General features: G+C 69.4%; 190 protein-coding genes, 1 tRNA gene, 1 other RNA gene, 7 pseudogenes and 1 riboswitch (2 of these 200 only partly in view). Of the genes and pseudogenes, 97 read left to right on the top strand and 102 right to left on the bottom strand.

Features of this window, described 5'->3' with window-relative positions; all coding sequences use genetic code 11:
- The 3 genes from LAJ19_RS15045 to LAJ19_RS15035 all read left to right on the top strand — a co-directional run.
- Positions 1-569, top strand: partial view of a CHASE2 domain-containing protein gene (locus LAJ19_RS15045; protein ID WP_225523327.1) — the end only. 787 nt of this gene lie to the left of the window's left edge; the window shows 569 of its 1,356 coding nt (coding positions 788-1,356); the start codon falls outside the window, past its left edge; it ends in the stop codon at positions 567-569.
- A 27-nt stretch (positions 570-596) separates the two neighbouring features.
- A complete protein-coding gene (locus LAJ19_RS15040; RefSeq protein ID WP_225523326.1) occupies positions 597-1,427 on the top strand; it encodes a hypothetical protein in 831 nt (276 codons plus the stop codon).
- Between the two features lie 119 nt (positions 1,428-1,546).
- On the top strand, positions 1,547-2,305 hold the full coding sequence (locus tag LAJ19_RS15035) for a DUF5995 family protein (RefSeq protein WP_225523325.1): 759 nt from the start codon (positions 1,547-1,549) through the stop codon (positions 2,303-2,305).
- Between the two features lie 40 nt (positions 2,306-2,345).
- On the opposite strand, the gene LAJ19_RS15030 is transcribed toward LAJ19_RS15035, so the two are convergent.
- Genes LAJ19_RS15030 through LAJ19_RS15020 form a run of 3 tightly spaced genes read right to left on the bottom strand, consistent with a single transcriptional unit; the run spans position 2,346 to position 5,343 of the window.
- Complete coding sequence (locus tag LAJ19_RS15030; RefSeq protein ID WP_225523324.1) at positions 2,346-3,944, bottom strand: trypsin-like peptidase domain-containing protein; 1,599 nt, start codon at positions 3,942-3,944, stop codon at positions 2,346-2,348.
- Positions 3,941-4,534 carry a hypothetical protein gene (locus tag LAJ19_RS15025; RefSeq protein ID WP_225523323.1) on the bottom strand — a complete coding sequence of 198 codons (594 nt, stop codon included), beginning with the start codon at positions 4,532-4,534 and terminating at the stop codon, positions 3,941-3,943. The genes LAJ19_RS15030 and LAJ19_RS15025 overlap by 4 nt, the downstream gene beginning before the upstream one ends.
- On the bottom strand, positions 4,531-5,343 hold the full coding sequence (locus LAJ19_RS15020; RefSeq protein ID WP_225523322.1) for a PrsW family intramembrane metalloprotease: 813 nt from the start codon (positions 5,341-5,343) through the stop codon (positions 4,531-4,533). Before LAJ19_RS15020 ends, LAJ19_RS15025 begins: the two co-directional genes overlap by 4 nt.
- A 1,020-nt stretch (positions 5,344-6,363) precedes the next feature.
- On the opposite strand from LAJ19_RS15020, the gene LAJ19_RS15015 reads away from it, so the two are divergent.
- The 4 genes from LAJ19_RS15015 to LAJ19_RS15000 all read left to right on the top strand — a co-directional run bounded on the left by LAJ19_RS15015 (position 6,364) and on the right by LAJ19_RS15000 (position 8,623).
- Entirely contained in the window at positions 6,364-6,651 is a 288-nt protein-coding gene (locus tag LAJ19_RS15015; protein WP_225475745.1) for a transposase, read from the top strand.
- 89 nt (positions 6,652-6,740) lie between these two features.
- A complete protein-coding gene (locus tag LAJ19_RS15010; RefSeq protein WP_225475746.1) occupies positions 6,741-7,505 on the top strand; it encodes an integrase core domain-containing protein in 765 nt (254 codons plus the stop codon).
- Positions 7,486-7,908 carry a hypothetical protein gene (locus LAJ19_RS15005; RefSeq protein WP_225523321.1) on the top strand — a complete coding sequence of 141 codons (423 nt, stop codon included), beginning with the start codon at positions 7,486-7,488 and terminating at the stop codon, positions 7,906-7,908. The genes LAJ19_RS15010 and LAJ19_RS15005 overlap by 20 nt, the downstream gene beginning before the upstream one ends.
- A 343-nt stretch (positions 7,909-8,251) precedes the next feature.
- Positions 8,252-8,623 carry a hypothetical protein gene (locus LAJ19_RS15000; protein WP_225523320.1) on the top strand — a complete coding sequence of 124 codons (372 nt, stop codon included), beginning with the start codon at positions 8,252-8,254 and terminating at the stop codon, positions 8,621-8,623.
- A 46-nt stretch (positions 8,624-8,669) separates the two neighbouring features.
- Here LAJ19_RS15000 and LAJ19_RS14995 read toward each other — a convergent pair.
- Positions 8,670-9,469: pseudogene (locus LAJ19_RS14995) on the bottom strand (transposase).
- A 91-nt stretch (positions 9,470-9,560) separates the two neighbouring features.
- The gene (locus LAJ19_RS14990) at positions 9,561-11,459 is read right to left on the bottom strand and encodes an AfsR/SARP family transcriptional regulator (RefSeq protein ID WP_225523319.1); all 1,899 of its coding nucleotides are present in this window, start codon (positions 11,457-11,459) and stop codon (positions 9,561-9,563) included.
- Positions 11,460-11,932: 473 nt separating this feature from the next.
- Here LAJ19_RS14990 and LAJ19_RS14985 point away from each other — a divergent pair, with 473 nt between their 5' ends.
- The 3 genes from LAJ19_RS14985 to LAJ19_RS14975 all read left to right on the top strand — a co-directional run bounded on the left by LAJ19_RS14985 (position 11,933) and on the right by LAJ19_RS14975 (position 19,362).
- Entirely contained in the window at positions 11,933-14,278 is a 2,346-nt protein-coding gene (locus tag LAJ19_RS14985) for a hypothetical protein (RefSeq protein ID WP_225523318.1), read from the top strand.
- 177 nt (positions 14,279-14,455) lie between these two features.
- Positions 14,456-17,695, top strand: a complete 3,240-nt coding sequence (locus LAJ19_RS14980; protein ID WP_225523317.1) for a hypothetical protein — start codon at positions 14,456-14,458, stop codon at positions 17,693-17,695.
- Between the two features lie 62 nt (positions 17,696-17,757).
- Positions 17,758-19,362, top strand: coding sequence for a caspase family protein (locus LAJ19_RS14975; protein WP_225523316.1), 1,605 nt, complete (start codon positions 17,758-17,760; stop codon positions 19,360-19,362).
- Positions 19,363-20,467: 1,105 nt separating this feature from the next.
- Here LAJ19_RS14975 and LAJ19_RS14970 read toward each other — a convergent pair.
- Complete coding sequence (locus tag LAJ19_RS14970; RefSeq protein WP_225523315.1) at positions 20,468-21,562, bottom strand: alkene reductase; 1,095 nt, start codon at positions 21,560-21,562, stop codon at positions 20,468-20,470.
- 408 nt (positions 21,563-21,970) lie between these two features.
- Here LAJ19_RS14970 and LAJ19_RS21715 point away from each other — a divergent pair.
- Positions 21,971-22,183 (top strand): annotated as a pseudogene (locus LAJ19_RS21715) (SDR family NAD(P)-dependent oxidoreductase); the annotation flags it as partial.
- Positions 22,184-22,394: 211 nt separating this feature from the next.
- On the opposite strand, the gene LAJ19_RS14960 reads toward LAJ19_RS21715, so the two are convergent.
- Positions 22,395-23,216: an SDR family NAD(P)-dependent oxidoreductase gene (locus tag LAJ19_RS14960; protein WP_225523314.1), complete on the bottom strand. Its 822-nt coding sequence runs from the start codon at positions 23,214-23,216 to the stop codon at positions 22,395-22,397.
- 62 nt (positions 23,217-23,278) lie between these two features.
- Between LAJ19_RS14960 and LAJ19_RS14955 the strand changes: the two genes are divergently transcribed.
- The 4 genes and pseudogenes from LAJ19_RS14955 to LAJ19_RS14940 all read left to right on the top strand — a co-directional run bounded on the left by LAJ19_RS14955 (position 23,279) and on the right by LAJ19_RS14940 (position 27,351).
- Positions 23,279-23,422 carry a hypothetical protein gene (locus LAJ19_RS14955; RefSeq protein WP_225523313.1) on the top strand — a complete coding sequence of 48 codons (144 nt, stop codon included), beginning with the start codon at positions 23,279-23,281 and terminating at the stop codon, positions 23,420-23,422.
- Between the two features lie 337 nt (positions 23,423-23,759).
- A pseudogene (locus LAJ19_RS14950) lies at positions 23,760-24,903 on the top strand (IS3 family transposase).
- Positions 24,904-25,091: 188 nt separating this feature from the next.
- The gene (locus tag LAJ19_RS14945) at positions 25,092-25,430 is read left to right on the top strand and encodes a macro domain-containing protein (protein WP_225523312.1); all 339 of its coding nucleotides are present in this window, start codon (positions 25,092-25,094) and stop codon (positions 25,428-25,430) included.
- Entirely contained in the window at positions 25,414-27,351 is a 1,938-nt protein-coding gene (locus LAJ19_RS14940) for a hypothetical protein (protein WP_225523311.1), read from the top strand. Before LAJ19_RS14945 ends, LAJ19_RS14940 begins: the two co-directional genes overlap by 17 nt.
- 16 nt (positions 27,352-27,367) lie before the next feature.
- On the opposite strand, the gene LAJ19_RS14935 is transcribed toward LAJ19_RS14940, so the two are convergent.
- Positions 27,368-27,694 carry a barstar family protein gene (locus LAJ19_RS14935; RefSeq protein ID WP_225523310.1) on the bottom strand — a complete coding sequence of 109 codons (327 nt, stop codon included), beginning with the start codon at positions 27,692-27,694 and terminating at the stop codon, positions 27,368-27,370.
- Between the two features lie 287 nt (positions 27,695-27,981).
- Between LAJ19_RS14935 and LAJ19_RS14930 the strand changes: the two genes are divergently transcribed.
- Positions 27,982-28,896: a DUF6183 family protein gene (locus LAJ19_RS14930; protein ID WP_225523309.1), complete on the top strand. Its 915-nt coding sequence runs from the start codon at positions 27,982-27,984 to the stop codon at positions 28,894-28,896.
- A 171-nt stretch (positions 28,897-29,067) separates the two neighbouring features.
- Here the strand turns inward: LAJ19_RS14930 and LAJ19_RS14925 are convergent.
- From LAJ19_RS14925 to LAJ19_RS14885, 9 genes are all read right to left on the bottom strand, one after another.
- Positions 29,068-29,180, bottom strand: a tRNA-Arg gene (locus tag LAJ19_RS14925).
- Complete coding sequence (locus tag LAJ19_RS14920; protein WP_225523308.1) at positions 29,168-31,126, bottom strand: hypothetical protein; 1,959 nt, start codon at positions 31,124-31,126, stop codon at positions 29,168-29,170. The genes LAJ19_RS14925 and LAJ19_RS14920 overlap by 13 nt, the downstream gene beginning before the upstream one ends.
- A 463-nt stretch (positions 31,127-31,589) precedes the next feature.
- The gene (locus LAJ19_RS14915) at positions 31,590-31,907 is read right to left on the bottom strand and encodes a hypothetical protein (RefSeq protein WP_225523307.1); all 318 of its coding nucleotides are present in this window, start codon (positions 31,905-31,907) and stop codon (positions 31,590-31,592) included.
- Positions 31,904-32,443: a hypothetical protein gene (locus tag LAJ19_RS14910; RefSeq protein WP_225523306.1), complete on the bottom strand. Its 540-nt coding sequence runs from the start codon at positions 32,441-32,443 to the stop codon at positions 31,904-31,906. The genes LAJ19_RS14915 and LAJ19_RS14910 overlap by 4 nt, the downstream gene beginning before the upstream one ends.
- Positions 32,406-33,017 (bottom strand): hypothetical protein, encoded by a 612-nt coding sequence (locus LAJ19_RS14905; RefSeq protein WP_225523305.1) that lies wholly within the window; start codon positions 33,015-33,017, stop codon positions 32,406-32,408. The genes LAJ19_RS14910 and LAJ19_RS14905 overlap by 38 nt, the downstream gene beginning before the upstream one ends.
- A 127-nt stretch (positions 33,018-33,144) precedes the next feature.
- Positions 33,145-34,398: a vWA domain-containing protein gene (locus tag LAJ19_RS14900; RefSeq protein ID WP_225523304.1), complete on the bottom strand. Its 1,254-nt coding sequence runs from the start codon at positions 34,396-34,398 to the stop codon at positions 33,145-33,147.
- The gene (locus LAJ19_RS14895) at positions 34,395-35,009 is read right to left on the bottom strand and encodes a MerR family transcriptional regulator (RefSeq protein WP_225523303.1); all 615 of its coding nucleotides are present in this window, start codon (positions 35,007-35,009) and stop codon (positions 34,395-34,397) included. Before LAJ19_RS14895 ends, LAJ19_RS14900 begins: the two co-directional genes overlap by 4 nt.
- A gap of 104 nt (positions 35,010-35,113) precedes the next feature.
- Complete coding sequence (locus LAJ19_RS14890) at positions 35,114-35,539, bottom strand: hypothetical protein (protein ID WP_225523302.1); 426 nt, start codon at positions 35,537-35,539, stop codon at positions 35,114-35,116.
- Between the two features lie 93 nt (positions 35,540-35,632).
- Complete coding sequence (locus tag LAJ19_RS14885; RefSeq protein WP_225523301.1) at positions 35,633-35,893, bottom strand: hypothetical protein; 261 nt, start codon at positions 35,891-35,893, stop codon at positions 35,633-35,635.
- 331 nt (positions 35,894-36,224) lie between these two features.
- On the opposite strand from LAJ19_RS14885, the gene LAJ19_RS14880 reads away from it, so the two are divergent.
- Positions 36,225-36,389, top strand: a complete 165-nt coding sequence (locus LAJ19_RS14880) for a hypothetical protein (RefSeq protein ID WP_225523300.1) — start codon at positions 36,225-36,227, stop codon at positions 36,387-36,389.
- A gap of 136 nt (positions 36,390-36,525) precedes the next feature.
- On the opposite strand, the gene LAJ19_RS14875 is transcribed toward LAJ19_RS14880, so the two are convergent.
- From LAJ19_RS14875 to LAJ19_RS14865, 3 genes are all read right to left on the bottom strand, one after another.
- The gene (locus tag LAJ19_RS14875; RefSeq protein WP_225523299.1) at positions 36,526-37,047 is read right to left on the bottom strand and encodes a hypothetical protein; all 522 of its coding nucleotides are present in this window, start codon (positions 37,045-37,047) and stop codon (positions 36,526-36,528) included.
- Positions 37,048-37,067: 20 nt separating this feature from the next.
- Positions 37,068-37,289, bottom strand: coding sequence for a hypothetical protein (locus tag LAJ19_RS14870; RefSeq protein ID WP_225523298.1), 222 nt, complete (start codon positions 37,287-37,289; stop codon positions 37,068-37,070).
- 836 nt (positions 37,290-38,125) lie between these two features.
- Positions 38,126-38,956, bottom strand: a complete 831-nt coding sequence (locus LAJ19_RS14865; protein WP_225523297.1) for an alpha/beta hydrolase — start codon at positions 38,954-38,956, stop codon at positions 38,126-38,128.
- A gap of 232 nt (positions 38,957-39,188) precedes the next feature.
- Here LAJ19_RS14865 and LAJ19_RS14860 point away from each other — a divergent pair, with 232 nt between their 5' ends.
- Together LAJ19_RS14860 and LAJ19_RS21710 are read left to right on the top strand one after the other, a co-directional pair.
- Entirely contained in the window at positions 39,189-40,001 is an 813-nt protein-coding gene (locus tag LAJ19_RS14860) for a ParA family protein (protein ID WP_225523296.1), read from the top strand.
- Positions 39,994-40,890: a ParB/RepB/Spo0J family partition protein gene (locus LAJ19_RS21710; protein ID WP_255639854.1), complete on the top strand. Its 897-nt coding sequence runs from the start codon at positions 39,994-39,996 to the stop codon at positions 40,888-40,890. Before LAJ19_RS14860 ends, LAJ19_RS21710 begins: the two co-directional genes overlap by 8 nt.
- Positions 40,891-41,125: 235 nt before the next feature.
- Here the strand turns inward: LAJ19_RS21710 and LAJ19_RS14850 are convergent, their stop codons facing one another.
- The 3 genes from LAJ19_RS14850 to LAJ19_RS14840 form a co-directional block, all read right to left on the bottom strand.
- Positions 41,126-41,572 carry a hypothetical protein gene (locus LAJ19_RS14850; RefSeq protein ID WP_225523295.1) on the bottom strand — a complete coding sequence of 149 codons (447 nt, stop codon included), beginning with the start codon at positions 41,570-41,572 and terminating at the stop codon, positions 41,126-41,128.
- Positions 41,573-42,121: 549 nt separating this feature from the next.
- Positions 42,122-42,637 (bottom strand): DinB family protein, encoded by a 516-nt coding sequence (locus tag LAJ19_RS14845; protein WP_225523294.1) that lies wholly within the window; start codon positions 42,635-42,637, stop codon positions 42,122-42,124.
- A gap of 254 nt (positions 42,638-42,891) precedes the next feature.
- Positions 42,892-44,295, bottom strand: a complete 1,404-nt coding sequence (locus tag LAJ19_RS14840; RefSeq protein WP_225523293.1) for a replication initiator protein A — start codon at positions 44,293-44,295, stop codon at positions 42,892-42,894.
- Positions 44,296-45,443: 1,148 nt separating this feature from the next.
- On the opposite strand from LAJ19_RS14840, the gene LAJ19_RS14835 reads away from it, so the two are divergent.
- Positions 45,444-47,471, top strand: coding sequence for a hypothetical protein (locus LAJ19_RS14835; protein ID WP_225523292.1), 2,028 nt, complete (start codon positions 45,444-45,446; stop codon positions 47,469-47,471).
- Between the two features lie 412 nt (positions 47,472-47,883).
- On the opposite strand, the gene LAJ19_RS14830 is transcribed toward LAJ19_RS14835, so the two are convergent.
- On the bottom strand, positions 47,884-50,085 hold the full coding sequence (locus tag LAJ19_RS14830; protein ID WP_225523291.1) for a plasmid pRiA4b ORF-3 family protein: 2,202 nt from the start codon (positions 50,083-50,085) through the stop codon (positions 47,884-47,886).
- Positions 50,086-50,450: 365 nt separating this feature from the next.
- On the opposite strand from LAJ19_RS14830, the gene LAJ19_RS14825 reads away from it, so the two are divergent.
- Entirely contained in the window at positions 50,451-51,449 is a 999-nt protein-coding gene (locus LAJ19_RS14825; RefSeq protein WP_225523290.1) for a helix-turn-helix transcriptional regulator, read from the top strand.
- Positions 51,450-51,456: 7 nt separating this feature from the next.
- On the opposite strand, the gene LAJ19_RS14820 is transcribed toward LAJ19_RS14825, so the two are convergent.
- The 4 genes from LAJ19_RS14820 to LAJ19_RS14805 all read right to left on the bottom strand — a co-directional run bounded on the left by LAJ19_RS14820 (position 51,457) and on the right by LAJ19_RS14805 (position 56,438).
- The gene (locus tag LAJ19_RS14820) at positions 51,457-53,133 is read right to left on the bottom strand and encodes a tetratricopeptide repeat protein (RefSeq protein WP_225523289.1); all 1,677 of its coding nucleotides are present in this window, start codon (positions 53,131-53,133) and stop codon (positions 51,457-51,459) included.
- A gap of 775 nt (positions 53,134-53,908) precedes the next feature.
- Positions 53,909-54,976 (bottom strand): GGDEF domain-containing protein, encoded by a 1,068-nt coding sequence (locus tag LAJ19_RS14815; protein ID WP_225523288.1) that lies wholly within the window; start codon positions 54,974-54,976, stop codon positions 53,909-53,911.
- Positions 54,977-55,389: 413 nt separating this feature from the next.
- A complete protein-coding gene (locus LAJ19_RS14810; RefSeq protein WP_225523287.1) occupies positions 55,390-56,001 on the bottom strand; it encodes a hypothetical protein in 612 nt (203 codons plus the stop codon).
- Positions 55,998-56,438 (bottom strand): right-handed parallel beta-helix repeat-containing protein, encoded by a 441-nt coding sequence (locus LAJ19_RS14805; protein ID WP_225523286.1) that lies wholly within the window; start codon positions 56,436-56,438, stop codon positions 55,998-56,000. The genes LAJ19_RS14810 and LAJ19_RS14805 overlap by 4 nt, the downstream gene beginning before the upstream one ends.
- A gap of 311 nt (positions 56,439-56,749) precedes the next feature.
- On the opposite strand from LAJ19_RS14805, the gene LAJ19_RS14800 reads away from it, so the two are divergent.
- The 7 genes from LAJ19_RS14800 to LAJ19_RS14770 all read left to right on the top strand — a co-directional run bounded on the left by LAJ19_RS14800 (position 56,750) and on the right by LAJ19_RS14770 (position 64,639).
- Positions 56,750-57,412, top strand: a complete 663-nt coding sequence (locus LAJ19_RS14800) for a hypothetical protein (RefSeq protein ID WP_225523285.1) — start codon at positions 56,750-56,752, stop codon at positions 57,410-57,412.
- Positions 57,413-57,732: 320 nt separating this feature from the next.
- Positions 57,733-58,082, top strand: a transfer-messenger RNA (tmRNA) gene (ssrA, locus tag LAJ19_RS14795).
- 355 nt (positions 58,083-58,437) lie between these two features.
- Positions 58,438-59,190, top strand: a complete 753-nt coding sequence (locus LAJ19_RS14790) for a tyrosine-protein phosphatase (protein ID WP_225523284.1) — start codon at positions 58,438-58,440, stop codon at positions 59,188-59,190.
- 348 nt (positions 59,191-59,538) lie between these two features.
- Positions 59,539-61,140, top strand: a complete 1,602-nt coding sequence (locus LAJ19_RS14785; RefSeq protein WP_225523283.1) for a TROVE domain-containing protein — start codon at positions 59,539-59,541, stop codon at positions 61,138-61,140.
- 126 nt (positions 61,141-61,266) lie between these two features.
- On the top strand, positions 61,267-61,890 hold the full coding sequence (locus tag LAJ19_RS14780; protein ID WP_225523282.1) for a helix-turn-helix domain-containing protein: 624 nt from the start codon (positions 61,267-61,269) through the stop codon (positions 61,888-61,890).
- Positions 61,890-63,284 (top strand): TldD/PmbA family protein, encoded by a 1,395-nt coding sequence (locus LAJ19_RS14775; RefSeq protein WP_225523281.1) that lies wholly within the window; start codon positions 61,890-61,892, stop codon positions 63,282-63,284. Before LAJ19_RS14780 ends, LAJ19_RS14775 begins: the two co-directional genes overlap by 1 nt.
- Positions 63,281-64,639 carry a TldD/PmbA family protein gene (locus LAJ19_RS14770; RefSeq protein WP_225523280.1) on the top strand — a complete coding sequence of 453 codons (1,359 nt, stop codon included), beginning with the start codon at positions 63,281-63,283 and terminating at the stop codon, positions 64,637-64,639. The genes LAJ19_RS14775 and LAJ19_RS14770 overlap by 4 nt, the downstream gene beginning before the upstream one ends.
- Before the next feature lie 1,124 nt (positions 64,640-65,763).
- Here the strand turns inward: LAJ19_RS14770 and LAJ19_RS14765 are convergent.
- Positions 65,764-66,480 carry a hypothetical protein gene (locus LAJ19_RS14765; RefSeq protein WP_225523628.1) on the bottom strand — a complete coding sequence of 239 codons (717 nt, stop codon included), beginning with the start codon at positions 66,478-66,480 and terminating at the stop codon, positions 65,764-65,766.
- Positions 66,481-66,609: 129 nt separating this feature from the next.
- Here LAJ19_RS14765 and LAJ19_RS14760 point away from each other — a divergent pair, with 129 nt between their 5' ends.
- Positions 66,610-66,834 (top strand): hypothetical protein, encoded by a 225-nt coding sequence (locus LAJ19_RS14760; protein WP_225523627.1) that lies wholly within the window; start codon positions 66,610-66,612, stop codon positions 66,832-66,834.
- Between the two features lie 363 nt (positions 66,835-67,197).
- On the opposite strand, the gene LAJ19_RS14755 is transcribed toward LAJ19_RS14760, so the two are convergent.
- On the bottom strand, positions 67,198-67,689 hold the full coding sequence (locus tag LAJ19_RS14755) for a DinB family protein (RefSeq protein WP_225523626.1): 492 nt from the start codon (positions 67,687-67,689) through the stop codon (positions 67,198-67,200).
- Here LAJ19_RS14755 and LAJ19_RS22110 point away from each other — a divergent pair.
- A complete protein-coding gene (locus LAJ19_RS22110) occupies positions 67,688-68,200 on the top strand; it encodes an FCD domain-containing protein (RefSeq protein ID WP_225523625.1) in 513 nt (170 codons plus the stop codon). The two genes, LAJ19_RS14755 and LAJ19_RS22110, sit on opposite strands and share 2 nt — an antisense overlap.
- Here LAJ19_RS22110 and LAJ19_RS14745 read toward each other — a convergent pair.
- From LAJ19_RS14745 to LAJ19_RS14720, 6 genes are all read right to left on the bottom strand, one after another.
- The gene (locus tag LAJ19_RS14745; protein WP_225523624.1) at positions 68,137-69,648 is read right to left on the bottom strand and encodes an FGGY-family carbohydrate kinase; all 1,512 of its coding nucleotides are present in this window, start codon (positions 69,646-69,648) and stop codon (positions 68,137-68,139) included. The two genes, LAJ19_RS22110 and LAJ19_RS14745, sit on opposite strands and share 64 nt — an antisense overlap.
- Positions 69,645-71,255, bottom strand: coding sequence for a fucose isomerase (locus tag LAJ19_RS14740; protein ID WP_225523623.1), 1,611 nt, complete (start codon positions 71,253-71,255; stop codon positions 69,645-69,647). Before LAJ19_RS14740 ends, LAJ19_RS14745 begins: the two co-directional genes overlap by 4 nt.
- A gap of 126 nt (positions 71,256-71,381) precedes the next feature.
- Positions 71,382-72,353, bottom strand: coding sequence for a dihydrodipicolinate synthase family protein (locus tag LAJ19_RS14735; RefSeq protein ID WP_225523622.1), 972 nt, complete (start codon positions 72,351-72,353; stop codon positions 71,382-71,384).
- Between the two features lie 104 nt (positions 72,354-72,457).
- The gene (locus LAJ19_RS14730; RefSeq protein ID WP_225523621.1) at positions 72,458-73,330 is read right to left on the bottom strand and encodes a carbohydrate ABC transporter permease; all 873 of its coding nucleotides are present in this window, start codon (positions 73,328-73,330) and stop codon (positions 72,458-72,460) included.
- Positions 73,327-74,238 carry a carbohydrate ABC transporter permease gene (locus LAJ19_RS14725; protein WP_225523620.1) on the bottom strand — a complete coding sequence of 304 codons (912 nt, stop codon included), beginning with the start codon at positions 74,236-74,238 and terminating at the stop codon, positions 73,327-73,329. The genes LAJ19_RS14730 and LAJ19_RS14725 overlap by 4 nt, the downstream gene beginning before the upstream one ends.
- Position 74,239: 1 nt before the next feature.
- Complete coding sequence (locus tag LAJ19_RS14720; protein ID WP_225523619.1) at positions 74,240-75,514, bottom strand: ABC transporter substrate-binding protein; 1,275 nt, start codon at positions 75,512-75,514, stop codon at positions 74,240-74,242.
- A gap of 262 nt (positions 75,515-75,776) precedes the next feature.
- Here LAJ19_RS14720 and LAJ19_RS14715 point away from each other — a divergent pair, with 262 nt between their 5' ends.
- On the top strand, positions 75,777-76,508 hold the full coding sequence (locus LAJ19_RS14715) for a FadR/GntR family transcriptional regulator (RefSeq protein WP_225523618.1): 732 nt from the start codon (positions 75,777-75,779) through the stop codon (positions 76,506-76,508).
- A gap of 385 nt (positions 76,509-76,893) precedes the next feature.
- On the opposite strand, the gene LAJ19_RS14710 is transcribed toward LAJ19_RS14715, so the two are convergent.
- Both LAJ19_RS14710 and LAJ19_RS14705 read right to left on the bottom strand, forming a co-directional pair.
- Entirely contained in the window at positions 76,894-77,169 is a 276-nt protein-coding gene (locus tag LAJ19_RS14710; RefSeq protein ID WP_225523617.1) for a hypothetical protein, read from the bottom strand.
- 93 nt (positions 77,170-77,262) lie between these two features.
- Entirely contained in the window at positions 77,263-78,234 is a 972-nt protein-coding gene (locus LAJ19_RS14705) for a CvpA family protein (protein ID WP_225523616.1), read from the bottom strand.
- A 399-nt stretch (positions 78,235-78,633) separates the two neighbouring features.
- On the opposite strand from LAJ19_RS14705, the gene LAJ19_RS14700 reads away from it, so the two are divergent.
- From LAJ19_RS14700 to LAJ19_RS14690, 3 genes are all read left to right on the top strand, one after another.
- On the top strand, positions 78,634-79,038 hold the full coding sequence (locus tag LAJ19_RS14700) for a RecQ family zinc-binding domain-containing protein (RefSeq protein ID WP_225523615.1): 405 nt from the start codon (positions 78,634-78,636) through the stop codon (positions 79,036-79,038).
- A 346-nt stretch (positions 79,039-79,384) separates the two neighbouring features.
- Entirely contained in the window at positions 79,385-80,242 is an 858-nt protein-coding gene (locus LAJ19_RS14695; RefSeq protein WP_225523614.1) for an SDR family oxidoreductase, read from the top strand.
- A gap of 127 nt (positions 80,243-80,369) precedes the next feature.
- A complete protein-coding gene (locus LAJ19_RS14690) occupies positions 80,370-80,981 on the top strand; it encodes a methyltransferase family protein (protein ID WP_225523613.1) in 612 nt (203 codons plus the stop codon).
- A gap of 113 nt (positions 80,982-81,094) precedes the next feature.
- On the opposite strand, the gene LAJ19_RS14685 is transcribed toward LAJ19_RS14690, so the two are convergent.
- The gene (locus LAJ19_RS14685) at positions 81,095-81,535 is read right to left on the bottom strand and encodes a hypothetical protein (RefSeq protein WP_225523612.1); all 441 of its coding nucleotides are present in this window, start codon (positions 81,533-81,535) and stop codon (positions 81,095-81,097) included.
- 513 nt (positions 81,536-82,048) lie between these two features.
- Between LAJ19_RS14685 and LAJ19_RS14680 the strand changes: the two genes are divergently transcribed.
- The gene (locus tag LAJ19_RS14680) at positions 82,049-83,113 is read left to right on the top strand and encodes a spore photoproduct lyase family protein (protein WP_225523611.1); all 1,065 of its coding nucleotides are present in this window, start codon (positions 82,049-82,051) and stop codon (positions 83,111-83,113) included.
- On the opposite strand, the gene LAJ19_RS14675 is transcribed toward LAJ19_RS14680, so the two are convergent.
- From LAJ19_RS14675 to LAJ19_RS14580, 22 genes and pseudogenes are all read right to left on the bottom strand, one after another.
- On the bottom strand, positions 83,101-84,336 hold the full coding sequence (locus LAJ19_RS14675) for a family 1 glycosylhydrolase (protein ID WP_225523610.1): 1,236 nt from the start codon (positions 84,334-84,336) through the stop codon (positions 83,101-83,103). The genes LAJ19_RS14680 and LAJ19_RS14675 overlap by 13 nt on opposite strands.
- Positions 84,337-84,370: 34 nt before the next feature.
- Positions 84,371-85,114, bottom strand: a complete 744-nt coding sequence (locus tag LAJ19_RS14670) for a ZIP family metal transporter (protein ID WP_225523609.1) — start codon at positions 85,112-85,114, stop codon at positions 84,371-84,373.
- 270 nt (positions 85,115-85,384) lie between these two features.
- The gene (locus LAJ19_RS14665) at positions 85,385-87,553 is read right to left on the bottom strand and encodes a putative bifunctional diguanylate cyclase/phosphodiesterase (RefSeq protein ID WP_225523608.1); all 2,169 of its coding nucleotides are present in this window, start codon (positions 87,551-87,553) and stop codon (positions 85,385-85,387) included.
- Positions 87,550-88,056 (bottom strand): hypothetical protein, encoded by a 507-nt coding sequence (locus LAJ19_RS14660; RefSeq protein WP_225523607.1) that lies wholly within the window; start codon positions 88,054-88,056, stop codon positions 87,550-87,552. The genes LAJ19_RS14665 and LAJ19_RS14660 overlap by 4 nt, the downstream gene beginning before the upstream one ends.
- Complete coding sequence (locus LAJ19_RS14655; protein WP_225523606.1) at positions 88,053-88,841, bottom strand: SDR family oxidoreductase; 789 nt, start codon at positions 88,839-88,841, stop codon at positions 88,053-88,055. Before LAJ19_RS14655 ends, LAJ19_RS14660 begins: the two co-directional genes overlap by 4 nt.
- A gap of 53 nt (positions 88,842-88,894) precedes the next feature.
- Positions 88,895-89,512: a TetR/AcrR family transcriptional regulator gene (locus tag LAJ19_RS14650; RefSeq protein WP_225523605.1), complete on the bottom strand. Its 618-nt coding sequence runs from the start codon at positions 89,510-89,512 to the stop codon at positions 88,895-88,897.
- A gap of 305 nt (positions 89,513-89,817) precedes the next feature.
- A complete protein-coding gene (locus LAJ19_RS14645; protein WP_225523604.1) occupies positions 89,818-89,982 on the bottom strand; it encodes a hypothetical protein in 165 nt (54 codons plus the stop codon).
- A gap of 331 nt (positions 89,983-90,313) precedes the next feature.
- A complete protein-coding gene (locus LAJ19_RS14640; RefSeq protein WP_255639865.1) occupies positions 90,314-90,736 on the bottom strand; it encodes a nitroreductase family protein in 423 nt (140 codons plus the stop codon).
- A 73-nt stretch (positions 90,737-90,809) separates the two neighbouring features.
- Positions 90,810-90,920 (bottom strand): annotated as a pseudogene (locus tag LAJ19_RS21705) (hypothetical protein); the annotation flags it as partial.
- On the bottom strand, positions 90,907-91,209 hold the full coding sequence (locus LAJ19_RS21700) for a hypothetical protein (protein ID WP_255639864.1): 303 nt from the start codon (positions 91,207-91,209) through the stop codon (positions 90,907-90,909). The gene LAJ19_RS21700 and the pseudogene LAJ19_RS21705, both read right to left, overlap by 14 nt.
- A pseudogene (locus LAJ19_RS14635) lies at positions 91,206-91,786 on the bottom strand (HoxN/HupN/NixA family nickel/cobalt transporter). Before LAJ19_RS14635 ends, LAJ19_RS21700 begins: the two are co-directional and overlap by 4 nt.
- A gap of 109 nt (positions 91,787-91,895) precedes the next feature.
- Positions 91,896-92,999, bottom strand: coding sequence for a CobW family GTP-binding protein (locus tag LAJ19_RS14630; protein WP_225523603.1), 1,104 nt, complete (start codon positions 92,997-92,999; stop codon positions 91,896-91,898).
- Positions 92,996-94,546, bottom strand: coding sequence for a precorrin-3B C(17)-methyltransferase (gene cobJ / locus LAJ19_RS14625; protein ID WP_225523602.1), 1,551 nt, complete (start codon positions 94,544-94,546; stop codon positions 92,996-92,998). Before cobJ ends, LAJ19_RS14630 begins: the two co-directional genes overlap by 4 nt.
- A complete protein-coding gene (locus LAJ19_RS14620; protein ID WP_225523601.1) occupies positions 94,543-95,304 on the bottom strand; it encodes a cobalamin biosynthesis protein in 762 nt (253 codons plus the stop codon). The genes cobJ and LAJ19_RS14620 overlap by 4 nt, the downstream gene beginning before the upstream one ends.
- The gene (gene cobM, locus LAJ19_RS14615; RefSeq protein ID WP_225523600.1) at positions 95,301-96,083 is read right to left on the bottom strand and encodes a precorrin-4 C(11)-methyltransferase; all 783 of its coding nucleotides are present in this window, start codon (positions 96,081-96,083) and stop codon (positions 95,301-95,303) included. The genes LAJ19_RS14620 and cobM overlap by 4 nt, the downstream gene beginning before the upstream one ends.
- A complete protein-coding gene (gene cobI / locus LAJ19_RS14610; RefSeq protein ID WP_225523599.1) occupies positions 96,080-96,811 on the bottom strand; it encodes a precorrin-2 C(20)-methyltransferase in 732 nt (243 codons plus the stop codon). Before cobI ends, cobM begins: the two co-directional genes overlap by 4 nt.
- Positions 96,808-97,935, bottom strand: coding sequence for a cobalt-precorrin-5B (C(1))-methyltransferase CbiD (cbiD, locus tag LAJ19_RS14605; protein WP_225523598.1), 1,128 nt, complete (start codon positions 97,933-97,935; stop codon positions 96,808-96,810). Before cbiD ends, cobI begins: the two co-directional genes overlap by 4 nt.
- Before the next feature lie 8 nt (positions 97,936-97,943).
- Positions 97,944-99,560 carry a precorrin-8X methylmutase gene (locus LAJ19_RS14600; RefSeq protein ID WP_225523597.1) on the bottom strand — a complete coding sequence of 539 codons (1,617 nt, stop codon included), beginning with the start codon at positions 99,558-99,560 and terminating at the stop codon, positions 97,944-97,946.
- Positions 99,557-100,243, bottom strand: a complete 687-nt coding sequence (locus LAJ19_RS14595) for a cobalt-precorrin-7 (C(5))-methyltransferase (protein ID WP_225523596.1) — start codon at positions 100,241-100,243, stop codon at positions 99,557-99,559. Before LAJ19_RS14595 ends, LAJ19_RS14600 begins: the two co-directional genes overlap by 4 nt.
- Positions 100,244-100,482: 239 nt before the next feature.
- Positions 100,483-100,619: riboswitch (cobalamin riboswitch) on the bottom strand.
- Positions 100,620-100,841: 222 nt separating this feature from the next.
- Positions 100,842-102,074: a zinc-dependent alcohol dehydrogenase gene (locus LAJ19_RS14590; RefSeq protein ID WP_225523595.1), complete on the bottom strand. Its 1,233-nt coding sequence runs from the start codon at positions 102,072-102,074 to the stop codon at positions 100,842-100,844.
- On the bottom strand, positions 102,071-102,811 hold the full coding sequence (locus LAJ19_RS14585; RefSeq protein WP_225523594.1) for an SRPBCC family protein: 741 nt from the start codon (positions 102,809-102,811) through the stop codon (positions 102,071-102,073). Before LAJ19_RS14585 ends, LAJ19_RS14590 begins: the two co-directional genes overlap by 4 nt.
- A 1-nt stretch (position 102,812) precedes the next feature.
- On the bottom strand, positions 102,813-103,217 hold the full coding sequence (locus LAJ19_RS14580) for a hypothetical protein (RefSeq protein WP_225523593.1): 405 nt from the start codon (positions 103,215-103,217) through the stop codon (positions 102,813-102,815).
- A gap of 659 nt (positions 103,218-103,876) precedes the next feature.
- On the opposite strand from LAJ19_RS14580, the gene LAJ19_RS14575 reads away from it, so the two are divergent.
- Positions 103,877-104,167, top strand: coding sequence for a hypothetical protein (locus LAJ19_RS14575; RefSeq protein WP_225523592.1), 291 nt, complete (start codon positions 103,877-103,879; stop codon positions 104,165-104,167).
- 241 nt (positions 104,168-104,408) lie between these two features.
- On the opposite strand, the gene LAJ19_RS14570 is transcribed toward LAJ19_RS14575, so the two are convergent.
- A complete protein-coding gene (locus tag LAJ19_RS14570) occupies positions 104,409-105,440 on the bottom strand; it encodes an SRPBCC family protein (RefSeq protein ID WP_225523591.1) in 1,032 nt (343 codons plus the stop codon).
- A gap of 469 nt (positions 105,441-105,909) precedes the next feature.
- Here LAJ19_RS14570 and LAJ19_RS14565 point away from each other — a divergent pair, with 469 nt between their 5' ends.
- Complete coding sequence (locus LAJ19_RS14565) at positions 105,910-106,605, top strand: cupredoxin domain-containing protein (protein ID WP_225523590.1); 696 nt, start codon at positions 105,910-105,912, stop codon at positions 106,603-106,605.
- A gap of 37 nt (positions 106,606-106,642) precedes the next feature.
- Complete coding sequence (locus LAJ19_RS14560; RefSeq protein WP_225523589.1) at positions 106,643-107,089, top strand: CHRD domain-containing protein; 447 nt, start codon at positions 106,643-106,645, stop codon at positions 107,087-107,089.
- A gap of 61 nt (positions 107,090-107,150) precedes the next feature.
- On the opposite strand, the gene LAJ19_RS14555 is transcribed toward LAJ19_RS14560, so the two are convergent.
- The 6 genes from LAJ19_RS14555 to LAJ19_RS14530 all read right to left on the bottom strand — a co-directional run bounded on the left by LAJ19_RS14555 (position 107,151) and on the right by LAJ19_RS14530 (position 113,451).
- Positions 107,151-107,828: an anti-sigma factor gene (locus LAJ19_RS14555; protein WP_225523588.1), complete on the bottom strand. Its 678-nt coding sequence runs from the start codon at positions 107,826-107,828 to the stop codon at positions 107,151-107,153.
- Positions 107,825-108,376 (bottom strand): sigma-70 family RNA polymerase sigma factor, encoded by a 552-nt coding sequence (locus tag LAJ19_RS14550; RefSeq protein WP_225523587.1) that lies wholly within the window; start codon positions 108,374-108,376, stop codon positions 107,825-107,827. The genes LAJ19_RS14555 and LAJ19_RS14550 overlap by 4 nt, the downstream gene beginning before the upstream one ends.
- Positions 108,377-108,834: 458 nt before the next feature.
- Complete coding sequence (locus tag LAJ19_RS14545; protein WP_225523586.1) at positions 108,835-109,842, bottom strand: HD-GYP domain-containing protein; 1,008 nt, start codon at positions 109,840-109,842, stop codon at positions 108,835-108,837.
- Positions 109,843-110,794: 952 nt separating this feature from the next.
- Complete coding sequence (locus tag LAJ19_RS14540; protein WP_225523585.1) at positions 110,795-111,877, bottom strand: hypothetical protein; 1,083 nt, start codon at positions 111,875-111,877, stop codon at positions 110,795-110,797.
- Between the two features lie 78 nt (positions 111,878-111,955).
- On the bottom strand, positions 111,956-112,465 hold the full coding sequence (locus LAJ19_RS14535; protein WP_225523584.1) for a hypothetical protein: 510 nt from the start codon (positions 112,463-112,465) through the stop codon (positions 111,956-111,958).
- Between the two features lie 281 nt (positions 112,466-112,746).
- Complete coding sequence (locus LAJ19_RS14530; RefSeq protein ID WP_225523583.1) at positions 112,747-113,451, bottom strand: TetR/AcrR family transcriptional regulator; 705 nt, start codon at positions 113,449-113,451, stop codon at positions 112,747-112,749.
- 132 nt (positions 113,452-113,583) lie between these two features.
- On the opposite strand from LAJ19_RS14530, the gene LAJ19_RS14525 reads away from it, so the two are divergent.
- From LAJ19_RS14525 to LAJ19_RS14515, 3 genes are all read left to right on the top strand, one after another.
- Positions 113,584-114,324, top strand: a complete 741-nt coding sequence (locus tag LAJ19_RS14525) for a DUF4386 domain-containing protein (RefSeq protein WP_225523582.1) — start codon at positions 113,584-113,586, stop codon at positions 114,322-114,324.
- A 530-nt stretch (positions 114,325-114,854) separates the two neighbouring features.
- Positions 114,855-115,757, top strand: a complete 903-nt coding sequence (locus LAJ19_RS14520) for a PhzF family phenazine biosynthesis protein (protein WP_225523581.1) — start codon at positions 114,855-114,857, stop codon at positions 115,755-115,757.
- A gap of 208 nt (positions 115,758-115,965) precedes the next feature.
- Complete coding sequence (locus LAJ19_RS14515) at positions 115,966-117,810, top strand: glycoside hydrolase family 2 protein (RefSeq protein WP_225523580.1); 1,845 nt, start codon at positions 115,966-115,968, stop codon at positions 117,808-117,810.
- Between the two features lie 31 nt (positions 117,811-117,841).
- Here LAJ19_RS14515 and LAJ19_RS14510 read toward each other — a convergent pair whose 3' ends face one another.
- Positions 117,842-118,258 carry a hotdog fold thioesterase gene (locus LAJ19_RS14510; protein ID WP_225523579.1) on the bottom strand — a complete coding sequence of 139 codons (417 nt, stop codon included), beginning with the start codon at positions 118,256-118,258 and terminating at the stop codon, positions 117,842-117,844.
- The gene (locus LAJ19_RS14505) at positions 118,255-118,818 is read right to left on the bottom strand and encodes a PaaI family thioesterase (protein ID WP_225523578.1); all 564 of its coding nucleotides are present in this window, start codon (positions 118,816-118,818) and stop codon (positions 118,255-118,257) included. The genes LAJ19_RS14510 and LAJ19_RS14505 overlap by 4 nt, the downstream gene beginning before the upstream one ends.
- A gap of 208 nt (positions 118,819-119,026) precedes the next feature.
- Between LAJ19_RS14505 and LAJ19_RS14500 the strand changes: the two genes are divergently transcribed.
- On the top strand, positions 119,027-119,632 hold the full coding sequence (locus LAJ19_RS14500) for a TetR/AcrR family transcriptional regulator (RefSeq protein ID WP_225523577.1): 606 nt from the start codon (positions 119,027-119,029) through the stop codon (positions 119,630-119,632).
- 242 nt (positions 119,633-119,874) lie between these two features.
- On the opposite strand, the gene LAJ19_RS21930 is transcribed toward LAJ19_RS14500, so the two are convergent.
- The 3 genes from LAJ19_RS21930 to LAJ19_RS14490 form a co-directional block, all read right to left on the bottom strand.
- The gene (locus LAJ19_RS21930; RefSeq protein ID WP_349774842.1) at positions 119,875-120,219 is read right to left on the bottom strand and encodes a P-loop nucleotide/nucleoside kinase family protein; all 345 of its coding nucleotides are present in this window, start codon (positions 120,217-120,219) and stop codon (positions 119,875-119,877) included.
- A gap of 18 nt (positions 120,220-120,237) precedes the next feature.
- Positions 120,238-120,462, bottom strand: a complete 225-nt coding sequence (locus LAJ19_RS14495; protein ID WP_225523576.1) for a P-loop nucleotide/nucleoside kinase family protein — start codon at positions 120,460-120,462, stop codon at positions 120,238-120,240.
- Positions 120,463-120,644: 182 nt separating this feature from the next.
- Positions 120,645-121,394, bottom strand: a complete 750-nt coding sequence (locus LAJ19_RS14490) for a VC0807 family protein (RefSeq protein WP_225523575.1) — start codon at positions 121,392-121,394, stop codon at positions 120,645-120,647.
- 356 nt (positions 121,395-121,750) lie between these two features.
- Here LAJ19_RS14490 and LAJ19_RS14485 point away from each other — a divergent pair.
- A pseudogene (locus LAJ19_RS14485) lies at positions 121,751-122,438 on the top strand (histidine phosphatase family protein).
- Between the two features lie 186 nt (positions 122,439-122,624).
- On the opposite strand, the gene LAJ19_RS14480 reads toward LAJ19_RS14485, so the two are convergent.
- The 6 genes from LAJ19_RS14480 to LAJ19_RS14455 are packed head-to-tail and all read right to left on the bottom strand — an operon-like array spanning position 122,625 to position 127,840.
- Positions 122,625-123,389: an SDR family NAD(P)-dependent oxidoreductase gene (locus LAJ19_RS14480; RefSeq protein ID WP_225523574.1), complete on the bottom strand. Its 765-nt coding sequence runs from the start codon at positions 123,387-123,389 to the stop codon at positions 122,625-122,627.
- The gene (locus LAJ19_RS14475; protein ID WP_225523573.1) at positions 123,386-124,414 is read right to left on the bottom strand and encodes a LacI family DNA-binding transcriptional regulator; all 1,029 of its coding nucleotides are present in this window, start codon (positions 124,412-124,414) and stop codon (positions 123,386-123,388) included. The genes LAJ19_RS14480 and LAJ19_RS14475 overlap by 4 nt, the downstream gene beginning before the upstream one ends.
- 32 nt (positions 124,415-124,446) lie before the next feature.
- Positions 124,447-125,745 (bottom strand): histidinol dehydrogenase, encoded by a 1,299-nt coding sequence (gene hisD / locus LAJ19_RS14470; RefSeq protein WP_225523572.1) that lies wholly within the window; start codon positions 125,743-125,745, stop codon positions 124,447-124,449.
- Positions 125,746-125,777: 32 nt separating this feature from the next.
- A complete protein-coding gene (locus tag LAJ19_RS14465; RefSeq protein WP_225523571.1) occupies positions 125,778-126,560 on the bottom strand; it encodes an HpcH/HpaI aldolase family protein in 783 nt (260 codons plus the stop codon).
- Entirely contained in the window at positions 126,553-127,215 is a 663-nt protein-coding gene (locus LAJ19_RS14460; protein ID WP_225523570.1) for an alpha/beta fold hydrolase, read from the bottom strand. Before LAJ19_RS14460 ends, LAJ19_RS14465 begins: the two co-directional genes overlap by 8 nt.
- A 4-nt stretch (positions 127,216-127,219) precedes the next feature.
- Entirely contained in the window at positions 127,220-127,840 is a 621-nt protein-coding gene (locus LAJ19_RS14455) for a cupin domain-containing protein (protein ID WP_225523569.1), read from the bottom strand.
- A gap of 375 nt (positions 127,841-128,215) precedes the next feature.
- Between LAJ19_RS14455 and LAJ19_RS14450 the strand changes: the two genes are divergently transcribed.
- From LAJ19_RS14450 to LAJ19_RS14415, 8 genes are all read left to right on the top strand, one after another.
- Positions 128,216-129,577, top strand: coding sequence for an ABC transporter substrate-binding protein (locus LAJ19_RS14450; RefSeq protein WP_225523568.1), 1,362 nt, complete (start codon positions 128,216-128,218; stop codon positions 129,575-129,577).
- Positions 129,578-129,645: 68 nt separating this feature from the next.
- The gene (locus LAJ19_RS14445; RefSeq protein ID WP_225523567.1) at positions 129,646-130,599 is read left to right on the top strand and encodes a carbohydrate ABC transporter permease; all 954 of its coding nucleotides are present in this window, start codon (positions 129,646-129,648) and stop codon (positions 130,597-130,599) included.
- On the top strand, positions 130,599-131,456 hold the full coding sequence (locus LAJ19_RS14440; RefSeq protein WP_225523566.1) for a carbohydrate ABC transporter permease: 858 nt from the start codon (positions 130,599-130,601) through the stop codon (positions 131,454-131,456). Before LAJ19_RS14445 ends, LAJ19_RS14440 begins: the two co-directional genes overlap by 1 nt.
- A gap of 82 nt (positions 131,457-131,538) precedes the next feature.
- Positions 131,539-132,618 (top strand): nuclear transport factor 2 family protein, encoded by a 1,080-nt coding sequence (locus tag LAJ19_RS14435; protein WP_225523565.1) that lies wholly within the window; start codon positions 131,539-131,541, stop codon positions 132,616-132,618.
- Positions 132,618-133,727 carry a nuclear transport factor 2 family protein gene (locus tag LAJ19_RS14430; RefSeq protein WP_225523564.1) on the top strand — a complete coding sequence of 370 codons (1,110 nt, stop codon included), beginning with the start codon at positions 132,618-132,620 and terminating at the stop codon, positions 133,725-133,727. Before LAJ19_RS14435 ends, LAJ19_RS14430 begins: the two co-directional genes overlap by 1 nt.
- Positions 133,711-134,691: an ester cyclase gene (locus tag LAJ19_RS14425; protein WP_225523563.1), complete on the top strand. Its 981-nt coding sequence runs from the start codon at positions 133,711-133,713 to the stop codon at positions 134,689-134,691. The genes LAJ19_RS14430 and LAJ19_RS14425 overlap by 17 nt, the downstream gene beginning before the upstream one ends.
- 24 nt (positions 134,692-134,715) lie before the next feature.
- Entirely contained in the window at positions 134,716-135,984 is a 1,269-nt protein-coding gene (hisD, locus tag LAJ19_RS14420; protein ID WP_225523562.1) for a histidinol dehydrogenase, read from the top strand.
- Positions 135,985-135,990: 6 nt separating this feature from the next.
- Positions 135,991-136,893, top strand: a complete 903-nt coding sequence (locus tag LAJ19_RS14415) for a carbon-nitrogen hydrolase family protein (RefSeq protein WP_225523561.1) — start codon at positions 135,991-135,993, stop codon at positions 136,891-136,893.
- Between the two features lie 385 nt (positions 136,894-137,278).
- On the opposite strand, the gene LAJ19_RS14410 is transcribed toward LAJ19_RS14415, so the two are convergent.
- Entirely contained in the window at positions 137,279-137,953 is a 675-nt protein-coding gene (locus LAJ19_RS14410; protein WP_225523560.1) for an NAD(P)H-dependent oxidoreductase, read from the bottom strand.
- 558 nt (positions 137,954-138,511) lie between these two features.
- On the opposite strand from LAJ19_RS14410, the gene LAJ19_RS14405 reads away from it, so the two are divergent.
- Positions 138,512-138,685: a hypothetical protein gene (locus LAJ19_RS14405; protein WP_225523559.1), complete on the top strand. Its 174-nt coding sequence runs from the start codon at positions 138,512-138,514 to the stop codon at positions 138,683-138,685.
- A gap of 135 nt (positions 138,686-138,820) precedes the next feature.
- Here the strand turns inward: LAJ19_RS14405 and LAJ19_RS14400 are convergent, their stop codons facing one another.
- Genes LAJ19_RS14400 through LAJ19_RS14390 form a run of 3 tightly spaced genes read right to left on the bottom strand, consistent with a single transcriptional unit; the run spans position 138,821 to position 142,535 of the window.
- Entirely contained in the window at positions 138,821-139,147 is a 327-nt protein-coding gene (locus LAJ19_RS14400; protein WP_225523558.1) for a hypothetical protein, read from the bottom strand.
- Positions 139,144-139,761 (bottom strand): hypothetical protein, encoded by a 618-nt coding sequence (locus LAJ19_RS14395; RefSeq protein WP_225523557.1) that lies wholly within the window; start codon positions 139,759-139,761, stop codon positions 139,144-139,146. The genes LAJ19_RS14400 and LAJ19_RS14395 overlap by 4 nt, the downstream gene beginning before the upstream one ends.
- Before the next feature lie 56 nt (positions 139,762-139,817).
- Entirely contained in the window at positions 139,818-142,535 is a 2,718-nt protein-coding gene (locus LAJ19_RS14390) for an AfsR/SARP family transcriptional regulator (protein ID WP_225523556.1), read from the bottom strand.
- A gap of 185 nt (positions 142,536-142,720) precedes the next feature.
- Here LAJ19_RS14390 and LAJ19_RS14385 point away from each other — a divergent pair, with 185 nt between their 5' ends.
- The 3 genes from LAJ19_RS14385 to LAJ19_RS14375 all read left to right on the top strand — a co-directional run bounded on the left by LAJ19_RS14385 (position 142,721) and on the right by LAJ19_RS14375 (position 146,638).
- The gene (locus LAJ19_RS14385; RefSeq protein ID WP_225523555.1) at positions 142,721-144,883 is read left to right on the top strand and encodes a hypothetical protein; all 2,163 of its coding nucleotides are present in this window, start codon (positions 142,721-142,723) and stop codon (positions 144,881-144,883) included.
- Between the two features lie 637 nt (positions 144,884-145,520).
- Positions 145,521-145,730, top strand: coding sequence for a hypothetical protein (locus LAJ19_RS14380; RefSeq protein WP_225523554.1), 210 nt, complete (start codon positions 145,521-145,523; stop codon positions 145,728-145,730).
- Positions 145,731-146,266: 536 nt separating this feature from the next.
- Positions 146,267-146,638 carry a hypothetical protein gene (locus LAJ19_RS14375; protein WP_225523553.1) on the top strand — a complete coding sequence of 124 codons (372 nt, stop codon included), beginning with the start codon at positions 146,267-146,269 and terminating at the stop codon, positions 146,636-146,638.
- 286 nt (positions 146,639-146,924) lie between these two features.
- On the opposite strand, the gene LAJ19_RS14370 is transcribed toward LAJ19_RS14375, so the two are convergent.
- Both LAJ19_RS14370 and LAJ19_RS14365 read right to left on the bottom strand, forming a co-directional pair.
- Entirely contained in the window at positions 146,925-147,719 is a 795-nt protein-coding gene (locus LAJ19_RS14370) for a phospholipase A2 (RefSeq protein WP_225523552.1), read from the bottom strand.
- Between the two features lie 179 nt (positions 147,720-147,898).
- Positions 147,899-148,654, bottom strand: a complete 756-nt coding sequence (locus LAJ19_RS14365) for an SDR family NAD(P)-dependent oxidoreductase (RefSeq protein ID WP_225523551.1) — start codon at positions 148,652-148,654, stop codon at positions 147,899-147,901.
- A gap of 300 nt (positions 148,655-148,954) precedes the next feature.
- Between LAJ19_RS14365 and LAJ19_RS14360 the strand changes: the two genes are divergently transcribed.
- Complete coding sequence (locus tag LAJ19_RS14360; protein WP_225523550.1) at positions 148,955-149,116, top strand: hypothetical protein; 162 nt, start codon at positions 148,955-148,957, stop codon at positions 149,114-149,116.
- A 483-nt stretch (positions 149,117-149,599) separates the two neighbouring features.
- Here LAJ19_RS14360 and LAJ19_RS14355 read toward each other — a convergent pair whose 3' ends face one another.
- The 3 genes from LAJ19_RS14355 to LAJ19_RS14345 form a co-directional block, all read right to left on the bottom strand.
- Entirely contained in the window at positions 149,600-153,355 is a 3,756-nt protein-coding gene (locus tag LAJ19_RS14355; protein WP_225523549.1) for a tetratricopeptide repeat protein, read from the bottom strand.
- Positions 153,356-153,479: 124 nt separating this feature from the next.
- The gene (locus LAJ19_RS14350; protein WP_225523548.1) at positions 153,480-154,655 is read right to left on the bottom strand and encodes a S8 family serine peptidase; all 1,176 of its coding nucleotides are present in this window, start codon (positions 154,653-154,655) and stop codon (positions 153,480-153,482) included.
- A 12-nt stretch (positions 154,656-154,667) separates the two neighbouring features.
- Positions 154,668-156,020 carry a S8 family serine peptidase gene (locus tag LAJ19_RS14345; protein WP_225523547.1) on the bottom strand — a complete coding sequence of 451 codons (1,353 nt, stop codon included), beginning with the start codon at positions 156,018-156,020 and terminating at the stop codon, positions 154,668-154,670.
- Positions 156,021-157,142: 1,122 nt separating this feature from the next.
- On the opposite strand from LAJ19_RS14345, the gene LAJ19_RS14340 reads away from it, so the two are divergent.
- From LAJ19_RS14340 to LAJ19_RS14330, 3 genes are all read left to right on the top strand, one after another.
- A complete protein-coding gene (locus LAJ19_RS14340) occupies positions 157,143-159,602 on the top strand; it encodes a molybdopterin oxidoreductase family protein (RefSeq protein WP_225523546.1) in 2,460 nt (819 codons plus the stop codon).
- Positions 159,595-160,062 (top strand): hypothetical protein, encoded by a 468-nt coding sequence (locus LAJ19_RS14335; protein WP_225523545.1) that lies wholly within the window; start codon positions 159,595-159,597, stop codon positions 160,060-160,062. Before LAJ19_RS14340 ends, LAJ19_RS14335 begins: the two co-directional genes overlap by 8 nt.
- A gap of 124 nt (positions 160,063-160,186) precedes the next feature.
- Complete coding sequence (locus tag LAJ19_RS14330) at positions 160,187-160,477, top strand: HPP family protein (protein ID WP_225523544.1); 291 nt, start codon at positions 160,187-160,189, stop codon at positions 160,475-160,477.
- A 380-nt stretch (positions 160,478-160,857) separates the two neighbouring features.
- Here LAJ19_RS14330 and LAJ19_RS14325 read toward each other — a convergent pair whose 3' ends face one another.
- Entirely contained in the window at positions 160,858-161,043 is a 186-nt protein-coding gene (locus tag LAJ19_RS14325) for a hypothetical protein (RefSeq protein ID WP_225523543.1), read from the bottom strand.
- Positions 161,044-161,427: 384 nt separating this feature from the next.
- On the opposite strand from LAJ19_RS14325, the gene LAJ19_RS14320 reads away from it, so the two are divergent.
- A complete protein-coding gene (locus tag LAJ19_RS14320) occupies positions 161,428-162,174 on the top strand; it encodes a spermidine synthase (RefSeq protein ID WP_432804251.1) in 747 nt (248 codons plus the stop codon).
- 75 nt (positions 162,175-162,249) lie between these two features.
- The gene (locus tag LAJ19_RS14315; protein WP_225523542.1) at positions 162,250-163,293 is read left to right on the top strand and encodes a zinc-dependent alcohol dehydrogenase family protein; all 1,044 of its coding nucleotides are present in this window, start codon (positions 162,250-162,252) and stop codon (positions 163,291-163,293) included.
- A gap of 1,315 nt (positions 163,294-164,608) precedes the next feature.
- Here the strand turns inward: LAJ19_RS14315 and LAJ19_RS14310 are convergent.
- Positions 164,609-165,574, bottom strand: a complete 966-nt coding sequence (locus LAJ19_RS14310) for a vWA domain-containing protein (RefSeq protein ID WP_225523541.1) — start codon at positions 165,572-165,574, stop codon at positions 164,609-164,611.
- A 545-nt stretch (positions 165,575-166,119) separates the two neighbouring features.
- Between LAJ19_RS14310 and LAJ19_RS14305 the strand changes: the two genes are divergently transcribed.
- From LAJ19_RS14305 to LAJ19_RS14295, 3 genes are all read left to right on the top strand, one after another.
- Positions 166,120-169,914, top strand: coding sequence for a GAF domain-containing protein (locus tag LAJ19_RS14305; RefSeq protein ID WP_225523540.1), 3,795 nt, complete (start codon positions 166,120-166,122; stop codon positions 169,912-169,914).
- A gap of 161 nt (positions 169,915-170,075) precedes the next feature.
- Positions 170,076-171,440, top strand: coding sequence for an MFS transporter (locus LAJ19_RS14300; RefSeq protein ID WP_432804250.1), 1,365 nt, complete (start codon positions 170,076-170,078; stop codon positions 171,438-171,440).
- A 281-nt stretch (positions 171,441-171,721) separates the two neighbouring features.
- The gene (locus LAJ19_RS14295) at positions 171,722-172,843 is read left to right on the top strand and encodes a hypothetical protein (RefSeq protein ID WP_225523538.1); all 1,122 of its coding nucleotides are present in this window, start codon (positions 171,722-171,724) and stop codon (positions 172,841-172,843) included.
- A gap of 401 nt (positions 172,844-173,244) precedes the next feature.
- On the opposite strand, the gene LAJ19_RS14290 is transcribed toward LAJ19_RS14295, so the two are convergent.
- Positions 173,245-175,089: a putative bifunctional diguanylate cyclase/phosphodiesterase gene (locus tag LAJ19_RS14290; protein WP_225523537.1), complete on the bottom strand. Its 1,845-nt coding sequence runs from the start codon at positions 175,087-175,089 to the stop codon at positions 173,245-173,247.
- Between the two features lie 481 nt (positions 175,090-175,570).
- Between LAJ19_RS14290 and rfbF the strand changes: the two genes are divergently transcribed.
- Genes rfbF through LAJ19_RS14260 form a run of 6 tightly spaced genes read left to right on the top strand, consistent with a single transcriptional unit; the run spans position 175,571 to position 181,332 of the window.
- Positions 175,571-176,341, top strand: a complete 771-nt coding sequence (gene rfbF, locus LAJ19_RS14285; RefSeq protein WP_225523536.1) for a glucose-1-phosphate cytidylyltransferase — start codon at positions 175,571-175,573, stop codon at positions 176,339-176,341.
- A gap of 4 nt (positions 176,342-176,345) precedes the next feature.
- Positions 176,346-177,581 (top strand): L-2-hydroxyglutarate oxidase, encoded by a 1,236-nt coding sequence (lhgO, locus tag LAJ19_RS14280; protein WP_225523535.1) that lies wholly within the window; start codon positions 176,346-176,348, stop codon positions 177,579-177,581.
- Entirely contained in the window at positions 177,578-178,651 is a 1,074-nt protein-coding gene (locus LAJ19_RS14275; protein ID WP_225523534.1) for an SDR family oxidoreductase, read from the top strand. Before lhgO ends, LAJ19_RS14275 begins: the two co-directional genes overlap by 4 nt.
- On the top strand, positions 178,648-179,193 hold the full coding sequence (gene rfbC / locus LAJ19_RS14270; protein WP_225523533.1) for a dTDP-4-dehydrorhamnose 3,5-epimerase: 546 nt from the start codon (positions 178,648-178,650) through the stop codon (positions 179,191-179,193). Before LAJ19_RS14275 ends, rfbC begins: the two co-directional genes overlap by 4 nt.
- The gene (locus LAJ19_RS14265; RefSeq protein ID WP_225523532.1) at positions 179,190-180,500 is read left to right on the top strand and encodes an NAD(P)H-dependent oxidoreductase; all 1,311 of its coding nucleotides are present in this window, start codon (positions 179,190-179,192) and stop codon (positions 180,498-180,500) included. The genes rfbC and LAJ19_RS14265 overlap by 4 nt, the downstream gene beginning before the upstream one ends.
- 52 nt (positions 180,501-180,552) lie before the next feature.
- A complete protein-coding gene (locus tag LAJ19_RS14260) occupies positions 180,553-181,332 on the top strand; it encodes a DUF8692 domain-containing protein (RefSeq protein ID WP_225523531.1) in 780 nt (259 codons plus the stop codon).
- Positions 181,333-181,352: 20 nt separating this feature from the next.
- Here LAJ19_RS14260 and LAJ19_RS14255 read toward each other — a convergent pair whose 3' ends face one another.
- From LAJ19_RS14255 to LAJ19_RS14235, 5 genes are read right to left on the bottom strand one after another with little or no spacing between them, the layout of a single operon-like run.
- On the bottom strand, positions 181,353-182,834 hold the full coding sequence (locus tag LAJ19_RS14255; protein WP_225523530.1) for a right-handed parallel beta-helix repeat-containing protein: 1,482 nt from the start codon (positions 182,832-182,834) through the stop codon (positions 181,353-181,355).
- Positions 182,834-184,111 carry a glycosyltransferase family 4 protein gene (locus LAJ19_RS14250; RefSeq protein WP_225523529.1) on the bottom strand — a complete coding sequence of 426 codons (1,278 nt, stop codon included), beginning with the start codon at positions 184,109-184,111 and terminating at the stop codon, positions 182,834-182,836. Before LAJ19_RS14250 ends, LAJ19_RS14255 begins: the two co-directional genes overlap by 1 nt.
- The gene (locus LAJ19_RS14245) at positions 184,104-185,243 is read right to left on the bottom strand and encodes a glycosyltransferase (protein ID WP_225523528.1); all 1,140 of its coding nucleotides are present in this window, start codon (positions 185,241-185,243) and stop codon (positions 184,104-184,106) included. Before LAJ19_RS14245 ends, LAJ19_RS14250 begins: the two co-directional genes overlap by 8 nt.
- On the bottom strand, positions 185,240-187,105 hold the full coding sequence (asnB, locus tag LAJ19_RS14240; RefSeq protein ID WP_225523527.1) for an asparagine synthase (glutamine-hydrolyzing): 1,866 nt from the start codon (positions 187,103-187,105) through the stop codon (positions 185,240-185,242). The genes LAJ19_RS14245 and asnB overlap by 4 nt, the downstream gene beginning before the upstream one ends.
- Before the next feature lies 1 nt (position 187,106).
- A complete protein-coding gene (locus LAJ19_RS14235; RefSeq protein WP_225523526.1) occupies positions 187,107-188,351 on the bottom strand; it encodes a glycosyltransferase in 1,245 nt (414 codons plus the stop codon).
- 508 nt (positions 188,352-188,859) lie between these two features.
- On the opposite strand from LAJ19_RS14235, the gene LAJ19_RS14230 reads away from it, so the two are divergent.
- From LAJ19_RS14230 to LAJ19_RS14220, 3 genes are read left to right on the top strand one after another with little or no spacing between them, the layout of a single operon-like run.
- Positions 188,860-190,263, top strand: coding sequence for a UDP-glucose dehydrogenase family protein (locus LAJ19_RS14230; RefSeq protein WP_225523525.1), 1,404 nt, complete (start codon positions 188,860-188,862; stop codon positions 190,261-190,263).
- Positions 190,260-191,255 carry a UDP-glucuronic acid decarboxylase family protein gene (locus LAJ19_RS14225; protein WP_225523524.1) on the top strand — a complete coding sequence of 332 codons (996 nt, stop codon included), beginning with the start codon at positions 190,260-190,262 and terminating at the stop codon, positions 191,253-191,255. Before LAJ19_RS14230 ends, LAJ19_RS14225 begins: the two co-directional genes overlap by 4 nt.
- Positions 191,256-191,314: 59 nt before the next feature.
- Positions 191,315-192,748, top strand: coding sequence for an exopolysaccharide biosynthesis polyprenyl glycosylphosphotransferase (locus LAJ19_RS14220; RefSeq protein ID WP_349774841.1), 1,434 nt, complete (start codon positions 191,315-191,317; stop codon positions 192,746-192,748).
- Positions 192,749-192,795: 47 nt separating this feature from the next.
- On the opposite strand, the gene LAJ19_RS14215 is transcribed toward LAJ19_RS14220, so the two are convergent.
- Positions 192,796-194,067, bottom strand: coding sequence for a substrate-binding domain-containing protein (locus tag LAJ19_RS14215; protein ID WP_225523523.1), 1,272 nt, complete (start codon positions 194,065-194,067; stop codon positions 192,796-192,798).
- Positions 194,068-194,530: 463 nt separating this feature from the next.
- Here LAJ19_RS14215 and LAJ19_RS14210 point away from each other — a divergent pair, with 463 nt between their 5' ends.
- The 8 genes from LAJ19_RS14210 to LAJ19_RS14175 are packed head-to-tail and all read left to right on the top strand — an operon-like array spanning position 194,531 to position 203,149.
- Positions 194,531-194,992 carry a hypothetical protein gene (locus LAJ19_RS14210; RefSeq protein WP_225523522.1) on the top strand — a complete coding sequence of 154 codons (462 nt, stop codon included), beginning with the start codon at positions 194,531-194,533 and terminating at the stop codon, positions 194,990-194,992.
- 4 nt (positions 194,993-194,996) lie between these two features.
- Positions 194,997-195,557 (top strand): tetratricopeptide repeat protein, encoded by a 561-nt coding sequence (locus LAJ19_RS14205; protein ID WP_225523521.1) that lies wholly within the window; start codon positions 194,997-194,999, stop codon positions 195,555-195,557.
- Positions 195,554-196,894, top strand: coding sequence for an O-antigen ligase family protein (locus LAJ19_RS14200; RefSeq protein WP_225523520.1), 1,341 nt, complete (start codon positions 195,554-195,556; stop codon positions 196,892-196,894). Before LAJ19_RS14205 ends, LAJ19_RS14200 begins: the two co-directional genes overlap by 4 nt.
- A complete protein-coding gene (locus LAJ19_RS14195) occupies positions 196,887-198,542 on the top strand; it encodes a tyrosine-protein kinase domain-containing protein (RefSeq protein ID WP_225523519.1) in 1,656 nt (551 codons plus the stop codon). The genes LAJ19_RS14200 and LAJ19_RS14195 overlap by 8 nt, the downstream gene beginning before the upstream one ends.
- Positions 198,539-199,804 (top strand): oligosaccharide flippase family protein, encoded by a 1,266-nt coding sequence (locus LAJ19_RS14190; protein ID WP_225523518.1) that lies wholly within the window; start codon positions 198,539-198,541, stop codon positions 199,802-199,804. Before LAJ19_RS14195 ends, LAJ19_RS14190 begins: the two co-directional genes overlap by 4 nt.
- A 1-nt stretch (position 199,805) precedes the next feature.
- Positions 199,806-201,134, top strand: a complete 1,329-nt coding sequence (locus LAJ19_RS14185) for an O-antigen ligase family protein (RefSeq protein WP_225523517.1) — start codon at positions 199,806-199,808, stop codon at positions 201,132-201,134.
- The gene (locus tag LAJ19_RS14180; RefSeq protein ID WP_225523516.1) at positions 201,127-202,023 is read left to right on the top strand and encodes a glycosyltransferase family 2 protein; all 897 of its coding nucleotides are present in this window, start codon (positions 201,127-201,129) and stop codon (positions 202,021-202,023) included. The genes LAJ19_RS14185 and LAJ19_RS14180 overlap by 8 nt, the downstream gene beginning before the upstream one ends.
- Positions 202,024-202,033: 10 nt before the next feature.
- Positions 202,034-203,149 (top strand): glycosyltransferase family 4 protein, encoded by a 1,116-nt coding sequence (locus LAJ19_RS14175; protein ID WP_225523515.1) that lies wholly within the window; start codon positions 202,034-202,036, stop codon positions 203,147-203,149.
- A gap of 81 nt (positions 203,150-203,230) precedes the next feature.
- On the opposite strand, the gene LAJ19_RS14170 is transcribed toward LAJ19_RS14175, so the two are convergent.
- The 3 genes from LAJ19_RS14170 to LAJ19_RS14160 form a co-directional block, all read right to left on the bottom strand.
- Complete coding sequence (locus tag LAJ19_RS14170) at positions 203,231-205,147, bottom strand: right-handed parallel beta-helix repeat-containing protein (RefSeq protein ID WP_255639861.1); 1,917 nt, start codon at positions 205,145-205,147, stop codon at positions 203,231-203,233.
- 493 nt (positions 205,148-205,640) lie between these two features.
- Positions 205,641-206,612, bottom strand: a complete 972-nt coding sequence (locus tag LAJ19_RS14165) for a hypothetical protein (RefSeq protein ID WP_225523514.1) — start codon at positions 206,610-206,612, stop codon at positions 205,641-205,643.
- Between the two features lie 145 nt (positions 206,613-206,757).
- Positions 206,758-207,960 carry an acyltransferase family protein gene (locus LAJ19_RS14160; protein WP_225523513.1) on the bottom strand — a complete coding sequence of 401 codons (1,203 nt, stop codon included), beginning with the start codon at positions 207,958-207,960 and terminating at the stop codon, positions 206,758-206,760.
- Positions 207,961-208,214: 254 nt separating this feature from the next.
- Between LAJ19_RS14160 and LAJ19_RS14155 the strand changes: the two genes are divergently transcribed.
- Positions 208,215-209,018, top strand: coding sequence for a class I SAM-dependent methyltransferase (locus tag LAJ19_RS14155; RefSeq protein ID WP_225523512.1), 804 nt, complete (start codon positions 208,215-208,217; stop codon positions 209,016-209,018).
- A 209-nt stretch (positions 209,019-209,227) separates the two neighbouring features.
- On the opposite strand, the gene LAJ19_RS14150 is transcribed toward LAJ19_RS14155, so the two are convergent.
- Complete coding sequence (locus LAJ19_RS14150) at positions 209,228-209,440, bottom strand: hypothetical protein (RefSeq protein ID WP_225523511.1); 213 nt, start codon at positions 209,438-209,440, stop codon at positions 209,228-209,230.
- Positions 209,441-210,011: 571 nt separating this feature from the next.
- Here LAJ19_RS14150 and LAJ19_RS14145 point away from each other — a divergent pair.
- From LAJ19_RS14145 to LAJ19_RS14135, 3 genes are all read left to right on the top strand, one after another.
- Positions 210,012-210,299 (top strand): transposase, encoded by a 288-nt coding sequence (locus LAJ19_RS14145; RefSeq protein WP_225475745.1) that lies wholly within the window; start codon positions 210,012-210,014, stop codon positions 210,297-210,299.
- 89 nt (positions 210,300-210,388) lie between these two features.
- Positions 210,389-211,153 (top strand): integrase core domain-containing protein, encoded by a 765-nt coding sequence (locus LAJ19_RS14140; RefSeq protein WP_225475746.1) that lies wholly within the window; start codon positions 210,389-210,391, stop codon positions 211,151-211,153.
- A 425-nt stretch (positions 211,154-211,578) separates the two neighbouring features.
- Positions 211,579-213,093, top strand: coding sequence for a hypothetical protein (locus LAJ19_RS14135; RefSeq protein ID WP_225523510.1), 1,515 nt, complete (start codon positions 211,579-211,581; stop codon positions 213,091-213,093).
- Between the two features lie 590 nt (positions 213,094-213,683).
- On the opposite strand, the pseudogene LAJ19_RS14130 reads toward LAJ19_RS14135, so the two are convergent.
- Positions 213,684-214,692, bottom strand: a pseudogene (locus LAJ19_RS14130) (IS630 family transposase).
- Positions 214,693-214,983: 291 nt separating this feature from the next.
- Between LAJ19_RS14130 and LAJ19_RS14125 the strand changes: the two are divergent.
- The 12 genes from LAJ19_RS14125 to LAJ19_RS14070 all read left to right on the top strand — a co-directional run.
- Positions 214,984-215,613 (top strand): RNA ligase family protein, encoded by a 630-nt coding sequence (locus LAJ19_RS14125; RefSeq protein WP_225523509.1) that lies wholly within the window; start codon positions 214,984-214,986, stop codon positions 215,611-215,613.
- Positions 215,610-216,878, top strand: a complete 1,269-nt coding sequence (locus LAJ19_RS14120; protein ID WP_225523508.1) for an AAA family ATPase — start codon at positions 215,610-215,612, stop codon at positions 216,876-216,878. Before LAJ19_RS14125 ends, LAJ19_RS14120 begins: the two co-directional genes overlap by 4 nt.
- A gap of 285 nt (positions 216,879-217,163) precedes the next feature.
- Entirely contained in the window at positions 217,164-218,738 is a 1,575-nt protein-coding gene (locus tag LAJ19_RS14115; protein ID WP_225523507.1) for an ABC transporter substrate-binding protein, read from the top strand.
- Between the two features lie 82 nt (positions 218,739-218,820).
- On the top strand, positions 218,821-219,759 hold the full coding sequence (locus tag LAJ19_RS14110) for an ABC transporter permease (RefSeq protein WP_225523506.1): 939 nt from the start codon (positions 218,821-218,823) through the stop codon (positions 219,757-219,759).
- Positions 219,756-220,610, top strand: coding sequence for an ABC transporter permease (locus tag LAJ19_RS14105; RefSeq protein WP_225523505.1), 855 nt, complete (start codon positions 219,756-219,758; stop codon positions 220,608-220,610). The genes LAJ19_RS14110 and LAJ19_RS14105 overlap by 4 nt, the downstream gene beginning before the upstream one ends.
- On the top strand, positions 220,607-221,614 hold the full coding sequence (locus LAJ19_RS14100) for an ABC transporter ATP-binding protein (RefSeq protein ID WP_225523504.1): 1,008 nt from the start codon (positions 220,607-220,609) through the stop codon (positions 221,612-221,614). Before LAJ19_RS14105 ends, LAJ19_RS14100 begins: the two co-directional genes overlap by 4 nt.
- Positions 221,611-222,651 (top strand): ABC transporter ATP-binding protein, encoded by a 1,041-nt coding sequence (locus LAJ19_RS14095; protein ID WP_225523503.1) that lies wholly within the window; start codon positions 221,611-221,613, stop codon positions 222,649-222,651. The genes LAJ19_RS14100 and LAJ19_RS14095 overlap by 4 nt, the downstream gene beginning before the upstream one ends.
- Positions 222,648-223,664 (top strand): GntR family transcriptional regulator, encoded by a 1,017-nt coding sequence (locus tag LAJ19_RS14090; protein WP_225523502.1) that lies wholly within the window; start codon positions 222,648-222,650, stop codon positions 223,662-223,664. The genes LAJ19_RS14095 and LAJ19_RS14090 overlap by 4 nt, the downstream gene beginning before the upstream one ends.
- Positions 223,661-224,368, top strand: a complete 708-nt coding sequence (locus tag LAJ19_RS14085; protein WP_225523501.1) for a creatininase family protein — start codon at positions 223,661-223,663, stop codon at positions 224,366-224,368. The genes LAJ19_RS14090 and LAJ19_RS14085 overlap by 4 nt, the downstream gene beginning before the upstream one ends.
- Positions 224,365-225,414 carry a ketopantoate reductase family protein gene (locus LAJ19_RS14080; protein ID WP_225523500.1) on the top strand — a complete coding sequence of 350 codons (1,050 nt, stop codon included), beginning with the start codon at positions 224,365-224,367 and terminating at the stop codon, positions 225,412-225,414. The genes LAJ19_RS14085 and LAJ19_RS14080 overlap by 4 nt, the downstream gene beginning before the upstream one ends.
- Positions 225,411-226,175 (top strand): SDR family NAD(P)-dependent oxidoreductase, encoded by a 765-nt coding sequence (locus tag LAJ19_RS14075; RefSeq protein ID WP_225523499.1) that lies wholly within the window; start codon positions 225,411-225,413, stop codon positions 226,173-226,175. Before LAJ19_RS14080 ends, LAJ19_RS14075 begins: the two co-directional genes overlap by 4 nt.
- A protein-coding gene (locus LAJ19_RS14070; RefSeq protein ID WP_225523498.1) for a dipeptidase crosses the window boundary here: on the top strand, positions 226,172-227,165 show its 5' portion. 431 nt of this gene lie beyond the right edge of the window; only the first 994 of its 1,425 coding nucleotides appear in the window; its start codon is at positions 226,172-226,174; its stop codon lies beyond the right edge, outside the window. Before LAJ19_RS14075 ends, LAJ19_RS14070 begins: the two co-directional genes overlap by 4 nt.

Below are 227,165 nucleotides of genomic sequence, written 5' to 3'. Positions count from 1 at the left end.
AGCCCATCATCTTCCACGACATTCCGGCCATGGACGCCGGAACGTCCACCTGGCCGGGCCTTAGTGTCATCAATGCCCAGAGCCTTCTGACGCAGGACGGAACCCAGCTTGAACCCGGCGCCCTGGTGGTGGTCGGCCGCACCGACCGCAACAGTCAGGATATGCATGACACCGCCGTGGGCGACATGGCCGGCGTCAAACTGCATCTCAATGCGCTGATGACCCTGTTGACCTACCGCCATCCGGTCATTCCGCTGGATCCTGTGGTTTCCGCACTCCTGGCCTTCGCGGGCATGCTGCTGGCGATTGTGGTCGCCCCCATCCTGAGTACCGTGCTCACGCAGCTGCTGGGCCGGCTGGGCGTGAAACGGGAGTTCGGAGACGTTTTTGAGCACCCCATCATGTGGGGCCTCCTCTTCGGGTGCGCCTTTGTCTTCTACCGTTACGGTGGCCGCTTCCTTGATTTCGCCCTGCCCATCGTCAGTCTGGAACTCGCCCGGCTGGCCCTCAGCCGTCAGACCAGCAAACTCGTGACCAGAACCTTGAAAATGGCGAAAATTCTCAACTGATTCATGACCGCCCAAGGAGCCCCTGCTATGTTCCAGCCTGACCGTTCCGCTCGCCGCCGCGCCTCGCTGATTCTGGCCACCTGCGTGCTGACGTTGACGCCCGCTGTCATGCAGAGCGCGTCCTCCACCCTGACCCTGGCCGCGGGCGCGGTGGCCACCATTCGTCCTGCGGGCGTGCAGGTGAAAGGCCCCCAACAGGTGCCCCTCGCTCCCGGCTCTCAGGTCTGCGTCTCGGCCGGGTCAGCCAGCGTGTCTGACGGCGGTGTCCGGCGGTCCGTGGCGCCGGGACGCTGTTATCAGCTGCCGGCGCCCCAATCGGTACTGGGCAGCCTGCTGTCGGTCGCGCAGTCCTGGCTGCCCAAGAGCCGCCAGGCCAGCACCGTCAACGCCGAATCACGCGCGGGCGTCACCTGCGGTGAGAGCACACCCGGGATCGCGCTCCCACGGGATTACCCGTTGCCGACCCTCTTGATCCCGGTTTCCCTGCCGCCCGAACCGACGCTGGTGCTGTACGGCCGCCAGAACCAGCCCCTGTACAGCCAGCAGGAGAACCGGCCCGGGATGGGATTTGAAGTCCCCGTTGCCCACCTGCGGCGCTCGAGCCGCGTGGTCATCCGGGACGCCTTTGGAGACCTGATCTACAGCGGCAGTGTCTCTGTCGTGGATTTTCCTTCGTCCGCTCGTGGAACGACACCAACGGTACTCAATGACCGTGCGCGGCAACTGCTCGACACCGGACTGCCTGAGTACCTGGTCCCGGCGTACAGCCTGCTCTCGCACACTGGAGAATCGCAGGCGGCCGGGGCCCTGCTCGACAAAGCAATTCGGGTGTGCTTCGTCAGCCCGACCCCGACGTGAGGCCATGACCGGCCGGCGCGGCCATCAGGGGCCGCTTCAGGAGGTGTCTCCTGGCGCTCTGCACCGTCGCCGACGCCCCTGTGTGACCGCGCCGCCACCCTCGACCTGCATGGGGACCGATGAAACCACCGTCTGCCTTTAATCCGGAATCCAGGCCGACCCTGACCGAGGAAGGGGTCACCGGCGCCCTCGCCCGTCTGGGCGACCTTGAACGCCAGTACCGGTCACAACGAGACCCCCGCGCTGTTTTTGCAGGCGCTTACGTCGTCATCACGTCCGCCATGCACCAGGCCCTGGGCGCACAGCTGTTTCTGGACCCACCGTGGGTGGAACGCTACCTCGCGGCGTTCGCCGGGCTGTACCTGGACGCGGCACAGCAGTATGACGCCGGTCCTCAGGCGGACGATGACCTGGTGCCGCCCGTCTGGAGGCTGACTTTCGCCACCTGCCGGGAGGAGACAGTCTCCCCGTTGACCCACCTGCTTCTGGGCGTCAACGCGCACGTGAACCGCGACCTGGCTGTGGCGCTGGTCCGGGCGGGCGTCCGTGACCACACCGACCGGCGCTACGAGGACCACAAGCGGGTCAACGACGTGCTGCGCGGCGCAGTGAATGACCTTCAGGCCAGCGTGACCGCGGACGCACCGGTGCTCGCGCGGCTGGACACCCTGTGTGGACCCTGGGATGAACACGTGGCCTGCACAGTGGTGGCGTGGGCACGCGAAACCGCGTGGGCGCATGCTGTCCATCTGGCCGGCGCCGAAGGTGAGACCTATGCCCGGCACCTCGACCGGATTGAGCGCCGGGCGTACCGGTACGCCCTCCTGATCAAAGGGCACCCCGCGGTGTGGGCCGGCCCTTCCGGCACGAAGGGCTGACCGGCCGCAGCCTCACCGCTTTCCAGGCCGGCAGAACGTGTTACTGCAGGCGCTGCAGGACCACCGGTTTGAGGTCCAGCGGCGTGGGATCCTCCGCCGTGATCTCCACCGGTCCGTCCGTGATGCGGTAATCCCTGGCGGCGAACGCCGCGTGGTAGGTGTAGCCACGGGGCAGCGGGGGAACCGTCTGGTACGCGCCGGTGGCGTCGGTGGTGGCCCGCGCCGCGACCTGGGCCGGGGGGTAGCCCGCCGCAGTCCAGTCCTGGAGTCGGGTGCCCGGCTTCAGGAAGACGACCAGCGCCTCCGGCAGGGGCCGGCCGGTGTCCGCATCCTGTACGGTGCCGCGGACCACGACGTCCTGAACGGCGGGCGCTGGGGGCGGCGCCGGCGGCGCCACGGCGGGCGCCGCGGCGCCGATCTCAAAGGTTCCCTGCGACGCCAGCTGCCCGCTCAGGTACATCGACCAGCCGTAGCGGCCGTCCGGCAGGGTCCGGCCCTCAGGCGCACTGAGGGTGTCCTGCAGGGTGCCGCTCGGCCCGAGTGTCCAGGCCGAGCCGCTGACCGCGCCAGCGGCCGCCTGACCGTCGTACGTCCAGACACTGCCCCAGTCCGCGCCAGGCACCATGTCCCGGAATGCCGCCTGCGCCACCACGCGCCGCAGGCCTGAAGGCAGCGGCGCCCCAGCTGTGGGGGCCGGACTGTTGGGCTCCGGCAGGAAGGTGACGGGCCCCACCCGGGCCGCCCCGGCCTGGGGCGCCGCCGGCGGGGGCGCCGGAACGGCGGACGTCCCGACGCCCAGCGGCTGGGCCGGTGTCTGGGCGTCGGCCAGAGAGGGGGCCGGCAGGGCGAGCGCCTGCTGGATGTAAGGCACCGCCGCGTTGATCATACGGATGCGGCTGATTTTGCCTGAACCTTCCTTTTCGGTGAGGGCCCAGGTTGGAATTCCGATGTGGTGGCCCTGGTCGTTGATGGCCAGACCGCCTGAGTTGCCGTGGTTCACCTCTGCATCGGTCTTGAACGCATCAGGGGTTCCGTCCTGGTTCTCGTCGTCAAAGCCGGAGATGCGGCCCTCCGTCAGGGTGATGGTGTCGCCGCCCAGCGAGGGGTACCCCAGGACACGCACGCCCTGCCCGAGCCGGACGCTGTCGGAGTTCGCCAGTGGCAGCGGCATCAAAGGAAGCGGCCCGTCAGGCAGCGGGCCGGGCCGCTCGGGATCACCAGTGAAGGTCCCGAAAATGCGGATCACGGCCACGTCCAGCGTGGGCTCCCCCACCACCACCCGGGCGACGTAGGCGAAGGCGGGCGCCTGCCGCGGATCGCGGGTGGGCGCCACGAACACCCAGCCCCGCGTGTTCAACAGCTCCCGCGTTCTGGACTGTACCCCTGCGTCCTTGCCGACACAGTGCCAGTTGGTGAGGAGCGTGCGGTCGTCCCCCACCACCACGCCCGTGCAGCTGGGGCCCTGGTCGGTGCCTTGCTCAACCGTGAGCAGGTGAGCGGTCGACAGGAGTGCCCGTTCGAGACTGCCGTCGTCCTCCGTGCTGGCCCCCTGGGCAGGCACAGACGGGCCGCTCAGCCCCAGGGCCAGCAGCCCCAGCCAGGCGGCCGCCCGGCCGGTCAGGCGCGCGCCTCTGCTCATGGCTGCTCCCAGGCGGCCAGGAGTCGTGAGCGCTGGTCGTCCAGGCGGGTGGCGTTCTCCTCCGCCCGCCCGGCGACGGTCATGACGTAACTGCCATCCCTGGCGCGCACCAGGGTGTCCGAGGCGCGGAGCACGACCGGCAGGGCGCCGGTCAGCAGTCCGCCAGGCGGATCCGCGAGGTAGGCGTAGTCGAGGCGGGCGGCCGGCCGCCCCAGGGCGGTGGTGGGGGTCTGGCCCAGGATGCGAAAGCCGGTCATGCGCTGACCGCGGGTCAGCGACCAGGCGGACAGGGCCGACATCACGTCTGCCTGGTCCGCCTGGTTCACGGACATCAGTTCCGTGGGCTTCAGGCGGCGCAGCTCGACGCGGTCGCCGAACGCGCCGGCGGTCAGGTCCGCGGCGACGAAGGTGTTCGGATCGGCGCCGGCCTGAGGGGCCCAGGCGGCCGGATAGGCGAGGCGCGTGGCGCCCACGCGCGCGGTGGACAGGCGGCCAGCCTCGGCCTGCCGGATGAAAGAACCGGTCAGCAGCGACGCGGCGACAAGCAGCCAGACGGGCCAGTCGAGCACAGGACGCAGCGCACCGTTCACGGGGTCCCTCCGGCCACCGGACGCTCGGCGGTCGAGCGCTGATCCGCGGCGATCAGGCGCCGCATGCGGGCGGACAGGAACGCGAAGGTCGCGCCGGCCACCATCACGGCCAGCACCAGACCATACTCAGGCCGGAAGGACAACCCGCCGACCCAGGGAAGCTCCCGCAGCAGCAGACTGACCGCGCCGTTCAGAAGCGCGGCGCCGCCGACGGCGGCAGGAAGCCACAGGGGGCCCCGGCGGTCGAACTTGGCGCTGCCCAGAGCGTAGCCGGTCAGGCCGGCGAAACTCGCCTGCCCCAGGGCCGTGACGGCCATGCGAATGGCCCCGACCCCCAGGTCCACACCGCTGTGCTGCAAGAGGTACTGCATGTTCAGCACTGTGGCGTAGCCCAAGCCCGCTGACGCTCCGTACAGCACGCCGTCGACGCGGTGATCGAAGTGAGCGGTGGTGAACACCGTGTACCGTACGGCGGCGTATTTCAGGAACTCCTGCACCATCCCGACCACCAGCACAGAGACCACCAGGCCCACCAGCAGGGTGTGCGCCCCTCCGGTCAGGAGCCGCACCAGCGGCTCTCCGACCGCCTGTGCAAGTAGCGCGGCGAGTACGAAGACGCCGAGCAGCAGCGTCTTGGGCTCGGGCTCCAGACGGTCTTCGCGGGAGAAGGCCAGCAGCCACAGGGCGGCCGGGATCAGCGCCATGATCACGCCCGCGGCAATCAGCGCGCCGCCGCTGAGGCGGTTCCCGAACAGGTGGTCGGCGACGGTGGCGGCACCCACGAACAGAGGAACCCCAAGCAACTGCACCCAGACAGAGTAAACCGCGGCCCGCAGGTGGGCGCTCCTCGAGTGGGAAGTCACCACCGTCCCCCCAGGTGGCGGCGGCTTGAACGTGAAGGGAGCGGACAGGTGCGGTGGGGGGGTATCTGGTCCATGCGTGACAAAGCCTCCCAGGTTCGTATTCAGCGGCTGATGGTTATTTCAAAAGTACTATAAGAGGTTCCTGAGCGCCTGCTGTTCAAGCTGGTCCTTCTGGCCAAGTTCAGATTCACACAGGAAAGCCGGTGCGCGTCATACATGCAACACGTCACCTGAGTCGGTCCGGTTGGGAGGCGTGGCGGGCGTGGTCGACGGCGGCTGGCGTTGAACCATGGCTGGCGACTGAGTGCACGGCCGAAGACCGAACGCCCCGGGAGGTTCCTGGACTCATCCATGAGGCCGCGAAACGGGACGAGGGCTCCTCCGCTGGCAGCGGGGCAGAGCCGTCAGGACAGAGCGCCGTCCGTTCTTGCTGTCAGCGCCAGGCCCGTATTGAGCCGCCCTTCTGACGCGGCCGCTCGCTGAGCAGCACAGGGGCCTGCGGCTTGCCGCCCCTGGAGATGACCATGGCCCGCCAGACGCTGTTCAGCTGGGTGCGAACGGCCAGTTGACCCTCAGGGGGCCGGGGGTGGAGGGCGTCACCAGGGCGACGCCATGGTAGGGCAGGAACATCGTACTGGCGCGGCTCTGCAAGTCGATGTGTGGCCCTGAGGTGGCTTCCTCGCCCCGGCCCAGCCGGGCGGGCCTGCCGGCGCGGAGACCGGGGCCTCCGGTCCTGGCCAAGGAGGCCTGAGCGGCCTGCGGGGTCGGGAACCGGTTCACCCTTCTCCCAAGTCCACATCCGAAGCGCGGCCGGCGTACCCTCAGGCGCATGACGCCCCTGGTGTATTCCCTGACCTCGGATTCCTTCCCACAGACGGGCATCATCCATGTGCCCGGTAGTGCTCCAAGGATGACTTTCAGCACCTGACCCTCTCGATGCGAGGGACGAGCACACTGGAGATCATCATGGGGAAACAGCGAAAAACCTGGAGCACCGACGTCAAAGAAGCCATCGTCCTCAGCGTGCTGCGGGGCGAACTCGGAGTCGCGGAGGCAGCCCGTCAGCATGGAGCCAACGAGAGCCTGATCCACACCTGGAAAACACAGTTTCTGGAGGCGGGCCGTGCCCGCCTCTCTGGTGACCGACCAGACCAGGGCGTGACCATCCTGGAACGGGAGAATGACCGTCTCAAACGCATCGTGGCCGAAAAGGAACTGGAGCTCGATATTGCGCGAAAAGTGCGACGGCTCTGACGCTGGACGAGCTGATCGTTCTCTGGCAGAGCCGGCCGCACCTCAGCCTGCGGCGTTTTGCCCAGTACGCCAGCGTGCCGTACTGGCGGATGCGGGACCATCAGCACAGCGCGCCCGCGCGCTGTGCCAAGCAGCAGCACCGTGACGCACTGTACGAGAAGGTACGCCAGGCGGCGTTGCAGCATCCAACGTCTGGATACCGGCTGCTGTATCAGGAACTCAAAGCTCAGGGCGAAGAGATTGGCCTGCACAAGATCCGTGTCGCACTCGGCGAATTGCACCTTCACCCACCGCTGCCTCGAAAGACCCGGAAACCTTCCCCGAAGGTTTCCGCACCACAAGACTGGCCGGAAGGTCGACGGGTGCAGATTGACGCGACACGGCTGTCGCTGCCCGACGGGGTCTGTTGGATTTACTTCGTGCTGGACGTTACCTCGCGGGTGGTGCTGGCCAGCCGGGTGGTACGGAGCCTGTCGATGCACCTCGCCAAACTGACGCTCGACGAGGCGGTCGCCGTGCTGCGTGCTCAGGGCCACCACAAGCGCATCCTGGTCCAGAGTGATGGAGGCAGTGATTTCACCAGTGACCTCTTTCAACAGGGCTGTTTGATGTACGGCAACTGGGTGCGCTGCAAAGTGTCTCAGCCGGGAGGAACCGGTATCCTCGAACGCCTCAACCGGACCTACAAATACCAGTTCGCCTTCCGCCAGGACTGGCAGTCCATGGCCGATGTCCGGGCCGCCATGCCGGACTTTCACCGCTGGTACAACCACGAGCGCCGTCATTCGGCGCTCGGCTACGCCACGCCTTGGTCTACACTCACCTTATCGGCGAATGCTCGCAACGCCGCTTGAAGTCAAACCTGGAGCATTACCAGTCCCACCCGGTGAAGCCTCCATTCAACTGCCGGAAGTTGCCCGGCACCTGTCAGAGCGTTCACGCTACGAGCCTGGCGGTCTGGTGTGCATTGAACGTCGGGGCCGACCGTGGCGCCTCGCCTGGATACACAGCGCGGATTCAACGACGGTGACAACCGTCAACGGGTACGTCTACGACCGTTCATCAGGCCGGAGACTCATCCCGGCCGAAGCGACTTCCGACAGAGCCTGTCCACTGACGAAGGATCGGCTGGATTACCTTATGGTGCTGGAAGCGCAAAAGCGGGTAGAAAAACTCAAGCCTGCGCATCTGCCTGAAGATCATGTCAGGAAATTCGCGCCAATTGCGCGGGCTTATCTGCAGCTCATGGACACTTAAAGTGCGTCACACAAGCGTGCCAGAGCAGGGGTTCGCTGGTTCCGTAGAGTGGGATGTCCAGCGATGCGGAGGAGGCAGAGGTCAACCCCGCGCAACAAATGAAAGGTTGAGGTCAGCTGCTTCAGAATAGGCGGATCTCTCCAGGCATTTTCTTCGTAAGGCCCGAAGAAGGCACGCGGCTCTACCTTCACCAGAAGCAAGAAAGAAAACTCCCTCACAGAGGGAGTTTTCTTTGGTGTTCGCACAGGGACTCGAACCCCTGGCCTTCCGATTTCCCAGGGGGTGTCGGCCAAGGGTGACCAGCCTATGAGGTGCCGTGAGAACATGCCCTATGGAGCCTTGGATGGTCATGGAGATTGAGCGCCTGACAGCCAGATTTGGCACGGTGCCACCACCCTGGATCGTTGCTCCAGACGAACACCCCTACAGTGCGTACTGGCGTATGGGTGGTGGAGAGAGTCACATCATGGTGTGGGGTGCCTGGTGGGATACGCAGGCATTGGATGAGGCTGCTCGGATCACCTACTTTCGGCAGTTCCCTCCACAACCGAGGTGGCTTGATTGGATGGTGGAGGCGATCTGGGATCTTCCTTTCCCCGATGGCGAGGAGGACGATGGGCTGTTGGATCGGACGCCCTACTTTGCTCAAGCCGAGGCCCTTGGGTTTGGCAGCCACCAGGACTATGAACGAGACTTGGAAGACCCCAGGCCCTAACAAGTCCATGACCTTTGCCGGTACGCCGTAGAGGGGCCCAAGACCCCTATGCAAACAGGGGCTTCGCGTTGTTGCAAAGCAGAACCCAGGCCGCGGGGACGTGGAAGCCCACCCGGGTTGAGGGCAAGCGTTCCAGGTCACGTTCCACGCGTCTGACGCGCGACAACCACGCCGGTGAGCGCTCCACGACCGGGCGCTTGGGGACCACAATGAATCCTTTGGTCGCTTCAGGCCGCTGAACCACACTCAATTCGGTCCCTGCTCGCGTGGCGTCCAGGGCAGGCCCCGTCCCGGTCTATCCCTGAACGGCGGAGGCAACCTGAACCGTTACACCAGTGGTTTCTTGGACCGCCGTGCACAGGTCTTTGATCTGCGCACGGTCTTGCTCATGGGCGGGCGTGGTGAGTTCCGCGAGGACACGGCCCAGCGTGTCCACGGCCAGAGGCACTGTGCTGCCCTTGCGCTTCTTGGCACCATCGAAACCGGCACGGTGTCTGCTCTCTGGTGTGCTGTGCACGGCGCGACTGTCGATGATGATCGCGCTTGGCCGCCCGCGCCGGCCCTTCTCCATGCGGAACAGGATTCGCAGATCACTGCGCCGCACTCTGAACGCACGCCGTGACAAACCAGCGGTGCGCCCGTTGGCGCTTCGTCTCAGGCGGTGGGCAGTTATGGGGCAGGTACGCCCTCTGCGCGCCAGTGCGCGCGACCTCCAGCCAGGCGTTCAGGACGTCTCCGGATGGAAGAATTCCGTTGCCTCGCGTCCTCGGGACCCAGCCGCAGACACGGGAGTCGAAACAAGGACGTGTGGTCATCCACGGCACTGGGGCAGCCTCGGCGCTTCACCGACTCCTTCTGCTCTGTTCAACGTTTCTGCCTCACACTTCAATTCTGTTCGGGGCAGCCTCCAGTCCGCTGAAAGATTCTCTTTGCACCGTTAACGCAGGTGGGTATAGAGCGCCTCCAACCGCGGAGGAAATTCCCCCACCTCAAGCACAAACTGCTCCTGAATCTCTTTAAGCAGATGCTGAGCAGCTGCCAGTCCCTCCAGGTGAAAGCTCGCATCAACGACGACTTCCACCAGGGTGTCGTTGTACGGGTCTACCTCCCGCAGGCGCTGGGCGAGTGCCAGGCACTTGGCATGCTCCCCGAGAATGATCCAGCGGTCCAACAGAGCCATTCCTGCATTCACAATGCAGGACTCGACTTCACGCCGGACTTGCTGAGCCCATGAAGTACTGGCCATCGGAAGAAAAGGTCCACCATACGTCTGAAGCGCGTGCTCGACCGCCGTCACGGTCCCCTCCAGCTCATCCTTGATGGCCTGAACGTCCCAGTGCACGCGGAGGCCATCGCTCTCGAGGGAATACGTTTGGGTGACCGGATCGTAAGGCAGAGCCAACCCCGGCAGGCTCTTTTCCAGTGCACGTTTGATCTGGTGGAAGTTGTTGGCCGCGTCTCTTGGTCGGACCTCGGGCCAGAGGTCATTCAGCAATTGTTCCCGAGCAACTGAGCGATGTTGCATCAGGTAAGCCAGAACCTCGATGCCTCGGCGCAGCCTGAGACGCACTGGCTGACCCTCCAGGCAGATGGTGCCCTGGCCCAAGGTGATCAGCTGAACTCCCAAAGGCGCACACCCACCCAGGGAACGCCAATCGTCACGCAGCACCCTGGAGTAGGCGTCCGGCTGATCCATGAGCAACCGCTGGACATGCGGAAGATCACGGAGTTCCACGACAAGTGGAGCGCCACTGCCCAGCAGATGTCGTCCATCAATGGCGACACGAAGGGCCACTTGTACCGCCTCCGTTTCTCCTACCCGGGCGTACGCCTCCGCTTCATGCAGCGTGACCCAGGCGGCTTCCCGGTGTAGGCCCATCTCCACGAACTCATCAGCGATGCCCCGAAGCTCCGAGGCCGCAGCCTCATCTCCTGAAAGTCCGTGGAGCACGGCGGCGCGCCATCTCCAGAACACGGCCTTGCGGGGCTCCCCAGTGTGCTTGGCGGCCCGGTGAAGCGCCGCCGTCGCTTCATCCAGTTCGCCGAGCGAGGCCAACACTGCGCAGGCGCCCAGTTCGCTGAAGAATGCGCTATCGACCTCAGCACGTTCATTCGCGAGGCGCGCCGCTTCCTGATAGTGCTCAAGCGCTTCATGCCACTGCCCCTGCGCACGGCGAAGCACGCCATAGGTGTAGGCCAGGATCGGTGCCATGACGGGCAGGTCCTGTCGCCACCGCTGTGCTTCCTGCAGGTCCCCTTCAGCCTGTTCGTACCGTCCGGCATACACCAGCGACAAGCCTCGGGTGACCAACGCCTGAGCACGCTTGATGCTGTGGCTGCTGTCTACCGCGACATCAAAGTAGTGGGTGGCGCGCACATCGAAGCCAGCGAGGGCTTCCGCCCACCCTATGGCCAGCGCTACGGCAGCGCGAAGAACTTCCGGCTGGCCTTGCGCCAGGGCCCAGGCGCGCTCCAGCGCGTGCCTGGCCTTCTCAAGTTGACCACACGCGGCATACAGCATCCCCGACTCCCGCTCGGCAAGAGCGCCGTCAAACGCGCTGAGGTCCTTCCACGGAAGGTCCTGCAGATGGGCACGCGCCGCCTCGAACTCACCCAGGTGCCGATACGTCGTGGCAAGCTCAATGGCCGCACTCAGGCAGCCCCGGGCCCAGGCACGCGCCAGGAGATCCTTGGCGCTCAGCAGATCGCCTTGCGCAAAGAGGCAATACCCCGCCCAGCGGTCATCTGACGGTGTTGGGGTCTGAAAATCAGCGTACAGCTGCAGCCCACGTTTGTACTGGCCTTCGAGGATCGCCTGCAGGATTGGGTGACCCATACTGCCCCCGTTCCATTACTGTACATTTTTCCACTCTCGGGAACGATGGTGGAAACGCCTACGACACCTGTAGTCCAAGTTGCAATGCGTTTGCTAAGCGGGCGATCTTTACTGTCCTCTTATTCAAAGAGGAGGAAATACGTCATGAAAGCACCCCGCAATCGATTGATGGCAGCTTTGTTCAGCCTTTTCCTTCTGGGCAGTGCGCTGGCTGATCCAGGCACCGTCGGGGGTGGGGGCCTCAAGATCACCATTCCTCCGTCAGCCCCAGCCACAAGCGGGTGGTAAGCAAGGCAACTCCAGCTCGCCCCAGGTCGAGCCAGGCCAAGACCTCAGGACCCCTCATGAAGCGTGCGTCCCCAACTGCCCCTGCGTCCTGAAGCCCCGGCGTCGAGTACTTTCGCCCGTCCGCACTGCCGTCGGTCAGCGACGACACCCGTTCATGCGGTCATGACCGCTTTCTGGAGGTCCTTATGGCAGCCATCGCAGCAGGTCCCACCATGGCCGGAGGAACCCAACCCATCGTCAAAGATGGCTATGAACTGATTTACTACCCTGACGTTCACAACGATGCCCTGCAGCGTGAGGGGAAGGCACCTGTCTTCTATTACATGCCCAATTTCGTGCACATTGCCCGCAAGAACGGTCGCGAGGACGGCGACTTCATGTTCAACCTGATCCGTTTCTCCGGGGTGCAGGACCAGGAAACCACCGTGGGCGCGGAAGAGCACCGTGAGGTTGCCGGTGGAGTCGTGACGTTCACGGTCAACTCCGCGCCGCCCGATCACGTCCTCCGCGAATCGCAGGAACAGATCACTGCTCAGTTCAGGGCGTCTCAGGACTTCTTCTGGGGCATCCGGACCAATGTGCCTCCCGTCTTCCGCCCCGTCCCGATCGTCTCGAATATTACGGCGGTCTCCAACGTCTCCCCCCTCGCGGACGGCACCGTCCCTGTGCCTGCGCCAGCAGCCCCAACCCGTGGACATGGCCTGAGCGGAGGCATCACGCGCGGAACGATGCCCACCCAACAAACCCTGCCGCGCACCTGGCCCGCGACGAAAGATGCGTCAGGCGGCGAGCTCGGCCCCTGGTTCTGGCGATTACAAGGCCAAGGCAGCGGCTCCATCGACCCCATGGGTCAGAACGCATACTCCGCCCTTCTGGGCGCGTATCCGACCGCCATTCTCTGGCAGGCTTTTCACGGCACGTCCAGCCCTATCGTCGTCATGCAGAACCTCAAGATCAAGATGTGGGCGCCCATGGTTGAGATCCGCATCCGGGGCAGGTGGAAGAAAGTCTTCGACCACTTCTCGGCCGCGGTTCACGCCCACTACCTGTGGGCCTCGGCCGACATCAAGGCCGAGTTCAACAACATGCGCACCAATGGCGATATTGAAGTGGAGATTGCTGTCGACCCCACCATTCCTGGGGCGGGTGACATTCAGGCCATGATCGACAAACGAACCGACCTGGTGTTCGAGAAGTTCATGGCGGAAGCCCAGAAAGTCATCTTTGAGCCCCCACAACCGCAGGTCCCCCCGGCCGAAGCCTCCTCGGGCGGGGGCCCCTGGGGGGTCGGGGTGGCACTCAAATACCGTCACGACAACACCGAACTGGAGCTGAACTATCACGAGCGCCGGGAGATGGCGTTCCTGCAGGAAACCACCATCTCAAGTTCCCTCGAAGGCATGGCGGACGAGATCAAGCGTGATCCGAACGCGGAAAAGAAGTATTTCCTGACGGCTGACCTCGACGGCTGGCCCCGCAAGCTGGGCCGGGTGTTTAAAGCCGTGGTCAACTGGACCTCGCAACCCGTGGCGTTTGTCTCGTGCCAGGTCGGCTACCCGAACCAGCAGGGCGAGATCATGTGGAGTGGCCACGCCTTCCAGAAAAGCGATTCTGCCGACGCGAGCTGGTCTGTCGGGTTCTCGATGAAGGAACTGACCGACGTGACTCGCCCCCCACAGGACTGGGCGCCGGACAAGACGTTCATCAGACGCCGCATTCACCTGACCGAGCCCCCTACGCCACAGGAGTCCCCGTTCACGCGCACCCAGGTGGAAGTCAATACCATCGAGCTCGATCCGGAACCCAACGGCACGCCGATGAATGACGTGACGATTGAGGTTCGCGCCGACTCTGCCGGCACGATTAACGTTGGCCCCATCACCTTGGGTGTGCAGCTCGAAGACACCAAGCAGGTCGTGGAGGTCACGTTGGAGCCCACGGACGCGCGCGGTCAACCGCTGAACAAGGAGCCCGTAAAATTCGCCTGGCATTTCGCAGACCAGGACACCCCGCGGTACTGGCAGGTGTTCACGGGCGACAAGAACGTGCGGCCCTTCTTCCGTTACCGCGTGCGGGTCATCGTCAAGGGCAGCCTCACCAGCCGCGGCATGGAGTGGGAAAGCGTTTGGCAGAACACCTCTGGCAACGGGGACTTCACGGTTCGCGTGCCGCTTCCAGATGACCCTGACGTGGCCGTGAAACGTGAGCTGCCCTCTTTCCTCACCTCGGGCGCGGCGCCCCAGGTGTCGGCTGGCACGGGCAGCACTGTGTCCTCCCCGCCCCCTGGTTCAATGGTTCCACCCTCCTCGCGCGACCTCCCGGCTGCCGGCGCCCTGGACGTGGGTGGATGGGCCCTGGGTCCTCAGGGTGAGCAGCGTGACACCCCTGAAATGAACCTGGACGCCCCTCCACCCTCCGGCAGGAGGCGGGATGACGTCTCCCGCACCCAGGCCGGAACGAAACCGCTCAAAGCACGGGGCAATGGCCATGCCACAGACGACGCTGACACCCCGTTCTCCGGGTGGCATTGAGCCTCGGCCGGCGGTTACCTCGGCGCTTTGGCAGACGGGCGCTCCCAAAGCAGGAATGAATTCGGAGGCAGAATGAAATCCGTCCAGCATGCGGCAAAGCAGTCAGGCGTTCACGCTGCCGGCCCCCCTCCTGGGTTGAGGGGTCCAGCTGCCTGGCGCCGTGATCAGGACTGGTGGGTGCTTGACGGTTCAGTGGTGCCCGGCGTGCGCGCCAGTGGACGGAACGTCGTCCAGGTGTTGCCGGCGGTGCCTCCAGTGATGCCGGACTCGGCCGGACGACCCGCAGCGCTGCTGCAACTGCGCTTGAGCCGCCTGCCTTCGCTGAATGAGGCGTCGGTCGCGCCACTAATGACCGGCGGTCAGTTGACGGTCACCCTTGGGCTTTCGCTGGATGGGGCAGTCACGAGTGAAGGGGATCTCGAGCGACATCCGCTCTTCTGCACGTCGGCGACGTTCCAGTGTGGCGGCGTCACTGCCGCCGGGACGGGGGTCACCGCCCGCGCCACCCTGTCCGTTCCGCTCGACCCCACGCAGGCTTTCAAGGTGCTGGGCATTCTCCGCGGCGCAGCCCCCAGGGTCACCGCTCTGCCTCTGAACATTGCAGTGACCTATCCCGTGACGTCAGCGCCCCACCGGGTCACGATTTCGGGCGCTTCCGAATCCATCTACTGGGCGCTCGTAGAGCAGCTTGACCCCTCGCAGGACGGACGCCGCTTCAACCTGGAGGCTCTTGAGGCGGCGGTCCGGACGTTGGCTCAGGCTGGCACGCTTCACGTGGAGGGCGGAGACAGCCGGTCCGCTCTGAAGGGGTTCCTCAGGACCCTCGCCTTTGTGCAGACCACCGGGAATGGCGAGCACCTTCTTTCCCCCACTGCACCCTCACCAACGCCCCTTCACTACGCGCAAACGGTAACCGATCAGGCCGAAGGTCATTTCGAGTACACCGTGGATCTAGGTGAAGTGCTGGCTGGCGCCTTCGCGCAGGTCTCCAGTGAAGGCCACATCCAGCTGGTGGCGTTAGGGCCGGACGGCATCTCAACGCCCGTCCCCGCCCGGGCGGTCGCGTCCGGAAGAACCCGGGCGGCGCTCCCAGACACCATGCTGCGGGTGGGCCAGGCTGCCCTGTCACCCCAGCTCGCCCTGCGGCCCCAGTCCGGCGTGGTGGCGTCGCATCTGGCCATCGCGAACGCGGCGCACCCGGGATTGATGATCAGCCCCGCCGTTCACCACACCGTGCTCGACCACGCCGTATTCGAAGCCGGAGGCGATTCGGCACCGACGGAACGCGCTCTCCCGCGCGTCCTGGACGCCGCCGCCCCGCTTTGGGCTGACCACACGAACGCCGGCAACCGCTGGTACGCCCCCGAATGTCACCTGGTGACGCCCGCTCCGACCGACGCCACTGAGACGAGCCCCTTTCTGTTTGAATTTGAGACCAGCGGCCACGACCTGATGGGTCGGCCAGGGCTGAATGCCCGGATCCGGCTGACCCTCGACGTGGGGATGGGTGAGGCCACGCGGGAGGCCTGGCAGACGGCCGGCCGGCCTGAGGCCTCTCCCGTGCCTCTGCTCGGCGAGAGCGTGCAGCTTGAACTGCCCTTTCGCGATGGGCAGGGAAACACCCGCTCGCAGGTGTTTGCCGCAGACGAACTGGTCCGGGAAGGCACACGGCTCGTCGCTGCGTTCCGGCTGATGGATGATTGGGCCCGTCTGGCGTATGGCGCGCTGTCCACGCCAGCTTTCCAGGCTCAGCCGATGCGCGTCCGGCTGAACTACCAGTTTGAGGCCTACACCCCGGTCAGCAATAAACTCGAGTGGCTCGGCTTTAACGTGGCCACCCTCGCCGTGGCCACCAACGCTCGTGAGGTCAAGGGGGCGCGTGGCCCCGTGCTTGACCTGCGCCACCGGGCCATGCACTTGCCATCAGGTGTTCTGGCCTTCGAGCCGGAGCCTGCCTCCACCACCCGAACGCGGTCCGCAAAGGGGTCTCCGGTGGCCGCGACTCACCGGCTGGTTCCCCTGGCTGGGGTTCAGGCCAGTCATGCGCTGGCGACCGTCGGCGTGAGACCTCACACCGTTGCCCTGCCGATCCGGCCGGAGTTCGCGCTGAGTCCGGCCGTGCTGGACCGCTTTCCGCGCAAGTACTCGGTGACGACCCTGGCGCGGACAATCACGCGGGAAGTTCTGGTGCCCTGCGCCACCCTGGGCGAGTTCTACCGCCAGCAGCAGGACGGCCAGACGCGGGCCATCGGGTGTCAGGACAGCTTCCGGTTGGGTCAAACCGAGTTCCGGCAGTATGAACGCCTTCCCGAGCTCAACCGGCCCACGTACACGGTCTGGCGGTCCCTGCAACGCCCGGGCCGGTTTCTGGTGGCGCCGACCTCGTTCAGCTTTACTCGCTTCGGTCCCGAAGAGGGCGACCGCGCCTACCGTCCTGCGGTGTACCTGTACAGTTCGATCGACCCGAACGAGCCCGCGAACAGCCGGTGCATGGTCATGGGCCGGCTTCAGGCCGACCTGATCCCGTTCGAGCGTGCGGCGCTCCTCGGCGCTCTGCGCACCCGGCACCGTGACCCGACTCTGGAATACCTCAATGAGATCAACGCGGACTGCGAAATTGCGTTCTCGATCCCCGCCACGTCCGGCGCGCCACTTGAGGTGAATGCCGTACGCCTGTGGGATGGCTTCCAGGTCACCATCCGGAGCGACGTCGACGGCGTTCCTCCACTGCGGGCCATGTTGGAAACAGGGGCGCTGGTCGGCACAGCACGCTTTACGTTGCCGGACGGCACCCGGATCAACACGGACCTGCACTTAGATCTGCGCCGCGTGGTCGGACCATCGGCCGGCGGCGCCGTTCAACCGGACGTCACGGATGGCCGCCTTCACCTCACCAACCGGGCAGAGCGCGCAGCCGACATTCGGCAGGTTTCGTATGGAACGCCGGATGATCCCAGCACGGTGCTTCCCATCGGCCAGCGGTTGGCGAGTGGGGCGTCGGTGAGCCTGGACATCCCCGTGGGTGCCACGGACGTGCTCTGTGATTACTCGCTGGACGACGGCCCAGCGAACCTGACCGAGATTCGGAGCTTCATCGAAGACATCCACACCAACGTGGTGTTCCTGAACCTGGCCAATATGGCCCAACACGGCCTGGACCACCTGACACTGACCGCACGCATTCAGGGACTGCCGGAAGAATACTCCGCACAGCTTGCTGAAGGCGGCACCGCCAACGTGAATCTTGTGCTGCCGCTGACCAGCTATCTGCTGCACCCGACGCTTGAGTTTCAGGTCACCAAGGTGGCCCCGGACGGAAATTCAACCCGGACCCCGTGGCTCGCCTGGCCGCTCTCCTCGCTCGGCCATGTCGTTCCTTTGAGCTGGGACCTTCTCCAGCCAGACGAGGCCCCATAGCAGGTCAGGAATGGCAGCGGCGGCCTGAGCAGCTGGGGCGTCCAGCGGACAGGCTCATTCTGGTGACGGTCATCGAATCTCTGGTTCTCAGGATTCGCTCCTGTACACCTTCAACCATCCATACCAGCCCCGAGGAGGAACACACCATGCCCAGAGGCGTCTCGCTACACATTGGTTTGAACCGCGTCGACCCGTCGGCGTATGGCGGCTGGGACGGGGCCCTCAGCGGCTGTCACAACGACGCCAGCGCCATGAAAGGCATTGCGGACCAGGCAGGGTACACCAGTACCCTCCTTCGGGACGGTGAAGCCACCGCCGACCTGGTGACCGAACAGATCGGGCTGGCCGCCACGCAACTCCAAGGCGGGGACACTTTCTTCCTGACCTACTCCGGTCACGGGGGACAGGTCCCCGATGCGAATGGCGACGAGGCGGACGGGCAGGACGAGACCTGGGTGCTGTACGACCGGATGATGATTGATGACGAACTGAATGCCTTATGGTCGCAGTTCGCAGCGGACGTACGCATTGTCATCCTGTCCGACAGTTGCCACAGCGGGACCGTCGCCAGAATGGTCCAGGCGCAGGCCGTCAAGCTGGCCATGGGCTTCAAGGAGGTCAATTCCCGGTTCCGCTTTGCGCCGCAGGACGCGACCCGCGCGTCATATGAGCGTCACCGTGGGCTGTACCGTTCGTTGCAGTGGCTGGCGGGCCGGCGGGACCTGCGGGACTGCAGTGCGTCTATCCTGCTGATTTCAGGCTGTCAGGACAACCAGCTGTCCATGGACGGCAGCGTCAATGGCCTGTTTACGGAACAGCTGCTGAAGGTTTGGAACAACGGGGCCTTCCAGGGCACCTACCGGCAATTCTGGAAAGCCATTACCGCTTTAATGCCTTCGGATCAGACGCCGAACTATTTCGTCACGGGACAGAACAATGCGACGTTCGAGTCCGAGCGCCCATTCACCATCGGCTCCGAGCTCAGCCCTCAGACGTCGGCCACCCCCAGCGTGGTGGGCCCCGTCAGTGCTCGGCGCGGTGATCCGCCACCGACCTTCACTGTAACCAAACCTGCGGACGCGTACTTTGTATTCGAGATCTCCGCCCGGCCTGAGCTCTTCGACATTGCGAATCAAGCTGCGAGCCGCACGTCTGGCAACTTCTACGCCTCCTGGGCGGACCCGTTCTTTTCAGAGCGGCCCCACGGCTCCTCGTTTCAACTCCCGGCAGCGGCCTGGGCCGCCCTTCAACCCAACGACCGCCTCTACTACCGCGTGATCACCACAACCAGTGCCACTGGATGGGACGGGATTGCCTGGTCCACTCCCGACCATTTGGGGTCGACCAGCCCGACGATGCAGGTGCTGGCACAGGCGACAAGTACGTCGCCCCAGCCGCAGCCCACAACGGATCAACCCATGCTTCGGCTCGGCTCTAAGGGGGAAGCTGTACGCCGCTTGCAGTCTCTGCTCGTGGCCCGGGGGTACGGGCTACAGGTGGACGGCGACTTCGGGCCGCGGACCGACGGGGCCGTTCGGGATTTTCAACGCGAACAAGGGCTTCAGGCGGACGGCATCGTCGGGCCGAAGACTTGGGGAGCGCTTCACCGGGGCATGGCTCCTTCGGCCTTACACTCTGCGCAGCGAGCTTCATGGCAGGCCTACTGACCTTAACTCGTCATGATGGACCGTTGAATCCGCGTTGGAAGTGCGCTCAGCACCTGACATGTTGCGGTGAATGACGTCCTGGACGCAATCTGTCATGACGGTGGGGGGACTTTGGGTCCGTGACGATCCCCAAGTGTGGCCCGCTTCCATGCTGACCCGCTCGCGACCCACCTGAAAAGCTGACCCCCTCATCGCGGCCTGGATGCACTGAAGCGGCTTGCGGAAGTGCTGACGGCCCTGACGTCCCCCTGATGCGGGTTCCAATATTGCCGACGCGCAGCACGTTCCTCAGGAAGGCCAAAACGATGGGAATGCTGCCGCCAATGGTGAGTTCAATGAAGCCAGCCGCTGCGCCCACCTGCCCGGCAGCGACGGCGCGCACACTGGCCAGGGCGTTCAGGGTCACACCTATGATCCGGCGGCTTTGGCTGGTCAGGGTCTGCACGCCACTGAAAGCCGTCAAGAGTGCCTGCACGAACGCCCCACCCGGCACGAGACTAAATTCGCTGCGCCCGCGGTGACCAACCCGAAAGCTCCGCGACAAGCCGTCTTGGAGTTCATCGAGGTTCTTTATAACCGTGCCTCGCCGACACTCAACACTCGGGGCCTTGACGCCCCTGGAGTCCGAACGCCAACCTACAGCTGCTTAACCTCAGCTACGCGCTACTGGGGCAGGCCCACTCCCATGATGTGGGCCGTAACGTGGTGTCGCACGACATGGGTGCGCTAGCGGTGACCCCTGACTTGCAGGCATGTGCTCAGGATGCCCCGGTAAAACGCGGCATTCAGACACCGCTTCCACTTCACCGGGCCTTTCAGCTCCGTGGTCCGTCCCCACGACGGCAACACCTCGGGGGCACTGCTCTTCGAAACCAGCGCTGATGTAGTCGGTGAGCTAACCACGCCACCATTCGATCCACTCTGCGGTGTCGCCGGCGGCGTAAAAATGACAAGGAGTGGCGGACAGGAATTGACCATGCCCAGGTTCAGGCCCTCTCCGATCTGCGGTTCACTACGAATCGGCGCTGAGGCGCGACCAGAGAAGGAGGGTACCGGAAAGCCGTAGGGTGGTGGCTACGCTGGCCTGTCGTGCTTGCAGTCCTCCTTACCCGTGAGTTCCCGCAGCCTGTTGTTGGAGTGTGGGGTAGGTCGTATAACCCTCGGCATTGCCGCCATACATGGTTGTTGGGTCCGGCTCGAGGAGAGGAGCATTCTCTTTGAAACGTTCTGCCAGATCAGGGTTGGCGATATAGGCCCGTGCAAAGGCCACAAGATCGGCCTGCCCTGACTCAAGGGCGCGCGTGGCAGAGTTCAGGTCGTACCCTCCCGCCGTGATCAGCGTGCCCTGGTACGCTGCCCGGACCAGAGCGGTCGGACTCTGCCCGTTCAGGCCCCCAGCAGGTCCATCCTGCGAGCCTTCCACGACGTGCAGGTATGCGAGCCCGAAGGAATTCAGTGCGGCAGCCGTGTGCCTGTATGTCTCGGCGGGGTCGGCGTCGCTCATGTCACCGAACGTTCCGCCCGGCGAGAGGCGCACACCCACCCGCTGGGCACCAATGGCCTCCGTGATGGCTTGCGTCACCTGCAACAGCAGCCTCGCACGGTTTTCAACGCTCACGCCGTACTCGTCGGTGCGCTGGTTTGTTCCGGTTTCGAGGAACTGGTTAAGGAGATAGCCGTTGGCACCGTGGATTTCCACGCCGTCGAAACCAGCTTCCACGGCGTTCTTCGCTGCCTGCCGGAAATCTTCAATGATGCCGGGGAGTTCGTGGGTTTCAAGGGCGCGGGGGGTTTCGAAATCGACCAGGCCCCCATGCGTGTAGATCTTCCCGGCCGGGCGGATGGCAGAGGGCGCGACCGGCGGCTGCCCACCGTGATACGCGGAATGTGAGATCCGGCCCACGTGCCAGAGCTGGATGAAGATGCGGCCACCCGCAGTATGAACAGCGCCCGTCACGGCTCGCCAGGCGTCTATTTGCTGCTGGGTGTGGATCCCTGGGGTGTCCGGGTAGCCCTGTGCGCCAGCGGAGACCTGGGTGGCTTCGGTGATGATCAGGCCAGCCGAGGCACGTTGCGCGTAGTACTCCGCCATCAGGGGGGTGGGGACGGTACCGTAGGCTCGGCTGCGCGTCATGGGCGCCATGACAATACGGTTGGGGAGGGTCAGTTCACCGAGTTGGACGGGTTCAAGTAGGTTCAATGGATCTCCTGTCGGCTGTTGCTCGTCCGGATGTCTCCCGGGATCATCCTGCTGCTGAGGTGATCGGTGTCGCGGCAGCTTGTTCTGGACCTTACCCGAGCAGTGCGATAAGTTTGGGAAGCGCATCACTTTGTAAAGTAAATCAAGCGCTTTCAACAACGGGAGAGGGGCTGAGGTCTTGCCAGGGTCTTGGGGCGGGGACATTCAGCCTGCCGGTTCTGGCAACTGAACGCAGCTCGGCTGGTGAGGTGTGCTGGACCGCCAGCTCTACCTCGCCGACCCGACGCAGGCGCGCTCAGCAGTAGCACAGGCCGTCACGGAGTTCGGCCCCCTAGACATCCTGATGAACAACGCCAGCGTCATGCTGCGCTGCCAGTCGCCGACGCCGGCCCCAGCGACTCGCAGCGCATGATGGAACTGAACGCGCTGGCGCTGACGCACGGCACGCAGGCGGCGGTGCAGATCATGAGGGAGCACGGTCGCGAACACATCGTCAACAGTTCTTCGGTCTCCGGTCGCAGCGCGGGCCCGACCAGCGCAGGCTGCTCAGCCAGCAAGAGGGCGGTGGGCGGCTTCAGCGAGGGGTTTTGCCAGGAGGCGCACCTGCTCAGCATCCGGGTAACGGTGATCGAGCCCGGCGTGGTTGCCACAGAGCTGACGGGTCACCTCACACACAGAGACCAAAGACCCGTACGAGGGGCGCATCAAGGAGATGACGCCGCTGGAACCAGAGGACATCGCGGCGGCCGTGGTATACGCGACCACCCAGCCCCAGGGGGTCAACGTCAACGAAATCCTGATCCGCCCGCTCGACCAGGGCCAGGCACGATAATCAACCGTGGTTAAAGGTCGTGGTGCAGCCTCCGTCTACAGTCACGATGGAGCCGGTCATGAACGAGCTGGCCGCCGAGGCCAGAAAGGCGATCACGCGGGCAATCTCGTCCACGTGCGCCTGACGGCCCAGCGGCTGGCGGGCGGCGGCAGCCTCTCGGCGGGCGTTCGCGGCGGCCTGGCCCTCGGGACCGAGCCTTGCCCGGCCGCCGCCCATGTCGGTGTCGACGTAGCCGGGACAGACGGCGTTCACCCGCACGCCGCGCAGACCGTAATCCACCGCAAGCTGCCGGGTCAGGGCCACCACCCCACCCTTCGAGGCGCAGTAGGCCGGGGCGCCCGGGGCACCCACCAGCCCATAGGTCGAGGCGACATTGACGATGGCGCCGCCCTGCGCCATCAGATGGGGCAGGGCATATTTCGCGCACAGGAAGGAGCCGCGCAGGTTCACGGCCATGACCTGGTCCCAGGTCTCGAGGTCGAGTTCGTGCAGCAGACTGGCCCCGCCGGAGATCCCTGCATTGTTCACGAGAATGTCCAAGCCGCCGCAATGGGCGACCGCTGCCTCCACCGTGGTCCGCACCTGTGTGGCGTCAGCCACGTCGCACTCCAGGAAGATCGCCTCGCCGCCCAGACCGCGCACCAGGCCGGCGCTCTCCTCGCCCCCAGCCACGTTCGTGTCGGCCACGACCACCCGTGCGCCCGCCACCGCCAGTTCCAGAACTGTCGCCCGGCCGATGCCCGACGATCCTCCAGTCACGAGGGCCACCCGGCCTTCCAGGGAAGCGGCGGCGGCAGGAGCGGCTCTGCGTTGGTCTGTCATGGTGCCTCCACCCTACACGGCGCCGTTCTCCTCGTCCTTTACGCCACCCAGAGGTGATCCCTATGACCCGTCCTGTCCTCGCCATTCACGGCGGCTGCGGCGCCATCCTTCGCGCTGACCTCACCCCCGAGGTGGACCTCGCCGCCCGCAGCGCCCCGCCGGCTTCACCCCGCTGCACCCCGACAAGTCCAGGCAACGGCCCATGAAGGAGGCACCGTGACGACCCGATACGACGACATTGCCGAGTGGTACAACGACCACATACAGAGCATCGAACCCTCCGAAGCCCTGATCGTGCCGGTACTCCTGAGCATGACTGGAACCGTGCGCGGGCTCCACGTGTGTGACCTGGCCTGTCGGCAGGGTCACATCGCCCGCCACCTGGATCCGGCCATCGGACAAACCCTCCAACTGGGTCTGCTGCGAGAGGAAACACCTGCCCGGACCACGTCTACTGGGTTCTCAAAACGTACTGACGACCGGACTGGAGTTCAGTCGATTTTGCACAGGTGGAGTTAAGCCTCGATCATCGGAGGCACGACCATGACCCCCCGCAGAATCTTCAATACCGAATTCAAGCGAGAAGCCATCCACCTCACCCAGCGACCAGGCATGACGGTCACCCAAGCGGCCCGAGATCTGGGCATTGGCATCTCCACGTTGCAACGCTGGCTTCGAGAAGCCGGGCAACAGGGCGACGCTGCATTCCCCGGCCTTGGACGTCAGAACTTGACCCCGGATCAAGAAGAGATTCGACGCCTCCGGAAAGAAGTGGAAATCCTTCGTGAGGAACGGGAAATCCTGAAAAAAGCCACGGTCTTCTTCGCCAAGCAAAGTCGCTGAGATTCGTGTTCGTCGACCGACATCTCAGTGAGTTTCGTCTGGAGACCATGTGCCGAGTGTTGGAGGTCACTGCCAGTGGTTTCCACACCTGGCGAAGAAGGCCACCTTCGGCGCGGCGCGTCCAGGACGTGGTGCTGACGTCGCAGATCCGTGCGGTCTTCCAGGAACACCACGGACGGTATGGCGCCCCCAGAATTCAGGCCACCCTCCGGGGTGCCGGGACCGTATGGAGCGAGAAACGTGTTTCTCGCCTGATGCGCGCTCAAGGGCTGGCGGGCAAGACCCGCCGGCGGTTCACCAAGACCACGGTGTGTGATCCTGGGCAGCCGGTGGCCGCCACTCTGCTGGCGCGCGATTTTAAACCAGAGAAGCCCAATCAGGTGTGGTCATCGGACCTGACGTCCATTCCCACCAAGGAAGGCTGGCTCGACTTGGCGGTGACGTTGGACCTGTACGCCCGGTGTGTCGTGGGCTGGGCGATGGACGCCACCATGCCCGCTGAATTGCCGCTCCGAGCGCTTGAGATGGCCACCCTCACACGCAACCCCGGCCCGGGGTTGCTGCATCACAGTGACCACGGGAGCCAATAGACCAGCGGTCTGTTCCAGACCGCGCTCACTGACCGGGGCATGGTGTGCAGCATGACTGGGATACTGCTGTCTCGGAGAGCTTTTTTGAGACCCTGAATCGCGAGTTGGTGGACGACCAGGTGTACGACACGCGGGAGCAGGCCAGACGGGCGATCTGCGAATATATCGAGGTGTATGACAACCGCAAAAGGCTGCATTCAACCCTGGGCGACTTGACGCCAATGGAAGCTGACCGCCAAGCTTTAGTGGCTTAACCACAAGTGTGCAGAATCGGGGGAACCCCATATCTCCATCTACGCAAAACCGAGTCACCCTCAATCAGGGCCATTGGGGCGCCGGCTTTGTCCTGGCCCTGTCCCGACGCTTTAAGGCCCCCGAGGCCGCCTACCGTGCTTGGGCGAAGGGGCAGGCCACGGGCGAGGAGTCGTTCGAACTGGGCCGCGTGCAGTTCGTGGAAGTGGAACCCACCTTCTGGGTTGCGAACCTGATCGGGCAGCACGACATCGCCCGTCAGGCGCGCTCGATCCGCGTGCCGCCAGTCCGGTACGAGGCGATGCGGGAGGGGCTCAACCGGGTGCGGGCGTTCGCTCAGGAGCATCAGGCAAGCGTGCACATGCCCCGCATCGGTGCCGGCCTCGCCGGCGGAGACTGGACGGTCATCGAGCGCATCGTGCAGGAGGAGCTGACGGACCAGGGGGTACCGGTCACGGTGTACGACCTGCCCGGACAGAACGAGGTGCGCCCCCCTGCTTTGCGAGGGCCTGATGCCGCCTCTTCCTGAGCTTGTCCGGGCGGTGCAGCATCTGATCCTGTACCGGGAGGGCGCGTCCCTCCATGAGCTGGACGTCGCCCTGGTGAATGTGCTGCAACAAACCCTGCAACTCCCGCGCGAGTTCCGCTGGCCGGATGACTTCGAGGTTCCCTCTCGTTACTCCGAGTTCCGGGCGCAGATCAGTCAGTCGTGGCCCGAACTGGGTTTTTACAACGCCCGAACCGGAGACGGGTGGAGCCTGGACCAGGCCGACGAGGTTGGGGACGCGCTGGACGATCTCGCGGACATCGCCGTGGATATGGAGCGTGCCCTTCAACTCCTGCCGGCAGATGTGCCCGGTGCCTTGTCCTATCTGCGCTTCACGGCCGTGACTCACTGGGGTGAGCATGTCCGGAGCCTCGTGCATCACCTCCGCTTCCAACCCAAGCGCCTTCCCTCTGCGGAGCAGTTGCAAGACTTGCTCGAAGCGGCCCTTCCAGGGGGCGTGCCTGACCAGCAGGGTGCCACAGGCCTGCTGGCCTTCCTTGAACGGCTCCCGACCACCATGCTGCCCTCCGTCGACGAGCAGTGGCGTCAGGTCTTTCGATTTAACTGGTACGACGCGCCTGGACCAGCCGGCTGGCACCGCGTGGGAGAGAGCTTGCAGTGGCGGTCTAACCTTCCGGCCTGGCTGGAAGGGCACCCGGACGACCTGCTGGCTGCTCCCGGCGTGGTCATGGCCCTGGCCAGCAGCGCCGACGGGTATGCGCGGGAGGCTGCCGTGCGCCTCCTCGCTGACATCGACCTCCCGGTGACCACAGCGGCCCTGTTGATCCGCGCGCTCGACTGGGTCGAACCGGTCCGTATCGTCGCCCTGGGGGCCCTGCACCGGCGGTTGAACGCACAACACGCGCTGCACTGGGCCCACTGCGCCGCCCTGACTGAACGGCTGGACCGGGCGGAACGCGGTGACGCAGACCTGGTGAGCACAGCGCGCGAACTGCTCAGGACTTCCGCAGGGCTGCAAGCGATTCAGGACACCCTTCCCAGGGCGGACCGGGACACGCGGCTCAGCCTGCTGCGCGTGATCGAGGAGTTGCCCGAACCGCTCCGGGCCACCTGGCTGGGCACCCTCGCGGGGGATTTCCATGCCCCGGTGCGTCGTCGGGTCGCACAGCTCGCTTCAGTGGATCAATTGCACGACCTGACTGCGGACCCCGACGCGGGCGTACGGGAGATGGTCCTGCGCCGCCTGATCAAGGCCACGCCAGAAAACGCCGCACCTGCGTTTCTCCTCACCGCGCTGCTCGACCCCCGAGCGGGCGTTCGAGCCCTCGCTCAGTTCGAAGCGCGTCGTCGCGGCGTGAACCTGGGAGAGGCGTACCTGGATGTGGATGAGCACCGGTTGGCGAAGTCGGCCGTGCGGGGTTGGGCAGCTGGTGTCCGCGAACTGGGACTGACGGCCGCAGAGGCAAGGCTCGAAACCTTGCTGGAACATCCGAACGCGCGGGTCCGGGTCGAGGTTCTCCGTGCGCTCGGGACTCTGGCACCCCACCGGCACGTCGAACAGCTCGAGAACAGGCTGCTGGGTTCGAGCGTTGAGGTTCGTGTGGCTGCCGTTGCCCTGCGCGCGGCGAACCTGCTGACGGCCGAGCGGCTGAGCGCCCTGTGGTCCCGGACAGCGACAGACCGGCAGCGGCAGAGACTCGTCGGGCTGGCCGCCGATCTCCCCCGCTTCGAAGCAGTGGCATTGCTGCTCAGATGGCGCGCAGGAACTTCCATCGAAGTGCGGACCTGGCTGGACGAGCGGTTGACGACCGTGCTGGAAGGGTACGGGGTGCGGTATTACACCCGGCCAGGTGAACCTCAGCGGACGAGCCTGGAGCAGGCGGCGCAGGCGGGAGGGCTGAGTGAACGGCTGATGCGGCTCCTCGGCGAGCTGCTCGGGTAATGCCCCAGAGCCTGGCTCAGCATGGAACCAGACTCAGCCGGGGTCGTCTGCCCTGAGCAAGGAAGCGTTCGTTCACCGCCGCGACACCGCTGAGCAGATTTTGGACCACTTCAGGCGCAATGGCGGCCAGCACTTCGAAGTCGGGCAGCAGCACGTGCAGCATCTCATCGGGGTTGAGGACGAAGTTTCGCATCCCATCGTTCTCGTCCAGGTACGTCAGGCAGTCAATCCAGGCGCTGAGGTTGCTCCCATAAAAGTCTGGAAAGCCGAAAGCCCGGGCACTCTCCTCGTGGAACTCGTCCAGCGACCGAATGCGCCTGGTGTCCAACGTGATCTCGGCCACGCGCCCAGCATAAGCTCCCCTTCGTAGGTTCGGCCGTGCAGCGGGGGCACAGTACGATGTCCGCACGCCATGGGCATCGTCAACGACTTCCGTCCGCTCCTGAAGCGGGCGCAGAAACAGAACAACTTCGCCGAAGCGTACGAGGCCGTCTGGGCGTTGGTCAGGGACGGCACCCCTGACGATGCGAAGGCCCTGCTCAACGACTGGGCACAGGTCAACCCCTCCGATCCGCGTGCGGGCTGGCACACCCGCCTCACCCAGTACCTCGCGGCTGCCCCCGGGAGGACATGGCGCACGCCCTGCTTGAACACCTCGTCCAGCAGCCCCACAGCGAGCACACACAGCGCCGCGCCGCAGAAATGCTGGCGCTGGGCCAGCCGCGCGCCCGCGTCCGCGGCTGGCTGGAAGCGTCCCTGCCAGACCCCAGGGCCATCCGGATGATCGGGTACCTGGCCCACACCCTGGTGATTCAGGGCTGGCGGGCAGACGACACCGAGCTGAGCCTCAGGCTTCAGCAGGCGCTGGAAGCGGCCCGTCACCCCCTGGCGGCCCTCCCCCTCTCCCTGACCGACCTAGAACTGAACCTCCCCCTGCCGCAGTACGGCTACGTCCTGGGCAAGTTTGGTGGGGAGTCGCGGCCGGGCGTCACGACGCCGGTGGTGACGCCCGACATGGCGCTGCCTTCCCGGGACGAGGCCTGGCCGGCGTTCCAGCGGGCCGACGATGAGGTGGTTGTCGAAGCCCTCGGTGCGCCCTTTCACCTGTGGCAACAGGAGTCGAATGCCAGCCTCGAAACGCGGGCCTTCCGGTTGGACGCGCCCCTGTCCCGGTTGGACGCTTCGTTGGTGGGTCGCCTGCCGGTCGCTTCGGTCGCCTCACCAGCGACCACCCGGGTGGCCACCAGCAGCGGCCGGGAGGTGTTCGTTGAGCTGTTCGCGGCGGGCCTGTCTGGCGGCGCCTACGGGGGAGCGGTCTACGCAGCGACGGCGCGCTGGCTGGCTTGGCGCGCCATGGGAGGCCTGACTGGCGTCTCCATCAACGAGGGGCGGGAAGCGGTACTGGCGGCCGTCAACGACAGCCGGTTCTACTGGTACTACGACCCGGAAAGCCGGTTCTACGAGGAAGTGTTCGATTTTGCGGCGGCGTGCCTCCGGCCTGGGGGCCGCACCCTGGTCCTCCTGGCCGCAAGCGACACAGACTGAAACCTTAAGGAAGGTAAGTAGGGGTGCATAGTCGAAGTTCTGCATTCACGCAACAGATCCAAGCGTGGAAAGTCCCAGCACTCTCTCCGTAAGGCACGAACAAGGCGCACCGCCCTCATCACATCAGCAACATATAGAAAAAACTCCCTCTGGGAGGGAGTCTTCTGTGGTGTGCCCGAAGGGATTCGAACCCCTGGCCTTCTGATCCGTAGTCAGACGCCCGGTGAAAGAGCTATGCGGACCGCGCTGCGCATCCATGGTCATGAAGCCTTTAGGCCAGGGCATTGAGGACCGCGGTCAGATCGCGGTGCAGTTCACCTGTGCGGACGTAATGGCGGTACGGATCAGGGAAGGTGGCCTGCAGCCATCCTGGGCCGCGCGCCGTGAGGGGCGCTTGCAGGTGCGGCACGTTCAGCGCGGTGAACAGGCGGGCGAGCGCGGCGGCATACCCTTCTGGCGTGCGGGGGTCCTCCGGCGCCAGGAACATCTTTTTTGGTGGCGTTCCCGCCCGGGTCACGCGGCGGTAGATGTCCAGCGCGTGACGCGCGGCCCGCACCTGCGCGCCGCTCAGGTTGCCGGGCGGTTGGTGCACGGCGCGGCTGACCGCGCGGCGGTGCGCGGGCGGCACCAGGCTCGACAGGCCGCGTCCCCAACCGGCCTGCAGTTCGTTCCGGTCTGCGGCCAGTGGGTCTTCGGGAAGGGCAGGCGTTTCCTTGAGCCGGCGCCCTGGTGTCAGGGGCTCGGCGCCCTTCCTGGCCTTCTTGGGCGTGGGGGCCGGGGCCGGCTTCGTGCTGGGCTTTGCTGAAGCCGCGGCGCGCTGAACCTGAGCGGGCTCGGCGCGGCGGGAGCCGTTCAGGGCGCGGCCAATCAGTTCCGGTTCCGGAATGGGCTGTCCGTCGCGGTAGCGCTGCCAGAGCCCGTCGAGCGTCGCGAGGCTGGTCGCCTGCCGCCGGTGGTGCAGCAGTTCCCGGGCGCGCTCCAGGCGTTTCTCGCGGCCCACGAGCAGCGCCACGTAGGTCAGGAAGTGCCGCGGGGTGCGCGGCACGCCCGGTTCGGCCTGCCCGGGCAGCACCTGCAGGGTCTGACGCAGCGCGGCGTAATCGTCCGCGCGCAACGCGCCGGTGTTGATGCCGGCCTCCACGCGTCGCCACTGCTCGGCGCCGAAGACTGCTTTGAGGCCCCACAGCCACACGCGCGCGTCCTGCACGTGCGGGTCGTCCCGGACATCCAGGAGTTCCAGGCCGCTGCCCGGCTCGATCACGCGTTGCACCCGCGCCGGGCGTACGGTGGCCACGAGTCGTTTGGGCGGCCCGAGCTCACGCAGGCGTTCGAGCACCTGGGGGTCGCGCGCCAGGGTCTGCAGCAGGGTCAGGTCCTCAAGGCGGAAGGGGCGGCGGCCCCGGACGGTTTCCTGCAGGAAGTCCCGGGTATCGTCCGGCAGGTTCAGATCGTCCTGAATGGCCGCCCAGTGCCCGACGAGGTTGGTCAGGCGGCTGGTGCGCAGGTACTCCTCCCATTCGGTGTGATCCATGCGGTTGCCGGCGCCGGCGCGCGGCCGGCGTGCCGGACGCGGCCGCGCGAGTTCCGGCGTGGCCGTCGCCTGAAACGCGGCGGGCGCCGGCGTGAATGCGCTGCGCGCCGGCTCCTCGCTGCGGGCGCGCGTCAGGACCCGCAGTTCGGTCAGCAGCGCCAGCGGGAGGGGTTTCTCGGCGTCCTGCAGCCGCTGGAGTTTCTCCCGCAACGCCGCACTCAGGCCTCCCCCGCCCGCCATGGCGGGCAGGACCCAGTCGAGTCCCTGGGCGCGCAGGTAGTCGCGCCAGTTTCCGGCCGACGCGAGCAGATCGGCCTGCGTCTGCGTCTGGGTGCGGCGGACGTGTGCGCCCACCTGCTCGGTAAGGTGCGTGCCCACCTGCCGGCCGCGTTCTTCACCCAGCACCCGCGCGAACACGCAGGAACTTCCGATCGGCCCGATGCGTTCACCGCTCAGGGAGGTGACCTGGAACTCGTAGCGCAGGTGGTGGCCGGAGCCTGGGGGGCACAGCAGGCACTTCAGCTGCGCCTGCCGCGCGCCGTGATCCATGACGTGCAGGCCCGTGAACAGGTCGAACGCGAGCGGCGCCTCGCGGCCGGGGACAAGCAGCGTGGCGTGCGTGAGCCCCTGGGCACTGAGCTGCTGATGGACGTGCTCCAGGGTGGCACGCGCGGGGGGAACATGGGCAAGCAGGTACATGAGGTAAGAGGGAACCAGCTTTCAGGAGGTGCGCCCGGGCCAGAAGTGGACACAGGCGGCAGAAGGAAGGACGTGGGCGAATCCGCCGGGCGACTGAAACCGGAGCCGGTCACCGGGCGGCGGAAGTTTCAGGGTACGACATCACCGGGGGTGCCGTCACGGCCTGGGATCCTTTGCGCGCCTGGAGCCTGGATGGGCGACGGCAGGAATGCACCTTTGCTGGCTGTCTTCATCGCCTGTGACCAGGTCAATGAACATATGGGGGCTGTTGGGTGACTGTGCCATTCCTGCCACCGGGGCGCTGCTCAGGCGGCGCTGACCGTAAGGCAGTATGTCAGCTTCACCGTTGACTTCAGCCTGCAGTTCCTGGGCGAATCGTCTCTGGACTGGGCGCCCCGCCTGACCTGCCCGACAGTGCTGACTGAAGGGAGAAGGCTCTCCACTACCCTCAATCTGGACAGGGTCATCGAAAGAGCAGATGCAGGCACGATTCCAGTGTCGTGTTCTCCCTTGTATCGTCCAGGCAGCTTTGCAGGCTGTCCCAGTAGTCGAGCATGACAGTGTCATAAAGCAACAGGTCACGCCCGGTCACGCCGTCGTTCCCGAAATACCACACGCGTTTCTCCTTCTCGGCGGCCGTGGCCACAAGCAGCTCTGCCGGGCTCACGTCCTGAATGGGACGCCCACAGTGCGCCACTTGGCGCACGGCAGACTGAAAGGCCGAGCGGAAAAGGCCGGTGGAGTTGCCAAGGGCGTCCAGTTGACGTTCGCTGTTCTTCACTCTCCCTGAAGCACTGACGAGCAGTCTGCGTCATTCCGCACGGGCGGTGGCGGTGTGCCACCCGGGCCTGCACCGTCGTCCGTGCGCTGGCCGTCAAGGGTGATCGACCCGCCGTCCACGCCGAACCGGGCGATCACCTCGGGCGCCGGTGGACTGCCGCTGTCCAGCAGGTCACCGGGGAGGTCGCCGCCGCGCACGTCACCGGGCGCCGGCTCCTCCTGCGGCGCGCTGGTCCGCGCGCTCACCCGCTCGCCACGCAGGTCAAGGTACGCCTCGCGCAGTCCAGGCACCTCGCGCGGCGCGCGCCACACCAGGGTGCCTTCGAGCAGCCCGTCGGCGGCCAGGCGGATCACCGCGGCCTGGAACATCAGGGCCAGGGCGCTGCCGAGCTGCAGTTCGCGCGGCAGGGGGCGGCGGTCCCGGCCGACCGTACCTTTCTTGAGGCGCAGCAGTTCCTTGAACGCCGCGATCGCGAGGGACTCCGCGGCGTTCAGTGCCTCAAGGCTGAGGTCCTGCGCGTCGGTGTACACGAACACACCGCCGGCCGCGCCGCCTTTCTGATGCTGACGCCAGCGGGGCCTGCACCTCGTCGGTCTGCCCGACGTCACTGTGGTTGGGGTACCGCACGAGGTACAGGCCAGGCTGGCCGTCAAGGCGGGCGAGGTCCGCCGCGCCAGGCGTGAGCGGCGTCCAGCGGACGTCCGGCAGGTGCGTGCCGCGCGCCACCAGCCGGGGGTCTTCTCCCGGCGCCGCTGCCGGACGCAGCGCGTCCCGGGCGACCGCCCGGATCTCCCCATGGGTGTGCCCGGCCGTGAAACGCCAGTTCGTGCCCGGCACCACCGGCACGTGCTGCCCGCGCCCGACCTTCTCGTAGTGCGCCGGCAGCAGCGGGTCACGCTGCGGGGAGCCCAGGCTGCGCTTCTGAAGCAGCGTGATGGGCGCGCCTTTGTGCAGCGCCCCGAGCCCCATCTCCGCGCGGGCCACGTTGATCTGCGTGACGATCTCCTGCCAGGTGAACGCGCGGCCGTCGGCAGCGTACGCCCAGGTCAGGTGCCGCAGCGCGGCCGTCAGGTCGGGGTGGTCCGTGAAGATGCTCGGGGATGCAGTCATGGGGCTCCTGGGCAGCGGGAACGTCTGTCCCCGGCCGGCGCCCGCAGCGCGCGCCGGTCAGAGGCAGACGCAGGAAGGTCAAGGGCGTGGGCGGGCCGGACCGCATGGTCCCGCCGGGAACCCGCAGTTACTCGCGGCGTTTGCTGCGTGAGGCGGCGTGCGCCTGGCTGACGGCACGCTTGCGGGACAGCGCGGTGTTCCCGGCGTTCAGCGCCTCCTCGAGCAGGGTCACGTCCTCTATCTGCGCGGAGAGCGCCGCGGCAGGCATCGGCGCGGCCATGGCGACCAGCCGGGCGTTCCCGAAGTGCTGCCGGGCCAGGTCGTGATCCCCGCGGTCGATGGCCTGCACCGCCTCGCGCTTGAGCCGCGCCGTGTCGAGCAGCGCCTGCGCTTCCAGGACCGCCGGGTCCTCCGGCAGGGCCTGCAGGTCGCCCTCACTCAGGACCGGCAGGTCGAGCTGCGTGCGGACGCGGTGACGCTGGCCGTCCAGGCCCTGCCAGGCCAGCCGCACCCGGGTGACGCCGACCGTGTCACCGGGTCGGCGGGTCAGGCGGGGCACGTGCAGCCGCACGACAACGTCCAGCGGCTGGCCGTCCACGAGGTTCGGGAGTTGCAGGCGCCCGAAGCTGTTACGCTCGAACGGATTGAGGACCTCACCGACCGTCACGCCGAACTCCGGGTTGGGCTCCAGGCCCAGGCTGACGACGCGGCCGGTCGTGCGGGTCAGGCCCTGCAGCTCCTCCTCGAAGAAGGTCGGCAGGCGCGCGGCGTCCTCGACATGCTCGAAGTTCCCGTCTCCGGCGTTGGCCACCGCGAGCAGCAGTTCCTCGTCGTAGTGCTCGCCCAGGCCGATGGCGCTAGTGCTGACGCCGCGCTGCGTGAGGCCCCGGACGTGCGTGGCGATCGCCTGGGTGTCGGTCACGCCGGCGTTGACCTGCCCGTCACTGAGCACCACGACGCGGTTCAGGGCCCGCGGAGTGAGGTGGGTCGCGACCTGCGTGGCCCCTTCGAGCCAGCCGCCGTGCAGGTTCGTCGAGCCCCGGGCGTCGATGGTGCGGATCGCGCGGATGATCGCCTCGCCGTCACCGACGAGCTGGCTGGGCACCACGACGTCGACGTGATCATCGAACGCCACGACGCTCAGGCGGTCGGTGGGCCGGGCCTGACGCACGGCGGCGACGGCCGCCTCGCGGGCCATGTGCAGGGGACGCCCGCCCATGGAGCCGCTGCGGTCGATCACGAGCGCGATGTTCAGGTCCGGGCGGGCCGCCTGGGCAGCGACCGGGGCGGGGTGAATGCGGATCAGGAGAGTCAGCGTGGTGGTCTGCTCGGCGTGCAGGGCGGGACGCAGCGGGCGAACTTCAATGCGGGGTGCGGTCATCGGGGCCTCCTGAGGCGGTCGAGGGCGTCGAGGAATGTCTGGGCGAGGTGGTCCTGTTCCAGGCGGCTTTTCGGCAGCCGGGCGTCGGTGCGGACGAGCAGCTCGATGCCGGGCGCGAGGGTGAGGCGCGTCAGGCGTTCCGCAGCGGGCGTAGAGGGCGCGGCAGGGAAGGCGGCGGCGGGCGGGACGGCGCCCGGAAGGGAGGCCGGGCTCAGGGAAGGGGCACTCAGGGTCCGGAGGTAGTCGAGGGCCGGGTTGCTGGGCTGCACGTCCAGCTGACGCTCACCGGTGAGCAGGGCTTCGAGTTCCGGGTCGGCGTGGCCCTGCAGGGTGCCGCGCAGGGCGGCGGCGCCGTGACCATCGGCCATCAGGCGGCGCAGGGTGAGCAGCTGCAGCAGGTGGCGGCGGGTGTAGCGGGCCTCGCGGCCCTGCCGGAGGGGTTCGTCAAGCAGGCGTTCGGTGGTGTAGTGGCGGACCAGGCGGGCGTTGACGCCGTCTTTGGAGCGGCCGGTCCTGTCGTCGGGCAGGATGACCGGAAGCAGCTGGTTGGCGGCTTCGACAAGGGCGTCAAGGTTGCCCGACCAGTCGGGGGGAAGGAACTGCGCTGACATGACACAGAATAGTTGCAACAATCCTAGTTGTCAATATTCCCTCCGAGTTGTCACTGTCGCTGGCATTCACTGCTGACCTCTGGGGGACACACTCAGTTCTCGAGCTAGGCGCGCATCTGCCGGCGGAACTCCCCCACCAGGGCCTGCAGACCGCCCAGATGCCGGAACAGCACCGCGCGCCACGCGTCGTCCGAGGGCAGATAACACGTCACGTCCGCTGCGACCGAATCCGCCAGCACCAGGATCCGGCCGACCTTCATCCGGCCCTGCACGTACGCGGCCGCTTCATGCGCCCTGGCCCGCTCCGCGGCGTCATCCAGGGTCCAGAACGGCAGGTACATCAGGTTCAGGAAACTCGGGTCGCCGTGCCCGACCAGCACGCCGTACGTGCTGCCCTCAAACTTGAACAGCACGTCCCCGTCCTCATCAATGAACGGACGGAACCCCTCCACCGTCAGAAACTCCAAGACCTCCTGCACGTACGAGGGCGCGCCGTGGGCCGCAGCGTCAGCGGGCAGCAGTTCGTTCATGGCTCTCCCCTGCGGGGACCGGCCCCGCGGCACTCAGGTCAGTGGCTTCAAACGGGACCCAGCGGCGCGCACGGCCCTGGCGGCACGGCGCCCTCACGCCAGGCACCACAGATCCTCCGGCGGCCCGGCCAGGTCGTACTGCAGGCGGTACACCGTGACCAGCACGCGGTCCTGAACGACAAACCGCATCACCCCGAGGGTGTAGAGCCGCGCCTTGCCGGCGCACATCCTCATAAATTTCGCCCGGCGCAGCAGCCGGCCGAGCCGGCGGGCGGCGGCCGCCCAGCTGAGGTTGCCGGCGAAGCGCTCTTGAAAGCGGGAGATGGCGTGTCCGGTTAGTGTCACGTGGGTCATCGCTGTTCCTCCTGCTTCCAGTCTGTCCCGGACATGCGACATCCACTGACGCGCCGCGCGGCCCCGCGCGACGTCAGCGGATGACAAGGACCGGATGCCGCCCACCAGAGCGCACGTGCGGGTTCGGAGTCTGCTGTGCTGCTCCGGAAACCGGCCGCCGCCTTGATGAGGCACCGGAAGACAAGTGCCCTCAGCCTGACGCGCCCTTTTCCCTGCCCCGGAGCGTCCCTGCCCCCTACACCCGCGCCCACCGCCGCACCACCGTCCCCTCGGCGCAGCTCTCCTCTGCGCTCTCCTGGGCCTGGCCGGTGTGCTCAGCCCAGGGCAGACCATGTGCCTCAGTCTCGCCGCCCTCAGCGTTCTGTGCCGCTACCGGCCGCACGGGACGTTCACCGTGACCTGCGCCACCACGGCCAGTCAGGTGGCGGTGCAGGCCGGCGCAGCCACCGGCGGCACCCGCGCCTCACACCCGGCCGCCTGCAGCGGCGCGGATTGATCCGCCGGTCCCCGCACGCCCAGAGCAGCCCGGTCAGGCCTTGGGTCACTCTCCCCCAGATGCTCCGCTGCTCTTAACGTTAAGAGCAGGCGCTCCGGATGACCGCGTCGGCGTGAGGCAAGAAGGAAAGGTCGCCTCACAGACTGCGCTGAGCCCACAGGCCGGAAGCGGCGGCCACCGGTGAGAGCCCCAGGCCGACCCTGAACCCTGTGCGTTCACCGGCGCCGGCTGAGTAGCGTGCGGCGGCCCGGCGCCAGGCGCCCCTGAGCTTGCGCCCGAGGTAGTCGTCGGCCAGCGCCAGCACCGTGGCGTTGGGCTGCGCCTGGGGCCGGACGTGCAGCACCGCCGCCACCACGGCCGCGTCCCGCCACGCGGGATGACGCAGGGCCAGCACAAAGCTGGCCAGAGCCGGACTGCGGCTGATGCCGGCAAAGCAGTGCACGTGCACAGCCCGCCCCTCCCCCGCCTCCACCAGGAAACGCTCCACCTGCGTCAGGTGCCACGGCTGCGGCGGCTCGTCGAGGACGTCCCCGTCCGTATCATGAAACACCAGGCTCAGACAAGGCCCGCTGTGACCGGACAGCGGCTCCGGGACCGCGTCCCCGGGGTCACGCAGACTGATGACCGCCACGCCGTCACCCAGCGCGGGGAAATCCATGACTCCACTGATACTGAGCGTCACCGCAGGTGATGGCGGAAATGCCGGTAGCTGACGCCTGTCGCGTCGCTGAGGGCCTGAAAGTCAACGGCCGCGCCGCGCAGGTCACCCATAAACCGGCGCAGCAGCCCTTCATCCACGGCGGCGCTCTCCGGCGCCGGCGCATGCGCCTCACCGTAGTGCGACGCGATCCAGCCGACCCCCTGCGTGTAGGTCATCCAGGTCTGGCCTGTTCGGGACATCTTTGTCTTCTCCTCTCTGGTCCTGGGCCGCGGCGAACGAACGCCTCACGGGGGTCCGTGCAACTGCTGAGCGAAGTGGGCCAGGGTCTTTTCGGTCGCAAGAAGCTCTGCCTGCGCGCGCGTCAGCGCCTCCCGCAGAAGCCGGCTCTCCACCGTGGGCCTCAGGGCAAGCGGCGCTCCCGCGCTCAACACGCGCGGTACCGGAGGGACCTGCCTTTGTCCCGGGGCAAAGGCTCCCCTGCCCACACACCCGGCGCGCCTCCCCGCTCACTCGCCCATTCACTTTCCAACGCCGCACCGGGAGCCCGCTGTTCAGTATCCCGCACGGCCCAGTGTTTCGTTGAACGAAAAGTCAGGCACCGAGAGCTGTTCTGTCTTCAGCGAGGGCAAGGGGCGCTGAGCGCCCCGGTTCAGGTCACGCCCGGCCATCAGCGCTTCAAGCGTCTCAAACGGCGTAGCGTGCTCACAACCTCACAAGGCGGCCCTGCGCGCCTCACAGGTGCCAGAACCGTAAGTCCGGCGCTGGCCTCCACTGTGTCTCTGGGTCTCCACCTGGTCCGGGTCACGGGGCGCGGCGCGCACGGCACACCCAGGCCACACCGAAACGGTCGGTCCGGACGCCGGAACGCCGGCATGGTCTGACCGTCATCAAGGCCGTCCGCACGAATGGACGACAGAACAGGCCACGCTTCCAGCCAGTCATTCCGTGATTCGATGCGCAACACTGACTTCTGGTCGTCTCTACGGGGAAGGCCCCGGACGCTGGCCCACACAGGTGGCCGGGACTGGCTTGCACGCGCTGCCCGCCAGATGTTCTGATCTGAGGCGTATGACGCTCAGAGGCTGGCGGGGCGTCCTCCTGGCTCAGGCCGGCCCAACTGCGTTCCGAAAAAGCGGCTCAGATGCCGCTGCATGACTGCCGGATGCGTCATGTTGATCTCGTGCCCGCCCGCCAGCAGATCAAGTTCGCTTGAGCCGCCCGCTTTGAGGAGCCTCTGATGCATCTGTTGCGACTGCCCGGCGGGCACCACCTCATCCTGCCGCCCGTGAACGAAGGCAAACGCCGGTGCGTTAGCTGACACGTAAGTGATCGGGCTGGCCGCCACCGCCTGTGCAGGAACCGCCGAGAGCGGCTGCCCAAACAGTGGAAAGGGCCCGGCCTCGTGGCGCCACGACGGATCGGTCAGGTGCATGGGCCCGCAGACACTGCCGACCGCCTGAACGCTGGACTCTTCGCCTGCCCAGCCCCCGTCCAATCCTTCGAACGCCTCGGTGCCGGCCGTCACGCCCAGGAGCCCTGCGAGGTGAGCGCCCGCGCTGACGCCCCACACGCCGATACTCCCGGGATCGATGTTGAGGTCCCTCGCGTGTGCCCTGAGCCACCACACCGCTGTCTTCACATCGTGAATCTGCGCCGGGAACAGCGCCTCTCCGGCCAGGCGGTCGTCCACACTGACCGTGACATACCCCTCGCGGGCAAGGAACACATTATCGACTGCCCATTTGCTGAACATCACCCAGGCGCCGCCGTGCAGGTGAATGATGGCCGGCACCGGAGAATCCGGCCGCGTTCTGGACTGCAGCAGGTCCAGCGCCAGGCCGTGGCGGCTGAAGGGAAGATCCAGGCGCAGTTCCAGATCGTCCGGTGGGAAGTTGTCCGGGGACATGGGCGGAGCATAGAGCGGCTCTTCGCCGGCCGTCCGGTTGCCTCAGCGCAGCACCCGGGCGGCGGGGCGCTGAAGCTGCGTCGAAGTCCTGCTGGCCACCGGGTGGCCCGCCCGGACCGCCGTGCGCGCCTGAGCACCACAGACGGTGAACCGGCCCGCCCTCACCGGCGTCCGGGCTGGGGGGGTGGACCGCGCGGCCGGACGGACCGCGCAGGCTGTAGCATGGCAGGACATGAAGGTGATCACGTTCTTCAACCATGCCGGCGGCGTGGGCAAATCCAGCAGCGCACGTGACATCGGGTTCACGCTCGGGCGGCGAGGCTTCCGGGTTCTGCTGATCGACGCCGACCCGCAGGCCAATCTCACCGACTGGCTGGGGGTCCGCCAGCTGAACGCGCCCGGCGGCACGCTCCGTGAGATCGAACTCGAGGACACCCTCTACCCGGCCGTGATTGCCGAAGACGACGCTGACCTCGCCCTGCCTGCGCCGGTGGCCGTGCACGGCGTTCACCTCATTCCCGGTCACCTGGACGTCGCCACGATCGAACCGATGCTGCCCGGTCAACTGATGGGCGTGCTGCGCCTGAAAGAAGCGCTTCAGCCGCTTGCCGGCCAGTACGACTTCGTGCTGATCGACCCGCCGCCCAGCCTCGGGCAGCTCAGTGCCCTGGCCGTCATGGCGGCGCAGTACGTGGTCGTGCCTGCGCCCGCCAGCGGCAAAGGCCTCAAGGGGCTGTCGACGGTCGTGCAGATGCTGGGCCGCTTCCGCAAAGCGAACCCCGGACTGAAAATGGCCATGATCCTGATCACGCAGTACAACGACACCACCAACCACAGCCGCGAGAGTCTGGCGCAGCTGCGCGCACAGTTCGGTCACCTCGCCCCGATCAGCACGCCGCTGACGTACCGGCCGGCGCTGTACCCGGATTCGCAGCTGCACGGTGAGCCGCTGCCGGAATTCGCCCGGCGCAGCCCCGCCGCGCAGGAGATCGAAACAGTGACCTCCCAGCTGCTTGAAGCCCTGGGGGTGCCTGCCCGTGTCTAAAGCCACCAAACGGAGCCGCGCCGACGCCTTCGGGTCCCTGCTGGGTTCCGTCAGCGCCGCGGTCTCCCCTGCCGACGCGAACGCCGTTCCTATCGACCGCATCACGGTGCGCCCGGGTCAGCCCCGCCGCTTTTTCGACGAGGCCAGCCTGGCGTCCCTGGCGCAGAGCATCCAGGCGCAGGGGGTGCTGCAGCCGGTGCTGCTGCGCCCCGCTGGGGACCGCTATGAACTCATCGCGGGGGAGCGCCGCCTGCGGGCCGCGAAGCTCGCCGGCCTGACGGAGATTCCGGCCACAGTCCGGGACGTGCCGGACACCGACGCCGACCTCATGGCAGCGCTCGAGAACCTGCAGCGTGAGGACCTCAACCCCCTTGATGAGGTGGAGGCGACCCTGACCATCATCGCGCGGGACCTCGGCGTCACCGAAGCTGAAGTTATTCCCCTGCTGCATGCCCAGCGCCGCACACCGGACCCGGCTGTGGTGGCGCAGCTCGACCAGGTGTTCTCACGGGTCGGCCGGGGATCCTGGCGGTCCTTTGCGACGAACAAGGCCGGGGTGCTGCGCTTCGCCCCGGAACTCCTGACCCTGATGCGCCAGGGACACCTGGAGTACACCCGCGCCGCGGCGCTGTCACGGGTCAAGGACGAGAGGCGGCGGGCGGAGCTGCTGCGCCGGACCCTCGAGGAGAACCTGAGCGTCCGGGACATCACGCTGGCGAGCCGGACTGCGCCTGCGCCCGAGAGCCCTGTGGCCCAGGTGCGGCGACTGCTCGACGACCGGCGCGTGGCGCAACTGGGACAGCGCGAGCGTGCCCGGGCCGAAAAGCTGCTCAAAGAGCTCGCGACTCTTCTCGGCAGCGGTGTTGAGCCAAAAGAGTCCCGCTCTTAACGTTAAGAGTACCGCAGCTGTCTGTCTGCTCTTAACGTTAAGAGCGACGCAGCTGTCTGCCTGATGGCCCGCTTGGCTTACCGGTAGTCAGGGCACGGGCCGGTGGTCCGCGCCCACCTCCATCAGGCAGGTGGGGCCCTCAGCAGGCGCCACAGCGCCCACTTCCCAGCAAAGGCGGCCCCGACCCGGTCAACAGGCTCTGTCCATCGGACCAGTGGCCGGACAGTCGCGTCCGTCACGGCGCATGGCACGGTATGTGGACTTCAGGTCGAAAGAACATCCGAATCTGGCGCTGGCCCAGCCGCGGCGTTGACTGCCCCATCATGACTGACTGTTCACTCCTCGGCGCCTGCCACTTGCTCTGACGCGTCTGACCCAACCGGCCATCACCCACCTTGTGACGGCCTGACGACGAACCTGTCTCCTGCTGCGCACCAGTGGCCTCAACGGCCTGGCGGAGTGGCGCGGGCCACTGCGCCTGCGCGCCGGTCAACTGACGACGCAAACGCACGTCGATGAACGGCAGACCGTAGCGCCCCGCCTCAGCAGCCAGCGCCGTGAGGTTGTGATTTCCGGTCTCCGCGAGCGTCACGGACACCCCCGCCCATTCCCCTCGCGCGGTTTGGGCAACCGTTGTGCCATCAGCGGAATGATCCTCAAAGCCATACTCGAGGAGGGTCACTCCGTCAGGGTCTGCCTGAACGGCGGTGATGCGCGTGTCTCGCCCCCACAGGGCATAAGGAGGAACGCGGAGGCGTACGCGCCCCCCGGGTTCCTCCCCATCGACATCCACTTTGTCGACCGGCTCACACGAGGTCTCCGGCATCCTGGGAACCTCATGCTTCCTGGCACTCCCCAGAGGAGACTCATACGCCCGGGGCGCCGCAGGGAGTCGAAGGCGTCCGGAATCAGGAATGACAGACCTCAACGCCCGCGCCGACCTTCAGCCGCTCCTAGGCTCAGCAGATAAGGCCAGTGGGGCGTGTGACCGCGCGGCACAAACCGGTTCCAGGCGTCCCAGTCGGGAGCATCCATAAAAAGGGCACCGTCCCTCGTCACAGAATAGAGGGTCCCACAGCTGTGTGCGGCGGTGTGGGCAGAGGCGGAATGACGCCGAGCCTTGACGTCCGCTTCACGGGGGCCCCGCCCCCGTGAAGCCTGGGTTGGGAACCAGTCTGTCTGGACGGGGAAACCTCGCTTCGGTTTCTGGCACACGTCCCTAAGCGGCCTGTCAGCGCTGCTTCGCCGGTGAACAGGCCCTTCGCTCCGGTGATCCGGCCTGCGCGTCGTCAACCGGTGTGCGGTGGCGCCCACAAAAACGGCTAGCGTATCTCCCTCTGGGACCGTGACGATACGGCGGCACCAGATCCGTCTCGGTGTCATCCGGCACGGAGGACCCCACGGCGCGTCCACACGCCAGCATCTGCCCTTTGTGATGGAACTCATGCGTCATCTGGGCGATCAGCACCCAGCGTTGCGTCACGACAGTCCGTCGACCGCTGGGCCTGATCACTTCGAACGGTTGATCCAGCCGGCCGAAGGCCTGAAAGACAAGCTCGTCCACCTCGGAGAACAAGCCGCGCATGGCCGCCACGTCCGTCACTTGCAGGGTCTTCGGGCGCTCCAGTGCGGTGGCCGCTTCAGCCCGCGTGGCGTGCGTCGTCATGGCTGTGGGCAGGTGCTCAGCCAGTTGGTGTTCGTACGGCCCGGTCCCGAGGCCGTATCGGCCGACCCACCACTGGTCCATGCTGGCCACGTGCGCGTGGCTGGGGCTCGAACCATGTCCCGCTGGCGTCTCAGAGGGTGATCTGCCAGACGCGGCTTTCTTCCCTGAAGGCTCAATTCCACAAACTGGACGGGTGACCTCCCGTGGAAACTCCACAAACTGGACGGGTGGCCGTCCGGGAAACTCCACAAACTGGACGGGTGGAGCCGGTGACCGGCTGTGGCCTGGGTTCCCCCCAACGATCTGGTGACCGCCCGACTGGAGGGCCGCGGTGGTCAGTCGGCGTCCAGGGCCTGGCTCAGCTGCGTGATGAAGTCCTGAATGGTCAGGCCCGCCATAGCGCGGTTGGCGTCCCGCAGGATGCTTTCTGCCGACAACCGGCCCGACAGGCAACGCTGCTCCAGGCTTTTCCAGCGGGCGGCGCCCAGGGGTTTGCCCAGAAGCAGTTTCAGCGATGAGCGGCTCGCCTCCCACTGCTCAGCGGGTGTCAGCAGAAGCGCGCGCGCCTTTTGCGCCTCAAAGGCCTCCTGAGCCTCCGCTTCCACATGACTGGACTCACGGCGCGAAGGGGTCGCCTCCAGGGCCTTCACGGCCGTCCTGTGAGCCGGAGCGGCATACTTGCCGCTTTCATCCTGCAGGATGTCCCAGGCGTACGCGCCCCGGCCCTTGCGGAAGGTCGTCGTGGCCGCCAGGATCTGCTCGGCCAGCTGAATCCGTTCGCGGGCCCGGTCGGTCGGCAGTTTGCGGACGTAGTGCCGGGCCTGCGCATTCGGGACGTCCATGTTCGCGATTCTGCCCACGAGTTCGAGCTGCTCAGCGCTCAGCGGATAGTCGGGCCGCTGCGGATTGAACACGTACCGCACCTGCTGGCCAGCGCCGCGGCCGACGAACTCCACATCCTTGAGAAATTCACTGGCAATCAGCTCCTGGTGAATCGGGATGATGGTGCGCCGGATACTGTCCGGGCGCAGGTTGGTCAATCGCAGCAGTTTGCCGAGCTCCACCACGCCGAACTCCAGAACGCCGCTACGTGAGGCCTGCGGATCGCTGAACCACAGCGTATCGAGCAGACGGAACAGCATGCGGCTCTGACTCCCGGGCAGTTTCAGCATGAACTCGAAATCGAACGTGCGTACCCGCGGCGAATGCAGCGACGAGGCGACCTGCTGGTCAAGCGTGATCCGCAGCTGCGTACCCGACCCGAAGGGCTGCAGGTTGAGACTCGAGACGTTGTTCTGGATCTCCTCGATGCGTTCGATGAAGCGGAAGGTCACGCGCCGCGCGCTTCCTCCAGGTTGATCCAGCCACCCGGAAATCTTGTACATGGTGCCGGACAGCCGGGTGAGGCTGTCGTGCAGGATGCGGTAGTTCTGGCTGCTGTCACTGCGCCCCAGCCGCTTGAGCAGGGTGTACGCCGTGCACTGCACGCTGTTGTCGGCCGGTTTTCCTGCCTCGAGGTACAGGTTGGTCAGCAGCACCATCACGTCACTGTCCGACCCGTGTGGAAAGCCGTAGGCGTTGCCGAGGCATTCCACGTTCATCGACCGGCCGGCAATCACGAAACTGTGCCGCCAGCTGTTCTCACCGGGTTTCAGGCGGGTCAGACACGAGATCAGAGACGCTTCCGCCAGATTCAGGTCATCGAACGTGGATTTGAGAACCAGTTCGGTGGCGGTCATGAGTTGATCGTAACACAGCAAAACCGCGTATCTGAAGAAGATTTCTTTGTTCAAAGACAAAAGAAAAAATAATAAAAACATATAGAAGATCTTCTTCAGGGCGCCGGTGCATACCGCGCTGCCACAGGCTCTTTCAGGCCGAACCCCACAAACTGGACGGGTGAACCTCCACAAACTGGACGGGTGAGCAGGGGAGGGTATTCCACAAACTGGACGGTACAGTCCTGTCTATACTCCACAAACTGGACGGGCATGTTCCCACAAACTGGACGGGTGAAAACGCGTCATTCTCCACAAACTGGACGGGTGGCCGCTCCGCCCGTTTCCCACAAACTGGACGGGTGAAAACGCGTCATTCTCCACAAACTGGACGGGTGAGCGGCCGATCTTTTCCACAAACTGGACGGGTGGGACCTTCCCCTGCCATCGCCCCGGCTCAAACGCTTTCCAGGCGCGCTGCGGGCACACTGGCCGGACAGCCCTTCAAGTCAGGCCGCTCGGGCGCTTGCGTAGAGCACACCACCCCTCGGATGGGCGCGGGACGGGACCTGGCCGTCCTGCCTGGCGCCGGAGGCGCCCCGGGCGGTGCCGAAAACGTGCGGTGGAAGCGACTTCACCGCGCCGCCGGGACAGACCGGTGCTCACCCGCGCTCACCAGGAGGGGTGTCCTGTCACCTGGGCGTTTCTGTGGGGTGGGGGAGACCCGGAGCACGGTGACCGGGCAACCGCCTGATGGGCCGGGACGCCCGGCGTGGCGGCTGACGCTGTCCTCACTGGGTCAGGCTCACGTCGTGTTCCAGCCGCTGCTTTCAGGCCACCTCCACCAGAGCGCGGTGCAGAGTTCTCAGGTCCGCACTGGGGCAGATCCGCATGGCCTTGACGCGGCGTGTTGTCACTGTGCGGACCCGGCGGGAGGGCCCATCAGCTCATGACTTGCCGCCTGGCGTCGCCTGATGGACTCCGCACCCTGCACAGGTTCTGCTCTTAACGTTAAGAGCAGCGCGAACCAGCGGCGAAGCAGCCCCCGCGCCCCGCCACTCTGCTGACCCTCCATATGCCGTTCATGCGCTGGTTCTGTCCGCCGTTCCAACTATGGGCGCCGCTGGCCGAGAGGCAAAGCAGCACCCCGCCCGGGCCATACTGAGGGTATGGCCCGACTCCGCATGCCCGACGGCCGTCTCCTGCCGGGCCCCGCCTCCACCCTGTGGATTCAGCCGGGAGCGTGGGACGTGGACGCGCGCGATCCGCCCGGCGGCGTCACCGCTCATCCGGCGTTGCTGCTGCCCTACCTGCGCGCGCTTGAAACGCTGCTCGACCAGCAGATGGACCGGGCCGAGCACGACGAGTCCCTGGAGGTCCGGCAGCAGGAACAGGTGATCCAGAGTGTGCTGCTCGGGCAGGCGCTCGCCGTCGGCCTCGACGCCTACGCCGCGCAGCCGGACGCCCCGCTCCTCGAACTCATCGGGGACCTCGCGGCCACCCTGGACCTGCTCAGTCCTCTTGGCGAGGGGGTGATGCGGCGCGTCACCACCATCCAGACCGCGAGCGGCGGCGCCCTGCCGAACGTGCCGCTCCTGCCGGAGGAGTTCGCGCAGGCCGTAGCCATGGTCCTGGACACCGCCGCGCAGGTGAACCGTCCGGCGGGCGCCCAGGCGGCGCAGCGCCTGACCTGGGCCGGGTACCGGACGCCCCCGCTGCGCAAGGACCCCCTCGATCCCAGCCGCGCCGCCCTGACCCCGCCCGCAACCCTGGACCCGGCGCGCTTCGCGCAGGCGCAGGCCCTGCGCGCGCTGGCCATGACCAGCGACGAAGCCGGGCGGAACGCGGCGCTGCTGCTGCTGCACGTCACCGGCCGCGACCGGCTGCAGAACGCTCCGCTGATCAGCGTTCTCGACACGGCGCAGGTCCTGCTGCTGAGCTGGGCGCAGTCGCTGCGCGACGCCGGGGAAGACCAGACCGCGGCAGACGCCCTGCGCGGCTGGCACGCCCAACTGCACCGGGCGCTGGGTTCACCCACCCTGCCGCTCGCCCAGCGCTTCCGGCGCGGCGCGACCGGGCACCTCGGCGGTCACGTGCGCGCGGCCCGGCGCCTGCTGCGCGCGCTGCGGCACGACCGACTGCGCGCACCCACCGCCGCCGAGCAGCGCCACCTCGAGTCGCTCTGGCAGGCGCTTGACGCCCTGGACCGGGACCTTGCGGCCGGCGTCACACCCGAGCAGGACGAAACCCTCCAGGTCCGGCTGATCCTGCTGAGCCTCCAGGGGCTGACCAGCACCTTCCGCGCGCCTGGCATGAACCTCCCGCCCATGGTGCAGCTCGCCGCGCAGGTCAGTGGGGTCGATCCCCTGTGGGCGTGGGACGCGACACAGCCCAGAGGCAACGTCAGTCACGACCTGCGCGGCGAACTCGACACTGTGTTGCGCAGCCTGCTGCTGCTGGAACTCCGGGACACGGCGGCCTGGACCACCTGGCAGGCCAGGGCCGGGGCGCTCATCACCCGCGCCGCCGGACACCTCCTTGCCACCGTCCGCCGGGCGGGACTGCGCCTGCCGGAGCAACGCGTTCTCGAACGGTACTTTGCCCAGTTCGGACCGCTCCGCGCGCTGCCCCTTACCAACGGGGCATTCAGGCAGCTGAACGACGAGTGCCTGGAGGCGCTCACCGAAGCGGAGCGTCTGCTCGGCGAGGAGCCGCCGGCCCCGGACGGGCCACCCAGGCGGTCCGCTGACCCTCCTGCCCAACCCCCCTCTGTTCCGCCGGTCCCCGCTGCCCCGGCGCTGCCAGGCTTGCAGAACGAACCGGCGCATGTCCTTGCTGCGCGGGCGAGGCTTCAGGGTCAGCGGGTGGTGCTGCTCGGTAGCGTCCGCAGTGCGGAACACCACGCGTCGCTCGTGCGCGCCCTGGCGCTGCGCGAACTCGACTGGATCAGCAGCGCCGCGTACGCCCACGGCACGCACGCCCAGGCGCACGTCACGGCGGACACCGCCCTCGTGATTCTGGCGATCCGGTGGATGGGTCACGCGCACTCTGCCCTGCGTGACGTGGCCCGCGCCAAGAATGTGCCGTTCGTGATGCACCCGGGCGGCTTCTCACCGAGCAGCGTGGCGTGGCAGGTGATGCAGCAGGTCAGCCACCAGCTTGACGCCCGTCATCAGGAGGGGAAACGTGACAGTTGAGGCTGCCCTGACGCCGGTGACGCAGGTCTGGCGCACCGGTGGGTCCACCCGGGCGTCACGGCCAGGGGGGCCGGACCATGGCCGCCGTGACCAGCCGCTGCACTGCCCGGCAGTCGGGTGACGTCCAGGCGCCGCCCGTGGGGCCGCCGGGGGCTCTCGCCTGCCGGTGATCGCCTGGGTGGCCCGCCGTGTCTGCCTGGGCTTCACCTGCCTACGTGGGTTCCCAGGGCGAGGGTGGGGTCTGACGGGTGACCGCCCGTCCGGGCAGGTGGCGCAGCGCCGCTCTTGAATCCGGCGCTCTGGAGGGTCCCGCTGGTCCCGCCTGCGCCCCGGTTCGAGGGGTCCAGTGCCGCCAGACCGGATTCCCCTCCGATTTTGCCTGCTTCATCAGTCGCGCCGGGCCGCACCGGGCTCAGGCCTGACCCTCTTCCGGGTCAACCGGCCGCAACGCCACGGTGAGGCCGTCCACCTCCGCCGGGCGGGTCCTGACCTCAATGGTGGCGAGTCCACCGTCGACCAGTGGCCCCAGGGCCGTGAGGTGGGCCAGGGTGAGTGCTGGGCTGCTGGGGCGGCTCTCCCAGACGCGCACATGCAGGTCCCCAAAGATGCCGCCGTCCTCCAGAACCTGGGCAGCGGACTCCAGGTGAGAGGGGAGGTACACGTGTCGGCCTGGTGCGGCCGGTTGCTCCAGCAGACGTCGGGCCTGGGCAAGGGCCGTTCTCACCAGCATCTCTGGCGGTCCGGTCAGGACGGCGACCCCGTCATCCGTGAAGGGGCCGACGCTGCTCCTCACCTGCAGTTCGATGCTGCCTCTGCGGTCTTGCGCGCTGAGTTCATCACGTGGATCCGCGGGATACTTCACGCGGATTCCGCCGAGGTCAGCGTTCAGGGACGTCACGGCGCGTGAGCTGCGTTCCGCACGCGCCGACAGAATGTTCAGCACGGCGGTGAGGGGCCGCAGCGCACAGGTGGGCCGCTCGGTGCCCGTCTGGCCAACCCGGGCCAGCGCCGGGCCAGCTTTGGCGCGGGCCGGCAGTCCAGCTGCCCGGAGCCGCTCCCAGTCGTCCGGGTGCACCTCGTCCCGCCGGCTCAAGGTCAGACTTTCGAGGCCCCCGGTGGCCAGCAGCACCAGTTCAGGGTTGAAACTGTTCAGGAGATGCTTGTTGTAGGTCAGCCAGTCAGGATAGAGGGCCAGACCGTGCACCTCACCCAGGTCGCCCAGCACGGTGGCGTACAGCTGGCTGCCCGTGCCGTCCGGGTTGGTCCAGCTTGCCCGCAGCGGCTTGTCTGGCGCGAAGGTCTGCCAGGGCTTTGCCTTCATGAAGCGCGCGAAGGTCTCCACCAGATCCCGGACATCCTGGTCAGGCACGTCCTGGAGAAACGCCTGCGGACGCTGGCTGTCGACCAGGGCCCGCATCTCGGCGCTGACTTCTGCGCTCAGGCGGGCGAGCAGGGCCTTGAACTCAGGATCGTCCCGCCGCTCGACCCTGATGCCCAGTGCGGCCAGCGCGGTGTGCAGCGAGAAGGCCAGCGCCGCGTCCAGGGTGAAGATCTGACCGGGCCGCTGCGGCTCAAGGCCAGCTGCCTCAGGGGCCAGCATCGTTCCGAGCACGATTTCCTGCACGACCTGCGCCGTGATCTCGCCCGTGACCTCGCTTGTCATGATCTGCCCGCTCGCAGCGTCCACCACCAGGACCACAGCCGAGAGGCCCTCGGCTGTGGGCAGCACGTCCGGCAGCTCCTGAACGGCGACCATCCAGACGGTGTTCGCCTGCAGCGGCAGGGTCTGGACATAGGCCAGCACCTCCTGATCAAGGTCCTCGTCCAGGAGGCTCAGGGTCTCCAGGCGGGTGACGTCCTGACCTGGACCGCGGGTCGGCCGCGTCGCGTGGGCAGGGTCCGGCTTGCCGGTCAGTCCGGGTGACGCAGGTGGCCCGTGTTCGTCGCTTCGGCCTTCATACCCGCAGACCCCCATGCGCGGGGAGTTGACGACCGGTAGCTGCTCGTCGCGGGTTCTCCGGCCGTGGACGCCGCAGTACAGCAGCGGGCCGCCGGTGGCTGCGTCCGCTTCCCCGGTGTGAACCCACCGGGCTGGTTTTCCGCACCGAGTGCACGTCAGGACCGGTGGCAGGTTCCGCGCGAGCACCTTGACCTTGTCGGCCGCGTTCCCGCTCACGGATTCGTAGGCCTGGACCTGAACGGTCAGGGTGGTGCTGCTGCCGAAATCGTAGGTATAGCCGAACCTGTCACCAGGCTGCAGGCCAAGTCCGGCCAGCGGAGGCTGCCTGGTCCGTCTGGACGCTGGGCCTGCTTCCCAGTCATGGCCGAACTGCGGACCGATGGTGAAACTGCTGAGGTGACCGCAGCACTCCAGCCAGATGTCGCGCAGGAAGCGGTCGAGGTCGTCCAGGGTCGCCCCGGGCAGCATTTCAACGTCCAGCCAGTACGCCGGAAGATCAGCGCCACTGACGCGCAGGCGCCAGACGTCATGGGTCGGTCCGTCCGCCGCCTGCCTCAAGGCGCACCCGGCCTGGTGCTTCGTCATGCTGGCTTTGGTGCCGACATAGCCGCAGGCGCGGCACATCCCCCGGGACGGCTGACGGGAAGTGGTCATCCCGGGAGTGTAAAGCCACCTGGGCGCGGCCCGGGAGGGGCGCACCGTTGCGGGGGACCGGGGGTTTCTCTGAGGGCCCTGCGGGGAGGCAGTGGCGACTGCGCCGTGCCCAGTGAACCCACCCGCGAGCCGCTCTTTTCTCGTCTGCGAGTGGCGACCAGGGGACCGGCGCCGTCCTCCTGTCGGCGCTGGCGACCGGCCGCGGCCGGTGCGGGCGCCGCCTGTTCCGGTTGGTGTGCCCTGGGCTGAACCTTGTCGGCCGTGTGGCAGATTCCTTGATATATCAACTTCAGATGACTGGCCTGACGCGTCTTTTTTCATAGTTGAGCGTCAGTGTGTTGTCAGCTGTTCCGTACGTTCGGCGCATGACCGCCTATGCAGAGCACGACGCGCCCGAAGCCCCCCGCAGCTGGCACAAAGCCCAGCGGCTCACGGCGCTGCTTGCCGAGCTGCAGGCCCGCCCGCAGTCCACCGCCGAACTCGCCCGCTCGTTCGGCGTGGGCCAGCGCAGCGTGCAGCGGGACCTTGAGGCCCTGCGCGCCATGGGGCACTTCGTCCAGGAGGACACGCCCGGGCTGTACTTCATTCCGCGCAACGGCACCCTGCTGCGGCCCGCCGAGGTGCTCGCCGCGTACACCGCGCTGCGCCTGGCGCACCACCATTCCCCGGCGCTCGGCGGGCACGACCGCCGCGCCCTGCACACCCTGTCGCTCGCGCTGCCCGAGCGCGTGCGGCACACCTTGAACGCCAGCATCCGTTCCGGCGGGCAGGGGGTGTTCACCGACCGGCAGATGGAACTTGTCGCCGCCGCGTGGCTTGACGGGCAGGTGCTGCGCTTCGATCACCGCGAGCGCAACGGGATCCTGCGCACCGGCCTGGAACTGGGCGTGTACTTCGTGGAGATCAGCCGCACGAACCTCGCGCCGTTCGTGATCGGCCTCAACCGCGCCGCCGGCACGGTCGGCACCTACAAGCTCGCCCGCATGAGCAACCTGCACCTGCTCGCTGACCGCTACGACGTCGACCCGCACTTCGACCCGCAGGCGTACCTCTCGGACGCCTGGGGCGTGATCGGCGGTGAGGACAGCGTCACCGTGACCGTCCGCTTCGACCCGGAGGCGGCCTACCGCGTCCTCGAGGGCGGCTTCCCCCAGTCGACCCTGATCCGCGGGGACGGCTTCGTGGACCTCGAGTTCCGCGCGGGCGTCGATGACGCCGGACTGCCGCGCGAACTGATGCCGTTTCTGCTCAGCTGGGGCGCCCGGGCCGAGGTGCTGTCCCCCCCGGAGGTGCGCTGCGCGTGGCTCGCCGAACTCCGCGACGCGCTCGCCCGCTTCGACCGGACGCCCCAGGTGCGCGGCTGAGCGGGCGTCAGTCGCTCAGGTCATCGTCCCCGAACAGCAGGGCCTGCTCGCGTTCCATCACCCACGGAAAGGCGTGCACGCCCCGCAGGAACGCCGGCACGGGCTCACCGGCGCGCTGAAGGTTCACCACGTCGTACGACCACGCGGCCGCCGGGTCCAGCGTGTAGCGCCCCGCCGCGTGCGTCACGCTGTCCGGCCAGCCCAGCGCGCCGCGCAGCTGCTTGACCGCGCGGGTCGCCCGCTGCGCCGCCTGCCGGCGGCCGCGGGGCTGACCGTCCCCCACGGCCGCCGCGAGGGACTCGGCGTCCAGGGTGCCGCCGGCGTCCAGCAGCGCGACGAGCGCCACGAGCGGCAGCAGCGGCAGGTTCAGCCGCCGGCCGTTGAGGTGCACCTCCCCGAACCCGGCGGCGCGCACGTCCACGCTCAGGCGTTCCGGGCGCGCCAGCGGCTCCGGCGCGTCGGCCCCCAGCAGCGCGAACAGGTCCGGCAGGGCCGTGGCCTCTTCGCGCGTCCACAGCATCCGGCGGTTCAGGGGCCGGTTCAACGCGGCCGCCTCGTCCGGGCGCCCCTGACGCCGCGCCAGTTCTGCCCGGACGATCGCCGCGCGGTCAGCGTCCTCCCCGGACAGCGGGCCGGTGCGCCCCAGCAGGTCCAGGACGCGCGCAGCGTCCACCCGAGGCAACGACACGTGCGCCGCCGCGAGATCGACATTCACCCAGGACGCGCCGCTCTCCCGGTCGGCCGGCACCGTCACGGCCGCCTGCGACAGCCACTCGATGGCCCGCAGCGGCTGACCGCGCATGCGGGCGGTGTGGCCCAGGCCGCGGCGCGCCTGCCGTTCACGCTCCGTGTGCTCCTGCCGCGCCGCGAGGGCGATCGCCTGCTGGTACAGCGCCTCAGCCCGGTCCCATTCGCCCCGCGCGCGCAGCACCGCCGCCAGCCCGGTCTGCCCATGCGGCCGGAAACGCTCACGCAGGGCGATGCACGCCTCGAAGCACGCCTGCGCGTCGTCCAGGTCCACGTGATGCAGGTGCGCGTACCCCTTGCTGCTCAGCACCCAGCCTTCGAGGTCATCGCCGCGCAGCGCGAGGGTCGCTTCCCCCAGCGCCTCCATGCCGCGCGCGTGCCCGTCGCCGTACAGCAGCAGGCTGCCGTACTCCATCAGGGTGACGCCGCGCACCCGGCCGTCACTCAGCTGCGCCGCCCGGTGGTCATCGTCCTCCCAGGCCGGGCGTCCGAGGCGCTGCCCGGCCATACCGCGCGCCCGCAGCACCAGCCCCAGGTCGAACGGCGTGAGTTCCGCTTCACGCTGCAGGGCCGCGTCCGCGCTGGCCAGGGCCTCCGCGAACCGGTCCCGCTGCGCGTGCACCCACGCGAGGCACACCTGCGCGACCGGCGCGGCGGCCGGCTCAGCGGCGTACGCGCGCGCCACGCGCTCCAGGTCCGGTTCGCCCGGGATGTTCCCCAGCAGGCGCAGGTGCAGCCGCACGGCGCCGCTCTGCGCGCGTGCCGCCGCGGGCACCTGCTCGAACCACGTCAGCAGCTGCCCGAACCTCGCGGCCTGCCGCGCGTGCGTGAACGCCTGGGTGATCGTCCGCACGGCCGCGTCCCACTGCCCGGCGTCCAGCAGCGCGGTGATGGACTCGTCCCAGGGGGCTTCGTGCTGCGAAGATCGTGGCGCCACGCGCGCATCCTAAAGCGCCGCACCCAGCGGGACTCAAGCTGTTCCTCCGCCGGTGCCAGCTCCGTCACCGGCCAGCACGGCGTGTGCGGGCGCAGCAGAAACCAGGCGGGCCGGCGCGGCCGGCGCGAATAGACCGGCAAGCAGCAGGGCAACAGCGGCAAAACGGAAAGGAATGGGCATCGACGCTCCTTTCCGGCGACAGGCATGAGGCCACCGTCCGCCGCGGAACGGGGCGGCAGGAAAGGCAGAGAAAAGAAAGTGCGGTGGGCTGCGTGAAGCCGGACGCACCGCCGCGGGCTCACGGTGAGCGTGGCCGGGGCGATGTGCCTTTCACTGTCGGCGCGCGCCCCGACAGCTCCTGACACGCGCCCGGCCGGTCTGCAGGCGGCAGCCACTGTCGCAGGGAGGCGCTGCACTGGAGGGTCACCGCCCGGCCACGGCGGCCGCACTCACCGTGAGCCCGGCAGCGGCGCAGCGTCCTGAGGCCACGGTGCCAGCGGCCAGGCCGGCGTCACGGCCGCCCACCACGCCTGACGGGTGGCCCCCAGCCCGCTCGGAGTGTTCAGGCGTGCCTCTGGGCGCGGCCACCGTGGGTGCCGCCGGCCCGCACCGGGCTCGGGTCGGCCCGGGCGCGGGAGGCGCTTCGCTCTGCGGACGCTGGTGGCGCGGCCTGCCGCTACGCAGGAGGGTCACGCCCGGCGAACCGGCCCTGCCCGCTGCACACGGGCCGCCGCGGGGCGCAGTCTCCAGGCGGCCCCGGGGTGTCGTGACCGTCTCAGCGGCTGGCGCGTTTCGCGGCGTACATCCTGGCGTCCGCGTGCCGCAGCAGCGCCATCACGTCCTGACCGTCACGGGGGTACTCGCTGGTGCCGGCGCTGGCCGAGACGGTCAGGACCGCGCCGCTCACGGTGATCGGCTCGGCCAGCAGGTCCTCCACCCGCCGCAGCACTGCCCGGACGACCGCCGGATCGGCGCTCGCAATCAGCCCGGCGAACTCGTCGCCGCTCAGGCGCGCGAACACCTCTCCGCTGCGGAACGTGGCCCGCAGCCGCTCGGCGATGCACGCGAGCACCAGGTCGCCCGTCTCGTGCCCGTACCGGTCGTTGATGGCTTTGAAGCCGTTCAGGTCGAAGAACAGCACCGTCATCGGCGCGGCTGTGGCGGCGAGGTGCGCCCTGAGGCTCTGCTCGAACGACCGCCGGTTCGGCAGGCCGGTCAGGGCGTCGGTGTGCGCGAGCTGCTCCAGGGCCCGGGCGCGTTCGGCGGTGCTCACCTGCCGCCACGCCATCTGGTGAATCAGTCCGGTGAGCAGGAAACACGCGAGGTTGGCGAAGTTCAGCTGCGCGAGCATGCTCAGCATCCGCGCGTCCGGCGCCTCGCTTCTGGTCAGGAGGTAGGCGCACGACAGCGCCGCGAGGCTGCACAGGAACCCCACGTTGACCGCCTGGCTGCGCCGCAGGTTGCTGGTCGTGAAGGTCAGCAGAAACAGCGCCGGCGTCCAGAAGAACGATTCACTCAGGTCCGCGAGCATCAGGGCGGCGGAGTGGTTGACGAACATCAGGAACGTCAGTTTCAGCAGGAAAAACGCGCTGAACCCCCACACCAGGGTGTCCGCCACCAGCGCCGTGATCGCCGGGCGGAGCAGCAGGGCGCCGTACAGGCCCAGCACGCCGCCGAGCGCCAGCGGATAGGCCACCAGATCGAACGGGGCGGCTTCTTGAGCGCGGGGTTCGAGCAGAACGGCGATCAGCGAAGCCAGCGCGGCGAGCGGCAGGATGCGGAGCAACACGGCCCGGTGGTTTGCGGTGGGCTGATGGTCAGGTGGAACGTCTCGTTCAGGCATGGGTGACCGGGGCCCTCCAGGGTCAGGGTGCGCCTTTGCCTCTGACACTTTGGTGACAACCGGTCAGTTTAATGCGGGCGTGGCCGCCGAACCCCGGGCAGCGTGCCGCCTGAAGCCAGGCGACCGCCCCGGGCGGCGGCATCAACGCGCGTGACGTCTCGATCCGTGTCCGTCAGATCCAGGTGGTCCGCGCCGCCGCTGGCCAACCTGCTCAAGCGCCCGCGTTCCTCCTGCGTTCAAACTGGCAGGGTGCGCGCAGACCGTAGTTCCGGCGTTGCCGTGGTGCGCGCTTCTCCTTCCGGGTGTGGTCACGGCGCTGCCGGCGAAGCTGCCCAAGACGGGTCCCAGCGTGTGCACGCCGGCGGGGCCGGCCCGGACGGGGCCAGGGCCTGTCCGGGCCGCGCGCCGCGGCGTCAGCGGGTGTAGGGGTGAGACGTGTCCAGGGCCGGCGCGGCCGTGGTCACCACGTTGCCGGTGGTGGTGCCGGTGGTGCCGTTCAGGAACTGCGGCACGGTCAGGCCGTACAGCGTGTTGTTCGTGACCGTCATGGGCACCTTGCCGGGATTCAGGAAGCCCAGGGCATTAGACCGGCGGTTGACCACCGTGTTGCCCGAAACCGTGACGGTCCGGCCCTCGCGCAGCAGCCCCTCCGTACCGTAGGCGATGATCGCGGAGTTCTGACTGCCCGCGCCCTGTTCGATCACGCTTCCCGTCACGGTCAGGTTGCCGCCGTTGGGCACGTCGATGCTGTAGCTCGCTGTTCCGTCGAGGTCAAACAGGCGGCTGTTCGTGATGGTGGTGCTGCGCGCTCTGCTTTTGAATTCGTGCCCCACCACGGCGCTGTGCGAATAGCTACGGTCGAACGTCAGCTGCCCGACCTCGTTGACGTACAGGTTGTGGGTCTGCCCCGGGTCGCCCAGGCCGTTGTGTGCGAACTCCGTGCGGGTGATGCGGATGCTGCCCAGCGGGGCGCTGGCCGCCAGCAGCCCGTTTTCGTTGTCGTGCAGGTAGCTGTCCTCGATCACGAGGTTGCCCCCTGGTAGCGCACGCCGGCGCCGTTGCGGTCGGCGACCTTCGCGCCGGTCAGTTCCAGGCCGCGCAGAGTGACATCCGTATTCGTGGTGATGATCGCCTTGCCGTTCGGGGGCGCCACGGTCGCCACCAGGCGCGCCAGGCCGCTGGCGCTTTCGATGGTGATCCGGGTGTTCACTTCGAAAAAGTCGTTGGTGTACGTGCCCGGATCCACCCGGACCGTGTCCCCGTCCCGGGCGGCGGCAACCGCCGCGCGGACGGTCAGGTAGGCCTTGCCGGGCCCAACCGTCAGAATCCGGCCGGTGGGCAGCGCGACCACCGGCGGGCTGTCCGTGCCGCCGCCGGACGGCGGGGGTGAGGCGGGGTGCGAACAGGCCGCGAGCAGAAGGGTCAGGGCGAGCAGGGAGACGGAAGGAAAGATGGTACGCATCGGACACTCCTTGGGACGTGCAAAGCGCACGTGCACAACGCAGCCAGGTCGCGGCCCTCGCCGCGGGCGGGGACGGCCCGCCCTCCCGGCAGGGATACGGTACATCAACGCGGCCGCGGGTCACAGATACCGGAAAGCAAGAATGAAGGCCGGGGTCAACGCCGCGGTGCCCGCCGGGATGTCCTCACGCGGCACAGGTGCCGCGCCCACGCGGAAACGGACCCGGTACGATGGGCCGTGTCCCCCTGGAACGTTCGTGTGCGCGCCGCTCTCCTTCGTCTCCGGTTCCCGTCCGTCCCGCGCGGAGGGCCATGCTGAGCCTGGATCCGGTTCTTCAGGGCGTCAGGCTCCTTGAGATTGCCTTCGCCACGGTGCCGCGCGCACCGCTGTGGACCGCGCAGCTCGAGGCCGGCCGCGAGGTGCCGGCCGGAACAGTTCTGGAGCCCGGGGAGGTCGTGGAACTGGAACTCGAGACGGAGGACCGTCAGCCGGTCTGGTGGACGGGCCGGCCGACCGGGACCCGCACCGCCAATCTGTTCCGGTACGGCCCGCACCGCCTGCGGCTGAGCTGTGAGCGCGGGCACCCGGCTGCCCTGCGCGCCGCGGAGCGGTTTCTCAACGCGTCATGGCTGCAGGGCAACGCTGATGATCCCGGGCTGCTGCGCGCGCTCGCGCAGCTGGCGCCCGGTGAGGGGGTGAATCTGAGGGACGAAGGGCACGCGGTGCGCCAGGAGGCCACGGTGAGGGTCTCGCCCGGCGAAAGCGCTGTTCTGCCGGCGCCGGTGCAAGCGGTTATCGCGTGGACGGACTGGGAGGAGGTGCTGCAGCTGAACCTGCTGTTCCTGGAGGCGCGGGCGGCGATGGAACGGCGCCTGCGCGCGGCGCAGCGTGACGCGGACTTCCCCGGTGACGCGGACCTGCCCCGGTACCGGGCGGACCTGGGGTTCGTCGGCACCCGGCGCTGGCTGGACTGAGCGGCGACGCCGCGCGGGAGCCGCTCAGCCCAGGCGGGGATCAGCCACTGCCGCGCCTGCTGGAGGCGCGCCCCCCTCACGGCGGCCCGGACCAGTCTCCAGTGGCGCGGACCTCCCCGGTATGCGCCCGGTCAGCGGGGCGCCCGCGCCAGGTTCACCTGTGGCCGCTTCACGGGGCCGCTTTCAGCGCGCCTCTGTCTCCGTGCGGAGCCGTGAGGCCGTACCTCACCCGGAGCGGCAGGTGGACCGGGAAAGTGCCGGCCCTTCGTGACCTGGCCCTCGATTTGGCCTGCGGCTTGTGCTAGACTGCTTTTCCCAATGGGGATGACCCGGTTTCGACGGGGATTGCCGAGCGGGACGTTGCGAGCCGAGGATGGTCGTGGGCCTCGAAAATCATCGACCAAGCCATTAACTGGCAACAACAGCAACTTCGCCCTCGCTGCTTAAGTGAGGCAGTGACCAGGAAGCCCGGCCATTGGCGTCCTGCGAACTTACAAAAGATGGCTAGCTTGAGCCGACGCACCTGAGCGCAAGCGAAACTTAAGGCGCTGGGGTCAAAAGAAGCGTGTCCCTGCGCGTCTGAGACCTGAGATCTAAACCAGGGACTACGCTCGTAGAGACCAACGCAACGAGTCTTCGGACGGCGGTTCGACTCCGCCCATCTCCACCACCGACACCAGACCCTCCGGTCTGGTGTTTTCTCAAGTGCACTTCTGTTGGTCACCAGGTCCTGATTTCCGTGCCCAGCATCGACATCTGTGCAACGCAACCCAGGCGCCCGTTGCACATTTATGTGTCCGCGCAGGATGGATCCTAATGTTACGTGGCACCTTGCACCTTGCACCTTTTTGTCGGTTTCCGTGACAGCACTTCGGCGCTTTGCAGGGTTTCACGTCAGCAGTCCAGGCCAGCGCCGTTTTGCAGGGCCGCCTTATGCGTCCCCCGCCAGGGACGCCGCAAAGACTGAAAGGACCCGCACTGTGGAGAGTCACTTATTGTAAAGCCTGCCAGTCCCGGCTACTGGAATGAGCGGCGTCGACCTCTCCCGCCGGGGCAAGGCATCATGCGGTGTGCCACTCACGACTGAACGCACGCTCCCCTGGGAGGGAAGCGTCAACACCCGGTGGGTGCTGCCCGGCTTGATCCGCAGCGCGAACCTCGCTTTCCTGACCCCTCCTGGTCGGGCCCAGCTCTTGTCCACCGGGCCGGGCCGGATCATTGATCTCAGGAATCGGGAAGAGCGGCGCCTTCATCCGGCCCCCTTTGTCGGCGCGCCCTCTTACCTCAACCTGCCGCTGCTGCCGTACCGGAACCGGACGCTCAACACCGCCATTCAGGCGGCGAATACCAATGGCGAGCACTACCGCGCGATTCTCGATCACAGTGCCAATCAGATCGTGACCATCTTTGGCGCCATCCACGACGCTCCTCCAGGACCGATCCTGCTTCACTGCCATTTGGGCAAGGACCGGACCGGTCTGGTCGTCGCACTGGCACTTGAACTGGCCGGGACCGCGCGTGCAGAGATTGCGGCGGACTATGCGCAGACCGATCAGCAGGTGGGGGACCTGTATGCAGCGCTGCTGGCCCGCCAGGCAGATCCTCAGAAACGGGCGCGGCTGGAAACGTTTCTGGTCAGTCGAGAACAGGACATCCTCAGCGCTTTGGAGCATCTCGACACCACCTGGGGTGGGACCGCGGCGTACCTCGAGGCCTTCGGACTCTCCCGGGCCGACCAGCAACACCTGACGACACGGCTCATGGCTCCGCCCACCTGACACGGTGAGCTGCAACCGACAGGTGTTTCATGCCGCGCAGCGGTGCGTCAAAGCGCCTACCGCCGCTGCGCGAAAGCGCCAATGGCGACAGGGAGCGGGTTCCAGGCATACTGCCCTTCGCCCGGCAGTGAGAGCGGCGGTTCCTTCGATTGTTAATCGAGTGGTCGCGGGTTCGATCCCTGCCGCCTGCCCACAGGCGTAGCTCAGTGGCAGAGCACTTTGTGTCCCGCCGCGACATGTTCTCCGGGCGTTCAATCCAGCCAGTGGGCAGTGAGTTCTCCGGTTCCTTCTTCCGAAAAGAAACCACACCGGAGTGCGCCGTTCTCCCACTGGCCTTTTTCTGTGCACTTGCATGACAAGGAGGTCATGCCCATGGGTCTACTCAACCGCAAGCACAGCGCGTCTGCCGCCCACCTGAACTTTATGGGCGGACCAGCCTACGACCTGTCCGATCCCCTGCAGGTCCTGCGCGTGACGGCCGCCAGCTGCTTTTTCGGCGAGCCGATGTACTACGCCCAGGATCCGGCGGACACCCGCCCGCGGCGCGTACATGGGCGTGCCCTCGGCGCTGCGGAACGGGCCCACCTGAACGCCACGCTCGGCGCTCTGGATCCGCAGGAGAGCCGCGCGGCCACACCGGCCCAGCGTCTCGAGCGGGCCATCGACGCCGCCCTGAATGCCGATCCGGAAGGCACCCTGCGCCTCGCGGCCGAACTGCGCGGCGCGTGGAACCTCCGCGTCACGCCGCAGGTCATTCTGGTGCGCGCCGCTCATCACGCGGCCGTGCGGGGCACCGGCCTGATCCGCGAGTTCGCGCCGCAGGTCCTGCGCCGCGCGGACGAGCCGGCCACCGGCCTCGCCTACCAGCTGAGCGCCTTCGGCAAGCCGATTCCGAACAGCCTGAAAAAAGCCTGGAAGGCGGCGCTGGAGCAGCTGCCCCCAGGCGTCCTGGCGAAGTACCGCCTGGACGGCCGGGCGGTGAAGACCCTCGACGTGGTGAACCTCGTGCATGCCCGGAGTCCCGCCATCGACGCGCTGATGCGCGGCGAGCTGAAACTCGAAGGGAACACCTGGGAGAGCCTGATCAGCGCGCGGGGCAGCGGCCCGGCGCAGTGGGCGCAGGCCGTGAGCGTGATGGGCCACATGGCCCTGCTGCGCAACCTGCGTAACCTCGTCCAGCACGGCGTGGCACCTGAGCGTTACACCCGCACGCTGGTCGACGGGGCCGCCGCGGGCCGGCAGCTGCCGTTCCGGTACTACAGCGCGTACCGGGCCGTGAAGGACGCCGGTGCGCCGGCTGAGGTGCTGAACGCTGTCGAGGACGCCCTGGAAGTCAGCCTGGGCGCGCTGCCCCACTTCCGGGGGCGGGTGATGAGCCTGTGCGACAACAGCGGCAGCGCGCAGGGCGCCGCCACGTCCAGCATGGGGCAGATGCAGGTCAGCACCATCGCCAACCTCAGCGCGGTGCTCACGGCCCGCCGGGCCGACGAAGGGCACGTGGGTGTCTTTGGTGACCACCTGGAAACCTTCCGCGTCGAGGGCCGCGTGATGCCGGCCCTCGAGCGTGCCGAGCGGCTCGCGGACGGCATCGGTATGAGCACCGAAACGGGCATCTGGCTGTTCTGGGACCGCGCGATCCGGGAGCGGCAGCACTGGGATCACGTGTTCGTGTACAGCGACATGCAGGCCGGGCACGGCGGGCTGTTCGGCCAGGACCCCGCCGCCTACCGCGACTACGCCTGGCCGGGCGGCGGGCACTCCATCGACGTGCCCAGGCTGATCCAGACGTACCGCCGTGAGGTGAACCCGCAGGTGCTGGTGTACCTCGTGCAGGTGGCGGGGTACAGCGACACCATCGTGCCGGACACGTACCGGGGCACGTTCATTCTCGGCGGCTGGGGTGACGGCCTGCTGCGTTACGCCCACGCGATGAGCCAGACCTTCCGCTGAAACCAGCGCCCCGCGCTTCAGCCCTGTTCGTTCCCGTGACCGGGCCCCTCAGCGAAATGGCCGGTCACGGCGCTGTTTCAGGATGTGCACTTTTTTTTGAAGCATCTGTGGCGCACAGTGAAGCGCGTGCCTTCAACCGGGATGTTCGTGCTCAGCAGTGACCCGCAGCTGCGCGCGCTGCTTGACGTCCGGTACGGCGCACACCTGCTGTGCCAGTTCCGCAGCGGCGCCACTGCCAGCGAAGCGGCCCGCCGCCTGGGCGAACCGGCGCCCCGCGTGACGTATCACGTCGGGCGGCTGCGCCGCCTGGGCCTGCTGATCCCGGCCCCGGGCCCCGGACGGGGCCAGCGGCTGCGGCCCGCCGCGCGGCGCTTCGTGGTGCCGCCTGAACTGGCGGGCACCCTGGGGGCCAGCGCGGCGCGGCCCCTGCTGGCTGCGCTCACCGACGCCTTCCTGACCGCCCCCGCGCAGCGTCAGGCGCCTGAAGGGCGTGCGTTGACGCTGCTGGACCTGGACGCCGGCCCACGGGACGTCGAATTAACGGCCGCGCCCGACGCCGCGCAGCTGCTCACGCGGGTCACCCGCCTGACGCCCGCCGCCTACGACCGGGTGCTGCGCGCCGCCTGGGCCGCCATCGCCCAGGCGGAACAATCCGAAGAACGTGGCGCCCAACTGTTCACCCTGGCGCTGATGGGCTTTCCCGGATCGCCGCTGCCACTGGCCCCCGGTGAAGCCCACGAAGGAGACTGATGCTCGACGAAACCATGGTCCGTGAGGTACTGGAACTCGCCCGCGCCGGAGGCGCCGACTTCGCCGAACTGTTCGTGGAGGACACCGTCAACACGACGCTGCGCCTGCACCAGGGCGAAGTCAAGGACGCCGGCGGCGGAAACCTTTTCGGCGCCGGCCTGCGGCTGCTGTACGGCACCCGGGTGGTGTACGCCTACACCAACGACGTCACTGTCAGCGGCCTGCGCGACCTGGCCGGCGCTGTGGCCAGCGCGCGCGGCGCGCAGGGCGAAGTGGAACGCAGCGGCGCCGGCGGCCTGGACTTCCGCCGCGTGGACGTCACGCCGCTGTACGTGGCCCGCGAGCATCCCCTGACAGCCGCCAGGCGCGACAAGCTGGCCCTGATGCGCCGCGCGCACGGGGCGGCCGCTGGCGTGGGCGACGTCCGGACGGTGGACGTCAGCTACCTCGACCGGGTGCAGCGCGTCCTGATCGCCAACAGCGAAGGCCTGTGGGCCGAAGACGAACGCGTCCAGACCCGGCTGATGGTGAGCGCCATCGCCCAGGACGGCACGCTGCGAGAAAGCGGCCACTACGGGCCCGGCGCCAGCCGCGGCCTGGAATTCTATGACGACGTGACCCCGGAAAGCGTCGGCGCCGAAGCCGCCCGCATCGCCAACGTCATGCTGCGCGCCGGCTACGCGCCGGCCGGCCGGCTGCCGGTGGTGATCGGCAACGCGTTCGGCGGCGTGATCTTCCACGAAGCCTGCGGGCACATCCTGGAAACCACCGCGGTCGAGAAGAACGCCAGTGTCTTCGCCGACAAGATGGGGCGGCGCATCGCGCACGAGTGTGTCAGCGCCGTCGACGACGGCACCATTCCCGGCTCGTGGGGCATGGTGAATGTGGACGACGAGGGCATGCCGGCCCAGCGCACCACCCTGATCGAACACGGGGTGCTCCGGTCATTCATGGTCGACCGGGTGGGCGCACTGAACACCGGCTACGCCCGCACCGGATCCGGCCGGCGCCAGAACTACACCTTCGCGCCGGCCAGCCGCATGCGCTCGACCTTTATCGACAACGGCACCCAGACCCCCGACGACCTGATCCGCAGTGTCCAGCACGGCATCTACGCCCGCAAGATGGGCGGCGGCAGCGTCACGCCCGGCACCGGGGACTACAACTTCGCGGTGAACGAGGCCTACATGATCCGCGGCGGAGAGATTGCCGAGCCGCTGCGCGGCGCTTCGCTTGTCGGCAACGGCGCGCAGGACCTGCTCAACATCGTCGGCGTGGCCGGCGACCTCCGCCTGGGCCAGGGCATGTGCGGCAGCGTGTCCGGGTCCCTGCCCACCGACGTGGGCCAGCCTCACATTCTCGTTTCGGAAATCACCGTGGGAGGACGCGCATGACCGGCACCAGCACCGAACAGCTCACCATCGGGCAGGCCCGCGAGTACCTGCTGGGCGCCGCCCGGACCCGCGGTGTGGCGCTTGAGGTCTACGCCACGCGCGGCACCTCCACCAGCGTCCGCGCCTTCCAGGGTGAGGTCAGCGAATTCAAACTGCACGGCCGTCAGGGCGTCGGACTGCGCGCCCTGGTGCGGGGCGCGTGGGGGTACAGCTTCACGGAGAACCTCGCGCGTCCCGCGCTTGACCGCGCCCTGCAAAGCGCCCTGGAAAACGCTGAGCTGGTGGCGCCGGAAGCCGGCTCGGCGCTGGTCGCCTGGGGTGAGCCGCCCAGCCTGGACCTGCACGGCGAAGGCCTCAGCGGCGTGACGGTCGAGCAGAAGGTGCAGGTGGCCATCGCGCTTGAGCGCACCGCCCGTGAAGCCGACCCCCGGGTGACCAGCGTGCCCTACGGCGGCTACGGCGACAGCGACTCCGAAACCCTGGTCGGCAACACCCAGGGGCTCTCCCGCGGCTTCAAGGCCCTGTACGCGCATCACTTCGTCGCGCCGCTGGTCAGCGAGAACGGGCAGAACAAGATGCGCGGTGACTGGCAGTTCACCCGCGAGTTCACCGAACTGGACCCCACCCAGACCGCCCTGAACGCCGTTCGGAAGTCCGTGGCGCTGCTCGGCGCCCACCCGGCGCCCAGCGGCACGTTCCCGGCCGTCATCAGCGGTGAGTGCCTGGGCGAACTGCTGAGCCTGTTTGCCGGGATGTTCAGCGCCAAGATGGTGGAAGAAGGCAAAAGCCCGCTGGCCGGCCGGCTGGGCGACACCATCGGCAGCGCGCTGATCACCCTGGTGGACGATCCCACCCTGCCGCGCGGGCTCAACTCACGTGCCTTCGACGCTGAAGGCTGTCCCAGCGCGCCCCTGACGCTGCTCAGTGCCGGGCGCCTGACCGCGTTCATGCACAACGCCCAGACCGCCGCGCGCGCCGGCACCCAGAGCACCGGGCACGCCTCCCGCCCCGGGTACCAGGGCCTGGTGGGCGTCGGGCCGAGCAACCTGCTGCTCGAACCCGGCCGCACGCCGGCCGCCGAGATCCGCGCTGGCGTCACCGGCGTGCTGCTCACCGGCGTCTCCGGCGGCCACGCGGGCGCACATCCCTACACCGGCGAATTCAGTCTGGAAGCCGAAGGCTTCTGGCTGGACAGCGGTGACGTCACCCACCCGCTGGAGGTCTTTACCGTGGCCGGCAACATCCTGGACCTGCTGCGCGACGTCGAAGCGGTGTCAGACACGCCCGAATGGTCCCAGTACGGCACAGGCATGCCGGCGGTACGCGTGCGGGCCCTGTCGGTCGGCGGCAGCTGAAGGTCAGCCGCAGGGAGGAGGACGTGTCCGCCGGGCACATCTCCCTCCCTGATGCCGGCTGCTTGCGGAGGAATGCGACCCTGCACCGGTGAAGGCGACCAGAAGGCTCCCGCCGGTCGCGCTGGAAGCCGTGATCTGAGGCCCAGGGCGCACTGGTGAACGCCCTGACATCCTGATTGCCCTCGGCGCGCTGTCGGCCCTGGCCGCCCACACCACCGCCACCCTCCACGGGGACCGGACCAGGCGCGGACGGACCGGGCGGCGTCACAGGCGAGGAGGACAAGCGCGTCTGCGCGGCGTTGTGCGGCGACCTGCTCGTTCTCTCGCAGGGCGCGGGCGTCATGGCCGGCACTGGTAACAGCCGGTAGAACAGCGTGGTGGCCAGCGGACCGGTGAAGCTGCTGTTCTCGTTGTCCACCATGGACGCCGCCGGTGCTCCCCCGGACACGACCCTTACGGCGCGCCGAGCGTCGACAACCCGGAGGAGATCACCGTCGACCTGATCAGGGCGACCCTCAGGGCGTGCATGAAGGTCCGGGACAAGAGCCGCGGGGCGCCGGCACACGAAACGCCTCGTGTCCGTGGCTCTGCTGTGCGGCGCCCACCAGGGTGCGCTGACCGGGCCCCTGTGCGGCGCGGCTCAGGCGGTGTCTGACTGCCTCACGTCCAGGCGCCAGTCCAGCACCTCCACACAGGTCTGTCCGACTTCCATGGCCCGGACCATGGTGCTGCGGTCCGAGTAGCCCAGAAAGGGCGGCGGCCAACCCGTAAAGTCACAGGCAAAAAATCCATGGTGAATCAGCTCGGACCTGAGCGCTGACGCCGTGAATGACTGGGTTTCTCCTGTCGGGCGGTAGGTCAACGTAAACGAATACAATAATGTCATCAGACTGCCTTTAAAAGAGAGTGCTTCGAAGAACAACGGCCGTCCCGGCCGCTGAGCCTCCCGAATCTGTCAATTCTACCTGCGCCGCCCGCCCCCGGATGGAGGCCAGACCGGTATTGCGCGCTGCGGGCCAGGCGGTCACTGGCCTGGGGAGCAGCCGAGGACTGAACCGTGAACCGGCCCGGGTGGCTGCGCGCGTGCCGGAACAGATCACCTGGGGCGCCAGCGCTGTTCGTGTTTACTGCTGAGGGTTCCCGTCCCCTTCCAGCGTCAGGAGCAGCAGGCGGGTGTGTTCCGCCTGCTGCTCCAGTGCCGTGCGCTGGGCCGCGTCCGTCTGCCCGCCCTGTTCCAACGCGCGCACCCGCTCCAGCGCCTCGGCCCCCAGGAGATCGAGGTGGGCGAGTTCCCGCTCTTCCTGCTCGTGCTCCGCTTCCGCCTGCCGCGCCTGGGCTTCTGCACTGACCTGCTGAAGCTCAGCCACCTGCCCGGCGGTGCTGGCTTCACTCAGCGCCGTCGAGATCAGGGCCTGAAGCTGCTCCGCCTGACGGCAGACCACGGCACTCAGGGTGTTCAGGAGCGTGGCGCTGACGTCCTCGAGCGGGGTTCCGCGGACGTCGGCCAGCGCCCGCTGGATCACCTCCCGCAGTTCGGCGGCGGTGCGGGCCTGCTCCTGACTGGAGGACACAATTCCTTCAAGGGCGGTGACGTGCACCTGCAGCTGATCCGTGGCGGCGTGCGCCGACAGGTCCCGCAGTTGCGCCTGGGTGACGGCAATCACCTGACGCAGTGACCGCGTGACGCTGATCTGCTCCTTGCCGGCGCTGATGATCTGCTCCAGAACCTCCTGTTGCACGAATCCCGCGGCGCCGACGTGCCGGCGCGCGGAATTGAACGACGCGTTTTCGGCCTCGTCAAGTCGCTGAGTGGCGCTGGCGTCATCGGAGTGATCGGTCATAGCGCAGTGTACGGGTCACGCTCCTGCGACATTGGGCACCGCCGGAACGCCGGTCTGTCCGGCCATTCATGGAGAGCCTCCCAGGCTTTCCCACCGCTGAACAACACGGTCACGGCGTACGGTGACAGGATGACCTTACCGGCCCCGCAGATCTACGTCACCGTCGTCAACACCCAGACTGGCGCCCTCCTACGCCGACTGGGCCCTTACGACACGGTTGCGCTGGCGCGCGGCGCGTGCAGTCAGTTCACGCAGCAGGGCCTGAAATGGACGCGTGACGAGACCTGGTGGGTGGCCGAGAAGTACCCCCTGGAATACCGGATTCCCCTCGAAGCGCCGCACAGCTCCGTATAGGTCAGGCCGGAGCCACCTGGGCGCCGCTGGCCTGCTTGTTCTGCGCGGGCGGGGCCTGCAGGCCGCCGACAGGACCCGGTGTTCGGACCTCTGGGCAGGCCCGGTTCAGTCCGGTTGAGAGAAGAAGCGCAGGCTCCGGCCGTGAACCGGAGGTCTCACCGCCACAAGGGCTGGCCTCCGGAAACGCCCGCGTTCCACCCGGAACCGGCGTCGGTGGCCTGTGACCGCTGAGCGGGCGTCCATGAGCGGGCGTCCACTGGACCCGCGGGATGAAACGGTATGGGGCGCCCGGCCCCTGTGCCGGGAACCGGTCCAGCGCGCGCTCCGCGGGGGGGCAGGCCGAATGCCGGCGCGGGCTTCCGGTCAGGCGGGCGAAGTTGCTTCCCGTTCGTAGAAGGCCGGTGGTTCGGTGCCCAGCAGCCGCAGGTAGATGAACCCCTGCGCGCGGTGATGAATCTCATTGTCCACCAGGTAGGGCAGCGCCCTGAGATGAGGCAGGGGCGGCACGACCCCGCGCAGCGCCTCACGCGTCAGGTGCGGCCACGTGGTGGCGATCAGCTCGTCGGCTTCGTCCCAGGCCGCGAGAAGAGCCGCTTTGTCCTGAATGGCGCTGGTGTCCGCCAGCTTGAAGTTCCACTCGCCGGTCCGGGTGCCGTGCAGACTGGGCGCGATCATGCGGACGGTTTCGAGCATCATGTCGCCGAACGTCCGCAGGGGCGCGCCAGGCGTGAACGAAAACAACTGATCGTCCGGGAAGCGTTCGATCGTGCGCCGCGTGAGGGCTCGGTGGCCCTTCCAGTGCTGGAGCATTTCCTGAGCGGTGAACACACCGGGTTGGTCGTGCGGTTGGGTCATGTGCGGCCAGCGTAACCGGCATTCCCGTCAGGAGCTGACGTGTATTCCGTGGCGGCTCCCGGCGGGGCCGCGGGCGCGCCGTGCGGCCCCACTGCAACTCGCTCTGCCGACCCAGGACGCCGCCGGGGCTGATACCGCCGTTCACCAGGTCTGGACCGCCGGGTCCGGCAACCATGAACTGCAGCGGCCCCTGGGCCCCCTCAAGCGCAAACGGCGGCGCACCGAACGGGCGTCCTTCAATGCCGCCGCCCCGGGCGAGGCGTCGCTCGCGGAACACGCCGCGGTGTCCGGCGCGCTGCGCCCGGGCGACCTGGAGCGCGGCCGGAACAGCGGAACGTGGCGGACCCGGGGCTGGCCGCCGCGCACCGCCGGTCCAGCTGTGCCCGGCGGGCCGCGCACCACTGACGCCAGACCCGGCCCCGCTCCGGGTGGACCCAGACGGAACCTTCAGCGGGCGAGGGCGTGCACGACCGGGCGCGTGCCGGTGTACAGCTCGCGGTACAGCGGGTAGAGCCGGTCGTACTCTGCCTTCGCGGCGGCGTCCGGGACGACCGTCGGCGCCGGCCTGACCCAGCCCGGCAGGTCGGCCGCGCTGAGGAGACCCGCGGCGCGGCCGGCGAGGAAGGCGTCGCCGTAACTGGCGCCGAGCGTCACTTCCGCCGTTTCCTGCGGCACGCCGGTGACATCACTGACGATCTGCAGCCAGAGCCGGCCTTTCGTGCCGCCGCCCACGGCCACCACGCGGCGGACGTCGGCACCCAGCGCCGCAAAGGCCTCCAGGTTGTGGCGAATGCCGAACGCCACGCCCTCCAGCGCCGCGCGGAACAGGTGCGCCCGGGTGTGCGAGAGGGTCAGGCCCGCGATGACCCCGCGCGCCTGCGGGTCGTTGATGGGCGTGCGTTCCCCGCTGAAGTACGGCAGGCACAGCAGCCCCTGCGCGCCGGGCGGCAGGTCCCGCGCGGCCGCGAACAGCGCGTCGTAGGCCTGCTCGGTCGGCAGGTCCCGCGCGAACTCGTCGGCCATCCAGCGCGTCAGGCTGCCGGTGGTGCCCATGCCGGCCGCGAGGTTCACCTGCCCGGGAAACGCGCCGCCCACCGACCACACCCGCGGGTCCGGCGTGGCGGCCGCCTGCACCAGCACGAAGAACGTGGTGGAGCCGTACATGAGCATCAGGTCACCCGGGGCCCGCACGCCCACACTGAGCGATTCGGCCAGGGCGTCCACCGTGCCCACCGCCACGGGCGTGCCGGGGCGCAGGCCGGTCAGGGCGCCGGCTTCGGGCGTGACCTCCCCGGCCCGCTCGTCACTCCACGCCAGGTCCGGCAGCCGGCTCAGGTCCCGGTCGCCGAGCACCGCGGCGCTGAACGCCGGCGACCACTGGCGGGTGCGGGGGTCGTACAGCGGCATGCAGTGCGCGGCGGTGTGGTGGTCCATGACGTGGCGGCCGGTCAGGCGGTAGGTGAGGTAGCTGCTGGCGGTGGTGAGCGTGTGGGTCCGGGCCCAGACGCCGGGTTCGTGCTCGCGCAGCCAGCGGATCTTGGGGCCGGTGGCCTGGCTGGTCAGGGCCATGCCGCTGTGCGCGAAGAGGCGGGCTTCGCCCAGTTCGCGGTTGAGCGCGTCGATCTGCGCCTGGGCGCGGGTGTCCACGCCGTAGAGGATCCCGGGGCGCAGCGGCCGGCCGTGCGAGTCGAGCGGCAGCACGGTCGGCCCGATCGCGCTGCACGCCACCCCCGCCACCCGCGCGGGATCGACGCCCTGCAGGAGCGCGCGGATCAGCTGCTGCGCGTCGGCCCACCACACCCCGTCGGCGTCCTGTTCCACGTGGCCCGGGGCGGGCATCGACAGCGTATGGGTCACGACCTGCTGGGCGACAAGTTCCCCGGCGGGCGTCACCAGGACGCCCTTGCTGGAGTACGTGCCGACGTCCAGCCCGAGCAGCAGCGGACCGGGGGCGCTCACGCCGGCACGCCGCAGAGGTGAACGTCGACGCCCAGCGCGTCAAACAGCGTGGCCTTGACGTTCAGCGCTTCCAGAGCCGCGTCGCGGCTGGGGGCGTAGGCCACCTGAATGTGGTTCGCCTGATGCTGCGCCATCATCTGGTCACGGCCGACCCCTTCGAGCACCGCGTTCATGATCGGCCACTGGGGCGTCGTGAGCGCCCAGCGGCGCTGCACTTCCGCCTCCGGCAGCGCGACGGCCTCCCCGAGGCCCAGGTCGGCGTGCAGCCGGCCTGAGCGGACGTACACCCGCGACCAGACCAGCGGGCCGGGCCGGCTTTCGCCCTTGAGCGTGCCGCCCCCCTGCGCGAAGAACATCGGCGGCTGACGCTCGCTCGACGCGCCGGCGTACCCGCCCGCGAAATGCGACGCCGGCGCGGCGCCGGAAATCATGAAGACCCACACGAACTGCCCCCCGTGCTGCTCGCCCCAGCGCAGGTCATGCAGGGTGTTGGACGGCTCCAGGCCAAGCGCGGTCCACACCTCCTGCGTCAGCAGGCCGTCCACGGCGGCGCCCTCGTCGACCTCGTTAAAGTGCGGCAGCGCCCGGCCGCCGTACAGGACCTCACCGGTGCGGGGGTCGCGGACCGGGGGCCGCTCGGGGTTGTTCAGCAGGCCCTCGGCGAGGTCGCTGGCCGGCGCGAGGTCCTTGAGGCCCTGCTGGTACTGGATGCCGACGGCGTCACAGCCGAACTGCGCGGCGATGCGCACGGCCGCCACGTACATCCGGAGCTGGTCGAGCGTCTGCCCGCGCGTCAGTTCGCTCGCCGGATCCTCGCCCCAGGCGAAGTGCATGCCGCGCCCGAGCAGCCAGTCGAGCGCCTCCTGCGCCTCCTCGTCCGTGACCTGCTGCATGGCGGCGTACAGGGCGGACTGGCTGAGCCGCTCCTTGTACAGGCCCAGGGGATTGAGCAGTTCGTCGTCGATAACGGCGTTGTACATGCCCATGCAGCCCTCGTCGAAAATGCCGAGGATGGCCTGGCGTTCCCGCAGGTCAGCGGCCAGCCGGGTGCCCAGCGCCCGCTGCGCGTCCGGCACCCGCTGCGCGTCAAAGGACCGGACGTGCGACCGGTCGTGCGTCACCCGACCGGTCTGCACCCACTCGGTCAGGCGGGTGACAAAGAACTCATCCTGAAAATCCTCACTCCACAGGGTGCTGTACTCGGCGTTCATCTTGGTGAGGCTGCCATTGAGGTTGAGCAGGCCCACCAGTCCGGGCCACTGCCCGCTCCAGTTGGCGACCGTCAGGACCGGGCCGCGGTGGGCGCGCAGGCCGGCCAGCACATGATGGCTGTACTGCCACACCGCTTCGGCGACGATCACCGGCGCGTCCTTCGGAATGCGCCGGAACACGTCCATGCCCATCCGCTGCGACGAGATGAACCCGTGCTGTTCGCGCGGGTCCAGGCCGTGCGCGCGGGTGACCTGCACGCCCAGCGCCGAGAGCGCCCGGGTCAGCTGGGCTTCCATCTGCGCCTGCGCGGGCCAGCACTGCTGGTTGGCGGCGAGGCGCATATCGCCGCTGGCAACGAGGTAGGCTTCGGTCAGGGGAAACAGGGACGTCGTCATCAGGAGCTCCAGGGCCCGCCTGCGCGGCGGGCGGCAGATTGAGAAGGCGAGCGGGGCGACCTGAAAGGGTCGCCGCCGCGGGTCACTGTCCGGCGCGGCGACCGCGTCCGGACGTCAGGCGGACCGTTACAGCACGGCGTCGCGGACCGCAGCGGCCGTCAGCGGCACGCCGTCGGCCGCGAGCGCCTGAGCGAAGGCGCTGAGCTGCTCCGTCAGCGCGCGCCGCTCGGCGCCGCCCAGGTTCGGCAGGGGCGGGCGCGACGGGCCGTTGCTCAGGCCCCGCCAGTCAAGGCCGGCCTTGAGGTAGTCGATCCGCCCGCCGCCCCGGATGATCCGGCTGAAGGTCCGGATGTGCCGCGACAGGGCCAGGGCGCGCGCCGCCTGCCCGGCGTCCAGCGCCGCGAAAAACGCCTGGAACAGTTCCGGCACCACGCCGCCCGGGCCGGACACCAGGCCGTGCCCGCCGCTGGCCATGAACGGGTAGCACAGGTCGTCCGCGCCGGCCAGCACGCTGAGGCCTGGCACGTCGATCAGCGCCAGCAGGCGGTGCATGTCGCCGCTGGAATCCTTGATGCCCGCGAAGTTCGGCTCGCGGCCCAGCTCGGCCACGCTGGCGGCCGTCATGGTGTTTCCGGCGCGCTGCGGGATGGTGTAGGCGTAGACCGCGAGGTCCGGCAGGGCCCGGCAGACGGCCTGGTAGAACGCCAGGATCGCCTCATCCTCGTACCCGTAGTAGTAGGGCGTGACGACCGCCACCGCCCGGACCCCCTGGGCCTGGGCGTGACGGCTGAGGCGCAGCACCTCATCCAGGGTCGCCGCGCCGGTGTGGGCGATGATCTGCGTCGCGGCGCCGCCGCTGGCGCGGACGCCGCGCACCACCGCTTCGAGCAGCGCTTCACGTTCCCCGGGGGTCAGCAGCGCGAACTCGCCGGTGGTGCCGCCCGGAAACAGCGCCGGGACGTTCAGCCGGGCGTAGAAGTGCGCGAGCGCCTCGGTCTGCGCGAGGTCCACCGCGCCCTGGGGGGTGTAGGGCGTGACGATCGGCACAATCAGGCCGCGCACGTGAAAGGCAGAAGAATCGGGGGTTGCGTGGGTCATAGGTACCTCGGAAGAAGGGCAGAGCAGCGAAAGCGCGCGGCCGCCCCTGGCAGCTCAGGCAGTGTCAGGGGCGGCCGCGCGCCGGAAGGGCGGCCGGGAAAACGTCAGCCTTTCATGGCGCCGGCGGTCAGGCCTTCGACCAGCTGGCGCTGGAAGAAGATGGTGCCGACAATGACGGGCAGGCACACCAGCGTGGCGGCCGCGGCCAGCGGGCCCCAGTTGGCCTGCTCGAAGCTCAGCATGCCGTAGACCGTCACGGGCAGCGTCTGCGAGCCGGGGCCGCCCAGCACGGCGGCGAACAGGAAGTTGTTCCAGGACTGGATGAACGCCAGGATCACGGCGGCCACGATGCCCGGCTTCACGAGCGGCACGGCGATCAGCGCGAAGGACTGCCACGCGGTGCAGCCGTCCACCGTGGCGGCCTGCTCGAGATCGGTCGGCAGCGCCTCGAAGAACCCGATCATGATCCAGATGATCAGCGGCAGGGTGATGGTGATGTGCAGCAGCGTGATGATCACCAGCGAGTCACCCAGGTTCAGGCGCTTGGCGATGATGTACCAGGGAATCAGGAAGCTGATGGCGGGCGTGATGCGCGTGATCAGGAACAGGGTGCTCAGGCCCGAGAGCCGCCAGCGGGCGATGGCGTACGCGGCCGGCAGGCCGATCGCGAGGCCGATCGCGGTGGCGGACACTCCCACCACCAGGCTGTTCCAGGTGTACTGCACGAACGGCATGCGGCGCATCAGCTGGCTGTACCACTCGGTGGTGGGCTGGGCCGACCAGAAGGTGGGGGGACTGGCGCTGATCTCCACCTGCGTCTGGAACGACATCGACACCATCCAGTAGAAGACGAACACGATCGGCACGATGAAAAACGCGGAGATCAGCATCGGCAGCAGCTGGGCCTTGAGCGCGTGCGGGCGGACCCGGCGGCGCGCCGGCGCGGCGGCAGGCGGGCGGACTTCTGTGACGGTCATGAACGGTCCTCCGCGAGTTTCCGCGCGCGGATCAGCAGCAGCGTGATGCCCAGCACCAGCACGAGCAGCGCGATCACCATGCTTGAGGCGTACCCCATGCGGAAGTAGTTGAAGCTCAGGGTGTACAGGTACAGGTTGATGGTTTCCGACGCGGTGCCCGGGCCGCCCTGCGTCATCGCATAGATGGTGTCGAACAGCTTGAGCGTGTCGATGGCGCGGAACAGCAGCGCCACGAACAGCGAGGGCATCAGCATCGGCAGGGTAATCGCCCAGAAGGTCTGCCAGGGGTTGGCGCCGTCGATCATGGCCGCCTCGTACGGCTCGTTCGGCAGGGTCGCCAGGCCGGCCAGGGCAATCAGCATCACGAACGGCGTCCACTGCCAGGTGTCCACCAGGATCAGCGCGGGCAGCACGCTCTTCTCCGCGTAGATCCACTGCTGCGCGTTCAGGCCCAGCGACGTCAGGAAGTGGTTGAGCACGCCGGTCTGGGGGTTCATCATCGTGACGAAGATCAGCGAGATCGCCACCGGCGTGGCCACCACCGGGAACAGCGCCAGGGTCCGGAACAGGCCGCGGCCGAAGAAGTGCTTGTTCATCACCAGCGCCATGGCCACGCCCAGCACCATCTGCAGGCTCACCGAGCACACCGTGATCAGCAGGGTCCGGGTCAGCGACTGCAGCGCGCGCTGGTCGCGCAGCAGTTCAGCGTAGTTGGCCAGGCCGATGAATTTCGGTGGGTTGGGGCTGGTGATCACCCAGTTGGTCATCGACTGGTACAGGGTGTAGCCCAGCGGAAAGGCGATCACGATGACCGTCAGCAGCAGCGCGGGCAGAACGAACAGCAGCGGGGCCGTGGGCCGGCGCCTGGGGCGCCGGACGGGCGTGCCGGGCAGCGGTGAGGTGGTCATGTCATTGCTTGGCGCTGTTCAGCGCGGTCTGGAAGTCCCGGTTGGCCTGGTCGAGCGCCGGCTTGGACGCCGCGCCCTGGATGGACTGGACGATGGCGATGCCGACCGTGTCGCGCATTTCCTGCACCGGGGGCACTTCCGGGAAGGCGGGCTTGGCGACCTTCAGGGCGTCAAAGTAGGTTTTGGCCCAGGGAATGGTGTCCAGCGGCTTGTTCGTGGCGGTCGTCCAGCTCGACTGGCGCGGGGAGGTCACGCCGTTTTCCACGAGGTACTTGTCAAACGCGCGGTTGGTGGCCCACTGCATGAACACGAACGCCGCGTCCTTGTTGCCGCTGCGGGAGGACATCGCCAGGGCGTTGTACGTGGCGGGCGCCAGGCGGCCGGGCAGCACCGCGTAGCCGACCTTTCCGGCGACCTTGGATTTGGTTTTGTCTTCCAGCTGCACCGCGAAGCCGATGCCGTCGTTGAACATCGCCAGCTGCTCCTGCTGGAACAGGCCCAGCACTTCGCTCCAGTTGTAGCTGATCACGCTGGGCGGCGCGTACTTCTTGAGCATGCCGCTGTACCAGTTCAGGGCCTTGACGGCCTGGGCACTGTTGACGGCGGAGTTGCCCTTGCTGTCCACCCATTTGCCGCCGAACGCCTGCAGCGCGAAAGCGAAGGTGTAGGCGTTGGCGTTTTTCAGGCCGCGGGCGGCGTAGCCGTACATCTTGCCGGGCACGTGCAGTTTCGCCGCGGCGCTTTCAAGCTCCTCGAGGGTGGTGGGCGCCTTGAGGCCCGCCTGCGCGAAGAGGTCCTTGCGGTAGTACAGCACCTGCACGTCCGCCTTCCAGGGCAGCCCGATAATCTGGCCTTCGCTGGTCTTGACGGCGGTGCGCGCGGAGGTGAAGAAGTCGTCGAAGCGGTAGTTCGGATCGAGTTTGCCGGCCACCATGTACTTGTTCAGCGGTTCGTACCAGCCGGCCTGCGAGAAGCGGGACTTCTCCACGGTGAGGCTGGAGTCGAACACGTCGACCGTGCGGCCGCCGGAGGCGAAGTCGATGGCGAGTTTCTGGCGCGCCTGCTGCTCGGGCAGGACCGTCAGGTTGACGTTGATGCCGCTGAGTTTCTCGAACTCACCGAGCCGGTCTTGCAGGATGTCGGACCAGGGGCTTTTGACCACACTGACTGTAATGGTCTTACCTCTCTGGGCCTTCCAGTTGAACGCCTCGGCGTGGGCGACGGACAGGGTGCACAGCGTCAGGGCGGCGGACAGCGAGAGAAAAGAGCGTGACATACAGACCTCCGGGGTCAGGAAGGGCGTCGGGCGAGCCGTGGTGAACGGCTGGACCGGACGCCGAGCGCAGCAGCGGCACTTGATTAAACGTACTATCTTTGTATACGGGATCAGGGGGGCCTTGTCAACGTGCGCCCCAGACAATAGGGCAATGGAACACGCTGGGCGGCCATAATCCCGGCGTCAGACCGCAGACAGGCCCGCTGCCCGATAGGTCATATCTTTCTGGACAAACCGGTGGGACATGAACTAAGCTGGACGCGTGACCACCAAAAGCCTCAGTCGCCGTCACCTGGTGCAGTCGGAACTGACGCGTCGCATCGTGACCGGCCACGTCTCACCGCTCTCCCGCCTCCCCAAAGAAGCAGAACTGGCCGAGGAATTCGACGTCAGCCGCGTCGTGATCCGCGAGGCCATGAAAGTGCTCGCCGAAAAAGGCCTGATCGAAATTCAGCAGGGCCGGGGCACCACCGTCAACCCCGCGCACCGGTGGAACCCCATGGACCCGCAGGTGCTGATGCACCTCGGCAAAGGCGCGTCGTTCTACACCGTGCAGTCCGAACTGCTGGAAGCGCGCATGGTGTTCGAGGTCAAACTCGCCGGCCTGGCGGCCACGCGCATGACCGACCGCGACCTGGGGCACATGGAAACCCTGCTGCGCACCATGGACCAGTACCTCGACGACCCCGACCGCTTCTCGGAACTCGACGCCCAGTTCCACGTGGCCCTGATCCAGGGCGGCAAGAACGCCATTCTCGCCAAGCTGCTCGAACCGGTGCATGAACTGCTCAAAGTCGGCTTCCAGCAGACGATCCTCAAACCCGGCGCCGCGCAGCAGGCGCAGGTGTTCCACTGGGCCATCTTCGACGGCCTCAAGCGCCGCGACCCCGTCGCCACGCAGGACGCCGTGCAGCGCCACCTGATCCGCGCCCAGGAAAACCTGCAGGCCCTGGGCGACTGGCTCAACCCCATCCGTGACGCCGGCACCGCCTGACCACGCAGGAGCGCCGCAGCCAGCCACGACACAGCGGCGCGTCCCGGACCTGGGCACGCCGGTTTCACGGCCGCGCGCCCAGGTCGGCGCACCGCCCGCGCCACAGGCCGGCTGCTGAGGCAGCCGGCCTGTGGCCACTCGCGCCGGCAGGTGGGCTGGCGGCGTCCTTCACGCCTCTCAGGTCAGCTGCAGCGCGCGCCTGCAGTCCTCCACGCCACTGAGCGTGATGCCGGTCCGCCGGCGCCCCGCCCAGCCGAACCCGTGGAGCTTATCCCCCCGCCGCTGCGCCACCCGGCCGGACGCCACACTGTCCTCTAACCCCGCACGCCCGGCTCCGGCCGCCCCGAATCCCTCAAACGCCACGTGAAGAACTGCCGCGCGCTGTTCACAGCCCACCCCCTGCCCCTGGACGCCCGGCGCCAGCCAGGAGAACGTCGACCCGGTCCGGCCCACGCCAGATCGTCTGCAGCCCCTTGCGCTCACGCAGCGGGTGGTTCTCGTACAGCCACGTGGGCTCATGGAACGGCTCCGGACGCGCCCCGGTCACGCCCGCCCGGACCACCGGCAGCACCTGGGCGAACAGGTCCTCCGCAGCGCCGCGCAATTCCAGTTCCGGCGTCACGACCTTCCGACTGAGCGGCGGGGAGAGCGGCAGGGTCATGTCCCCACCCCACCCCGTCGCCGGGCTGAACGGCCATGCGCCAAAGCGCTTCACCCGCCTCAGAGGCGCAGCCTCCCCCTGCCCGCCTGGCGCTCAGTTCCTGAAGGCCTGCGTTACCATGACGCCCCGGTGACCGCCGTCCACGATCCCGATTCCCACGCGGCCGAACCGCCGCCCCAGGATGTTCGCCCGGTGGCCCGGTGAGTTCATCAGGTTGACGTGCGCCGCGCCGACCGTGGGCGCCAGGGCCAGGTTCTCACCGGCCGTGAAGTACCGCACGCCGGCGCCCTTCATGCGGTCGAACGGCGAGGCCCCGTCCGGGTTGACATGAGCGAAGTACCCGCGGGCGAACATGTCCGCCGAGTGCCGCCGCGCGACGGCGCGCAGCGCCGGGTCGGCCCGCAGCCCCGGCAGGCCGGCTTTTGCCCGGGCGGCATTCACGAGTTCAAGCATCCGCGCTTCCAGCAGGGGCGCCGGCGGCGCGTCCCGAACCGTGAACGGCAGGTCGACGTGCCGGCCCGGCGCCCGCCTGGGCTGCAGGGCGCGCAGCGCCTCCCCGAAGACCGGCCCGGCGGCCTGCCCGGCCAACCGCGCGCCTTGCCACAGCGGCGCAGCCAGCCGGCTCCGGTTCAGATCCGCCTGAAGGCCGGCTGGCACCGGCAGCGTGAAGAGCACCGCCACTACGACCCCGGCGGTCAGCACGCCGGTCGTGGCCCCCTGCAGGACGCCAGACAGGCGGTTGAGGGGCGCGGCGTGCGCCCTCCTCGGCAGCCGGCCCAGCAGCGCCCACCCGAGGCTGTCGGTGAGGGCGCCGGTCAGGACGAACAGCGCCACGAACGCGGCCGGCCGGGTCCACGTGGGTGACCAGGACCCGGCCAGCGCGCCGGCCACCGGGCCGGAGAACTGCAGGGCGACCAGCACGGGCAGAACCAGCCACAGCAGTCCGAGGGTGCCTGCGAGAAAGCCGCGCCGCGCGCCCCTCCACGCGGCAAGCAGCACCACCGCCACGATGACCCCGTCCGTCACCGTGACCACCTGCAAGCCAGGAAGAAGAGGATCAGGCATGGCCTGTGTTGTAGAGCCTTAACCGGGTCCGCAGGTGGCCTGCGCCTTCAGAACGCATTGAGAAGCGGAGTGCGGGCCGCGCAGACGGTCGCCGGGAGCGCACGAGCCTGGCGGACCTCTGCGGCGCGCCGGACTGTACAGAAAGCGTGAGCGTCGGCGAGGCTCAGCGCCGACGCGGGTGACGCCGCCTTCAGGCGCCTGGCCCCCCGGCGCGCTGGGGCAGGCCCCTGGGCCGCGAACGCTTCAGTACGGGGCCTGGCGTCCGCTGCGCACGCCGGCCCAAAAGGTTCACCAGGGACAACGCGCGGCCTCGGGGTCCGGCCTGGCTGGCTGCGAACAGCCCTGCGGCGGCTGGCGGAGGCCGGGGCGCTGTGCCAGCGGCGGGACGGAACGCTCACCATGAACGGAACCGTGGACGCGCTGGACGCCGCGGCGCGCGCCGCTGAAGCTCAGCGGCACCGGCGGACATTCGAGCAGTCGCGGCTGGACATGATGCGCGGGTACGCTGAAACGGGCGCCTGCCGCCGGGAGTACCTGCTGAACTACTTCGGGGAGGCCGCTCCGGGGCCGTGCGCGGGCTGCGACAACTGCGCCGCCGTTGAGGGCGCCGGCGGCCCGCCGGCGTGTGAACGGCCCTTTGACGTGGGCCGCCGGGTCACGCACCGCACGCTGGGCGCCGGGACGGTGGTCCGGTGCGATGAGCACGCGGTGACGGTCCTGTTTGACCAGCAGGGTTACCAGCAGCTCGCGCTGGCAGTCGTGCTGGAAGGCGGACTGCTTGATCCGGAGCCGGCCGGAGCGTAGCCAGGCGAACGGGTCGGGCCGGCGGCGCGGGCAATTCAGGCGGTCCTGGGCCCCCTGTCACCCGGTCAGTCGTGGGGTTCGCGGGCGCGCCCGCCGCCGCGCCCTTTGCGTTCAGGTCACCGCGCGTCTGGCCGGGGGCTCCCGGTGCTGTTCGTGGGTTCTCTTGGCCCTGGTCCGGCTGAGCCTGCTGCGCTGAAGGTGAGTCCGCTGGCCGGCGCCGCGTGTATGGCGGGCCGGTGAGGGCGCGCGCCCGAGAGGTTCACCGTGGGTTGCGTGGGCCTTGGCCTGGCGCTGACTTGGTGGCGGCTTCTACACTTCCTGGGCCGTGACCTGATTCCATAACGCCATGAGTGAAGAGCAGACCCTGCCCCCGCAGCATCAGGATGAGCGCCCCGGACGTGAAACGGAGATGACGCCCGCGCCGGTCTACATCAAGCCGACGTACCGGGCGGCGAACAAGCTCCAGGGCAAAGCGGCCCTCGTGACTGGCGGTGACAGCGGCATCGGCCGGGCGGTGGCCGTGCACTACGCCCGGGAGGGCGCTGACGTGGCGATCGTGTACCTCAATGAGCATGAGGACGCGAAAATCACCCAGGGCCTCGTGGAGGAGGCCGGGCGGCGCTGCGTGCTGGTTGCCGGCGACGTCGGTGACGAGGCGTTCTGTCAGCAGGCGGTCGAGCAGACCGTCCGTGCGTTCGGCCGGCTGGACATCCTCGTGAACAACGCCGCCGAGCAGCACCCCCAGGAGGACCTCACGGACATCAGTGCCGAGCAGCTCGAACGGACGTTCAGGACGAACATCTTCGGGTACTTCCATATGGCCAAGGCGGCCCTGCCGCACCTGGGGGACGGGTCGACGATCATCAACACGACCTCCGTCACGCATTACAAGGGCAGCCCCGAGCTGCTGGACTACGCCTCCACGAAAGGCGCGATCGTGGCGTTCACCCGGTCGCTGTCCATGAGTGTCGCGGAGCGTGGCATTCGCGTGAACGGCGTGGCGCCCGGTCCGATCTGGACGCCGCTGATTCCTTCGACCTTCCCGGAGGACAAGGTCGCGTCCTTCGGGGCGGACGTGCCGATGAAACGCCCCGGGCAGCCGGCGGAGGTGGCCACCTGCTTCGTGTTTCTCGCGTCGGACGATTCGAGCTACATCAGCGGTCAGGTCCTGCATCCGAACGGCGGATCCGTCGTCAACGGCTGACCCGGGCCCTGGGATGGGGGGGCACGTGTGCGCCTCCCCCAGCTGCGCAGAGGCAGGTGCCAGACCGGAACGGGGGCCTCCATGCCGTAGGACTTGCTTTTACTTATATCTGAATATATGTTCAGATATGAATTCTGACTGGCTCTCCAACCCGTGGCTGTTGCTGGCCCTGGTGCTCAGCACTGTCTTCTTCGCGTTTGTGTGGCGCTCCGTGGCAGTCTGGCGCCAGACCGGGCACAACCCGTACGTCCTGCCGGCCGACGACACCCTCCAGGGGTTCGTGGGTCGTAGCATGGCCGGCCTCCTCGGCGCCCTGCTGCTCGGCGCCTTCACCCTGGCGCTGGTGCCGGGCGCCGCCGTTCACTTTGCTCCCTTTCCCTGGCTGGGCGTTCGCGCCGTTCAGGCCGCCGGCTGGAGTCTCATGCTGCTGGGCCTGGGCCTCACCCTGCTGGCCCAGGCCCAGATGGGCCACGCCTGGCGCATCGGTCTGAACGACGCCGTCCGGACGGCCCTCGTGCAGCGCGGCTTGTTCGCCCGCTCCCGCAACCCGATCTTCCTGGCCATGCGGCTGAACCTGCTGGGCCTGTTCCTGGCCGTGCCTAACGCCTGGAGCCTGAGTCTCCTCGTGGCCGGCGAGTTGCTGATGGGCGTGCAAGTGCGCCTGGAAGAAGCCTACCTCAGCCGGGTGCATGGCCCGGCGTACGCCGCGTACCAGGCCCGCGTGCCCCGCTGGCTGTAACGCACACAGGCGACGGGCCATCAGCTGTGCCCGGTCAGACGGCCGCACGCAGCGCCGGACAGATGCGCCGGGCCTTCGCGCCGCTGTTCGCGCAACCTGGCGCCCGGGAAGCTCTACAGGTAGGGGGTGATGACTTCGGCAATGGCGGACGCACCGGACAGGTGACGTGGATCGAGGTACAGCACTGGCACGATGGTGTGCCCCTCCACGGTGGCGGCGCTGAACTCGGCCGGACCCTGACGCCGGTCCCGGCCGAACCCCTGCGTGGTGAACATCACGGCGGCCACAGGAATGCGGGAGCGGCGGGCCACAATGGCGAAGTTGACCCGTTTGCGTGTCTCGCGTGACACGGGACTGCCCCCGGCGCCGGGCGTGATGTTCATGGCCACAAAGTGATCAAGCAGGACGTTGCGCAGAACGTCGTACGGCTGGCCGTGCAGGGCCTCCCGAAGGTCACGTTCGAACTGGTCGTCGATCCGGGACCGTTCAGTGCGAGGCGGCGTTGCCGTGTCGGCAGTTGCTGACGAGGTCCGCTTCGGGAGTGTCCATCGCATACGCCATCTTAGGGAATCCCTAAAGTTCTTGTGAGTTGCAGGTTGCCTTTGGTCAGGGCCGCAGCCAGCCCGGCCCCGGCGTGGACTGCGCTCTGAAGGTGCAAAGGCAGTCCAGTACGGCGCCTGGCTGCCCAGTGCCCCCGGTGGGGGGGGTGAACGTCCGGAGTCCCCTCAGCCCCCCGGATCTCCCAGCCACCCAGGCTCAGCCACCCGAGCGGCCGGCGTTCAGCGGACCCGTAGCCGCTGGGCGCCCCGCTTCATGCCCTGGCCCTCCGGCCTTCCCGGACACCACAGCAGGGCCGGGCGCGCCCAGAAAATTGGTCGCCGGGGGACCAGCCTGGTACCCCCACGCCCCTGCTCGCAACGAAACGGCCCGGCCGGGTCCTCAGGCGGCGTCCGCCTGCTCACCTCCCCCCATCGCCGCCATCGCCGGCCTGCCCTCCCCGCGCCGGCAGCCGGGCACTTCGTCGGTCCGCTCGCAGTGTCCGCCGGCCCAATGCCGTTGACTGAGGCGTGGCCACGCGCGCGCCCCTCGACATCCGGCAGATCTACGCCGACCCCCGGGCGGCCGCGCTGCCCCGCGGCCAGGCGATCCTGCGCCGCTTTCCGCAGGCGCAGGTCACTGAAGTCGCGTCGCACTGGAATATTCCCGGACTGCACGGCAACGCCGGCCTCGTCCGGGACTGGCTGCGCATCAAACGTCAGGTGCTGGTGCTCGGCGTGCGCACAACCCTGACCATGCGGCCCAACGGCCGCAGCGCGGACTTCATCGCCCCTGGCCTCGCCAACGGCTGCGCGCTCGCCTGCGCGTACTGCTACGTGCCGCGCCACAAGGGCTACGCCAACCCCATCACCACCTTCGCCAACATCGACGACGTCCTCGCGGCCCTGCGCCGGCACAGTCAGGCCCTGGGTCCCAAGGGCAGGGCAAACACCGTCGACCCGCACGCGTGGGTCTACGACCTCGGGGAGAACAGCGACCTCAGCGTGGACGCCCTGCTCTCCGACAACGTCCGCGACCTCGTCACCCTCTTCCGGACCCTGCCGCACGCCAAAGCGTCGTTCGCCACCAAGTACGTCAATCCGGACCTGCTCACCTACGACCCGCAGGGCCGCACCCGCGTGCGCTTCTCCCTGATGCCCGCGGCTGTCGCGCGGGTCGTCGACGTCGGCACGTCCAGCGTGCCTGAGCGCCTCGCGGCCATCAACGATTTCGTGGCGGCCGGGTACGAGGTGCACCTCAACTTCTCCCCGGTGATCATTTTCGAAGGGTGGACCGCCGCGTACACCGAACTGTTCCGGCAGGTGGACGCCGCCCTGTCTCCGGAAGCAAAGCGGCAACTCGCGGCCGAGGTGATCTTCCTGACGCACCACGCCGGGCTGCACGAAGTGAACCTCGGCTGGCACCCGACAGCGGAGCGGCTGCTGTGGACCCCGCAGTGGCAGGAGACCAAACAGTCCGAGTCCGGCGGGGTGAACCTGCGCTACCGCCGGGGCCTCAAAGGCAAGGCCGTGGACCGCTTCACCGCGCTGCTCCGGAAGGAACTGCCGTACTGCGCCGTCCGCTACGCCTTCTGATCCGCGCCCTCCCCGGGCGGAACGAGCGGCAGGGACAGCACCACGCTCTGGGTGGGCAGCACCGCGCGCCACGCCTGAATCAGCGCCCTGTACGCTTCACCCACCGGGCGGACCGTGCGGTTGAGGTCGCACAGCCCCAGCGCACCAACCCGCCCGTTGTTCTCACGCAGCGCCGTGTCCCAGTCCACCTGATCGGTCAGGGAGTACCAGGTGAAGCCCACCACCGGCAGGCCGTCATTGCGCACCTGCAGCACGTTCGCCCACGCCTTGCGCAGCCAGCGGACCGCTTCGTCCCCGGCCGGCCCCTGGCACAGGTTCGTTTCGGTGTGCATGACCGGCAGGCGGTAGCGGGCGTAGTACTGCCTGGTGATCACCGCGTACCCGAAGATCTCCCCGCTCGCCTCCGTCTGGCCGTTCGGGTGCACGAGGTGCTCGTTCGTGACGTAGTAGTCGTTGCCCATCACGCAGTGGTGGCGCAGGTGCCCGTGCAGGAAAAAGTGGTACTCGTCGCGCGTCATGCCGTTGTCGAGCAGGTACTCGTACATGTCTGAACTCACCCGGTGGCCGTAATTCAGGTCGAGTGACAGAAACCGCACGGCGTTCAGGACCTCGGCCGGGCCGATCGCCTGTGGACTCGCCGCGTGATAGTACTCGCTTGACTCGCTCTGGATAAAAATCGCGTCGGGCCGCACCTGCAAGGTGGCGTGCATGGCCAGCACGTTCGCCCGGACGATGTGCTTCAGGGCCGTCACGAAGGTCCGGTCGGTGGTGAGCTGCTCGTTCCACCAGCCGTACTTCGCGCTGAACAGCGCGCAGATGAACATCTCGTTCACCGGGGTGTACAGCTGTACCCACGGGTAGCGCTGCGCGAACGCGCGGGCGTACCGCGCGAACTGCGCCGGAAAGTCGGGGTTCTGGAAGGTCCCGATCCAGTCCGGCACACCGAAATGGCACAGGTCCGTGATGGGCGTGATGTTCCGCCGCCGCAGTTCCCCGAACGTCAGGTCCGCGAACGTCCAGTCGTACCGGTCCGGGCCGGTCCAGGTGGTGTGAATCGGCGGCCCGTAGCGCAGGTAACGCAGGCCCAGATCGCGCACCAGACTGAAATCCTCCTGCCAGCGGGCGTAATGCCCGCATTTGTCCATCTCGTCCACGCGGACCCGGCCGCCCTGAACGGTGGGGTACGAATTCTCGATGCCCGTCGCGAACATGAAGTACGTCACGCTTCACCTCCAGTCCGGGCGTCCCCGCGGGGCGTTACTGCAGCTTCCCGAGACTGAACGCCGCGAGAAACCCCAGCGCGGTAAGCAGGCCCACGGCGGCGCCGCCTTCAGCGTACGCCTCGGGCATCATGGTGCTCGCCAGCATGGACAGCACCGCGCCGGCCGCGAACGCCTGAATGCCCGCCACGATGTTCGGATCGGCGCCGGCCAGCAGCAGCGCGCCCAGCGCCGCGGCCACGCCTGAGGCGACCATCACGCTCAGCCACAACCCCAGGATGTACTTCGCGCTGCGCCCCGACGCTTTCATGCCGGCCGCGCCGGACAGGCCTTCAGGCAGGTTGCTGAGAAACACGGCGATCACGAACACCCAGCTCACGCTGCCCCCGGCCAGCAGACTCGCGCCGATCGCCACCGATTCGGGAATCCCGTCGAGCAGCGAGCCCAGAAAGATGGCGAGCCCGGCCTGCGCGCCGCTGCTCTGCTGCGTGCCGGAGCGTTTGCGGTGCTGCGCGCCCTGGCGGGACACCAGCAGGTCCGCGGCGAAGTACACCGTGGCGCCCGCCACCAGGCCGATGGACGCCGCGTCGATCCCGCCCCGCTCGAAGGCCTCATCCATCAGGTCGAACGCCAGCGCGGACACCAGCACGCCCGCACCCACCGCCATGACCGAGGCAATCCAGCGTCTGGACAGCGTGCCGTACAGGCCGATCAGGGCGCCGAGCACCAGCGCGCCGCCGGCCAGCAGACCCCAGGCGCCCGCCTGCAGCGCGAGCGGCACGTCAGGCCCGCCCGGCAGGCGGACGGCGCGTTTGAACGGCGGCGGGGGCGTGGGTCATTGGGCATCCTCCTGAAGCGGACGAGGGCGGGGGCCGGGGGGCGGCGGGTGCTGCCGCGAGTGTCGCCCCGCGCGGCAGCCCGCACGTGAGATTCACGTTCATCACCACCCGGCCTTCGCTTGCGGCGCCCTCCATGCGCCAAAGCGGGCCGGCGCGTGCCTCGCAGGACCAGGCCCGGCGGCCCTGGGGTCAAGCCCGGCGCCCCAGTGCGCTCAAGGCGCACGTTCACCTGGCCCCCGGACCGGCCGGCCCATCAGGACCTGCCCGGCGTCCCGGGCCGGCAGGGGCCGCCCGAGCGCGTACCCCTGCACGCTGTGGCAGCCCAGGTCCCGCAGCGCGAGAACCGTGGCCTGATCCTCGGCGCCCTCGGCGAGCACGGCCGTACCCATGATCCGCCCCAGCGCGGTCAGGCCCCTCACGATGCGCCGGTCGGCGTCACTCGTCAGCAGATGCCGGATAAACGAGCGGTCGATTTTCAGCGTGGACACCTGAAAATCCTTGAGGTGCCGGATGCTGGAGTACCCCGTCCCGAAATCATCAAGGGCCAGCCCGACCCCCCCGGCCTGCACCTGCGCCAGAATCTCCGCCGCGGCGGCCGGATCAAGCAGCAGGCTGCTTTCGGTCAGTTCGAGTTCCAGCTGCGATCCCACGAGCCCGTGCGCGTCGAGCGCGCCGGTCACGTCGGCGAGCAGCGTGCCGGCGTGCAGGTAACCGGGGGCGATGTTCACCGCCATGCGCAGCGTCTCCTGCCCGGGCCACCGGGTCCAGAGCCGCAGCTGCCGGCAGGCTTCCTGCAGGACCCAGGTGCTGATCGGGACGATCAGGCCGGTGCGTTCCGCCACCGGCAGAAACGCCGCCGGGGCCACCAGGCCCCGCTCGGGGTGGTTCCAGCGGATCAGGGCTTCAAAGGACGTGACCTGCAGGGTCCGCAGGTCAACCTGCGGCTGGTAGTAGAGCTCGAGCTCGCCGGGGCGCCGCAGGGCGCGCTGCAGGTCATGCTCGTACTGCAGCGCCGTGTACTGCGGCGAGGGGGACAGCGAGGGAACAAGCACGTCCTGGCCGGTCCGCCGCGCGTTTTCCAGGGCGTCTTCGGCCTGCTGCAGCAGCACGCCGGTGGGAACGTCCGACGCGGCGAACACCGCGCCCGTCCGGAAGGCGACCGTCAATTCCCGGCCGCCCACCTGCATGGGCGCGCGCAGCGCGGCCGCCACGACCCCGGGATCGGGCCGGTCCTGCGGGCAGGCCAGGGCGAAGGTCCCGCCGCTCAGGCGTGCCGCGGCGGCGCCGGGGGGCAGCGCCTGGGTGAGCCGGCGGCTGAAGGCCCGGACGTAGTGGTCGCCGAGGGCGTGCCCAAGCGTGTCGTTGACCCACTTCAGGCGGCTGATGTCCAGCACCATGACGAGCAGCCCCCCGCCGGGCGCGGGCGCCTGGGCCGCCCCGGGCCGCAGCTGCTGCAGCGCCGCCATGAACGCGTGGCGGTTGGGCAGGCCGGTCAGCACGTCGGTGAGGGCCAGGTGCGCGAGCCGGTCCCGGTCGCGGCGCCGTTCAGACGCGCCCGCGCCGACCAGCAGTGCCGTCAGGGACAGGGTCGCCATCAGCAGCTGCCCTTCGAGCCGCTCAGGTGCCGGCGCGGCCGACCAGGTCAGCGCCGTCACGCCGGCGTTCATGACCAGGGCGCCCCACGCGGCGGCCGGGAGTCCCGCCCGGATGGCGATCCACAGCACCGGAACGAAACACAGGAATTCCAGGTGCACGTTCAGCTGCCGCGCCGCGCCCAGCGCCAGCAGCGCGGTCAGTGGAATCAGCGCGAACGCGGCGCCCACGGCGGGGTGCGCCCGGAGCGCGGGGCGGCGGCGCAGCAGCAGCAGCGGGGGGGTCAGGGCCATGACGCCCACGGCGTCCCCCACCCACCAGTGAAACGCCACCGGCAGCCACGCGGCGCCGGTCAGGGTGCCGCTCCAGTGCAGGTACAGCACCGTGCCGACCGCCGCGCCGGCCGGCGCGAGCAGGGCGGCCAGGGCAAGCCCGGCAGCGTCCCGCACGGTAGGTGTGCCGGTTTCCCACCGCGCAGCGCGCCGCAGCAGCAGCGCGCCGAGGGCGTAGGCGAGCGTGCCGATCACCGCCGCGGCGTGATTGACGGGCATCGGGCTCTGCACGGCGCCGGCCAGCGCGGTCGCGGCGTACACCCACGGGGCGTTGCGCGCGCCGAACCGGGTCAGAAACGCCAGGGTCAGGCCCGCCGGCAGGTACCACAGGGACACGCCGGCCGCGCCGCTCCACACGAGCGACAGCCGCTGCAGGGCGAGGAACAGGGCCATGAACGCCACGCCGCGCGCGGCGGCGCTCAGCTGACGCCGCAGCCGCTCACGGCGGCGGGTCACCGGTCCGCCTGCCTGGCCACCGGCCGGCCGGCCGCGGTCTTCAGGTCAGTTTTCCTGGCGCTGGCGTGGTCCCGGGCGCCGCGCCGGCGCCTCTGCGGGCGCGCAGGAACGACCAGGACGGCGGCGCAGACCACCGTGCCCAGGAGACCGGCGAGGCTGCTGAGCCGCTCGGCGTGGCTCGCGAGCGTCTGCAGGTGCCCCGCGTGGTACAGGAGGTGAGGCACGGCGGCCACCAGGGTGACCCACCCGACCACCGGCGCCGGCACCTGTTCCGGCCGGCGCCACGCCCAGCAGGTCAGCGCCGCCAGACTAAGATTGAGGCCGCCGACGTCCCGCACCAGATGCTCGTTGAACGGGCCGTCGCCGGCCACCCAGGCCCCGATCCCCGGAAACCGGTCGTAAAACCCGCGGGGCCAGCCGAGCGCCCAGACGCCGACCAGCAGGGCGGTGAAGCCCAGCTCCCCCAGCGCCAGACCGGTCAGCGGTGAACGGCGGGGCGTCACGACCCCGCCGGACGAACGGCCGGTGCGGCGCTGCCCAGCCACGCGCCCCAGGATTCGCCGGTGGTCTGCGCGTGGGCGCTGACGGCGCCGCCGCCCCGCCACGCCCGGAACAGCGGCACCGGCAGCGGCAGTGACAGCGTGACCGTCCGGTGACCCCGCGCCGCCTGCCACTGCCGGGCGAGGGTCTCGAGCGCCAGGGGTTCGGGGCCGGCGAGGTCCTGGACCCGCCCTGCGGGCCCGGCGAGGGTCAGCGCCGCGAGGCGCCCGGCCACCGCCTGCGCCGCGACCGGCTGAAGTGTGACGCCGCTGGGCACGACGGTCAGTGGGCCGAGCGTCAGGCGCTCAAGCAACTGGGCCACGAACTCGTGAAACTGCGTGGCGCGCTGCACGGTGAACGGCACGCCGCTCGTCTCGAAGAGCCGCTCGGCGGCCAGCTTCTCCTGGTAGTAGGGCAGGCCCTGCATGCCCTCGAGACCGGTGATGCTCATGTACACGGCGTGCCGGACTTCACTGGCCGTCAGGGCCTGCGTCAGCGTCTGGGCCGCCGTCAGGTCGGCGGTGGCCTGCAGCGGCTGGGTGGCGAGGTGCAGCAGGGTGTCGGCGCCGGTCAGGGCGCGCCGCGTATCGCCCGGGTGGCGCAGGTCCCCCTGAATCCAGGTCAGACCCGGCGCGCCGGCGCCCGGCTGTCGGCTGAGCGCGCGGACCGCGGCGCCCCGGGCGAGCAGGTGCGGAATGACGTGGCGGCCGAGCTGGCCGGTGGCGCCGGTGATGAGGACGGTGGTCATGGGGGGCCTCCTGAAGGTGAAGGGCGTGGGGAGGGCGGTGTGCCGGGCGCCGCTCAGGGCAGCAGGGCGCTCAGAAGCCGGTGCAGGTGCGCGCGCCGCTCGGCCATGAAGTCCGGGTGATCCGGGTCGAGGCCCAGCGGGTGGCCGAAGGTGCGGCCGTACGACAGGTGGGCGTAGCAGGCCCCCAGCAGGGTCAGGGTCAGGTGGCGGGCTTCCTGCGCCGGCAGGTCGGGTTCCAGCTGCCGGAGCAGGGTCAGGGCGCTTTGCACGGCCGCGGCGTGGGCGGGCCGCTGCGGCAGCAGGTCGCCCCCCTGCAGTTCCGCCCAGTGAATCAGCCGCAGCGCCTCGGGGTGGGTGTGGTGAAACGCGAGCAGGCCGTCTACCAGGGCGGCTTTGAGTGTGTCGCGGGTGGGGTCCGGTCCGGTGCGGGCGAGCACGCCGGGCACGATGGCCGCCACCCGCGCGCCCTGACGTTCGAGCGTGGCCTGCCAGAGCTGCGCTTTGGAGCCGAAGAAATAGCTGGGGGTCGCCCGGGCGACCCCGGCGAGCGTGGCGATGTCCTGCATGCCGGCGGCGGCGTAGCCGCGTTCGGCGAACACCTGCGTCGCGGCGGCGAGGATGGCTTCACGGGTGGCGGCCGCGTCGCGGGGCCTGGGGTCTGACGGGGACATGGTGACTCCTCCTGACGGGTGGGGGAGGGCCTGGGCGGCGGTGCCGGCCGCCCCCCGGTGTGATCGCGGGGGTGAGGCCCAGCCCCGGCAGGCAAGCGCACCCAGCTGAACGTTCGTTCAGCACAGTGATGGTACCCGAACGGCGCGGCCGGGACACGGGACACGCGCCCCGGCGCGCCGCGCTTCCCCGGCCCACTTCGGCCTTTTCCGGCCGCTCCAGCGGAGCGCGCAAGCGTCGCGTCTGCCTCGTTCCGGCCGCTTCCCCGAAGCCCGGCGCCACGCCGCGGTGCTCTCCGGCTGTGGCCTCATGAACTGGCCCCAGCGAGGCGCGACGCCAGTTCTTCCGAGGGGCCGTCATGCACGTGCAGGGAGCGGGCAAGCAGGTTGCCCTGCGCGGAGCCGTCCGTCACGCGGGCGCCGCCGGCATCGGTCCAGCGGCAGGTCGGGTGGGTCGGGGCGTGGGCGAGCACGCTGTGATGAAAGTCATGGCCGCGAAGAACGGTGCCGGCCGGCGCCAGTGGGGACGCCGTGAGCAGCCCCAGGGCCGCGCGGGCAAACAGCGTCCGCAGGCGCTCCGGGGTCAGCAGGAACGACTCGAGGGTGCGGGCCGGCCGCCCCGGAAAGGTGGGTCGGGTCCAGATAGTCGGGTCCCCGCTTCAACGGGGGCACGCTCAGCCCCCTGTGCCGCAGGGCGAGAAGGCGACCGTGGTGTTCGCGCTGCCGGCGTGAGGCGCGGCCAGAACAAGTCGCCTCACGCGGGGCTCAGTGGTCGCCATTCGGGAGGAGGCCATCATCTGGCCGTCAGTCCCGCCATTCCAGCGCGACGGGCCGGGCGCGCGCCCAGCCCACGGTCTGAAGCAGCGGCTCTGTCAGCGTCAGGGCCGGGTGGCCCAGGCACAGGTACGCGAGGGGGCGGACCGCCGCAGGAAGCTGCAGGGCGTCACGCATCTCCTCAGGCTCCACCAGACTGACCCAGCCCATGCCCAGCCCTTCGGCGGTGGCCGCCAGCCACGCGAGCGTGATGGCGCTGACCACGCTGTACTCCAGCGCGGCGGGCAGGCTGGTCGTGCCCAGGGTGGCGCCGGTGGGCGGCACGAAACTGACCAGCAGCCCGACCGGGGCTTCCCGGATGCCTTCGAGTTTCAGGGTGTCGTACAGCGCCCGGCGCTCCCCGGCAAAGCGGTCCTGTTCGCGGGTCCGGACCCCGGCGAAACTCCGGTGCACCGCCTCGCGCGCCGCGCACCACCGTCAGGTGCCAGGGTTGACTCAGGCCGACGCTCGGGGCAACGCGGAAGGCGTCCAGGACCCGTTCCAGCGCTTCGTGTGAGATGGGGTCAGGCTGGAAGTGCCGGTGGTCACGCCGGGCTTCCAGCACCCGCCACAGGGCCTCGCGGTCACCGGGCTGCATCGGGGGCCTCCCGGCGGGCCCAGTACTGCGCGCCGACGAAGAGGGCCGCGGCCAGCCCTGTCAGGCCAAAGCCCACAGGGAAAAGGTCGACGTGCCGCAGGGCAGGCAGCGCGGCCGCGGGGAAATGGTCACCCGCCCACTGGGCCAGGGTGACGGCGCCGATCACGAGAGCCACTCCACCTGACCGGCCGGTGATCAGCAGGGTCGTCCGCCTGGCGGCGGGGTTGTCAAACGCCCAGGCGGAGGCGTGGGTCATGAGCGCGCCGTTGAGGGTGTCGAACAGCGTCATGCCTGCCCTGAACAGCAGCGCCAGGATGGCCGCCCAGCCCGGGGCGCCCAGCTCGGGCCGTGCTGCCCCGCCTGACCCGTCAGGGCCAGCAGGGCGATCTCACTGGCCGTGTCAAATCCCAGTCCCATGACGAACCCCAGGGGCAGGCCCTGCCACGGCCGGTTGACGAGCCGCGTCAGGGGCGCCATCCACCGGGCGGCGAGGCCGCCGGGGTGATGCGCGGGCTCGCCCTGCGGCGTCTGCCACACCGCGTGCAGATGGACGCCCGCCACCAGCAGCAGGGACGTGCCCACCAGGAGGGGTCCCACCCAGCGGCCGAACGCACTGATCTCCGCCTGTGCGCCCAGCAGCGTCTCGCCCACAAGTGCGGCCGTGATGGCCATCAGCAGCACCACGCCCGAATGCCCAGGCTGAAGAACAGTCCCACGCCAGGTACGCAGCGGTTCAGCGTGAGGAGCCTGCGGACGGTGTTGTCGATCACGGCAATGTGGGCAGGGTCCCAGGCGTGGCGCACGCCAAACAGGTACGCGCTCAGGCCCAGGCCCCAGACCACGGGGGTGTGCCGCGCGGACGGCATCAGCAGCGTCAGCGCCAGCAGGTGCAGCCCTAGCACGCCCAGCAGGGAGGGCGCGCTGCGCGCCAGGGTCAACCGGGCCGTGACGGGTGCGGGCGCCGGCCCTGCCACGCTACGCCCACCGCTGCGGCAGGGCCCGTTGAAGCGCCTCGATGACTTTCTTGCGGCTGACGTGGTAACCAATAAAAATCAGTTCATTGGGGGCGTCCGCCCTGGCGGGCGCCGGGTGAAGCTCCACCCGGGAGCGGACCGCCTGCACGGCGTGCCGCGCGCCGTCGTCGCCCTGCACGAAGCCCTTGACGCGCAGCACCGGAAACACCCGGGCGACGTTCTGCACGGTCCGCACCAGCTGCGCCATGTTCTGCGCCTCGTCGCTCGTCAGGCGAAAGGACTGCCAGCCCGGGTCATGCTCGTGAAAGTGCTGGTGGGTGCTCAGGCTGTGCACGTGGGCGTCCAGGTCCCCGTGCGCGTGTCCGTCCAGGGTGGTGTGGTCGTGCAGCGGCTGGGTCAGCTCGCCGGGCGTGCCGCTGACCGGCGCCTGGTGGGCCGCGCTCCGGCGGGAGCCGTGCAGGTTCAGTCCCAGGGTGAGCTGCGTGTCCAGCCGCGCGTGGTACGCCAGCTCCAGAAACCGCACCCGGGGCGCGCGGTGGCGCACGTCGGCCTCCGCCTGAAGCAGGTCGGCGTCCGTGAGGTGGTCGATCTTGTTCAGCACCGCCACGTCCCCGTATTCCAGCTGGGCGTCGAACACGCGGGCGGCGCTCCGGGCCGCGTCGCCGCTGGCCTCCGGGCTGAAGGCGCCGGCCAGGAGCAGCGGCGTATCCACGACCACCAGCGTGGCGTCCAGCGTGAAGTCAGCGCTGAACTCGGGGTCCTCCAACGTGACCATCACGGCGGTCGGGACGGCCAGACCGCTCGTTTCGATCAGCACGTGATCGAAAGTATGCCGCCGCGCCCGCAAGGCGCGCAGCGTCCGGCGGAAGGCGTCGCCCTCCCCCCCGTAGGCCAGCAGGCCGCCGTGAACGTCGTGCAGTTCGACGCCGTCCTCCCGCGTTTCGAGCAGCGGCCCATCAATGCTCACCTCCCCGAACTCGTTGACGATCAGGGCCAGCGTGCGGTCGTGGGTCTGGTTCAGCAGGTTGCCCAGCAGGGTGGTCTTGCCGCTGCCCAGAAACCCACTGACGATGGTGACGGGCGTTTTAAAGCTTGAACCGGTCATGCATGCTCCTTCAGGGGGCCGCGCAGGGCCCTGAGGACCGCGGCGCTGGTGTGAAAGGCGCCGGGAACGGCCGGTGGGCGGCGCACCACGATCAGGGGAATCCCCAGTTCGCGGGCGGCGGCCACCTTCGCGGGAAAGCCGCCCTCGGTCCCGCTTTCCTTGGTGACCACCGCGCCGATCTGCCAGGCGGCCCACTGCGCCACGTTGAATTCACGGCTGAACGGACCAATCATCGCGCAGATGCGCTGTGCGGGCACACCGAGTTCCTGGGCGCGGCGCAGCACGTCCGGCTGGGGTGTTAGCCGCACGTAGCATTCGGCTTCCGGCGCAGCGTGAAGGAACCCTTCGAGGTCCTTGCTGCCTGTTGCCAGGAAGACCCGGCCGTAGGCGGCGGCCGCCTGCGCGGCCTGCGCGAAGGTGTCCACCAGAATCATGCCGTGCGTCTCGGCGGGAAGACTGCTGGGCCGCTCGTAGCGGAAGTAAGGCAGGCCCAGTTCGGCGCTCAGGTCCTGAAGTTGTCTGGTGATCGCCTGCGCGTACGGGTGGGTGGCGTCCACGACCGCGCGCGCGCCGCGCAGGGCGCGGCGGCGGGCCTCCACGCCACTCGGGCCGCTGTAGAGGTGCAGCCCGGGATGCTGCGGCGCCACCTGCGCGCCCAGGTCGGACGCCACGCTCAGGGTGACGGACTCGCCCGATTCCGCCAGTTGCAGGGCCAGGGCGTTGCCGTCACGGGTTCCGCTGAACACCCAGATTGTTCCGTCCGGTGTGGAGGTGACGGCCGGCTCGCCCCGGCCCGGCTGCCAGTCGTTGTAACCGCGGGGCGTGTACATCCACTCTTTTCCGGGCCGCCGGCCTGTGCGGGTCGTGAAGCGGTTGCCGATCACGATGGTGGTCAGCATGTCGAATTCGTCATGCAACAGGGCTTCCAGGGTGGTCACGCGCACGTCCTGGTCCTCGCGGTAGGCGTTACGCACCACGCCGCAGACCGTGTCGGGGCGCTTATGTTCGAGCATCAGGCGCACCACGCGGTAAACCCCGTCCCGGCGGGATTTGCTCTGCACGTTGTACAGCACGCAGGCAAGGTCAGCCTGCGCGATATGGCTCGCCCGGTTCGCGATCCACTCCCACGGGCACAGGAGGTCAGACAGGCTCAGCGTGGCGAAGTCATGCGTGAGCGGCGAGCCCAGGAGACTGGCGCAGGCGGTGGCGCTGGTGATGCCGGGAATGACCTCCACCCCGAACGAGGGGTCATCCGGCAGATCCTCGAACACCAGACCGGCCATCGCGTACACGCCAATGTCACCGCTGCTGACCAGCGCCACCCGCTTGCCCTCGGCCGCCTTCCGGATGGCGAGTTCCGCGCGGTACTTCTCCTGCGTCAGGGGCGGCGTGAGCACCTCCTGCGTGGTGATCAGCGGCTGCACCCAGCGCAGGTACAGGTCGTAGGCGACAATCACGTCCGCCTCCCGCAGGGCCTGCCGGGCACGTTCAGGCACCAGGGCAAAATCCCCCGGACCGACCGACACCAGACTCAGGTGACCGGTCATCGCTGCGCCTCCCCGACGTGCGGGCCGCGGTCTTCCACCACAGCCACCGTCACGCCGTTCAGGGCGCTTTTGGGCACAATCAACTGCCCCCGCGGGCTGGCGCTCAGCGCACAGGGCTCACAGACCCCGCTCAGGCCCACGCTGCGCTGAACCCAGGCGCTGGGGTGCGTCACAAAAGGCCGGGCGGCGAGGTCGGCGGCCGCCAGCACCCGCAGGGGAAGGTCATGGCGGGCGCAGAACGCGAGCAGGCCCGGCTCGTTCGCCTTGAGGTCCACCGTCGCGACCTCACGCACCTCGGTCAGCGGGCGGCTGCCCAGCGCGTGACGCACAGCGGCCTCAATCTGGGCCTCGCTCACGTTGCGGCGGCACCCGACGCCCAGGGTCAGGGGCTTCACGGCCTCCGTGGCGGTGGTCACCACAGGCACCGCGCCCGTGAGGCGCGCCACCTCGTACGCCAGCCGGTTGCCTCCTCCTTCATGCCCGCCCAGCAGGGCGACCGCGAAGCGGGCCGCGTCGTCCAGCACGACGACGGCCGGGTCGCTGAGTTTGCTGCGCGTCAGGCCGTCCAGAAAGCGCACCGCAATGCCGGCGGCACCGATGAACACCCACGCGCGCGCCTCCCTGAACGCCGCCTGAAAGTGAGCGGCCTGCCGCCCGGCCCGCATCCAGGGCCGGTGCAGAACAGCGTCCAGGGCTTCGGCGAGGCGCAGCGCCAGGCCTTCAGACTCCCGGCGGACCGGCCACACCGCCACCGTCACGACTCGTCTCCGGCAGGCTGCGCCCGGCGGAACCGGTGGGCGTACGCCGGATCGTACAGGCGGCTGGCGTCCTCCAGGTCCTCCACCCGGCCCAGAGCCGGGCTGACAATCAGCATGGTGGTCAGGGCCCACTCGCTCACCCGGATTTCGGACAGCAGGCGCTCAAGCGTACTGACATGCTGACGCTCGTCGGGTTGAGTGGCCCGCTGCACCAGCGCCACGGGCGTTTCCGGCGGGTAGGCGCTGAGCAGATCAGCCACGATCCCGGGCAACTGGTTTCCTCCCAGAAACAGACAGAGACTCGCGCCGTGCGCGGCGAGGCCAGGCAGCTGTTCCCGCTCCGGAACGGCGCTGGCCCGGCCGGAGACGCGGGTCAGAATGATGGTCTGGGTCACGCCAGGGCGAGTGAGCTCTGTGCCGAGCACGGCCGCGCTCGCCGTGAAGCTGCTCACGCCGGGCACCACCTCGTACCCGATGCCCAGGTCCCGCAGCGCCCGCATCTGCTCGGCGGTCGCGCCGTAGATCGCGGGATCGCCACTGTGAACGCGGGCCACGTTCAGCTGCTCCCGCTGCGCCCGCCGGTACAGGTCCACCTGCTCCTGCAGGTGCATCCCGGCCGTATTGAAGCGCTCAGCGTCAGGATGGGCGTGCTCCAGCACGGCTTCCGGAACCAGAGAACCGGCGTACAGAATCAAGCGGCATTCGCTCAGGACGCGCGCGCCGCGCAGCGTGATCAGATCGGGCGCGCCCGGTCCAGCACCGATGAAATACACCTTCAAGAAAACCTCCGAGGCGGAGCCTTACGAATGAGGAGCACGCTGAGATACCCCAGGCGCCCCGGGTCCGGCGCGGGGTCCAGGCCGGCCCGCACCACTTCGCCGTCCAGGCCCAGGCGGTGGGCCAGGGCGCAGTGCGGCAGGATCTCCAGTTCAGTGAGCAGCTGAAGGACCGCGCCCAGGCGGCGGCCCACCTTCATCAGCACCACCACGTCGTTGCGCTGAATGTCAGCACGAAGTTCGTCCATCTCCTCCGGGCAGGGCACGATCAACACCCGCTCCTTTCCTTCACCCAGACTGAAGCCCGTCAGGGCGGCGGCGGCGGCGTAACTGGTCACGCCGGGCAGCACGCGGCGCGGAAGACCGGGCGCTTCCCGGGCCAGGGCGGCCACGAGATACCCCAGCGTGCTGTAGGTCATCGCGTCCCCGATCGTCAGGTAGGCGACGTTCCGCCCGGCCCGCTGGTGGGCCGCCACCTCCCGGGCCAGGGCGGCGTAATGCGCGCCGATGCGGTCGTCGTCCCCGTCCATCAGGAACTCCACCTCCCGCACCCGGTCGCGGGGGAAATCCAGGCCCGCCAGCGCCGCGAGGGCCACGGAGCCGTCCGACACCCGCGACCGGGGTGCGTAGATCAGGTCGGCATGCTGAAGTACTTCCAGCGCGGCCACCGGCAGCAGCCCGTACGGCCCCGGACCGACGCCCAGACCCGTGAAGACGCCGGGGCCACTCACGCTTCGGCCTCCCCCAGCCCGCCGCCGTCCAGGGCAAAGAGAGCGACCCGCACGCGGCCAACCCCCGGCGCGCGGCCGTGCAGCGCCGCGGCCACCTGCCGCGCCACGCCCTGCCAGACCGCCGCGCCCAGGGCGTGGCCGGCCAGGAGGGCCACGCAGGCGTCGACCGTGTTGGCCTGGGCGAGGGCCTGCACGGTGGCGTCCTCCAGCCTGAGCGCCGCCGCCACGCGGGCCACCGCGTTCATGGCCATGCCACTGTGGGCGCTGTGGGTGTTCCAGTCGCCGTTGAGCACCTTGGCGAGCTTGCCGGGATGCCCCGCGACAAGCAGCAGGGGCAGCGGGTGGCCGGTGTCCTCCACCGCCGACTGAAGGGCGTCCAGCGCGGCCCCCACGAAGTTGCTCATCTGCACGATCGCCTGGGGAGGCACCTGAAGGGTCTCGCGGGCGTAATCACGGCCCAGCTTGCCCGGCGTGAACACCACCGCGTCCGGCCGGGCGTGCACCGCCACCCGGACGTACACCTCCACGGACGCCATGTACGCCTCCAGGCTCATGGGTTCCACGACGCCGGTGGTGCCCAGGATGCTGATGCCCCCCAGGATGCCCAGGCGGGGATTGAAAGTCTTCCGGGCGATGGCCTCGCCGTTCAGGCACCCGACCGTCACCGCGAAGCCTTCATGCCCGGCGACCTCCCGCGCGGCCCGGCGCATCATCGCGCGCGGAACGGGGTTGATGGCCGGCTCGCCCACAGGAACGCGAATCCCGGGCGCCGTGACCGTGCCGACCCCTTCACCCGCGTGAAACGTCATGGGACACAGGGCGTCCGGCAGAGGCGTGACCCGGACCCACAGGGTGGCCCCGTGCGTGGCGTCCGGGTCGTCACCGCCGTCCTTGACGACATCGGCCGCGGCCCCCACGTCCGTGAGGCGGACATTCTGCACCGGCACGCGCAGGCTCAGGTGGCCGTCCGGCAGGGTGACGTCAACCTCACGGCGGAGGTCGCCGCGCAGCAGCAGCAACAGGGCCGCTTTCAGGGCCGCTGTCGCCGCGCTGCCGGTCGTGAACCCCCGCCGCAGGCCATTGGGGGCAGGTTGGGTGAGGTCCAGGCGGGTGGGCGGCGTCATGATCAGAGTCACGCGCCGGGCCCGGGCTGGGGACGTTCCCCCTGAGCGGCGCTGGCCGCGAGGCGGTTTTGCGCCTCGATCATCAGCGCGTTGACCACGCTGCTGGCCCACGGGCTGCCTCCCCGCGTGCCCACATTGGTGATGCGCGGCACACTGAGGCACTGGCGCAGGGCCGCCTTGCTTTCACGGGTCCCCACGAACCCGACGGGCAGCCCAATGACGAGGCCCGGACGCCAGTGCCGCTCCCGGATCAGGCGCACCGCTTCAAAAATCGCGGTGGGGGCGTCCCCGATGGCCACGACGCAGTCATTGCCGAATTTCTCAAACGCCCGCCGGATCCCGGCAGCTGAGCGCGTGATGCCCGCCTCGCGGCTCAACAGGTGCGTTTCCGGATCGTGGACGCCGCACCACACCGGCACGTTCAGTTCCGCCAGCACCTGCCGTTTCAGTCCGCTCTGCACCATGGTCACGTCCGTCACCACGGTCAGGCCGCGCAGAATCGCCATGACGCCCGCTTCGGTCGCGCCTGGCGAGAAATACAGGTCCTCCACGATATCCGCTGTGCCCGCCGTGTGCACGAGGCGCTGCGTGGCGTAGCGGTCCGCGGGATTCACCGTGGACCAGTCGCGCAGGCCCGCAATGATCTCAAAGGACTCCCGCTCGATCGGATGGGGTTCATAAGGCGCGATCACCGGCCTGCCCGGCGCCTGAGCCGCGGCGCCCAGCAGGCCGCGGACCGCGCCGTGGTGCCCCACCTGCCGGGCACCCACCTGGGCTTCGTACCCCACCACGCCCACCCGGTATTTGCACAGCGAGCAGTTCATGTGCCCCTGACCCCGCACGCCCTCGTGCGCCCGTTCCAGAAACACCTGGGCGACTTTCGGGTGGGGGCCGAGGTGCCCCGCCACCACGAAGGCCGTCTCCGGCCAGCGCTGGGCGGCGGCGGCCACGCCCTCGCGCACGCGGCGGGCCAGGACACCGTCGAACAGCAGGTAGGGCAGCACCACCACCCGCGCGAAGCCCAGCCGGGCGGCGCGGGCAAGTCCGGTGGGCAGGTCCGGTTTCGCCGTGCCGCTGTAGCACACCAGGCTCGCGCCGTACCCGAGGCCTTCTTCCAGAAAGCGGGCGAGTTTGTGCACGTCGCCGTTCGCGTCAGGATCGGTGGTGCCGCGCCCGACAATCAGCAGCAGCGTCTCGTCCCGGCGCACCTCGCCGCGGGCGTCCGTTTCGGCCTCCACCAGCCGCTCCCGGCAGACCTCCAACAGGGCGGGGTGCAGGTCCATGGCCGCGCCGTAGTGAAAGGTGACCTGGGGAAATTCCCGCCTCAGCGCCTGCAGCTCGCTGGGCAGGTCATTTTTCGCGTGACTGGCGGCCAGCAGCACGCCCGGCACGAGCACGATCTCCTGGGCGCCCGCCAGGACCGCTTCCCGCGCCGCCTCGTCGATGGTGGGCGTGTTGAACTCCAGGAAGCCGTGCGTGATCATCCGGTCGGGCTCCAGGGCCTTGACCTCGGCGACCAACGCCTCAAACTGCGCCCGGCTCGCGGGGTCGCGACTGCCGTGGGCAGCCAGCACGACCGCGTACGCTCCAGCAGGCCCGGCGGCACGTGGCCCGGCGCCTGTCACGGCTCTCCCTCCAGCCCGGTGGGCATGGGTGTCAGGGCGCGGATCAGCAGGATGCTCATGTCCGAGAACTCACGCCCCTCGAGTTCGGCCAGCGTGCCGCTCCACTCGGCCTCGGCGCGCGACAGGTTCTCCCAGACCTCGACCCGGTGCGCGCCGCTGGCGCCCCCGGCAAGCACATACGCCGCCACGTCTCTGGGCATGAAATCCCAGGGGCGGGGAATGACGATGGCGTTGCGGCCCCCACGCAGCACCTCAAGCAGATGCGTTTTGAACGGGGTCAGGTCCCCCCGGCGGTGAAAGGTCAGAAAGGTCGTTTCGTCGAAGCACACGCGGCCCCGGCTGGCCAGCATCTGCGCGCTGGAAATGCCGGGCACCGTCTCCACCCGGTGGCCACAGGCCGTTTCCACCCGTTCCAGAAACTGAAAGCCGCTGAAGTGAATGTCACCCATAAACACCACCACACAATGTTTTCCGGCGTGGTGAAGTGCGGCGACCTCCGCGAGCCTGGCCACCTGGTCGCGGTACCCCATGGTGACGACCTGCTGCTCCGGGCGCAGCAGGGGCCGCACCACGTCCACCACCGCGTCGAATCCTGCAACGACGTCGGCGGTGGAGACGAGTTCTGCGCCGCGGCGGGTCAGGTAGTCAAGGTGGCCCGGACCGGCGCCGATGCACACCAGCATCAGGGCTGGCCCTCAGGCCGCGTGCCCCCGGGGACGGCGGCGGCGCGTGCGCGGCGCACGGTCACGGGAAAAACGGGAAACAGGCGCATAACTCAGCTCCAGCGTGCAGGCAGGCGGCAGCTGAAGGGACGCACGAAGAGTCCCCTCCAGCCGGGGCCGGAGCGGGACAAGACAGCAGGAACGCAGGCAGGTCGGCTCGTGTGGTGGCCCTCTAACGGCGAGAGGTTCCTGTGCCGTGAAAGCGACAGGAAGTCCCTGAGGGGCATTCGGGCTCGCAGCGTTCAAGGCTGCATACCGCTGCGCGTCAGCGCCGGATTCTCACCGGACTTCCCCACTCCCAGGTGCGGGCAGGATAGCAGAGTCGCCTTCCAACCGGAGGACACGCAGATGCGGGGGCTCATCGCTCCGGGAGGTCTTGCCGGCGGCTGCCAGCTTCAGAGCAGCCGGCGCCCCGTCTCCAGGGGCCGGATTCCAGGACGCCAGCAGCCAGGAAAGCGCCGTGCCGACCGGCCAGAGTCCTGCGGGTCCACGGGGCAGAGGGCCCGCCGGACGAGTTCACTTCAGGAAACAGCCGGGCCTGCCCGCTGGGGCGCGGCGGTCAGTCCGCGGAGTTCGCCCGGATATCGCCTGCCTTCACCGGGTCGTGATCCTTGGGGTCCGCCCATGGGTCCAGCACGCACTTGATGCAGTGCTCGTGCTTGTGTTTGAAGATCTTGTAGGCGTGCGGCGCCTCATCCAGGCTCAGGCGGTGCGTGATGATCACCGTCGGGTCGATCTCACCGCGCTCGATGTGCCGGGTCAGGACGTCCAGGTACCGGTGCACGTGCGTCTGCCCGGTCTTGAGCGTCAGGCCCTTGTTCATGAACGCCCCCAGCGGAATCTTGTCCCCCAGGCCGCCGTACACGCCCGGTACGCTCACCGTGCCGCCCTTGCGGCAGGCCATGATCGCCGAGCGCAGCGCGTGCGGCCGCTCGGTTTCCAGCACCCGGGTGGTCTGCTTGACCGCGTCGGCCATCCCGCCGACCCCAGTGCCGTGCGCTTCGAGACCCACAGCGTCCATCACGCTGTCCGGACCGCGCCCGCCGGTCATGGCCTTGAGCCGCTCGAAGACCTCCTCCTCCTCGTAGTTGATGGTCTCCGCCCCGGCGCCGCGCGCCAGGTCCAACCTCTCCGGGAAGCGGTCAATGGCAATGACGCGCCCGGCACCCAGCAGGAACGCGCTGCGGATGGCAAACTGCCCGACCGGCCCGCAGCCGAACACGGCCACCACGTCCCCCTGCTCGATGTTGCAGTTCTCGGCTGCCATGTACCCGGTGGGCAGCACGTCGGTCAGGAACAGCACCTGATCGTCCGTCAGGCCGTCCGGCACCTTGTACAGGTTGTCATCTGCGAACACCGTCCGCGCGAACTGCGCCTGACCGCCGGCGTACCCGCCCGTGATGTGCGAGTACCCGTAGATCCCGGCCGGGGAGTACCCCCACAGGGCCTCAGCCAGTTTCGCGTTCGGGTTGGAGTTGTCGCACAGCGACGTCTGCCCCCGCTGGCAGTACCAGCATTTTCCGCAGCTGATCGGAAACGGCACGATCACGCGGTCACCCTTCTTGATCTTGCGCACGGCCGAACCGACCTCAACGACCTCACCCATGAACTCATGGCCGAGGATGTCGCCGTGCGCCATGCTGGGCACGTACCCGTCCAGCAGGTGCAGGTCTGACCCGCAGATCGCCGTGGCCGTCACCCGCACGATGGCGTCAGTGGGCTGCAGAATCTCAGGATCCGGCACCCGCTCCACCTTCACGCGGTTGATACCCTCCCACACGACGGCCTTCACGCGGTTCTCCCGTTATCGAACATTTTGGCCTCCGCCTTTTTCAGGGCGTTCCTGCGCCCGCTGGACTGCCCCTCGGTTGTGGGCTCCTCACCCACCTCCAGCAGGCGTTTCAGCCGCCGCAGGTCCTCAGCGATCTGCACGCCGGGCTCCTCACCGAGCATGCGCGCCACCGCCGCGCCCATCGACCCGCCGGGCGGCCGGTACTTCAGCGAGACGTGCACTTCCGTGCCCCGTCCGGTCGGCGCCGCACGGAAATCCACGTGCCCTTCGTTGGGCACCGGCGTGCCTTCCACGGACCGCCACGCGATCCGCCGTCCAGGCTGGTCCTCGGTGATCTCAGCGTCCCACTGCACGTGCGTGCCGGCCGGCGCCTTCGCCACCCAGTGCGACCGGGTGCCGTCACTCTGCACCTTGACCGACTCGAGGTGATTCATGAACCGCGGCAGGTTCCCGAAGTTCCGCCAGAACGCGTACAGGTCCTCCGGGGGCAGCCCGATCGTGACGGCCTTTTCCACGGCAATGCCGTCGTCCGGCGTCCGGCGAATCCCGACCATGCGGGCGCCCACACTCCGGCCCATCGAAGCGCCGGCCAGCAGCAGCGCGCCTGTGGCGGCGAACATCAGTCCCGCCGGGCCCGGCCGGCGCAGACTGACGGCGATCATGCCCGCCCCCAGCCCGCCCATGACGGCGCGCTCCACCGGACTGGCGTTCTGAGGGCTCAGCGGTTGGTCGGGCATGTCAGCGCCCCCCCGCCAGCAGACCCCTGAGCCGTGACTTCACCGGGCGCGCGCCCTGCGAGAAGGCCCGGGCAGTCAGGACATCCACCACCGTGATCGCCGTCACCATGGCCAGCGCATTCGCGGTCCGCTTGCGGCCACTCGCTTCCCCCGGCTTCGCCATCCCCAGCGTCGCGAGGTCAAGAACGTCGCCGGCCACACGCGACCACAGCCACGCCGCGCGGGCGCCGGGCTGTAGCAGCAGCCCGGCGCCCGCCATCAGTTCACGGGCCCCGTAGCCCCGCACGAGCGCGTTGTGATCCTTGACGCCCAGAAAACGCGTCAGCCGGCCCGGGGCGACCACTTCCAGAACCCCGAGGCCCAGGCTGAACAGCCCCAGTCCTTTCGCCACCTGTTGTGTGTTCACAGTTGCCCCCTGCCCGGCGGAGGCCCCGGCACGCTGGCGCGGGGCCTCTCCGTCCAACTCAGGCGTTCATCGTTGCCCCCAGCCCAGGAACGAACAAGGGGACTGCGGCCAAGAAACCTGAAGCCTTTTCTCGGCCAGCACGCGTGTCCCGTGAAGGAGCTCCGGAGCGTCCCTGAAACCGGGTTAAGCAAACAGAGATGAAAGGTGCATGCCCTGCCGGACGTCCTGACCTGCCGTCCAGAAAAAGTGGAGGCGCAGAGCGGCCCCACCTCACGTCATTGCGGCCGTGAACGCAGACCGTCAGGTGTCGCCTCAGCCGGACGCAGCCGGCGTCAAGGCCTTTGGCCGCCCGCTCAGCTTCCAGACGCGCGCCGGGGTAACGCTGCCGTGCGCCGTGCAGGGGGGAGAACCCTGTGGCCGGGCGGCGCCTGCGGTGTCTTTGCCGGCCGCGCGCCGCTGACGCTCATGACCCCCTCATCCGGCTTGATAAGGCGGCGCCCGGGAGCACGCCCGGCGCACCGGCGTACACCTTGAGGCTGATGTTCACCCGCGGCAACGTGAGCTCAACGGTCAGGCCCTGGTCCACGTCACCGGAGGCGCCCCACGGCTCGTTCATCTGACAGTTCACCGCGCCGCTGAAGGCCCTCAGGGAACGGGGGGTGCAGAGCGGCGCGTGGCACACTCAACGCACCACGCGACTCCCCACCGTCATTCTCAGTCTGCTGATCGCCTGCGCCGCGACCCGCGGCGGGGTGTTCAAAGGGGAATTCACCGGGGACTTCCAGGGCAACGCGATCAGCTTGCGCTTCAGCGCCGACGGCCGGACCATCACCGACGGGATCATGACTGGATACTGGCGTTGCAGTGACTCCCTGTCGAACACCACCTATAAGACCAACCCCAGGGTGGTGGGTGCGCTCGGGCGGATGCCAGGCGCCGTCAGCGTCTGACAGGGTGCGTTCAAGACCTGTGCAAAGCGGCCCTACCTCGCGTGGGACTTCGAGGGTCGCTTTACCAGCCCCGCCCTTGCCGAAGGCAGCTTCATGGCGCAGTCCATGGACTGCACGTCGTACAAACTCAAATTCAAGGCAGCCCTCACCGCCTCCCGATCGGCCGCGCAGCACCCCTCTCCCGTGCGCGAAACGGCCTGGGACGGGCAGCGACCGGTTCTCACAACCGGCGCGGAGCGCCTTACTGCACGTCCGCCTGCCGTTCGGCACGGGCCTGAACGACATACAGAATCGTGCGCTGAAGGTCGCGCATGATGGCCTGCGTGAACCACGCCGTATACCCATTGAAGGGCGTGCTGACCCGCTGGGTGCTGCTCAGGTGCAGCAGCGTCACCCCCGGCGCGAGCGCCTCCAGCCGGTAGGTGCCGCTCATCACATCAAAGAACCGGCCACCCACCTGCACATGAGGATCGAGGTGCCCCGGATCGCTGGCCTGAATGCGGAACGACAGCAGCCGGCTGTCCTCCCAGTCGGTCACGGTTTCCGTGAAACTCAGGCCGCCGTCAAAGGTCGCGGTGCGCACGGCGCCAACGCCGGCGCCGCGCAGCAGCGCTTCACGCGGCCGCGGCAGACCCACGGCATGCACCCAACCGGCGCGGATTTCACGGTCTTGAATCCGCCGCACGCTGCGAATCTCGCTCCAGACCACCTCTGGGGGAGCGTGCACGAGCACGTCATTGGAAACCGTGCGGTAGATGGTGGGCGGAACGCGGCTCTGTTCCAGCGGGCCCAGCAGGGCCGGCAGCGCCGCGGAGAACAGCAGCGCGCCCGCCCGGCCGCGCCGTGACCACTGGCGGATCAGGTAGGCCACGCCGGCGCCGAGCGCCGCCATGACATACATGACAGGCGCGGCAATAAAAGCGCACAGCACGCCTTCAAACCCCAGCACAAGCGCCGTGACCAGAAACACGGTGGTCGTGCTGGCGGACACACCCACCGCTGTGCCCAGACCTGTCGGCGGGGCCGGGGGCGGCGCGTCCCCGAAGGCGTCGGGCGCCGCCGGAAGGGGAGGTGCGGGCGGCGCCGCTTTGTGGAAGGTCAGCGCCACGGACACCAGACCCAGCACGAACGGCACAAGAAACAGGTAGGAGGCGATCATCACGCCCAGACCGGCGTCCCCAGCGCCCATGCGGTGCAGCCACAGGTACACCACCAGTCCGTAGAGCACGCCGGCGCCACCTCCAATCAAAGCGCCCAGTGTCCTCGCGGTCATGGGATCACTGTAGGGCACGGCGGAGCCGACCGAGGCCGCTCCTCAGCGGCAGGGACAGGCTCCTCGCCGCTCACGGCCGGCGGCTCATGGTCTGACCACACAGGCTGGCGGGCACCCTCAGCAGTCCTGGGGCGAATGGTGAGGCCCGGCTGGATCTGCCGGGTGGCGTCGCGGGTTCTGTGCCGGCAGCGCGGGCCGCCCAGGGCACTGCCGGGGCCGGCCCTGACCCGGCGACCCTGAACACGGCCGGCTGAGGGACCAATCACGAGGATGAAGACTCGGTGAACATGCGGATGCATCCACGCGGGCGGGGCGGCGCATACGGGAGATGACAGCAGGGTCCCACTCCTCTGGGACCACCGTGCTGTCGTTCGGCGCCGGCCGGGTGAAGCGCCGGCGCTCCACCTCGCCCGGGTGACCACCCTGGCCCACGACCCGCTCGTCCCTGCCCGCACGACAAGGAACCCCGATGCTCAGACGCTTCCCCCCCGCGCTCGCGCTCGCCCTGCTGCTGACACCTGGACTGGCCCAGGTGCAGGCCCCGCAGACGTTCCGCTTCACAGCCATGGGGTCCGGCACGGAGGCGTCCGGACAGCTCACCGTCCGCACCGGGTCGTCCCTGATCTCGGTGCTGACCCTCCGCGGCCTGATGCCGAACGCAGCCTACGTCGCCCACTACCACGCCCTGGGCCCAGCGGGCGGACCCCCGTGCGCCTCGGCCGGCCCGGTGACGCTGAGCTTCCCGAAGTTCAGAAGTGACGCCCGGGGTCAGGCCACCGTCACAGTGCGGGCCGACCCGGCGCGCATGCGGGGACCGCTCGGCGCGTACGTCGACGTTCACCGGGCCGCCGACCGGACGGACATTCCGCTGTGCGCCGCCGTGCTCAACAGCGCCGCGGCTCCAGTGACCGACGTGACCGTGAACATCACCGACAACCGCTTTCAACCGGCCGCGTTGAGCGTCAAGGCGGGCACCACCGTGACCTGGGTGCACACCGGAAAGATCACGCACAACGTCGTGTCCGCTCAGTTGGCTGACCTGAGCTCACCGGACCTGCGGGCGGGGCAGCGCTACAGCTACACCTTCCAGAGCCCCGGCACCTACACCTACTACTGCTCGTACCACGACGGCATGAGCGCCACGATCACCGTGACCAACCGCTGAGGCGGCGTCAAAGCACTTCACTACCACGGAGGGAAGTATGTTTGTACACAAGATTGTTCTGGGAATGGCCGCCGCCACACTGCTTGGCTCGTGCAGCATGATGATGGGTGCCGGCACCACCTACACCTTCAGGCACAACCCCACCACCGCCGATCCCGCCGCGACGGGCAAAGCCGTGGCAACCATGAAGGACGGCATGGTCAGCACCACCCTGACGCTCTCGGGCCTGACCCCCAGCAAAGCCTATATCGCGCACTATCATGCGTTCGGGCCGGCCTCCAGCACGGATCCCTGCGCGTCCAACGGTCCGGTGAGCCTGGGCTTCCCGGGCTTTACGTCGGACGCCAGCGGGAATGCCACGGTGAGCGTCAGCGGCGACATGGCCAAAATCGCCGGTGACCTGGGCGCCTACATCAACGTGCACTACGCCAGTGATCCCAGCGTCGTGCCCATCTGCGCCCCGGTGAAGATGACCAAAGGCTGAGGCGCCGGCCCGCGCCGATGAGCCGGTCAGCCTGAACCCGGCCGGGTGGCGCCGCCCGGCACTACGCGCCCGGCAGGGTCACCCGGCCGAGCGGGCGCGTCGGCACAGGGCTGCCCCCGCCCGGTTCCACGCTGACGCCCACCGAAGAGAAGCCGCGCCAGTCCACCTGCAGCACCGTGCCGTCCGTCAACCCCAGACTCACTGGCGCGGCCGGGGGCGCCGCGCCGGCGCGGCGCCCCCACGCCTGGTAAACCTGCCCGTCCGGCGCACGCCGGTCAAGCACCACCAGGGCCTGCCCGTCGGGGCGGACCAGCACCAGGCCGAACGCCTGACCGTCCTGACCGGTGAGGGTCAGTTTCACCGCGCCCTGCGCCTGCCACTGCTGAATGGAGCCCTGCGTGGACGGTGCAGGCGCAAGGCGCGTCAGGACGGAGGTGAAGATCAGCCCCAGGGCGGCGGCCAGCCAGAGCCACGGCCGCCGCGGACGGCGCAGCGGCGCGCGCGCCACCGGCGCGTCAGGTGCCCCGGCCTGGCGGCGGGCCTGAATGCGCGCCCAGGTGCCGCCGGGCACCGCCGCGTCCGGCAGGTCGTCCGCCAGACTCATCAGGGCGTCCCGGAGCCGGCCCACCTCGGCGCAGCAGGCGGCGCAGCCGGTCAGATGTGCCTCCACAGTCCTGACGTCCTGCACGTCCAGATCACCGATGACGTAGCCGGCCAGCAGCTCGGTCGGGTGGGTCATGGCGTCATCCTCTCACGCAGCTTGAGCAGGGCGCGCCGCAAGCGGCTTTTGACCGTCCCGAGCGGCAACCCGGTGCGGACGGTCAGTTCGGCGTGTGTGTGGCCGCCGAAGAACATGCCCTCCAGCAGCAGCCGGTCGGTGGGGGGCAGGGTGACCAGGGCGGTGTCCACCAGCGCCTGATTGAGGGGATCATGCGGCGACTGGGCCGGCGGGTCGACCGTCCGGTCGTCCAACGGGGCGTCGAGCGCCTGTGGCCGCGCGCGGCGGGCCCGCATGCGCTCCAGGCACAGGTGATGGGCAATCGTCAGCACGAACGTCTGCACGGTGCCGCGCGCCGGAGCGTACCGGTGCGCCTGAACCTCCAGGCGCAGGAACGTGTCCTGCAAGACCTCCTCGGCATCCTCAGGTGAGACCAGCATCCGCAGGCACACGCGGTAGGTCACGCCGGCAAGCTGATCGTACAGGGCTTTCAGGGCGCCGTCCTGGCCATGTTGCAGCTGCACCATCAGCTGCTGGTGCTCCTGAACAGTCACGGGCGTGGCAGGCATACCCGCAGTCTGCCGCAGGGACAGGGGTCTCGGGTCACGGCATGGGGAAGGAAGCTCAGCGGCGCGCCACGCGGACATACCTCCCGTATGCCTCACGCCGGGTCCGTGGATGCACCGCACCGGCCGCCACGCGCCGTGACGGCGCCTTACACCTGCCCCTGCGGTCAGGAAAGCGTGCGCCGGTCAGTCTTCGTCCCCGGCGGGCGGTTCAGGGCGAGAGAGTGACCGGTGTGACGCCCAGCAGGCGTGCGGGGGCCTCGGCGCCGGGCGTGACCGTGGTCCTGACCTTCGAGGCTGACCGTGAGACGCCGGCCGGCGCCCTTTCGTGCGCGGAGCAGGCGCGGCCCTGGGCCGTGGCGTCCCCGGGACCCCTGGCCGGCGCAGGTGGCCGGTGAGGTGAACGAAGAACGGCCCCGGGGGCACCGCCGGCTGGTCACTCCGGCGTGTTCGCGGGGCGTTCAGGGGTGGGGGGCCGGATCCACCTGAAGTGCATCCAGGCTCAGAAAGGCGTCCACGATCTGCGGGTCGAATTGCCGCCCCCCCTGGGCCCGCACCTCGTCCAGCGCCCGCTGGTGCGGCCACGCGCGTTTGTAGGGGCGTTCGCTCGTCAGGGCGTCGTACACGTCGCACACGGCAAAAATTCGTGCCAGGAGGGGAATGTCGGCTCCTTCCCGCCGGTCGGGGTAGCCGGTGCCGTCCCAGCGCTCATGGTGGTGCCGGACGACCTCCAGGGCAGAGGGGGACAGCGTGGGAATCCGGGCGGCGATGTCGTACCCGTTCTGAACGTGACGCTGCATGATGGCCCACTCGGTGGCGGTCAACCGGCCGGGCTTGAGCAGCACGGCGTCGGGAATCGTGAGTTTGCCGAGGTCATGGAGGCTGGCGCCGTGCTTGAGTCCGGTGAGGGTCTCCTCATCGAGCCCCAGGGCCCGGCCGAGGTGCACGCTCCGGCGCATGACCCGCAGGGTGTGCCCGGACGTTTCAAGGTCACGCGCCTCCAGGGCCATGCCCAGGCCAAGCAGACCGCCTTCGAGGGTGGCCTGCAGGCTGAGGTTCAGGGCCTCCAGCGCCTGCTGGGCCCGCTTGAGTTCGGTGATGTCGGCGATGACCGCCACAACGGAATCCGCAGGGCCTGTCCGCTTGGGCAGCAGCGAGACGCGCGACCGGGACCAGAGCAGTTCACCGTCGGCGCGGACGTACCGCTTTTCCAGCACCGCCATCGACACCACGCCGCGGATGACCTGCTCGAGGGCTTCGGTGGTGCGGGGAATATCCTCGGCGTAGGTGAGATCCAGGACGCTCTGCCCCTTGAGGGCATCGGCCGTCTGGCCGAAGAACCCGGCGCCGTCAGGGTTGATGCGGCGGATGTGACCGCCGAAGTCAATCTCGACCAGCCCGGCTCCCGCACATTCGAAGAGCAGCTGGTAATCCACGCTGTCACGGTCGGTCGGCAGGTCAGTCGGCATGTGAGCGTCTCCCCGGAGAAGGTGGGCTGGCTCCCGCTGGGACCTGTGGACGCCAGTAATGGGTCTATTGTGTGATAATTCTCTCAGTTGATTGTAAGAGAAGCCGTGTTGCCTGGTCTACGGACGAGCGCGCGGCCGGGCCTGGGCCGGCGGCCGGTGGCGGCCCACACCACCAGCGCCGCCCATGTGCTCGGGCTCAGACCCGTCACTCCCGCCCACACGCACAGGTCGCCCAGCGCCACGGCCCGCGAGGGCAGGCATCTGACGCGCCGGCGAGATGCCGTGCACCGGCGAGGTCATGCCCGGCCGCTGCCTGTGCGCTCCGGTCGGCGCGTGGCTTTCCGTGATTCCCGCTGTCCGCCCTTGCTGCTTACTGAAGGCAGCCGCGCGCACCGTCCCTGGGGCAGGGTTGCGCTGTCCCGTCCGGTCCCACTGACGTGCGTCTCCCGGCGGGAAGTGACCGGCTGGCCGGTGCGGCGCGGCTTCCGAATCCGCCAGTGTGCTCCCCGGCGCTGAGCTTCACGCCCGCTGAGGAGACGCCGGGAGCTGCAACACGAAGACCGCGCCCCGGGCTGGTTACGCGCTTTCGGGTGCGGACCGGGCGGGGTGGCCCGGTGCAGCTTCAGGCGGCTGGCCGTGGCCCGCTGCGCCGGGCGTTGTGGGCGCCGGCGGGACCCGCAGGACGCTCAATGTGGCCGTCACCCGGCCGGCTGAGGCGCCGGCTGCGGACGTGGGCGCGGCGTTTGAAGGCCCGGTTGACCCTGTGACTCTCCCGCCGCTGGCGACCGCGCGTTCGTGGGCCGGCCGGGAGAAGGTCCTGACGGCGACGGCCACCTCACGCGGCGCTTTCCACCCGGCGTTGTCCTTCCGCCGGTATGAACGGTCAGCAGGGATTCGCCCCAGCGGCGTGTTTCAGGCGCCGCCCCCGTGGCGGGACTGGCCGGTGACCTGTTCAGCGCCCCTTCCTGCCGCCCGCCGCTGGAGGCGGGCGGCTCCGGCGTTGCCGTGAGGTCACGGCCCTGTCGGCACCGAGCTGCAACTCCGCCCGGGTGGCCGCCACCAGCGCCTGAAAGTCCACGTGGCCGGCCTGGATGTTCTCCGCCGTGACCGGCACGGGGGCGGGCGTCACGGGGGCGGTCACCAGCCGGTAGCGCGCGGCGTCCTCGCACAGCGCGTCGTACTGCGCGCCCAGCTTCAACTCGCCCTCTGGATGCAGCTGGCGGATGGCGAGGTACTCCAGGAAGGTCGGCTCGCGCCGGTCCAGGACCGGGAGCAGCGCCGCGCCGTACAGGCGGCTGTACGCCCGCCACGCCGAGGCGAGCGCCGTGGAGGGCCAGTGCCGCACTTCCGGGTGATGTGCCTGCAGGCTGGCCACACTCACTTTCGGCAGGAGGCTGCGCCCGTACCCGGACGGCGCCAGGATCAGGTCGGGCCGCACCCGGTCGTACAGGCCACGCGCGAAGGCCACGATCCGCCTCTGCGCCGCCCAGATGCGGGTCAGGCGGCGGGTCTGCTGCAGGGCCTGGGCGCTGCGCGTGCCGTACAGCGCCTCCGCCAGGCGCTCCACGGTGACCGGCCACGCGGTGCGTTGCGCCAGCTGCCAGTCCACGTCCGCGGCCGGGGCCGCCTGCGCTGAAGTCACGGACCTCGCCTGCGGGGCCTTCACGCGGGGCAGGTACGCCCAGGCAGGGTGGAGGCAGGGCCGCGGAGCAGCCTGCAGGAACAGGGCCGCGTCCACGATGTGCAGCAGCGCGGCCACCGGTCGCCTCACAGTCCCGCTGGTCAGGAAAGGCAGGTGGTGGCGCCGCACCCAGGCGTCCACGTCCGTGGCAGGAACCCCGGCGAGCTGCGCGACGTCACCCACGCGCACCCAGCAGTGCGCCTGGACTCCCGCGCCGTACAGCAGGGTCGCCGCCTGCGCCACGGTGCAGCCCAGTTCATCCGCGACAAACCCGGGGCTGAGGGGCCCGAACACTTTCTTCAACTGGCGAACATGTTCCGCTCGGGGCAGCGTGGGGGCGGGGCGACTGGGCATCAAGCCGTCATCATAGCCGGGCGTGTGCAGCGGCGTCCCGAATGACGAGGTGCGGAACAGGGGAGGGGGCGAGGTGACCTAAACGTCGATTTCCAGAACGACGCTGGCGTCACCTTCGCAGGTCAGCTGGATGTCCCCCGCAGTTTCGGTGTAATCCCAGAAAAAGGTGGTCCGGAAGCGGCGGTCCGCGGGCCGGCCGTACTGCCGGACCACGCCGGCGTACCACCGCTGACAGGTGGCGTCCGGCTGGCCGCCGGGTCCGGTCGGGTTCAGGACGGCGGTGATCTTCAGGTGGGTCAGGCGCGCGCCATGGGTGGACAGGGTAAGTTCCGCCGGGTCATTCAGGAACGTTCCGGCAAAGGTGTGCGTGATCCAGCCGCCGGAGAGTCTGACGGTCCGGGCCGGCAGGAACCGGAAGCCCTTGTTCTTCATGACGGTGTCAGACGCCTGAACAGTCATGGCGCTGTTCAGCCCGTAGAAGGTCAGGACGTACGGCGCGGCGCTGGCGTCTGGAGGGAACGCGGTCCCCAGGAACGTCCAGGTGAGGGCCCGGAGGAAGGGAAGACCGGGTCGGTGCCGTTGGCGCATCACTGCATTGTGCGCGACCGGCCCGCGTTCCGGTCCGGGTGCTTCTGAACGCCTGGGCCCGCGGTGAGAGTGCGCCGCTGGCCGGCCCCAGGGGAAAGCACGATGTGCCAGCTCCGGAATCATTTCGGTGCTGACGCCATCCTGGGACCTGGTGCCGGAGCCCCGGTCATTGCGGCGGTGCAGACCGGAAAGAAACAGGGTGAGGCGCCGGTCTTCGCAGGGGTTGCCTCGGTTCAACGGGCGGCGCCGTGGGTCCGCCGGGGCGGCGCCCCTTGAGGGACTCATGGCGCCGCTGTGGGGCGGTCGCCGGCCGCGCGATCGCCTGGAGCGGTGAGGCGCCGCTCAAGGCCGTCAAGAATGAGGTCGAGACCAAACTCGAAGCGCTCCACGCGGCCGCCCATCTGCACGATCGCCGCGACGATCGCGTGGAAGTGCGGGTGGTGGTCGGCGGAGATGAGCTCCAGTCCGGCCGCGGCCATGCGTGCGGAGTCCTGAGGCGCGAAGGGGAGGTTGAGCTGCTGGAGGGTAAAGCCGTAGATGTGGCTGTCCAGGGCGTGCCACGCATCCAGGGTCTGTTCGGGCGTGAAGCCGGCGCTGAGGAGCCAGGCGAACGTCTGGTTGACGTAGGCGAGCATGGCGGGCCCGAGGGTGAGCCGTGAGCCCATGAGGGGACAGGCCCAGCGGTGGCGCAGCAGCACCTCGTGGGCGGAGATGGCCCGGCGGCGCATGGCGCCTTTCCAGTGGCCGGCGTCGTCGGGCACGTCGATCTCGGCGATGACCAGGTCTAGGAGGCTGTCGATCAGATCGTCTTTGTCCTTCACGTGTTTGTAGAGCGACATGGCCTCGACGCCAAGTGCCTGGCCGACGCGCCGCATGCTCAGGGCTTCGAGGCCGTGCTGGTCGGCCAGCTCAAGGCTGGTACGCAGGATGCGTTCGCGGGTGAGTGGCGGTCGGGGCGTGCTGCGAGAGGGGTGCTGTGAAGTCATGGCGCTCCTTGGGGGGGGGTGGCCGGGCTCTCTTGACAAGCTTACACCGTAAGCCTAGGCTTACGGTGTAAGCCAAAGTCCACACCGCGCGTCCTGCCCCCTGCCCACCACTGCGCCTCCAGGAGCTTCGCCATGCCGACCCCCCCACACCGCACCGAAGCTTCCCCCCGCCAGCCGTTGCGTTCAGCGCCCGCGCTCACTGCGGGGCTGGCGCTGCTGCTCATGGCAGCCCTCGCCTTTTTCGCCGAGTTCTTCGTCCGCGCCCGGCTGATCGACCCGCAGGACCTTCCCGCCACCCTGGATCACCTGCGCGCCTCCGGGCCGCTGTACCGGGCCGGGACCGCGGCGAACCTGATCGTCGCGCTGCTGGATGTCCTGGTCGCCGTGGCCCTGTACGAAGTCTTCCGGCACGCCGGGCAAGGCCGCGCCCTGTTCGCCGCAACAAACCGCGTGGTGTACGCTGCAGTCTTTGCCACCGCGACCCTCGGTCAGGTGCTCGCCCTGCGCCTCGCGGCCGACCCCAGCGCCTCATCCGGTAACCAGCAGGCGCAGCTCGCCGCGGCGTTCCTCGACCTGCACGCCTTCGGGTGGCAGGTCGCACTGATATTCTTTGCCGTTCACCTCGCGGCGCTGGGCGGGTTGATCGTGCGTTCCGGCGCCGCGCCCCGCTGGATCGGTGCCCTGCTCCTGCTCGCCGGCGCCGCCTACCTGACGGACGCCCTGGCCAACGTGCTGCTGCCCAACTACGCGGCCTACGCGGCGGTGCTCAAGACCTTCGTCGCCATCCCAGCGCTCGCTTCAGAACTCTCGCTCTGCGCCTGGCTGCTCACGGCTCACCGGCGGGCCGCGCCGGCGCCGCGCCCGGCCACCTGATCCGCGGTCCAGTGCTCCTGGCTCCGTCCGCCCCCTTCATTCTCCAGCGGATTCAACAGGGGCCGAACGAGGGGAATGCCGGGAGTGAGTCAAGCAGCCCGGAAGCAGACCCGGAGCGGGCAGAGACCTCGCCTGGTCCCCGGCGCCGTCGTGCTTTTTCTCAACCTCGCCTGGATGACAGGCGGGTCGTTTCCCCCTGAAAGCGCTGGGCTGCTCGCCCCTGCACTCGTCGACCCGTTTCCTCGCGCCCGGGGCCGGAACGTGAAAGCCCTGGAACAGTCGGAGGCGGACCTCACACCACTCACGGGCGCGCAGCAAGACGCCAGCGCGATTGACCTGGTCCCCGGTGAAATTGAGGTTCAGAGGTCCGAACCCCTGAACGCTCTGGGCCTTGACCTGCACGACGGGCCTGGCCTGGAAGAAAAGCACCGCATGAAAGACGCTGAAGCACCAGGGCGCGCAGGCCAGGGGCGACGGAGGCCCCACGGTGAGTCTCCGAGCCGCTGAAGCCCATGCGACAATTCCCTCTGATGCGCAGTTTCTCCTTCGTCACGGTGGACGTCTTCACTGACCGGCAGTTCGGCGGGAACCAGCTCGCGGTCTTCCCGGACGCGAGGGGGCTTTCAGACGCAGAGATGCAGGCCCTGGCGGCCGAGCTGAACCTGTCCGAGACCACCTTCGTCCTGCCGCCCGAAGACCCCGGGAATACCGCTCGCGTGCGCATTTTTAGCCGCACCGCCGAGATGCCCTTCGCCGGCCATCCCAATGTCGGGACTGGCTTCGTCCTGGCTGACCGGGCGCGCGGCGGCCTGCTGCGCTTCGAGGAGATCGCCGGGCTGGTCGAGGTCCAGCTCGACCGCGACGCTTGCGGTGGCATCAGCGGCGCCACCATTGCTGCGCCGCAACCGCTGACCATCGGCGTCACGCTGCCGCGCGACCTCGCCGCCGCCTGCGCCGGAATCGCGCCGGACGGGGTCGTCCTGGCCAGTCACCCGCCGACCGTCGCCACGGATGGCGGCGCCCCCCGCCTGCTGGTGGAAGTGACCGCGGCGGCAATGACCACCGCCACGCCCGATCTGACCGCCTTCCGGCGGGCAGTGGCGGCGACGCCTTCGCTCGGCGGCAAGCTCTCGCTCTACCTCTACCGCCGTGACGGGTCCGGGCTGCGTGCCAGGATGTTCTCGCCCCTGACCGGCACATGGGAGGATGCGGCGACAGGCAGCGCGGCCACGCCGCTGGCCGGCTTTCTGCTGCATCTATCGGGGGCCGTGAGCGGGAGCTGGGACATCGTTCAGGGGGTCGAGATGGGTCGGCCCAGCCTGTTGCGGACCAGCGCCTCCCGAACCCCACGCGGCATTCACGCCCGCGTTGGGGGCGGGTGCGTGCCGGTGTTCCGGGGAGAAGTGAGGCTGCCCGGCGGAATGGAAACGTAAAGAGAGAGGCGGCCTGGCAAAACGCGCTTTGGCAGCTGTGCCGTGACGGGCCGGTGCCACCTTTGATCGGTGCGCTCCGGCCACGCCGCGCCCGTCGGCGTAAGGCTTTTCTTGAGCGAGTTCGTCAGGGGGGCCGCGCAGGGGTATGGTCAGGCGCGCACCGTCTTGCTGTCCGCCTCAAGTTCCAGCCCCCGCGAGGAGCGTGCCTATGACTGATCCTCACCCCGTTCACCCTCGTCCTCAACTGGCCCGTGACGCGTGGACCGACCTGTCCGGCGTCTGGGCCTTCGCCTTTGATGACGGCGACGTCGGTCTGGGCGAGCGCTGGTTTGCCCGCGCCGACGTGTATGACCGCACCATTACCGTGCCGTTCCCGCCCGAGTCCCGCGCGAGCGGCGTGCACGACACCGGCTACCACCCGGTCGTGTGGTACCAGCGGCCGTTTGACGTGCCTGAACGCGAACCGGGCGGCGAGGTCCTGCTGCAGTTCGGCGCGGTGGACTACCGGGCGCAGGTGTGGGTGAACGGCCAGCTGGTCGCCGAGCATGAGGGCGGCCACACGCCCTTTACCGCCGTGGTCACGCAGGCCCTGACGGGCAGCGGACCGCAGCTGCTCACGGTGCGCGCCGAGGATGAACCGCGCGACCTGGCCCAGCCGCGCGGCAAGCAGGACTGGCAGCGGGAACCGCACGCCATCTGGTATCACCGCACCAGCGGCATCTGGCAGCCTGTCTGGCTGGAGTGCGTGCCGCGCGTGCACGTGCAGGACCTGCGCTGGACCTCCGACATTCACCGGCTGGAACTGCGCCTCGACGCCCGGCTGGGTCACCGGCCGCTTCCGGACACCCGCCTGAAGGTGCGGCTCACCCTGCGCGGGCAGCTGCTCAGCGAGCAGGTGGTCGCCGTGCCGGACCGGCACGTGAGCATCACCCTGAACCTGTATTACGTGTCCACCAACCCCGAGCGGGACGACATTCTCTGGTCCCCGCGCCGCCCGAACCTGATTCAGGCGGAGCTCACGCTGCTGGTCGGCGAAACGGCCGTGGACGAGGTCCGCTCCTACGCGGGCCTGCGCAGCGCCGGCACCCGCGGCGGCCGGTTCCTGCTCAACGGCCTGTCGTACTACCTGCGGCTGGTGCTGGCCCAGAACTACTGGCCGGCCTCGCATCTCGCGGCGCCCAGCGCCGACGCTCTGCGCCGGGAGGTGCAGCACGTCAAGGACCTGGGGTTCAACGGCGTGCGGATTCACCAGAAGATCGAAGATCCGCGTTTCCTGTACTGGTGTGATCACCTCGGGCTGCTCGTCTGGGAGGAACTGCCGAGTGCGTACGCGTTCACGCCTGAAGCCTGCGAACGCCTCACGCGCGAGTGGCTGGAGGTGCTGCGCCGGGATTACAGCCACCCGTGCATCGTCACCTGGGTGCCACTCAATGAATCATGGGGCGTGCCGAACCTTGAAGGTGATCCGGCCCAGCGGGCGTTCGCGCGGGGACTGTACCAGCTGACCCGGGCGCTGGACCCCACCCGCCCCGTGATTGCCAACGACGGCTGGCAGTTCGTGGCCGGCGACCTGATCGGCGTGCACGATTACGCTCCGCAGGGCGAGACCCTCCGGGAACGCTACGGCACGCCTGAAGCGCTGGAGCGCACCCTGCGCTCGGTGCAGCCGTACTTCCGCAACATCCTCACCGACGCCACCCGCGGCGAGGAAGCGGTGGTGCTCAGCGAGTTCGGCGGCCTGAGCCTCGCTCCGGACACCGGCGAACGCTGGTTCGGGTACGGCACCGTCACGTCACCGGAGGACCTGCTCAGCCGCTACGAGGATCTCGTGCAGGCCGTGCTGCGCGCCGAAACGCTGGTGGGCTTCTGCTACACGCAGCTCACCGACACCGAGCAGGAAACCAATGGCCTGCTGACCGCGGACCGGGTGCCCAAACTGGACCCCGCTCGCGTCCGGGCCATCAACACCCGCGCGTCCCGCGCCATGCCGGGCGACATCCTGGCCGAGATTCACCACGTGGCGCAGGACCAGCACGCCGCGGGGCACGAGTAGGCCGCGCCCCTGCGTCGGCGCCCCCTTCACCTCAGGTGGGGGAGGGCGCCGCAATCACCGCCAGGGTGCACCGGGAAACGCACACCGCGCGGCCCTGCTCATCGGTGATCTCAATCTGCCAGACCTGCGTCGTGCGGCCCTGGTGAATGGGCGTGGCAGTCGCGGTCACGGCGCCGCTGCGCACGGCGCGCAGGTGGTTGGCGTTGATCTCGAGCCCCACGGCCGTCATGCCCTGCCCGGCGACACTCAGGTGCGCGCCCAGGCTGGCCACCGTTTCGGCGAGCGCCACGCTCGCGCCGCCGTGCAGGACACCGAACGGCTGGTGCACGCGCCGCTCGACAGGCATGCGGGCCACCACCCGGTCGCCGCCCGCCTCGAGAATCTCAATGCCGAGGTGGTCCGGCAGGGCGCCGCGGGCCTGTTCGGTGAAGGGGTCCGGGGGGGTCACGGCGCGCTCTTCTGGGGGCGCAGGATCAGGCAGGTGGTGGTGGCGTGGGCGTACAGTTTGTCGTTGGCGTCCAGGAGGCGGGCCTGCGCGGTGGCCACCTGCCTGGAGACGCTCAGGACCTCGCCGACCGCGCGGACTTCGCCCATGCCGGCCAGCAGGGGCCGCACGTAGTTGACCTTGAGCTCCAGGGTGGTGTAGCCCACGCCCGCCGGAAGCCGGGTGTGAATGGCGCAGCCCAGCGCGGAGTCGAGCAGGGTGGCGAACACACCGCCGTGGACGCTGCCGATCGGATTGTAGTGAAACTCGCGGGGGGTCATGCGGAAGGTGACCCGGCCGTCTTCGATGTCCTCCTCGCGGGCCAGGGCGAAGTCGAGGCTGTCGGCAATGGGCGGGCCGGGGTACGCGCCGCGCACCATGCCCCGCAGGTACTCAAGGCCGCTGAGTTGCCGCGCGGCTTCGGCGCCGATGAGCGGGTCCGACCAGGTGTAGGTGCGCTGGCGGGCGCCCTCCGGAGCGCTGTCCTGGGCGGGGGGGGCGTCGGGAGAGGTGAGGTGGGTCATGGGGCCTCCTGGGCGTGCGGCGGGATAGGGGGGCGAGGGCCGCGGAGCGGCGTGGGCCGGTAATATGATATGCATCATATCAATGCGCACGCCCGGCAGAGTCCAGCGCCGCGCCCCCACCGCGCCTGCGCCTCACCGCCGCCGGTCCCCTCAAGGAGCCCTCCGATGCCCCACCCTTCCCTCCACCCCCCACGGCCGGGGCCCTGACATGGCCCGTTACGGCAGTCACCACGCCCAGGCCACGCGCGAGAAGATCCTGAACGCCGCGGCCCTGTCATTCAAAGCCGAGGGCCTCAACACCGTCGGCATCGGGCGCCTGATGGGTCAGGCCGGCCTCACCCACGGCGGGTTCTACGCCCACTTCCGCAGCAAGGACGCCCTGGTGCAGGAAACGCTGGCCCGCAGCCTGCGCGCCACCTCCACCACCCTCCTGCAGGCCGCCAGTCAGACCCCGCCGTACGGGCTGGGCGGCGTGATTCGCAGCTACGTCAGCCGGCAGCACCGCGACCAGCCCGAATCGGCGGCCAGCTGCGTGCTGCCCGCCCTGGCCGCCGAAATCGCCCGGCAGGCCCCCGAGGTGCGAAACGCTTTCACCACGACCCTGATGGAACTGATCGGCGAGCTGTCCGCCCTCTCGCCAGCGGATAGTCCGGCGGCCCGGCGCGCCGAGGTGCTGCCTCTGCTCTGCGGCATGGTGGGCGCCGTCATGCTGGCCCGCGCCGTGACCGACCCGGACCTCAGCGACGCCATCCTCAAGACCACCCGTGAGCGCCTGACGGCGCAGCTCAGCGCGGGCGTCCCCCGCAGCACCTGAGCTGCGCCCAGGCCGGCGGCCGGGAGAGGCCCGCCGGACGGTGCACTTCAGGCTGAAGCCCAGGCGTTGGTCAGGAGACGCCGCCTGCGGTTGCAAACCAGATGACGTTTGTGATGCCTGCCGAACCCCGTCAAGTCCTGAGCGCTCCGCCACCCGAACAGCTGCGGCGTCAGTGAACTTGCCGGAAGACCTGGGTCGGCCCCACCGAACTTGAGGGTCCGCTCCCGGCGTCTCCGGTCAGCTCAGGATTCAAGGAAACGCGGGGTCGCCTGGGCCTTGACCCAGGTCACAGCCCGGTCGAAACACTCCGCCTGCGTCGTATCCAGAAGGAGCAAAGGAGCACGCAGGGCCAACGGCGCCCAGCACGCTTCAGGCGGCAGGTCCTCATGGTCAAACGGCAGGTCGATGTGCGGCCTCCTCCTGGAGGCGACGCGCTGGGCATGCCGCCGCTTGAGTTCCGGCAACGGCGCCTGACAATAAATCTGAGCGAGGCGGGCCTGGTGGGTGCGGGCCAGGTCGAGCAGGTGCTCTTCGCTCGTGGGGCGATAGAAATGGGTTTCGACGATGAGGCTCCCGCCTGCGGTCAGGATGACGGAGGCCGCGTGTCACAGCAGCGCGAAGCTCAGAGGCCCCGCCTGGGCCCGCGTGAGGTCCGGCAGGTGGTCATGCAGGCGCATCTTGTACTCGTCCTTGGTGACCAGGGGCAGGTGAAGGGTGTGGGCCAGGTGGGTGCCCAGGTGGGTCTTCCCTGAGGCCGGAAGGCCGGAGACCACCAGCAGCAGCGGAGCGCACTCTTGCCTGGGCAGCGGTGACGTTGGAGGGAAGCTCACGGCGTCACTGTAGAGGCCGCCCTGCGGGCCGTCATGCGTCCAAAGGGTGAGTGGGCCGCACCGGACCGGCTGGTCCTGGCAGCGGGTGAGGCCACGTATGGGGGCTGTCGGCCCGGGAAACCCACCAACGTTGACGGGCCAGGCGCGGCGCGTCCGGCAACTGCAGGGCAGAGGATCAGGGTTCAGGTGGCCGGCGCAGGTTGCCACGCGGGTTGCTCCGGGCGCAGCAAGCTGACCTCCTGGCCGTGAATGTCTTTGAGGGTGCGCTCCAGCATCAGCACCGCGGGGGCGACCGTGAGCCCACCCATCAGCAGGGTCAGCGGGAAGAACCCGGCGCACAGGAGGGCGACCTGCGCGTTAAAGGCCTCGGTGCCGAACGCAGCGGTTACGACGTGGCAGGTGACGAACACCCTGAGGCAGCCGACCACCAGTTTCGAGCTGCCGATCATCAGGCCGCTCAACCGGTACGCCCGCGCCATGCCGGGGTGCCTCAACGCCTCCTCCAGCTTCTGACGGGACGCCGGAGCACCCTGCTGAAGCAGACCGTCGATGGCCAGCGGTTTGATCAGGGCCACGCCGGCCAGTGCACTGGCCAGGAACAGCAGGCCCTGAAGCAAGAGATCCACACTGGTCTTGAAGGCGTACCAGAAGCCGTCCACGAACCAGAACGCCAGGGCGCCGCTCAGGACGCCGGTGCCCACCGAATACAGTGAATGGAGGGAGCGGTCGCGGCGGATCAGGGCGTCACCCAGTTCGTACGCCGCGGGCAGCAGGGCGGCCAGCAGGTAAGCGCGCACCGCGCCCGTTGAGCCGCCCCCCAGAGAGGCAGCCACGCTGAAGTTGGTCCAGAACAGGTTGGGGCTCAGGATCATCAGGGGAAGAATCAGACCAAAGGTCAGACGGAGGACATGCCGGCGCAGCGCGGCGTTCATCACTGCATTGTGTGGGACGACCGCGGCGCAGTGCGGCGAACATGACCGGCACCGTCACGCGGGCGTCAGGTGACCGCCACGTCTGCACGGGTGTCCCCCCTGAGCAGGCGCAGAACCGGGTGAGGTTCAGGTGCAGGGGAGGAGCGTCGTCCTGTGACGTCCCGCCCCGGCTCAGGACCGGCACGTGTCGCGCCGCTGCCGGGGCTTTCAGGTGAACCGGCCACGAACGCGGGCTTGCGGCCCGGGGTGCCGGCGGGCGGGCGCCCCTTCACCAGAGAAAGCGCAGCCGCACCCGGCACCCGGGGGCCGCCCCTGCCGTCCCGGCGCTCCCCCGCGCCCTCTATGATGCCCCGCATGTGTTCTGCCGCGCCCGGGTCCACTGCCGAGTTTCCACTGGCCGGTTGGTCAGGCGGCCGCCTGTGACGGCGCGGGTCACGCTGGTGCGTCACGGCCGCACCGCGCACAACGCCGCCGGCCGCTTCCAGGGCTGGACCGACGTTCCGCTCGACGAGCGGGGGCACGCACAGGCGCGCCTCGTCGCGGCGCGTCTGGCGGCGCACGCCGCGCGGCCGACCCACGTGTATGCCAGTGACCTGAGACGCGCGGTGCAGACGGCGCAGGCGGTCGCCGCCCCGCTGGGCGTGCACGTACAGCCGGTGCGGGCGCAGCGGGAGATGCACATCGGCGCGTGGGCGGGCCTGACGTTCGAGGAGATCCGCGCGTGACGCCGACGCCTTCGCGGCGTGGCCGGTGCAGGCCGCGCCGCAGGGGGAGAGCGTCGGGGCCGTGGCCCGGCGTGTCCCCGCGGTGTTCGACGCGGTGGCGCCGGACGACCGCGGGCACGTGGTGCTGGTGACGCACGGGGTGGCGATCACGGCCCTGCTGTGTGATCTGCTGGGCTGGGACGCGCAGGCCGCCTGGGCGGCGCGGCGGGGTCTGCACGGCAACACCGCCCTCACGACCCTGGAGCGGCAGGCGGACGGCGCCTGGGCCGGAGCTGTCCTCGCCTGCGCCGCCCACCTGGAAGAGCCTGCCGTGGCCTGACGCCTGGTGCGGGAGGACGTCCTCAGGTGCGTATGGGCGCGGCTGAACGCCCTGGGGGCATGACGGCCACGGGGCTTTCCGTTGCCGTCACGGCACGCGGCGTTGGTGTGAAGGACACTGGCGCCCGGGGCCGCCAGTGTCCTTCACCGCTGAGGAGCGCTGCCGGCGCCCCCGGCCGGCCGGGGGTCAGGCCCGGTCGAGGGGCCGGCCGCCGTCGACGGGAATCACGGCGCCGGTGCTGAAGGTCAGCACGGCCGCGGCGGCCAGCACCGCGCGCGCGACCTCCTGGGGCCGCGCGATGCGCCCGAGCGGGGTGCGCGCCGCCTGCGCGGCGATCAGGTCGGCGGGCATCCGGGCGGCGTATTCGCCGTCCACCCAGCCGGGCGAGACGCTCAGCACGCGGATGTCCGGCGCCAGGGCGCGGCCCAGCGAGCGCGTCATGGAGTCGAGCGCGGCTTTGGACGCGCAGTAGGCGACGTTGGAGCCCAGGCCGGTGACGGCCGCCACCGAGGAGATATTCACGATCACGCCGCGTCCCCCGAGGCGCAGCAGCGGCGCGAACGCCCGCGCGCACGCGAACGGCCCGCGGACGTTGACGCGCAGAATCGTGTCGATCCACTCGTCACTCAGGCCGTCGAGGTCCGCGTGCGGCACCGGGGTGGTGACGCCGGCGTTGTTCACGAGCAGGTCGAGCCGCCCCTCGCTGGCCTGCACGTCCGCGGCGGCCAGCGCCAGCGCCGCTGAGTCGTCCACCGGCACGCGCAGCGCGCGGTGCCCGCCGCCCGGCAGCGCGGCTACGAGCGCGCCGGCGCGTTCGGGGTGCCCGGCGTACCCGACCAGCACGGCGGCCCCCGCGCCGGCCAGCACCTCGCAGATGGCGCTGCCGATGCCGCCGCTTCCGCCGGTGACCAGCGCCACCTGGCCGCTCAGTTCACTGCCTGGGCCGCTCACGGCCGGCGCCCCGCCACCGTGTCGCGCCAGATCAGTTCAGGGGCGTGCAGCCGGGGGCCTTCGCCCGGCTGGGGGTCCTCCAGGGCGCGCAGGGCGTCTTCCACCATGGCGGCCAGCGGCTGACCGATGGTGGTCAGGCGGTACGCCAGCCGGGCCGATTCGTCGATGTTGTCAAAGCCGATCACGCTGACCTCCTGCGGCACCCGCCGCCCCAGTGTCCGCAGGGCGTCGAGGATCCCGATCGTAACGATGTCGTTGGCGCCGAAAAACGCGTCGGGCCGGTCGCCGGCCGCGTCGAGGTGCAGGGTGGCCTGCACGCCCCAGTCGTACTGGAACGCGCGTGCGGGCGTGGCCACCGGCCGCACGCCCGCTTCGGCGAGCCGCTCGGTGAAGCCCCGCAGGCGGTCCTGGTGGGTGGAGGTGTCGGGGTCCCCGCCGATGAACGCGGGGCGCCGGGCGCCGGCGTCCAGCAGCACCTGCGCGGCGAGCCGCCCGCCGGCGTAGTTGTCGCACGCCACCGACAGCAGCTGATGTCCGGGCAGATGCCGGTTGAACAGCAGCACCGGGACGCCGCCCTCGTCGAGCTTGCCCAGGCTCGGCGGCGCGGCGTTCAGGCGGGTGGGAAAGACGATGGCCGCCTCGATCTGGTACGACCGCGCGGCGTCCAGGGTGTCCTGCACGTCGCGCCGGGTGTCGTGTGTCAGGAGCAGCGCGCGCTTGCCGCGCGCCTCGAGCGCCTGGGCGAACTGCGTCAGGGCCTGCGGGTAGAACGGGTTGTGCAGTTCGCCGACGATCAGGGCGACGATGCCGCTGCGCTGGGTGACCAGCGAGCGGGCGATCGCGTTGGGCTGGTAGCCCAGGCGCCGGGCCGCTTCGAGCACCCGGCGCCGGGTGTCGGGGCTGATGGACGCCCCCGGGGTGAACGCGCGTGAAACGGCCGACTGGGAGACGCCGGCTTCACGCGACACGTCGAGGGACGTGACGCGCTGGGACGCGGCGGTGACGCTGGACGGAGGGCGGGTCATGGGCTGGCCCCCAGCATACGGCCGGCCCCCCGTCAGCCGTCCGCTCCGACGGGCACGGCCGCGCCGTAGCGTTCGACACGCAGGTCGGCTTGCCGCTGGTGGCCGGCGAAGCCCTCGACCCCGCAGATCACCGAGCAGTGCCGGCCGATCAGGACCGACGCTTCGCGCGTGGCGCGCTGGTACGTGACGGTCTTGAGGAACTTGCCCACCCACAGGCCGCCGGTGTAGCGCGCCGCGCGGCCGGTCGGGAGGATGTGGTTGGTGCCGATGGTCTTGTCGCCGTACGCGACGTTGGTTTCGGGGCCGAGAAACAACGAGCCGTAATTGGTCATGCGCGTCAGGAAGTAGTCCGGGTCGCGGGTGAGCACCTGCACGTGCTCCGAGGCGATCTCGTCGGCGAGGCGTACCATCTCGTCGTCGTCGGCCGCGAGGATGATCTGCCCGTAGTCCCGCCAGGCCTGCGCGGCCACCTCGCCGGTGCGCAGCACGCCCAGCTGCCGCTGCACCTCGGCCGCGACGTCGTGCGCCAGCTGCTCGGAAGTGGTGAGCAGCACCGCCGGGGAGTTGGTGCCGTGCTCGGCCTGCCCGAGCAGGTCGGTGGCGACCATCTCCGCGTCGACCGAGTCGTCGGCGATCACCAGCGTTTCGGTGGGCCCGGCGAGCAGGTCGATGCCCACCTGCCCGAACAGCTGCCGCTTGGCTTCGGCCACGTAGGCGTTGCCGGGGCCGACGAGCATGTCCACCGGCGCGACGCTGCCGGTGCCCAGCGCGAGCGCCGCGAGCGCCTGCACGCCGCCCATGATGTAGATCTCGTCCGCGCCGGCGAGGTGCATGGTGGCCACCGTGGCCGGGTACGGCTGACCGTCCTTGGGCGGCGTGACGGCCACCACACGCTGCACGCCGGCCACCCTGGCGGTGGCGACGCTCATGATGGCCGAGGCGATCATCGGGTAGCGCCCGCCGGGCACGTAGCACGCCACCGAATTGACCGGCAGCACCCGGTGGCCGAGCGTGACGCCGGGCAGGGTTTCGATTTCCACGTCGTGAATCGACGCGCGCTGCGCCTGCGCGAAGGTGCGCACCTGCTCCAGGCTGAAGCGGATGGAGTCGAGCTGCTCGGCCGGCACCTGCGCCACGAGCGCCTCGATCTGCGCGGCGCTCAGGCGGAACTGCGCGGGGTTCCAGCGGTCGAAGGCCTGCGAGTACTCGCGCAGCGCCTCGTCGCCGCGCGCGCGCACGTCCGCGATGATGCCGCGGACGGTCTGCTGCACGGTTTCGTTGATGCTCAGCTGGGTGTCGGCGTTCATACCGGCTTTCAGAATGCGGGCCATCGGATGCCTCCTTGCGCGGGGCGGGGGGAACGTCAGTACAGGGACGAAGCGGGCGAAGCGGCGGCGCCGAGGTCGGTCAGAACGCCGCGGGCCGCCGCGGAAAGCAGGGCGAAGTCGGAGCCGGCGGTCACAAAGCGGTACCCGAGCTTCAGGGCGTGCCGCGCGAGGTCGCCGCCCTGCGTGAAGATGCCGGGGATCCGGCCGTGTCTGGCCGTCACCTGCGCGGCGCGGGCGACGGCCGCGGCCGTCTCGCCGAGGCGGAAATCGAGGGTGGCGGCGCCGGTCAGGCTGAGGCTCAGGTCACCGGGGCCCACGTACACGCCGCTGAGGCCCGGGGTCTGCGCGATGGCCTCCAGGTTCTCCAGGGCGCGCGCGGTTTCGATCATGGCGAACACCAGCACGCCGGTGTCTGCCGCGGCGGCGTACTCGTCGCCGTACACCAGGCGGGCGCGGGTCGGGCCGAAGGAGCGCCCGCCGAGCGGCGGGTACCGGCAGGCGTGCACGAGCGCGGCGGCCTGCGCCGGCGTGTCGATCAGCGGGCAGATCACGCCGGCCGCCCCGGCGTCGAGGGCGCGCATCAGGTCCGGCGGGTGCAGCCCCGGCACCCGCACGAAGGGCGCCGCGCCTGTGGCGGCGATGGCCTGCAGCGTGGGCACCAGGCCGCCGTCGCCGATCAGGCCGTGCTGCAGGTCCACCGTCAGCGTTTCGTACCCGGCGCGGCCCATCACTTCGGCGCTCACGCCGCCGGGCAGGTGCAGCCAGCCGTTCAGGACCGCCTCGCCGCGCTGCAGGCGCCGGACGGCGGACTCAGGCATAGGTCCACGCTCGCAGGTGCGCCGTGACGGCGCCCGGCGCGTCGAGCGGCAGGTAGTGGCCGGCGCCGGGGACCACGGTGACGGCCGCGTGCGGCGCGCACGCCGCGGCGGCGTGACTGAGGTCCGGCGGGGTGATGGGGTCGGCGCCGCCCACGAGCAGCGTCAGCGGCCCGGTGAAGGCCTGCAGCGCCGGGCGGCTGTCGGGCCGGGCGCGCAGCAGCGCGAGCTGCTCCAGGAAGGCGGCGGGGCCGACGCGCCGGGCCATGTCCAGGACGGCGGCGGCGGCGTGCGGGCCGGCGGCGGCGGCAAGCTGCCGGGCGACGGAGTCGAAGCCGTCCGGGCGGGCGTGGACGGCGGCTTCCTGCGCGGCCCAGGCGGCGAGCTGCGCGCCGGTGGGGGCCAGGGGGTTGGCGCTGATCAGGGTCAGGCGCTGCACGCGTGCGGGCCAGCGGCGCAGCAGTTCGAACGCGACGATGGCGCCCAGGGAGAAACCCACCACGTGCAGGGGGCCGCTGCAGGCCGCCGCGCAGGCCGCGGCCGCTTCGGCGAGTGTGCGGCCGCGCAGGGCCGGGGCGGCGTGCGCGCCGGGCGGGAGGGTCACGCCGGCCCACAGGGCCGCGTCGCACAGCGTGCCGGGCAGCAGCAGCGTGCGCATGGGCTCAGTCGTCGCCGAACTGCCGGAGCATCTGCTGCTCGAGTTCGGCGAAGTTGTCGGGTTTGATCATCTTGCCGGTGTCGCTGGCCTCGAAGCCGTACTCGCGGGCGCGGCGGATTACGTCCGGCGCCCAGTAGGGGTCCTTGCCTTCGTACGCCTCGTGTTTCTCGAGCACGGCAAAGATCCAGCTTTCGCCCTCGTCGATGCATTCGAAGCCGCGCCAGACCTGGGGCGGGAGGGTGATGTAGTCGAATTCCTCCAGGATGGTTTCCCCGTCGATCTTGTCGGCGCTCTGGCCCCAGTAGAAGCGCCAGCGGCCCCGCAGCGGCAGGAACGACTCGATGTAGTCGTGCGTGTGGTAGGCCGGGCCGTTGCCCTGACGGGCGCGGACCATGCCGATCTGAAAGCCGTGCGGTGAGGTGATGAAGGGCGCGTAGGCGTCGTTCTCGGCGGCCGTGTCGCCGATCACGGCGTAGTTGTGGCGCTGGTGGCCGGGGAGGATCGAGTCGATGAACATCAGGGGGATCGGCCGGGTTTTCAGGTCGCGGAAGCGGACCACGTGGCCGGTCATGATCCCGAGGTCTTCCTGGGGCGGAGCGGGCGCGGCGGGGGGTTCGGATGTCATGGGGGCCTCCAGGGTGCAGCGGGGCGTGGGGTTCGGCGCGGCGGCCAGTCGGGCGCCGCGCAGGATTTGAATACGTATGCAAACCGTACTCCACGCCGCAGCCACCGTCAAGATCCGCGCGGATCAGCCCCCTGACGGCGATTGGTGCATGCGGCTTCCATGAGGGCTTGACAAATTGGAAGATGGGCACCTAAGGTATGAATACGTATGCAACGCGGCTTCGCGGCGGGCCGCCCAACACGCCCTCCGCCCCCCCGGCCTACGTCCCTCCAGGGAATCCTGGTGACACCTGCTCAGCGCCCCGGCGCCTCGCGTCACCACTCCAATGACCACCGCCACGACCAGAGCAGCACACGTTCGTCAGGAGGAAGCCACATGATCAAGGTAGATTGGAGAGTTCATCGGCGCATCGGACTTACCCTGGGCGTGCTGGGGGCGCTGGCCACCGCCACACCCGGCGTCGCGCAGACCGCCGCCACCTACGGCCTCAAGGCCGGAAAGCCCTACGCCGGCACCGAACTGAAATTCCTGATCTGCTGCGCCACCGCCGGTCAGTTCGCCCAGATGATCAAACTCACGGGCGAAGGCAGCGAATTCCAGAAACTCACCGGCATCACCGTCAAGTGGGAAAACACGCCCTACGAGGCGCTGCAGCAGAAGATCCTGGTGGAAGCCACCACCGGCAGCACCTACGACGTGGTCGCCTGGGTGGACGCCTGGGGCGCCGCGTTCAAAAACCAGCTGCTGCCCCTGAACAGCCGCATCGCCGCCGACAAGATCAACATGAAGGACTACCCGAGCGCCTACATCGAGGCGTCCTCCGACGGCAACAACATCGTCGGCCTGCCCTTCCGCGGCCACCCGCTCGTGCTGTTCTACCGCAAAGACGTCTTCAACGAACTCAAACTCAAGGTTCCCACCACCTGGCAGGACGTGGTCAAGACCGCCGCGGTGATCCAGGAGAAAAAACCCGGCATGACCGGCCTGTCCACCATGTACGGCGTCAGCGCCGGCCAGAACCTCTTCAACTGGACGAGCATGCTCTGGGGCAACGGCGGCGACATTCTCGACAAGGCGGGGCGCCCGGTGTTCAACAACCCCAAAGGCGTCCAGGCCACGCAGTTCTACATCGACATCCTGCGCAAGAACAAAGTCACCAACCCGGCCGCCACGACCTTCGCCGAGCCCGAATCCTCCTCCGAGCTCCTGCAGGGGCGCGCCGCGATGTGGGTGGGCTGGTGGTGGTACTGGGCGCGCTTCTCCGACCCCAAAGCCGTGACGCCCGCCGTGCTGAACAACATCGGCTTCGCGCCCGCACCCGGCTGGGCCGGCGGCAAGACCCAGAACTACGCCCTGATCTGGCCGCTGGGCATCTTCAAGAACTCCAAGAACCCCGACGCCGCCTGGGAGTTCGTCAAGTACGTGACGAACACCGAAGTGCAGAAGAAAGTCGCCGCCAACCGCAGCGTTCCCGCCGAGGCCGACAACACCATCGTGACGTTCTCCGGCATGAACGACGCCAGGGTCAACGCGGCCAACGGCGGCATCCCCAAAGTCGGCGGGCAGGCGCTGCGCACCGCGCGCACCCTCCCGCAGGTGCGCACCTGGGCCGAGATCCAGAGCGTCCTAGAAGTCGGCATCAACCAGATGGCCACCGGCGCCAACGTGAAAGCCACGCTCGACCGCATGGCCCGGGACGTGGACGCCATTCAGAAACGGGCCGGCTACTACAAGTGAACTGACCCCGCCCGTACCGGTCATGCCGGGCCGCCCTGCACAGGCCGGCCCGGCTGAGGTGAACCCCGATGGAACTTCCCCGCACGACCCCTGACCTCGTGGCCGACAGCGTGGCCGCCCCGGCGGCCCCCGCCGCGCCCAGACCGTGGCGGCCCCAGAGCCCCAGCCTGCGCTGGCTGATGCTCGGGCCCGCCCTGCTGGTCATCCTCGCCACCGTGATCTACCCGCTCGTCGCGTCCCTGATCACCTCGTTCCGCGACTGGCGGCTGATCAACTCCCCCGTGCCCGGGCCTTTCGTCGGCCTGGCCAACTACACCCGGGCCTTTACCGACGTGGGTTTCCTGAACAGCCTGGGCGTCAGCGCCCTGTACACGCTGATTTCCGTCACGCTCACGCTCCTGACCGGCCTGGCCATCGCCCTGACCCTCGCCAAACCCACCCGGCTCAACGTGTTCGCGCGCACCCTGCTGATCTTCCCCTTCGCGGTGGCCCCGGTGCTCAAAGGCTACTCGTGGCGTTTCATGCTCAACCCCGAGTACGGCGTGTACTCCAAGATGCTCGGCGAGGTGTTCTCCCCGCTGAAAGGTTACGTCTGGCTCGGGCATGAATTCAGCGCCCTGGTGTCCATCGCCATGTCCGAAATCTGGGGCTGGGCGCCGCTGTTCGCCCTGATGTTCATCGGCGCGCTCGGCGCGATTCCCGCCGAGACCACCGAAGCCGCGCGCGTGGACGGCGCCACGGGCCTGCAGATTTTCCGGCGCATCACCCTGCCGCTGCTCGCGCCCGTGATCTACATCGTCGCCCTGCTGAAGATCATCTCGGCCGTGAAGATGTTCGACCAGGTCGCGATCATGACCGGCGGCGGCCCCGGGGACTCCACTCAGACGCTGTACTTCTTCGTGTACCACGTGGCGTTCCGCACCCTCGACCTCGGGTACGCCTCCGCCGTGTCGTACATCATCGTCGCCGTGATGGCCCTGCTCGCCACGCTGTACGTCCGCACCCTGATGAGGGGCGACTGATGCAGGGCGCCGTCAACCACGTCCCGCAGCCCCGCGTGCGCGCGCGCCGGCGGCTCGCGCAGACCGGCGAGGTGATCGCCACGCTCGCGGTGATCTTCTTTGTGACCTTCCCGCTGCTGTGGATGATTCTCGCCGCGTTCAAGAACCAGATCGACGTGTACTCCACCCGGCTGCTGTTCCAGCCCACCCTCGACAACTTCCGCGCCGTGTTCGACAACCCCGTCCGGCTCGGTGCGCACGTCTGGGTGAGCGCCCTGGTGTCGTTCCTGACCGTCGCGATTACCATCCCGCTCGGCGCCGCGGCGTCGTACGTGATGTCCCGGCACCGCTTCCGCGGCCGCGACACGCTGTTCCTGCTGATCCTGATCACCCAGTTCGTGCCGGCCGTCGTGGTGGCCATTCCGTTCTTCACGCTGTTCCGGACGCTGAACCTGATCGACACGCCCTGGGCCCTGATCATCGTCTACCTCTCGTTCACCCTGCCGTACGCGATCTGGATGCTGCGCGGCTTTTTCGACGCGCTGCCGGTGGAGATCGAGGAGGCGTCCTTTATCGACGGCTGCAACGAACTGCAGACGCTGCGCTACGTCACGCTGCCGCTGATCATGCCCGGCCTGCTCGTCGCCGCGGTGTTCGCCTTCATCTCCGCCTGGAACGAATTCTTCTTCGCGCTGATCCTGACGCGCTCCGACGCCCTGACCCTCCCGGTCACCATGCAGACCATCTCCGGTCCGCGCGGCCCGATGTGGGAACAGGTCGCGGCGGCCGGCATGCTGGTCATGATCCCGATCCTGGTGATGTCGCTGTTCATCCGCCGGTACTTCGTTGAAGGCATCACCGTCGGCGCCGTGAAGTGAACGCCGCGCCCGAATGACGCTCGCCGCCCCCCCAGGCCGGACCCGCACGAGGCGGGCCCGGACCGCCCCCCAAAGGACCCGCATGGACGACCAGCAGACCGCCCCCCCACCTGTGTTCGACTTTGCGAGCCGGCCCGACTACGCGGACTTCACGCAGGCGGCCGGCACCGGGCGCCGCCAGCCGCTGGCCGGCTTCGACGCCGACTACACCGACATCGTCGATTACATCGTGCGCTGCACCCACAAGATCTGGGAGGAAAAGGCCGTCGGCCTGATCTACACCCACTACGCCCACAACGTCCTGGTGCATTACTCCAGCGGCATCATGTACGGCCGCGAGGCCATGGTGGTGAACACCCTGCAGCGCATCGCGGTGTATTCCGAGCGCCGGGCCTACGCCGACGACGTGATCTGGAGCGGCGACGAGCAGCGCGGCTTCTACTCCTCGCACCGCGTCTCCAGTGTCGGCGTGAACACCGGCTACACCGAATACGGCCCGCCCACCGGGCGCAAGGTGCACCGCTGGGGCATCGCGGACTGCTTCATCCGCGAAAACCGCATCGTCGAGGAGTGGCTCGCCTCCGACACCCTGACCGAACTCCGGCAGATGGGCTACGACCCGGTGGCGCTGGCGAAGCGGGCGACGCTGCCGGTCACGCACCACACCCACGGGGAGATTGACCGCCTGCCCACCGGGCAGCAGGCCCCGGAGTTCCTCCGGGTGCCGGGCGCGCACGAGGACCCGCAGGGCTTTATCCGCGCGGTGCTGCTGAACCTCTGGAACGCGCGGCTGGTGAACATGGTCCGCGAGCACTACGCGCCCGGCCACGTGGCGTTCGTGCCGGACTCACGCAAACTCGTCGGGTACGGCGACTACGAGAACTTCGTCATTACCCTGCTCGCCTGCTTCCCCGACCTCTCGGTGACCATCGACCACCAGTGCGTGCAGGGCGACGAGGCGCGCGGCCACCGCGTGGCGACCCGCTGCACCTTCCAGGGTACCCACGACGGGTACGGCCCGTACGGCGCGCCGACCGGGCGGCGCATCCACCTGATCGTGATCAGTCACCACATCATCCAGGGCGGGCGGATCACGCAGGAATGGACCATCTTCGACGAGTTCGCGCTGCTCAAGCAGCTGCACGGCCAGCAGGTGCGCTGATGGTCCGCACGCCTCTGCCGCCCTTCGACTTTGCGAGCCGGCCCGACTACGCGGACTTCACGCAGGCGGCCGGCACCGGGCGCCGCCAGCCGCTGGCCGGTTTCGACGCCGACTACACCGACATCGTCGATTACATCGTGCGCTGCACCCACAAGATCTGGGAGGAAAAGGCCATCGGCCTGATCTACACCCACTACGCCCACAACGTCCTGGTGCACACCTCGGGCGGCATCCTGTACGGCCGCGAGGCGATGGTGCGCGGCACCCTGCAGAACCAGGCCATGTGGGGCGACCTGCGCGCGTACGCCGACGACGTGATCTGGAGCGGCGACGAGCAGCGCGGCTTCTACTCCTCGCACCGCGTCTACGACATCGGGACGCACACGGGCTACACCGAGCACGGCCCGCCCACCGGGCGCAAGATTGCCCGCTGGGGCATCGCGGACTGCTTCATCCGCGAAAACCGCATCGTCGAGGAGTGGCTCGCCCACGACGGCATCACCGAGGTGCGCTGCATGGGCTACGACCCGGTGGCGCTGGCGAAGCGGGCGGCGCTGCCGGTCACGCACCACACCCACGGGGAGATCGACCGCCTGCCCACCGGGCAGCAGGCCCCGGAGTTCCTCCGGGTGCCGGGCGCGCACGAGGACCCGCAGGGCTTTATCCGCGCGGTGCTGCTGAACCTCTGGAACGCGCGGCTGGTGAACATGGTCCGCGAGCACTACGCGCCCGGCCACGTGGCGTTCGTGCCGGACTCACGCAAACTCGTCGGGTACGGCGACTACGAGAACTTCGTCATCACCCTCCTCGCCTGCTTCCCTGACCTGGCCCTCAGCGTGGACCACCAGTGCGTGCTCGGCAGTGCCGAGGCCGGGTACCGCGTCGCCACCCGCTTCACCCTGCAGGGCACCCACGACGGGTACGGCCCGTACGGCGCGCCGACCGGGCGGCGCATCTACCTGATCGGCATGAGCCACCACACCGTGTCCGGCGGGCGGATCACGCAGGAATGGACCATCTTCGACGAGTTCGCGCTGCTCAAGCAGCTGTACGGCCAGCCTGGAGGACACGGTGACGCCGAGCCTGCCCCGAGTGACGCCCAGCCCTGACCGGGCGGGCGGCGCGGCAGACGCCGTCGTGCGCCTGGCCCACCGCATCTGGGACGAGAAGGCCGTCGGCCTGCTCTACGCCCACTGCGCCCCCAGCGTCGTGGCGCACCAGGCCGGCGCCGACCACTACGGACCGGAGCACCTCGTGGCGTCCGCCGTGCAGCGCCTCGCGGCCTTCCCGGACCTGCGCCTGCACGGCGACGAGGTGATCGGCACGCCGGACCTGGACGGCGCGTTCGTGTCGCACCGGGTCACGGCCGCCGCGCACCACCACGGCCACGGAGCGTACGGCCTGCCCACCGGCCGGCGCGTGCAGTGGCGCGAGATCACCCAGTACGCCGTGCGTGACGGCCGCATTCACGACGTGTGGTACGCGCACGACGAACTGGCCGTGGTGCGCCGGCTCGGACTGGACGAGTGGACGCTGGCGCGGGCGCGGGCGCAGGCCGCCGCGGAACGCGGCGAAGCGCCGGTCGTCCCGGGGGGTGCCGGAGCGGCCGGCCCGGTCGAGCGCGTGCCCGCCGAACCGGGCGGCGGTCCCCACCACCCGCAGGCCCTGCCCGGGCTGATCTACGACCTGATCTGGAACGCCCGCATGCTCAACGTCACCGCGCAGGTGTACGCCCCGGACGCCGTGATCCGCGTCCCCGGGGCCCGGCGCCTGCAGGGACCGGCGGCCCTCACCGCCTGGGTCCTGCAGCGGCTCGCCGCGTTTCCGGACGGCGTGATGCGTCTCGAGCACCTCGCCTGGACCGGGAACGCCGACACGAACGCCCGCGCCGCGGCGCGCTGGACCTTCCAGGGCACGCACACCGGCGCCGGCGCGTACGGCCCCCCCACCGGCCGGCGCGTGCGGATGACCGGTCTCAGTCACTTCGACCTTCAGGGCGGCCGGGTGGCGCGCGAGGACACGCTCTGGAACGAGCTCGACCTCCTCACGCAGCTGTGCTGGCCGTCACCCTGAGCCTGACCCCCTACTGGAGGACCCATGGAATACATCAAAAAAGCGCCCCCCCAGCCCACCGCCGTCACGCAGGAAATCCAGGAGACCGTGTCGCGCATCATCGCCGACGTCGAACGCGACGGCGTGGACGCCGTGCGGCGCTACAGCGAACGCTTCGACGGCTTCGCGCCGGGCGAATTCCGGCTGTCCGACGCTGAGATCCAGGCCCAGCTGTCCACCCTCGACGAGCGGGTCACGCGCGCCATCGACTTCAGCATCGCGCAGGTCAAGCATTTCGCCGAGGCGCAGCGGCGCACCCTGACCGACTTCGAGGAGGAAACCCTGCCCGGCGTGGTCATCGGGCAAAAGCAGATCCCGGTGCAGGCCGTGGGCGCCTACATCCCCGGCGGCCGGTACCCGATCCTCGCGTCGGCCGTCATGACCATCGGCGTGCCGAAGGTCGCGGGCGTGGGGCGCATCGTCGCCTGCGCCCCGCTGCAGCGCGGCACCGGCCGGATCAATGCCCTGCAGCTGTACGGCATGCTGAACAGCGGCGCCGATGAAATCTACGCGATCGGCGGCGCGCAGGCCATGGCCGCCATGGCCTTCGGTCTGGACGGGGCCCCGCCCCTGGCGGCCGTGGACATGATCGTCGGCGCCGGCAACGCGTACGTGGCCGAGGCCAAACGGCAGCTGTTCGGGCAGGTGGGCATCGACCTGCTCGCCGGCCCGACCGAGATCTGCATCCTTGCCGACGACGCCGCCGATCCTGAGTTCGTGGCGGCCGACCTGCTCGCCCAGGCGGAACACGGCGTCAATTCGCAGTCCGTGCTGATCACCACCTCGCGCGCGCTGGCCGACGCCGTGACCCGCGAAATCGACCGGCAGCTGGCGATCCTCCCCACCGCCGACGCCGCCGGCGCCTCCTGGCGCGACTATGGCGAGATCATCCTGGTCGACTCCGACGAGGAGATGGTGCGCGTCTCCGATCAGGTGGCCTCCGAGCACCTGGAAGTGCAGACCCGCGACCCCGACTGGTTTCTCGCGCGCCTGAGCAACTACGGATCTCTGTTCCTGGGCCGCAACGCCACCGTGGCGTACGGCGACAAAGGCATCGGCACCAATCACGTCCTGCCGACCGGCCGCGCGGCCCGCTACACCGGCGGCCTGTGGGTGGGCAAGTTCATCAAGACCGTCACCTGGCAGCGGGTCAGCGACGCCGCCAACCACACGGTCGCGCCGCCCTTCATCACCATGGCCGACACCGAAGGCATGGTCGGGCACGCCGACTCCATGCGCCTGCGGGTCCGGTAACCGGGCGTGGACCGGGTGCTGCCGCTCGCCGCGGTTCAGGCCGCCCAGGCCGCGCCGGGTCAGCCGGTGTCGGCGTTCGCCGAGGACGCGCAGCGCGTGGCCCGGACCTTCCCCCAGGCGCGCCTGATCGTCTACCCGGAGCTTCACCTGCACGGCGGAGCGGACACCGCCGAAACCTACCGCGCGCAGGCCGAAACCCTGCGCGGGCCGCGCGTGCGCGACCTGGCGCAGCTCGCCGGCGACCTGGGCGTCTGGCTGCTGCCCGGCAGCGTCTGCGAGACCGGCCCGGACGGGCAGCTGTACAACACGGCGGTCGTGCTGTCCCCGCACGGGCGCCTGGCGGCGTTCTACCGCAAGGTCACGCCCTGGCGGCCGTACGAGCCGTTTGACCCCGGCGACCGCTTCGTGGTGTTCGACCTGCCCGGCGCCGGGCGCGCCGGACTGAACATCTGCTACGACGCCTGGTTTCCCGAAATCACCCGGCACCTCGCCTGGATGGGCGCGGAGGTCGTGTTCAACCTCGTCCGGACGACCACCTGCGACCGCACCCAGGAAATCGTGCTGGCCCGCGCGAACGCCATCATGAACCAGGTCTTTGTCGTGAGCGTCAACGCGGCCGGGCCGGCGGGCACCGGGCAGAGCCTGATTGTCGATCCCGAAGGCCTCGTGCGGGTGCAGAGCGCCACGGAAGCGACGGTGCTGAGCGACGTGCTGGACCTCGGCCACGTGGCCCGCGTGCGCCGCTACGGCACTGCCGGACTGACCCGCCCCTGGGCGCAGTTCAGGCCCGGGGACGCCCCACTGGCCCTGCCGCTGTACGGCGGCGCGGTCGTCCCTGAGCGCTGGGCCGCCGCCCCGGACCCCGCGCCGTCCGGTCCGGGCGACCCGGCGCCGCCGTCCACCAGGTAGAGCTGGCCGTGCTGGCCGGCACCCGCCGGCCCTCTCAGACGGGCCGGACCCCCCGCCCGACCGCCGGCGCAGGCCAGGTGGCGTACGCTGCCGGTGGTCCGCCGGGCCGCGGCGGAAAGGGTGACCCGGGCCAACCGGTCTGCCGCGGGTGGGCTCACGAACGCCCAGCGGGCCGCCCTGGCCGCCCAGGTCCGCCCGCAACGCCCTGGGCCGGTGCGGGTCGCCTTCGCCTTTCTCCAGTGGGAGCGCCGTCAGCGGCCCGTACACCGCCCGGAGGCCCGGGGGCCGTGAGGCCAGGCCGCCCGGCGTGAGGGCCATGTTCCGGGCAGGGCGGCTCTGCTCTCTGCTCCGGCGCTCACGGGTCCGGCGCTCATGGGCCCGGCTCTTACGGGCGCGCGTGTCGGTCCGGGCCTGCGGCCGGGACCGGCGGGGCCGCCAGGCCCAGCGCCAGCTGCGCCGCCCGCTTCTTCGCGGCGTCCAGAATGTCGGCCCTGGCCGCGGGGTTCAGGTCCATGCCTTCAGCCACCACCACGTTCACCTCCGTGACGCCCAGGAAGTTCAGGAACAGCCGCAGGTGGGTCGTGGAGTGCACCATGCCCTGCCGGGCGGCGTCCGTCCAGATGCTGCCGCGCGATTCGAGAATCACGGCCCGTTTGCCGTGCGCCAGGCCCACCGGGCCCTGCGCCGTGTACTGAAAGGTGCGCCCCGCCACGGCAACGGCGTCCATGTACGCCTTGACCATGGGCGGGTAGCCGAAGTTCCACATGGGCGCAGCGAACACGATCACGTCCGCCGCCAGGAACTGATCGACGAGGGCGCTCAGCCGCTCCACCTTGCGGCGCTCCTGTGCGCTCAGCGCCTGCGTGGCCGCCAGTTTGCCCCAGCCGGTCAGGACGTCCGCGTCGATGAGGGGGACGTCGCCCGCGTAGAGGTCCAGGACGCTCACCTCCGCTCCAGGCTGCGCCTCCTGGTACGCCCGGAGAAAATGGTGTCCCAGCTGCAGGGCAGTGGAGTGCCCGGGACCTTTGGGGTTGCCCTGAATGAACAGCACACGGTTCATGGTGCCTCCAGGTGAGCGTCCGGCCCGCTCTGAGCCGACCCAGGGTCAGATTAACACTTCCGGGCGGGAGGGGACTTGACCGCGCGGCGGGAATCTGCTTAACCGCATCTTGATGCGGGGGCCCGGCGTGTGCCGGGCGGGCGTCCGCCAACCTGGCCCGCCGCTCAGTTGTGTCCGCCCGGGCGGGGTGACTGGCCGGCCTGATGGAGACCAACCCGAAGGGGCCGCCCGGGCGAACGCTTCACCGCTGCCCTGTTCCGGCCGACTCCTGGGGCCTTCAGCACCGCCCTCAGCCGGTGCACACCTGAGCCGTCACGCCGGGCTCACGCTTGTTCAGCGTTCTGGCGGTGGTGGGCCGCGCTGCCGCCGCCCGCTGTTCAGGCGGCCTGCGCTGAAGCCCCCAGACGCCGGTGAAGCCGGTCGGCGGCACACCAGAGGCGACAATGCAGCCCCGAAGGGCCGGTCAGGTGAAGGCACTGGGTGCCTGAAGAGACGCTAAAGGGCTTCCGCTCTTGCCTTTGTGCGTCTACCACGGCAATCCTGGGAGCAGGAGGGCCCATGACCAGCACACTCCGCGACCTGCTTACCGACCCTGGCCTCCTCTTCACGCCTCTGGACGACCGGCCCGCCGTCGAGTGGGAGGACCAGGAGTGGTGTGTCGAATGCGAACAGTACGTGCCGGAAGTGATCATGGACGTCTGCCTGACCTGCCTCGAGAACACCTCCATCTGACCGGAAGGCGACCCGCTGGCCTGTGGGGCCGCGCCGTCGACACGCCTCCGAAGGGGGCGTGGACCACCGTGTGAACCCAAGCGCCCACGCCGCATGCAACTGGCAGCATGGGTTAAGCTGCACTGGTTCGACTGCTCAGTCGCCGGGCGCCAGTTCCTCGTACGTGATCTCCACCACCCGCCGGAACAGGCCCTGAAGGCCTTCAAGGGCAGAGCGGCACGTCACGGTCGCGCTGAGATCCAGGTGCGCGGTCAGAGCATCCAGGGCGCGCAGCGCGTCCAGATCCACGCGCTCCTGCTGCCAGGCGCGTTCCAGTCCGGCCGTGAGGATCAGCGACTGCGCGCGCCGCTCCAAGGTCCAGCGGCTGGTGGGCGGCTGCTCACTCAGGCACGCGCGCAGTTCGGAAAAGAGAGCCAGCGCGCTGGGCGTCAGCGTCTGCCACTGGGCGCGCGCCCGGTTCATGGCTGCGTGGCCGCCCAGGTGTCGGTCGGCCGCACGCCCAGGGGCAGCAGGTCCGTGGTGTCATTCATCCGCAGGGCCCGCCAGCTCAGCCCGAACTCCTGTACGCACCACCGGTCGGCCGCCTCGGCGCTGCTCAGTTTGGCCTGCGTTACCGCGGCAGACAGCTCCACCAGGCCGCCCGTCCAGGTGTTGAGAGCCTCGTCGCCCTGTAGGGTCAGCGCGGGCAGCGTGCCTGGACGAGCCGACCAGGCCGGCTGGAAGCAGGCCACGGGCCGGGCGCGGTCCTCGCCCGTGACGACCGTCAGGTGAAGCAGGTGGCCGTCATAGCTGACTACGGCCGGCACCGCGGGGGAGAAGCCGCCTTTGGGTGGCTCAGGCTGGAATTCGGCAAGGTCGTCCGCCGGCCGCTCGGCCGCCACTGGAAGTTCCGCGGCCGGTGCGGGCAACACCCAGGCGCTCAGGGACAGCCGACCGCACGACGGACAGATATCCGCGTTCTGGGCCTGCAGGGAAGCCGGTGCGTCCGGATGCGGGGCGGTCGTGGTGGCGCAGGAGGCGAGCAGGGCAGCGAGGGGCAGCAGGGCCGTCAGGGCAGGCAGTGTCTTGAGCATCATGGGGTCCTCTGGCCTTCAGCATGCACAGCGAGGTGGGAACGTTCAGGGAACGCGCCTCACGACCCGGCCGGCGCCGCGCGCAGCGCCCGGATTGCGGCGGGAAGCGGTTCGCCGTACTCCTCACGCAGCGTCCGTTCGTAGCTCTGAACGGCCAGTTCCAGCGGACCAGGGTCACCCAGGGCGTGCAGCGCCAGAATCAGCCCTTCGTGGGCGCCAGCCAGCAGCGGCTCCACGCGCAGCAGCGTGCGGTACGCTTCGGCGGCCTGCGCCGCAGGAAGAGCGGCCGCGCCGGCCAGCAGGACGCTCGCGGCGCGCTCAGCCTGCGCCTGCCGGTACCGGGCGGCCCACTCGGTGTCTGTTCCCGGCAGAAACGGTTTCAGCGCGCCGGGCGTCACCGGCCCGTGCACATCCACCTCGACGGTCAGGCTGCGGTCCAGCCGGTAGCGGCCGTCTGCATACGGCAGCGGGTCCAGGCCGTCCGGGAGATGAGCGCGCAGGGCGGCCCGCAGGCGGCGCACCGTCACGCGGAAGTACTCCACGTGCCGCTCCTCCGCTGATCCGTCCCACAGGGCCGTGACCAGCTCATCCCGGGAACCGGATCCATGAAGGGCCAGCCACGCCAGCAGTTCCCGCGCCTTGGCGAGCCCCACCCTGACCGGCCGACCATTGATGGCCGCGCAGCAGTCACCCAGGGTGATCAGCTGCAGCGTGTAGGCCGAGCCCGCTGCGGGCGCCGGGCCGACCGGCACGCCGGCTTCCAGGCCCAGGGCCGCCCGGGCACGCTGCCGGGTCTCCGCGTCGGGTTCGTCCGTCAGGTCCGCCTCACGCAGCCGCAGGGGCGCCCCGCTGGCCTGGGCACGCAGCAGCGCCAGCAGAACTCCCGATTGCCCCGGCGCCTCCTCCTGAAGCCAGTCGCGGGCTTCGTCCGTCTGCCCCTGGGCCAGCAGCACGTCCGCCAGGGCCACGGTCAGGCCGGCGCCGCCAGGATGAATGCTCGCCTCGCGCGCCACCGCCAGCGCCTGACGCAGGATCTGCTCGGCCGCCCCAAGCTGCCCCAGGCGGCGCTGCACGGTGCCCAGGAGCCGGAGGCGGCGCAGCTGCAGGACCGCGGCGTCCGGCGGCAGCCTGGTGTCCAGGGCGCCCAGTGTTACCGCCAGGACATCGCTCGCCTCCCCGGCGCGCACCGCGAGTTCCAGTTCATCCAGGTGCAGCCCGGCGGCGCGGCCCTGCCACCCCAGTGCCTCGTACGCCGCGCGGGCGCGGGCCAGGGGACGCGCCGCTTCATCCGGCGAGCGCGTGCGCTGCCAGGTGATGGCCTGCAGATGCCACGCTTCGGCCTGACGCACGGCGTCCGTGCCCCGCTGCGCCCAGCGGCGCAGGCGCTCGGCGGCCCCTTCTGCCTCGGCGTGGTGTCCGAGTCTCAGCGCGGCCTGCACGAACGGCCAGTACAGCGCGGGCACGGTCGGGCCGTCCAGCGCTAGACCCTCGCGCGACAGGGCGTACTGCCCGTCCGTGTCGCCCCGGCGGCCCCGGATCATCGCCAGGGACGCCAGGCCTGACGCACTGAGCGTGCCCGCGCGGCGCAGGGCTTCCAGAGCCGCCTCGCCCTGCGCGGCCGCGCCGGTCTCGACCTGCGCCCACGCCAGGCGCTCCTGCAGCGCCGGACTCAGCGTTTCCTGACTGAACGCCTCGAGCAGGGCGCGCGTGCGGTGATGCTCGCCCCGGTCGCGGTACAGTTGCACGAGCGGTTCCGCCACCCGCAGGGCCAGCGTGGGCTGCGCCGCTTGCAGGTACAGCGCTGCGGCCCGCTCCGCGTCGCCGCGCGTTTCGGCCAGGCCTGCCGCGGCCAGCTTCACGGCGGCGGCGCGTTCCGGCTGCCGGGCCAGCTGGGTGGTCAGCACGCTCACCAGCAGACGGTGAGGCTGAAACGTTCCGCCGCCCAGCGCCGTGACGGGCAGGCCGGCGCGCTGCACGGCCTGCAGCCAGCCTGAAGGCAGCTCGGGCGCCAGAACCGCGGCGTCCGCGTCGGTCCACAGATCCAGCGGCGAGAGCAGCGGCAGCGCCGCGCGGAGCTCAGGTGGCAGCGTGCCGAGCGCTTCGAGCACCAGGTCATCCGCGCGGGCATGCCGCGGCGCGCCGTGGGCGGCCAGGGCCAGCCCCGCGGGCCACCCGCCCAGGTGACGCAGGTCCTCAGCGGGCGCCGGCGCGCCGCGTTCCTGCAGGTACGCCTCGGTCTCCTGGACGGTAAAGGCCAGATCCGCCGTGTCCAGCACGACCGCCTGACCGTCCGCGATCCGCCGCGCGATCCGCAGGCCGTCGGTGCTGTACGTGCTGATCAGCAGCCGGTGCCCCTCCTCCAGAGCGTCGGACAGCCGCGCGAGCCACTCGCGCTGCGCGTCGCTCTCGACGTTGTCCACGATCAGATCCACACCGTCGTTCAGGGTGGAGAGCGCGGACGTCAGCAACTCCAGCAGCGCGCCTGGCGGCGTGCGGGGATCCAGCTCAGTCAGCGCCGCCAGGCCCGCACTCTGCGCGAGGCGAGCCGTAATCTGCCCTGGCCCTTCCTGCCCGTCGGTCAGGCGACACCACGCCACGCGCCGCGGCGTAACCCGCGCGTACTGCGCGAGCAAGGTGGTCTTCCCGTAACCCGACGCGGCGGCCAGCACGATCAGCGGCGCGTCCAGCGAGTCGGTCAGCCGGGCCAGCAGGTGAGTGCGCGGCCGCTCGAACCGAGCGGCCCTCGGCACCGCCGAACGACGAGGAGCAGAAGTCATGGATGCCCGCAGTCTACCGCGCTCCCTTCAGCGGAGCTTCAGCAGGTGCCCGCCTCAGGGAACCGCCCGCCCTTCCCTGATCGTTCCCGGAACAGCCCGCAGTCTGATGGCGTGAACGACAGCGCCGCCCGGGGCCGCCCGGCGGCCCCCGCTGCCTTCCCGCCCCCTTTCCCTCTGGAGCTGCCATGAAACACTTTTCCCTGCCCGTCCTCAGCCTCACCGTTCTTCTCGCCTCCTGCGGCACCCAGCCGACCCCGGCGGCCGGCCCCCAGTCTGGGCGCACTGCCCTGCAGCGCCCCGCCGACCTGGCGAAGGCTGGCCCTCGCCTGCACAGCAGCAGCGTCCTGCCGGTCAGCGAGGCCTGGCGCGGCATGACTTGGCGCGTCCTCGACCAGCAGGGCGGCGTGGTGCGTGTCGGCGCCGACGAGGCGACAGATCCCTACGCCGGCGACACCAGCGCCACCGCCGACCTGCCGCTGCTGTGCCTCAATCAAGATGGGCGCGCCGCACCTGAAGGTCTGGCGCTGGACTTCTACAACGGCTGGGCCGGCGGTGAGGTCCGCGCCACGCCACCCGTCAACGGCACCGCCCTGACGTCGCGCAAGGCGGCCGACACCTTCTGCGCCACGGAATTCGGCGCGAACTGGCGCATGGCCGAATTCCACGACGGACAGGTGGACGGCCAGAAGGGCGGCTGGCGCTTCTATGCCAGCGGCCAGCTCAACCGCGAAGCCCGCTTCTGGGTCGCCATCGACGATCAGAACGCCAACCCCTGGAATTCCGATGGTGAGCGGCCCGACGCGGTCATTCCCGACACCACCCGCGTCCTGGGTGAACAGGACCGCGCCGGGCTGCTCAGCGCCTCCGACGACGGCCGCACCCTGGTCTTCCGCAGCGACAGCCCGGTCCTGAGCAGTTTGAAAGAAGGGATGGCCCTTGTCAGCCGCCCCACGGAAACGGCGCCCGCCGGCTTCCTGGGCCGCGTGAGCGCCATCGAAGTGCAGGGCGAAACCACGCTTGTACGGACCGGTGAGGTTACCCTGGAAGAAATCATCCAGGACGGCGACCTCGACGCTGCCGTAGCTCTGGACTCCAGCATGATCGACTACGAGAAGTCTGGCAGCGCCATCCAGGCACAGCAGCAGAAACTCAGTGCGCAGAAGACCTTCAACTTCTTCAGCTTCAGCAAGACGCCGTTTTGCCTGTACGACCACGCCAGCCGCAACCTCGGCTGCGACGACGGCGCCGCCGGCGGCCTGCGCAGCCGCGTGCCCAGCACGAACTACGTCACGCTGGACGGCGAGTTCAACGCCCGCGCCGACGCGTTCATCAACGCCAGCATCCGCTGGTTCAGCCTCAGGCACTTCGACGTCGGCGTGGAGCTCTCCGAGAACGCCCGAGTCACACTGGACGGCAAAGGGTCGTACAGCTGGAATGTCAACAAGGACCTCACGCAGTGGCAGGTGGTCTTCTCGCCCATCACCTTCTTTATCGGCCCGGTCCCGGTCGTGATCACGCCCATCCTGGTGCCCACCGTCGGAACCGACGGGCAGATCACCGCCACCCTCCGCTATGAGGCCACGCAATCCTTCAACGGCCGCTACGGCGTGCAGTACAACAAGGGCAGCGGCTGGAGCGGAATCAACAGCAACAACTGGACCTTCAATGCGCCGCCTGCGCCCACCGTGACCGGCAGTGCCCAGCTGAACGCCTCCCTCGGCGCCAAAGGGGTCCTGGCGTTCTACAGCGCCTCCACCAGCGGTCCGCACGCCTTCGTGCACGCCCGCGCCTTCGCCGAGGGGCAGGCCAACGCGACCTTCACGCCCGGTCAGGGCGGCAGTTACTCCGCGTATCTCGACGCGGGGGTCCGGGCTGACGCAGGCGTGGCCTTCCCGCTCGTTACCTCCAGCACCTGGCAGACCCAGATTGTCGACTGGAAACGCCGGATCGGCAGCTGGAGCGGCCAGATTCCTGGCGGCGGCCCAGTCGGCCCCAGCACCGCCTATACCAGCATGACCCTGAACTTCACCTCGGTCTACGGCGACGTCGAGGTCAACACATACGATCCCAACACCGGCGCCACCACCCAGATCGGCACGCTCAGCGGCAACGGCACCCTTGATGTGATCGGCGCACTGAACCCGGCAGGCGACACCATCATTCAGGTGTCCAGCATCGCCAGGCGTTCCTCGGGCATTTTCGGCAGCTACCGCCGCAACATCGACATGTCCGTCACCGCCAACGGCCGCACTGTGTACGATCCCGCACCTGCCGGCTGCACCAGCTGCCACTCCGCCCAGGTGTACCAGTTCACCGTCAACAAAGCCAACGGCACCATCACCTGGTAAACCGTCTGGGAATGCTGACCGGCCCGCGGGCGTGTCCCTGCAGGCCGGTTTGTAGGTCCTGATGTGCGCCGTGTCTGCTGGCTGGGCGTGTCAAGGGGGTCTGGCAGGGGAACAAGGGATGAGCTCGGCGTGGCGGCCGGCTGGACCCGCCCCGGTTTTTTTCGCTGCCCAGAGGCATCATGACCTCGCACTGCACTGCTGGCCTCATTCATTCAAGAGGTTTGTTCGCTCAAACAGCGGCGCCTGAGCCTGGTTCCACAATTCCATCACGCGTCAGGGGACCGCCCTGCCGTCCAGCTCAGGATCATCAACGAGTGACCCAGAGTCGTGCGGTCCGCAGGGCCCGGCCCTGAATCGACTATGGAAAGCAGGCCCTCTCGGCGTTGCTGTTCGGATTCCCGAGCGCCGCCGTGATACATAGGCCAGCACGAGGGGTAGCTCATCAGCCATTGGCAGCGGCAGGTTCATGACCTCCCGGTCAAGCGAAGCTCCGCGACCGCAGTGAATCGCGTCCGGTGCAGGCGGCTCACGGATTGGGCCAGCATGTCACTCTCTGCAGAAGGCGTACCGGCAAGATCAACCGGGGCGACCTTTTTTGCTCAAGGCAGAGCAATGCGCTCCTTCAGGCTTCCGGGAAATGACGATCGATGACATCTGCAAGACCCCGTTTACGCCACGCCATGACTCGCTCGGGGCGCCCTTCACTGTGGACAGCGGGGTGGACGCGTCCCGGGCAGGCGGGGTTGCTGCGCACGGCAGCCGTCTGGCCATGACGATCCGCTGCGCGCGAACACTTCTTGTACCGGCAGCCTCCGTTGCCGGAAATCTTAGGTTTTTGATCGACTGAGACGCTGCCAGCCATTTTCTGGCTGTGACCACATTTTCGGTAGGACGTCGTCCTGGCGATGGTCCCGGGCAGGAGCGTGAACCAGAGTGACCTGTGCGCTCACCTGCCCGGGACCATCGCTCTCGACGCGAAGCGACGCCGGGTGGCATGAGGTTGCCGGGATTCTCAACTCGCCGAATCCTTCCTGCTGCCCATGCTCCCTCCCGGGACACTGCTGTTCTGCATGGACCGCACCATTTGGGAACGCGGAGATTCACCACTGAACCTGCTGGTGCGTGGCGTCGTGCTGCACAGATAAGCGGTTCCGCTCGTCTGAACGGCCCTTGAGCACGACGGTAGCAGCGGCACGGTCAAGCAGATGCGGCCGGTGTCCAGGCTGTTGAAGGCCCTTCCGGCGCGCCGGTGGAAGGGCCTGGTCGCGGATCGGGGGTTCATTGGCGGGGAATAGTTTCGGTTCCTGAGATGATAAGGGGATCAAACGGGCGACTCGTATCCGGAACAATGCTGTGGTCAACGAGCGGCGCGTGGATGCGTAGTTGGGTGACCTGATGGTCGGTGAGGTGAGCTGCCTCGCCGAACGCGCCAACGTCTACGGCGCGATTGCCACGGATTTCAGCGTCTGGGACGTTTGCATGCTGTACTGGGCTCGCTGGTCTGTGGGGTGCACTTTCACCAGCCTTAAGGTCGGTGGGTTCGATCTGGAGCGCACAGTCATCACCCAACCCGACCGTCTGGAACGCCTGTTCGGGCTGGTCATCCTGGCCTGGGTCAGTTGTCTGCGGGTCGGTGTGTGGCGCCAGGCGGAGCGCCCAATCACGGTGAAGACTCATGGCCGAACGGCCATGAGTCTGGTGCGGTACGGCGCAGAGCAACTCTGCCATGCCCTGTGCTGGGAGCGGCCCGAGTGACCCGGAATGATCAGGCTGTTGAGCGCGCCTTTTCACGCTTCAGGCGCAGCTTGAAGGCAAGATGTCCGGTACAGGGCCGGCAGACCGTTGAGGCGCCCCGGCCTGGAATGGCTGCCGCAGGCTGGGTCACCTTCCCCTGATCAGGCAGGAGAGCAGCCGTCGCCATGACCGGCCATCCGGAGCACTCGGCCCTGTTGCCGTTGCTCTGGGGTTCCGCCTGGAGGGAATTGGTCGAGCGCGGCGGCCGGCCCCGGCGTGGCTGCAGTGAGGCCGTGGCGACGGGAGGTCACTCTTCCCAGGTGAAATTCCAGATGGCCCAGCTGGACCGCCCGTGGTTGTGGACGGCGGAGGCGAAGGTGTTGGCCCAGGTGTTGCAGGTTCCGCGCACGAGCCAGGTTTTAGCAGCGCAGATGCTGAGCATGTTCCTGAGAAACTGGTCGTCCACTTCGCGCCGCAGGGCGTCGTGGTTTACCAGGGCGGTCTGCCCGCTGGCCACCTGCGCCTCGTTGGCCACGCGACCCACGTTGCGGTACGCGAAGTCATGCAGGCGGCAGGCGGGCGCAAAGGTCTCGCTGTACAGCGCAGTGAAGCCCAGCGTGGCGATGTCGGCGTACCACGGCGACGAGCAGCCGTCCTCGCTCCAGTTCAGGCCGGCGTGCGGCGTGACGAGGATCTGCAGGTTGCTGGCCGTGGTGGGCGTGGGATTCTGCATGAAGGCCAGCGCGAGGTTTTTCTGGTTGGGATAGTGCTGGTTGCGTTCCTGACTGTAGGCGGCGGCGCTGCTCAGCGAGACGTTGACGACGTAAGCGGCGCGCGGGCTGATGGTCGCCACCTGCGCCAGGTTCCAGTAGCTATAGCTGGACCCGCCTCCGCCGGTCGGCGGGCAGTCCAGGCTGGTGGCGTCGCAGATGGGCTCCTCCGGGAGCAGCAACTGCGCTTTGACGGGCGCCAGTGCGGTGGGCGCGTCCGGCGCGGCCGTCGTGCCGCAGGCAGACAGGAGCGCAGCACACGCGGTCAGCAGCGCCAAGTGAGGATGGGTGGAACGGACAGAACAGAAGGTGCGGTGCGGCAGGATGGACATGAGCGACTCCTTGACGGCGCCTGGAGGCGACGGGCACCGGTCCTCCGGACCGGTCTGCCTGAAGTCTGCGGACTCACCCGGGAACAATCAGGGAAAGCCCGGGTGTTGAGTCAATGCTCTGGTCGCGTGCGCCGCGTCTCCTGCGCGCCAGTTCTTCGCCGCATCCACGCACCAGGACCTCAGCGGACGTAGGACGCGCCGTTCAGGTCCAGCGTGGCGCCTGTCATGTGCCGGGCCAGTCCCGACGCCAGGAACGCCACCGTGTTCGCCACCTCCTCCGGGGGCACCACGTCCCCGAGAGGAATCTCCCGCGCGATCTCCTGCGCGTGCTCACGCAGGTACCCTTCGGCCATGTCGGTGCGGACCCAGCCCGGCGCGACCGCGTACGCAAGGATGTTGTCCTTCGCGTATCCCCTCGCGATGGAGCGGGTCAGGGCAATCACGCCGCCCTTGGAGGCCGCGTAATGCATCGCGTTCGGGTTGTCCCCGCGGAAGGCCGCCCGGCTGGCCACGTTGATGATCGTGCCGCCGCCCTGCGCGCGGAAAGCCACGATCGCCTCACGGCACAGGTCCGCGAGCGCCACGAGGTTCACCTGCAGGGTCTGCGCCCAGGTGGCCGTCCAGGCGTCCAGCGGGTCGTCCACCGTCACACTCGGGGCAACGCCCGCGTTGTTCACCAGGACGTCCAGCCGCCCCTGCCACGCTGCCGCTTCCCGGAACAGCGGCGCCGCGGCGCCCGGCCGGCTGAGATCCGCGCCGAGCGCGACGGCCCGGTCGTGCCCCAGCTCAGTCACCAGCGCCTGCGCCTCGGCGGCGTTGCGTCCGTAATGCACGATGACCTGCGCGCCGGCGCCGGCAAGCGTCCGGGCGGTGGCCGCCCCGATGCCGCGCGACCCGCCGGTTACGAGTATGACCTTCCCCGTCAAGTTCAGCATGACGTCCATTGTGGGGCCTGGGCGGCCCGGAGCGCGGCCCGTGGAGCGCGTGACGCCCAGGACAGGCCGGGTCAGCCGCGTGCGGCGGCCCTGACGTTCAGCCGCGCCGCCGGTCCCGCACGGTTCCCGTGCTCCTCTGGGAGACCTGGGTTCATCGCGGTCGGGAGGCGGCCTGCGGCGCACCGGTCAATGCCGCGGACGTGCCCCGGACCACCGGCGCCGGGTGAACCCGGCTTCCCCCGCCGGGGGCTGGGGCAGGCCCTGCGGGTCATGTACGGTGGGTTCATCTCTGGAGGTGGCATGACGGCACTTATGTTCTGTTTCCTGTGTGCAGTGCTGAACGTTCTTCTCATTGTCGGCACGTCCACCAGCGATGTGCCGCCCATCACCGATGACGAATGGGAAGACTGGAAGGCGCTGAACCGGCCGCGTGGTCCGCAGGTTCCCCGCCCGCAGTCCTGAATTTCCGCCGTCCTGCGGGGCGTGCCGCGTTCACCGCCTGCCTCAGGCCCGGTCCTGGGGCGGTGCCTGTTGCCTGGGCGCGCAAGCGGTGTCCTCGCCCTGACCGCGCCGTTGGGTTGCGCCCTGCGGGTGGAGGCCAGGGCCGCTCCGGCTCGTCACGACCCTCACGGAGGAGGCGATGGGCCTGTGGTGGTGGCCGTCCCTGACGGCGTGCCCGGGGTTGATGCGCGGGGCCCGCGGCCCACTGCCCTGAATCCTGTGAGCCCCGGCGGTGGAGCGGAGTCCGGCAAGGACGCGGGGCCCGTGGCCCCAGGCGCCTGCGCCGCCCACCCAGGCCGGGCCTGCACGCCAGAGCCGCGGCAGAGGGTCGAGCGCCCTTTGCGCTTGAGCGCGAGACGCGGAAGGGTTCCGGTGACGCCCCCGGGTCAGCCCACGCGCCGGCGAACTCCGACTGCGGCGTCCCTGCGCCGGTCTGCGCTCCCCTTACTTGGCGACGCGGTTGCGCCCGCCGGTCTTGGCTTCGTACAGCTTCGCGTCCGCGAGGGAGATCATTTTCTCGTGGTTCGCCACACTGGTGTCGGCGCAGATGCCGAGCGAGAGCGTGACCCGCAGGTCGTCGTGGATGTCTGTCCAGTCATAGTGTTCGATGTTCGCGCGGATGCGTTCGGCCGCTTCGGCCGCCTGCTGCAGCGTCGAGTTGGGGAACAGGAAGAGGAACTCCTCGCCGCCGTAGCGTCCGATCAGGTCGTCGGCCCGGCAGGTGTCCCGGAAAATCCGTGCGACGCGCCGGAGCACTTCGTCGCCGACGGGGTGCGAGAACCGGTCGTTGATCTGCTTGAAGTGATCGATGTCGACCATCAGGATGGCCATGGGAAGCTTCGAACTGCGGTGGCGTTCGAACTCGATGGTGACGTTCTCTTCGATAAAGCGGCGGTTGTAGACGCCGGTGAGGGCGTCCTCACGCAACTGGCGTTCCAGGATGCGGGACTGTTCCTGCAGGGCGGCGAGCAGGGCGGATTTTTCGCGGCTGGCTTTTTCCAGGGCGACGTTCGCGCTGGCCAGTTCCACGCTGCGGACCTTGTACATGTCCGCTTCGGCCTGCGCGCGTTCCACCTGGTACTCCACCATCAGCGCCATGGCGCGCTGCGAGTTCTCCTGCCGGTAGATTTCCAGGTCGAGGTGGTGCGCCACGCTGAGGTGACCGACGACTTTGTCGAGCGCGCCCATCTGCTGGGCGACCCCGGCGAGTGAGCGGTGCGCCTGGGCGGCGACGCGTTTGATGCCGTGGGTCTCGGCGGTGGCGCGCGCGTCGTCGAGCAGTTCGGCGGCCTGTTCGGGGAAGCCGTTGCTGCTCAGGCCCATGCCGAAGTACAGCGCCGTCCAGGCGCGCACTTCGGCGGGGAACCCCACGTCTGCCTGCAGCATGTTCCAGGCGTCGTGGTGCAGCGTCCGGGCGTCGTCCCACGCGCCGAGCGCGTCGTGCGCCCGGGCGACGAGCGAGGAGATCACGACGTCCATGACGGTGTTTTGAGTCGCGCGCGCGACCTGCAGGCTGCGCTGGCCGTGCAGGAGGGCCAGCTCGTTGTTGGCGGTTTCAAGGTAGGCGTCCGCGAGGTTGTACGAGGCGTTCACCAGCCCCTCGTTGTTGCCGACGGTTTCGGCGATCTGAACGGCTTCCAGGAAGCAGGTGATGGCCTTGTCCCAGGACTCCATGTTCTTGTAGAGGATGCCGAGGTTCGACAGTGCCTTGGCCTCGCCGCTCGGGTCCAGCAGCTTTCTGGACAGCTCCAGGCCCTGCAGGCAGTACTGCACGGCGCGCTCGGTGTTGTGCAGGCTGGCGTACACCTGGCCGAGAATGTTGACACAGTCGCGTTCCAGCTGAACGTCGGCGGCCTGTGTAGCCACGTGCTGCGCGCGGGTCAGGTGATCCATGGCCTGCGGAATGTCATTGAGGTTGACGTGGGCCCACCCGAGGTTCCGGTGGGCGTACCCGCAGCCTTTCAGGTAGTCGTGCTGCTCGGCGATCTCCAGTGCCTTGCGGCTCTGCGCCTGGAAAACCTGGAGGTCCTGGTAGCGGGTCTGCCACGTCTCGTCAATCAGTGCGTCGATGTGCCTGACGGCGTGCGCGGGCACGGTGCCTTCCACCCGGGCGGGGCGCGTGGGCCGTGCGCTGGACCGGACCTCTTCGTAATGGGGCACGCCGAGCTCGAGTTCCGCGTGCTGACTGGACAGGTCACTGGTGTCGGGCAGCAGCGCAGCCGCGTTGGTGTTCAGGAGGTCGAGGAAGGCGCTGACGATGTCAGGGTCGAACTGTTTGCCTGATTGCGCTTCGATCTCCGCGCGGGCGTCGTCGTGCGTCCAGGCGCCCTTGTACGAGCGTTCGGTGGTCAGGGCGTCCCAGACGTCGGCAACGGCGACGAGTCGGCCGGTCAGCGGGATGTCCGTGCCGGACAGGCCCTGCGGGTAGCCTCGTCCGTCCCAGCGTTCGTGGTGGGACAGCGCGATTTCCTCCGCGACGCGCATCAGTTCAGAGTGTCCGCCCTGCAGCACGCGCGCGCCGATGGTCGTGTGGTGCTTCATGATCTCGAACTCTTCAGGTGTGAACTTGCCGGGTTTGAGCAGCACGGCGTCGGGCACACCAATCTTGCCGACGTCGTGAAGGCGTGCGGCGAGGCGGATCAGTTCGGTCTGCTGGCGGGGCAGCTTGAGCGCTTCGGCGAGCTTTCCAGCGATGTGGCCGACGCGGTAGGTGTGCATGCCGGTCTTGTCGTCCCGGTACTCGGCGGCGATGCCGAGGCGCGTGAGGATTTCCAGTTGCGCCTGTTCCAGCGCCAGGGTCCGCTCGCGCACTTCCGCTTCGGCCTGCTCCTTGGCCTGCAGGGCGACGTCGTTGAGCTGGCGGTACATGTCGGCCTGGTGCCGCGCCTTTTCCAGTTCCAGCTGATCGGTCAGCTTGCGCAGTTTGCGTTCGCTGTCGTCGCGGAACAGTTCCCTCTGGAGGGTCGCGACCGTCTGGTAGTGCGGCACGGCCTCGTCCGAGCAGCCGGTGGCATGCAGGCAGTGCGCGAGGCATTCGTGCGCTTCGAGCGCCTGGCGCTTCATGTGCGTCGTTTCGGTGAGGTGCACCGCCTGCCGGAGGTACTCGATGGCTTCGCGGTAACTGTGCTCCTGGTAGCCCAGTGAGCCGAGGCCGATCAGCACGTTGGCCTGACAGGGCTTGTCGTCCAGGCTGGTGGCCAGGGCGTACGCTTCGTAGAAGGTGGCCCGCGCGAGTCGCGGTTCGCCCGCGCGGGTGTAGGTCTGCCCGAGCGTGTCGAGAATTTCGGCTTCCTCGTGCCGCATGCCGTTCTTGCGGGCGACGCTCAGCGCGCGGTGGAAGGCGTCGAGCGCGGCTTTGTGTTCGCCCTGCTCGCGGTACACCAGCCCCAGTTCGTTGTGGCCGGCGGCGATGCTGACGGTGGTGCCGGCCCGCTCCGCAGCTTCGACGCCGCTCACCAGGGAATGCACGGCTTTGTCCAGGTCGCCGAGCTCGCGGTAGACCTTGCCGATGTTCACGAGGCACATGCTGAGCAGGCCGTCCAGGGAGAGCTCTTTGGCGCGCAGGAACTCCAGGCAGTTCAGGAAATGGTCGAGCGCCTGCAGGTAGTCGCCCAGCGCTTCGTAGATCAGCCCGAGGTTGTTCAGGCACTTGGCGTGCCCTTCGAGGTCACCCTGTTCGAGGCGGAGGTCGGCGGTGTGCTGCAGCGCCTGAATGGCCTCCGGGTAGTTGCCCTGTCGGAACAGCACCATGGATTTCAGGTGCAGGGTTTCGGCGCGGAGCGGCGTGAGGTCCAGGTCGCTGGACAGGGTGATGATTTCCCCGCACAGTTCCAGGGTCTGCGCAATCTGATCCAGGGCGAGGGCAACGCGCGCGCGCAGCAGCAGCGTGTCGCAGTACAGGTCGACGCGTGAGGCGCTCAGGTATTTCTTGGCGGCCTGCTGGGCGTACGTGTCACTGTGCTTGAGCTCGCCCAGGGCGTGTTGGCACAGGGCTTTGGTGTAGAGCGCGTCCGCTTCCCCGAGCACGTAGCCGAGATCAAGCGCCTGATGGTACAGGTCGCTCGCCTGCTCCGCCGCCCGGTGCGGGTCACGCGCAATGTCTGCGCGTGCGGCCACGTTGAGCTCGTCCAGTTCGGCGTGACGCGTCAGGCTGGGCGTGGGGGGTGCGGGGGGGGTGCTGGCGCTGGAAGTGAAAGTCATGCGGTCCTCAGGGGGGGAGACAGTCGGCAGGCGGAGCAAAAGGGAGAAACTGACGCGGCGGAATAGGGGTTCTGTTGTTGTGGGGAGCGAGGTGCGGACGAAGCCGTCCGCACCTCTGAAGCGCTTACTTGAGGCTGTTGAGGAAGGTTTCGGCGTCGAGCAGGCCAAAGCCGAGGGTTTTCTTGCCCATCGCGAGCAGCAGTTCGGGGTTGTTCAGGCCGACGTTCTGCTCGGCCAGCTTGAGCTTCTCGGCCAGCTGATTGACGTTGCCGGCGCTGTACGCTTCGGCCAGGGCCAGGGCGAGCACGCCCGAAACGACCGGCGTGGCGAACGACGTTCCTGTCACGGCCCGGATGTCCCCGCCGGGGTAGGTCGTGACGATCCCGGACGCGGGGGCCAGGACTTCCAGGTCGGCGCCGTAATTGGAGTAGGCGGACTTCTTGTTGTCGAGCTCGATGCCGCCCACCGACAGGCCCAGATAGCCTGTGAAGTTCGTCTGGAAGGCTTTGCGGGCGGGGAACAGGATGGGGTCCAGGCCCTGGTTCCCGGCGGCCATGATCACGTAGGCGCCTTTGAGCGAGGCGTACTCGATGGCCTTGCTGACGTCGCTGTCCTTGTCGGTGACGACGCTGACGTTGATGACTTTCGCTCCCTGGTCGGCGGCGTGGGTGATGGCCTTGCCGATGGTGGTGGAGTCCCCTTCACCCGAAGGCGCGAGCGCGCGGATGGGGAGGATCCTGGCATTGGGCGCGATCTGCAGGATGATTCCGGCGACGCCGGTGCCGTGCCCGTAGCCGCGGTCATTGACGGTGCCCATCTCGCGGGGGTCACTGTCGGCACTGATGAAGTCCCACCAGGTGCCGGCGGGCGTGAGGGTGCCTGCGAACGCCGGGTGGGCCGTGTCAATGCCGGTGTCGATGACGGCCACGGTCACGCCCGCGCCGAGGTTCGGGGCGAGGGTCTGCGCGCCGGCGAGGCGGATCTGGTTCCACTCGGCGACGTTGTTCTGCAGGGGGTTGGGCGTGCCGTCAGCGAAGGTGCTGGCCCACGCGCCGAACGAACCGCTGGCCCACGCGCCGAACGAGCCGCTGGCCCAGGCGCCGAACGAACCGCTGGCCCACGCGCCGAACGAACCGGCGGTTTCCGCGGTCGTCATTTTGACCCTCGTGAGGGTGGTCGTAGTGGCGCCCTGGGCGGTGAGGGTGTTCTCGATGGCGCTCGTCGTGGGTGTGCTTCCGCACGCGGCGAGCAGGGCGGTGATGCCGGCAAGCAGGAATGTGTGTTTCACGGTGCTGAACATGGTCATTGCTCCTTACCGGTAGAGGTCGGCGAACTTGAACGCGTTCAGCGTGCCCCGGCCGAGCTGCGTTCCGTACACGGGATCCTTGGCCGGCGTGGCCGTGGCCGTCATGTTGTTCAGAAGGTTCTTGACGTCGTCAGACGTCCTGAGGGGCGTGCCGGTGGACAGCACCAGCGCCACAGCGCCGGCCACCACCGGGGTGGCGAAGGAGGTGCCGGTGGCCTTGACCACATTGCCGCCGGGGAAGGCGGTCATGATCTGCTCGCCGGGCGCCGTGAACTCCAGGTTGGGGCCGTAGGGGCTGAAGGAGGACTTGTCGAGGTTGAGGGTGACGCTGCCGATCCCGACAGAGCTGTACCCGATCCCAGTTGTTTCCAGGGAGCGTGCGGCGGGATACAGGACGTCGCTGGTGCCCGAGTTCCCGGCGGCCGTGAGGACGGAGACCATTTTGCCCACGGCGTTTTTGATGGCGTTGTTGACCGTGGTGGAGTCGGTGGTGCTGCCCAGACTCAGGTTGATAACCTTGGCGCCCGAAGCGACGGCGTAATCGATGGCGGCAGCGACGGTGGCAACGTCCCCGCCACCGTTGCCGTCAAGAACCCGGATGGGGAGGATCGTGGCGTTCGGCGCAACCTGGGTGATGATGCCCGCCACCGCCGTTCCGTGACCGTAGGCCGCCGAGAAGGTGCCGTCGGTGTTCAGGTTGACGTCCTGGGGCACGTTGTCGCCGTCGAGGTAATCCTTGGCGTAGGTGGTATCGATCTTCCCGGCGAAGGCCGGGTGGTTCATGTCGATGCCGGTGTCGATGACCGCGACCTTGACGCCTTTGCCGAGCTCGGGCACCAGGGTCTGGGCGCCGCTGAGACCCACGAGGTCCCAGGTCGGGACGTTCTCCGAGAACGTGGTGGCGGTGCTGGTCGTGCCGGTGCTCCACGCGCTGTACCCGCTCGACCAGGCGCTGTACCCACTCGACCACGCGCTGTACCCACTCGACCACGCGCTGTAGCCCTGAGCCGTGACGCTGGTCTTGATCCTCCGGTCGTTGAGCTCAACGGCGAGGGCGCTGTCGTACTTGCCCTTGGTCAGTGTGTTGTTCACGAGGGTGGCGGTGCCGGCAGCCGGGTTGCGGGTGACGACGACGCCGCCGTACAGTTTTTCCAGATCCGCGGTGGTGAGGGTCGTCGGAACCTTGACCAGGTCGTGGAGGTACTTGTAGGTACTGAGGGCGGGAGTGGTGATGGCCTGCGGCTGCAGGCTCGCTTCAGGGCTGCCCGGGGTGACCGAGTTGCATCCGGCGAGCAGCAGCGCCGCGAGCACGGCGAGGGTATGAGGTGACCGGTTCAATCCGCGTTTCAGCATGTCCATTCTCGTTCTCCTTCCCGTGAAAGGGATCGCCCTGGGGCGTACTACGGAGCTCCGTCAGGGCGTCCGGTGTGATGAATGTAAGAGGCTTATGTGTCCGCTCTGTGAACATCAGAAGTTCTTATGCGGGTATTAAAACCTCGTCCTGTGGTGATGCACGATGAAAAAGAGGTTTGTTGTGCGCCCAACACGTCGTTGATGCCGCCAGGACTGCCGTTTACTTTCATGAGAGCTTAAGAATTCTCAGGGAAGTGAAACTGCTCGATTGTTCCCCTTCTTCCTCTGTAGAGATTTCAAACTGCCATCTTGAAAAGGAGAAATTATCGTGAGAACAGTTCAGGCGTAGGATATCAAAGCGCCTGCTTTTATCCGCTTAAGCTCTGTGATGATCGTTATTCTCGTGGTAATGTAAAACGCCGGTCAGACTTAACATCGTCGCCTCTACCATTGTCTTTCGGCCCGATTTTGCTCAAGCAGCACCACAGATCCATCAGCAATGCCGTAGTGAAAGGGAAACTGAAAGAACAGATTTCAAATTACCGTTGAAATTCAGGACATTCAAAGAACCCAAGCAGGAGACGACCAAAGAGAACCGCCGCTATGAAGAGCATGACGCTATGCTGCCTGTCTTTCCCTGGGAGTTCCACGCGCCGAAAGCAGCACCGCTCGTCCGGCGTCTGAACGGTGCGCGCCAGGGATGCGCCGTCCGCCCCTGACCGCCGTTGTTCAGGGATGCGCGCCCATCACCGCACTGATCGCCATGCAACCGGCCGCCATGCAACCGGCGCTGGCCGCGGGTCTGAGCGGGCGAGCCCGGCGCGCCGCCGCTGAGCCTGCAGGCGAGTGGACCAGCCGGGTTCCCCTGCGCCTGGTCCGCAGGCCCGTAAAACACGGGAGGCATGCGCCGGCTCCGCCACTGTGCAGGGCGGCGCGGCGGTAGCCTGCGGCAGACAGCCGGCGGTCCCTGGGACGCGGAGCCCTGAGGGCCTGGCGCCCACAGGTCACGCCCTACGCCACCAGAGGCGGACCCGGCTTAGAGGGTTCATTAAGACAGGGAATCCGGCTGGCCCACCTGCCCGAAACTGGGGCTCTAACGCCACGTTCAGTTTCACATCGGGAGGCCCTATGCCCAGCAGCACACGCGACAGCATCAATGACATCTGGGGCGCGCGGACCCCGCACGGCGCCGGGGCAACCTGGCCGGCGCGGGTCGATGAGCAGCTCACCGGGGCGCCGGACCGCTGGGTTCGCGGCGCCTGCGTGCTGTGCTCGAACGGCTGCGGTCTCGACATCGGCGTGACAGCCGGCCGGATCGTCGGCGTCCGCGGCCTGGCCAGCGACGTCACGAACAAAGGCAGGCTGGGTCCCAAAGGGCTGCACGGCTGGGAAGCGAACCACAGTGCGGACCGGCTGACCACGCCACTGATCCGCGAGAACGGGCGGTTCCGTGAAGCGGCTTGGGATGAGGCCATGGACCTGATCGTGCGCCGGTCCCGGCAGATCATCGAAGCCCATACCCCGATGGGCATCGGCTTCTACACCAGCGGGCAGCTGTTTCTGGAGGAATACTACACCCTGGGGGTCATCGGCAAGGGCGGCCTGGGGACGCCCCACATGGACGGCAACACGCGGCTGTGCACCGCCACAGCCGCGGCCGCCCTCAAGGCGTCGTTCGGGTCCGACGGGCAGCCCGGCGCCTACGAGGACCTCGACGTGACGGACACGGTCCTGCACGTCGGGCATAACGTCGCCTCGCAGCAGACGGTCCTGTGGGCGCGGATTCTCGACCGCCTCGCCGGTCCGAACCCGCCCCGGATCATCGTGATCGACCCGAGACGGACCTTCACCGCCGAGAAAGCCACCGTGCACCTCGCGCCGAAGGTGGGCACGAACGTCGCGGTGATGAACGGCCTGATGCACCTGATCATCCAGGCCGGGAAGACCGACCGGGCGTTCCTGGACGCACACACCGTCGGGTACGACGATCTCAGGAAAACGGTCGAGAAGTACACGCCGGAGTACGTCGAGACGCTTTCGGGCGTGCCGGCGGCGGACCTGCGCCGGGCCGGGGAGATCCTGGCGAACACCCGCACGCTGGTCTCGACCGTGCTGCAGGGCGTCTACCAGTCCATGCAGGCCACCGCGGCGGCCGTGCAGGTGAACAACCTGCATCTCATCCGCGGCCTGATCGGAAAACCCGGCAGCGGCATCCTCCAGATGAACGGCCAGCCCACGGCGCAGAACACCCGCGAAACCGGCGCCGACGGCGACCTGCCCGGCTTCCGCAACTGGAGTAACCCTGAGCACATCAGGGAGCTCGCGAAGCTCTGGAACGTGCATGTTCACAAGATTCCGCACTGGAGTCCGCCGACGCACGCCATGCAGATCTGGCGGTACGCCGAGCAGGGCAGCATCAAGATGTTGTGGATCCAGGCGACGAACCCGGCCGTGAGCCTCCCGCAACTCGACCGGATCCGGAAGATCCTGCAGCAGGAGGACCTGTTCGTGGTGGTGCAGGACGCCTTCATGACCGAAACGGCGCAGTATGCCGACGTCGTCCTGCCCGCCGCGATCTGGGGCGAGAAGACCGGCACCATGACGAACGTCAGCCGCACCGTGCACATCTCCTGCAAAGCCGTCGAGCCGCCCGGCGAGGCGCGCAGTGACCTCGACATCTTCCTGGAGTACGCGCGCCGGATGGACTTCCGCGACCAGGACGGCGAGCCGCTCATCAAGTGGCACGACGCCCAGGGTGCCTTTGAAGCGTGGAAGGAATGCACCCGCGGCCGGCCCTGCGATTACACCGCGCTGACGTACGAGAAACTGCTGGCCGGCAGCGGCATTCCGTGGCCGGTCAACGAAGCGAACCCGGACGGCACGCTGCGCCTGTATACCGATTTCGTCTTTCCGACCGCCGCGGACTACGCTGAAACCTACGGGGAGGACCTCGAGACCGGCGCGGCGGTCACCCCCGAGGAGTACCGGGCGAACGACCCGAAGGGCCGCGCCATGATCAAGGCTGCCGAGCACCGCCCGCCGCACGAGGTGCCTGACGAGGACTATCCGCTGTGGCTCACCACGGGCCGGCAGGTGTACCACTTTCACACCCGCACCAAAACCGGCCGGTCCAGGGCGCTGCATGACGCCGCGCCCGACGCCTTCGTGCAGCTCTCCCCGGAAGACGCTCAGCACTACGGCATCGGGCAGGACGACTGGGTCATGATCGAGTCCCGGCGGGGCGTGGTGATTGAGCGGGCACGGATCGGGAACATCGAGCCGGGGCTGGTGTTTATTCCCTGGCACTACGGGTCCTGGGATGACCCGAGCCGGCCGCGCGCGGCGAACGAACTGACCCTCACCGAGTGGGATCCGGTCAGCAAGCAGCCGCATTACAAGTACGCGGCGGTCCGCATCAGCCGCTACGACGCCAGAGACGCCCTGCCTGGACCTGGCCTGATCGGCCGCGCGGTCCAGGCGGCCAGGGGCCTGACCGGCCAGGAGAAAAGCCAGGAGAAAACGCCGGCGCCTTCCGGCACCAAAGCGCAGGGGCCGCAGCCCAGGACCACGCAAAGGGTGGATGGTTGAGATGCACGTCGGGAATTACGTCGGACTGGCGCACGGCAGCGAAGAACGCCTGGTGGACGCCCTCACCCGCGTCGCCGATCACCACCGGGACGAGCCGGACATCTACGAGACCTGTCAGCTGCTCGCCGCGTGGTCCCGCACGCACCTGGAAGCCCTCAGGCCGCTGGTCCAGAAGTACGGTGAGAACAGGAACGCGGAGCCGGAGGCGATGGAACACGCGCTGTTCCACGGTCCCCGCAGGGGGAGCCTGGCCCTGGTCCGCGACCTGCACGACCTGTGGCTGATGACCCAGGAGGTGCAGCTGTGCTGGACGGTGCTGGAACAGGCGGCGCAGGCGCTCCGAGATGAGGACCTGGAGCGGGTCTGTCAGGTGTGCGGCAAGGACACCAGACGTCAGACGGCCTTCTTTCTGACGCGCATCAAGCAGGCCGCGCCCCAGGCCCTGGTGGTCGCGTCGTGACCGGCGAGAACTGGCAGGCGCGGCCCTGACCGGTGAGCACCGGGCGGAAGTCGAGGAACGCCCCGCGCCGCCCGGCAGGTCCGGCCGCGGCCCGAAAGGCAGCGCAGGCAGACCAGGGAGGGTCATGACAAAGCACAACCAGCCACCGAGAATTCCGGATGCGGCGTGCGCGCCTCTCTCAGCGGGCGTCCTGATGCTCGCAGTGGGCCTGTTCGGGCTCGCGGCGCACCAGCCCCTGCTGTTTCCCAGCCTCGGCCTGGCTGCTGCGTTGCAGGTGGAAACCCCGGACCAGGCCAGCGCCCGGCCGCAGATCAGCGTCGCCGGGCACCTGATCGGCCTGCTGGCCGGGGCTTTGCCAGCGTCTGGGTGTTTGGCGCGGCAGACACGCCCAGCGTCCTGTCCGCGCACGTCCTGACCGCGCCGCGCGTGTGGGCCTCCGTGCGGGCCACCGTGCTGACCCTGCTCGTCAGTCTGCTGCGCGCGCCTTCCCGCCCGCTGCGGCCACCACCCTGCTGACGTCGCTGGGGGGGTTTCCACCCACGGTCCGCAGCGGTCTGACTGTCATGTCCGGCGTGCTGATCGTGACCTTGCTGGGCGAAGGGTTGCGCCACTGGCGGATCAGGCAGGACAGGGGACACTGAGAGCACAGACCGGGTGTTGCCGCGCGTCTGCGCCGCTCACCGCAGCGCTGGTGGCCTGCTCCGGGCCGCCCGGACAGGCGCCTGCCCGTTGAAAGAGGCGCCGCCCAGCCCCGCCGGCCTTCAGGGTTGCGCCGTCACGTCCGGTGAGGGGCCGTCAGGCGGAGGCGCGTTTGCTGAGCTGACCGCAGGCGGCCAGCAGCTGGTACCCGGCGCTGTCGAAGGACAGGCGGCCGGTGGCGTGAAGCGCGCGCAGGGTGGGCAGGTGGTACAGCTCGCCGTCCTCACCGCGGACGAGGTCACTCGTGCTGAAGGACGTGCGGGTCAGGGGGGGGGTGGACATGGCCTCTCCTTTAGGGTGAGCAAAAGATGAGTAGGTCTTTACCGGACCTCAATGTTGCAATCATTCTGGAGGGTCGCCGGCCCCTCACCTCACTGCGCTCTAGACGGCCAGGGGGGAGGGAGACAAACCCCCCAGGACACTCACGGGCCGGTAGGGCCCCCCAGACTGTCGCGGCGCCACACCACGCCAGGCTTCACAGGCCCCGGGTCCGCGGCACCGGCCCGCTTCACCGTTGACCACCCCCACCGGACCACACCAGCGGCCACGAGCCGCGGCAGAAGCGGCCGCAGACAGGTAGAGTCAGCCGGTGCCTGCGCAAGACCTGTCCCCTCACCGCCAACCGGCGTTCCCTTCCCAAGTGGCCTGCCCGGCGCCGGACCCCGCGTGATTCACTGGATTCCGCTGGGCCGCGCGCCCATTCCCGGCACCCAGCAGGACCTGTGCCTGTACCGCCGCGGCCACGAACTGGAGTTCTCCATCAAGATCTCCGGCTACATCAGCGAGCTGATGAACAGCACCATGCACGCCTCAGAAGACGCCCTGGCACAGTTGGGCTGCGCCGCGATCGCCGGCCGCCCGGCGCCGCACGTCCTCGTCGGCGGCCTGGGCATGGGCTTCACCCTCGCCGCCGCCCTGAAGACGCTGGGACCAGACAGCGTGGTCACGGTCGCCGAACTGGTCCCCGAGGTCGTGGAATGGAACAAAGGCCCACTCGGTGAATGCGCCGCCTTTCCCCTGAGCGACCCCCGCACCCGCGTTCACGTGGGGGACGTGGGCCAGCTGCTGCGCCAGGGCCACGCCACCTACGACGCAGTGCTGCTGGACGTCGACAACGGCCCGGAAGGCATGACGCACCACGGCAACGACTGGCTCTACTCACCGGCCGGGCTGGCGGCCACCCAGCGGACCCTGAAGCCCGGCGGCGTGCTGGCCGTATGGTCGGCCACCCCGGACGCCCGCTTTACCCGCCGTCTCCAGCAGGCCGGCTTCCAGGTCGAAGTGCGCGAAGTGCGCGCCCAGCCCGGCCGCGGCCCCCACCACACCATCTGGCTGGCCCACCAGACGCCCGGCGCCGCCCCCACCCGGACGGGCGCCTCACGGCGCAGAGGGCGTCCGGGCGCGCGGTCCTGACGAACCCCGGCCCGGGCGCACGCTCCGGGCCGTCCGCCCGCCGCCGTGTGGTCCCGCGCCCGCTACAGTGGCAGCATGAAAGCCGCGGTGGTTCACGCCTTCAACGTCCGCCCTGAACTCACGGTGGTGCCCGACCCGACCCCCACGCCCGACGGCGTGGTGGTGCAGGTGGGCGCCACCGGCGTGTGCCGCAGCGACTGGCACGGCTGGGCCGGGCATGACCCGGACATCACGCTGCCGCACGTGCCCGGGCATGAACTGGCCGGCACGGTCGTCGCGGTCGGCCGGAACATCCGCCGCTGGGCGGTCGGGGACCGCGTCACCGTGCCGTTCGTGTCCGGCTGCGGCCGCTGCCCCGAATGTCAGGCCGGTCATCAGCAGGTCTGCGACCACCAGTTCCAGCCGGGCTTCACGCACTGGGGCTCCTTCGCCGAGTACGTGGCCCTGCATCAGGCCGAGCAGAACCTCGTCGCCCTGCCCGACACCCTGGATTTCGTGACGGCCGCGAGTCTCGGCTGCCGCTTCGCCACGTCCTTCCGCGCCGTGGCGCACCAGGGCCGGGTCCGGGCCGGCGAGTGGGTGGCGGTGCACGGCTGCGGCGGCGTGGGCCTGTCCGCCGTGATGATCGCCAAAGCCCTGGGCGCCGGCGTGGTGGCTGTCGACATCGACCAGGACAAACTCCAGTTCGCCGCGCAGCTCGGCGCGGACGTGACCATCAACAGCCGCGACACGCCCGACGTGCCCGGCGCGGTGCGGGACGCCACCGGCGGCGGCGCCCACGTGTCCCTGGACGCCCTGGGCCATCCGGACACCTGCGCGAACTCCATCCTGAACCTCCGGACGCGGGGCCGGCACGTGCAGGTGGGCCTTCTGCTCGCCGACCACAGCCGGCCGGCGATTCCCATGGACCGCGTGATCGCCCGGGAGCTGGAACTGTACGGCAGTCACGGCATGCCCGCGCACGCCTACCCGGAAATGCTCGCCATGATCGCCCGCGGCGCCCTGCAGCCCGGCCGCCTCCTCGGGCAGCGGGTCACGCTGGAGCAGGGCATCGACGTGCTCGTGAACATGAACCGGTTCGTGGCGCGCGGCGTGACCGTTATCGACCGCTTCGCCTGACAGGCGCCGCCCCGGGGCAGTCCCGGCGCCGGGCTACGCCGTGTCCGGCGCGTTCACGACAGCGCTGTCAGCGGCGCCGTCCCCGTCCGTATCAAGCAGCCTGACGGACAGCCCGCCGTCTCCGGCGGGGTCCAGGGCGGCCCCCTGCACAGGCGCCGGACCCTGAGGCAAAGCGGGACGCAGTGCGCCCCCGCGAGCACCAACGCCGCTCTCATCCACCGCTTCGTCCGGGCCAGATCTGCCCGCCGCGGGCGCGCCGTGCGGTTCGTTGGTGGGGTCAGGGTCCAGGCCAGTGCCGTGATCGGATTCAGTCAGAGCTCCTCCAGTCCGGCTCAGCGGAACGAGGTCGCCCCCGAAGGGAGCGTGAGGCAGATGAAGCCGGCTGGGCCGCAGGCGCGCGCTCCTCGGAGCGAGGGTGTGGCCTGCGGGACAGACCGGCGGCCCTGCGTGTCCTGCCGCAAGCAGGGGCGGACCGGCGCAGGCGCCCAGCACCTGCTGCCGGGGCCCGTCACGCGGCCCACCTGCGCAGTGGACGTAAGGCGCTCACCGGAGCGCTCCCGGAAAGCCTGCCAAAGCATGCCCGGGCGCCCGAGGGCCCCGGGCGTCGCGCCCCCGTCCGGCGCGGATGCGCGTACCGTTGCCGTCTCCGGCGCCACTGGCCTGGACCGCAGATTCCGGTCCTCCAGCCGTCCGGAGGTGACCCCACGCCACACGTGCCGCCTGTCCGGTGCGGTCTCCAGCCTGACCCCGTCCGGGCCGGCCCGCGGACCTGAAAGGGAGACAGGCGCAACCTGATCACGGGCCCGGAAGAACAGCCTGAAATCCGATTCCCATCAGAGTTTCCTGCCGGACTGGGAGTCAGGTTCACGTCAGAACCTTCTTCAGGAGGGCCTCTGTGACCCCTTGGTGATCCGGCTCTGGCGTGACCTGCAGCGTGACGCAGTTGATTGAACTGGTGCGCTGCCTGGGCCTGCACGGGCTTCGCGTCGCTGCACAGGACGGCTGTCTGGTGGAGTCGCCCCCGCTATCCGGCAAAAAGCTGCCGGAAATACTTCCGGCAACTCAAGTCTCAGCTCTGGGAGTGTTCGTGCCGGACAGCGTTGTCCGGCGGCCCGCCCCTGTCTCGGCAAGCCAGCCGCTGACCCGGGTGTCCCCCGGGCGCGGCGGCGCCATCAGCGCTCTCCTTCTGAAGAGCGCCTCCTGGCGGCTGACGCTCCGGCCCCACGCCGGGCTCAGGCGTCCCAGTCCTGACCGTCCTTCCCTGGGGGTCGGCGGCCTGCGCCCGCGCGGCCTCGCGTGTCTGGCGCGCTGCGGCTCAGCGGACGGTGACGGTGAAGGGCACCTGCACGGCGCTGTCCTTCTTCCCGGCGGCGGCCACCACGATGTTCAGGGTACCGGTGACGCTGGTGCCACTGGCCGGTTTGGTCGTGAAGTTCAGTTCGACGCAGCCCTGCGCGCGGAAGGCGTTGTACATCCGGTCGAAGAAACCACCGAGCTGATCGGCGGTCGTCGCGCGCTGGAACAGGCCGCCGGTGCGCGCGGCGATGTCCTCGGCCGCGGTGAAGTCCAGGTTGTTCTGCGCGTCCAGGCCGATGATGTACATCGGGGTCCCGTTGGTGTTCGCGGCCGTGACGACCGCGGCCCCATTGTTGGTGCCCGAGTTGTTTTCCCCGTCGGTGAGGATGAGGGCGCGGACGTTCGTCTTCCCGGTGGCTTTCAGGAGGCGGCTGGTGTCGATCATCGCGTCGTACAGGGGCGTGCCGCCCCTCTCAAAGGTCGCCTGGTTGACGGCGGCGGCCAGTTTCGTCTTGTCGCTGGTGAAGGTCTGCCAGAGGCGGGCGGCCAGCATGCCGGTGGTGGGTGCGGTGCCCGCGTCAAACGACAGGACGGCGGCCTGGTCGGCTGCGGTCATGCGGTCCACGAACGCTTTGGCGGCAGTGTTGCGCAGGCGGCCGGGGTCGTTGTCGGCCATGCTGCCGGTGCTGTCGAGGCTGATGGCGGCGGTGATGACGTCCTGCGCCTGCACGTTGCCGCACACGCGGGCGGTGGCCTGGCCGGCGCTGAGCTGCTTGACGGTGACGTCCTTGAGGGTGGCGGTGGTGACGAGTTCGGTGCCGCTCAGGGGCGTAAAGCCGAACTGGTAGGAGGTGGCGCTCTGGACGCGCACCCCGTTGATGGTGCCGGTGGTGGCGGCGGGCGCGGTGGGGGCCGGGGTGGAGCGTCCGGTGCAGGCGGCGAGCGTGAGGGCGAGGGTGCTCAGGACAAGGGGCAGTTTGTTCATGGGATCCTCCAGGTGAGAAGTCGGCAGGGTGAAGGGGGCCGAGCGGGTCTGCGCTGGGCAGTCCGGATTCAGCTTGTCCTCGCCTGCTGTGCGGTCACGAGCAACGTGACCGGGATGCCATTTCAAAGGCAGGTCTCAACTTACACGGGCCGTCCGGAGCGCGTGTGCTCATGTGACCAGGGCCGCCCGGTCCTGCCGGGCACAGCTGAACGTCCCCTGACCAGCGGGCACTGGGCTGCGGCGTGCCCGGCGGACAAGTTCCCAAGGCCCACGCATCAGGTCCAGGCGGGCCGCTGCCGCGGACCCCCGTGTCGGGAAGCATCAGAAGGCTTCGGGGCTGGGGCCAGAGGACCGTCACGCCTCTCGGGACAGGAGGTGTGGGTGCAGGCGCCGCCCGGTGGTGGCGTACCCGGTACGAAAACCGCTCACGCGTCTGGCCTGGCCCACGCCGCTGCAGGAGAGCCGCGCCGGGGTCAGGCAGGTCAGCGGCCAGCCGGGAAGGCCGCCCGCCGAGATGAAGAAAAAGTGTAGACGGTCAGGTTGAGGTGGCACACCTTCTGGCCGCGCGCCGCCGCGATATCGTGCCGACCGTGCGCGACCACGTACTGCGCGAAGACCATCCGGATGCACCGGGCGCCTCCTCCCCGGCAGCCGGGGAGGACGTCTTCACGGCCTTCACCGCACTGGCCGGAATGGACCCGGATCTGCCTTCGCTGCTGCGCGCTGCCTCGAGGGTGCTGGACGAGCAGTTCCCGGGCCAGAACGCGACCTATCACGAGTGGAGGGGCGGCGCCTGGCGCACGCTGACCTGGGCGGCGCCGGCCGGCCCTGTGGACGCCGGCCGGCCGGAGGCGCAGCCGGTGTTCGCCGAAGCCGTGGCCACCCGTCAGCCCGCCTACCACGCCCGGCTCACGCCTGACCTCGGTGAAGGCGGCCCGGTGTGCGCCTACCCGCTGTGTGTTGGGGGCGCTGTGCTGGGCGTCCTGACGGTCCGCCGGCCGGCCGGGCAGCGCTGGCGTGGGCCGGACCGCCTCCTGATGCACGCTCTGGGCCGGAGCCTGACCGTCGTTCTCGAGCGGGCCGCCGCGGCGCACAGCAGCCGGGCACTGGAGGCGTTCGCGCAGCTGTCGCGGGACCTGGCAACGGAAACGGACCGCCTGCTGCTCGTGCGCCGCGCCCAGCGGATCATGCAGGGCGCGCTGCCGGCCGGGCAGATTCTGTACTGTGAACCCGAAGGCGGCGGCTGGACCGTGAGAAGCGCCGTCGGTCCCGAGGCGCCGGTCACGGCGGACGGCCTGCCGTTCGATCCGCTCGTCCTGGCTCAGCCGTGGACGAGCCGGCAGCCTCTTTACCTTGACCGCCCGGGCCGCGGGCCCCAGGCGCCTCAGGTTCCGCTCCGGCCGGTGGAGCCCCTGGCGGCCCTCCCGCTGCTGCTGAATGGCGAGCCGGTCGGTGTGCTGACGGTCGCGCTGTCCGGCCCGCACCTCTGGACCGCCCAGGAGCGGGCCATGCTCGAAACCACCATGCGGCACCTGAGCCTCGCGCTGGAGCGTGCCGACCGGATCGCGCAGCTCAACGCGTACGCCCACGAGGCGTTTGTCGCGTTCACCGAGGCGGCCGGCACCGAAACGAACGTGCTCGAACTCGGCCGGCAGGCCGTCGCGGTGCTGCACGCCCGCTTTCCAGACGCAAGTGCCGCGTACTACGAGCGTGAAGCGCACCTCTGGAAAGCGCGCGTGTGGACGCCGGACATCAACGAGCAGCTCGCCGCGCTGATCTCTGCCGGGCTGCCCGACACACCACTGACCCGTGAAGTGAGCCGCACCCGCGCCGCGGTCTTCGTGGACGCCTGGGACGAAGGCACGCAGGAGGTGCAGCACTCCTCGGAGTACGCGACTGTCACCAACGTTCCGCTGATCATCGGCGGGCGGGTGCACGGCATCCTGGCGCTGGCGCTGCGCCGGGCGCGGCCCTGGACCGAGCCGGACAAGACACTGGTGCGGGCCGTGGCGCGGGGGCTGAATCTCTCGCTGGAACGCAGTGAGCAGGCCCGGCAGCTGCAGGAGGACCGCGCCGCGCTGGAGGCATTCGCGGCATTCACCGAGCACGCGGGCAGTGAAACGGACCGCCTGAGTCTCGCCCGCGAAGCCATCCGCGTGGTGCGCAGCAACCTCGCGCAGGTCAGCGCGGCGTACTACGAACTGGACGACCACGGGTGGAGGGCGCGGGTCTGGTCGGACAACGTGGCCCCAGAAGTGGCCGGGCAGCTCGGCCGGGACGTGCCGGAAGACGCGCCGGGCTTCGCGGGGGCCCTCACCCGCGGCGAGGCGGTGTTCGTCGACCGCTGGGACGCGTCGGCCCACGCCGCGCCCGCCGCAGCGACGTCCGGCGCAGCGGCGTTCGTGCCGCTGACAGCCGGCGGCGAAACCCGCGGCATGTTTGCAGTGAGGGTGCCGGACGCCCGCGTGTGGCTGCCGCGCGAGAAAGCCATCATCCGCGCTATCGGCCGGGGCCTTGGCCTCGCCATCGACCGGGCCCAGACCGCGCGGCAGCTGCGGGCGCAGAACGCCGAGCTCGGGGCCCGGACCCGCGCCCTGGAAGGCTTCGCGGCGCTCACGCGGGAGCTGGGCGTGCGGGCCAGCGAACAGGACCTGGTCCGCCGGGCGCAGGAGGTGGTCCTGTCGCTGCTGCCGGCCGGGTACGCGCTGTACTACGAGCGGGACGGCGCGCACTGGCGCAACCGGGTGCAGGTGGGCGAAGTCCGCAACCCGGACCTGCAGGCGTTCATCGACGCCGGCCCCCGGGTGGGGGAGACCCCCAGCGTCGACGTTCCGTGGACCACCCGGCGCGCGCTGTACCAGGACGAGTACGCCCGGGGCAGCGATACCCCGCTCACCATGGTGGGGCACGTCAATGCCGCGGCGTCCCTGCCGGTCTTCCGGAACGGTGAGCCCACCGGCGTGTTCATCGCGGTGCTGTTCGAGCAGCGGACCTGGTCGCCCGCCGACCGCGTGGTGCTCGAAACGGTGGTCGGCAGCCTCGGCCTCGCGCTGGAACGCGCCGGTCAGGCCCGGCAGCTCGAAGCGCAGCGCGCCGAGCTCGAAGCGCGCAACCAGGTGCTGTCCGCGTTTGAGGACTGGACCCGTGACCTGAGCGCGGGCATTGAGCCGCTGACCCTGATCCGCCGGGCGCAGGCGCTGCTGTACGACCTGCTGCCGGTGCAGGCCGCGGTGTACTACGAGCGGGATGGCGACCGCTGGTGGGTACGCAGCATGCTCGGTCACTACGGCAGCGACGGACTGCGCCTCGCGCATGAGGCCGGCCTGCCGGACGAGCTCACCGGAACCCTGCGGACGCCCGCCCAGACCGGTCAGGTGCTGTACGTCGAACCGTTCGACCCGGCGCTCGACGGCCTGGGGGAGCACATGACGCACGTGAAGACCACCGCGATGCTGCCGCTCATGGCGGCCGGCGTGGTCCGGGGCGTCTTCGGCCTCGCCCGCTTCGATCAGGCCCGCTGGTCCGCGACGGAACGCACCGTGATCGAAACCGTCGGGCGCAGCCTGGAACTCGCCATCGACCGGGCCGACAAGGCCACGGCGCTGGAACGTGAGCGGGCGGCGCTGGCCGCGAGGACCGCTGAGCTGGCCGCCGCGAACGAGGAACTCGAAGCGTTCGCGTACTCGGTGTCGCACGACCTGCGCGCGCCGGTGCGGCACATCGCCGGATTCAACGCCCTGCTGCGCACGGCACTCGGGCCGACCCTGGACGCCCGGCCGGCCCGGTACCTCCAGGTCGTGGACGACGCCGCTCAGCGCATGAACACCCTGATCGACGCGATGCTCGAACTGTCACGCACCACCCGCCAGCCGCTGAAGCCCGAACCGGTCAACCTGAACGCGCTGGTTCAGCAGGCGCAGCGGGACAGCGAGCCGGACCTGCTCGGCCGGACGGTGCGCTGGGAGGTCGGGGCTCTGCCCGTGGTGCCCGGCGACCCCAACCTGCTGCGGCAGGTGATGGACAACCTTCTGGCCAACGCCCTCAAGTACACGCGCGGCCGGGAAGTCGCAGTGATCCGGGTCTGGGCCGAAGACCGGCCCGCGGAGACCGCCGTGTTCGTGGCTGACAACGGCGTGGGGTTCGATCCGCGCCACGCGGGCAAACTGTTCGGCGTGTTCCAGCGCCTGCACCGCGCCGACGAGTTCGAAGGCACCGGAGTGGGACTGGCGAACGTCCGGCGGATCATCCAGCGGCACGGCGGTCAGGTGTTCGCCCGCAGCGACCCGGGGGCCGGCGCAGCCTTCGGGTTCGTCCTGCCGAAAGACAGACCGGCCCTTTGACGTTCCGGCGGGTTGAGGGGGTCTGCGCAGGGCCACCCGGAGGGCGGGGCGCGGGCGGCGCCCTCCGGGTGGCCCCCTAGCACCAGCGGCCCGGTGGGTGGGAGAGGCCGGGCGGAACCGCCGCGCCGCATCATGATGTCCGGGCAGGGGCCTGTGCGAGGATGGGCGCCGTGCACTCCCGCCTGTCTCCCGCCCACGCTCCGCCGGCAGCGCCTCCACTGCTCAGCGCCGGCCTCATCCTGGTCGTGGTGATGGTCGCCTTCGAATCCATGGCGGTCAGCACCGTCCTCCCGCGCGTCTCTGAGGACCTGCGCGGCCTGGCGCTGTACGGCTGGGCGTCCAGCGCGTTTCTGCTCTCCAGCCTGTTCGGCGCGGTGCTCAGCGGCGTTCTTGCCGACCGGCGGGGACTGGCCGCCAGCGCGGCCCTGGCCCTGGGGGTGTTCGCCGTGGGCCTGCTGATCGCCGCGCTGGCGCCGTCCATGCCGGCGTTCGTGCTTGGGCGCCTCGTTCAGGGGCTCGGGGCCGGGGGGCTGGGCGCCCTGCCCTTTGCCGTGATCAGCGTGGGCTACCCCGAAGGCGCCCGGGCCCGCATGCTCGCGGCCGTATCGAGCGCGTGGCTGCTGCCCGCGCTGGTGGGCCCGCTGGTGGCGAGCGTGGTGGCGGACACCTGGTCCTGGCGGGCCGTCTTCTGGGGCCTGCTGCCCCTGCTGGCCCTGAGCGCGCCGCTGTGCGTGCTGCCGCTGCGCGGCGTGGCCCGCGCCCCGCAGCCCACCGCCGACCACGCTGTCCTCCGGCCGGCCCTGGCGCTCTCACTGGCGGCCGGCGCCCTGATCGAGGGCCTGCGCCGCCCGGACCTGTGGGCCCTGCCGCTGGCGGCCCTGGGGCTGGGCGGCGCCGTGTGGTCCGCCCGGACGCTGTTTCCCCGCGGCATGTGGCGCCTGCAGCCGGGCCTCCCGGCCGCGCTGGTCGTCCGTGGCGGCGCCGCGTTCGCAGTGATGGGCTCAAGCTCGTTCCTGCCGCTGGCCCTGCACACCCTGCGCGGCCTGAACCTGACCCAGGCGGGCTGGCTGCTCAGCGTGGGCGGCGCGACCTGGACGCTGGGCTCCTGGATCCAGGCCCGGCTGGAGCAGCGTGGCGGCGCGCACCGGCGAGCCCACCGGGTGCGGATGAGCATGGCGCTGCTGGTGGTGGCCGCCGCCACCACCGCGGCCGGGGTGCTGGGCGCGCTGCCGCTGTGGGCCGCGTACGCCGGGTGGTGCCTGGCCGGTCTGGCGATGGGCGTCGGGTACAACAGCAACAGCCTGTTCGCCCTGGCCAGCGTCGCGCCGGCCGGCGCCGGGCGGTTGTCCGGCCAGCTGGCCAACATCGAGGTGCTGATGGTGGCCGTGGCCGCGGGCGCCGGCGGCGCCCTGATCGCGCGCGTGCAGCCGATGGAGCAGGCGTTCACGCTGGCGTTCCTGCTCACGGGCGGCGGCGCGCTGCTCAGCGCTCTGGCCGCCGCCCGCCTGGACGGGCGCGGTCACTGACGTCCGGGCGCCCGGCGCCAGGGCCGCGTCCTGGCCTGCTCGTCGCCCGGCGGCGCTCACGGTATGCTGGCCGCCTGCCCTGTGGCTTCCCGGCACCCGGGCCGCAGGGGGCCCGCTGGTCAGCGCGGTGCCCACCCGTGAGCTGACCCCAACGCCGTCCGGACCCGCACAGCAGCGTGTTCACGGTGATTCTTGTGTGCGTACAGGCCCCGCGCCCTGTGCGGCCCGGCCGGTTGGCCGGGCGGGCCCCTGGCCTCCGAGACGCGCGTGGAGTTGCCAGCGTGAGGACCGAAGGTTTCATGATCAGCCAGCCGGCCGGACAGCGCACCGTGACGCTGCAGGCGTCCTACCTCGCGGTCTGCAGGCACGACGCCTGCGCCGCGCACCTGTTGGGCGTGTTTGAACGCCGGTTTGCCCTCAGCGCCGCGCAGGAATGCGGCCGGGACGAGGGTGCCGGACCGCGCGGGGCGCCGTGGGTGACGCTGAGCGCCGCGCAGTGCGCCGAGGACCTGCTGGGCATGTACGCCGAAGCCACCGTGCGCGCGGCGCTGGCCCGGCTGGTGGCGTGGGGCCTGATCGGCACGCGCGGCGACCCGGCCGGGCGCGCGGACCAGGCGCCGCAGTGGCTGTTTCACCGCGAGGCCGTGCAGGACGCTGTCAGTGCCTGGGGCGCCGCGCGCGGGGGTCGCCCTGAACTTCTGCCGGACGCGCAGGGGCGGCCTGACAGAGACCCGCTCACAGACACTCCGCCGCCCGCCACTCCGGTTCAGGCTGAGGGGCGGCGCGCCGCCAGGGAGACGCCGGTCCGCGCCGGGGCCGACCGGGGCCTGCCCCTGGCCGCGGCTGCCCCGGACCGTCCTCGGGCCCTGGCCGGCATCGCGGCGCTGACGCCTGTGGGGCGGGACGTGCTCAACGCCCGTCCAGCCGGTGACCCGGAGCAGATGCGTCTGCTGCGCGCCGTGCTGAGCGCCAGCCACCCGACACGTCTGCCGCACCTGCGCGCGCAGCTGCAGGGCGCCACCCGCAGCGGCCTGCCGCTGGCCCTCCTGACCCGCCTGACGGACGCGGAATTCGAGCGGGCCCGGGAAGCCGCGCGGGCCGACACCGGTCCGGACCTGTCCTTCACGGTCGCCTGGCGGCGCGCCGTGGAACGCCTGATCGGCGAGCCGCCGCCGGAGCGCGCCGCCGGAGCGCAGGTCGTGAACGCCCCCCAGGTCACGCGGCCGGAACCCGAACCGGACCGTCCGCTGGAGACCATCGAGCCGGGCACCCGCTGGGCCCACAAGCGCCGGGCGGACCGGGTGCTGACCATCGTGAAGGTGACGGGCGCCCGCGTGGCCGGGGACACCGGAGAGCACATGTTCGCGTTTCAGCTGACCCGCGACTACCGGCGCCTCCCCTGACAGCGCGCCCGAGGTCGGCCGGCCAGTCCGGGGCGCCGGCCTGGGTGCCGGGCGCCCGGTGTGGGCCGCTCCGGCGAGACTGGACCGGACGACGTCATCGGGAAGGCGGCCGGCGCCGATCGCGGAGAGGGCCGGGCGTCAGGCCCGGGGCGCCGCGTTCGTCCACCGCCGCCCGTGAGGTCCAGGGCCACGGGGCCGGACCGGTGGGCCGGGCACGCCCGGCCCACCGCGGTCCTGAGCGGGCACGCCGGCTGTCCGGGTGGTCAGCCGGCATGCTCTCCCGCGTCCGGCCGGTGTGTGCCCTGGGGTTCGTGCGGCGGGGCCGTGTGGCGTCCCGGAGCAGTTGAGCACCTGGAGCGGCCGTTGAGCGCGCGGAGGTGCCGCTTCACGCCCGGCGCTGCTCAGCGCGCGCTGCTTTTGCGGGCGTACTGCTCGTAGAACGCGTCCGCGGGGACGGGGGGCCCCAGCAGGTACCCCTGGCCGAGCTGGCAGGCGAGGTGCTGAAGCTGGTCGCGCTGCTCGGCCGTTTCAATGCCTTCGGCGATCATGGTGATGCCAAGCTGCCGGCCGAGCATGATGATGGTTTCCGCCACGGCCCTCGCCTTGGGCGTTCCGGCGAGCCGGGCCACGAACGAGCGGTCCACCTTCAGCTGCTGCACGCTCAGTTCCTGCATCTGGCTGAGGCTGGTGTACCCGCTGCCGAAATCATCCAGCGCCACCCGCACGCCCAGCGCGGCGAACGCCTGGGTGAGCACGGCCGCTTCGTGGGGGGCCGCCACCGTGACGGCCTCGGTGACCTCCAGCACCAGGCGGCCGGGCCGCAGGCCGGTGTCTTTCAGGGTGCGCTGCACCAGGGCGAAGAAGGCCGGGTCCTTCCACTGCCGTGCGGAGACGTTGACCGAGAGGGTCCAGTCGACCGCGCCCAGCGCGTGCCACTGCGCGAGTTGCCTGCAGGCGGTGCGCAGCACCCACGCGCCGAGGTCGTGGATGAGGTGGTTCTCCTCGGCCAGCGGAATGAACTCCAGGGGCGGCACCCAGCTGCCGTCCGGCTGGGGCCAGCGGGCCAGCACTTCGACGCCGACGACCTCACCGCTGTGCAGGTCCACCTGCGGCTGGTAGTGCAGGGCCATGCGGCCGTCGTGAATGGCCTGCGCCAGCTGGGTGCGCAGGATCACCTTGCGCTGCGCGGTGAGGGTCATGTCGTGGCTGAAGAAGCGGTAGTGGGCTTTGCCGGCGGCCTTGGCCTCGTACATGGCGGTGTCGGCCGCCTGCAGCAGGGCGGTGGCGTGCGCCTCGGGGCTGTGCTCGTCGGGGCCCGCGCCGTTCATGGGGTAGATGGCGATGCCCAGGCTGGCCGTGAGTTCGATGTGACGTTCGCCCAGCGCCACGGGTTCGTGCAGGCAGTCCAGGAGTTTCTGCGCGACCTGCGCGGCGTCGGCAGGGTGGGTGAGTTCCGGCAGGAGAATCACGAACTCGTCCCCGCCGAGGCGCGCGACGGTGTCGTGGTGGCGGACGCTGGCGCTCAGGCGCCGGCCCACCTCCTTGAGCAGCGCGTCTCCCACGCTGTGGCCCAGGGAGTCGTTCACGCTTTTGAAGCCGTCCAGGTCCAGGACGACGACGCCGACTGCGTGTCCGGACCGCTGCGCCTGGTGGAAGGCCAGCCCGGCGCGGTCGAGCAGCAGCAGGCGGTTGGGCAGACCGGTGAGCGGATCGTGGTGCGCGAGCGTGGCGCTGTGACGCTGCGCTTCCTGCCACAGCCGCACGGTGAGGCGCAATTCGAGCGAGTCGACCACAATGGCCGCGAGGTCCTGCAGGAACCGCTGTTCGAGCGGCGTGAAGTCGCGCACGCGGGTGTCGAACACGGCCAGCGCACCGATCCGTTCGCCGTCGGGGGTGACCAGCGGCGCGCCCGCGTAGGCCCGCACGTCGCCCTGCGGGGTCAGGCCGTCGCGGCGGTACTCCGGGTGGGCCTGGAGGTCCGCGATGGTGTGCACCTGGTCGCTGGTGATGGTGCGCGCGCAGCAGGCGGTGGCGCGGTCGAGTTCTCGCACCTGGGTGCCCTGCGCGGACTTTATCCAGGTGCGCTGGCCGTCCACGAGGTTGATCATGACCACCGGCACCTGAAGGAACTGGCCGGCGAAGCGGGTCAGGCGGTCGAACGCGACTTCCGGCAGCGTGTCCAGCACCTGGTAGCGGCGCAGCGCCTCCAGGCGCCTCAGCTCACGTTCAGGGCTGGTGTGGTCCATACCGCGTTATGCCTGCTGCGCGGCGGCGCTGCATGAGAAAAAAATGGGCTGGAGGGCCGCTTGGCCGGCCAAACCACTCAAGTTTTCGGGAACGGTTTCACAACTTTCACATCCGGCGCTGAAGATTCGCTTGGCGCTCAGGAGCGGACCTCGTGTTTTCCGGCCTTTCTGGCGCCCCCCGGGCGCAACCCTGCATTTTTGCCGCTGGAGCCGCGCCGGATGGGGACCGCCTGAGGCGGCGGTTGGCGCAACAGATGCTCACCGCCTGGACCGCGCTGAATGACCGTTGATCAGTCGTTTTTCGTCCCAGCCGACTTTGCGAGCCTGAGCCGGACCCGTACATTGTCCTCAACCCTGCTGTTTTCAAATGCGGCCCACATCTTCAGGCCGGCCCGCAGCGCAGGGCGCCCAGTCTGCGAGAGGTCATGCCCGGCGCGCGTACGCCCCCGTACCGTCTCCACGTTCCACCCGAGGTGCTCACATGAAGGCAGTCATTTTTGCTGGCGGTTTAGGAACGCGCATCAGTGAAGAGAGCACCGTCCGGCCCAAACCCATGATCGAGGTCGGGGGCCGGCCGATCCTGTGGCACATCATGAAGATCTACGCCTCGCACGGCATCACGGATTTCGTCGTGCTGTGCGGCTACAAGCAGTACATGATCAAGGAGTACTTCGCGAACTACTTCCTGCACATGTCCGACGTGACCTTCGACATGCGCACGAACACGCCGCGCATCCACCACGCGCACGCCGAGCCGTGGTGCGTGACCCTGGTTGACACCGGCGAGGAAACCATGACCGGCGGGCGGCTCAAACGCGCCCGGCAGTACCTCGAAGGCGAAACCTTCTGCCTCACCTACGGCGACGGCGTCGGCAACATCGACATCGGCGCCACCATCGACTTCCACCGCCGCCACCAGCGCCTCGCGACCATGACGGTGGTGCAGCCCCCGGGGCGCTTCGGTGCGGTGGCCCTGGAAGAAGGCTACTCGGTGCGCAGCTTCCAGGAGAAACCCACCGGCGACGGCGCGTGGATCAACGGCGGGTTCTTCGTCCTGGAACCCGAGGTGCTGGACTACATCGACGGGGACACGACCACCTGGGAAGCCGAGCCGCTGCGGCACCTCGCGCGTGACGGGCAGCTTGGCGCGTACCGGCATGGAGGGTTCTGGCAGCCGATGGATACCCTGCGCGACAAGCACGTCCTTGAAGAGATGTGGCGCGAGCATCAGGCGCCCTGGAAGGTCTGGTAGGCCCGTGCGGTTCGACTACGCGGTTGTCGGCGGGGGCATTGTCGGCCTGGCCACCGCCCACGCGCTCGCCGCGCGCCACCCGGGTGCCAGCATCGTCCTGCTGGAAAAAGAGGACGGGCCGGCCCGGCACCAGACGGGCCGGAACTCCGGGGTGATCCACTCCGGGATCTACTACGCGCCCGGCAGCCTGAAAGCGAAGATGTGCGCCGCGGGCGTGCAGTCCATGATGGCGTTCTGCGATGAGCACGGCATTCCGTACGACCAGTGCGGCAAGGTCATCGTCGCCACCGCGCCGGAGGAGCTGCCCGGGCTCGAGCGCCTCTACCAGCGCGGTCTGGACAACGGCCTGAACGTGCAGAAGCTCAGCGCCGCGCAGGTCACCGAGTACGAGCCGCACGTCCGGGCCCTGGCCGGCATCCGCGTCCCGAGTACCGGCATCGTCTCCTACCGGCAGGTGAGCGCGGCGCTCGTCGACCTTATCCGGGCGCGGGGCGCCGACGTGCGCTTCGGCGTCACCGTCGAGCGCCTGACCCCCAGCGCGGACGGCTACGAGATCAGCACCAGCGCCGGCGACGTCGCCGCGCTGGTGCTCGTCAACTGCGCCGGGCTGCACAGTGACCGCGTGGCCCGCCTCGCCGGCACCGACCCGCGCAGCAGCATCGTGCCGTTCCGCGGCGAGTACTACGAACTGCGCCCCGAACGCCGCGCGCTCGTGCGCGGGCTGATCTACCCGGTTCCCAACCCGGACTTCCCGTTCCTGGGCGTGCACTTCACGCGCATGATCGACGGGTCCGTGCATGCCGGCCCGAACGCCGTGCTGGCCTTTGCCCGCGAAGGCTACCGCAAGACCGATCTGAACGTCCGGGACCTGCGCGAGGTGCTCACCAATCCCGGCTTCCGCGCCCTGGCGCGCCGGCACCTGCGTGAAGGCGCCATGGAAATGATGCGCTCCTGGTCGAAAGCCACCTTCGTGCGCAGCCTCCAGCGGCTCATTCCGGAAGTCACGGCCGACGACATCGTGCCGTGCGCCGCGGGGGTCCGCGCGCAGGCCCTCACGCCCGAAGGCAAACTCGTGGACGACTTCCTGCTGATCGACGGTCCCAACGCGCTGCACGTGTGCAACGCCCCGTCACCGGCCGCCACCTCCAGCCTGGAGATCGGCCGCGCCATCGCCGCGCGCGTTCCGGCGGCGCCCAGGCGCCATACCCTCTCGCTGACCCCCCAAGGAGTGCCCGCATGAAGGTCCTGATCACCGGCACAGAAGGTTACCTGGGCGCCATCGTCGCGCCCGCCGTCATGCGCGCCGGCCACAGCGTCACCGCCGTCGACACCGGCTACTACCGCAGCGGCTGGCTGTACCACGGCGTGGACCGCACGGCGAAGACGCAGTTCAAGGACATCCGGCACGTCACCGCCGCGGACTTCGAGGGCGTCGACGCGGTCGTGCACATGGCCGAACTCTCCAACGACCCGCTCGGGCAGCTGCTGCCGAACATTACGTACGACATCAACCACCTGGGCTCCCTGAGACTCGCGCGCCTCGCCAAGGCCGCCGGCGTGGGGCGCTTCGTGTACATGTCGTCATGCAGCGTGTACGGCGTGGCAACCGAAGGGGACGTCACCGAGGCGTCGTCCGTCAATCCGCAGACCGCCTACGCCGAGTGCAAGGTCCTCGTGGAACGGGACCTGCGCGAGCTGGCCGACGGGCGCTTCTCCCCGACCTTCCTGCGCAACGCCACGGCCTTCGGCGCCTCGCCCCGCATGCGCTTTGACATCGTGCTGAACAATCTCGCCGGTCTGGCCTGGACGTCCGGGGAAATCCGCATGACCTCCGACGGCACGCCGTGGCGGCCGCTCGTGCACGCCAACGACATTGCGCGCGCCATCCTCTGCGCGCTTGAGGCGCCGCTCGAAGCGGTGCACAACCAGGTGTTCAACGTGGGTGACACCGCGCAGAACTACCGCGTGCGCGACATCGCTGAGATCATCGCCGCGACCTTCCCCGGCTGCGCGCTGAGCTTCGGGGCGAACGGCAGCGACAACCGCAGCTACCGCGTGTCGTTCGAGAAGATCAACACGCAACTGCCCGGCTTCGCCTGCGAATGGAACGCCGAACGCGGCGCGGCGCAGCTGGCCGCGCTGTTCGCCCGCATCGGGCTGACGAAAGAGGAATTCGAATCCCGCGGCTACACCCGCCTCAAGCAGCTCGAGTACCTGCTGTCCACCGGGCAGATCGACCAGGACTTCTTCTGGACCGATCCGTTCAGCGCCGCGCTGCCCGAGCCGGTCCTGATGGAGCGTGTTCCGTGATCTTCACCGAGACCCGGCTGCGCGGCGCGTTCACCGTGGACGTGCAGGCGCGCGAGGACCACCGCGGGCTGTTCGCCCGGACCTTCTGCCAGCGCGAGTTCGCCGAGCACGGCCTGAAGGTCGACGTGGCGCAGTGCAACCTCAGCGTCAACCACGTCGCCGGCACCCTGCGCGGCATGCACTACCAGCTCGCCCCGGCCGCGGAAACCAAACTCGTGCGCTGCACCCGCGGCTCCATCCTGGACGTGATCGTGGACCTGCGTCCGGACTCCCCCACCTACCTGGAGCACGTCGCGGTGGAACTCACCGAGCACAACCGCCGCGCCCTGTACGTGCCCGAGCTGTTCGCGCACGGGTACCAGGCGCTGACCGACGGCGCCGAGGTCACGTACCAGGTCGGGGAGTTCTACACGCCCGGGTACGAACGCGGCCTGCGCTTCGACGACCCCCGCCTGGGCATCACGTGGCCGCTGCCCGTGACCGTGATCTCCGACAAGGACGCCGCGTGGCCGCTGCTGAGCGCCGAGGCGGTGCTCGGATGATTCTGGTGGACCGGGCACTCCAGGCCCGCGAGGACGCCGGGCAGCCCGTGCGCGTGGGCATGATCGGCGCGGGCTTCATGGGCCGCGGCGTCGCGAACCAGATCATCAATTCCGTACCGGGCATGCGGCTCGTGGCCGTCGCCAACCGCACGCTCACCACCGCCCGCCGCGCGTACCTCGAAGCGGGCGTGGAAAGCGTCCTGGAGGTCCGCAGCCAGGCGGCCGTGGAGGACGCCATCCGCGCCGGGCAACCGGCCGTGACCGAAGACGCCCTGCTGCTGTGCCGCGCCGAGGGCATCGACTGCCTGATCGACGTGACCGGCGACGTGGAGTTCGGCGCGCAGGTCACCGTGGAAGCCATCGCCAACGGCAAACACATGGTCACCATGAACGCCGAGCTCGACGCGACCGTCGGGCCGCTGCTCAAGGTGATGGCCGACCGCGCCGGCGTGATCTTCACGGCTGCCGACGGGGACCAGCCCGGCGTGCAGATGAACCTGTACCGCTTCGTGCGCAGCATCGGGCTGACGCCGCTGCTGTGCGGGAACATCAAGGGCCTGCAGGACCCGTACCGCACGCCCACCACCCAGAAGGCCTTCGCGGAACGCTGGGGGCAGAACCCGTACATGGTCACGAGTTTCGCCGACGGCACGAAAATCTCCTTCGAGCAGGCCATCGTCGCCAACGGCACCGGCATGCGCGTCGCGCAGCGCGGCATGCGCGGCCTGGACTTCCCCGGGCACGTTGACGACCTGCGGGCGATGTACGACGTCGATGAACTGCGCGCCCTCGGCGGCGCCGTGGACTACGTGGTGGGCGCGCGGCCCGGCCCGGGCGTCTTCGTGTACGCCACGCACGACGACCCCAGGCAGCGCCACTACCTCAACCTGTACAAACTTGGCGAGGGGCCGCTGTACAGCTTCTACACGCCGTACCATCTGTGCCACTTCGAGGTGCCGCTCTCCGCCGCGCGCGTCGTGCTGTTCGGGGACGCCGTGCTGCAGGCGCGCGGCGCGCCGATGGTGGAGGTCGTCACCACCGCCAAGCGCGACCTGAAAGCCGGGGAGACCATCGACGGCCTGGGCGGCTACATGACCTACGGCCAGTGCGAGAACGCCGACGTGACGGCCGCGCAGCGGCTGCTGCCGATGGGCCTGGCCGAAGGCGCGCAGCTGCGGCGGGACCTGCCGCGCGACCACGTGCTGACCTACGACGACGTGACGCTGCCTGAAGGGCGCCTGTCGGTACAGCTGCGCGCCGAGCAGGACCGCCTGTTCGCCCCGGCCGCCGAGCTGCGCCCCACCTGAGCCCCGAGACCCACCGCGTGCCGGCGGATCTGTCCGGCTCTGGAGGAGCGCCATGAAAGACATGACAGTGACCCCCGGTTTCAGCCGCGCTGCGCCCGCCCCGGCCGCCCCGCTGGCCGGCCAGCGCGTGCCGCTGCGCCTCAACGACCGCCGGATCATCCGGTTCCTGTCGGTCACGGCGGCGGTCCTGATCGCGGTGGGCTTCTGGGGCATCTACAGCAAGACCTTCCTGCCGGACTTCTTCGCGCGGGACCTGGTGTGGTCCCTGACGTACCTCAACGGCGAGACGAACCTCCCGTCGCTGTTCTCCACGCTGCTGCTGCTGTCGGCCGCCGCCGCGCTCGGCGTGATCGCCCTGGCCCGCAGGGCCGCGCTGGACCCGTTCCGCCGGGTCTGGACCGGCCTGACCCTGCTGTTCGTGTACCTCGGCCTCGACGAGGGCGCCAGCCTGCACGAACTGCTGATCGAGCCGGTGCACGACCTGGTCAAGGTTGAGGGCGCGCTGCACTACGCCTGGGTGGTGCCGTACGGCCTGCTGGCCCTGACCGTGTTCGTCGTGTGCCTGCGCTTCCTGCGCCACCTGCCGCGCGGGACCCGCAACGGCATGCTGCTCGCCGGCGCGGTGTACATCAGCGGCGCCTTCGGCCTGGAACTCGCCGAAGGCTACGTGCGCACCCTGATGGGCCGCGACACCTTCCTGATGGAGATCCTGATCACCGCCGAGGAAGCCCTGGAGATGGCGGGCGTGATCCTGTTCCTGTCGACCCTGCTGCGCTACGTCCGCCTGGCCCTGCCGGACCTCGAGCTGCGCGTGGGCCTGACCCGCGACTAGGCAGCCGCGTCAGCAGGCCCTCAGGGCGCGCGGCACTCCGCGCTGTTGTAGAAGTTGCAGTCGCGCCCCACGCTGCCCGCCACGGCCTTCTGCACCGCCGCACCGAAAGTGTTGCGGCTGACCGTCACGGCCGGGTTACCGTTGTCGGCGTACACGGCCGTCTCCACGTGGTCAAAGCGGTTGTTCTCGATCCGCGTGCGTCCGAACCCCCGGTCGATCAGCACGCCCACCGACGGACCGTCAATCACGTTGTCCGCGATCGACACGCCATTGCTGCCCACGACCACCGCGGTGCGCGCCCAGGGCAGGCGCCCCGTGACGGTGTTGCCGCGCAGCACCACGTTGTCCGCCTCGATGCGGATGCCGCGGCGCGTGTCGCGCACCTGGTTGCCCTCGATCAGGATGTTCTTCGACGGCGGGCCGCTCCCCCAGGTGTTCACCTTGATGGCGTCCTCGGCGTACACCTCCGGCTGACCGCCGGTGCCTTCGACGCGGTTGTTGCGGATCTGCCCGCCGTTGACCGAGTGCATCAGGATGTACGCCGAGCCGTCCGGCGCCCACGCGCGCCTCGAACGCACGGTGTTGTTCTCGATGACCGCGCCTTCGACCGTCTTCGTGGCCCCGTCGTACGGCATGACCTTGATGCCGTCCTTGCCGAACACGTCCACGGTGTTGTTGCGGTACACGACGTGGTGCACGCCCTCGGTTTTCGTGGCGGTGTTCGAGAGGTTCTTCAGGACGTTGCCTTCCGCCAGGAAGTCATCCCCGATGGTCGCGAACAGCCCCAGGCCCGCGAACGGTTTGCCGTTGGGGTCGCCCAGCCCGGTCACCGTGTTGTTCAGCCAGCGCTGGTGCACGGTGCGGTGCGCCCATCCGCCGGCGCCGCCGGCCCGCTCGATCCGGTTGTCGCGCAGGGTCACGGTGTCGGTGTCCTCGACCGCCAGCCCGTTGGTGGGGGCGTCCACGACGTGCAGGTCGCTGAGGGTGACGTTCTTTCCCTTGTTGACCCGGACCCCGTCGATCAGCACCGCGTACGGATTGGCGCTCGGCACGCGGCGCCCGGCGATACTCAGGCCGCGCACGGTGACGTTCACGGGCCGGTCGAAGTGCAGCATGCCGTCGAACCTGCCGTGCTCGTAGTTCGGCGCGGCGCGGACCGTGGCGCCCGCCGCGCCCGACACCGTCTGGTCCTTGAGCCCGGTGAACACCACCGGGCCGCGGATCAGGTAGGTGCCGGCCGGGAACACCAGGTCCCGCCCGGCGAGTTGACTCGCGGCGCGGTTGAGCGCGGCGGTGTCGTCGGTGGTGCCGTCCCCGCGCGCCCCGAAGTCCCGGACGCTCACGCTGGCCCGCCGCGGCGCGGCCTGCGCGAGCGCCGCCCGGCTGGGGGCCACGGCCGCCTCCCGCGGCGCCGGGGGACCCTGCCCGAGCACGCTCGCGCCCTGCAGCAGCCCCGCGCCGAGCAGCAGGCCCGCGCCCAGCGCCATCCACGGCGCGGACATCACGCGGGTTCCCGTTCCCGGTCCGGCGCCGCGGCGCGCACCCGCCGGCGCAGCGCACGGGCGTAGGCGTCCAGCAGTTTCGGCGCCTGGTGGTCCCAAGCGAGCGCCTGCTGCATGCGCGCCTGGCCCACGCGGCCCATCTGCGCCTGGCGCTCCGGGTCGGCCAGCAGGGCCAGCAGCTGACGCGCGAAGTCCTCCTCGTCGTTGGGCCGCGCGTACGCGGCCGCGTCCCCGGCCGAGTGGCGGCCCTCGGTCAGGTCGAACTGCACGGTCGCCTTGCCGAGCGCCATGTACTCCAGCACCTTGTTCATGGTGCACACGTCGCTGTACGACGTCTGCGGGTCCGGGGCCACGCAGACGTCGCAGGCGCTGAGGCGCTCGATCAGCTCGTCCTGGTCGGTCAGCATGCCCGTGAATTCCACGTACGGGTCGAGTTTCATGGCGCTGCACAGCGCCCTGAGCGGCTCCAGGGACGGTCCGCCTCCGATGATCATGAACCGCACGTCGGTGCGCCCGCCGTCCACCACGCGCCGCGCCACGCGCAGCAGCACGTCCAGCCCGTCCTGGGAACCCAGCACGCCCACGTACCCGACCACGTGCCGGAACCCCGCCCGGTACCGCTCCCCGCCGGGCTGCGGCACGAAGCGGTCCAGGCGCGGGCCGCTGCGCACCACGAACACGTCCTCCGGGGCCTTGTGACCGCGGCCCAGGGCAAAGCCGCGCAGGGATTCGTTCGTGGCGACCACCACGTCCGCCAGCGCGTAGGTGAGGCGCTCGGCCAGTTTCAGCACGTGGTACGGCAGGTCACGCCGGCCGAACTTCGCTTCGTACATCTCCAGCGTCGCGTCGTGGTGGTCGAAGATCATCGGCGTGCCGAACAGCGCCTTGAACGGCGCCGCGACCAGGAACAGCAGGTCCGGCGGGTTGCACACGTGAATGACGTCAAAGCCCCGCTCGCGCCGGACGCGCCACGCCAGGCGGGTTTCGTGCCACAGCGCCACGAGGTACTCGCGCACGAAGGTCAGGCTGCCTTCGCCCTCAGGGGGCAGGGGATGGCGGTAGACCGCGATGCCTTCGAGCATCTCGAAGGTCTTGTCCTGGCCGCGCCCGGTGGGGCAGATGACTGACACCTCGTACCCGGCGGCGTGCAGGGTTGTCGCTTCCATCCACACCCGGCGGTCCACCGGCACCGGCAGGTTCTCCACGATGATCAGCACCCGCCGCCTGGGGGCGGCCGGAGCGCGGCTGGACGGGCCCAGCGTTGAAACGTCAGTCATGGGGACCCCGCGGCGCGCCCTGCGCCAGGGTCCGGTACACAGTATCCAGACTCTGCCAGGTGCGCCGGATATCAAAGGCGTGCGCGGCGCGCGCGTACGCCGCAGCGCCGTACCGCGCCCGGGCGTCCTGGTCGCTCAGCAGCTCAGCCAGGGCGGCGCTCAGCGCGCCCGGATCCCCGGGCGGCACTAGGCGGCCACTCACGCCGTCTTCGATCAGGTCCGGAATGCCGCCCACCCGGGTGGACAGCAGGGCCAGGCCGCGCGCCATGCCTTCAAGCAGCGACAGCGGCTGACCCTCGAAATGCGACGGCAGGGCCAGGATGTCGGCCTGGTCCATCTCCGCCGCCACGCCGGCCGGGTCGAGCCAGCCGCGGAAGTCCACGCTGCGGCTGACCCCGAGTTCCGCGGCCAGGGCCTCCAGGTCGGCGCGCAGCGGGCCGTCGCCGGCGAACACCAGCCGCGCGCCGGGCGGGCGCGGGCAGGCCGCCCAGGCCCGCAGCAGCCCCACCGGGTCCTTGCGGTCGATCAGGACGCCTGCGAACAGCACCCGCGGGGCGCGGCGCGCCAGGACGCGCGCGGCGGGCGCCAGGGCGACCCCGTTGGCCGCGACTGTCACCCGGGCGCCCGGCGCGATGCGGGTCACGGCTGCCGCCAGGGCAGGGGAGAGCGTGATGACCCGGTCGGCGCGGCGCAGGGTGGCGCGCACCAGGGCGCGCGCCAGCGGCGGGCACGCTCCGTAGAAGGTCTCGAACTCCCCGGCGTGCAGGTGCAGGACCGTCGGCACGCGGAACACGCCGCGCGCGGCCCACAGCAGCAGCGCCTTGCGGGCAAAACTGCCGTACGCCGCCGAGTGCAGGTGCACCAGCGACGGCCGGGCGCTCAGGCAGCGCCAGAGCAGTGTGCCGGCGCCGCGGGCGAACAGGGACAGGCGCCGCGGAAGCGGACCGTCATCGTGCGTGACGAGGCGTTCAACCTGCCAGTCGGTGAACAGCGGGGTGGCTTCCAGCGCGCGGGTGTAGCCGTGAATTCCGCCGCGCGCCGCGGTCGCCACCCACAGTGCCGGCGGCGCGCCGGTGGTCCGGGCCGCGCGGCGCCCGGCGCCGCTGCGCGCGGTCCACAGGGTGCGGGTCATGCGGTCACCGGCTGCGGCCGCGCGGCGCCCAGCCACAGTTCCAGGCACAGCGCCGTCCAGGCCAGCTTGGCCCCGCCAGTGGTGCCCAGCGCCTGCGGCGAGAGCAGCCGCTCGAGTTCCGCGCCGCTCAGCCAGCCGCGCAGCTGCGCGCCGGGCGTCAGCAGGTGGTCGTGCGCCATGGCCCGCAGGTGCGGATCGCTGCGCAGCCACTCGCCGAGCGGCAGGCGGAAGCCGCTTTTCGGCCGGTCCAGCACCTGCTGCGGCAGGCGGCGGGCGAAGGCGCGGCGCACCGGCATCTTGCCGCGCAGGCCGCTGAGCTTCTCCCGGTCGGGCAGCGCCACCGCCCAGGGCGTCAGCGCGAGGTCCAGCATCGGCACCCGCTGCTCGATGGACGCCTGCATGGTCGTGTAGTCCCCGCGGTGCAGGAGGTTGTTCGGCAGCCACGACTCCAGGTCCAGCACCTGCATGCGCTGCAGGTCGCTCCAGCCGCTGGGGTAGTGCGCGAGGCGGTCCTCCACCCAGCCGAGCGCGCGGCGTGGCTGCGCGCCGCCGGCCAGCAGCGCCGAGACCAGGCCCTGCGGCGCGGCGTCGTTCTCGAACCAGCGCATCCAGCGCACCGCCCGGCGCGGCTCGGACAGCGCGTCGGCCGCGATACCCAGCCGCCCGCGGCGCCCCAGCCGGGCGCTGGCGACCTTCATCGCCGGACCCAGCAGGCCTGCGTAGCGGTCTGCGGCGTACTTCGGGTACCCGGCAAACGCCTCGTCCCCACCCTCTCCGGACAGCACCACTTTCACGTCACCCGCCGCCGCGAGGGACAGTTTCAGCATCGCGACGTCCGCCGGGTCCGCGAACGGGCCGTTGCGGCTGCCCGACAGCACCGGCGCGAGGTCCGCGAAGTCCGCCGGGCCGACCTGCACCTCGTGCAGTTCAGCGCCGATCGACGCCGCGACCGCGCGGGCGTGCGGCAGCTCACTGACTTCGCTCTGCGCGTCCTGGAAACCCACCGAGTAGGCCTGCAGCGGCCCGGCGCACTCCAGGGCGAGCCGCTGGGCCACGACGCTGGAATCCAGTCCGCCGCTCAGAAAACAGCCCACCGGCACGTCCGCGATGGTGTGGTGGGCCACGCTGTCCGCGACGCGCAGCTCAACGTCGTCCGGCGTGGCGTGCGCGCCGGCCTGCCGGTGACGCTCGACCTCGTCACTCAGGTGAATGAACTGCACCGAGCGCACGGTGGTCAGCCGGTCACCGGCGATCATGGCCATGCCCGGCTCCAGGCGGTGCACCCCCTGGTACAGGGTGTGCGCGCCGAACGCATACCGGTGCGCGAGGGTTTCCAGGACGGACGTCAGGTCCAGTTCCGGCGCGCGGTCCGTCAGGGACAACAGCGCCCCGAGCTCCGAAGCGAAGTGCAGGTGACGCGCGCCGCGCGTCCAGAACAGCGGCTTGATGCCAAAGGGATCGCGGGCCAGCACGGTGTCGCGGGTGCGGTGGTCGTACAGCGCGAAGGCGTACATGCCGCGCAGCCGCGCGAAGCCGCGCACGCCCCACGCGAGGTACGCCGCGAGAATCACTTCGGTGTCCGAGTGCGTCGCGAAGCGCTGTCCGGCCCCCTCGAGTTCGCGGCGCAGGGTCAGGTGGTTGTAGATTTCCCCGTTGAACACGATGGTCGCGTGCCCGGCCACGTCACTCATGGGCTGCGCGCCGCTGAACAGGTCAATGATGCTCAGGCGCGTGTGGCCCAGCGCGGCCGTGCTGACCGTCTGGCTGCGCTGCGCGTCCGGACCGCGGTGGCGCAGCGGCCGCAGGTCCAGCGCCCCGGCGCTCACTTCATGGTCGTAGATGGTGCCGAGAATTCCACACATGTCACGCCCCCTCTGTCTGCAGCGGCGGCCTCGCCGCTGCCTGGAACAACGCCCCGAAGGCCGCGGTCATCTGCGGGATGGAGAACAGCCGCTCGGCCCGCTGCCGGCCGGCCTGCCCGAGCGCCGCGCCGCGGTCGGGTGCCTGCGCCAGGGCGCGCAGGTGCCCGGCGAACGCCCCGAGGTCGCCGTCCGCAGCGAGGTAGCCGGTTTCGCCGTGCACGATCAGTTCGCGCGGCCCGTGGTCGATGTCGAACGCCACGGTGGGCAGAGCGCAGGCCATCGCCTCGACGAGCACGTTCGCGAAGCCCTCGGCGTGTGAGGTCAGCACAAACGCGTCGTGCGCCTGCAAAAACGCCAGCGGGTCCGGCACGTACCCGACGAAATGAACGCAGTCCTCCACGCCCAGCGCGCGCGCCGCGTGTTCCAGCGCCGGACGCTCGGGGCCCTCTCCGGCCACGTCGAACACGAGGGTGTGCCCGGCGTCACGCAGGAGCCGGGCAACGTGAAGCAGCCGTTCAAAACCTTTATCCGCAACCAGGCGTCCCATCGCGGCCACCCGCAGGGGCGGCGCGGGGACGCGCGCCGTCACGCTCTCAGGCAGCGGCGTGGCGTTATGAATAACGTGACCGCGCCGGCGCGGCGCGCCGCGCTCGACGAACTGGTCGTACAGGCCGCGTGTCGGCACCACCCAGTGGTCGGCCTGGGCCACCACCCAGCGGCGCAGCCAGCGTTTCACCACACCTTTGTCGGCGTGGCTGAACAGCGACAGTTCCTCGTTGGTGATATGCACGAAGTCCAGGCGCCGGCGGTTGAGACTGCCCACGGCGAGGCCCGCATACCACAGGCGGGAGTACACCACGTCCGGCTGGAAGTTCTGAATAGACGCCCTCAGCCGCCGGCGCGCCTCGAGCAGGTTGCGCGCAGCGTGAAGTGCGCCCATGGGACGGTCGAGCGCCGGCGCCACGCCCAGATCGGTCCAGCGGCAGCCGGCCCGGTCCAGCCGGTCGCTCAGCGCGTTGCGCCCCGAAACGGTGAACAGGGTGACCAGTTCGCATTGAAACTCATCGGCAGGCAGGGTCGTCAGCAGATGGGCGAGTTGCATCTCAGCGCCGCCCGGCCACAGCGACGGCAGCACCGCCAGAATCTTCAGTGGCCGGACCGGGTGCGCGCCGCGTGACGCCGCCCTCGTCTGCGGGCGCGCGGCGCTCTCCCTGAGGCTGTCCAGGAGGTAGATCATCGGTGTCATGGAACTCCTGTGGGACGTTCTGAGCGGTGAAGCGAGTGACCTCAAAAAAGCGGTGGATGTCGCTGCGCAGTGCACGTGCAGGGCATCCACCACCTATTTTTCACGTCCCAGCTTCAGATTGCTTAATGAGCGACCGGTAGGCACCCTGACCAGCTGTCGCTCAACCGTGCTTACCGGGGAGCAGAGTCTCGCTTCAGTCGGACAAAGGATCACACCCGGGCAGCCACGCAGCGCTCCGGGGTGTGGTTCGCCGCCCCACCGCGCGGCCGGGTTCCGGCGTGGCCGTGAACTGGGTCACCCAGGCGCCCGGAGGTGCCCGGCGCGCCGCGCGCGGCTGAGTAACTGCTGTCCAACTGCTGACCAGCCGTTATTCAATCCTCAGCTGCTTCTAACCTACGGACATCACAGGCCAGCCAAGGACCACTGCTGCGCGCCTGTGTGCGGCCCAGACGGACCGCAACCGGGAACGTCACGAACTGCGAACCAACAGCGAACTCACGGGGGACAAATGAACATCACCATCGTTGGGACGGGATATGTGGGGCTGGGCACGGCGATCATGCTGGCGTTCCTGGGGTATCAGGTGACGGGCCTCGACAACGACGAAGGAAAAATCAGTGGCCTGCAGGCGGGCCGCCTGCCCATCTACGAGCCGGGCCTCGAGGACCTGCTGCGCGCGGCAAGTCCCAACCTGACCTGGACCACCCGGTACGACGAGGCGATTCCCCAGGCGGACTTCATCTTCATCTGCGTCGGCACGCCCCCCCTGCCTGACGGGCATCCGAACCTCACGTACCTCGAAAGTGCGGTGCGCAGCGTCGCCCAGCACCTCGACGGCAAACCGCAGATCATCGTCAACAAGAGCACCGTCCCGATCGGCACCGGCGACTGGGTGATGCGGACCCTTGAGGAACACGCCGCGCTGTACGCCACCAGCCACTACGAGGTGGTGTCCAACCCGGAATTCCTGCGCGAAGGCACCGCCCTGGAAGACAGCCTCTACCCGGACCGGATCGTGCTGGGCGGCAGCAGCTGGGCCACCGAGCGCATGCGCGCGTTGTACGCTCCGCTGATCGAACAGAGCTTCGAGGCCCCGGCCCACGTCCCCCGGCCCCGCGGGTACGGGCGGCCGGCCGTGGTCGAAACCACCCTCACGAGCGCGGAGATGATCAAGTACGCCGCCAACGCCTTTCTTGCCCTCAAGATCAGCTACGCCAATGAAATCGCCGGTCTGTGCGAGTGCGTCGGCGCTGACATTCACGAGGTCACGGCCGGCATCGGCCTGGACCACCGCATCGGCACGCGCTTTCTTGCGGCCGGCGCCGGGTGGGGCGGCAGCTGCTTTGGCAAGGACACCAGCGCCCTGATCAGCACCGGCCACGATTACGGCTACAGCATGCCGATCCTGCGCGCCGCCATGAGCGTCAACGGGCGCCAGCGCGTCCTGGTGATCGAGAAACTGCAAAAGCACCTGCGGCTGCTCAAAGGCAAACGCGTCGCGGTGCTCGGCATGGCCTTCAAGCCGGACACCGACGACCTGCGTGACGCCCCGGCGCATGACTTCATCCAGCGGCTGTGCCAGCTGGGCGCCACGGTGGTCGCCTACGACCCGGTTGCCATGCCCCGCGCCCGCAGCGAGTGGCGGCACCTGCAGTACGTCGAGGCGACCTCCGCCGCCGCCGCGCTCGCGGGCGCCGACGCCGTGATCATCGCCACCGAATGGACCGAGTTCCGCACCCTGAACTGGAACGAGGCGCTGGGCGTCATGCGCACCCGGGTGGTCATCGACGCGCGCAACATCATCCGCGAGCCCCTCACGGCGCCGGTCATTCTCGAACAGATCGGACGGGAACGCCCGCAGTCGTCGTTCCTGCCGTCGGCCGCGCTGCCGGCCGTGAGCGTCGGCGCATGAGGCTGCTGCTGACCGGCAGCGCCGGCTTTATCGGCAGTCACCTCGCCGCGCATTTCCTGAACGGCGGACACGAGGTCGTCGGGGTGGACAACTACCTCAGCGGTCAGCTCGCCAACACCGAGCGGCTGCTGGGCCGCCCGGGCTTCTCGTTTCTGCAGGCCGACGTCAGTGCGGGCCTGCCGGACGTCGGCGGGCCCCTGGACTGGGTGCTGCATTTCGCGTCCCCAGCGAGTCCGCCGCACTACCAGCAGTTTCCGGTCGAGACGCTGATGGTCGGCGCGCAGGGCACGCAGCACGCCCTGAATCTCGCCGAGCGTCACGGCGCGCGTTTCCTGCTGGCGTCCACGTCCGAGGTGTACGGCGATCCCCTGGTGCACCCGCAGCCCGAAACGTACTGGGGGCACGTCAACCCGAACGGGCTGCGCAGCTGCTACGACGAGGCCAAACGCTACGCGGAGGCCCTCACCATGGCCTACCACCGCGCGCGGGGTCTGGACACCCGCATCATCCGCATCTTCAACACCTACGGCCCGCACATGCGCGCCGACGACGGGCGCGTGGTCACCAACTTCATCAACCAGGCGCTCGCCGGCGAGCCGCTCACCGTGCAGGGCGACGGGCAGCAGACGCGAAGCTTCCAGTACGTCAGCGACCTGATCCGCGGCGTCGCGCGCCTGATGGACGTCACGTATCACGACCCGGTGAACCTGGGCGGCACGGACGCCATCACCATGCTGCGCTTCGCGGAGGTGGTGCGCGCCCTGGTCAACCCGGACCTGCCCATCCGGTTCGTGCCGCTCGCCGCGGACGACCCCCGCCAGCGGCAGCCGGACATCACGGTGGCCCGGCGCCTGCTCGGCTGGGCGCCCGAAGTCAGCCTGGACGACGGCCTGCGCCGCACCGCCGCGTACTTCCGGCACGCCGCGGCCGCCCCGCCGCCCACGCCGGCCCGGCCCGGACCCGGCCGGCCGAGTGACCGGGCGCCCGCCTGATCGACTGCCCCAGTGCAGAGCGTCCTGCGTGTGCCGCCTGACCCCCGAGGAGAACCCGAGTGCTGAGCGTCCGATCTGAACGAGTTGTCACCAAGGCCACGCAGTCCATGGCTTTCCTGTACCTCCGCCGCCGCGTGCTGAACGGCACGGCGCTGCTTGCCGGGGACCTGCTGGCCCTGGAGGTTTCCCTGCGTCTGGCGGGCGCGCTGCGCCGGCTGCTGTTCGGCGAGCTGTTCCTGCCCTCCTGGAGCGGTCTGCTGGCCGCCACCTGGCTGCTGGGCGCCTACCTGAACAAGCTGCTGCCCAGCTGGGGGCTGGGCGTGGTGGAGGAAGTCCGGCGGATCATCGGGCTGGTGGCGCTCGTGTTCGGCGTGACCATCCTGGCGATCGTCCTGGTCGGCCAGGGGGGCGACTTCAGCCGCCTGGTGCTCGGCCTGGGCGCCCTCATCGCCTGCCCGCTGGTGCTGACGCTACGTTACGTGGTGCGCCGGGTGCTGATGCGCGCGCAGCTGTGGGGCGTGCCCACCATCGTGTACGGCGCGCACGAGGGCGTGATTGCCGCGCTGCAGGCCACGCCGGGCCTCGGGTACCTGCCGGTGGGGGTCTTTGACGACGTTCCGGACGGCCGCGTGCTGGGCGTGCCGGTGCTCGGGCCGCTGCAGGCGATCAACCTGGGCCAGCCGGTCGCGCCGGTCGCCATCGTGGCCCTGCCGCAGCTCAAGCGCGCCGAATTCGCGCATCTCCTGGAAGGCACCCTGCGCGCCTACCGCAAAGTGGTGGTGGTCTCCGCCATGGCGGACCTGCCGTCGCTGTGGGCCATGTCGGTGGACATGGGCGGCATTCTGGGCCTCGAACTGACCCGCAACCTGCTCGACCCCACCGCGCGGCTGCTCAAGCGGGCCTTTGACCTGACGAGCGTGCTGGTCACGGCCGCGTGCTGGGTGCCGCTGTGCCTGCTCCTCGCGCTGGGCCTGTGGCTCGAGACCCGCACCTCGCCGCTGTTCCTGCAGGAGCGCGTCGGCGAGGACGGCCGGCAGTTCTTCACCTGGAAGTTCCGCACGATGGTGCCGAACGCCGAGCAGGTGCTCGAACGGCACCTGGCGCAGAACCCGGCGCTGCGCGCCGAGTGGGAGACGCACTTCAAACTGCGCGTCGATCCGCGGATCACCCGCCTGGGGGCGCTGCTGCGCAAAACGAGCCTCGACGAACTGCCGCAACTCGTGAATGTGCTGCGCGGGGAGATGAGCCTGGTTGGCCCGCGGCCGCTGCCGGCATATCACGAGTCGCAGCTGCTGCCCCGCACGCGCCAGATCCGCGCGCAGGTGCAGCCCGGCATGACCGGCCTGTGGCAGGTTTCGGGCCGCTCGGCCGCCGGCAACGCCGGGATGGAACGCTGGGATCCGTACTACGTGCGCAACTGGTCGCTGTGGCTGGACCTGGTGATTCTCGCCCGGACGCTGAAAGTGGTGGTGCTCGGGTCCGGCGCGTACTAACAGAGGTCCCGCCCGGCGCCCTGCTTCCTGGAACGCAGGGCGCCGGCCTATAGGGACTGCCGGTCGACGACGGTGGTCGGCACCACCTGGAACGGCGCGGGCCCGTCGCCGGCGGGATGGTCGGCTTCCGTGAGCTCCGCGACCTGCTGGCACAGCGCACTCATGTCGTAGGCCACGGTGGTGAGGACCGGGTGGAGGTAACTCAGGAGCGGTTCGATGTTGTCGTATCCCACGAGGCCCACCCGCTCGCCGAGGGTCCATTCGGGCCGCTGGGTTTCCAGGGTGTGCAGCAGCAGCCGGGCCGTCATGTCCGACAGGCCCAGCACCGCCACCCGCTGTCCCTGCTCCCCGATCCGCAGGTTGAGCTCGTCCATCAGTTCCTCGGTGACGGCCGCGCCGCGCCGCGCGCGGCGCACGTCGAGCGCGCCGGGCGTGGCGCTCAGCTGCGCGAACAGGTCGGCAGCGAGGTGCTGGCCGCGGCGGCGCAGCGTGGCGATGGCCTGCGCGTGGTTGAGGTTCGGGTCGGTCCACAGGCGCAGCTGCGGCAGAGGGCCGCTCTGTTCAGCCAGCACGCGCGCCACGCCTTCGAGCCGGGCGCCGGGCAACCAGCGTTCCGGACTGAAGTACCCGAGGTGCAGCAGGTCGTAGCCGCGGGTCAGGGCGCGCCGGGTGAGCTGCCCGGAGGCCGTGACCCAGTCGGGCGCGACGCTTGGCACGCCCTCGTGCCGGCCGATCAGCACGGCCCGGCGGCTGGTGGCGGTCAGCAGGGTCACCTGGTTGCGGGTGTGGCGGCCCTCCCACAGCACCACGCTGCTGGTGACGCCGGACTGCGCGAGTTCCGGCAGGCTGCGCTCGGACGTGATCGGCGTGATCACCGGGTGACGGTCGCGCTGCACGAAGGTGTTCATCAGGTGAAAGAGCATCTGCGCGTGGTAGGGGTTGAGCAGCTGGTCGAGTTCCACGCACAGGGCCACGATCGGGCTGCCGTGGCTGCGGCGGGCCTGCGCGACGAGGTCCGGGGTGTAGCCCAGGCGGCCGGCTTCGAACTCGATGCGGCGCAGCAGGTCAGGCCGCACGAGGTGACGCGCGTCGGGCCGGTAGGCGCGGTTGACGGTGGCGACGGACGTGTCAGCGGCCATGGCCACGCGGTCGCGGGCGCTGATGGTGTACCTCAGGGTGCGTGCGCTGGCCATCACGCGCTCGACCGTGTCGGGCGGCACGTCCCCTTTCAGGGCCAGGGCCTTGCGGACCTGCTCGGGCGGCAGGGCGGCGTGCTGGGCGATGCGTTCGACGTCTCGGTTGGAGATCGACTTCTTCATGCGTTCCCTCGGTTGCGCGCGGGCGGAGGGTGGTCCGCAGGTGCCCCCGCGGTGTGGGTCTGCGTGTGTGCACGGCCGCCGGAGCGGGCGGATCGGCTGACGCGGGCAGGGGAGGACGACAAGAGGATGAAGCCGGGTACAGCTGATGCCCATCAGTTATTCATGCATATGGGGTGACGTCAAACCGATTTATGAACTTTTTCACAGTCTATGAAGAACACCTAAACCTGACTGCCCAGTCCGGTATAGGGACAAAGCCGGGCCGCCGTTCACCTGCACCAGGCCCCGGACAGCCCGGCCATGGACGCGCACCGGATGAGCACCGGACCGACCCGGTGCAGGCGCGCGCCGGCGCGCTGAGCGACCGCTTCTCACTGCCGCGTCCTCGCATCATGAGCCATATCTCATCCGCTGTGCCGCAGGGTCAGGCCGCAGGCCCGGACCCCGCCCGCTTGGAGGTCGTATGAACCGAACGAACGTTGGACTCCTGCTTCTTCTTGCTTCGGCTTCCACTGCGGCCGCCGCGCCCCTCACCGGCGGCGCCCAGAGCCTCGTGATGCGCCTCGCCCGCGCCGGCGGGGTGTCCCTGAGCAGCGTCCGCATGACCGACCCGGCCGCCACGGCCAGCGCGGCCCGCCTCTTCAACGCGCAGAAGTACTGCCTGAGTGACCGCGCCCTGGCCGCCCTGCAGCGTCAGCCCAGCAACGCCGGCGTCCAGGCGATGGTCTTCCTGGAGTTCCGCTGCGTCACCCGCGTCCAGGGCCAGGCACTGACCCCCGACCTTGCCCTCTCGGCCCTGCGCAGCACCGGGTACGCCGTGCGCGGCGCGGACCTGCTGGTCAGCCTGCTGAACAACCCGTCCGCCGCGAACTCGCTGATCGAGGCCAGCCAGACCGCCGTGACCCCCCTGACCCCCCGCAACTGACCTGATGGCGCCGCGGCCCCTCGCCCTGATCACGGCCGGATTGATTCTCACCGGAACCGCCGCGCTGTGCCGCGAAACGCTGAACGTGTACGGCGCCAGCCGCGCGCGCGATCAGGCTGAGGCGCTGCGGGAAAACGGCGAGTACGATCAGGCCTGGCGCACCCTGGAAGCGGCGCTGCGGGTCACACCGAACGCCGCCGAACTGTGGACGGAACTGGGGCAGACCTACCGCGCCGCGTGGTTCTTCCGGCTGAAACCCGAACTGCTGCGCTCCGCCCTGCAGGCGTACGAACGCGCCGAATCTCTCAACCCGCTGAGCGCCGCGCCCCCGGCGGAACTGGCCCGCACCTTCGCGCTGGCCGGCGCCGACCGGGAAGCCGACCGGGCGTTTCTCCGCGCGCTGCGCCACGACCCGCGCAACCCGGGTCTGCTCGTGGACCGCGCCCAGACCCTGGAGAAACTCGGGCAGCGTCCGGCCGCCCTGGCGCTTTACCGCGCCGCGGCCCACATCAAACCCAACGAGTACTCGCAGGCCGCTGAAGAGCGGCTCCGGAGCCGCCCGTGACCTCGCCCGACCACGCGCTGCGCGGCGCCCTCGAACGGGCCGCCCTGGCGGCGCTGTTCGCGTTTGTCGCCTGGGGGCCGCTGGCCCAGGGCAGCACCTTTCCCGGTGGCCGCGCCGGCCTGACGGTCCTGGGCCTGCTGACCGGCGGCCTGTACCTCGCCGCCAGCGCGCTGTCCCCCGCGCCCGCCCGGCCGTGGCGTTCGCCGTGGGCGCTGTGCCTGTGGGCGCTGCTGGGCTGGCTGACGCTGAGCGTGCTGCGCGCGCCGGCCGGCGCCGCGCCGCAGGGCCTGCTGCTCGCCGGCGTGATGCTCGCGGCGCTCAGCGCGCGCGGCCTGCTCGTCTCGGCCCGGCGCCGCGCGGCGTTCGGCGCGTGGCTGCTGGGGCTCACCGTGCTGATGGCCGCGTACGTGGCCGCGCAGCACCTCGGCGGCGGCTGGACCCTGCAGGTCGATCCGGACACCCTCAGCGGCACGTACTACCACCCGAGCCACTACACCGGCTGGGTGACCCTCGCGCTGCCGGTGTGCGTCTGGGCGGTGTTCCAGGGCCCGCAGTGGTGGGTGCGGGCCGCCGGGCTGAGCGCCGGGGTGATCCTGACCGGGTCCCTGCTGCACACGAACTCCTCGAGCCTGCCCACCGCGCTGCTCGCCGCGGCCCTGGCCGGCGTGCTGGCCATCTGGCGCCGCCACCGCCTGCTGGGCTCGCTGGCGGCGGCGGCGCTGCTGGCCGGCGTCGGCGCCGGGGTGTGGCTGCTTGCCACGCCGCCGGGCCGGCACGCCCTGGACGACCTGATGGGCGGCATCCAGACCAAAAGCGTCGACCGCTTTCTGGTCGAGCGCGGCAAGCTCTGGACCATGGACGCGCAGGCCGCGCAGGCCGCGCCGGTCACGGGCGTCGGGCCGGGCAACTTCGTGTCGTTCATTCCCCGCTTCCGGCCCGAACGGGCCGAAGGCCCGTACGACCTCGCCTTCAACTTCGTGAACTACGCCCACAACGACTACTACCAGCTGGCCATCGAACTGGGCTGGACTGGCCTCGCGCTGTACGCCGCGCTGCTGCTGCTTACCCTGGCGGCCGCGCCCCGGCAGGATCCGCTCGGCGCGTCCGTCACGGCCGGGCTGGTCGCCCTGTGGATCTCCGGCCTCTGGGACGCGCACGCCACGGTCGTGCCCGGCACCATGGCCTGGGCCTGGGTGGCGTGCGGCCTGATCGCCGCGCGCGCCTGGGGCCCACTGCCGGCCCCCGGCGCCGCCCGGGACGGTCGGCCCGGCGCCCTCACGCCGGATCCCGGCCTCATTACCCTTGGCTCCGTGCCGGGAGGAAAGGCGCATGAATGACCGAACTTCTTCAGATGTCATTGACCTGACCCGCTCACTGCTGGCCCTCAAACGCTCCGCCTGGGCCATCGTGCTGTGCGCGGTGGTGGTGGGCGCCGCGACGTACGCGTACTTCAAGCAGCAGACCCCCATCTTCAAGGCCAGCACCATGATCGTCTCGACCGGCAACCAGACCGGCAACCAGACGGTCAACCAGACGCTGGTGAGTGCGCCGCCCCTCCCGTCCGGCGCCCTGCAGGGCGCCCTGCTCAACCTGGAGGTTCTGCGCGACATCAGCGCCGGTCTGGAGAAGGTCACGGGCCTCAGCCCCGAGGCGCGCGCCGCCCTGCAGCGCAAACTGCTCAGCGAAGCGGCCGCCGCGCGGTCCAGCACCCTGCGCGTCGCCGGCGACGTAGACATGTACGGCAACGGCATCTACACCGTCAGCGCCCGGCACACCGATCCGCGCGTCGCGGCGCAGCTGGCCAACCTCGCCACCAGCGCCCTGATCGCCTGGGACGCGCAGCGCGGCCTGGTGAAGGTCAGCTCGGCCCGCCGGGCGCTGGAAGTGCAGCTGCGCGACACCGAAACCCGCCTCAAGCAGCTCGGCCCGGTCGGCGCGGCGCCCACCCGCGACCAGTTGACCCTGCTTGACCAGCAGGCCACCCGCACCAACGACCTCAACAACCTCCGCGCGCTGGAGCGGGCCGTGGTGGGCTCGCTCGCCCTGGTGGCGCAGGCGGTCACGCCGCTCAAACCGGTCGCGCCCCGTCCGGCGCGCAACGCCGCCGTGGCGGGCCTGTTCGCGCTGCTGGCCGCCTCCGCCCTGGTGCTGCTGCGCTCCTCGCTGTCGCGGATGGTTTCTTCCGACATCGACCTGCGCGGCCTGCACCTGCGCCTGCTGGGCGAGGTGCCGCGCCTGCGGACCGTGAAAAAAGGCCAGCCGGTCCTGGCCATGATGCACAGGGGCAAGGCAGCGGACAGCGTGACCTTCCTGGCGAGCAACATCCGCGGGTGCCTGGGCCAGCAGCCCAAGACCGTGATGATCACCTCCCTGCTGCCCGGCGAGGGCAAATCCACCCTGGTGGCCGGCCTGGCTGGCAGTTTCGCCGCGGGCGGCCTGCGCACCCTGCTGGTGGAAGCCGACGTGCGCCACCCGACCCAGCGCGGCCTGTGGGGCCTGGCGGCCGAGACGGCCCCCTGGGTGAACCTGCCGCAGGCCGCGCCGTTCCCCGGCGAGGAAGCCCGCGACCTGCAGGCCGCGCTGCGCAATCCCGAAGCGGCCCAGGCGCGGCGCCTCACCGACCACCTGCACCTCGTGGTGACCGCGCCGCATGACGGCACGGCCGCGCGCCTGCCCACCGAAGCGTTCCGCGCCGCGCTGCACCTGTGGTCGCAGCATTACGACGTGGTGCTCGTGGACGCCCCGCCGGCCCTGGCCATCTCCGACCCGCTGGAAATGGCCTCCATGGTCAGCGGCGTGCTGATCGTGCTGGAGCCCGGCAAGGCGAACATGTCCGGCGTGCAGCGCCTGCTGGACACCCTGGAACTCGCGGGCGCCAACGTGATCGGCGTGGCCTTCAACAAGATCGACCCGCGCCACGTCGCCACCGGCTACGGGTACGGGTACGGCTACCGGTCGCCGGGCGTCCCGGTGGGCCGGGCATGACCGAACGCGGCGGGCGCCGGACGGCGCGGAACATCGCCGCGCTGTACGGCGTGCAGATCGCCACGTACCTGCTGCCGCTCCTGACCGTGCCGTTCCTGGCCCGCACCCTGGGGCCACAGGCCTGGGGGGCGCTGGCCGTCGCGCAGGCGTTCGGCGGGATGGTCGGACTGCTGATCGATTACGGTTTCGACCTGTCGGCCACCCGCGAGGTGGCGCGCGTGCAGAGCGACCCGGCCCGCCGGGCCGAGCTGCTGTCGGGCGTGCTCGGCGCGCGCCTGCTCATGACGCTGATCGCCGCCGCGCTGACCCTGCTGGCGCAGGCGGCGGTGCCGGCGTTGAACCATCCGCTGCTGCTGTGGGCGGCAGTCGCGTGGGGCGCGGCGCAGGCGTCGAACCTGATGTGGTACTTCCAGGGCGTCGAGCGTGTCACGCGCGTCGCGGGCCTGGACGTGGCCGCCAAGGTCGCCGTGACCGCCGGCATCCTGCTGCTGATCCGCCGCCCTTCGGACGCCTGGCTGGTTCCGGCCCTGACGGCCGGCGCGGCCCTGCTGTCCAACGCCTGGGCGCTGCGGCTGGCGCACCGCGACACGCCGTTTCTGTGGCCGAGCTGGTCCCGCGCCCTGAGGACGCTGCGCCTGGGCTGGAGCATGTTCCTGTTCCGCGGCTCAGCGGCGTTCTACAGCACCGCGAGCGCGTTTCTGCTCGGGCTGTTCGTGCCGGTGGGCCTCGTGGGCCACTACGCCGGCGCGGAACGCATCGCGCGGGCCGTGCAGGGCCTGCTGACGCCGCTCAACCGGGCGCTGTACCCCCGCTTCGCCCGCGCGGCCGGCGAGGGCCCGGCCGCCACGCGCGCGCTGCTGCCCGCCGGCCTGCGGCTGATGGGCGGTGCGGGCGCCGTGCTGAGCGCCGGCACGTGGCTCGCCGCGCCGCTGCTCGTCGGCGTGCTGCTCGGCCCGGGGTTCGAGCCGGCCGTGCCGGTGCTGCGCGTGCTGGCTGCCCTGCCGCTGGTGATCGGCGTGAACATGGTCTTCGGGCTGTTCTGGCTGGTGCCGCTCGGGCACGACCGGGCCTTCAACCTCACGGTGGCGCTCGGCGCGCTGCTGAACGCGGCCCTGATCGCGCTGCTCGTGCCGGCCAGCGGCCCGCTCGGCATGGCCTGGGCGGTCGTGCTGACCGAGGTGCTTGTGGGCGGCGGCCTGTACCTCCTCTACCGCCAGACCCGGCGGCCCGCCCCGGCGCGCGGCCGCCCGGCGGAGGTCTGAGATGCAGCTGCGCCGCCGTGACGTGGACCTGTGGCTGCACGCCGCGCTGTTCAGCCTGTACCTCGGCACGGTGTCGGTTTTCGGCGTCACCCGCCGGATCGACCCGGCGCTCGGCAGCGCCGCGCAGCTCGGCCTGATCCTGCTGACCTGGAGCCTGATGCTGTTCGCGGTGTGGCGCTCCAGGCGCCTGCCCCAGGGCGGCCTGCTGCTGCTCGCCCTGCTGCCCTACGCGCACATGCTGTACTTCTCGGCGGCCGGCGAACCGGCAGGCGGCGCGTTTTCGTACCTGTACAAGTTCAGCGGCTTCCTGATCGCGCCGTACCTGTGGCTGTGGGCGCGCCACCGCGACGACCGGCAGATCGAGCGGACCCTGATGCTGCTCGCCACGCTGCTCGCCGCGCGGGCGGTGCTGAGTTTCGCCGCGCCGGGCCTCACAACCACCGCCGGACGCTTCGCGGATGACTTCACCATCTACGAGTGGGTCGGGCCGCTGCCGCGCATCTTCTACCCGGGCATGGCGCTGGTGTTCTACGGCCTGATGGTGTCGCTGCGCAACATCTTCCGCGCCCCGGACCGGCAGCTGAGCGCCGAGACCGTGCGGGCCGTGCTGTTTCTGGCGGCGCTGGCGGTGAACCTCTCGCGCGGCATCCTGATGTTCGCGGTCCTGGTCACCACGCTGCTGCTGCTCGTCAAGTTCGCCAGTGCCCGCGTCGCGGCCGTCCGCAAGGGCCGGCTGGTGCTCACGGCCCTGCTGACCGTCAGTGGGGTCAGCCTGCTCGTCGTGACCACGCCGCTGTCGGACACCCTGGCGCAGGTGGCAGCCGGGTTCAGCCACCAGGAGCGCTTCAGTCTCGACCAGCGCAACCTCGACTGGCGCGCGCAGCAGGTCAGTGCCGCGTTCCGCCTCGTGGAGACGACGGAGGAGCAGCTGCTCGGCGTCGGCACGAACACCTTCATTCCCGAAAGTATCGAGCACCCGGTGCCGGGTGAGGTCACCAACGAACTGCACTACTCCTACGACTCGGTGCGCTGGACCTTCGGCCTGCTGGGTCTGGCGCTGCTGGTGGGCTTCGGGCTGCTGCAGCCCGCGCTGCGCCTGGCACTGGTCCGCCCGCCGTCACCGCTGCTGCTGCCGCTGGTGATGACCGGCGGCTTCATCGCCCTGGTCGGCATCTACACCGTGGTGTTCACCACGGCCGACTGGAGTTTCGTGCTCAGCCTGTGCGTCGCGGGCGTCAACGCCCGCTGCGACCTGTGGCGGCGCGCGCCCGCCCCGGCTGCTCGGCCGGCCCGACGTCTCACCGTTCCCGGAGGTTTTTCCCATGACTGACCCTGCTGCGTCCGCCCTGCCCGCCCCCCGCGTGGGCATCGTGGTCATCAACTACAACGGCTGGGGTCACACCGACACCTGCCTGCGCTCCCTGGCGGCGCTGGACTACCCGGACGCCGAGGTGGTGCTCGTTGACAACGGCTCCACCGACGACTCGGTCGCCCGGCTGCGTGAGCGGTACCCGGACCTGCCGGTCATCTGGATTCCCACCAACGTGGGCTTCACGGCCGCGAACAACGTGGGTACCCGCGAGGCGTTGCGGCGCGGCGCGGACTACGTGTGGTTCCTGAACAACGACACCACCGTCGACCCCGGCGTGCTGCGCGCCCTGGTGGGCGCCGCGCAGGCCTCGCCCCGCCTGGGCGCGGTGGGCTCCGTGCTGTACTGCATGCGCGAACCGGAGCAGGTGCAGGGGTGGGGGGGCGGCTGGGTGGACCTCCGGCGCGGCCGGGCCGAAATGTACCAGGCGCCGGTGTCCTCCGCCCAGCTGGATTTTCTGTCGGGGACCAGCCTGCTCGTGCGGCGCGCGGCGCTCGAGGAGGTCGGCCTGCTGGACGAGCGGTACTTCATGTACTGGGAGGACGCCGACTTCAGTTTCCGGCTGCGGCGCGCCGGCTGGCAGCTGGGCGTGGCCGACACGGCCCGCACCTGGCACCTCGGCGCGGCGTCCATGGGCCTGAGCACCCTGAATCACAAGAGCCTGGACTGGGAACTGAACTTCACGAAAAGCGCCGTGCGGTTTTTCCTGCGGCACTCGACCTTCCCGGTGGCCCCACTGCTCGCCGGGCCGGGCCTGTACCTCGTCAAGCGGCTGCTGCGCGGGCAGTGGCCGCGCGCCGCGGCCGTGGCGCGCGGCGGTTGGCTCGCGTTCCGCCGGGCGGCGCAGTGAAAGGCGCCTCATGTACCGCTTGATCGGCATCGACAATGAAGGAAGCGTGGATTACCGCGTCGTGCGGGGCCGGAACCTGTCGGTCTACCGGGCCCTGGGGCCTCACGCGCAGGTGGTGGGCCGCTTCACGCCCGCCCTGAGTCACTGGGCAAAATACTCGAACTACGCCCTGAGTTTCCGTCCGGACCCCTGGCACTGGAAGGGGGTGGCGAACCTCAATCCCCGGACCTTCCGCGCGCAGAGCGCCCTGGCCCTGCAGCGCCTGCGCGCCCGGCGCGCGGAGTTCGACGTGACCCTGCAGATTTTCGGCATGTTCTCCGTGGCGGGGCAGGGGTTCCCGGTGGCGCTGTACCTGGACAACACCATGGCCCTGACCCTGCAGCACTATCCGCAGTGGAATCCCATGAGCCGCCGTGAACGGCAGGAATGGCTGATTCTGGAAACAGAAGCCTACCGCGCGGCCGACGTGATCTTCACGATGTCCGGCGCTGTGCAGCGGTCCGTGATCGACGATTACGGGGTTCCGGCCGGCAAGGTCGTGACGGTCGGCGCCGGCACGAACTTCACGCTGGACGGGCCGGACAAGCAGGAGTACGGTCAGCAGACGGCGCTGTTCGTCGCCTACGAATTCGGCCGCAACGGCGGCGAGGTCCTGCTGGACGCCTGGCGTCAGGTGCGCGCCGCCCTGCCGGGCGCGCGGCTGCAGATCGTGGGCCCGCGCCACCGGGTCGCGCCACCCGGCATGCCGGGGGTCGAGTGGTACGGCCCGGTCCGGAACCGTATGCGCCTGCGCCAGCTGTTCGAGGACGCCACCGTGTTCGTGCTGCCCAGCCTGTTCAATCCCTTCCCGCATGTGCTGCGCGAGGCGATGGCGCTGGGGCTGCCGTGCGTTAGCACCGCGCACGCCGCCATCCCCGAGATCGTGACTGACGGCCACAACGGCGCCCTCGTCCCGGTGAGGGACCCTGACGCGCTGGCCGGCGCCCTGATCACGCTGCTGTCCGATCCCGACCTGGCCCGGCAGTACGGGCAGGCCGGGCGGGCCGCAGTGTCGCGGGCCATGTCGTGGGAGCAGGTGGGCGCGGCCATGGCGCCCGGCCTCGCGGCGCTCGCCGCGCACCACTGAGCGCGTTCTGATCTCACGGCACCGCCGCCGCTCCCTGGGAGCGGCGGCGTTCATGTCAGGCCCGGTGAGCTTACTGGGAGCTTACTGGCAGGAGGTGGTGACGCCGGTACCGGTGTTGCCGCTGCAGGTGTTGCCGCTGCCGGCCACCACGACGGCCTTGGTCACGGCGCTGAACGAGTTGGTGGTGAAGGTGTTGTAGTTGTTGCCGCTGTTCGCGGCGTAGATGCCGGTGCCCATGCTGGAGAAGGTGTTGCCGGTGAAGGTGGTGCCCGACACGCCGACGTCGAACAGCACGCCGATCTGCCCGGACGTGGAGAAGATGTTGCTGGTGAACTTGTTGCCGGTGGCGTACTGGTTGAAGATCACGCTGTGCTGCGCGGTGCCCTGGAAGGTGTTGCCGGAGACGGTGTTGTTGTTGCCCATCAGGCGCAGGCCGACGTAGGAGTTGCTGGCCTTGTTGTTGCTGATGACGATGTCGCGGGGCACCGGGCCGCTGCCGTGCGCCTGGAGGCGGATGGCGTCCTCGTAGCCGTAGGGGGGCTGCTTGCCGCCGGCGCCCGCGCCGAAGGTGCCGGCGGTGGTGTTGCCGGAGACGCGGCCGCCGATGACGCTGCTGATCTGCAGGGCGCTCGAGCCGTACGCGTCGGCGCCGGAGAAGCCGCGCACCGTGTTGTTCTCGATCACGCCGTTGCTCACCTGCGACACGCCTTTTTCGGGCAGCGGCATGATCTTGATGCCGTCACGGGCGAAGCCGTCGACGGTGTTGCCGCGGAAGGTCACGTTGGAGGTGCCTTCGGTTTTCATCGCCGTGTTGCCGAAACCGGTGGCGGTGTTGCCTTCGAGCAGGTACGTGTCGCCCAGCTGGCCCAGCAGGCCGATGCCGGCCGTGAGGGTGGTGGCGCCGTGGCCGCTGACGCGGTTGCCGCGCCAGGTCTGCTGGGTGGAGGCCGAGCCGAACACGCCGTGGAACTTGACCTGGGAGACGGTGTTGTTGCTGACGGTGGTGCGGGTGGCGTTTTCCACACCCACGCCGCTGCCGCCCAGCTGGCTGATGGTGTTGCCGTCGACCACGGCGTCGCTGCCGCCGCTGACGCGGATGCCGTCGATCCAGGCGGTGCCTTCGCCGGCGCCGGTCACGGTAAAGCCGCTGACCTTGGTGGCGGTGGTGTTCACGAGGTGCAGCAGGGCCGTGCCGCTGAAGCTGCCCGCAGCCTTGATGGTGGCGCCCTGGCCGACGACGCTGAGGTTGCTGGTGCCGGTGAAGGTCACGGCGCGGCTGACGAGGTAGGTGCCGGCGGGGAAGAGCAGGGACTTGCCGCTGGTGGCGGCTTTCTGCAGGGCGGCCGTGTCGTCGGTGACGCCGTCGCCTTTGGCGCCGAAGGTCTTGACGTCCACCGCGTCGGTCGGAACAGTCAGGCTGGGCGAGGTGATGGGCGTGGAGTCTGCGGTCACGGTGGCCGTGACGGGCGTCAGGGTCAGGTAGTCGATGTAGGCGTTGCGGTCGCCGCCGGCGCCGCTGAGGTCGTTGATGAACACCAGGCTGATCACGTCGCCGCTGTTCAGGGTCAGGTTGCCGAGGGCCACGGCGGCGTAGCTGAGGTTGGTCAGTTCGACGCGTTTGCGCTCGGTGCCGCCGACGCGGACGCTGAGAATCACGTTGCCCTGGTACGTGGTTTCGCGGGCCTGGAGGGCCACGGTGTAGGTGCCGGCGGCGGGGACGGTGAAGGCCGCGGCGCTGCCGTTGTTCAGCAGCACCACGGCCTGGGTGCCGTCGGCCTGGGCGTCGTACTGCGTGATGGCCCCGCTGGCGGCGGTGGGCTGCAGCCGGGTGCTGAGCGCTTCGGCGCTGAAGGTCATCTCAGCGGCGGCCTGGTCGCTGCCCACGGCCGGGGCGGCGGGCGGACGGGCGGTGGTGCCGCAGGAGGCGAGCAGCAGGGTGGCGCTCAGGAGGGCGAAGCGGACGGCGGTCAGGTGGGGTTTGGGGGCAGCGTAGGTCACAGGGTCTCCGGGGCACAGGGCAGTGCAAACATGCGGCGGTGCATGTCAGAAGGTCGGGGCAGAGGGGATACGGCCGCCTGAGCAGCGGGCCACAGTTCATCGGACTGACCTGATGCCTGCGCGGCTGGTCAGTTGTTCTGAAGGGGAGCTTAAGCCGGCCTTTAATTACCCGTAATAAAGAATTTCACTTCACGGTTTGAGTCCCTGGGATGCTGGGTCGCTGAACCCCCTCCAGGACTGCCCCCAGGCCTGCATAGACAACTCGCGGTCAATTGAGTAACTGCCGCTCAATGACCCTGGCCGCCGTTCATTTCTCGTGCTACGCTCATGAGTTTTCTTTGTTCTCAATGAGAAGATCTCAGGGCCTTCAGGCCCTGAGATCCGGTCCGCCCGACTCTGCACACCCAACAAAACACCCGGACCACCACGGTCCGGGCACAGCGAGAGCAGCGTTGATCAGTCATCCAGCAGCCCGGCGCCCGGGCCCAGCCCCTCAGTTCCGGGGCGTAAGCGGAGTCACCGCCTGCTCCGTCATCATCTGCAAGGTATTCACCGGCAGAGGATCATCCAGCGTCATCGCCAGCCGGCCCGGCCCCAACGCCCCCACCTCCGGGACCGCCTCGGGCCGCCGCGTGCCGGTCACCACCGCCGTGACCCGCGCGACGGGCGCCCGCCGGGTCACGCCCGCCGCCGACACCGCCGGCGCCGCCCGCACCGGCGCGCCCTGACCTGCCGTTCTGGTGGCCGGCGCCGCAGTGGGGGCCGCCAGACGCCCGGCTGGGCCCGGGTCGCTCCGCACCTGCCGGGTCAGGTCGGCAATCAGCGCCGGATCCGACGGCGCCGCCTGCAGCGCCCGCAACGTCCGCGCCGCCACCGGGCGGCCCACCCGCGCGAGCATCCCGGCGAGGTCCACCGTGGCGGTCGAGCGTTCCAGCACCGCGGCCGGCACGATGAAGCCCGCCGCCTTGGTCAGGCGCAGCACCGTGGTCCGCGCCGCGCCCGTCACCGGGCTCGCCAGCCCGGCGTCCGGCACGGCCCGCGCCGGGGTGTGGGCCGCCGACCCTGCCGGCACCCGGCTGGCCGCCGGCGCAGCCCGCACCTGGGACCTCTGCACCTGGAGCCTCTGCACCTGAGACCTCTGCGCCGCGACCGCCGGCCCCGGCGGGGGTTCGTCCGGCGCGGCCTCCGGCGGCAGGGACAGCAGCTGGGCGTGCAGTTCAGCCATGCCCTCCAGCGGAGGCCGCGGATTCGCCGCGCCCTTCTGAACCCCTATGACGGCCCCCAGCCCGCCCAGGCTGACCACCAGGATGATCAGCCCGTCGGACAGCACCCGCGCCAGCGCCGGGCGCACCGCGAGCGCATTGAGCAGCCGGGTCAGCGGCGAGGCGGGCGGCGGTGCGTGCGGTCCGGTCAGGTCCGGCAGGCGGGCCTGACCCAGGTCGTGTGCCTTGACGTCCTTCTGCATACTTGGCCCCTTTGACGGACATCCACGCGCAGCTGCGGGTCCGGTGAACAGGTGTGCTCCACGGTACGGCCTGCGCCGCCCGGGCGGGAATGCCAAACTGTCGTTCATGCCCGGCGGCGCCGCCCGGAACAGGTGCGGGCACGCTTTAGCCCTGCACGCCGTCCGGCGGCGCCGTCACGGACCTCCGCGCGCCCCGCCGGCTCCACTCGATCGAAGGCCGCTCCACGAGGTGGTACGCCGCCACGCAGACCGGCAGCACCGTGACCAGCGCCAGTGCCAGCAGCACGCCCACCGGCAGGCGCCCCCCCAGGCCGTACACGAACGCCATCAGCACCACGCCGTGATACAGGTACAGGCTGTACGAAATCCGCCCCAGGAACTGCGGAACGGCCGAGCGGGACAGCCGGGTGACCCGCAGCGAATGCGCGAACAGCAGCACCAGCGTGAACGCCCCCGGCAGAATCAGCAGGTCGCCGACCCTGGACGCCACGCCCAGGCGCAGCATCAGCACGTGCCCGTACGTGTAGCACGCCACGCCGCCCGCCACCACGAGCCCCTTGACCCACACCGGCAGCGCGCCGTACCACCGCCCCACCGCCTCAGGGTGGCGGGCCATCAGGGCGCCGATGGCAAAAAACAGCAGGTAATGCGCGGAGTCCAGGTACGGCGTCAGGACGTACGCAGCGGTGGGCGCCACGTGCGCGAGCATCAGGGCCACGGCGTTGGCCGCCAGGCTCAGCCCCAGACACCCGGCCAGCACGCCAGCCGGCCGGACTCGCAGAATCGCGGCGTACAGCAGCGGAAACAGCAGGCTGATCTGCATCTCCTGCACGAGCGACCACAGCACGAAATTGTACGGTTCCGTGTTGGGATTCCCGATCACCAGGACGTGATACAAAAACCCCGTGAGGTCCGGCGGCCGCTGCCACAGGGTGTTGACCCACGGCCCGAATCCCGCGGCCGCGTGACCGCCCAGCAGGGACGCGAGGCCCATACTGACCAGCACGGCCACCAGATACGGCGGGTAGAGTCGCAGCAGGCGCCGGCGCACGTACACTGCGTACGGCATCGGCCGGGCCGCCAGCATCAGGTACAGCACGAAACCGCTCAGGATGAAAAACACCAGCACCGACTCGGATCCCGCGAACAGCACGAACAGCGGCGTCAGCCGCAGCGCGCTCAGGGTGTGCTGCACACTGCCCAGGTGCGGATCGAGGCTCTGCTGCGCGAACAGCGAGACGTGAAAGAACACCACGGCCAGCGCGGCGAGGCCCCGCAGGGCGTCCAGCGAGGCGACGTGGCGGACGGGTGCAGCCGAGCTGCGGGCAACGACGATGGACTCAGACATGGCGCCACTCCTGTACGTGAAAGGACCCTGCGGTTGTGGTTCCTCATCATCACGACATCTGCCCCCCATGTGTGCTGGGCATCCGTTGCTCAGCGCCGTGTTCAGCCGGCCCCCGGGCGCCCGGCCGCACACCGGACTGTAATGATGAGGGTCAGTCCACTGCCCCTGCGGTCCGGCCCAGGCCGCGCGGCCCGATCCCCTGGGACAGGAGGTCCCCCCATGAACGCCCTGACCTGCCCTCGCCGGACCGCCGCGTGACCGGCGCAATGAAACGCGACCTGTGGGGCGCCGCCCAGGCGTATGAACAGTACATGGGCCGCTGGAGCCGGCAGGTGGCGCCGCTGTTCCTGACCTGGCTCGCCGCGCCGGCGCAGCAGCGCTGGGTGGACCTCGGGTGCGGCACCGGCGCCCTGACCGCAGAGATCGCCCGGACCTGCGCGCCCAGGGCGCTGCTGGGCGTGGACACCGCCGAAGGCTTCCTGCAGGCGGCGGCCCGCGCCGTTCCCAGCGCGACGTTCCAGGCCGGCGACGTGAGCCGCACCGGCCTGCCCGGCGCGGCGTTTGACTGCGCCGTGAGCGGCCTGGTTCTGAACTTCACGCCGTCGCCGCACACGGCCCTGCAGGAAATGACCCGCCTGGTCCGCCCGGGCGGGCTGGTGGGCCTGTACGTGTGGGATTACGCCGGGCACATGCAGATCATGCGGCGCTTCTTCGACGCGGCCCGCACCATCGACCCGGGTGCCGCCGCGTTCGATGACGGCGTGAACGCCCCGGTCTGCCGCCCCGCACCTCTGCGCGCCGCCCTGGCCAGCGCGGGCCTGTGGGACGTGCGCGTCACGCCGCTGGACCTCACCGCGGCGTTCGCCAGTTTCGACGAGTACTGGACGCCGTTCCTGGGCGCCACGGGGTCCGCCCCGAAGTACTACGCAGGCCTGCCCCCCGGCGTGCAGGACCAGGTGCGCGGCGCGGTGCGCGCGGCGCTGCCCACCGGGCCCGACGGTGAGATTCTGCTGGCGGTGCGCGCCTGGGCGGCCCGCGGCCAGCTGCCGGACGCCTGAGGGGAAAGCGGCGCCCTCCAGGGTGCCCCCGCCCCGTTACGGGTGGGGCCTCCACAGTGGCTGTGGAGCGGCGCACGCCGCCAGGCGGCCGCCACGGCCTCCGCCCCGCCTTGCCCGGGCGCCTCATCCTGTCGCGTCCGGGGGGGTTCCCGCGCCGGCTGCGCGTCCGGTCCCTGCCCGGTTCCGCCCGGGAACCTCCGCCACAGGGCTTATTGACCCTGGAGAAAGTACAGCGTGGTCAATGCGAAAAGAACGTCACCATCGATCCCGTGAGGCACGCCTTGGTTTTGTCTTGTGCTACAGGTGACGCTGATCGGGCTGAGGTGATCAATCTGGACGGTCTTGCTCCAGCCGACCATGCCAGCAGGGATACGGTTGAGGGCCAGAACAAGTGACAGGCGGGCGACGTTCCGCTCTTCCATCCCGCACAGGATCATGCCTTAACGCTCCAATGCTTAGTTGCAGGGGTGTTCATCCTGGCTCCAATGTCACATACGCATGAGTGGATTTGGTTGCGGTCGCTCGCAGAGTTTAATTGGACCTCTCAACCCTCAGCGGGACAACAAAAACACGAGTGAGGCGACGGTCTCACTCGTATGGTGTTATTTGCCGTCTATTCCCCATAAACGGGATCTACAGGCGCCTGCAGAAGTTGTTTACAGAGTATGGGAATTGCACCCAATGGGAGGGGACACCAACCACATCACCAGAGTACTACAGGAGCGAACTATGGCCCCGGGGAGGTGGAAGACGTCGGCAAAGGGCATCCGGGCAAAGATAACCAGCCCCCTTTATTGAGCCGACTCCATGGACGCGCTGCTGCTTCACTCCCATGGTCTCTGGGAAGCCCACGCAATGTGGCCAGCCTGTTTCAGGCCCGCCGCAGTTGTGAGCCCAGACGTCAACCAGCTAGAAGTCAGCAGGTAGTGCTCCAAGGATGACTTTCAGCACCTGACCCTCTCGATGCGAGGGACGAGCACACTGGAGATCATCATGGGGAAACAGCGAAAAACCTGGAGCACCGACGTCAAAGAAGCCATCGTCCTCAGCGTGCTGCGGGGCGAACTCGGAGTCGCGGAGGCAGCCCGTCAGCATGGAGCCAACGAGAGCCTGATCCACACCTGGAAAACACAGTTTCTGGAGGCGGGCCGTGCCCGCCTCTCTGGTGACCGACCAGACCAGGGCGTGACCATCCTGGAACGGGAGAATGACCGTCTCAAACGCATCGTGGCCGAAAAGGAACTGGAGCTCGATATTGCGCGAAAAGTGCGACGGCTCTGACGCTGGACGAGCTGATCGTTCTCTGGCAGAGCCGGCCGCACCTCAGCCTGCGGCGTTTTGCCCAGTACGCCAGCGTGCCGTACTGGCGGATGCGGGACCATCAGCACAGCGCGCCCGCGCGCTGTGCCAAGCAGCAGCACCGTGACGCACTGTACGAGAAGGTACGCCAGGCGGCGTTGCAGCATCCAACGTCTGGATACCGGCTGCTGTATCAGGAACTCAAAGCTCAGGGCGAAGAGATTGGCCTGCACAAGATCCGTGTCGCACTCGGCGAATTGCACCTTCACCCACCGCTGCCTCGAAAGACCCGGAAACCTTCCCCGAAGGTTTCCGCACCACAAGACTGGCCGGAAGGTCGACGGGTGCAGATTGACGCGACACGGCTGTCGCTGCCCGACGGGGTCTGTTGGATTTACTTCGTGCTGGACGTTACCTCGCGGGTGGTGCTGGCCAGCCGGGTGGTACGGAGCCTGTCGATGCACCTCGCCAAACTGACGCTCGACGAGGCGGTCGCCGTGCTGCGTGCTCAGGGCCACCACAAGCGCATCCTGGTCCAGAGTGATGGAGGCAGTGATTTCACCAGTGACCTCTTTCAACAGGGCTGTTTGATGTACGGCAACTGGGTGCGCTGCAAAGTGTCTCAGCCGGGAGGAACCGGTATCCTCGAACGCCTCAACCGGACCTACAAATACCAGTTCGCCTTCCGCCAGGACTGGCAGTCCATGGCCGATGTCCGGGCCGCCATGCCGGACTTTCACCGCTGGTACAACCACGAGCGCCGTCATTCGGCGCTCGGCTACGCCACGCCTTGGTCTACACTCACCTTATCGGCGAATGCTCGCAACGCCGCTTGAAGTCAAACCTGGAGCATTACCGCATGAGGAATCTCCTGGTGGACAGGCAGGAGATGACCCGTAGAGTCCGACTTTGCTTCCCCGGCTAACCTTTGACACCAGCCTCGTCTCACGACGAGGCTGGACTTCAGTGCAGCAACTGGTCTTCGCACTGTGCCATCACCCGCAACGCGTAGGCGACGGCGCCCAGCATGGTGGCCGTCGTGAGGCCTTGCTCCATCCCCAGAAAGGCCGCCGAATGCAGCGCGTGGCACGTGGTACCAGAGTGCCTCTGAAGCGTGGTCGAGTATCTGCTTTAAGCATTTCCTCACGCTGTTACATCTTCTGATTTCAGAAGGCGGGTCGCTTTACCCTACCGTGGCCAGTCACACGTTGGCGGCATCGAAATTAAATTTGGAAGTCGAAATCACATGCTGGAGAACCCTATGAAACGCACCTCTGCTCTTTTCCTGACAGCCGTACTTCTTTCCTCCTGCGCCACATCCACTCTGCCAGAGGCTACTGAAAGCAACATGGCGCGAAACATGGGAGATCGACCTTCAATATCAGAGCAAACCTGGACTCTCCTCCCCACCAAAACGACAATTCAACAGCAAGGCGCATCAGCCACGCCTGTGCTCGTGGGATTTGCACTTGCCACGCCAGTCACTACGTCAGAACTAGCTCGATTAGCCACTCAGACAGGAGTGAAGTTGCGCGCCGTGTATTACCACACTCCGCTGGCACAGGGAACATCCGCTTACCCATCTGCAATTCAACCGCAAGAGCTGGCGATAAGCTTAAAAGACTTCTTCTCGCGACAGGCAGATACGGGCCTCAAGCGACTAGGCAGTGATGTGGGGGTGCTGCTGAACCAAGAGGTGAATCTGCAATTGGATTTGAAAAACGTTGGGCAGATTAAAAAGTTCATTGCTCAAGGTCCCGAATACAAGCAGATCGCTGTAGAAATTCTGGCTCGTTTCGACGATGCCGACGATGCAAAACAATTATTCGATTCCGCCAGCATTTACGGGTTCCAGGCTGAGGGGACAACGGACGCACTCTCGAATCTTGGCCAGGCAGTGAAGGCGCAAGGCGTGACTACGGATACGGCCGTCCTCTTCAGTTCGGTTCTTCCGCCGTTGCCGCCGCACATGCAGGCTGCACGGAGCGAATACCTGAAGAGACGCGACAGTTATGCATTGCTGTCCAGCAACGACATTGCCAAGCGGATTGCAGCAGCTCAAAAACTTGATCGTGTGGTCATCCAAGGCCAGCCCAAAAAACTTTCGGCGCAGGCAATCTCAGGGAACGGCAATCCCTTTCCGAACCGCGGAACGTTGTATTACACGCCCAACAACCGCGGAACCAACCTTGATGACATCAGATTTACCCTGGCCTGGGACTCACCTGGCGGCTGGTGGATTGGCCCAGCGCGGGACGGACGAACACACCCGGGAATTTACGAAATGGACTTTGTAGACATGGGGTACATCAGCGTCTGGAATAAAGGCTGTACATCACGTTCCGACTTCCCCGAACCCTACGACGATTGCCCCACCTCGGGGGTCAGTGAAAGTGACGGCCTCTCGCATGGCCTCGGGTCTTGGAATGCTTCAGCCATCGCTCCAACTCGAATCTATAACGCAGTCATCGAACTTCAGCGTGTCAGCAATCTCAACACCTCCTTTAAGGTCACCTGGGGAACCATGCAGCACGATTTGTGCAGATCCACGGTCAACCCGACGGTCGCCAATACCTATCCGCAACAGTCTGCCTCGTACTTCACCTGTTCCTCGTCATGGCCGGTTGGTGAACGCGAACCTGCTGGTGGACAGTACTGCTCCTTTACAAGTACTGAGCGCAATATCTGGTGCGTCATCGGGGCCCGCAGCGGGGTTCTTCTCAACAACAGTTACATTACGTATGGACAGACATATAGCGAAAGCTGGAGGTATTGATCTGAGACGCAGAGGTTCCATCAACAAGATCAAGGCACCCCTCTGTCTCCTGTTCACAGCGACGGTCATGGTCAGCTGTGCTCAACCTCAGCGTCAGCTGATTAACACCGTGACCGTGGCTGGGGTTCAGCTTGACCTACTCGGCGAGGACCAACGAAGCGGCACGTTCGGGAACAACCGCGTCACTCAGCAACGGTTGCTGGTTCGCTGCCATCAAGGAAATAAAATCATCTATCGACAGACGTTTTGGCCTGGGCCCAGCTGGGACATCCTCACCACGTCGAACCGGATCAGCATTCGCGGGGAACTACTCGTGATTCGTGGTCCAAGGAACACGGTGACGGTGCCTCGAAACATCTACCGGAACTGCCCCACCTGACGATCCTTCCCATGGTGACATGACGTCCGCTTACCTCAGCCCGGACGGCGGCAGGTGGCGCAACAGACTGCTGGGGCAACCAGGCTCTTTTGCAAACATGGACACCTCAGGGGGTCCATGTTTTTACCTGCGCTCCCAGCAGACCTCTGGCACCCCCAGTTGCAGTTGCATCCATTCCTCTCCTCGAGCAGCGATAGAGTCTTATGACCTCTTATTGATAACGGCATAAGTTAAAGTCCATCAAATGTTGAGGCAGGTCGATGTACCGAACCCGTTGCCAGGCCGTCGTCAGCTTCGCTTTCAGCACGCCCACTGAGCGGGCACAGAAGTTCCCCAGCACATTCCGCTTCACGTACGCCCACACCAGCTCGATGGGATTCAACTCCGGAGCGTACGGCGGCAAAAACACCAGCGACAGGCGTTCGTGGAGATCCACGAACGCCTGAGTTGCCTTCGCTCGGTGAATGCCCGCGTTGTCCAGCACCACCACGATCTCCCCCTGCACATGGCGCATCAGATGCTGGAAGAACCGGGTGACGTCCCCACCCCGGATCGCCCCATGCTTCGTGTGCTGGAAGAATCGACCGTCCGAAGTGATCGCCCCGATAATCGAGCGTTTTTCCCAGTTGGCCGGGAGTGTGACCAGGGGCGTGACGCCCCTGGTCGACCACGTTCGTCTTCGCACACCGTTCAGCGAGAAGCCAACCTCATCCAGGTCCACCAGGGTTGCGCCCTGCGCGACCTTTTTTTCCCAACTCCGGCGCCACCTGTTCTTTCCAGGACGCGATCCGGAGTTCATTGCGTTCTGCTGCCCGTCCATCCGGCATCTGGGGCGTGAACCCCAGCTGACGAAGAATTCTCCGGACGTGATCGGGGTGGTACCACACGTCGAAGTGCCGCCCGATCAGGTCTGCGACTCGTCTGGTGCTCCAGGTCGGGTCAGGGAAGCCATGGTGCAGCGCACCCTCCCTCAGGAGGGTGCGGACCTGTTCGAGCTGGGCGGTGGTGAGTCGGGAGGGGCGTCCTGTCGTCACCGTTGCCTGGAGACTGCCGGTGCGCTTCAGGCGTTTCTTCTAGTTGCTGACGGTGTGTACGGACACGCCGAAGTGCTGGGCAATCACCTGCTGTGAATGCTGGCCCCCTTGAAGCCAGGGGGTCGCCGCCAGTCGACGTTCCTCCAGCTGCGCTCGGGAGTATTTGGATGGATGCCATTCAGCCACACCTCCAGCATACCAGCTCGTATTTACGTCGTTATCAATAAGGGGACGTGAGGTTCTGGCGGATGCCGCGCGCTGGGGGCGCCCCCTACCCTGAACTCAGGAGCCGCCTCTGTCCTGGGGCCGGCGAAGGAATCCCATGAACGCCGTAAACCGCTGTCCGGACCGCCCCCAACTGGAATGCAGACGTCAGAAGGCCGCGCTGACCACCCGGAGCGGCGCCGCCTCCCGCGGCCCTGCCGGACGCGCGACCGCCGGATGGCCCCACGCCGCCAGAGTTCAGAGGGGGACCCCGTGACGCGCGTGAAGTACCCGCGCACGCCGCACCTGCCCTGGTCGCCCGGGGTGGGGCACGGCGACACGCGCATGGTGGACGTCCGGCAGTTCCTGGGGCAGGAGGTGGTCGTAACCGAGAAACTCGACGGGGAGAACACCACCCTCTACCGGGACGGGCTGCACGCCCGGTCCCTCGATCCAAGGCCGCATCCGTCGCGCGCCTGGGTGAAGGCCCTGCAGGGCCGCGTCGGGTACCGGCTGCCCGCAGGGTGGCGCGTGTGCGGCGAGAACCTGTACGCCCGGCATTCGCTGGCGTACGACGACCTCGCGTCGTACTTCTACCTGCTGAGCGTCTGGGACGATGGCAACACCTGCCTCAGCTGGGACGGCACCGTCCGCTGGGCCGCCGAGCTCGGCGTGCCGACGCCGCGCGTGCTGTACCGCGGCCTCTGGGACGAGGCGCTGATCCGAGCCCTGACAGTCGACGAGAGCCGCATGGAGGGGTACGTGGTCCGCACTGCGGCCGGGTTTCCCTTCGCGGCGTTCGCGGCGCACGTCGCCAAGTGGGTCCGGGCCGGGCACGTGCAGACCGGGGCGCACTGGCTGCACGGCGCCGTGACGCCCAACGGCCTGCGGAGGGAGCCGTGACGGCGCCTGAGGCGACCTTCGTGCGTGACCTGCGGCTCAGCGCCGAACCGGACTTCGCGGCGTTCGCACGCGCGCTCGGCGGGACGCTCCCGCTCCTGGAGCAGCTCAGCCGGACGCCGCAGGACCCGGAGTGGCACGCCGAGGGCGACGTGGCGGCACACACCGACCTCGTGCTCGCTGAGGGGTACCGGGTGGCCCGTGAGCAGGCCCTGAACCCGGACGAGCGGCTGGTCCTGACGCTCGCCGCCGCGTTTCACGACCTCGGCAAGGCGCTGACCACCCGGCGGGCCGAGGACGGCCGCGGCGCCGCGCGGGTCATCTCCCCGCGCCACGCCGACCGGGGCCGCTCGTACCTCGCCTACCGCCTGCCGGACCTCGGGCTGCCGCACGCGGTGACCGCGGCGGTGATGGGGCTCGTCGGGCATCACCATGACCTGGGCCGGACCCTCACGGCCGGCACGGCCCGCGCGTACCACCGCCTCGCGCGGCAGATGAACCTGCGGCTGCTGTACCTGCTCGAGCAGGCAGACGTGCGCGGCCGGGTCGCGCCGAACCGGGCGTCGGCGCTGGAGGACCTGGAACTCTTCCGGCTGGGCGCCGAGGAGTTCGGCGTGTGGGCTCAACCCGACCCGTACGCCGGCTGGCGGGACGCGGTCGCGCGTGACCTCGCGGGCTTCGCGCCTGAGTACCAGGACCTCGTGCTCGCGCAGGGCGTGCTCGATTACGAGGCGGGGCGGATTCAGACGCCGGAGGAGGCCGTGGCGCGCGGATACGCTGCCCGCCGGGGCTTCGCGCAACTGGTGGTGACCTGCGGGCCGAGCGGCGCCGGCAAAAGCAGCTGGGTGGCGGAGTACCTGCCGGATTTCGAGGTGGTGTCCCTGGATCGGCTGCGTGAGACGCTGGCAGGAAAACGCGCCGATCAGGGCGTGAACGGCCAGGTGCTGCAGGCCGCCAAGGCGCAGCTGCGCGCCGCGCTGCGGGCCGGGCGGCGGGTGGTGTGGGACGCCACGAACACCCGCCGGGACTTCCGGAGTCTTCCGCTGACGCTCGGTTTCGACTACGGCGCGCTGACCACCCTGGTGGTGTTCCAGCCGCCGCTGAGCAGCCTGTTCGGGCGCAACCCGGCGCGGGTGCACGCCGTGCCCGCCCGCGTGCTGGCCGCGCGGGTCGAGAACGCCGAATTTCCCTACGTGACCGAAGCGCACCGGACGGTCCTGCTTGACGAGTACTTCCGGGCCCTGCCCGCTGGCCCGGCCGGCCGCTAGTCCGCCCGCCGGGGCCTGGGACCTGCGCCGTGCCCGCAGGGGTGCAGGTCCGCGCCGGCGTTCAGACTGACCGGTTCTGTGAGGTAGCGGTCCGGGCGGCCGGCGCAGCCTGGACCCTGGCGGCGCTGCGGTGAGAGCGTCCAGAGGCCGGTGCGCAGCCGCGCCCAGCGCAGCGCGGGGCTGACCGGGCTGCGGTCCGGCCCGCTGGCTTGTTTCCTCTCGTTCCAGGTGTTATGGTTCACCATAACAAAGACACAACGTGTTATGCCCAATGGAGGAAGTGCTATGAAGCGACTGACCCGTGCATCCCTGACCCTCGTGGCCGCCCTGACCTGCAGCCAGGCCCTGGCCGTGACCCGAGGCGGCCAACTCGTGTACGGCCGGTACGCCGATTCCCTGTTCCTCGACCCGGTGCTGAACGACGCGAACCTCGACATCTGGATCCTGACCAACCTTTACGACACCCTGCTGCAGCCCACCAACGACGGCAAGGGTGTGCAGCCGGGCCTCGCGAGCCGCTTCGTGGTGTCCAAGGACGGCAAGGCAATGACGCTCACCCTGCGCCCAGGCCTGAAATTCGCCGACGGCAGCCCACTGACCGCCCAGGACGTCAAATGGTCCCTCGACCGGGCCCGCCAGCCGGACGCCGGGGCGTGGAGCAGCTCCCTCGCGAGCATCAGTTCCATCACCGCCAGCGGCACCACCGTCACGCTGAACCTCAAGACCCCCGACCCCACCCTGCCCGCCGCGCTCGCGACCTTCAACGCCGCGATCATGCCGCAGAAGCTGTTCACGGCCGCGCCCGGCAAGAATGACGCCGAGAAGGCCAAAGCCTTCGCGGAAAAGCCCATCGGCTCGGGACCGTTCGTGCTCAGCGAATGGAAACGTGGGTCGTACATGGTTCTCAAACGCAATCCCTACTACTGGAAGAAAGGCGAGGACGGCAAGGCCCTGCCGTACCTCGACAGCGTGCGCTTCGAGATCATCCCCGACGACAACACCCGCATCCTGAAACTGCAGGCCGGGGAACTCCAGGGCGCGGAATTCATTCCGCTCAGCCGCGTGGCGGAACTCAAGGCCAACCCGCGGGTCAACATGACACTGTTTCCCTCCACCAAGGTGAACAACATCCTGATGAACAACCGCCCGACCCTCAAGGACGGAACCGTCAACCCGCTGAGTGACGTCAAGGTCCGCCAGGCCCTGAACTACGCCACCAACAAGCAGGCGCTGATTCAGGTCGTGACCTACGGCACCGGCAAGGAAATGAAGTCCTACATGTCGTCCACCACGCCGCTGTTCGACGCGTCCCAGAAAGGCTACCCCTACGACCTCGCCAAGGCGAAGGCGCTGCTGGCCGCCTCGAAGTTCAAGAACGGCTTTGACGTGACGGTCCTCGCCACCAGCGGCAGTGCCGACGACCTCGCGCTGCTCACCGCGCTGCAGCAGATGTGGAGCGCGGTCGGCGTGCGGCTCAAGATCGAGCAGCTCGACGCGGCCACCAAAACCGCCCGTTACCGCGCCAACGACTTCCAGATGCGCACCGCCGCGTGGACGAACGACATCAACGACCCCTCGCAGATCACCAGCTACTACGCGCTGTACAGCAACATCGAATCGGTCCACACCGGCTTCAGGAGCGCCGAGATCGACAAGCTGTTCGCGCAGAGCCAGCAGGAGACCAGCCGCGTCAAGCGCGCCTCGCAGTACCGCACGATCCAGAGCCTGTACCTGAACGCCGCGCCCATCGTCTACCTGTACGAAACGCCGTACCCGGTGGCGCTCGCCAAAAACGTCCGCGGCTTCGTGCAGATCCCGCTGGGCAACAACATCTTCGCGGGCGCGTCCCTGGAGAAGTAAACCCGCGCGGCCCCTGCCCGGCCCCCGGTGACCCCCGGCGCCGCCCCGGCCTCCCGGCGGCGGCGCGTGACTTTGGAGGTGTATGCACAGCAACTACGTCCTCAAACGCCTGCTTCAGATCATCCCGACCTTCCTGGCCGTGATGCTGGTCGTGTTCCTGCTGGTGCGGCTGCTGCCGGGCGATCCGGCCAGCGCCATTCTCGGCGACCGCGCCACCGAGGAGATCGTGGCGCGCACCAACCGCCAGCTGGGCCTGGACCGCCCGCTGCCGGTGCAGTTCGGCCTGTTCGTGCTCAACCTGCTGCAGGGCAACCTCGGCGAGAGCATCACCCTGAAGATTCCCGTGCTGCGCCTGATCGGCGAGCGCCTGCCGGTCACGCTGTTTCTCACGGTGTACGCCGCCGCGCTGGGCCTGCTGCTCGCCGTGCCGCTCGCGGTGCTCGCGGCCGTGCGCCGCAACACCTGGGTGGACGCCCTGATCCGCGGCGTGTTCCAGGTGGGCCTGTCGCTGCCGGTGTTCTACGTGGCGCTGCAGCTGCTGACCCTGCTGGGCGCCCGCCTGGGCTGGTTCCCGATCGGCGGCTACGGCACCAGCGTGCCCGAGCACTTCTACCACCTGTTCCTGCCGGCGCTGACGCTGGGCCTGAACCTCGCGGCGGTGCTGGTCCGGACCCTGCGCAACAGCGTCATCGAGGTGATCACCGCCGAGTACGTGGACTTCGCCCGCGCCAAGGGCCTGCGCGCCGGCGTGATCATGACCCGGCACGTGCTGCGCAACGCCCTGATTCCCACCGTCACGCTGCTGGGCCTGAACATCGGCGCGCTGATCGGCGGGGCCGTGATCACCGAAACCGTATTCGCCATTCCCGGCGTGGGCCGCCTGATGGTGGACGCGATCTTCGGCCGGGACTACCCGGTGATTCAGGGCCTGACCCTGACCTTCGCCGTGCTCGTCTCCCTGGTGTTCCTGATGACCGACCTGATCCACGCCCGCCTCGACCCCCGGACGGAACTGTCGTGACCGCCGCCCTGACCACCGCGGCGCCCGCGCCGGCCCCCGCCCGCCGGAGGGTGCCCAAACCCACCCTGCTGATCGGGCTGGCGCTGCTGCTGGTCCTGCTGGGCGCCGCGCTGTTTCCCGCGCCGCTCGCGCCGTTCAGTCCCACCGACTTCGACTACGAGGCCATCTTGCAGGGCCCCACCGCCCGGCATCCCCTCGGCACCGACAATTTCGGTCGGGACGTGCTCAGCCGCGTGATCTACGGCACCCGCATCGACCTGCAGATCGCGCTGTTCACCACCCTGTTCCCGTTCGTGTTCGGCACGCTGCTCGGCGCGCTGACCGGCTACGCCGGGCGCTGGAGTGACGCCCTGGTCGGCCGCCTCGCGGACCTCGTGGTCGTCTTTCCGTTCCTGGTACTGGTCATCGCCATCGTGGCGGTCCTCGGGCCGGGCCTGACGAACATGTACGTCGCCGTGAGCGCCGTCGGCTGGGTCAGCTACTGGCGCCTCACCCGCGGCGAGGTCATGACCCAGAAGAAAGCCGAGTACGCGCAGGCCGGCCGGGTGCTGGGCTACAGCCCCACGCGCATTCTCCTGCGCCACCTGCTGCCCAACGCCGTGACGCCCGCCGTCGTGTACCTGATGACCGACATGAGCCTGGGCATCCTGCTCGGCGCCTCGCTCGGCTACCTCGGCCTGGGCGCGCAGCCGCCCACACCGGAATGGGGCGTGATGGTTGCCGACGGCAAGAACTTCATGGCCACCGCCTGGTGGATCAGCACCTTCCCCGGGCTGGCCCTGACGCTGGCCGGCGTGACCTTCAGCCTGATCGGCGACGGCCTCGCCGACGCCCTGAGGCCGCGCGCATGACCGGCGCCTCCCACCGGCCGCTGCTGAGCGTGCGTGACCTCAACGTGCGCATGCCCACGCCCGCCGGCCCGCTGCACGTGGTGCGCGGCGTGAGTTTCGACGTGCGCCCCGGCGAGATGCTCGGCCTGGTCGGCGAGTCCGGCAGCGGCAAAAGCGTCACGCTGCGCTCGCTGCTGCGCCTGTACCGCCCGCCCGCGCAGCTGACCGGCGAGGTGAACTTCGGCGGGCAGAACCTGCTCACCCTGCCAGAAACGCGCCTGCGCGAGGTGCGCGGCGCCCAGATCGGCATGATCTTCCAGGAGCCCATGTCCGCCCTGAACCCGGTCCTCACGGTCGGCGAGCAGATCCTGGAGAACCTGCGCGAACACCGCGGCCTGCGCGGGCGCGCCGCGCAGGACCGCGCCGCGGAACTGCTTGACCTGACCGGCATTCCCAGTCCGCGCGCCCGCCTGGGCGACTACCCGCACCAGTTCTCCGGCGGCATGCGCCAGCGCGCCATGATCGCCATCGCCCTGGCGTCCGAGCCGAAACTGCTGCTCGCCGACGAACCCACCACCGCCCTGGACGTCACCATCCAGGACCAGATTCTGCGGCTGCTGCTGCGCCTGCGCGAGGAACTCGACATGAGCGTCATTCTGGTCACGCACGACCTGGGCGTCATCGCGCAGACCTGCGACCGCGTGGCCGTGATGTACGGCGGCCGCCTCGTGGAAACCGCCCCCGTGCCTGAGCTGTTCCGCCGGCCCCGCCACGCCTACGCGCTGGGCCTGCTGCGCAGCCTGCCCGGCGCCGGCGCGCGCCGCGAGCCGCTGCAGCCCATTCCCGGCGGTCCCCCGAACCTGCTGAGCCTGCCGCCCGGCTGTCCGTTCGCACCCCGGTGCAGCTTCGTCACGGACGCCTGCCGGGGCGCCGAGCCGCCCCTGCTGACCGTCGCGCCGGGGCACGACAGCGCCTGCGTGCACCACGACCGCCTGCCCAGCCTCGCCGGGGAGGTGGCCGTATGACCCTGGAACACCCCGCCGCGCTGATGGACGTGCGCGGCCTGACCAAAACCTTCCCGGTGCGCCAGAGCCTGCTTGCCCGCCTGCAGGGCCAGCCTCGCCGGGCCGTGCAGGCCCTGAGCGACGTGCACCTGAGCGTCGTGCGCGGCGAGACGCTCGGCATCGTCGGCGAGAGCGGCTGCGGGAAATCCACGCTCGCGCGCTGCCTCGTGCGCCTGCACGAGGCCGACAGCGGCGCGGTGCGCTACGAGGACCTGGACGTGCTGCGCCTGCGCGGCCCGGCGCTGCGGCGCTACAACCGCCGCGTGCAGATGATCTTCCAGGACCCGTACTCCAGCCTCAACCCCCGCATGACGGTCGGGCAGATGCTGCGCGAGGTCCTGAGCGTGCACCGCATGCGCCCGGCCGCCGAGCAGCCCGCCCGCATCCAGGAACTCCTGACCCTGGTGGGCCTGCCCGCCCACGCCGCGGGCCGCTACCCGCACGAGTTCAGCGGCGGGCAGCGCCAGCGCGTCGGCATCGCCCGCGCCCTGGCGCTCGAACCCGAGTGCCTGATCGCCGACGAACTCGTCTCCGCGCTGGACGTCAGCGTGCAGGCGCAGGTCGTGAACCTGCTGCTCGAACTGCAGCAGCGCCTGGGCCTGACCGTGCTGTTCGTCGCGCACGACCTGCGCCTGGTGCGGCACCTCTCGCACCGCGTGGCCGTGATGTACCTCGGCCGGGTGGTGGAGGTCGCGCCCACCGACGCGCTGTTCAGCGCGCCGAAGCACCCGTACACCCAGGCGCTGCTCGCCGCGGCCCCCACCCTCGACCCGGCGCGCCGCACGGCCGCGCCCGCCATCACCGGCGAACTGCCCAGCCCCCTGAACGTCCCGGGCGGCTGCGCGTTCCGCACCCGCTGCCCGCACGCCTTTGACCGCTGCGCCGCCGAGCGGCCCGCGCTGCTGCGCCTGGACGGCGGGCAGGAGGTCGCCTGTCACCTCTACGACCCGCTCCCGCAGGCCACAGGCGCCGGGCCGGGCGCGCCGGTGACCGGATGACCCTGACGCCCGACCCCGCCCCGCTCCTGCAGGACGCCGCGCCCGGCACCGACTGGCCTTTCACGCTGGACCGCAGCCTGGGCGTGCCGCTCGGCGCGCAGCTGCGCGGGCAGATCGAGTACGGCATCGCCTGCGGGGAACTGCCGCGCGGCGCGCGCCTGCCCAGCGTCCGCGAACTCTCGCAGAACCTCGCCGTGGCGCACGTCACGGTCGCGCAGGTGTACAAGGACCTGCTCGCGCAGGGCCTGATCGTCACCGCCCGCGGCCGCGGCACCTACGTCGCCGAGCTGCCCGCCCCGGCCGGCCCGGACCTCGGGCGGCTGCACCAGCTGCTCGGGGACGCGCTGCGCCAGGCGGAAAGCGAAGGGTACAGCGTGCACCAGGTGCGCGGCGTGCTGAACCTGCTGCTCGCCCAGGCGGACCGCGGCCCGGCCGACGGCGTGACGGTGCTGCTCGTGGGCCTGTTCGCCGACGCGACGAGCAGCTACGCCGCCGGCCTGCAGGCGGCCCTGCGCCCCGGGGACCGGGTGCAGGCGGTCACGCTCGGCGAGCTGCGCCAGGGGCACGGCCTGGCGCAGGCCCGGCAGGCCGACGTGGTGCTCGCGCTCGCCCACCGGCTCGCCGAGACGCGCGCGCTGTTCCCCGGCACCGAGGTGCTGCCGGTCGGCTTCATTCCCTCCCAGCCCACCCGCGCGGCCCTGGCGGCGCTCAGTCCGCTGGCCCGCCTGGCGGTGGTCGCCACCTTCGAGGAGTTCCTGCCGACCTTCCTGGCCGGCGTCAAACGCTTCGCGCCGCACGTGCAGGCCCTGCACGCCACGCACATCCAGGCGGACACCCTCCTGGACGTGCTTGACCGCTGCGACGTCGTGGTGTACGCCACCGGCTCGGAACTCGTCCGCACGCTCACGCCGCACAAACCGATGCTGGAATACCGCCACATCATCGACCCTCACGACATCGAGCGGCTGGTGCTGCCCGCCGTGCTCGCCCGCCGCAAGGAAGGACCCTTATGACCCCGATTGAGCGTCAGAACTGGATGCAGGTCGAGCAGTACCTGCAGCGCGACGACCGCTGCGTGCTGCCGCTGGGCAGCACCGAGCAGCACGCCTACCTCAGCCTGTGCGTGGACAACATCCTGCCCGAACGCCTGGCCCGCGAAGCGGCCGCGCCGCTGGGCGTGCCGGTGTTCCCGGTCGTGCCGTACGGCGTCACGCCGTACTTCCGCGCGTACCCCGGCAGCGTGACCCTGCGCGTGAGCACCTACCTCGCGGTGGTCCGCGACCTGCTTGACGGCCTGCACGAACAGGGCTTCCGGCGGATCCTGATCGTCAACGGCCACGGTGGCAACAGTCCCGCGCAGGGCTTCGTGGGCGAGTGGATGGCCGACCATCCCGGCACCCGCGTGAAATTCCACAACTGGTGGAACGCCCCGCAGGTGTGGGCGCAGGTGCAGGCCACCGACCCCAACGCCAGCCACGCCTCCTGGATGGAGAACTTCCCCTGGACCCGCCTGGACGGCGTGACGCTGCCCGGCGGGGAAAAAGCCCCCGCCGACCTGAATGTGCTGCGCCTGCTCGCCCCGCAGGAACTGCGCGCCTACCTCGGCGAAGGCAACTACGGCGGGCGCTTCCAGCGGCCCGACGCGGACATGCAGGCCATCTGGGACGTGGCCGTGAGCGAAACCCGCGCGCTGCTCGACGGCGGGTGGTCGCTGTGAGCGCCGCTGACCCTGCCGTCGGCCGCGTGCTCGTGTGGGGCGCGGGCGCCATCGGCGGCACCATCGGCGCGTACCTCGCGCGCGCCGGGCACGACGTGACTTTCGTCGACCGCGCCGAGGACCACGTGCAGGCCATCACCCGCGCCGGCCTGCACGTCACCGGGCCCTTCGGCGACTTCCGCGTGCAGGCCCCGGCGTTCACGCCAGTCACGCTGCGCGGCGAGTGGGACACCGTCCTGCTGTGCACCAAGGCGCAGGACACCCAGGCCGCCGGCGAGCAGCTCGCGCCTCACCTGACGCAGAGCGGCGCGGTGGTGTCCATCCAGAACGGCCTCAACCCCCTGATTCTCAACGGCACGCTCGGCGCGCCGCGGGTGCTGGGCAGCTTCGTGAACTTCGGCGCCGACTACCTCGAGCCCGGCACGGTGCACTACGCCGGGCGCGGCGCGGTCGTGATCGGCGAGCAGAGCGGCGAACTCAGCGCCCGCGCCCGCGCCCTGCACGCCCTGCTGCGCACCTTCGAACCGGACGCGGTGCTCAGCCCCAACATCATGGGCTACCTGTGGGGCAAACTCGCCTACGGCGCGCTGCTGTTCGCCACGGCCGTCACCAACGACAGCATCGCCGACGCGCTCGCCCGCCCCGAGGACCGCGCGCTGTACACCGAACTTGGCCGCGAGGTGCTGCGCGTCACCCTGGCGCACGGCGTCACGCCCGAAGCGTTCAACGGCTTCGATCCCCGCGCCTTCCTGCCGCAGGCCAGCGCCGCGCAGGCCCACGCCAGCCTCGACGAGCTCGTGGCCTTCAACCGCCGCAGCGCCAAGACGCACAGCGGCATCTGGCGCGACCTCGCCGTGCGCCGGCGGCGCACCGAGGTGGACGCGCAACTCGGCTGGGTGGTGCATTTCGGCGCCCTGCACGGCGTGCCCACGCCCATCTCGGCGCGCCTGGTGGAACTGATCCACGACATTGAAGCGGGCCGGCGGGAACTGAGCCGCGACAACATCGCCGAGCTGCGCAGGCAGCTGGGGCAGGTTCAGGCATGAACCTCACCTTCGACGGGCAGACCGTGATCGTGACCGGCGCGGCGCACGGCTTCGGCCGCGCCATCGCCCACGCCTTCGCCGCCGACGGCGCCCAGGTGTACGCCTGCGACGTGCAGGACGCCGGGCTGCAGGACACCGCCCGCCTCGCCGCGGCCGGCCCGCCGCTGCGCGCCCGGCACCTGGACGTCACCGACCCGGCCGCCGTGCAGGCCGTCATCGGCGCGGCCGCGCAGGAGACCGGCCGCATCGACGTGCTCGTCAACAACGCCGGCGGCGTGCTCGGGCAGGTGGGCCGCCCGCTCGAGGAGATCACGCCCGAAGACTGGCGCGCGATCTTCGCGGTGAACGTGGACGGCGCGTTTCTGTGCGCGCAGGCCGCCGCGCCGCACATGAAACGCCAGCGGCGCGGGCGGATCGTCAACATCTCCTCCGGCGCCGGGCTGGGCGTCAGTCTCACCGGCATCCAGGCGTACGCGAGCGCCAAAGCCGCGCAGATCGGCCTGACCCGGCAGCTCGCCCATGAACTCGGCGAGTTCGGCATTACCGTGAACAACGTCGCGCCGGGCTTCGTGCGCAGCAACCCCACCACCGAGCGGCAGTGGGAGAGCTACGGCGAGGACGGCCAGCGGCGCCTGGTGCAGGGCCTCGCCCTGCGGCGCCTGGGCAGCCCGCAGGACATCGCCGCGGCCGTGCAGTTCTTCGCGTCCGATCAGGCCGGCTGGATCACCGGGCAGGTCCTGAGCGTGGACGGCGGCCGGTGAGCGCCCGCCCGCCCGCCGCGGACGCCGGGCTCGCGCAGGTGCTCGCCACCCTGCAGGGCCGCTCGGCGGCCTCCCTGAACGACCTGCTCGCCTTCGCCGCCATTCCGAGCGTGAGCGCCCAGGCGGCGCACGCGCCGGACGTCCGGCGCGCCGCGGACTGGCTGGCCGCCCGGCTGCGCCAGGCGGGCCTGGCGGCAGTCGAGCAGTGGCCCACCGCCGGGCACCCGGCCGTGTACGCCGAGTGGCTCGGCGCGCCCGGCGCGCCCACCCTGCTGGTGTACGGTCACTACGACGTGCAGCCGCCCGACCCCGAGGACCGCTGGCGCACGCCGCCCTTCACGCCCACCGTGCAGGGTGAGCGGGTGTACGGCCGCGGCGTCAGCGACGACAAGGGCCCGCTGCTGATCGCCGTGCAGGTCGCCGACGCGTACCTCAGCGCCCTGGGCCGCCTGCCCGTCAACGTGAAGTTCCTGTTCGAAGGTGAGGAGGAGGTCGGCAGCGCCCACCTGCCGGCCCTGGTTGCCGCCCGGCGCGGGCGCCTGCAGGCCGACTTCGTGCTCAGCGCCGACGGCGGCATGTGGAGCGCCGAGACGCCGTCGCTGACCGTCAGCGCGCGCGGCCTCGCGGCGCTCGAATTCACGGTGCGCGGCCCCGCCAAGGACCTGCACTCCGGCCGGCACGGCGGCAGCCTGCACAACCCGCTGCACGCCATCGCCGCGCTCGTCGCCAGCCTGCACGCCGCCGACGGCCGGGTCGCGGTGGACGGCTTCTACGACGGGGTGAGCGACCGCACGCCGGCCGAGCGCCAGGCCATCCGGGCGTTGCCGTTCACCGACGCGGCGTACCTCGAGCAGACCGGCGCGCCCGCCACGTACGGCGAGGCCGGGTACAGCACCCTCGAACGCCAGTGGACCCGCCCGACGCTGGAACTCAACGGCCTGTGGGGCGGCTACGCCGGCGAAGGCAGCAAAACCGTGCTGCCCGGCGAGG

The organism is Deinococcus taeanensis (genome assembly GCF_020229735.1).
Lineage (GTDB): Bacteria > Deinococcota > Deinococci > Deinococcales > Deinococcaceae > Deinococcus > Deinococcus taeanensis.
The sequence above is the reverse complement of the archived record's forward strand: the minus strand, read 5'-3'. Positions and strand labels throughout refer to the sequence as shown.

What these genes read in the sequence shown, in the direction of transcription:
- LAJ19_RS14550 (WP_225523587.1), bottom strand. Translation starts at nt 108,376, where the DNA reads ATGCCTGCCACGCCCGTGACTGTTCAGGAGCACCAGCAGCTGATGGTG.
- LAJ19_RS14135 (WP_225523510.1), top strand. Translation starts at nt 211,579, where the DNA reads ATGAAACGCACCTCTGCTCTTTTCCTGACAGCCGTACTTCTTTCCTCC.
- LAJ19_RS14725 (WP_225523620.1), bottom strand. Translation starts at nt 74,238, where the DNA reads ATGACCACCTCACCGCTGCCCGGCACGCCCGTCCGGCGCCCCAGGCGC.
- LAJ19_RS14775 (WP_225523281.1), top strand. Translation starts at nt 61,890, where the DNA reads ATGCTCGACGAAACCATGGTCCGTGAGGTACTGGAACTCGCCCGCGCC.
- LAJ19_RS14540 (WP_225523585.1), bottom strand. Translation starts at nt 111,877, where the DNA reads ATGCCCAGTCGCCCCGCCCCCACGCTGCCCCGAGCGGAACATGTTCGC.
- LAJ19_RS14695 (WP_225523614.1), top strand. Translation starts at nt 79,385, where the DNA reads ATGAGTGAAGAGCAGACCCTGCCCCCGCAGCATCAGGATGAGCGCCCC.
- LAJ19_RS14825 (WP_225523290.1), top strand. Translation starts at nt 50,451, where the DNA reads ATGACCGCCTATGCAGAGCACGACGCGCCCGAAGCCCCCCGCAGCTGG.
- cobJ (WP_225523602.1), bottom strand. Translation starts at nt 94,546, where the DNA reads ATGACCGGTCACCTGAGTCTGGTGTCGGTCGGTCCGGGGGATTTTGCC.
- LAJ19_RS14930 (WP_225523309.1), top strand. Translation starts at nt 27,982, where the DNA reads ATGGCGCACGCCCTGCTTGAACACCTCGTCCAGCAGCCCCACAGCGAG.
- LAJ19_RS14440 (WP_225523566.1), top strand. Translation starts at nt 130,599, where the DNA reads ATGCAGGGCGCCGTCAACCACGTCCCGCAGCCCCGCGTGCGCGCGCGC.
- LAJ19_RS14335 (WP_225523545.1), top strand. Translation starts at nt 159,595, where the DNA reads ATGGTTGAGATGCACGTCGGGAATTACGTCGGACTGGCGCACGGCAGC.
- LAJ19_RS14225 (WP_225523524.1), top strand. Translation starts at nt 190,260, where the DNA reads ATGAGGCTGCTGCTGACCGGCAGCGCCGGCTTTATCGGCAGTCACCTC.
- LAJ19_RS14705 (WP_225523616.1), bottom strand. Translation starts at nt 78,234, where the DNA reads ATGCCTGATCCTCTTCTTCCTGGCTTGCAGGTGGTCACGGTGACGGAC.
- LAJ19_RS14475 (WP_225523573.1), bottom strand. Translation starts at nt 124,414, where the DNA reads ATGACCCGCCCTCCGTCCAGCGTCACCGCCGCGTCCCAGCGCGTCACG.
- LAJ19_RS14290 (WP_225523537.1), bottom strand. Translation starts at nt 175,089, where the DNA reads ATGGACCACACCAGCCCTGAACGTGAGCTGAGGCGCCTGGAGGCGCTG.
- LAJ19_RS14370 (WP_225523552.1), bottom strand. Translation starts at nt 147,719, where the DNA reads ATGTCCATCCTGCCGCACCGCACCTTCTGTTCTGTCCGTTCCACCCAT.
- LAJ19_RS14570 (WP_225523591.1), bottom strand. Translation starts at nt 105,440, where the DNA reads ATGACCGCGAGGACACTGGGCGCTTTGATTGGAGGTGGCGCCGGCGTG.
- LAJ19_RS14880 (WP_225523300.1), top strand. Translation starts at nt 36,225, where the DNA reads ATGTGCCTCAGTCTCGCCGCCCTCAGCGTTCTGTGCCGCTACCGGCCG.
- LAJ19_RS14595 (WP_225523596.1), bottom strand. Translation starts at nt 100,243, where the DNA reads ATGCTGGTGTGCATCGGCGCCGGTCCGGGCCACCTTGACTACCTGACC.
- LAJ19_RS14865 (WP_225523297.1), bottom strand. Translation starts at nt 38,956, where the DNA reads ATGTCCCCGGACAACTTCCCACCGGACGATCTGGAACTGCGCCTGGAT.
- LAJ19_RS14315 (WP_225523542.1), top strand. Translation starts at nt 162,250, where the DNA reads ATGAAAGCCGCGGTGGTTCACGCCTTCAACGTCCGCCCTGAACTCACG.
- LAJ19_RS14095 (WP_225523503.1), top strand. Translation starts at nt 221,611, where the DNA reads ATGACCCTGGAACACCCCGCCGCGCTGATGGACGTGCGCGGCCTGACC.
- LAJ19_RS14815 (WP_225523288.1), bottom strand. Translation starts at nt 54,976, where the DNA reads ATGCCTGAACGAGACGTTCCACCTGACCATCAGCCCACCGCAAACCAC.
- LAJ19_RS14585 (WP_225523594.1), bottom strand. Translation starts at nt 102,811, where the DNA reads ATGCCCGACCAACCGCTGAGCCCTCAGAACGCCAGTCCGGTGGAGCGC.
- LAJ19_RS14940 (WP_225523311.1), top strand. Translation starts at nt 25,414, where the DNA reads ATGCCGCCTCTTCCTGAGCTTGTCCGGGCGGTGCAGCATCTGATCCTG.
- LAJ19_RS14405 (WP_225523559.1), top strand. Translation starts at nt 138,512, where the DNA reads ATGACCAGCACACTCCGCGACCTGCTTACCGACCCTGGCCTCCTCTTC.
- LAJ19_RS14985 (WP_225523318.1), top strand. Translation starts at nt 11,933, where the DNA reads ATGGCAGCCATCGCAGCAGGTCCCACCATGGCCGGAGGAACCCAACCC.
- LAJ19_RS14755 (WP_225523626.1), bottom strand. Translation starts at nt 67,689, where the DNA reads ATGACCCAACCGCACGACCAACCCGGTGTGTTCACCGCTCAGGAAATG.
- LAJ19_RS14805 (WP_225523286.1), bottom strand. Translation starts at nt 56,438, where the DNA reads ATGCGTACCATCTTTCCTTCCGTCTCCCTGCTCGCCCTGACCCTTCTG.
- LAJ19_RS14205 (WP_225523521.1), top strand. Translation starts at nt 194,997, where the DNA reads ATGGCGCCGCGGCCCCTCGCCCTGATCACGGCCGGATTGATTCTCACC.
- LAJ19_RS15015 (WP_225475745.1), top strand. Translation starts at nt 6,364, where the DNA reads ATGGGGAAACAGCGAAAAACCTGGAGCACCGACGTCAAAGAAGCCATC.
- LAJ19_RS14765 (WP_225523628.1), bottom strand. Translation starts at nt 66,480, where the DNA reads ATGACCGATCACTCCGATGACGCCAGCGCCACTCAGCGACTTGACGAG.
- LAJ19_RS14395 (WP_225523557.1), bottom strand. Translation starts at nt 139,761, where the DNA reads ATGATGCTCAAGACACTGCCTGCCCTGACGGCCCTGCTGCCCCTCGCT.
- LAJ19_RS14100 (WP_225523504.1), top strand. Translation starts at nt 220,607, where the DNA reads ATGACCGGCGCCTCCCACCGGCCGCTGCTGAGCGTGCGTGACCTCAAC.
- LAJ19_RS14460 (WP_225523570.1), bottom strand. Translation starts at nt 127,215, where the DNA reads ATGCGCACGCTGCTGCTGCCCGGCACGCTGTGCGACGCGGCCCTGTGG.
- cbiD (WP_225523598.1), bottom strand. Translation starts at nt 97,935, where the DNA reads ATGACGCCGCCCACCCGCCTGGACCTCACCCAACCTGCCCCCAATGGC.
- LAJ19_RS14845 (WP_225523294.1), bottom strand. Translation starts at nt 42,637, where the DNA reads ATGGACCAGTGGTGGGTCGGCCGATACGGCCTCGGGACCGGGCCGTAC.
- LAJ19_RS14490 (WP_225523575.1), bottom strand. Translation starts at nt 121,394, where the DNA reads ATGAACGCCGCGCTGCGCCGGCATGTCCTCCGTCTGACCTTTGGTCTG.
- LAJ19_RS14895 (WP_225523303.1), bottom strand. Translation starts at nt 35,009, where the DNA reads ATGTCAGCGCAGTTCCTTCCCCCCGACTGGTCGGGCAACCTTGACGCC.
- LAJ19_RS14160 (WP_225523513.1), bottom strand. Translation starts at nt 207,960, where the DNA reads ATGTCTGAGTCCATCGTCGTTGCCCGCAGCTCGGCTGCACCCGTCCGC.
- LAJ19_RS14955 (WP_225523313.1), top strand. Translation starts at nt 23,279, where the DNA reads ATGACCCGTCCTGTCCTCGCCATTCACGGCGGCTGCGGCGCCATCCTT.
- LAJ19_RS14345 (WP_225523547.1), bottom strand. Translation starts at nt 156,020, where the DNA reads ATGGACATGCTGAAACGCGGATTGAACCGGTCACCTCATACCCTCGCC.
- LAJ19_RS14390 (WP_225523556.1), bottom strand. Translation starts at nt 142,535, where the DNA reads ATGACTTCTGCTCCTCGTCGTTCGGCGGTGCCGAGGGCCGCTCGGTTC.
- LAJ19_RS14830 (WP_225523291.1), bottom strand. Translation starts at nt 50,085, where the DNA reads ATGACCACTTCCCGTCAGCCGTCCCGGGGGATGTGCCGCGCCTGCGGC.
- LAJ19_RS15005 (WP_225523321.1), top strand. Translation starts at nt 7,486, where the DNA reads ATGCTCGCAACGCCGCTTGAAGTCAAACCTGGAGCATTACCAGTCCCA.
- LAJ19_RS14710 (WP_225523617.1), bottom strand. Translation starts at nt 77,169, where the DNA reads ATGACCCTGCCGCTCTCCCCGCCGCTCAGTCGGAAGGTCGTGACGCCG.
- LAJ19_RS14400 (WP_225523558.1), bottom strand. Translation starts at nt 139,147, where the DNA reads ATGAACCGGGCGCGCGCCCAGTGGCAGACGCTGACGCCCAGCGCGCTG.
- LAJ19_RS14685 (WP_225523612.1), bottom strand. Translation starts at nt 81,535, where the DNA reads ATGCGATGGACACTCCCGAAGCGGACCTCGTCAGCAACTGCCGACACG.
- LAJ19_RS14210 (WP_225523522.1), top strand. Translation starts at nt 194,531, where the DNA reads ATGAACCGAACGAACGTTGGACTCCTGCTTCTTCTTGCTTCGGCTTCC.
- LAJ19_RS14265 (WP_225523532.1), top strand. Translation starts at nt 179,190, where the DNA reads ATGATTCTGGTGGACCGGGCACTCCAGGCCCGCGAGGACGCCGGGCAG.
- LAJ19_RS14150 (WP_225523511.1), bottom strand. Translation starts at nt 209,440, where the DNA reads ATGGAAGAGCGGAACGTCGCCCGCCTGTCACTTGTTCTGGCCCTCAAC.
- LAJ19_RS14325 (WP_225523543.1), bottom strand. Translation starts at nt 161,043, where the DNA reads ATGTCCACCCCCCCCCTGACCCGCACGTCCTTCAGCACGAGTGACCTC.
- LAJ19_RS14355 (WP_225523549.1), bottom strand. Translation starts at nt 153,355, where the DNA reads ATGACTTTCACTTCCAGCGCCAGCACCCCCCCCGCACCCCCCACGCCC.
- LAJ19_RS14555 (WP_225523588.1), bottom strand. Translation starts at nt 107,828, where the DNA reads ATGACCCACCCGACCGAGCTGCTGGCCGGCTACGTCATCGGTGATCTG.
- LAJ19_RS14455 (WP_225523569.1), bottom strand. Translation starts at nt 127,840, where the DNA reads ATGACATCCGAACCCCCCGCCGCGCCCGCTCCGCCCCAGGAAGACCTC.
- rfbF (WP_225523536.1), top strand. Translation starts at nt 175,571, where the DNA reads ATGAAGGCAGTCATTTTTGCTGGCGGTTTAGGAACGCGCATCAGTGAA.
- LAJ19_RS14720 (WP_225523619.1), bottom strand. Translation starts at nt 75,514, where the DNA reads ATGTCACGCTCTTTTCTCTCGCTGTCCGCCGCCCTGACGCTGTGCACC.
- LAJ19_RS14920 (WP_225523308.1), bottom strand. Translation starts at nt 31,126, where the DNA reads ATGTACCTGCTTGCCCATGTTCCCCCCGCGCGTGCCACCCTGGAGCAC.
- asnB (WP_225523527.1), bottom strand. Translation starts at nt 187,105, where the DNA reads ATGTGTGGAATTCTCGGCACCATCTACGACCATGAAGTGAGCGCCGGG.
- LAJ19_RS14905 (WP_225523305.1), bottom strand. Translation starts at nt 33,017, where the DNA reads ATGACTGCATCCCCGAGCATCTTCACGGACCACCCCGACCTGACGGCC.
- LAJ19_RS14330 (WP_225523544.1), top strand. Translation starts at nt 160,187, where the DNA reads ATGACAAAGCACAACCAGCCACCGAGAATTCCGGATGCGGCGTGCGCG.
- LAJ19_RS14385 (WP_225523555.1), top strand. Translation starts at nt 142,721, where the DNA reads ATGAAACACTTTTCCCTGCCCGTCCTCAGCCTCACCGTTCTTCTCGCC.
- LAJ19_RS14545 (WP_225523586.1), bottom strand. Translation starts at nt 109,842, where the DNA reads ATGCCGACTGACCTGCCGACCGACCGTGACAGCGTGGATTACCAGCTG.
- LAJ19_RS14525 (WP_225523582.1), top strand. Translation starts at nt 113,584, where the DNA reads ATGCCGACCCCCCCACACCGCACCGAAGCTTCCCCCCGCCAGCCGTTG.
- LAJ19_RS14690 (WP_225523613.1), top strand. Translation starts at nt 80,370, where the DNA reads ATGAATTCTGACTGGCTCTCCAACCCGTGGCTGTTGCTGGCCCTGGTG.
- LAJ19_RS14835 (WP_225523292.1), top strand. Translation starts at nt 45,444, where the DNA reads ATGGCCCGACTCCGCATGCCCGACGGCCGTCTCCTGCCGGGCCCCGCC.
- LAJ19_RS14215 (WP_225523523.1), bottom strand. Translation starts at nt 194,067, where the DNA reads ATGAAGAAGTCGATCTCCAACCGAGACGTCGAACGCATCGCCCAGCAC.
- LAJ19_RS14520 (WP_225523581.1), top strand. Translation starts at nt 114,855, where the DNA reads ATGCGCAGTTTCTCCTTCGTCACGGTGGACGTCTTCACTGACCGGCAG.
- LAJ19_RS14870 (WP_225523298.1), bottom strand. Translation starts at nt 37,289, where the DNA reads ATGTCCCGAACAGGCCAGACCTGGATGACCTACACGCAGGGGGTCGGC.
- LAJ19_RS14115 (WP_225523507.1), top strand. Translation starts at nt 217,164, where the DNA reads ATGAAGCGACTGACCCGTGCATCCCTGACCCTCGTGGCCGCCCTGACC.
- LAJ19_RS14275 (WP_225523534.1), top strand. Translation starts at nt 177,578, where the DNA reads ATGAAGGTCCTGATCACCGGCACAGAAGGTTACCTGGGCGCCATCGTC.
- LAJ19_RS14445 (WP_225523567.1), top strand. Translation starts at nt 129,646, where the DNA reads ATGGAACTTCCCCGCACGACCCCTGACCTCGTGGCCGACAGCGTGGCC.
- LAJ19_RS14465 (WP_225523571.1), bottom strand. Translation starts at nt 126,560, where the DNA reads ATGCCTGAGTCCGCCGTCCGGCGCCTGCAGCGCGGCGAGGCGGTCCTG.
- LAJ19_RS14560 (WP_225523589.1), top strand. Translation starts at nt 106,643, where the DNA reads ATGTTTGTACACAAGATTGTTCTGGGAATGGCCGCCGCCACACTGCTT.
- LAJ19_RS14310 (WP_225523541.1), bottom strand. Translation starts at nt 165,574, where the DNA reads ATGAACAAACTGCCCCTTGTCCTGAGCACCCTCGCCCTCACGCTCGCC.
- LAJ19_RS21700 (WP_255639864.1), bottom strand. Translation starts at nt 91,209, where the DNA reads ATGACGCTGTTCGACACCCTCAACGGCGCGCTCATGACCCACGCCTCC.
- LAJ19_RS14890 (WP_225523302.1), bottom strand. Translation starts at nt 35,539, where the DNA reads ATGAACGAACTGCTGCCCGCTGACGCTGCGGCCCACGGCGCGCCCTCG.
- LAJ19_RS15000 (WP_225523320.1), top strand. Translation starts at nt 8,252, where the DNA reads ATGGTCATGGAGATTGAGCGCCTGACAGCCAGATTTGGCACGGTGCCA.
- LAJ19_RS14770 (WP_225523280.1), top strand. Translation starts at nt 63,281, where the DNA reads ATGACCGGCACCAGCACCGAACAGCTCACCATCGGGCAGGCCCGCGAG.
- LAJ19_RS14860 (WP_225523296.1), top strand. Translation starts at nt 39,189, where the DNA reads ATGAAGGTGATCACGTTCTTCAACCATGCCGGCGGCGTGGGCAAATCC.
- LAJ19_RS14740 (WP_225523623.1), bottom strand. Translation starts at nt 71,255, where the DNA reads ATGACGACGTCCCTGTTTCCCCTGACCGAAGCCTACCTCGTTGCCAGC.
- LAJ19_RS14760 (WP_225523627.1), top strand. Translation starts at nt 66,610, where the DNA reads ATGACCTTACCGGCCCCGCAGATCTACGTCACCGTCGTCAACACCCAG.
- LAJ19_RS14085 (WP_225523501.1), top strand. Translation starts at nt 223,661, where the DNA reads ATGACCCCGATTGAGCGTCAGAACTGGATGCAGGTCGAGCAGTACCTG.
- LAJ19_RS14790 (WP_225523284.1), top strand. Translation starts at nt 58,438, where the DNA reads ATGAGCGGCGTCGACCTCTCCCGCCGGGGCAAGGCATCATGCGGTGTG.
- LAJ19_RS14195 (WP_225523519.1), top strand. Translation starts at nt 196,887, where the DNA reads ATGAATGACCGAACTTCTTCAGATGTCATTGACCTGACCCGCTCACTG.
- LAJ19_RS14350 (WP_225523548.1), bottom strand. Translation starts at nt 154,655, where the DNA reads ATGTTCAGCACCGTGAAACACACATTCCTGCTTGCCGGCATCACCGCC.
- LAJ19_RS14180 (WP_225523516.1), top strand. Translation starts at nt 201,127, where the DNA reads ATGACTGACCCTGCTGCGTCCGCCCTGCCCGCCCCCCGCGTGGGCATC.
- LAJ19_RS14175 (WP_225523515.1), top strand. Translation starts at nt 202,034, where the DNA reads ATGTACCGCTTGATCGGCATCGACAATGAAGGAAGCGTGGATTACCGC.
- LAJ19_RS14435 (WP_225523565.1), top strand. Translation starts at nt 131,539, where the DNA reads ATGGACGACCAGCAGACCGCCCCCCCACCTGTGTTCGACTTTGCGAGC.
- LAJ19_RS14655 (WP_225523606.1), bottom strand. Translation starts at nt 88,841, where the DNA reads ATGACCACCGTCCTCATCACCGGCGCCACCGGCCAGCTCGGCCGCCAC.
- LAJ19_RS14235 (WP_225523526.1), bottom strand. Translation starts at nt 188,351, where the DNA reads ATGACACCGATGATCTACCTCCTGGACAGCCTCAGGGAGAGCGCCGCG.
- LAJ19_RS14840 (WP_225523293.1), bottom strand. Translation starts at nt 44,295, where the DNA reads ATGACCGCCACCGAACTGGTTCTCAAATCCACGTTCGATGACCTGAAT.
- LAJ19_RS14090 (WP_225523502.1), top strand. Translation starts at nt 222,648, where the DNA reads ATGACCCTGACGCCCGACCCCGCCCCGCTCCTGCAGGACGCCGCGCCC.
- LAJ19_RS14430 (WP_225523564.1), top strand. Translation starts at nt 132,618, where the DNA reads ATGGTCCGCACGCCTCTGCCGCCCTTCGACTTTGCGAGCCGGCCCGAC.
- LAJ19_RS15010 (WP_225475746.1), top strand. Translation starts at nt 6,741, where the DNA reads ATGCGGGACCATCAGCACAGCGCGCCCGCGCGCTGTGCCAAGCAGCAG.
- LAJ19_RS14260 (WP_225523531.1), top strand. Translation starts at nt 180,553, where the DNA reads ATGAAAGACATGACAGTGACCCCCGGTTTCAGCCGCGCTGCGCCCGCC.
- LAJ19_RS14140 (WP_225475746.1), top strand. Translation starts at nt 210,389, where the DNA reads ATGCGGGACCATCAGCACAGCGCGCCCGCGCGCTGTGCCAAGCAGCAG.
- LAJ19_RS14885 (WP_225523301.1), bottom strand. Translation starts at nt 35,893, where the DNA reads ATGACCCACGTGACACTAACCGGACACGCCATCTCCCGCTTTCAAGAG.
- LAJ19_RS14410 (WP_225523560.1), bottom strand. Translation starts at nt 137,953, where the DNA reads ATGAACCGTGTGCTGTTCATTCAGGGCAACCCCAAAGGTCCCGGGCAC.
- LAJ19_RS14380 (WP_225523554.1), top strand. Translation starts at nt 145,521, where the DNA reads ATGACGATCGATGACATCTGCAAGACCCCGTTTACGCCACGCCATGAC.
- LAJ19_RS14730 (WP_225523621.1), bottom strand. Translation starts at nt 73,330, where the DNA reads ATGACCGTCACAGAAGTCCGCCCGCCTGCCGCCGCGCCGGCGCGCCGC.
- LAJ19_RS15040 (WP_225523326.1), top strand. Translation starts at nt 597, where the DNA reads ATGTTCCAGCCTGACCGTTCCGCTCGCCGCCGCGCCTCGCTGATTCTG.
- LAJ19_RS14365 (WP_225523551.1), bottom strand. Translation starts at nt 148,654, where the DNA reads ATGCTGAACTTGACGGGGAAGGTCATACTCGTAACCGGCGGGTCGCGC.
- LAJ19_RS14500 (WP_225523577.1), top strand. Translation starts at nt 119,027, where the DNA reads ATGGCCCGTTACGGCAGTCACCACGCCCAGGCCACGCGCGAGAAGATC.
- LAJ19_RS14515 (WP_225523580.1), top strand. Translation starts at nt 115,966, where the DNA reads ATGACTGATCCTCACCCCGTTCACCCTCGTCCTCAACTGGCCCGTGAC.
- LAJ19_RS14960 (WP_225523314.1), bottom strand. Translation starts at nt 23,216, where the DNA reads ATGACAGACCAACGCAGAGCCGCTCCTGCCGCCGCCGCTTCCCTGGAA.
- LAJ19_RS15035 (WP_225523325.1), top strand. Translation starts at nt 1,547, where the DNA reads ATGAAACCACCGTCTGCCTTTAATCCGGAATCCAGGCCGACCCTGACC.
- LAJ19_RS14300 (WP_432804250.1), top strand. Translation starts at nt 170,076, where the DNA reads ATGGGCGCCGTGCACTCCCGCCTGTCTCCCGCCCACGCTCCGCCGGCA.
- LAJ19_RS14250 (WP_225523529.1), bottom strand. Translation starts at nt 184,111, where the DNA reads ATGACTGACGTTTCAACGCTGGGCCCGTCCAGCCGCGCTCCGGCCGCC.
- LAJ19_RS14735 (WP_225523622.1), bottom strand. Translation starts at nt 72,353, where the DNA reads ATGACCCACGCAACCCCCGATTCTTCTGCCTTTCACGTGCGCGGCCTG.
- LAJ19_RS14450 (WP_225523568.1), top strand. Translation starts at nt 128,216, where the DNA reads ATGATCAAGGTAGATTGGAGAGTTCATCGGCGCATCGGACTTACCCTG.
- LAJ19_RS14110 (WP_225523506.1), top strand. Translation starts at nt 218,821, where the DNA reads ATGCACAGCAACTACGTCCTCAAACGCCTGCTTCAGATCATCCCGACC.
- LAJ19_RS14230 (WP_225523525.1), top strand. Translation starts at nt 188,860, where the DNA reads ATGAACATCACCATCGTTGGGACGGGATATGTGGGGCTGGGCACGGCG.
- hisD (WP_225523572.1), bottom strand. Translation starts at nt 125,745, where the DNA reads ATGGCCCGCATTCTGAAAGCCGGTATGAACGCCGACACCCAGCTGAGC.
- LAJ19_RS14990 (WP_225523319.1), bottom strand. Translation starts at nt 11,459, where the DNA reads ATGGGTCACCCAATCCTGCAGGCGATCCTCGAAGGCCAGTACAAACGT.
- LAJ19_RS14565 (WP_225523590.1), top strand. Translation starts at nt 105,910, where the DNA reads ATGCTCAGACGCTTCCCCCCCGCGCTCGCGCTCGCCCTGCTGCTGACA.
- LAJ19_RS14340 (WP_225523546.1), top strand. Translation starts at nt 157,143, where the DNA reads ATGCCCAGCAGCACACGCGACAGCATCAATGACATCTGGGGCGCGCGG.
- LAJ19_RS14700 (WP_225523615.1), top strand. Translation starts at nt 78,634, where the DNA reads ATGAACGGAACCGTGGACGCGCTGGACGCCGCGGCGCGCGCCGCTGAA.
- LAJ19_RS14145 (WP_225475745.1), top strand. Translation starts at nt 210,012, where the DNA reads ATGGGGAAACAGCGAAAAACCTGGAGCACCGACGTCAAAGAAGCCATC.
- LAJ19_RS14900 (WP_225523304.1), bottom strand. Translation starts at nt 34,398, where the DNA reads ATGACCGCACCCCGCATTGAAGTTCGCCCGCTGCGTCCCGCCCTGCAC.
- LAJ19_RS14190 (WP_225523518.1), top strand. Translation starts at nt 198,539, where the DNA reads ATGACCGAACGCGGCGGGCGCCGGACGGCGCGGAACATCGCCGCGCTG.
- LAJ19_RS22110 (WP_225523625.1), top strand. Translation starts at nt 67,688, where the DNA reads ATGTGCGGCCAGCGTAACCGGCATTCCCGTCAGGAGCTGACGTGTATT.
- LAJ19_RS14245 (WP_225523528.1), bottom strand. Translation starts at nt 185,243, where the DNA reads ATGACCCGCACCCTGTGGACCGCGCGCAGCGGCGCCGGGCGCCGCGCG.
- LAJ19_RS14165 (WP_225523514.1), bottom strand. Translation starts at nt 206,612, where the DNA reads ATGCAGAAGGACGTCAAGGCACACGACCTGGGTCAGGCCCGCCTGCCG.
- LAJ19_RS14630 (WP_225523603.1), bottom strand. Translation starts at nt 92,999, where the DNA reads ATGACCGGTTCAAGCTTTAAAACGCCCGTCACCATCGTCAGTGGGTTT.
- LAJ19_RS14505 (WP_225523578.1), bottom strand. Translation starts at nt 118,818, where the DNA reads ATGACCCACCTCACCTCTCCCGACGCCCCCCCCGCCCAGGACAGCGCT.
- LAJ19_RS14075 (WP_225523499.1), top strand. Translation starts at nt 225,411, where the DNA reads ATGAACCTCACCTTCGACGGGCAGACCGTGATCGTGACCGGCGCGGCG.
- LAJ19_RS14800 (WP_225523285.1), top strand. Translation starts at nt 56,750, where the DNA reads ATGCTGAGCCTGGATCCGGTTCTTCAGGGCGTCAGGCTCCTTGAGATT.
- LAJ19_RS14535 (WP_225523584.1), bottom strand. Translation starts at nt 112,465, where the DNA reads ATGCGCCAACGGCACCGACCCGGTCTTCCCTTCCTCCGGGCCCTCACC.
- LAJ19_RS14360 (WP_225523550.1), top strand. Translation starts at nt 148,955, where the DNA reads ATGACGGCACTTATGTTCTGTTTCCTGTGTGCAGTGCTGAACGTTCTT.
- hisD (WP_225523562.1), top strand. Translation starts at nt 134,716, where the DNA reads ATGGAATACATCAAAAAAGCGCCCCCCCAGCCCACCGCCGTCACGCAG.
- LAJ19_RS14875 (WP_225523299.1), bottom strand. Translation starts at nt 37,047, where the DNA reads ATGGATTTCCCCGCGCTGGGTGACGGCGTGGCGGTCATCAGTCTGCGT.
- LAJ19_RS14255 (WP_225523530.1), bottom strand. Translation starts at nt 182,834, where the DNA reads ATGTCCGCGCCGTGGATGGCGCTGGGCGCGGGCCTGCTGCTCGGCGCG.
- LAJ19_RS14185 (WP_225523517.1), top strand. Translation starts at nt 199,806, where the DNA reads ATGCAGCTGCGCCGCCGTGACGTGGACCTGTGGCTGCACGCCGCGCTG.
- LAJ19_RS14530 (WP_225523583.1), bottom strand. Translation starts at nt 113,451, where the DNA reads ATGACTTCACAGCACCCCTCTCGCAGCACGCCCCGACCGCCACTCACC.
- LAJ19_RS14650 (WP_225523605.1), bottom strand. Translation starts at nt 89,512, where the DNA reads ATGTCCCCGTCAGACCCCAGGCCCCGCGACGCGGCCGCCACCCGTGAA.
- LAJ19_RS15030 (WP_225523324.1), bottom strand. Translation starts at nt 3,944, where the DNA reads ATGAGCAGAGGCGCGCGCCTGACCGGCCGGGCGGCCGCCTGGCTGGGG.